189 protein-coding genes, 1 tRNA gene and 1 riboswitch (2 of these 191 cut by a window edge) are annotated in these 230,686 nt (G+C 64.6%); of the genes, 98 read left to right on the forward strand and 92 right to left on the reverse strand.

What is annotated here, in order from left to right:
* From M2334_RS15375 to M2334_RS15395, 5 genes are all read right to left on the reverse strand, one after another.
* On the reverse strand, positions 1 to 887 hold the 5' portion of the coding sequence (locus tag M2334_RS15375; RefSeq protein ID WP_264595224.1) for an alginate export family protein. It extends 304 nt beyond the left edge of the window; 887 of the gene's 1,191 nt are visible here — the first part of the coding sequence; its start codon is at positions 885 to 887; its stop codon lies beyond the left edge, outside the window.
* Positions 888 to 943: 56 nt separating this feature from the next.
* The gene (locus M2334_RS15380) at positions 944 to 2,194 is read right to left on the reverse strand and encodes a nitrate/nitrite transporter (RefSeq protein WP_264595225.1); all 1,251 of its coding nucleotides are present in this window, start codon (positions 2,192 to 2,194) and stop codon (positions 944 to 946) included.
* Positions 2,195 to 2,599: 405 nt separating this feature from the next.
* Positions 2,600 to 2,911 (reverse strand): GIY-YIG nuclease family protein, encoded by a 312-nt coding sequence (locus M2334_RS15385; RefSeq protein WP_264605878.1) that lies wholly within the window; start codon positions 2,909 to 2,911, stop codon positions 2,600 to 2,602.
* 102 nt (positions 2,912 to 3,013) lie between these two features.
* On the reverse strand, positions 3,014 to 4,222 hold the full coding sequence (locus tag M2334_RS15390) for a CmpA/NrtA family ABC transporter substrate-binding protein (protein WP_264605879.1): 1,209 nt from the start codon (positions 4,220 to 4,222) through the stop codon (positions 3,014 to 3,016).
* Complete coding sequence (locus M2334_RS15395) at positions 4,219 to 4,800, reverse strand: ANTAR domain-containing response regulator (RefSeq protein ID WP_264574319.1); 582 nt, start codon at positions 4,798 to 4,800, stop codon at positions 4,219 to 4,221. Before M2334_RS15395 ends, M2334_RS15390 begins: the two co-directional genes overlap by 4 nt.
* Before the next feature lie 224 nt (positions 4,801 to 5,024).
* Between M2334_RS15395 and M2334_RS15400 the strand changes: the two genes are divergently transcribed.
* The 5 genes from M2334_RS15400 to M2334_RS15420 all read left to right on the forward strand — a co-directional run bounded on the left by M2334_RS15400 (position 5,025) and on the right by M2334_RS15420 (position 11,177).
* Positions 5,025 to 5,915, forward strand: coding sequence for a TauD/TfdA dioxygenase family protein (locus M2334_RS15400; protein WP_264595228.1), 891 nt, complete (start codon positions 5,025 to 5,027; stop codon positions 5,913 to 5,915).
* Between the two features lie 201 nt (positions 5,916 to 6,116).
* A complete protein-coding gene (locus M2334_RS15405) occupies positions 6,117 to 8,438 on the forward strand; it encodes a TonB-dependent receptor (protein ID WP_264595229.1) in 2,322 nt (773 codons plus the stop codon).
* A 117-nt stretch (positions 8,439 to 8,555) separates the two neighbouring features.
* A complete protein-coding gene (gene sseA, locus M2334_RS15410) occupies positions 8,556 to 9,413 on the forward strand; it encodes a 3-mercaptopyruvate sulfurtransferase (RefSeq protein WP_264595230.1) in 858 nt (285 codons plus the stop codon).
* 67 nt (positions 9,414 to 9,480) lie between these two features.
* Positions 9,481 to 10,230: a glutathione S-transferase family protein gene (locus M2334_RS15415; RefSeq protein WP_264605880.1), complete on the forward strand. Its 750-nt coding sequence runs from the start codon at positions 9,481 to 9,483 to the stop codon at positions 10,228 to 10,230.
* A gap of 62 nt (positions 10,231 to 10,292) precedes the next feature.
* A complete protein-coding gene (locus tag M2334_RS15420; RefSeq protein ID WP_264595232.1) occupies positions 10,293 to 11,177 on the forward strand; it encodes an MBL fold metallo-hydrolase in 885 nt (294 codons plus the stop codon).
* An 18-nt stretch (positions 11,178 to 11,195) separates the two neighbouring features.
* On the opposite strand, the gene M2334_RS15425 is transcribed toward M2334_RS15420, so the two are convergent.
* The 3 genes from M2334_RS15425 to M2334_RS15435 are packed head-to-tail and all read right to left on the reverse strand — an operon-like array spanning position 11,196 to position 14,779.
* Positions 11,196 to 12,959 carry a pyrroloquinoline quinone-dependent dehydrogenase gene (locus M2334_RS15425; protein ID WP_264595233.1) on the reverse strand — a complete coding sequence of 588 codons (1,764 nt, stop codon included), beginning with the start codon at positions 12,957 to 12,959 and terminating at the stop codon, positions 11,196 to 11,198.
* Between the two features lie 37 nt (positions 12,960 to 12,996).
* A complete protein-coding gene (locus M2334_RS15430; protein ID WP_264595234.1) occupies positions 12,997 to 13,518 on the reverse strand; it encodes a c-type cytochrome in 522 nt (173 codons plus the stop codon).
* A gap of 10 nt (positions 13,519 to 13,528) precedes the next feature.
* Positions 13,529 to 14,779 (reverse strand): spinster family MFS transporter, encoded by a 1,251-nt coding sequence (locus M2334_RS15435; RefSeq protein ID WP_264605881.1) that lies wholly within the window; start codon positions 14,777 to 14,779, stop codon positions 13,529 to 13,531.
* 488 nt (positions 14,780 to 15,267) lie between these two features.
* Between M2334_RS15435 and M2334_RS15440 the strand changes: the two genes are divergently transcribed.
* Positions 15,268 to 16,200: a LysR family transcriptional regulator gene (locus M2334_RS15440; RefSeq protein ID WP_264595236.1), complete on the forward strand. Its 933-nt coding sequence runs from the start codon at positions 15,268 to 15,270 to the stop codon at positions 16,198 to 16,200.
* A 28-nt stretch (positions 16,201 to 16,228) separates the two neighbouring features.
* On the opposite strand, the gene M2334_RS15445 is transcribed toward M2334_RS15440, so the two are convergent.
* Complete coding sequence (locus tag M2334_RS15445) at positions 16,229 to 17,395, reverse strand: MalY/PatB family protein (protein ID WP_264605882.1); 1,167 nt, start codon at positions 17,393 to 17,395, stop codon at positions 16,229 to 16,231.
* Between the two features lie 410 nt (positions 17,396 to 17,805).
* Here M2334_RS15445 and M2334_RS15450 point away from each other — a divergent pair, with 410 nt between their 5' ends.
* Positions 17,806 to 18,933, forward strand: a complete 1,128-nt coding sequence (locus M2334_RS15450; RefSeq protein WP_264605883.1) for a pyridoxal phosphate-dependent aminotransferase — start codon at positions 17,806 to 17,808, stop codon at positions 18,931 to 18,933.
* 226 nt (positions 18,934 to 19,159) lie between these two features.
* Here the strand turns inward: M2334_RS15450 and M2334_RS15455 are convergent, their stop codons facing one another.
* A complete protein-coding gene (locus tag M2334_RS15455; protein ID WP_264606100.1) occupies positions 19,160 to 20,170 on the reverse strand; it encodes an MBL fold metallo-hydrolase in 1,011 nt (336 codons plus the stop codon).
* Positions 20,171 to 20,453: 283 nt separating this feature from the next.
* Positions 20,454 to 21,641: a hypothetical protein gene (locus M2334_RS15460; RefSeq protein WP_264605884.1), complete on the reverse strand. Its 1,188-nt coding sequence runs from the start codon at positions 21,639 to 21,641 to the stop codon at positions 20,454 to 20,456.
* Positions 21,642 to 21,884: 243 nt separating this feature from the next.
* On the opposite strand from M2334_RS15460, the gene M2334_RS15465 reads away from it, so the two are divergent.
* Entirely contained in the window at positions 21,885 to 22,613 is a 729-nt protein-coding gene (locus M2334_RS15465; RefSeq protein WP_264605885.1) for a GntR family transcriptional regulator, read from the forward strand.
* 138 nt (positions 22,614 to 22,751) lie between these two features.
* The gene (locus M2334_RS15470) at positions 22,752 to 23,660 is read left to right on the forward strand and encodes a helix-turn-helix domain-containing protein (RefSeq protein WP_264605886.1); all 909 of its coding nucleotides are present in this window, start codon (positions 22,752 to 22,754) and stop codon (positions 23,658 to 23,660) included.
* A gap of 69 nt (positions 23,661 to 23,729) precedes the next feature.
* Here M2334_RS15470 and M2334_RS15475 read toward each other — a convergent pair whose 3' ends face one another.
* Genes M2334_RS15475 through M2334_RS15485 form a run of 3 tightly spaced genes read right to left on the reverse strand, consistent with a single transcriptional unit; the run spans position 23,730 to position 28,337 of the window.
* Positions 23,730 to 24,476, reverse strand: coding sequence for an SDR family oxidoreductase (locus M2334_RS15475; RefSeq protein ID WP_264586434.1), 747 nt, complete (start codon positions 24,474 to 24,476; stop codon positions 23,730 to 23,732).
* 34 nt (positions 24,477 to 24,510) lie between these two features.
* The gene (locus M2334_RS15480) at positions 24,511 to 25,716 is read right to left on the reverse strand and encodes a cobalamin-independent methionine synthase II family protein (protein WP_264577957.1); all 1,206 of its coding nucleotides are present in this window, start codon (positions 25,714 to 25,716) and stop codon (positions 24,511 to 24,513) included.
* A gap of 59 nt (positions 25,717 to 25,775) precedes the next feature.
* Positions 25,776 to 28,337, reverse strand: a complete 2,562-nt coding sequence (locus M2334_RS15485; protein ID WP_264605887.1) for a TonB-dependent receptor — start codon at positions 28,335 to 28,337, stop codon at positions 25,776 to 25,778.
* A gap of 198 nt (positions 28,338 to 28,535) precedes the next feature.
* On the opposite strand from M2334_RS15485, the gene M2334_RS15490 reads away from it, so the two are divergent.
* A complete protein-coding gene (locus tag M2334_RS15490; RefSeq protein WP_264586431.1) occupies positions 28,536 to 29,591 on the forward strand; it encodes a mandelate racemase/muconate lactonizing enzyme family protein in 1,056 nt (351 codons plus the stop codon).
* Positions 29,592 to 29,606: 15 nt separating this feature from the next.
* Here the strand turns inward: M2334_RS15490 and M2334_RS15495 are convergent, their stop codons facing one another.
* The 3 genes from M2334_RS15495 to M2334_RS15505 form a co-directional block, all read right to left on the reverse strand.
* The gene (locus M2334_RS15495) at positions 29,607 to 30,323 is read right to left on the reverse strand and encodes a ThuA domain-containing protein (RefSeq protein ID WP_264605888.1); all 717 of its coding nucleotides are present in this window, start codon (positions 30,321 to 30,323) and stop codon (positions 29,607 to 29,609) included.
* Positions 30,323 to 31,351 carry a 6-bladed beta-propeller gene (locus M2334_RS15500; protein WP_264574299.1) on the reverse strand — a complete coding sequence of 343 codons (1,029 nt, stop codon included), beginning with the start codon at positions 31,349 to 31,351 and terminating at the stop codon, positions 30,323 to 30,325. Before M2334_RS15500 ends, M2334_RS15495 begins: the two co-directional genes overlap by 1 nt.
* A gap of 142 nt (positions 31,352 to 31,493) precedes the next feature.
* The gene (locus tag M2334_RS15505; protein WP_264574298.1) at positions 31,494 to 31,793 is read right to left on the reverse strand and encodes an antibiotic biosynthesis monooxygenase family protein; all 300 of its coding nucleotides are present in this window, start codon (positions 31,791 to 31,793) and stop codon (positions 31,494 to 31,496) included.
* Positions 31,794 to 32,032: 239 nt separating this feature from the next.
* Between M2334_RS15505 and M2334_RS15510 the strand changes: the two genes are divergently transcribed.
* From M2334_RS15510 to M2334_RS15555, 10 genes are all read left to right on the forward strand, one after another.
* Positions 32,033 to 33,184: an iron-containing alcohol dehydrogenase gene (locus M2334_RS15510; protein ID WP_264605889.1), complete on the forward strand. Its 1,152-nt coding sequence runs from the start codon at positions 32,033 to 32,035 to the stop codon at positions 33,182 to 33,184.
* A 50-nt stretch (positions 33,185 to 33,234) separates the two neighbouring features.
* Positions 33,235 to 34,632, forward strand: coding sequence for a spinster family MFS transporter (locus tag M2334_RS15515; protein ID WP_264605890.1), 1,398 nt, complete (start codon positions 33,235 to 33,237; stop codon positions 34,630 to 34,632).
* Positions 34,633 to 34,670: 38 nt separating this feature from the next.
* On the forward strand, positions 34,671 to 35,579 hold the full coding sequence (locus M2334_RS15520) for an amidohydrolase family protein (protein WP_264605891.1): 909 nt from the start codon (positions 34,671 to 34,673) through the stop codon (positions 35,577 to 35,579).
* 4 nt (positions 35,580 to 35,583) lie between these two features.
* The gene (locus M2334_RS15525) at positions 35,584 to 36,948 is read left to right on the forward strand and encodes a hypothetical protein (protein ID WP_264575525.1); all 1,365 of its coding nucleotides are present in this window, start codon (positions 35,584 to 35,586) and stop codon (positions 36,946 to 36,948) included.
* A gap of 17 nt (positions 36,949 to 36,965) precedes the next feature.
* Positions 36,966 to 37,235, forward strand: coding sequence for a hypothetical protein (locus M2334_RS15530; protein ID WP_264605892.1), 270 nt, complete (start codon positions 36,966 to 36,968; stop codon positions 37,233 to 37,235).
* 188 nt (positions 37,236 to 37,423) lie between these two features.
* Complete coding sequence (locus M2334_RS15535; protein ID WP_264605893.1) at positions 37,424 to 38,497, forward strand: isopenicillin N synthase family dioxygenase; 1,074 nt, start codon at positions 37,424 to 37,426, stop codon at positions 38,495 to 38,497.
* Positions 38,498 to 38,981: 484 nt separating this feature from the next.
* Positions 38,982 to 39,902, forward strand: a complete 921-nt coding sequence (locus M2334_RS15540; protein WP_264595252.1) for a helix-turn-helix transcriptional regulator — start codon at positions 38,982 to 38,984, stop codon at positions 39,900 to 39,902.
* 120 nt (positions 39,903 to 40,022) lie between these two features.
* Positions 40,023 to 42,134, forward strand: coding sequence for a TonB-dependent receptor (locus M2334_RS15545; protein WP_264605894.1), 2,112 nt, complete (start codon positions 40,023 to 40,025; stop codon positions 42,132 to 42,134).
* Positions 42,135 to 42,174: 40 nt separating this feature from the next.
* The gene (locus tag M2334_RS15550) at positions 42,175 to 43,332 is read left to right on the forward strand and encodes a 12-oxophytodienoate reductase (RefSeq protein ID WP_264605895.1); all 1,158 of its coding nucleotides are present in this window, start codon (positions 42,175 to 42,177) and stop codon (positions 43,330 to 43,332) included.
* Between the two features lie 48 nt (positions 43,333 to 43,380).
* Entirely contained in the window at positions 43,381 to 44,826 is a 1,446-nt protein-coding gene (locus tag M2334_RS15555; RefSeq protein ID WP_264605896.1) for a spinster family MFS transporter, read from the forward strand.
* Here M2334_RS15555 and M2334_RS15560 read toward each other — a convergent pair.
* The 4 genes from M2334_RS15560 to M2334_RS15575 are packed head-to-tail and all read right to left on the reverse strand — an operon-like array spanning position 44,811 to position 50,929.
* Positions 44,811 to 48,059, reverse strand: a complete 3,249-nt coding sequence (locus M2334_RS15560) for an efflux RND transporter permease subunit (RefSeq protein ID WP_264605897.1) — start codon at positions 48,057 to 48,059, stop codon at positions 44,811 to 44,813. The two genes, M2334_RS15555 and M2334_RS15560, sit on opposite strands and share 16 nt — an antisense overlap.
* Before the next feature lie 3 nt (positions 48,060 to 48,062).
* A complete protein-coding gene (locus M2334_RS15565; RefSeq protein WP_264605898.1) occupies positions 48,063 to 49,205 on the reverse strand; it encodes an efflux RND transporter periplasmic adaptor subunit in 1,143 nt (380 codons plus the stop codon).
* The gene (locus tag M2334_RS15570) at positions 49,202 to 50,476 is read right to left on the reverse strand and encodes a TolC family protein (RefSeq protein WP_264595258.1); all 1,275 of its coding nucleotides are present in this window, start codon (positions 50,474 to 50,476) and stop codon (positions 49,202 to 49,204) included. Before M2334_RS15570 ends, M2334_RS15565 begins: the two co-directional genes overlap by 4 nt.
* A 57-nt stretch (positions 50,477 to 50,533) precedes the next feature.
* Complete coding sequence (locus tag M2334_RS15575) at positions 50,534 to 50,929, reverse strand: hypothetical protein (protein WP_264605899.1); 396 nt, start codon at positions 50,927 to 50,929, stop codon at positions 50,534 to 50,536.
* 246 nt (positions 50,930 to 51,175) lie between these two features.
* On the opposite strand from M2334_RS15575, the gene M2334_RS15580 reads away from it, so the two are divergent.
* Positions 51,176 to 53,224, forward strand: a complete 2,049-nt coding sequence (locus M2334_RS15580) for a carbon starvation CstA family protein (protein WP_264605900.1) — start codon at positions 51,176 to 51,178, stop codon at positions 53,222 to 53,224.
* The gene (locus M2334_RS15585; protein WP_264605901.1) at positions 53,221 to 53,406 is read left to right on the forward strand and encodes a YbdD/YjiX family protein; all 186 of its coding nucleotides are present in this window, start codon (positions 53,221 to 53,223) and stop codon (positions 53,404 to 53,406) included. The genes M2334_RS15580 and M2334_RS15585 overlap by 4 nt, the downstream gene beginning before the upstream one ends.
* Before the next feature lies 1 nt (position 53,407).
* Here M2334_RS15585 and M2334_RS15590 read toward each other — a convergent pair whose 3' ends face one another.
* The 4 genes from M2334_RS15590 to M2334_RS15605 form a co-directional block, all read right to left on the reverse strand.
* Positions 53,408 to 53,617: a hypothetical protein gene (locus tag M2334_RS15590; protein ID WP_264571338.1), complete on the reverse strand. Its 210-nt coding sequence runs from the start codon at positions 53,615 to 53,617 to the stop codon at positions 53,408 to 53,410.
* Positions 53,618 to 53,701: 84 nt separating this feature from the next.
* Positions 53,702 to 54,052 (reverse strand): DUF2200 domain-containing protein, encoded by a 351-nt coding sequence (locus M2334_RS15595; RefSeq protein WP_264576702.1) that lies wholly within the window; start codon positions 54,050 to 54,052, stop codon positions 53,702 to 53,704.
* A 114-nt stretch (positions 54,053 to 54,166) separates the two neighbouring features.
* Positions 54,167 to 55,348 carry an MFS transporter gene (locus M2334_RS15600; RefSeq protein ID WP_264605902.1) on the reverse strand — a complete coding sequence of 394 codons (1,182 nt, stop codon included), beginning with the start codon at positions 55,346 to 55,348 and terminating at the stop codon, positions 54,167 to 54,169.
* Positions 55,349 to 55,362: 14 nt separating this feature from the next.
* Positions 55,363 to 56,397 (reverse strand): aldo/keto reductase, encoded by a 1,035-nt coding sequence (locus tag M2334_RS15605; protein ID WP_264605903.1) that lies wholly within the window; start codon positions 56,395 to 56,397, stop codon positions 55,363 to 55,365.
* A gap of 87 nt (positions 56,398 to 56,484) precedes the next feature.
* Here M2334_RS15605 and M2334_RS15610 point away from each other — a divergent pair, with 87 nt between their 5' ends.
* The gene (locus M2334_RS15610; protein ID WP_264605904.1) at positions 56,485 to 57,390 is read left to right on the forward strand and encodes a LysR family transcriptional regulator; all 906 of its coding nucleotides are present in this window, start codon (positions 56,485 to 56,487) and stop codon (positions 57,388 to 57,390) included.
* A gap of 156 nt (positions 57,391 to 57,546) precedes the next feature.
* Positions 57,547 to 57,780 (forward strand): hypothetical protein, encoded by a 234-nt coding sequence (locus M2334_RS15615; protein ID WP_264578043.1) that lies wholly within the window; start codon positions 57,547 to 57,549, stop codon positions 57,778 to 57,780.
* A 23-nt stretch (positions 57,781 to 57,803) separates the two neighbouring features.
* On the opposite strand, the gene M2334_RS15620 is transcribed toward M2334_RS15615, so the two are convergent.
* Positions 57,804 to 58,811 carry an alcohol dehydrogenase catalytic domain-containing protein gene (locus M2334_RS15620; RefSeq protein WP_264605905.1) on the reverse strand — a complete coding sequence of 336 codons (1,008 nt, stop codon included), beginning with the start codon at positions 58,809 to 58,811 and terminating at the stop codon, positions 57,804 to 57,806.
* A 172-nt stretch (positions 58,812 to 58,983) separates the two neighbouring features.
* Here M2334_RS15620 and M2334_RS15625 point away from each other — a divergent pair, with 172 nt between their 5' ends.
* The gene (locus M2334_RS15625) at positions 58,984 to 59,607 is read left to right on the forward strand and encodes a class I SAM-dependent methyltransferase (RefSeq protein ID WP_264584097.1); all 624 of its coding nucleotides are present in this window, start codon (positions 58,984 to 58,986) and stop codon (positions 59,605 to 59,607) included.
* A gap of 164 nt (positions 59,608 to 59,771) precedes the next feature.
* Here the strand turns inward: M2334_RS15625 and glf are convergent, their stop codons facing one another.
* Positions 59,772 to 61,970 carry a UDP-galactopyranose mutase gene (gene glf / locus M2334_RS15630; protein WP_264605906.1) on the reverse strand — a complete coding sequence of 733 codons (2,199 nt, stop codon included), beginning with the start codon at positions 61,968 to 61,970 and terminating at the stop codon, positions 59,772 to 59,774.
* 256 nt (positions 61,971 to 62,226) lie between these two features.
* Between glf and M2334_RS15635 the strand changes: the two genes are divergently transcribed.
* Entirely contained in the window at positions 62,227 to 64,395 is a 2,169-nt protein-coding gene (locus M2334_RS15635) for a sugar nucleotide-binding protein (protein WP_264605907.1), read from the forward strand.
* 21 nt (positions 64,396 to 64,416) lie between these two features.
* Here M2334_RS15635 and M2334_RS15640 read toward each other — a convergent pair whose 3' ends face one another.
* The 3 genes from M2334_RS15640 to M2334_RS15650 form a co-directional block, all read right to left on the reverse strand.
* The gene (locus tag M2334_RS15640; RefSeq protein WP_264605908.1) at positions 64,417 to 66,843 is read right to left on the reverse strand and encodes a PAS domain-containing sensor histidine kinase; all 2,427 of its coding nucleotides are present in this window, start codon (positions 66,841 to 66,843) and stop codon (positions 64,417 to 64,419) included.
* On the reverse strand, positions 66,843 to 68,336 hold the full coding sequence (locus M2334_RS15645; protein ID WP_264605909.1) for an ATPase domain-containing protein: 1,494 nt from the start codon (positions 68,334 to 68,336) through the stop codon (positions 66,843 to 66,845). The genes M2334_RS15640 and M2334_RS15645 overlap by 1 nt, the downstream gene beginning before the upstream one ends.
* Positions 68,337 to 68,533: 197 nt before the next feature.
* Positions 68,534 to 70,069 (reverse strand): right-handed parallel beta-helix repeat-containing protein, encoded by a 1,536-nt coding sequence (locus M2334_RS15650; RefSeq protein ID WP_264605910.1) that lies wholly within the window; start codon positions 70,067 to 70,069, stop codon positions 68,534 to 68,536.
* A 270-nt stretch (positions 70,070 to 70,339) separates the two neighbouring features.
* Here M2334_RS15650 and M2334_RS15655 point away from each other — a divergent pair, with 270 nt between their 5' ends.
* The 10 genes from M2334_RS15655 (at position 70,340) to M2334_RS15700 (ending at position 83,280) form a co-directional block, all read left to right on the forward strand.
* Positions 70,340 to 71,464: a DUF47 family protein gene (locus M2334_RS15655; RefSeq protein WP_264606101.1), complete on the forward strand. Its 1,125-nt coding sequence runs from the start codon at positions 70,340 to 70,342 to the stop codon at positions 71,462 to 71,464.
* 12 nt (positions 71,465 to 71,476) lie between these two features.
* A complete protein-coding gene (locus tag M2334_RS15660; protein WP_181560695.1) occupies positions 71,477 to 72,490 on the forward strand; it encodes an inorganic phosphate transporter in 1,014 nt (337 codons plus the stop codon).
* Between the two features lie 233 nt (positions 72,491 to 72,723).
* Complete coding sequence (locus M2334_RS15665) at positions 72,724 to 73,956, forward strand: glucose-1-phosphate adenylyltransferase family protein (RefSeq protein ID WP_264605911.1); 1,233 nt, start codon at positions 72,724 to 72,726, stop codon at positions 73,954 to 73,956.
* Positions 73,953 to 76,103 carry a glycogen debranching protein GlgX gene (gene glgX, locus M2334_RS15670; protein WP_264595272.1) on the forward strand — a complete coding sequence of 717 codons (2,151 nt, stop codon included), beginning with the start codon at positions 73,953 to 73,955 and terminating at the stop codon, positions 76,101 to 76,103. The genes M2334_RS15665 and glgX overlap by 4 nt, the downstream gene beginning before the upstream one ends.
* A complete protein-coding gene (gene treZ / locus M2334_RS15675) occupies positions 76,076 to 77,830 on the forward strand; it encodes a malto-oligosyltrehalose trehalohydrolase (RefSeq protein ID WP_264605912.1) in 1,755 nt (584 codons plus the stop codon). The genes glgX and treZ overlap by 28 nt, the downstream gene beginning before the upstream one ends.
* Positions 77,831 to 77,832: 2 nt before the next feature.
* Positions 77,833 to 80,112 (forward strand): malto-oligosyltrehalose synthase, encoded by a 2,280-nt coding sequence (treY, locus tag M2334_RS15680; protein ID WP_264605913.1) that lies wholly within the window; start codon positions 77,833 to 77,835, stop codon positions 80,110 to 80,112.
* The gene (locus M2334_RS15685) at positions 80,102 to 80,383 is read left to right on the forward strand and encodes a DUF2934 domain-containing protein (protein ID WP_264595275.1); all 282 of its coding nucleotides are present in this window, start codon (positions 80,102 to 80,104) and stop codon (positions 80,381 to 80,383) included. The genes treY and M2334_RS15685 overlap by 11 nt, the downstream gene beginning before the upstream one ends.
* Positions 80,384 to 80,394: 11 nt before the next feature.
* Positions 80,395 to 82,365 (forward strand): 4-alpha-glucanotransferase, encoded by a 1,971-nt coding sequence (gene malQ, locus M2334_RS15690; protein ID WP_264605914.1) that lies wholly within the window; start codon positions 80,395 to 80,397, stop codon positions 82,363 to 82,365.
* Between the two features lie 65 nt (positions 82,366 to 82,430).
* Entirely contained in the window at positions 82,431 to 82,694 is a 264-nt protein-coding gene (locus tag M2334_RS15695; RefSeq protein WP_264595277.1) for a DksA/TraR family C4-type zinc finger protein, read from the forward strand.
* Between the two features lie 16 nt (positions 82,695 to 82,710).
* Positions 82,711 to 83,280 carry an alpha-ketoglutarate-dependent dioxygenase AlkB gene (locus M2334_RS15700; protein WP_264595433.1) on the forward strand — a complete coding sequence of 190 codons (570 nt, stop codon included), beginning with the start codon at positions 82,711 to 82,713 and terminating at the stop codon, positions 83,278 to 83,280.
* Positions 83,281 to 83,305: 25 nt separating this feature from the next.
* Here the strand turns inward: M2334_RS15700 and M2334_RS15705 are convergent, their stop codons facing one another.
* Genes M2334_RS15705 through M2334_RS15715 form a run of 3 tightly spaced genes read right to left on the reverse strand, consistent with a single transcriptional unit; the run spans position 83,306 to position 87,509 of the window.
* Complete coding sequence (locus tag M2334_RS15705; protein WP_264595278.1) at positions 83,306 to 84,679, reverse strand: efflux transporter outer membrane subunit; 1,374 nt, start codon at positions 84,677 to 84,679, stop codon at positions 83,306 to 83,308.
* Positions 84,679 to 85,839 (reverse strand): HlyD family secretion protein, encoded by a 1,161-nt coding sequence (locus M2334_RS15710; protein ID WP_264595279.1) that lies wholly within the window; start codon positions 85,837 to 85,839, stop codon positions 84,679 to 84,681. Before M2334_RS15710 ends, M2334_RS15705 begins: the two co-directional genes overlap by 1 nt.
* On the reverse strand, positions 85,836 to 87,509 hold the full coding sequence (locus tag M2334_RS15715; RefSeq protein ID WP_264574263.1) for an MFS transporter: 1,674 nt from the start codon (positions 87,507 to 87,509) through the stop codon (positions 85,836 to 85,838). The genes M2334_RS15710 and M2334_RS15715 overlap by 4 nt, the downstream gene beginning before the upstream one ends.
* 368 nt (positions 87,510 to 87,877) lie before the next feature.
* Between M2334_RS15715 and M2334_RS15720 the strand changes: the two genes are divergently transcribed.
* Genes M2334_RS15720 through M2334_RS15745 form a run of 6 tightly spaced genes read left to right on the forward strand, consistent with a single transcriptional unit; the run spans position 87,878 to position 95,744 of the window.
* A complete protein-coding gene (locus tag M2334_RS15720; RefSeq protein WP_264605915.1) occupies positions 87,878 to 87,967 on the forward strand; it encodes a potassium-transporting ATPase subunit F in 90 nt (29 codons plus the stop codon).
* Between the two features lie 15 nt (positions 87,968 to 87,982).
* Positions 87,983 to 89,686, forward strand: coding sequence for a potassium-transporting ATPase subunit KdpA (kdpA, locus tag M2334_RS15725; RefSeq protein WP_264605916.1), 1,704 nt, complete (start codon positions 87,983 to 87,985; stop codon positions 89,684 to 89,686).
* A gap of 13 nt (positions 89,687 to 89,699) precedes the next feature.
* On the forward strand, positions 89,700 to 91,733 hold the full coding sequence (kdpB, locus tag M2334_RS15730) for a potassium-transporting ATPase subunit KdpB (RefSeq protein ID WP_264605917.1): 2,034 nt from the start codon (positions 89,700 to 89,702) through the stop codon (positions 91,731 to 91,733).
* Positions 91,734 to 91,744: 11 nt separating this feature from the next.
* A complete protein-coding gene (gene kdpC, locus M2334_RS15735; protein ID WP_264576724.1) occupies positions 91,745 to 92,335 on the forward strand; it encodes a potassium-transporting ATPase subunit KdpC in 591 nt (196 codons plus the stop codon).
* The gene (locus M2334_RS15740; RefSeq protein ID WP_264605918.1) at positions 92,332 to 95,001 is read left to right on the forward strand and encodes a sensor histidine kinase; all 2,670 of its coding nucleotides are present in this window, start codon (positions 92,332 to 92,334) and stop codon (positions 94,999 to 95,001) included. The genes kdpC and M2334_RS15740 overlap by 4 nt, the downstream gene beginning before the upstream one ends.
* Complete coding sequence (locus tag M2334_RS15745; protein WP_264605919.1) at positions 94,998 to 95,744, forward strand: response regulator; 747 nt, start codon at positions 94,998 to 95,000, stop codon at positions 95,742 to 95,744. Before M2334_RS15740 ends, M2334_RS15745 begins: the two co-directional genes overlap by 4 nt.
* 249 nt (positions 95,745 to 95,993) lie before the next feature.
* On the opposite strand, the gene M2334_RS15750 is transcribed toward M2334_RS15745, so the two are convergent.
* From M2334_RS15750 to guaA, 4 genes are all read right to left on the reverse strand, one after another.
* Positions 95,994 to 97,610 carry a tannase/feruloyl esterase family alpha/beta hydrolase gene (locus tag M2334_RS15750; RefSeq protein ID WP_264605920.1) on the reverse strand — a complete coding sequence of 539 codons (1,617 nt, stop codon included), beginning with the start codon at positions 97,608 to 97,610 and terminating at the stop codon, positions 95,994 to 95,996.
* Between the two features lie 70 nt (positions 97,611 to 97,680).
* On the reverse strand, positions 97,681 to 99,282 hold the full coding sequence (locus M2334_RS15755) for a carboxylesterase/lipase family protein (protein ID WP_264605921.1): 1,602 nt from the start codon (positions 99,280 to 99,282) through the stop codon (positions 97,681 to 97,683).
* Between the two features lie 57 nt (positions 99,283 to 99,339).
* Positions 99,340 to 102,189, reverse strand: coding sequence for a TonB-dependent receptor domain-containing protein (locus tag M2334_RS15760; RefSeq protein ID WP_264605922.1), 2,850 nt, complete (start codon positions 102,187 to 102,189; stop codon positions 99,340 to 99,342).
* A gap of 399 nt (positions 102,190 to 102,588) precedes the next feature.
* A complete protein-coding gene (gene guaA, locus M2334_RS15765; protein ID WP_264571370.1) occupies positions 102,589 to 104,169 on the reverse strand; it encodes a glutamine-hydrolyzing GMP synthase in 1,581 nt (526 codons plus the stop codon).
* Between the two features lie 84 nt (positions 104,170 to 104,253).
* Between guaA and M2334_RS15770 the strand changes: the two genes are divergently transcribed.
* Positions 104,254 to 104,784 carry a DUF421 domain-containing protein gene (locus tag M2334_RS15770; RefSeq protein ID WP_264574254.1) on the forward strand — a complete coding sequence of 177 codons (531 nt, stop codon included), beginning with the start codon at positions 104,254 to 104,256 and terminating at the stop codon, positions 104,782 to 104,784.
* Positions 104,785 to 104,795: 11 nt separating this feature from the next.
* The gene (locus tag M2334_RS15775; RefSeq protein WP_264595285.1) at positions 104,796 to 105,197 is read left to right on the forward strand and encodes a YidH family protein; all 402 of its coding nucleotides are present in this window, start codon (positions 104,796 to 104,798) and stop codon (positions 105,195 to 105,197) included.
* Positions 105,198 to 105,214: 17 nt separating this feature from the next.
* Here the strand turns inward: M2334_RS15775 and M2334_RS15780 are convergent, their stop codons facing one another.
* Both M2334_RS15780 and M2334_RS15785 read right to left on the reverse strand, forming a co-directional pair.
* Positions 105,215 to 105,790, reverse strand: coding sequence for a hypothetical protein (locus tag M2334_RS15780; RefSeq protein WP_264571371.1), 576 nt, complete (start codon positions 105,788 to 105,790; stop codon positions 105,215 to 105,217).
* Positions 105,791 to 105,839: 49 nt separating this feature from the next.
* The gene (locus M2334_RS15785) at positions 105,840 to 108,179 is read right to left on the reverse strand and encodes a prolyl oligopeptidase family serine peptidase (RefSeq protein WP_264595286.1); all 2,340 of its coding nucleotides are present in this window, start codon (positions 108,177 to 108,179) and stop codon (positions 105,840 to 105,842) included.
* A gap of 135 nt (positions 108,180 to 108,314) precedes the next feature.
* On the opposite strand from M2334_RS15785, the gene M2334_RS15790 reads away from it, so the two are divergent.
* Both M2334_RS15790 and M2334_RS15795 read left to right on the forward strand, forming a co-directional pair.
* Positions 108,315 to 108,923 carry a flavodoxin family protein gene (locus M2334_RS15790; RefSeq protein ID WP_264595287.1) on the forward strand — a complete coding sequence of 203 codons (609 nt, stop codon included), beginning with the start codon at positions 108,315 to 108,317 and terminating at the stop codon, positions 108,921 to 108,923.
* 121 nt (positions 108,924 to 109,044) lie between these two features.
* Entirely contained in the window at positions 109,045 to 110,625 is a 1,581-nt protein-coding gene (locus tag M2334_RS15795) for an SLC13 family permease (RefSeq protein WP_264595288.1), read from the forward strand.
* On the opposite strand, the gene dinB is transcribed toward M2334_RS15795, so the two are convergent.
* Complete coding sequence (dinB, locus tag M2334_RS15800; RefSeq protein WP_264595289.1) at positions 110,622 to 111,719, reverse strand: DNA polymerase IV; 1,098 nt, start codon at positions 111,717 to 111,719, stop codon at positions 110,622 to 110,624. The two genes, M2334_RS15795 and dinB, sit on opposite strands and share 4 nt — an antisense overlap.
* Before the next feature lie 48 nt (positions 111,720 to 111,767).
* On the opposite strand from dinB, the gene M2334_RS15805 reads away from it, so the two are divergent.
* Positions 111,768 to 112,196, forward strand: coding sequence for a GFA family protein (locus tag M2334_RS15805; protein WP_264595290.1), 429 nt, complete (start codon positions 111,768 to 111,770; stop codon positions 112,194 to 112,196).
* Between the two features lie 122 nt (positions 112,197 to 112,318).
* Positions 112,319 to 112,843 (forward strand): hypothetical protein, encoded by a 525-nt coding sequence (locus M2334_RS15810; protein ID WP_264605923.1) that lies wholly within the window; start codon positions 112,319 to 112,321, stop codon positions 112,841 to 112,843.
* Between the two features lie 89 nt (positions 112,844 to 112,932).
* On the opposite strand, the gene M2334_RS15815 is transcribed toward M2334_RS15810, so the two are convergent.
* Both M2334_RS15815 and M2334_RS15820 read right to left on the reverse strand, forming a co-directional pair.
* Positions 112,933 to 113,484 carry a YceD family protein gene (locus M2334_RS15815; RefSeq protein ID WP_264595292.1) on the reverse strand — a complete coding sequence of 184 codons (552 nt, stop codon included), beginning with the start codon at positions 113,482 to 113,484 and terminating at the stop codon, positions 112,933 to 112,935.
* Between the two features lie 4 nt (positions 113,485 to 113,488).
* Complete coding sequence (locus tag M2334_RS15820) at positions 113,489 to 114,004, reverse strand: ubiquinol-cytochrome C chaperone family protein (RefSeq protein WP_264595293.1); 516 nt, start codon at positions 114,002 to 114,004, stop codon at positions 113,489 to 113,491.
* Positions 114,005 to 114,182: 178 nt separating this feature from the next.
* Here M2334_RS15820 and M2334_RS15825 point away from each other — a divergent pair, with 178 nt between their 5' ends.
* Both M2334_RS15825 and M2334_RS15830 read left to right on the forward strand, forming a co-directional pair.
* Positions 114,183 to 114,659 carry an outer membrane protein assembly factor BamE gene (locus tag M2334_RS15825; protein ID WP_264586382.1) on the forward strand — a complete coding sequence of 159 codons (477 nt, stop codon included), beginning with the start codon at positions 114,183 to 114,185 and terminating at the stop codon, positions 114,657 to 114,659.
* Positions 114,660 to 114,772: 113 nt separating this feature from the next.
* Complete coding sequence (locus tag M2334_RS15830; RefSeq protein ID WP_264605924.1) at positions 114,773 to 115,540, forward strand: hypothetical protein; 768 nt, start codon at positions 114,773 to 114,775, stop codon at positions 115,538 to 115,540.
* A 59-nt stretch (positions 115,541 to 115,599) separates the two neighbouring features.
* On the opposite strand, the gene M2334_RS15835 is transcribed toward M2334_RS15830, so the two are convergent.
* Positions 115,600 to 117,861, reverse strand: a complete 2,262-nt coding sequence (locus M2334_RS15835) for an NADP-dependent malic enzyme (RefSeq protein WP_181560724.1) — start codon at positions 117,859 to 117,861, stop codon at positions 115,600 to 115,602.
* A 197-nt stretch (positions 117,862 to 118,058) separates the two neighbouring features.
* Here M2334_RS15835 and mutS point away from each other — a divergent pair, with 197 nt between their 5' ends.
* Both mutS and M2334_RS15845 read left to right on the forward strand, forming a co-directional pair.
* Positions 118,059 to 120,644 carry a DNA mismatch repair protein MutS gene (mutS, locus tag M2334_RS15840; protein ID WP_264606102.1) on the forward strand — a complete coding sequence of 862 codons (2,586 nt, stop codon included), beginning with the start codon at positions 118,059 to 118,061 and terminating at the stop codon, positions 120,642 to 120,644.
* Positions 120,645 to 120,713: 69 nt separating this feature from the next.
* Positions 120,714 to 123,491: a [protein-PII] uridylyltransferase gene (locus M2334_RS15845; protein ID WP_264605925.1), complete on the forward strand. Its 2,778-nt coding sequence runs from the start codon at positions 120,714 to 120,716 to the stop codon at positions 123,489 to 123,491.
* Positions 123,492 to 123,530: 39 nt separating this feature from the next.
* On the opposite strand, the gene M2334_RS15850 is transcribed toward M2334_RS15845, so the two are convergent.
* On the reverse strand, positions 123,531 to 124,370 hold the full coding sequence (locus M2334_RS15850; RefSeq protein WP_184117271.1) for a universal stress protein: 840 nt from the start codon (positions 124,368 to 124,370) through the stop codon (positions 123,531 to 123,533).
* 214 nt (positions 124,371 to 124,584) lie between these two features.
* Between M2334_RS15850 and rpmI the strand changes: the two genes are divergently transcribed.
* The 6 genes from rpmI to pheT all read left to right on the forward strand — a co-directional run bounded on the left by rpmI (position 124,585) and on the right by pheT (position 129,690).
* A complete protein-coding gene (gene rpmI, locus M2334_RS15855; RefSeq protein WP_014078133.1) occupies positions 124,585 to 124,788 on the forward strand; it encodes a 50S ribosomal protein L35 in 204 nt (67 codons plus the stop codon).
* Between the two features lie 12 nt (positions 124,789 to 124,800).
* Positions 124,801 to 125,163, forward strand: a complete 363-nt coding sequence (gene rplT, locus M2334_RS15860; protein WP_181560727.1) for a 50S ribosomal protein L20 — start codon at positions 124,801 to 124,803, stop codon at positions 125,161 to 125,163.
* Positions 125,164 to 125,313: 150 nt separating this feature from the next.
* Complete coding sequence (locus M2334_RS15865) at positions 125,314 to 125,961, forward strand: choice-of-anchor C family PEP-CTERM protein (protein ID WP_264571384.1); 648 nt, start codon at positions 125,314 to 125,316, stop codon at positions 125,959 to 125,961.
* 89 nt (positions 125,962 to 126,050) lie between these two features.
* On the forward strand, positions 126,051 to 127,163 hold the full coding sequence (pheS, locus tag M2334_RS15870) for a phenylalanine--tRNA ligase subunit alpha (protein ID WP_264571385.1): 1,113 nt from the start codon (positions 126,051 to 126,053) through the stop codon (positions 127,161 to 127,163).
* Positions 127,160 to 127,291 carry a hypothetical protein gene (locus M2334_RS15875; protein ID WP_264605926.1) on the forward strand — a complete coding sequence of 44 codons (132 nt, stop codon included), beginning with the start codon at positions 127,160 to 127,162 and terminating at the stop codon, positions 127,289 to 127,291. Before pheS ends, M2334_RS15875 begins: the two co-directional genes overlap by 4 nt.
* Positions 127,288 to 129,690, forward strand: coding sequence for a phenylalanine--tRNA ligase subunit beta (gene pheT / locus M2334_RS15880; RefSeq protein ID WP_264605927.1), 2,403 nt, complete (start codon positions 127,288 to 127,290; stop codon positions 129,688 to 129,690). Before M2334_RS15875 ends, pheT begins: the two co-directional genes overlap by 4 nt.
* A 30-nt stretch (positions 129,691 to 129,720) precedes the next feature.
* Here the strand turns inward: pheT and M2334_RS15885 are convergent, their stop codons facing one another.
* Together M2334_RS15885 and M2334_RS15890 are read right to left on the reverse strand one after the other, a co-directional pair.
* Positions 129,721 to 130,257 carry a hypothetical protein gene (locus tag M2334_RS15885; protein WP_264605928.1) on the reverse strand — a complete coding sequence of 179 codons (537 nt, stop codon included), beginning with the start codon at positions 130,255 to 130,257 and terminating at the stop codon, positions 129,721 to 129,723.
* A 183-nt stretch (positions 130,258 to 130,440) separates the two neighbouring features.
* A complete protein-coding gene (locus M2334_RS15890; protein ID WP_264605929.1) occupies positions 130,441 to 132,543 on the reverse strand; it encodes a TonB-dependent receptor in 2,103 nt (700 codons plus the stop codon).
* A gap of 406 nt (positions 132,544 to 132,949) precedes the next feature.
* Here M2334_RS15890 and M2334_RS15895 point away from each other — a divergent pair, with 406 nt between their 5' ends.
* Positions 132,950 to 134,530: a peptide chain release factor 3 gene (locus M2334_RS15895; RefSeq protein WP_264605930.1), complete on the forward strand. Its 1,581-nt coding sequence runs from the start codon at positions 132,950 to 132,952 to the stop codon at positions 134,528 to 134,530.
* Positions 134,531 to 134,562: 32 nt separating this feature from the next.
* Here M2334_RS15895 and M2334_RS15900 read toward each other — a convergent pair whose 3' ends face one another.
* Positions 134,563 to 134,976 (reverse strand): bactofilin family protein, encoded by a 414-nt coding sequence (locus M2334_RS15900; protein ID WP_264595297.1) that lies wholly within the window; start codon positions 134,974 to 134,976, stop codon positions 134,563 to 134,565.
* Positions 134,915 to 136,072: a M23 family metallopeptidase gene (locus M2334_RS15905; protein ID WP_264595298.1), complete on the reverse strand. Its 1,158-nt coding sequence runs from the start codon at positions 136,070 to 136,072 to the stop codon at positions 134,915 to 134,917. The genes M2334_RS15900 and M2334_RS15905 overlap by 62 nt, the downstream gene beginning before the upstream one ends.
* A gap of 363 nt (positions 136,073 to 136,435) precedes the next feature.
* Here M2334_RS15905 and M2334_RS15910 point away from each other — a divergent pair.
* A tRNA-Ser gene (locus M2334_RS15910) sits at positions 136,436 to 136,527 on the forward strand.
* Between the two features lie 485 nt (positions 136,528 to 137,012).
* Here M2334_RS15910 and M2334_RS15915 read toward each other — a convergent pair.
* Positions 137,013 to 138,308 carry a spinster family MFS transporter gene (locus tag M2334_RS15915; RefSeq protein WP_264605931.1) on the reverse strand — a complete coding sequence of 432 codons (1,296 nt, stop codon included), beginning with the start codon at positions 138,306 to 138,308 and terminating at the stop codon, positions 137,013 to 137,015.
* Between the two features lie 249 nt (positions 138,309 to 138,557).
* Positions 138,558 to 139,148 carry a nuclear transport factor 2 family protein gene (locus M2334_RS15920; protein ID WP_264605932.1) on the reverse strand — a complete coding sequence of 197 codons (591 nt, stop codon included), beginning with the start codon at positions 139,146 to 139,148 and terminating at the stop codon, positions 138,558 to 138,560.
* Positions 139,149 to 139,758: 610 nt separating this feature from the next.
* Here M2334_RS15920 and M2334_RS15925 point away from each other — a divergent pair.
* The 3 genes from M2334_RS15925 to M2334_RS15935 all read left to right on the forward strand — a co-directional run bounded on the left by M2334_RS15925 (position 139,759) and on the right by M2334_RS15935 (position 144,148).
* Positions 139,759 to 140,262, forward strand: coding sequence for a nuclear transport factor 2 family protein (locus tag M2334_RS15925; protein WP_264605933.1), 504 nt, complete (start codon positions 139,759 to 139,761; stop codon positions 140,260 to 140,262).
* Between the two features lie 122 nt (positions 140,263 to 140,384).
* Positions 140,385 to 142,925 carry a TonB-dependent receptor gene (locus tag M2334_RS15930; protein ID WP_264605934.1) on the forward strand — a complete coding sequence of 847 codons (2,541 nt, stop codon included), beginning with the start codon at positions 140,385 to 140,387 and terminating at the stop codon, positions 142,923 to 142,925.
* Between the two features lie 128 nt (positions 142,926 to 143,053).
* A complete protein-coding gene (locus M2334_RS15935; protein WP_264595301.1) occupies positions 143,054 to 144,148 on the forward strand; it encodes an NADH:flavin oxidoreductase in 1,095 nt (364 codons plus the stop codon).
* 66 nt (positions 144,149 to 144,214) lie between these two features.
* On the opposite strand, the gene M2334_RS15940 is transcribed toward M2334_RS15935, so the two are convergent.
* The gene (locus M2334_RS15940; protein ID WP_264574225.1) at positions 144,215 to 144,604 is read right to left on the reverse strand and encodes a MarR family winged helix-turn-helix transcriptional regulator; all 390 of its coding nucleotides are present in this window, start codon (positions 144,602 to 144,604) and stop codon (positions 144,215 to 144,217) included.
* 601 nt (positions 144,605 to 145,205) lie between these two features.
* Between M2334_RS15940 and M2334_RS15945 the strand changes: the two genes are divergently transcribed.
* On the forward strand, positions 145,206 to 145,790 hold the full coding sequence (locus tag M2334_RS15945; protein ID WP_264605935.1) for a YdeI/OmpD-associated family protein: 585 nt from the start codon (positions 145,206 to 145,208) through the stop codon (positions 145,788 to 145,790).
* Positions 145,791 to 145,924: 134 nt separating this feature from the next.
* Here M2334_RS15945 and allB read toward each other — a convergent pair whose 3' ends face one another.
* Both allB and M2334_RS15955 read right to left on the reverse strand, forming a co-directional pair.
* On the reverse strand, positions 145,925 to 147,349 hold the full coding sequence (gene allB / locus M2334_RS15950; protein WP_264605936.1) for an allantoinase AllB: 1,425 nt from the start codon (positions 147,347 to 147,349) through the stop codon (positions 145,925 to 145,927).
* Between the two features lie 25 nt (positions 147,350 to 147,374).
* Positions 147,375 to 148,163, reverse strand: coding sequence for an SDR family NAD(P)-dependent oxidoreductase (locus tag M2334_RS15955; protein WP_264571423.1), 789 nt, complete (start codon positions 148,161 to 148,163; stop codon positions 147,375 to 147,377).
* 209 nt (positions 148,164 to 148,372) lie between these two features.
* Here M2334_RS15955 and M2334_RS15960 point away from each other — a divergent pair, with 209 nt between their 5' ends.
* Positions 148,373 to 149,362, forward strand: coding sequence for a LysR family transcriptional regulator (locus M2334_RS15960; RefSeq protein WP_181560790.1), 990 nt, complete (start codon positions 148,373 to 148,375; stop codon positions 149,360 to 149,362).
* Positions 149,363 to 149,386: 24 nt separating this feature from the next.
* Here the strand turns inward: M2334_RS15960 and M2334_RS15965 are convergent, their stop codons facing one another.
* The 3 genes from M2334_RS15965 to M2334_RS15975 are packed head-to-tail and all read right to left on the reverse strand — an operon-like array spanning position 149,387 to position 154,156.
* Positions 149,387 to 151,045 carry a hydantoinase B/oxoprolinase family protein gene (locus M2334_RS15965; RefSeq protein WP_264605937.1) on the reverse strand — a complete coding sequence of 553 codons (1,659 nt, stop codon included), beginning with the start codon at positions 151,043 to 151,045 and terminating at the stop codon, positions 149,387 to 149,389.
* On the reverse strand, positions 151,042 to 153,162 hold the full coding sequence (locus M2334_RS15970) for a hydantoinase/oxoprolinase family protein (protein WP_264605938.1): 2,121 nt from the start codon (positions 153,160 to 153,162) through the stop codon (positions 151,042 to 151,044). Before M2334_RS15970 ends, M2334_RS15965 begins: the two co-directional genes overlap by 4 nt.
* The gene (locus M2334_RS15975) at positions 153,146 to 154,156 is read right to left on the reverse strand and encodes an isopenicillin N synthase family dioxygenase (protein WP_264574219.1); all 1,011 of its coding nucleotides are present in this window, start codon (positions 154,154 to 154,156) and stop codon (positions 153,146 to 153,148) included. Before M2334_RS15975 ends, M2334_RS15970 begins: the two co-directional genes overlap by 17 nt.
* 159 nt (positions 154,157 to 154,315) lie before the next feature.
* Here M2334_RS15975 and M2334_RS15980 point away from each other — a divergent pair, with 159 nt between their 5' ends.
* From M2334_RS15980 to M2334_RS16035, 12 genes are read left to right on the forward strand one after another with little or no spacing between them, the layout of a single operon-like run.
* Positions 154,316 to 155,101, forward strand: coding sequence for an SDR family NAD(P)-dependent oxidoreductase (locus M2334_RS15980; protein WP_264605939.1), 786 nt, complete (start codon positions 154,316 to 154,318; stop codon positions 155,099 to 155,101).
* A 16-nt stretch (positions 155,102 to 155,117) separates the two neighbouring features.
* A complete protein-coding gene (metC, locus tag M2334_RS15985; protein ID WP_264605940.1) occupies positions 155,118 to 156,314 on the forward strand; it encodes a cystathionine beta-lyase in 1,197 nt (398 codons plus the stop codon).
* Between the two features lie 17 nt (positions 156,315 to 156,331).
* Positions 156,332 to 156,748: a DUF3830 family protein gene (locus M2334_RS15990; protein ID WP_264574216.1), complete on the forward strand. Its 417-nt coding sequence runs from the start codon at positions 156,332 to 156,334 to the stop codon at positions 156,746 to 156,748.
* A 4-nt stretch (positions 156,749 to 156,752) separates the two neighbouring features.
* Positions 156,753 to 158,210 carry an aldehyde dehydrogenase family protein gene (locus M2334_RS15995; RefSeq protein WP_264571429.1) on the forward strand — a complete coding sequence of 486 codons (1,458 nt, stop codon included), beginning with the start codon at positions 156,753 to 156,755 and terminating at the stop codon, positions 158,208 to 158,210.
* Between the two features lie 2 nt (positions 158,211 to 158,212).
* On the forward strand, positions 158,213 to 159,031 hold the full coding sequence (locus M2334_RS16000) for an urease accessory protein UreD (protein ID WP_264605941.1): 819 nt from the start codon (positions 158,213 to 158,215) through the stop codon (positions 159,029 to 159,031).
* Position 159,032: 1 nt separating this feature from the next.
* Positions 159,033 to 159,335 carry an urease subunit gamma gene (locus M2334_RS16005; protein ID WP_181560798.1) on the forward strand — a complete coding sequence of 101 codons (303 nt, stop codon included), beginning with the start codon at positions 159,033 to 159,035 and terminating at the stop codon, positions 159,333 to 159,335.
* Positions 159,319 to 159,663: an urease subunit beta gene (locus M2334_RS16010; RefSeq protein WP_264605942.1), complete on the forward strand. Its 345-nt coding sequence runs from the start codon at positions 159,319 to 159,321 to the stop codon at positions 159,661 to 159,663. The genes M2334_RS16005 and M2334_RS16010 overlap by 17 nt, the downstream gene beginning before the upstream one ends.
* On the forward strand, positions 159,663 to 161,372 hold the full coding sequence (gene ureC / locus M2334_RS16015; RefSeq protein ID WP_264605943.1) for an urease subunit alpha: 1,710 nt from the start codon (positions 159,663 to 159,665) through the stop codon (positions 161,370 to 161,372). Before M2334_RS16010 ends, ureC begins: the two co-directional genes overlap by 1 nt.
* Positions 161,373 to 161,389: 17 nt before the next feature.
* Positions 161,390 to 161,908, forward strand: a complete 519-nt coding sequence (locus M2334_RS16020) for an urease accessory protein UreE (RefSeq protein WP_264605944.1) — start codon at positions 161,390 to 161,392, stop codon at positions 161,906 to 161,908.
* Positions 161,805 to 162,596 carry an urease accessory protein UreF gene (locus tag M2334_RS16025; protein WP_264605945.1) on the forward strand — a complete coding sequence of 264 codons (792 nt, stop codon included), beginning with the start codon at positions 161,805 to 161,807 and terminating at the stop codon, positions 162,594 to 162,596. Before M2334_RS16020 ends, M2334_RS16025 begins: the two co-directional genes overlap by 104 nt.
* 5 nt (positions 162,597 to 162,601) lie before the next feature.
* Complete coding sequence (ureG, locus tag M2334_RS16030) at positions 162,602 to 163,255, forward strand: urease accessory protein UreG (protein ID WP_264605946.1); 654 nt, start codon at positions 162,602 to 162,604, stop codon at positions 163,253 to 163,255.
* A complete protein-coding gene (locus M2334_RS16035) occupies positions 163,252 to 163,821 on the forward strand; it encodes a HupE/UreJ family protein (RefSeq protein WP_264605947.1) in 570 nt (189 codons plus the stop codon). Before ureG ends, M2334_RS16035 begins: the two co-directional genes overlap by 4 nt.
* Positions 163,822 to 163,835: 14 nt before the next feature.
* On the opposite strand, the gene M2334_RS16040 is transcribed toward M2334_RS16035, so the two are convergent.
* Positions 163,836 to 164,423: a TIGR00730 family Rossman fold protein gene (locus M2334_RS16040; protein ID WP_264605948.1), complete on the reverse strand. Its 588-nt coding sequence runs from the start codon at positions 164,421 to 164,423 to the stop codon at positions 163,836 to 163,838.
* Positions 164,424 to 164,614: 191 nt separating this feature from the next.
* Between M2334_RS16040 and M2334_RS16045 the strand changes: the two genes are divergently transcribed.
* The 4 genes from M2334_RS16045 to M2334_RS16060 all read left to right on the forward strand — a co-directional run bounded on the left by M2334_RS16045 (position 164,615) and on the right by M2334_RS16060 (position 169,592).
* Positions 164,615 to 165,943, forward strand: a complete 1,329-nt coding sequence (locus tag M2334_RS16045; RefSeq protein WP_264605949.1) for an aromatic ring-hydroxylating dioxygenase subunit alpha — start codon at positions 164,615 to 164,617, stop codon at positions 165,941 to 165,943.
* Entirely contained in the window at positions 165,940 to 167,379 is a 1,440-nt protein-coding gene (locus tag M2334_RS16050) for a glutamine synthetase family protein (protein ID WP_264605950.1), read from the forward strand. The genes M2334_RS16045 and M2334_RS16050 overlap by 4 nt, the downstream gene beginning before the upstream one ends.
* Before the next feature lie 117 nt (positions 167,380 to 167,496).
* Complete coding sequence (locus M2334_RS16055) at positions 167,497 to 168,165, forward strand: hypothetical protein (RefSeq protein ID WP_264605951.1); 669 nt, start codon at positions 167,497 to 167,499, stop codon at positions 168,163 to 168,165.
* A gap of 227 nt (positions 168,166 to 168,392) precedes the next feature.
* Entirely contained in the window at positions 168,393 to 169,592 is a 1,200-nt protein-coding gene (locus M2334_RS16060) for an MFS transporter (RefSeq protein WP_264605952.1), read from the forward strand.
* On the opposite strand, the gene M2334_RS16065 is transcribed toward M2334_RS16060, so the two are convergent.
* Complete coding sequence (locus M2334_RS16065; protein ID WP_264605953.1) at positions 169,593 to 170,309, reverse strand: SDR family NAD(P)-dependent oxidoreductase; 717 nt, start codon at positions 170,307 to 170,309, stop codon at positions 169,593 to 169,595.
* Positions 170,310 to 170,440: 131 nt separating this feature from the next.
* Here M2334_RS16065 and M2334_RS16070 point away from each other — a divergent pair, with 131 nt between their 5' ends.
* The 4 genes from M2334_RS16070 to M2334_RS16085 all read left to right on the forward strand — a co-directional run bounded on the left by M2334_RS16070 (position 170,441) and on the right by M2334_RS16085 (position 174,718).
* Positions 170,441 to 171,256 (forward strand): D-glutamate cyclase family protein, encoded by an 816-nt coding sequence (locus tag M2334_RS16070; protein ID WP_264595321.1) that lies wholly within the window; start codon positions 170,441 to 170,443, stop codon positions 171,254 to 171,256.
* 5 nt (positions 171,257 to 171,261) lie between these two features.
* On the forward strand, positions 171,262 to 172,119 hold the full coding sequence (locus M2334_RS16075; protein WP_264574204.1) for a phytanoyl-CoA dioxygenase family protein: 858 nt from the start codon (positions 171,262 to 171,264) through the stop codon (positions 172,117 to 172,119).
* Positions 172,119 to 172,907, forward strand: a complete 789-nt coding sequence (locus M2334_RS16080) for an SDR family NAD(P)-dependent oxidoreductase (protein ID WP_264605954.1) — start codon at positions 172,119 to 172,121, stop codon at positions 172,905 to 172,907. The genes M2334_RS16075 and M2334_RS16080 overlap by 1 nt, the downstream gene beginning before the upstream one ends.
* 548 nt (positions 172,908 to 173,455) lie before the next feature.
* The gene (locus tag M2334_RS16085) at positions 173,456 to 174,718 is read left to right on the forward strand and encodes a lipase family protein (protein ID WP_264605955.1); all 1,263 of its coding nucleotides are present in this window, start codon (positions 173,456 to 173,458) and stop codon (positions 174,716 to 174,718) included.
* Positions 174,719 to 175,036: 318 nt separating this feature from the next.
* Here the strand turns inward: M2334_RS16085 and M2334_RS16090 are convergent, their stop codons facing one another.
* The gene (locus M2334_RS16090) at positions 175,037 to 177,304 is read right to left on the reverse strand and encodes a TonB-dependent receptor (protein ID WP_264605956.1); all 2,268 of its coding nucleotides are present in this window, start codon (positions 177,302 to 177,304) and stop codon (positions 175,037 to 175,039) included.
* A 418-nt stretch (positions 177,305 to 177,722) separates the two neighbouring features.
* On the opposite strand from M2334_RS16090, the gene M2334_RS16095 reads away from it, so the two are divergent.
* Positions 177,723 to 179,177: an amidohydrolase family protein gene (locus M2334_RS16095; protein WP_264605957.1), complete on the forward strand. Its 1,455-nt coding sequence runs from the start codon at positions 177,723 to 177,725 to the stop codon at positions 179,175 to 179,177.
* Positions 179,178 to 179,238: 61 nt separating this feature from the next.
* On the opposite strand, the gene M2334_RS16100 is transcribed toward M2334_RS16095, so the two are convergent.
* The 7 genes from M2334_RS16100 to M2334_RS16130 form a co-directional block, all read right to left on the reverse strand.
* On the reverse strand, positions 179,239 to 180,201 hold the full coding sequence (locus M2334_RS16100) for a DUF4402 domain-containing protein (protein WP_264605958.1): 963 nt from the start codon (positions 180,199 to 180,201) through the stop codon (positions 179,239 to 179,241).
* A 98-nt stretch (positions 180,202 to 180,299) separates the two neighbouring features.
* Positions 180,300 to 182,951: a hypothetical protein gene (locus tag M2334_RS16105; protein ID WP_264605959.1), complete on the reverse strand. Its 2,652-nt coding sequence runs from the start codon at positions 182,949 to 182,951 to the stop codon at positions 180,300 to 180,302.
* 16 nt (positions 182,952 to 182,967) lie between these two features.
* Positions 182,968 to 183,957 carry a hypothetical protein gene (locus tag M2334_RS16110; RefSeq protein ID WP_264605960.1) on the reverse strand — a complete coding sequence of 330 codons (990 nt, stop codon included), beginning with the start codon at positions 183,955 to 183,957 and terminating at the stop codon, positions 182,968 to 182,970.
* Entirely contained in the window at positions 183,950 to 184,522 is a 573-nt protein-coding gene (locus M2334_RS16115) for a hypothetical protein (protein ID WP_264605961.1), read from the reverse strand. Before M2334_RS16115 ends, M2334_RS16110 begins: the two co-directional genes overlap by 8 nt.
* Positions 184,523 to 184,541: 19 nt before the next feature.
* On the reverse strand, positions 184,542 to 185,069 hold the full coding sequence (locus M2334_RS16120) for a DUF4402 domain-containing protein (protein ID WP_264571451.1): 528 nt from the start codon (positions 185,067 to 185,069) through the stop codon (positions 184,542 to 184,544).
* Positions 185,070 to 185,334: 265 nt separating this feature from the next.
* A riboswitch (cyclic di-GMP riboswitch) is annotated at positions 185,335 to 185,411 on the reverse strand.
* Between the two features lie 483 nt (positions 185,412 to 185,894).
* A complete protein-coding gene (locus tag M2334_RS16125) occupies positions 185,895 to 186,956 on the reverse strand; it encodes an FAD-dependent monooxygenase (RefSeq protein ID WP_264605962.1) in 1,062 nt (353 codons plus the stop codon).
* A gap of 20 nt (positions 186,957 to 186,976) precedes the next feature.
* Positions 186,977 to 187,177 (reverse strand): hypothetical protein, encoded by a 201-nt coding sequence (locus tag M2334_RS16130; protein ID WP_264606103.1) that lies wholly within the window; start codon positions 187,175 to 187,177, stop codon positions 186,977 to 186,979.
* A gap of 293 nt (positions 187,178 to 187,470) precedes the next feature.
* Between M2334_RS16130 and glpD the strand changes: the two genes are divergently transcribed.
* From glpD to M2334_RS16150, 4 genes are all read left to right on the forward strand, one after another.
* A complete protein-coding gene (glpD, locus tag M2334_RS16135; RefSeq protein WP_264605963.1) occupies positions 187,471 to 188,988 on the forward strand; it encodes a glycerol-3-phosphate dehydrogenase in 1,518 nt (505 codons plus the stop codon).
* 27 nt (positions 188,989 to 189,015) lie between these two features.
* The gene (locus M2334_RS16140) at positions 189,016 to 189,852 is read left to right on the forward strand and encodes an MIP/aquaporin family protein (RefSeq protein WP_264592593.1); all 837 of its coding nucleotides are present in this window, start codon (positions 189,016 to 189,018) and stop codon (positions 189,850 to 189,852) included.
* Positions 189,853 to 189,891: 39 nt separating this feature from the next.
* A complete protein-coding gene (gene glpK, locus M2334_RS16145) occupies positions 189,892 to 191,379 on the forward strand; it encodes a glycerol kinase GlpK (RefSeq protein WP_264605964.1) in 1,488 nt (495 codons plus the stop codon).
* 131 nt (positions 191,380 to 191,510) lie between these two features.
* The gene (locus M2334_RS16150; RefSeq protein ID WP_181560822.1) at positions 191,511 to 192,299 is read left to right on the forward strand and encodes a DeoR/GlpR family DNA-binding transcription regulator; all 789 of its coding nucleotides are present in this window, start codon (positions 191,511 to 191,513) and stop codon (positions 192,297 to 192,299) included.
* A 66-nt stretch (positions 192,300 to 192,365) separates the two neighbouring features.
* Here M2334_RS16150 and M2334_RS16155 read toward each other — a convergent pair whose 3' ends face one another.
* The 12 genes from M2334_RS16155 to ectA form a co-directional block, all read right to left on the reverse strand.
* Positions 192,366 to 193,685 (reverse strand): hypothetical protein, encoded by a 1,320-nt coding sequence (locus tag M2334_RS16155; RefSeq protein ID WP_264605965.1) that lies wholly within the window; start codon positions 193,683 to 193,685, stop codon positions 192,366 to 192,368.
* A gap of 56 nt (positions 193,686 to 193,741) precedes the next feature.
* A complete protein-coding gene (locus M2334_RS16160) occupies positions 193,742 to 194,653 on the reverse strand; it encodes a LysR family transcriptional regulator (RefSeq protein ID WP_264605966.1) in 912 nt (303 codons plus the stop codon).
* A gap of 34 nt (positions 194,654 to 194,687) precedes the next feature.
* Positions 194,688 to 195,758, reverse strand: coding sequence for a hypothetical protein (locus M2334_RS16165; protein WP_264605967.1), 1,071 nt, complete (start codon positions 195,756 to 195,758; stop codon positions 194,688 to 194,690).
* A gap of 34 nt (positions 195,759 to 195,792) precedes the next feature.
* Positions 195,793 to 197,265, reverse strand: a complete 1,473-nt coding sequence (locus M2334_RS16170) for an FAD-dependent oxidoreductase (RefSeq protein ID WP_264605968.1) — start codon at positions 197,263 to 197,265, stop codon at positions 195,793 to 195,795.
* Between the two features lie 80 nt (positions 197,266 to 197,345).
* Positions 197,346 to 200,249, reverse strand: a complete 2,904-nt coding sequence (locus tag M2334_RS16175; protein WP_264605969.1) for a TonB-dependent receptor plug domain-containing protein — start codon at positions 200,247 to 200,249, stop codon at positions 197,346 to 197,348.
* Positions 200,250 to 200,428: 179 nt separating this feature from the next.
* The gene (locus M2334_RS16180; protein WP_264605970.1) at positions 200,429 to 201,775 is read right to left on the reverse strand and encodes an MFS transporter; all 1,347 of its coding nucleotides are present in this window, start codon (positions 201,773 to 201,775) and stop codon (positions 200,429 to 200,431) included.
* Positions 201,772 to 203,007 carry an MFS transporter gene (locus tag M2334_RS16185; RefSeq protein ID WP_181560829.1) on the reverse strand — a complete coding sequence of 412 codons (1,236 nt, stop codon included), beginning with the start codon at positions 203,005 to 203,007 and terminating at the stop codon, positions 201,772 to 201,774. The genes M2334_RS16180 and M2334_RS16185 overlap by 4 nt, the downstream gene beginning before the upstream one ends.
* Before the next feature lie 22 nt (positions 203,008 to 203,029).
* A complete protein-coding gene (locus tag M2334_RS16190) occupies positions 203,030 to 204,466 on the reverse strand; it encodes an aspartate kinase (protein ID WP_264605971.1) in 1,437 nt (478 codons plus the stop codon).
* Positions 204,463 to 205,383 (reverse strand): ectoine hydroxylase, encoded by a 921-nt coding sequence (gene thpD / locus M2334_RS16195; RefSeq protein WP_264593406.1) that lies wholly within the window; start codon positions 205,381 to 205,383, stop codon positions 204,463 to 204,465. Before thpD ends, M2334_RS16190 begins: the two co-directional genes overlap by 4 nt.
* Positions 205,384 to 205,415: 32 nt before the next feature.
* Positions 205,416 to 205,829, reverse strand: a complete 414-nt coding sequence (locus tag M2334_RS16200; protein ID WP_264593407.1) for an ectoine synthase — start codon at positions 205,827 to 205,829, stop codon at positions 205,416 to 205,418.
* A 15-nt stretch (positions 205,830 to 205,844) separates the two neighbouring features.
* Entirely contained in the window at positions 205,845 to 207,155 is a 1,311-nt protein-coding gene (ectB, locus tag M2334_RS16205; RefSeq protein WP_264577895.1) for a diaminobutyrate--2-oxoglutarate transaminase, read from the reverse strand.
* The gene (ectA, locus tag M2334_RS16210; protein WP_264606104.1) at positions 207,152 to 207,667 is read right to left on the reverse strand and encodes a diaminobutyrate acetyltransferase; all 516 of its coding nucleotides are present in this window, start codon (positions 207,665 to 207,667) and stop codon (positions 207,152 to 207,154) included. The genes ectB and ectA overlap by 4 nt, the downstream gene beginning before the upstream one ends.
* A gap of 270 nt (positions 207,668 to 207,937) precedes the next feature.
* On the opposite strand from ectA, the gene M2334_RS16215 reads away from it, so the two are divergent.
* On the forward strand, positions 207,938 to 208,432 hold the full coding sequence (locus tag M2334_RS16215; protein WP_264595324.1) for a MarR family winged helix-turn-helix transcriptional regulator: 495 nt from the start codon (positions 207,938 to 207,940) through the stop codon (positions 208,430 to 208,432).
* Between the two features lie 16 nt (positions 208,433 to 208,448).
* Here M2334_RS16215 and M2334_RS16220 read toward each other — a convergent pair whose 3' ends face one another.
* The 3 genes from M2334_RS16220 to M2334_RS16230 form a co-directional block, all read right to left on the reverse strand.
* Complete coding sequence (locus M2334_RS16220) at positions 208,449 to 210,938, reverse strand: PAS domain S-box protein (protein WP_264605972.1); 2,490 nt, start codon at positions 210,936 to 210,938, stop codon at positions 208,449 to 208,451.
* A 313-nt stretch (positions 210,939 to 211,251) separates the two neighbouring features.
* Entirely contained in the window at positions 211,252 to 211,554 is a 303-nt protein-coding gene (locus tag M2334_RS16225; RefSeq protein ID WP_181560836.1) for a hypothetical protein, read from the reverse strand.
* A 102-nt stretch (positions 211,555 to 211,656) separates the two neighbouring features.
* Positions 211,657 to 212,616: an NAD(P)H-dependent flavin oxidoreductase gene (locus tag M2334_RS16230; protein ID WP_264605973.1), complete on the reverse strand. Its 960-nt coding sequence runs from the start codon at positions 212,614 to 212,616 to the stop codon at positions 211,657 to 211,659.
* Positions 212,617 to 212,755: 139 nt separating this feature from the next.
* Between M2334_RS16230 and M2334_RS16235 the strand changes: the two genes are divergently transcribed.
* Positions 212,756 to 213,235 carry a hypothetical protein gene (locus M2334_RS16235; RefSeq protein WP_264605974.1) on the forward strand — a complete coding sequence of 160 codons (480 nt, stop codon included), beginning with the start codon at positions 212,756 to 212,758 and terminating at the stop codon, positions 213,233 to 213,235.
* 20 nt (positions 213,236 to 213,255) lie between these two features.
* Here the strand turns inward: M2334_RS16235 and M2334_RS16240 are convergent, their stop codons facing one another.
* Entirely contained in the window at positions 213,256 to 213,651 is a 396-nt protein-coding gene (locus M2334_RS16240; protein ID WP_264605975.1) for a hypothetical protein, read from the reverse strand.
* Positions 213,648 to 213,833 (reverse strand): hypothetical protein, encoded by a 186-nt coding sequence (locus tag M2334_RS16245; protein WP_264606105.1) that lies wholly within the window; start codon positions 213,831 to 213,833, stop codon positions 213,648 to 213,650. The genes M2334_RS16240 and M2334_RS16245 overlap by 4 nt, the downstream gene beginning before the upstream one ends.
* A gap of 101 nt (positions 213,834 to 213,934) precedes the next feature.
* On the opposite strand from M2334_RS16245, the gene M2334_RS16250 reads away from it, so the two are divergent.
* The gene (locus M2334_RS16250) at positions 213,935 to 214,606 is read left to right on the forward strand and encodes a helix-turn-helix transcriptional regulator (protein ID WP_264605976.1); all 672 of its coding nucleotides are present in this window, start codon (positions 213,935 to 213,937) and stop codon (positions 214,604 to 214,606) included.
* A gap of 12 nt (positions 214,607 to 214,618) precedes the next feature.
* On the opposite strand, the gene M2334_RS16255 is transcribed toward M2334_RS16250, so the two are convergent.
* From M2334_RS16255 to M2334_RS16275, 5 genes are all read right to left on the reverse strand, one after another.
* Complete coding sequence (locus tag M2334_RS16255) at positions 214,619 to 215,377, reverse strand: class I SAM-dependent methyltransferase (protein ID WP_264571472.1); 759 nt, start codon at positions 215,375 to 215,377, stop codon at positions 214,619 to 214,621.
* Positions 215,377 to 216,504 carry a peptide chain release factor 2 gene (prfB, locus tag M2334_RS16260; protein ID WP_181560842.1) on the reverse strand — a complete coding sequence of 376 codons (1,128 nt, stop codon included), beginning with the start codon at positions 216,502 to 216,504 and terminating at the stop codon, positions 215,377 to 215,379. Before prfB ends, M2334_RS16255 begins: the two co-directional genes overlap by 1 nt.
* A gap of 120 nt (positions 216,505 to 216,624) precedes the next feature.
* Positions 216,625 to 217,176: a DUF2062 domain-containing protein gene (locus M2334_RS16265; RefSeq protein ID WP_264576843.1), complete on the reverse strand. Its 552-nt coding sequence runs from the start codon at positions 217,174 to 217,176 to the stop codon at positions 216,625 to 216,627.
* A gap of 123 nt (positions 217,177 to 217,299) precedes the next feature.
* The gene (locus tag M2334_RS16270) at positions 217,300 to 219,801 is read right to left on the reverse strand and encodes a penicillin-binding protein 1A (protein ID WP_264605977.1); all 2,502 of its coding nucleotides are present in this window, start codon (positions 219,799 to 219,801) and stop codon (positions 217,300 to 217,302) included.
* A gap of 71 nt (positions 219,802 to 219,872) precedes the next feature.
* Positions 219,873 to 220,778: an N-acetylmuramoyl-L-alanine amidase gene (locus tag M2334_RS16275; RefSeq protein WP_319801180.1), complete on the reverse strand. Its 906-nt coding sequence runs from the start codon at positions 220,776 to 220,778 to the stop codon at positions 219,873 to 219,875.
* 512 nt (positions 220,779 to 221,290) lie between these two features.
* On the opposite strand from M2334_RS16275, the gene M2334_RS16280 reads away from it, so the two are divergent.
* From M2334_RS16280 to M2334_RS16290, 3 genes are all read left to right on the forward strand, one after another.
* The gene (locus M2334_RS16280; protein ID WP_264605978.1) at positions 221,291 to 223,975 is read left to right on the forward strand and encodes an Rne/Rng family ribonuclease; all 2,685 of its coding nucleotides are present in this window, start codon (positions 221,291 to 221,293) and stop codon (positions 223,973 to 223,975) included.
* 89 nt (positions 223,976 to 224,064) lie between these two features.
* Positions 224,065 to 225,489 (forward strand): M48 family metalloprotease, encoded by a 1,425-nt coding sequence (locus M2334_RS16285; RefSeq protein ID WP_264605979.1) that lies wholly within the window; start codon positions 224,065 to 224,067, stop codon positions 225,487 to 225,489.
* Positions 225,490 to 225,581: 92 nt separating this feature from the next.
* Positions 225,582 to 226,304: a DsbA family protein gene (locus M2334_RS16290; RefSeq protein WP_413716128.1), complete on the forward strand. Its 723-nt coding sequence runs from the start codon at positions 225,582 to 225,584 to the stop codon at positions 226,302 to 226,304.
* A gap of 140 nt (positions 226,305 to 226,444) precedes the next feature.
* Here M2334_RS16290 and M2334_RS16295 read toward each other — a convergent pair whose 3' ends face one another.
* From M2334_RS16295 to M2334_RS16305, 3 genes are all read right to left on the reverse strand, one after another.
* Positions 226,445 to 226,627: a DUF2892 domain-containing protein gene (locus M2334_RS16295; protein ID WP_264571478.1), complete on the reverse strand. Its 183-nt coding sequence runs from the start codon at positions 226,625 to 226,627 to the stop codon at positions 226,445 to 226,447.
* A 102-nt stretch (positions 226,628 to 226,729) separates the two neighbouring features.
* On the reverse strand, positions 226,730 to 227,476 hold the full coding sequence (locus tag M2334_RS16300; RefSeq protein WP_264605980.1) for a glutaminyl-peptide cyclotransferase: 747 nt from the start codon (positions 227,474 to 227,476) through the stop codon (positions 226,730 to 226,732).
* Positions 227,473 to 228,249 (reverse strand): YgfZ/GcvT domain-containing protein, encoded by a 777-nt coding sequence (locus M2334_RS16305; RefSeq protein WP_264605981.1) that lies wholly within the window; start codon positions 228,247 to 228,249, stop codon positions 227,473 to 227,475. Before M2334_RS16305 ends, M2334_RS16300 begins: the two co-directional genes overlap by 4 nt.
* Positions 228,250 to 228,298: 49 nt before the next feature.
* Between M2334_RS16305 and M2334_RS16310 the strand changes: the two genes are divergently transcribed.
* Together M2334_RS16310 and mtgA are read left to right on the forward strand one after the other, a co-directional pair.
* Positions 228,299 to 229,636 (forward strand): dihydroorotase, encoded by a 1,338-nt coding sequence (locus M2334_RS16310; RefSeq protein ID WP_264605982.1) that lies wholly within the window; start codon positions 228,299 to 228,301, stop codon positions 229,634 to 229,636.
* Between the two features lie 29 nt (positions 229,637 to 229,665).
* The gene (mtgA, locus tag M2334_RS16315) at positions 229,666 to 230,418 is read left to right on the forward strand and encodes a monofunctional biosynthetic peptidoglycan transglycosylase (RefSeq protein WP_264605983.1); all 753 of its coding nucleotides are present in this window, start codon (positions 229,666 to 229,668) and stop codon (positions 230,416 to 230,418) included.
* A 100-nt stretch (positions 230,419 to 230,518) separates the two neighbouring features.
* Here mtgA and M2334_RS16320 read toward each other — a convergent pair whose 3' ends face one another.
* Positions 230,519 to 230,686, reverse strand: the final stretch of a protein-coding gene (locus tag M2334_RS16320; RefSeq protein WP_264605984.1) for a carboxypeptidase regulatory-like domain-containing protein. Its footprint extends 3,102 nt past the window's final position; the window shows 168 of its 3,270 coding nt (coding positions 3,103–3,270); the start codon falls outside the window, past its right edge; it ends in the stop codon at positions 230,519 to 230,521.

Raw genomic sequence — 230,686 nt, forward strand, 5'->3', positions numbered from 1 at the left:
TGGACGCTGGTGAACGCGGCGCCGCCGGACGCGCCGAGCACTTCATAGCCGGCATTGAGCTTGAGGGCGGCCACATCCAGCGTCACGTCCGCCAACCAATAGTCCGCCGCATAATCATTGGGATTGCGGCGATAATCGCTCTGCCGCGCGTAGCTGAACGCATAGCCGAGCCTTGTTGAAGCCGAGAGCTTGCGCGCCCCCGCGAGCCGGACGCCATAGGTCTGGCTCGACAGCCGATAGCCCTGCACCGCCGCCTCGTCCTGATCGATCAGATAGGCAAAGCCGGTAACGGTGCCGAGCGGCGTTTTGGCCGAGACGTTGGTCAGCACGCTATCGCCGTCGATGCTGCGCGGCCGGGCACCGGCGCCATCCACACCCCAGATGGTGCGTACCTGCCAGACAAAGGCGACATCCGCGCGAACGCCCGGAAGTCCGGTCCATTCCCCGCGCACGGCATCGAAGCTCTGGCCGTTCTGCCGGAAGCCGACCGCGCCGACGAAGCGCTCGTCATCCATCGTGATGCGCTGCCGCCCGGCGGTGAGCGCAAAAGACGGCGTGCGATAGGCAATCTGCGCGCGGGACAGCGCCACATTTTGCGGGTCGGCGATGAGCGGGCGGTTGGCCGCGCCACCCAACCCGTCAAAGGCATCCCCTGCGAGGCGGAGCGTGCCCTGCCCTTCCACCAGCGCGGAGAGCGGGCCAAAGCTGGCTTGCGCGCCGGCGCGGAGCCGGGCCGTTGCCGCATCGGCTTGCGGCTGGGCCAGCCCGTCCTGATCGACGCTCTCATAGCGCAGGCGCAGTTCGGCGAGCGGCTTGACCGTCAGATCCTGGGCGCAAGCCGGCCCGGCGGCGACCAGCAGGGCCGCCGTGATAGAAAAGTATTTCATGATTTTCCCCCTGATGAGACGGGCGGAGCCACCAGCCCCGCCCCATCGTCACGTCATCAGATGCGGGCGCCGGTGGTCCAGGTCGCGCGCCACTTGCTCTTGACCGCCAGCATCCCCGCGAGCGCCAGAACCGCGAGACCGGCGAAGATCAGGAAGCCCGAAGAGAAGCTGCCGGTGAGTTGCTTGGCAAAGCCGAGCGAGGAGGCGAGGTAGAAGCCGCCCACGCCGCCAGCCATGCCGACCAGCCCGGTCATGATGCCGATTTCCGCCTGGAAGCGCTGCGGCACGAGCTGGAACACCGCACCATTGCCGGTCCCCAGCGCCAGCATGGCCAGCACGAAAAGACCGAGAGCGGCGGGGAGCGTGGTCGCCATGCTCACCCCCGCAAGGGCCAGCGCGGCGACGAGGAACACCAGCACAAGCGTGTTGATGCCGCCGACCCGATCCGCCAGCGCCCCGCCCATTGGCCGCACCAGTGATCCGGCGAACACGCAGGCCGCCGTGCAATAACCGGCCATGATCGGGCTGAGCAGGAACTGGTCGGTAAAGTAGATGCTGAGCGAGGCCGACAGGCCCGAGAAACCGCCGAACGTGACCGCATAAAAGCCCATCAGCCACCAGGCGTCCGCCGTTTGGAGCGGTTTGAAATATTCGAGGACCTTCTTGGGCGCGGGCTGATTCGGCGCGTCCTTGGCCATCACCATGTAGATCACGAAGACGATCGCGAGCGGAATGCAGGCGAGGCCCAGCACCGCGTTCCAGCCAAAGAGCTTGGCCAGCGTCGGCGCGAACAGCGCGGCGAGGACCGTGCCGGAATTGCCCATGCCGGCAAGACCCATCGCCTTGCCCTGATGCTCGGGCGGATACCAGCGGCTGGCCAGCGGCAGCGCGATGGCAAAGCTGGCGCCCGCAAAGCCGAGGATCACACCCAGCGCCAGCGTGCCGCCGAAGCTGTCCACGCCCATCATCCAAGCCGTCAGCAGTCCGACGATGACGATGACCTGGCTGATCGCGCCGGAGAGCTTGGGACCGATCCGGTCCACCAGCAGCCCGTTCACGACGCGCAGGATGGCGCCCATCAGCGTGGGCGTTGCGACCATCAGCCCCTTCTGCGCAGCCGACAGGCCCAGCGTAGCGGAGATGTCCGGCGCGAGCGGGCCGAGCATCACCCAGACCATGAAGGCGAGATCGAAATAGAGAAACGAGGCGATCAGCGTCTGCTTGTGGCCCACGCGCCAGAAATTGCTTTTCTCGGATGATGCCGGTGTGGCGCTCATGCCCTGTACGTCACGGATTATCGTTGCCATGTCACGTCCCCTTAGTGACGAAGCCCCTTGATGGGCGGTGAAACGAAAAAAGCCGCTCGGCAGACGATGCGCACAAAAATGCACATGTCTGGCCAGCGGCTTTGCTGCAAAATTTGGGAGGACGCGGCCCGCTCCCTCAACGGAGCGCCTGTCCAAGCGGTCACGCCTCGTCGCGTAACGGAGATACTATCTCGCGATTCGGCTCATGTTGCAAGGCACAATTTTGGATGGGGTCGGGGCGCTTCTTGTTGGGCATTTTGCGCGGGAGGCGGGAGGCATGTTGGAGGAATTTCGGGCGGCGGTGCGCTCTCGGCGTGGCCAGGCTGAGGCGGGTAATGCGAGACGGTGCGGGAAGCCAACATCTTACGCCATATCTTCGTCATTCCCGCGAACGCGGGAATCCAGTCAGTCGAGCGGCGCAAAACCAAGGCTGACTGCAAGGTCCTGCCAATCGGGATTGGCTTGCTCGATCAGATCAAGTTTCCAGGCTCTGCGCCACTTCTTGATCTGCTTTTCGCGTAGAATCGCGTGTTCCATCGTCGCGTGCTGCTCGAACCAGACCAGCAGCTTGACTCCATGTTCCGCCGTAAAGCCACCGAAGGTTTCAGTACGGTGCTGAGCCACGCGCTGCATCAGATTGGAGGTCACGCCCAGATAGAGCGTCCCGTTGCGGCGCGACGCCAGCAGGTAGACATAAGGTTCGATGCTGCGCTTCATCGCTAGCTCGCTGCTGGATTCCCGCGTTCGCGGGAATGACGGGGTGAGCGGAAAAGATGACCGCCGCGAAGTCGCTCGCGTCCGACTTCGATCAAGCCGCCCTCACCCTCGCTCGAACCCCGCCAGATACGCCTCGATCTGATCCGGATCGAACTTGCGGCCATCGAAGAACCGGTCCGGCCCCAGCGTGATCGCGCCGCGCGGGGCGCCGATGGGGAGTGGGCTGGTGAGGGCGCCTTCCACCTTGCTGCTGGCGCCCGGCATCGGCGCGTCGCTGTCGGCCAGCGCGCGGCGGTAGATGTCCGGCCGGAAGACGGACGCGGCCTTGGCGCGGCTCGCCTCCCCGGGCCTCACCATGCGCCAGCGCACGAACTGGGAGTAGATCCACAGCGCCTGGCTCTGCCAGGGAAAGGGCGTCGCTTCGCGGGCGAAGAGCAGGAAGTCGGGCAGGTCTACAGGCGGCTCGCCCTGCCGCGCGACGATGCGCCCGGCCAGCCCACGCTCCACCAGCGCGATTGGCTGATCGAGATAGGCCGGCCCGGCGAGCAGGAAGGCCAGTTCCGCGCGATTGGCGGGATCGTCGCACCAGAGCGCTGCCTTGGCCATGGCGCGCAGCAGCGCATCGACTGCATCCGGATTGGCCTCCATCCAGTCGGTGCGGAAGGTGAGCACTTTTTCGACGCCGCGCTGCCAGAGACGCTCGCTCGCGGCGACGGCTTCGGCAAGCCCGGCTTCTATGGCCGCACTGCCCCAGGGCTCGCCGGCCGTGAAGCCATCGATCTCGCCGGCGCGCATCGCCTCGACCATCAGGGAAGGTGGCAGGACGCGCATCACCACGTCGCGGTCCGGGTCGATCCCGGCACTGGCGAGGAAGTAGCGCAGCACGAGCGCATGGCTGGAAAAGCGATGGACGACGCCGATGATCGGCTTGCGATGATGCAGACCGATGGCGGTGGCAAAATCATGCGCGGTAGCCAGCGGATCGTTGAGGCGCGCGGTCGTGTCCGGCTCCAACGCGGCGGAAAAGCCGGGTGCCATGACGATGAGGTTGCCGTTGACGTTGAGCTTATAGGGCGCGGAAAGCGCGCAAGGCTGCTGGCTCAAGCCCAGCGTCACCGCCACCGCGAGCGGGGCCAGCATATGCGCAGCCTGCACCTGGCCGTAGACGAGCCGGTCGCGCAGCGTCGCCCAGCTGGTATCGCGCAGCAGATCGAGCGCGACGCCCTCGGCCTGCGCGAATCCCTTCTCCCGCGCGGCAACAAGAACGGCGGCATCGGTCAGGCCCAAAAAAGCGATGCGGATCGGCGTCACGGCGTGCCTCCCAGCAGGTCATGCGCGGTAATCAGGGCCGCGGCGATATCGACCATCTTCTTCCCCTGGTTCATCGCGCTGGAGCGGAGCAGCGCATAGGCCTCCGGCTCGCCGAGGCCGCGCTGGGCCATGAGGATGGCCTTGGCACGGTCGATCGTCTTGCGGTCGGCCAGCTGCGTGCGGGCATCGTCCAACTCGGCCTGCATGCGGGCGAAGGCATTGAAGCGACGGATCGCCAGATCGAGGATCGGCTTGATCCGCTCCTTGCGCAGCCCGTCGACCACATAGGCAGAGATGCCGGCATCGATCGCCGCCTCGATCATGCTGTCATCCGACTGGTCGACGAACATCGCGATGGGCTTGGCCAGCGCACGGCTGACGGTGAGCATTTCTTCCAGTGTATCGCGGCTGGGGTTGCCGAGGTCCATCAGCACCACGTCCGGCGCCATGCGCTCGAGCCGCGCGACGAAGGCGCCGCGTGGGGGGACGACATGAATGTCGTCATAGCCGGCATCACGCAGCCCTTCCTCAAGGACCGTCGCGCGCGCGCCGCTATCATCGACGATGACGATTCTCATGAGATCTCTTTTCGCACCCGCAGCGCAAGTGCGCCAAGCGCAGGGCTCTAGTCAAACATAAAGCCCGGTGGTGCGGCATGCAATGGCGAGCGGAGAATGGGCCGGGCTCAAGCTCCACTTCGTGATGACGTTATGCACGCAGTCGATAGGCCCCATGCGCCACCACACCGTTGCCCTCGTCAGGCCACACCATAAATCTCGATAAAAATATCGGGAGACGATGCATGGAGATCAATCCGCTTCATCCGCTGTTTGCAGCGGAACTCATCGGCGCTGACCTTTCCACCGAGCCGGATCAGACGCTGATCGACCTCGTGGAAGAGGCGATGGCGCAATATGCGGTGCTCGTCATCCGCGGGCAGTCGCACATCGATGATGCGGATCACATTCGCTTCAGCCGGGCGTTCGGCCCGCTGGAACTCCCCCACGGCACGCGCTCTGATGGCGCCGCTCCCCGCAAGCGGATCAGCCCATTGCTGTACGATGCCTCCAATCTTCGGCTGGACGGAGAGATCATGGCGCCGGACGACAAGGCGGTCGCCAATAACAAGGGCAATGAGCTGTTCCACATGGACAGTTCCTTCCACGCCATGCCAACCAAATGGTCCCTCCTGCTCGGCCGCAGCGTCACCAGCGAGGGCGGTGAGACGGAGCTGGTCGATACCCGGGCCGTGTACGACGCGCTGCCCGAGGATGTGCGCCAAGGGGTCGAAGGCCGCGTGGCGGAACATAATGTCTGGATATCACGCCAGCGCATCGGCTTTGAGGGCACGATGGCGCTCAAGGAGATGTATCCGGCAGTCACCCATGACATTGTCGGTCTGTCCGCATCCGGCAGAAAGTGCCTCGTGATCGGCTCCCACGCGGACCATATCATCGGCATGGAGGAAGCCGAGGGTCGCGCCTTGCTGGACGCCCTCGTCGCCTTCGCGTCCCAGCCGCAATTTATCTACAGCCACCGGTGGCAGCAGGGAGACCTGCTCATCTGGGACAATCGGTGCACCCTGCATCGCGCCCGCCCGTTCGATTACTTCGGTGTGAAGCGCGACCTGCGTCGCTCGACCATTTGTGAATATGGCGAGGAAATGTCAGCGATCGAGGCGCGGCGGACCTGATCAGCGCCGCCGTGGGGGGTCGATATGCACAAGCTGAATAACGGTTATCGCCGCGCCCTCATGGCCGCTGTTCAGGAGCGATGATATCCGCCCATCGTTGGATCGACACGCCGCCGGCTCGTCAGCCGCGGCCCACGCGCCAGCCAAGCTACCGCCCAAAGAGCGGCGCTTAGAGTAGCAGCGATTTCAAGGGAGAGTGATATGGGGCTCAAGACGATTTTTGGTTGTTCTGCATCGGCAGCCGTGCTGGCAAGCCTGTGCGTCGCGGCGCCTGCCATCGCGCAGGATGCGGCCGAGACGGCCAGAACCGACGGTGACATCGTGGTGACGGCGCGCTTCCGCGAGGAACGCCTGCAGACCGTGCCGATCGCCATCACCGCCGTCACCGGCGACGAACTGGTGGCGCGCGATGCGCGGGACGTAACCGCGCTGTCCAACACCACGCCGAACATCTATCTGCGGGAAGGCAGCGCTGCCTTTGGCAAGTCGCTCCAGTCGACCATCCGTGGCATCGGCGAGTCCGACTATCAGTTCACCATCGAGCCTGCGATCGGCGTCTATGTTGACGACGTGTATCACGGCACGGTGTTCGGCGGCGTGCTTGGCCTGCTCGATCTGGAGCGCGCGGAAGTGCTGCGCGGTCCGCAGGGCACGCTGTTCGGCAAGAACTCGCTCGGCGGTGCGCTGCGCCTCGTTTCCAAGCAGGCGACCGGCAGCAACACCGGCTATGTCGAGGCGACCGCAGGCAGCTACGACCGCATGGACGTGCGCGGCGCGTTCGATGCATCGCTCATCAAGGACCGCGTCTTCCTGCGCGTTTCGGGCGCCTCGCTGAGCCGCGAGGGCTATATGTCCGTGCTGGACTTCGCCTGCGCCAACCCCGGCAGCACCGGCGCGGGCACGGCGCCGCTGTCCTACCTGCTGCGTCAGAGAACGACGGAATCCGGATGCGAGGCCGGCAAGCTCGGCAACATCAACACCAAGGCGGCGCGGGCCTCTCTGCGCGCGCTGGTGAGCGATGATCTCGAAGTGACCGTGACGGGCGATTATTCCCGCGATCATACGGCGCAGAGCGCTTACAAGCTACTCACCATCAGCCCGACGCTGGCAAGCTACAATGCCACCATCGGCGTGCCGCTGTACGGGATTCCCTACGACAGCCGCTTCATCACCAACTCGCCCTACACGACCTATGCCGCCTATCAGCCCGGCCGCAACGGTCTGGCCCTGCCCAATGAGAGCAATCTCGATCAGTGGGGCATCACCGGGAAGATCGACTGGAAGCTGGGCGAGAATATCAGCCTCACCTCGATCACGGCGTGGCGGAAATATGACGGCTTCTTCGGGCGCGATGGCGATGGCTCGCCGATGGACCTGGGCGGCAGCGCGGAGACTCTGGGCCACCACCAGTTCAGCCAGGAAGTCCGCCTGTCCGGCCTGATGATGGATGACCGGCTGGATTGGACCCTGGGCGGCTATTATTACACGGCGACCGGCAATTATGACAGTTGGGTCTACTTCGCCACGCTCAACCTGACCCAGTTCACCAAGGATATCTCGAAGAGCAAGAACTACTCGGCCTTCGCGCATGTCGCCTTTGCGCTCACCGATCAGCTCAAGCTGAACGGCGGCCTGCGCTACAGCAACGAGAAGAAGGACTATGTGTTCGACCGTCTCTATTACGAGACCGGCACGCGGCCCTTCGCTTACACCACGGCCGATGTCGCCTATGATCGTGTCGACTATCGCGTCGGTCTGGACTTCAAGGCCAGCGAAGACGTGTTTCTGTACGGCTCGGTGTCCAGCGGCTTCCGCTCGGGCGGCTTCAATCCGCGTCCGCTCAGCGCGGCGCAGGTGACCGCCGTGCTGCCGGAGACGGTGACGTCCTACGAGCTGGGCGCGAAGCTCAACGTGCTGGATCGCGCCGTGCAGGCCAATTTCGCGGTCTTCCAGACGGACTTCACCAACCGTCAGGTCACCGCTATCGTGCCGGATCTCAACGGCGTTCCCAACTCGCTGCGCACCAATGCCGGCACCGCCCGCATTCGCGGTGTGGAAGCCGAGGTGACGGTGCGGCCCACGCAGGGCCTGACCCTGAACGGCATGTTGGGGTACAATGACTTTGAGTATACCGATCTGGGCGCGGCGGCGGCTGTTCCCAACGGCCCGTGCGCGACCTGCGAGCCGGTCGGCGCTCCGGCATTCAACTATGCCGTCGCGGCGCAGTATGACATCGACCTCGGCTCCGCTGGCGATGTGAGCCTGCGGGCCGACTGGAACTGGCGCAGCCGCATCTGGTACGATCTGCGCAACACGCTCAGCCAGTCCCAGCCGGGCTATGGCCTGCTTGGGGCGCGGGTGAGCTGGCAGCCGGATGCGAGCGGGCTGACGCTCTCGGCGTCCGTCAGCAACCTGACCGACACCTTCTATTATACCGGCATTGGCCCGACCTCGACGGCCGGCATCCAGGCCACCCCGTCCAGACCGCGCGAGTGGGCCGTCACCGCCCGCTACGAGTTCTGAGCAGACAATGAAAGTTCAGGTCCGGGGCCGTCACAGGCCCCGGATTTTGCCTGACCGGCACAACAGCATGGCGACGCATCGCGAAACACGGGTCGCCCGGCATCGATGAGGACCGCCATGGACAATCTCGTTTCCACTCAATGGCTCGCCGAGCAGCTTGGCGCTCCCGATCTCTGCATCGTCGATGCGACGCGGCACCATTTCGAGCCGGAGCGGCAGTCCGCCGCCGAATATGAAGCCGGGCACATTCCGGGCGCGGTGTTTCTCGATCTGCTTCATCTGGTCGATGCCGCCTCCCCCATCGATAATACGATGCCGCAAGCCGAGCAGTTTTCGGCCCGGATGCGCGAACTGGGCATTTCTGCCGATCAGCGCATCGTCATCTATGATGACAGCGTGGTGAAGACGGCGGCGCGGGCCTGGTTCATGTTCCGCATGTACGGCCTGCCGAACGTCGCCATGCTCGATGGCGGTCTGGCGAAATGGAAGGCCGAGGGACGGCCGCTCGCCACGGGCATCGAGACGCGGACGCCGAGCACCTTCACGGCGTCGTTCGATGCGGCGCGCCTGCGTGACAAGGCGGACGTTCTGCGCAACATCGAGGACAAGACCGCCCAGCATATCGACGGCCGCGGCGCTGCCCACTTCAGCGGCGCGGATGAAGACCCCAATCCCGCCGTTGCATCCGGCCATGTGCCCGGCTCGATCAACGTGCCCTTCTGGGATCTGTTCGAGGCGGACGGGACATTCAAGAATGATGAAGCGCTCAAGGGCGTGTTCGCGAACGCGGGCGTCGACCTTTCAAAACCGATCATAACCAGTTGCGGCGGCGGTGTCGTCGCCTGCGCGCTCGCCCTCGCCCTGGAGCGGATCGGCAAGGAGGATGTCGCGCTTTACGATGGAAGCTGGACGGAATGGGGTGCCGACCCGTCCCTGCCCAAGGCCAAAGGCCCCGCGAAACCTGCTTCCGCCTGAGCGGACGGCAGCAGACTTCCCCTCGAACAAACCCCGCCACGCCCCTCGGCCGGCGAAAGAGAGTGCCATGACCCAGACCAACCCCATTCGCATCTACGACCTCAATCTCGTCACCGGCGCCACGATCAGCCCGTTCTGCTGGCAGGCCAAATATGCCGTGGCCCACAAGGGGCTGGAGGCCGAGATGAGCGAGGGTGGCTTTACCTCGCTCTCGCGCCGCACGGGCGGCCGCACGGATTTTCATCCCGGCATCAGCGATGGTGACACATGGGTGTTCGAAAGCCTGCGCAGCGGCGATTTCGTCGTCGCGGATTATCTCGACCGCACTTACCCCGACCGCCCGATGCTGTTCCGCAATCCGGACCATCATAATTATGTGAAGTTCCTCGACACCTGGCTGTGGGCTACCGCGATCAAGCCCTGGTTCCACTGCTACATCCTCGACTATCACGATCTTTCACTGCCGGAAGATCGCCCCTATGTGCGCGAAAGCCGCGAGCGGGACTTTCTGGGCGGACGCACGCTGGAGGACGCGCAGGCCGGACGGGAAGAGCGCCTGCCGCTGGTCGTGCCGCAGCTCGAGCCGCTGCGCGAAGTGCTGCGCGAGCGCCGCTGGCTCGGCGGCGAGGCGCCGGACTTTGCCGATTATTCCGCGCTCTCCATCTTCCTGTGGGCCGCCTCCGTCGCGAAGACGCCGCCCCTGCCCGAGGATGACTTCCTGCGCGACTGGTATGAGCGCGGCTGCGATCTGTTCGGCGGCATCGGTCGCCATCCCGGCCTGCATTCGATCTTCGGCCTGAAGATGCCGGCCGCCTGAACAAATCCGGTCCGTGGACGGCCGGTTCGCCGGCTGTCCGCGCCCAGTCGAGACCAACAAGCATGACGATATGCCAAGCGCGCGGCGGTCCCCGGATCGCCGCCTTTTTCCATGAGCCGAGCTTTACCGTCAGCTATGTCGTGCATGATCAGCTCTCCGGGCAAGCAGCGATCATCGACAGCGTGCTGGATTTCGATGCAGCATCGGGGCGCACGGCGTTCACCTCAGCCGATGCCATCGCCGCGCATGTGGTCGAAGCCGGACTGACGGTCGCCTGGCATCTGGAAACCCATATCCATGCCGATCACCTCTCGGCGGCGCCCTATCTTCAAGGGCGGCTTGGCGGCCAGTTGGCGGTCAGCCGCGCGATCATCACCGTGCAGGCGCTGTTTGGGCAGCTATTCAACGCCGGCAGCGATTTCGCACGGGATGGCTCGCAGTTTGACCGGCTGCTCGAGGATGGTGACAGCCTGCCGCTGGGCAATCTCGACTGCCAGGTTCTGCATGTGCCCGGCCACACCCCCGCCGACCTCGCCTTTCTCATCGGCGACGCCGCCTTTGTCGGCGACACGCTGTTCATGCCGGATTACGGCACGGCCCGCGCGGACTTCCCCGGTGGGGATGCGCGCACCCTGTTCCGCTCGATCCGCCGCCTCCTCGCCCTGCCCGCCGAGACGCGGCTGTTCCTCTGCCATGATTATAAAGCACCCGGCCGGGACAGCTTTTGCTGGGAAACGACCGTGGCCGCCCAGCGCGCGGCGAATGTCCATGTGCGGGACGGCATCGATGAGGACAGTTTCGTCGCGATGCGGGAGGCCCGCGACAGGTCGCTTGCCATGCCTCAGCTCCTGATGCCATCCATTCAGGTGAACATGCAGGGCGGGCGCCTGCCCAACCCCGAAGGCAATGGCGTGCGCTACCTCAAGATTCCCATCAACGCCTTTTAAGGACGTTGTTCAGGCAGGTCATTTCTTCGCCGGCAGCTTGAACACGAAGATCGAGTTGCCCGCGCCGGAGGGCAGCGGTGTTTCCGGAAAAGTCGCCGCGATGGAGCTTGCCGAAACGCTATAGCCGGTGGGGACGGCGAGATATTGCTCGCCGTCCAGCTCATAGGTCATCGGCGAGCCGCCGACCGGCGCATTGAGCCGCTGCTGCCAGAGCACTTCGCCGGTCTTCTGGTCCCACGCCTTGACGAAGCGACCCGCGTCGCCGCCGATCACCAGCCCGCCGCCGGTCGCCAGCAGCGAGGATGTCGGGACGGTGCGCTGCCGCGCCTTCCAGCCCTCGACGCTCGGTTTGCGCGCGCCGACATTGATCGCCTCGACCAGTCCCGCATCCGTCACGCCTTCAGGCAAGGTGCGCGGCCCAAACTTCATGGACGCGATGATGTTGCCGGCCGTGAACTTGGTCTGAGTTGCCGAGATGGTATTGCACGCCTCGGTCAGCGGCACGTAGAACTGCCCGGTCAGCGGGCTGTAGGCGCCCGCCTGCCACAATTTCCCGCCGGAAATCGAGGTGCAGATATTCACTTCCTCGCCCAGCGCCTTGATGATCATCGCCTCATTGGGATGAACCGTCCCGTCCGGATCGATGCGCGAGACGGCATTTTGGAACACCGTCTCCTTCGACCAAAGATATTTCCCCGTATCTCGATCCAGCGCAAAGAAGATGCCGTTCTTGCCCGCGACGGAGATCATCAGGCGACGCAGCTTGCCGCCCTCCGGCACATCGACCAGCACGCGCTCGAAGGGGCTGTCCAGATCCCAGTTGTCGCGGGGGAGATGCTGGTAATACCATTTGATCTTGCCGGTATCGGCATCGATTGCCAGCGTCGAATTGGTGTAGAGGACATTGCCCTTGCCGGTGCCGCGGATCAGCTCCGAATAAGGGCCGGGGCCGCCGGTGCCCCAGAAGGTGGTGTTCGTCCGCGGATCGTAGGAGCCGGTTGCCCAGGGCGTGCCGCCCCAGCGATTGGCCGGCGGCACCGCGCCCCAGCTCTTGCCCTGCGCCGGATTGGCGGGATCATCGATGGTGTTGACCCGCCACAGCTCCTTGAGCGTCTCGAAGTCGTGCGCCATGATGTAGCAGCCGCCCGCCGACCCGGCGGTAGAGCAGCCGGAAATCGCCGAGATGATCTTGCCGTTCACGACGAGCGGGCCGACCGTGTAGCTATAGCCCTTGCGGTAATCGAGAGCCTGCACCTCGCGACGGACCTCGCCCGTCCGCGCATCCAATATGATGATGCGCGCATCAACCGTGGTGAGCACCACGCTATCCTCATAGAGCGCGATGGAGTTCTTCTGGCGGCGGCTCTGATAGGCCTGATAGCTCCAGTCGGCGGGAATCTTGGCGAGGGCCGGGCGATATTCCCAGATCAGGTCGCCGGTCCGGGCATCCAGCGCCTGGACGATATTGTTGTTGGTCTGCAGGAAGAGGATGCCGTCATGCATCAGCGGCGCTGTTTCCTGCACGCCCACATCAGCCATCGGCCACGCCCAGACGAGCTGCAACTGGCCGACCGTCTCGCGGTCGATCTGCGCGAGCGGGCTATATCCCTGATTGTCGATCGTGCGACGCCAGGAGAGCCACTCGCCTGCCGGCGGATCGCGCAGCATCTGGTCGGTGACCGGCTCGTAGCGCGCCCTCACGCCTTGCGCGTGGGACGGCATTGAAAGACCCGCCAAGGCCAAAGCGGCCCAGGTCATTGCAGCAAGAGAAGGCTTGCTCATTATAAACTCCATATCTGAGCAACCGGGTGCGGCAGGATCACTTCACGCTCGGCAGTGTCTTGCCCCAGGTGTAGGCTTGCGGCACGGCCTCAGGCGCTTCGTGTAGGGCGCTGGATGCAGATGGGGCCGGGCTGCCATGCGCGCCGGCAATGGCTGCAAGGGACATGCCCTTCATCGCGTGCGGTTCCGCCATCAGCGGCACTGCGCCGGCGCGGGCGCCGTTCGCCTTGAGGATATAGGCGACGATGTTCAGATAATCCTGCTCGGCAAGTCGCCCGGGCGCCTGCGGCGGCATTGCTGTGCTGATGTAGGTATATAGCCCTGCCACCGTGTCGAAATTCTGCATCACATCCGTGCCGACAAGGCCGGGCGCATTGGGACCGCGCAGTTCCGCGCCGTGGCACATCGCGCACTGGCTGTTATAGGCCTTTTCGCCCGCGCTCGCCTGCTCGGCCGTGAACACGGTCACGGCCGGTTCGCTGGCAGCAATCGTGGAGGCTGCGAGAACCACAGCCGCGAGGGACACAGCCGATATCCGGACGAAATCTGTTCGGCTCATGGTTCTGCCCTCACGCACCGGACCATGTCCGCGCTTCGGCTGTGTCACTGGAGAGATGGCGCCCGGCCCGCAGCATGATCGGGCCTGCAATCACCCCCACAAACGCCGTGATCGCCATGGAATAGCGGATCGCCTCATCCTGCCAGATCGTCGCCAGCTGGTCGTTGAGGATGCCGACGCCCAGCGGGCCGATGATCTGGCCGAGAATGGCGATGGAGAGGACGTAGAGCGCCATGCCGAAGGAGCGGATCGGCACCGGCATCACCTGAATCAGCAACAGGGACAGCAATGGCACCATCATGCTCGCGGCGACGCTGTCGATGGCCGCCCCGATCGCCACGAAAAGGATATTCGTCGAGAAGAGAAAGACATATTGCGAAAGGCCCACGGCGGTGAAGCACAGAGCCGGGAGCCAAATCCGCCAGCGCTCGTCATAGCGCAGCAGGCGTGCGAGCAGGATGCCGCCACCGATCGCCCCGACAAGGCCGGAAATACCCCGAATGGGGCCGAGCAGGCTGGCGCTCTCCGCCACGCTCATGCCGTGCACGCGCAGCATGAAGGTCGTGCTCCAAACGATGTGCGCATAGAAGGAGATCGTCACCAAGGCGGCGCCGAGTGTCGCAAACACATAAGTGCGGCGCTTGAGCAGGAAGGCCAGCGAACTCTTGAATGTCGGCTTGGCGGCCTCGCCATCCGGCGCCTTGTCATCAAAGCGGCCACGCTGCGGCTCGCGCACCGTCAGCATCATCAGCAGACCCAGGCCCAGGCCCACGCAACCGGCCACCCAATAGACGACGCGCCATCCATAAAGATGCCCCATCCACCCCGCGATGGGCGTGAACACCAGCCCGGATATGGCGGTGCCGGATGCCATGATGGAGAAGGCCAGCGGCCGATGCTTCTTGTCGAAAATGTCGGAGAGCAGCGAGGTGGAGGGCGGCGTCCCCGCAGCCTCGCCGGCGCCCATCAAAAAGCGCGCCGCCGCCATCTGCCACACATTGGTCACGAAGCCCGTCGCCAGCGTCATCGCGCTCCAGAAGGAGAAGCCGATGCCAATGATCATCTTGCGGTTCCACCGGTCCGCCAGCCGCGCAATGGGAAGGCCCATCACCGCATAGATCAGCACGAAGGCAACGCCGGTGATCAGACCCAGCTCTGTGTCGGTCAGCTTGAGGTCCGCCTGAATGAGCGGGAAGAGCAGCGAGATCAGCAGCCGGTCGAAATAGTTGAAGGCATAAGCCAGGGTGAGCAAGGCGAGCATATAGATCGACCGGGGGGTCCACCCGCCATCGCGCGATACTGAGGCGTCAAGAGCGGCCGGTGCGGCGGCTGAAGAAGGGATCGATGACATAGAACGGCCTTCAAACTCGATATGAAACGGGGGCGATGCGATGCGCAGATACGCCGCTAAATCCAACTCCGCTCATACGGTCGTCATCCTCTCAGGTCGGGCTGCAGCCCCTCATTGTCCATCATGCACGGCGAAGGCAATTGGGTGGGATGTGCGATCGCCCGGATGATATTTTCCCGATGGCTAACATGGCGCCGCGGCGCCCACCATGGCGCCTGATCCATATTGGTCATCGACCTGCTGCATAGCACCGGGCCTTCGATGAGCAGTCAAATCAGCTAAACAAGAGCGCCCCTCTGCGCGGCCGAGCCTGTCGCATCGTGGGCGCTGGCCTTTGCCGGCAAAGAGGATAACGCTGAAGCCTCGCGCAAGCGACTGCGACGGAATAAGGAGCGGATATGGAATATGGCAAGCTTCGCAATTTCGATCTGAACCTGCTGGTCGTGCTGGGTGCTGTACTGGAGCATCAGAGTGTCAGCGCCGCCGCCGACGAGCTGTCCATGTCGCAAAGCTCGGCCAGTCACGCGCTCACCCGGTTGCGCCGCCTGCTAGGGGATGAGCTGTTCGTCAAGACGCGCAACCGCATGATGCCAACCCCAAAAGCGCTGGAACTGGCGGGGCCGATCAACGAGATTCTTCAATCGGCAGGGAATATCCTGCTCTCGACTGCATCCTTCCAGCCGGAACTGGCCGAGCGGACCCTGCATCTTGCGCTCGGCGATGTCGGCGAGATCATGCTGATGCCGACCCTGCTCGAGTTCGTCCGCAACACGGCGCCGAGCTGCAAGATTCAGACAGTCATGAGCCTTGCCCATGAAGCCGAGCAGGAACTGCTGGACGGCAAGCTCGATCTTTATGTGGGCTTCATCGCCTCGCCCTCGCTCGATTTGATGTGCCAGAAGCTCTACGACGACGACATGGTCGTCATCTGCGCGACCGACTATCCCTATGACGGCGTGATGACGATGGCGGACTACGCCGCTGCCGATCATGTCATCCACCAGATTCGGTCCGCCGCCAAGACACGGGTTGATCATATGCTCGACAGTCGGGGCCTGCGCCGCAACTCCCGGATCATCACGCCCAATGCAAGCGCGACGCCCTTCATCGTCTCGAATGACAAGACGCTGATCGCGCTTTACCCGCGATCGCTCGCCACCTTCATGAAGAAGATCCACGATATCAAGATATTGGAGCTGGATTTCGATACCGGCACCATCGAGGTGCTGCAATATTGGCACCGCCGCTATAACAATGATCCGCTCGTCTCATGGCTGCGCAAGTCGATGTTCGGCATGTTCAACGACGCGACGAAGAACCGGGGCGGGTGAGGCTGAAGACCCATCCCGGCGGCCGCAATCACAGCGCCTTCATCGCCTTGCTCATCCGGTCCATTGCCTCTTGCATGATGGGTAGGGGCGTGGCGAAAATGAAGCGGGCGAACCCTGCGAAGTCCTCGCCACACGTCACGCCCTCGGTGAGATAGACGCCGGCCTTCTCCTTGAAGAAGGCACCCGGATTGTCGGCGACAGCGGACCCGCGAAAGTCCAGCCAGCCGACATAGGTGCCCTCCGGCATATGGTAGTGCACGTCCGGCAGCAGATCGTGAACGAGGTCCGCCATGGCCCTGCGGTTCCGGTCAAGATAGGCCGCCACGTCTTCCAGCCAGGGAAAGCCCTCGCGATAGGCCACGGCATTGGCCACGACGCCGAGATTGGCGGTGCCATGGGCCGCGAAAAAGCCGATCTTGTTCCAGATCGCCCGATCCGCATCGTTACTCGTGATCACCTGCGCGCATTTCAGGCCCGGCAAGTTCCACGCCTTTGATGCGGAGAGCGCGGTAATGGTGTGGCCCGCCGCAACCTCATTGACCGAGGCATAAGGCAGGTGCCGGTTGCCGGCATAGGTCAGCGGCGCCCAAATCTCATCGGAGAACACCCGGCCACCATTGCGCTCAACCAGTTCCGCAACGGCTTCCAGCTCCGCGCGGCTGAACACACGGCCCACGGGATTATAGGGGTTGCACAGGATCAGCAGGTTGCCGCCCTGATCGAACGCCTCCTGGATGCCGGCCATATCGAGCGCATAATGCCCATCCTCACACAGCATAGGCACTTCGATGACCTCGCGTCCCATCATCGGCGGGATCGAGAGGAAGGGCATGTAGGACGGGGTCGGCACGATGATTTTCGATCCGGCCCGCGAATGATGCTCGATCGCCAGTTCCAGCGCCTTGATGACATCCGGCACCACGCGCACATCCGCGGGCTCGACCGTCCAGCCATGGCGCGTCTGGAGCATCTGCGCCGTTGCTGCCCGCAACTCGGCGGTGAAGCGGGTCGGCAGATATCCGAAGGCCCCCTGGTCGACGATTTCATGCAGCGCCTTGGTGATCACGGGCGCGATGCCGAAGTCCATCTCCGCGACGAAGGCACCGATCAGATCGTCCTGCACCGCCCATTTCGTCGCACCGGTGCGGCGCAGATCGTCAATGGTAATGCGGTCGGTCTTTTCGATGAAAGTCACAGTACATCCTCAGCCACTGTCCGTACGCGGCGGATGACGATGCTTCGTTCAGCGTCCGTCACACGCGTGCAGGCTCGTATGAACCGCGCAAACATCACGCTGGCCCATCGCCTTTATAATCCACCTCAAATTGAGATGCTGCCTCGGCCAACACCAATGATGAATTCTGATATTGGTTATGCGCCCGGTTCATGGCCGTTTTCTTGACGGTCCCCCGGCAGGGCCATAGATTCCCGTCGAATAACATTTCGATCAAACCATTCAATATCAACGTAATTTCTAATTCAGGCCATTGTTTAGGGGCGCGCGGCAGGTTTCGCCTAGCCGCGCCTCTGCGCCAGCTTAGCGCCTGATGGCCGTCCCCATCAGCGGGCCCCCATCGCACAATAAAGACCTTAGGAGATATCGAGATGATGCAGGACAAGAAGCGCGCGCCGGCCCGGGCACCTGGCCTGGTTCAAGGCGGGGCCGTGAATGTTCCTTTCCTGCAGACCGATCGCGATGCGCCAGTCGCCAGCCTGTTTGGGCCGCTCCCCGGCCAGGCGCGGCTCGTGGGGAACGAAAATCCGTTCGGCCCCGCCCCCAGTGCGCTCAAGGCGCTCGCTGAAACGGCCCGGTCCGGCTGCTATTATGCCGATCGCGGCGTCTTCCACCTCACCTCGATGATCGCCGAGCGCCATGGCGTGACGCCCGCGCAGGTCGTGCTCGGCGCCGGATCGACCGAAATCCTGTGCGCAACCGCGCTGGCCTGGGGGCAGAAGGGATCGATCATCTGCCCCAGCCTGTTCTGGGACGCGCCAATCCTCTTCGCGGAACGCAAGGGCGTCGCGTGCATCTATGTCCCGCTGGCCGCGGACATGAACTTCGATCTCGATGGCATGGCGGACCACCTCAGCGAAGACGTTGCGCTCGTCCACCTCGTCAACCCGAACAACCCGACCGGCATGGCGCTAGACAACGCCGCCTTGCGCGCCTTCGCGCGCACCGTCTCTCAAAATGGCACCACCTTGCTGGTGGACGAAGCCTATAACGAACTCTCGGATCAGCCGGAGGAAAGCTCGCTGGTCGATCTGGTCCGCGCTGGTGAAGATGTGATCGTCACCCGGACCTTCTCGAAAATCTACGGCATGGCTGGGCTGCGCGTCGGCTATGCGCTGACCAGCGAAGAGAATGCCGCGCGCATCCGCAGCTACATGACGAGTTTTGGCGGCAACGTCGCAGGCATCTCTGCCGCGATCGCCTGCTACAATGACGAGACCTTCCTCGCCGCATCCCTCGCCTCGATCCGCGAGGGGCGCGAAATGATCCTGGATGCCGTCGCCCGCGCCGGTTTGACCGCCCTGCCCAGCCAGACCAATTTCGTCTTCGTCAAAGTTCCGGATGCCGACGCCCTCGACCGCGCCATGCGCGAGCGCAACATCGTCATCCGGGGCGCGTTCGGTGAGTGGACGCAGTACTCCCGCGTCTCCGTCGGTCATCTTCACGACGTTGCACGCTATGCCGAGGCGCTGCCGAACATTATCGAATTAATGGTTTAACTGTCACATCCACCGAGTGGTTAGATCTCGTAGCCGCATATTGATCCTTCGCGTCAAGAAAAGGAAATAACGGTCTTTGACCTGTCCTGGTGATCGATGTGATGAGGGCACCGAGGGACAGCAATCCGTCCATGCCATCGATCGACTTCTGGTCGAGCGCAGAATATCAGGTAGGCAATGTACCTGAGTTCAGCTCGAGGGCGCTTGATCTTTGTCCCTATGTCAATCACATCACGCTGGATTCTAGGCCGATGAATGACAGGTCTCGAGTTTCTCCCGCCCGGAGCGCCGGAAAGCAGGTGGGATCGATCCCTCTCGCGACCAAACCGGCCTGCAAGCGCGTCCGGGGTTCGTCCCATGGCTCGTCGGTGAGCTTGAAGGCGCCCCAGTGCATGCCGATGGCGGCTCGTGCTTCAAGGTCCAGCATGATCTGGATCGCTTCCTCCGGATCGGTGTGCTGGGTGGCCATGAACCAGCGCGGATCATAGGCCCCGATCGGGATGATCGCGAGGTCCATGGCGCCGAAACGGTCGCGCATCCGCCGAAAGATGCCGCCGGTGCCATAGCCGGTATCGCCGGCGAAGTAGACGAGCCTGCCGGCCGCCTCGATTACGAAGCCCGCCCACAAGGCCATGCGCCTGTCGCGCCATCCGCGCGACGACCAGTGGAGTGCGGGCACGATATGCACCTCGAGGCCCGGCGCAACCTCGATGCTGTCGCCCCAGTCTCCCACGCCAAAGCGGGCGGCTGGAATGTGCTTGCGGACGATATAGTCGTTGCCCAGCGGCGTGACGATCAGCGGATGGTGACGACTGTGAAGCGCCTTGAGCGTCGCGATGTCGAGATGATCGTAGTGATTGTGGGAGAGCAACACGGCGTCGAGCGGGGGAAGGTCCGCCAGCGCAACGCCGGGCGCGCAGATGCGTCGAGGTCCGGCGAACGAGAGCGGGCTGGCGCGATCGGACCAGACGGGGTCTGTGACGAGATTGTAGCCCCCGATCTGGATCAACAGGGTGGCGTGGCCAATCATCGTCACACGCAGGCCATCGACTCTTTCGTCCGGCACGACAGCCTTCACTCCTACGGACTTGGGCCAAGGATTGTCGGGGACATTGCGCTTCCAACGCATCACGTCCCGCAGTGAGCGGTCCGTCTCTGGTTCGTCGCGCAAATTGTGAAAGCGGAGACCGTCGAAATGATCGGTGACGGGGCCGTTATAGTAGCGGTTCTTCGGCATGTGGTTCACCGACTCCCTATCCGGCGCCACTCAAATGGCGTTTCACTGTGGCAGATCAAGTCCGGTCAGGAGAGGGCGACCGCCCGGCGTCGGGTTGCTCAGCGTTGAGATCGTCAGAGCGAGACGCCAGCGCTCAGGGCAGGAGATCTGACGTTCTATAGTGACCAGCCAGCTGTCCTGTCAGACGTGATTGGTTGCGATTTGGCCCTATCCGTGCGTCTGCATTTCTGACGAAAACGGCAGGGTCAACCCGCGACACCGCAGCGACAAGCATCATCCCCCGTCACTCGACCCGCTCGATGACCAGACACTCGTCCCGGAACCACAGGCGCCCGTGCTTTGCCAGAACCTCCCGGGTGGCCGTAAGATAGCCAGGTCTTGTCATTTGCTCGGCCACGCGCTCGTTCTCGATCTGCGCCACATAGGTTGCGGCGATCCAGGCGGAATAAAGCGCCGACGTACCGATGAGCGTGGCATCCCGGTCGCCTTCGCTGCCCAGCACGTGCATTTCGAAGCGAATCGACGCGGCTTCATCGGAAAGCGTGTCGAAGGCATAATGGGCGGTGCCGCCGGACAAGGCTGCTTGCGTGGCCCGGATCAGGTCCTGCCGGCCGTAGGGAAAGGGCTGCTCCTCCGGCCAGACCTTGCGAATGATCTCCATGGCCGGATCGTCGCCGGCGGATTGCACCACGATCAGTCGGCCGCCGGGGCGCAAGGCCCGCGCCAACGGCGCCAGCACGCGCTCAGCCTTGAACTGCACGTCGGCCTTGAGGCGAAAGGGCTGGCTCGCCAGGACCAAATCGAAATCGGCCCGTGTCGCGGCCGGGCGAGGAATGACCCGGTCGAGGATGAACCGATAGGCTTCACGATAGAGCAGGAGCACAGTCGGCGTTTCTGGCGACAATGCGCCCGTCGCGGGGTTGACCTTCATCCGCCAATGGTCCGCGAGAAACGGCATGAGAGACTGGATTTGCTGCTCCATGTCGGCGGAGGTCTCGCCGTGCAATGCGACGTCCTTCCAGACCAGCGCCTTCTGCGCCTGCGGACGGGACCGGCGCAGCCAGGGCGCCTCCGCATAGGAAATGTTGGTGAGTGCCACGACCGTTTCGGGATGCTCGACGAAGCGATCCGGCAGCTTGTCGAGCGCGAGGCGCAAATCCTCGAGGCTGATTTCCTTGCCGACCACATAGAAGGGCAAGCGCGGGAAGCGCCGGTGGATGGCGCGCAGTAGGCGCGACATCACGGTGCCGTCGCCAACGCCGGCATCGAAGAACCTCAGTGCGGGCTGCTGCGGATCGAGATGCTCAAGCTCCTGCGCCACGCGGTCGGCGATCACCAGCTTCTCGGTACAACTGTGCACGAACATCAGGTAATTCTGGCGACTGTCGTAGAAGCGCGGCTTCGGCCCGGAGGGTTGGGGTGCTGCATCCTCCGGCACGCGGTCGGGCCGGTTTCTATTCGTCAGTTGCATATCCGCTCCCTTATCGCCTCGCGACCTTTGCCTGCCGTTCGCAGGCGGAGCGAATTGTCCATCCACGGATGGCCGGGTAAACCACATTGCATCCCACTCGTCCGAGAAGCGCGGTTTGCGGGCCTTTCCAACTTGCCTCAGGCGGAACTTCCGCTTCGCCAATCCGGCATGGACGCGCGATAGCATCTGCGGCGTGCCGTTCTGCCGGACAGCGCCGGCCCGGCACGCTATAAACGCCCGACGATGACCCCGCCCCCTGACTTCCCTGCCGATGAAGGCGCCGCCGACACCCGACCGTCCCGCTCGTCCGTGCGTGCCCGGCGCAAACTCCAGCGCAGGCACGGCCTGGTCGAAGACGTGTTCCAGATCATTCGCGCGGACATCATGGCTCTGCGCATTCCGCCAGACTCGCGGATCTCGATCGACAAGTTGGCCCGCGAACTCGGCATTTCGCAAACGCCGATCCGCGAGGCCTTGAGCATGCTGGAAGCGATCGGCCTGGTCGTGCGGCGCCTCTATGCCGGGTATTGGTGCGCGCCGCAGCTTTCCAGGACGCAGATCGACGATCTCTTCGCCGTCCGATTGCTGCTGGAGCCGCACGCCGCCCGACATGCGGCGCTAAACATGACCGAGGGGGATATGCGCGCGTTGACACGCCATGTCGCGCTGATGGACTCGCAGACCCATGTTTTCGGCTATGATGACTACGCCGATCGCGATGCAGAATTGCACGAGATGATTGCGCGCGGCAGCGGCAATACGATCATTCAGGAGACGCTGGGACGGCTGCACGCGCACCTCCACATTTTTCGCCTGAAATCGAATACCGAGGTCGCGATCGAAGCCAGCCGCGAGCATGGGCTCATCGCGCAAGCGCTGAGCCGTCGGGACGCGGACGGCGCCGAAGCCGCCATGCGGTTGCACATCGGCAACTCCTATGAACGGCTTATCGGAGAGCCGCAGCAAAGCTAGGCGTGTGGCGGACCGTCTTGCGCAGGTCCATTGACTGCCAGCGCAACTAGGATATCGTATAGGAAATACGAAAAACGGTGGAGAGGACCGTCTTTTATGCGTCGAGCGAGAGCCATTGAGCCCAGTCAGGCACCGCCCGTGGTCTGGAAAGGCGGGCGGGCGCAGGTGACGGTGCACAGCCGCATCCCAAACTCCATGCTTTTGGCCGAACAACTCGGGCCGCTGTTGCTGATCCAGATGCGGTGCGGCTCCGTGACAATTTCCCGGCCGGAAGGCGCATTGACCCCCGCCGACCGTCAATCGACCTTCATCCTCGTCCTGTCCGGTGGGGCCAGCCTGCGCCATTATGGCCGGCAGATCGAACTATATCCCGGTGACATCACCATGTACGACCACAGCGCCGAATACACCCTGCACTTCGGGCAGCCGACTCAAGTGATCATGATCCGGGTGAACTCAACCGCTATCCGGCAGATTTTTCCGGTGCCCGACAGCTTCTATGGCCAGCGCATTCCTGGCGATGTGGGGCTGACATCCACCGCGCTGGCAATGGCGAAGGATCTCTCCGCCAAGCTCGAAACAAGGCCCGGTCTCCACTTCAACGAGCGTGTGGCCACGCATTTGCTGGATGTTCTGGCCACCGCCTACGCGGAAGTCATGGACGAACCATCATCCGCGACGTCGCTGATGGAACGGCGCTTCTGGAAAGTCCGCCTTTTCATCGAGGAAAATCTGCGCGACCCGTCGCTCTCTCCCTCGTTCGTGGCGGAACGGCTTAAGCTGTCCGACCGCTACCTCCGCATGATCTTCGCGGTAAGCGACGAGTCCCCATCGGCCTATATCCTGCGGCGGCGGTTGGAGGAATGCGCGCGGCAGTTCAGCGACGAGCGCTGGCGGGGCCGATCCATTACGGAGATTGCGTTCAGCTGGGGATTCAACAGCGCCCCGCATTTCACGCGCACGTTTCGCCAGCATTTTGGCATGGCGCCCAGCCAGTATCGCCTAAAACACGCGACGGAGCGCGCAGAACCGGCCCTGTTGCAGTAAATCTTGGAACAGCGGCATCCGGAGGAGAGCGCATAAGCCCCACTCCGGAATGACGGATTTACGCGCTCGTTATCGCGCGCCGGCCACGGCTATATTGGCCCCGGCCACATAAGAGGCCGCGTCGGAAACCAGGAACATGACGGCGGCGGAGACTTCCTCGGGCTGACCGGCCCGGCGCATCGGCAAGGCCGAGGCGATCCGGTCCAGTTTCCCCGGGACATGAATTTCGGTGTCGATCGGCCCGGGCGACACCGCGTTGACACGAATGCCCTGCGGAGCGACTTCGCGCGCGAGCCCCAGTACGAGGCTGTCCACTCCGCCCTTGGTGGCCGCGTACCAGACATGCTCGCCGGGCGCCCCATAGAGCGCAGCGCGCGACGAGATCAGCACAATCGAGCCTCCTCCCCCGCCGTTCGCGGTGGACATGCGACTCACGGCCTCCCGCGCACACAGCAAGGCGCCGGTGAGATTGACATCCACCACCTTGGCCAGGAGGTCGTCGCTCGCGTCCACAAGTGCCGAGGATTCACCGACGATGCCGCCATTATAGACCAGCGCCGCCAGCGGGCCGACCTGATCGACGGCCGCAAAGAGCGTGGTGATGTCGCCGGCAACACCAGTATCCGCCTGGACCGCCTGCGCCCTTCCGCCTTCCGCCCGAATGGCATCCACCACGGCCGCCGCCATGTTCGCTCGGCCGGCATAGGTGAGCAACACATGGTAGCCCGCCTTGGCGGCGTCTCGTGCGATGGCAGCTCCAATGCCCCGGCTTCCGCCAGTCACCAGAAATACGCCGCGATCGCCTTGATCCACCATGATTGATCCTCTTGGCTCGGCATCCATACGCAAATCAGGATTTCAGGCGTTTGCTGGCGATGCGGCAGCCTTCCGCCATGGCCGACAGCTTAGCCCAGACGATCTCCTCATGCCCCACGCGCGACCCGATGCCACAATCGGTACCGGCGTGGAGATTCTCCATGCCGACCAACTTGGCGAAGTTGACCAGCCGCTCCGCGACCAGTTCCGGATGCTCGACCAGATCGGTGTAATGCCCCACCACTCCCGGCGCGAGAATCTTGCCATCGGGCAGCTTGAGCGTCTCGAACACGCGATACTCGTGAGCATGGCGCGGATTGCTCGCCTCGAACGTGTAGGTCTGCGCGTTGATCATCAGCATCAGGTCGGCGATGTGCTCAAAGCCGATATCGTTCACATGCGGACGGTGGCCACTGCCCCAGCACATGTGGAAACGGACCTGCTCCTCGGGCAATCCTTCCAGCGCGTGATTGATGACCTCCACGCAGAAGCGCAGATAATCGCGATATTCCTCGACGCTCCAGTCGGGGTAGAACATCCACGCCGTCGCGAACTCGGGCTCGTCGATCTGAACGATCAGGCCCGCATCGGTGATCGCCTTATATTCCTCGCGCATAGTCGCCGCGACCGCCATCATATAGTCGCGCTCGTCCCGATAATGCAGGTTGCGGGTGCCGGCGCCGAGGCTGAGCGGGCCGAGCGCCGCGATGAAGCCGTCCGCGCCATCCTTGCCGACCAGCGCCTTTTTGAGCGCCGCAATATCCTTCTGGATTGCTTCCTGACCGATATAGGTGACCGGCCCATCGCAGATCGCTTCCGTCTTCGAGGGCTGGGGCACGACGCCGGGCTTGGAAAAGCCGGGACGCACCGGGCCGCCCGAGCCGGCGAACCACAGGCCGGACTCATAGAAGCCGGGGAAATCGCGGCGATCCCGCTCGGCCACAAATGCGCGTTTGGGTGCGAGGCCTTCGGGCCGTTCGCGTTGCCCAAAGCCGGTGATGCGGGCCTGAATATAGCCTACATAATGGCCCATATTGGCGGCTTTGACATATTCGCCATCGTTAACGATATCGACACCGCAGGCGATCTGCTTGTCCACCACCCACTGCACCGCCAGCGGCAGTTGCTCGTCGATCTCGGCGCGATGATCGTCGGCCTTCGCCAGCAGCACGTCCAGCTTGGCGGGCCGGGGCAAGTTGCCGCCGTGGCTGCTCAGAATGTGGTCGGTAGAACGTCTCATATCAAATCAATCTCCATGGCGGTCCTCGCCAGCGCTGCCGGCGAGGACTGCGCGTTGAATTAGAAAGTCTTGCTGACCTTGAGGTACCACTCGCGCGGCGCGGCAGGCTGGCCCTGACTGCTGGCGAAACCAATGCTGCTGTAGATGAAGTAGTTGCGATAATAGGCCTTGTTGGTGAGGTTCGTCGCACCCAGCGAAACGGACAGGCCAAGATCGTCATTCTGGTACGTCAGGCGTCCGTTGAAGGTCGAATAGGCCTTCTGGAAATAGGCGGGATCGACCGCATCGAACGGAATGCTGCCAGTGTAGAACCAGTCCAGCCGCGGCGTGACCGAGCCTGCCAGCGACGGAACCGGAACGCGATATTCGATTCCTGCATTGGCCGTCCATTCTGGGATGCCGATGCCAACGGCGGTCAGGCGGTTGGTTATCCGCCCCGGCGCGTTGAGGTCGGGCGAGGTGAATTGCGAATAGCCCAGCGACCCATTGATCAGCAGCCCCTCGACAGGCCTCGCTTCGAGCTCCAGCTCGAAGCCTTTGGCCTTGCCCGGCAGGTTCACGAAGAACGTCCTGCCGATGCACTGCACGCCTTGCCCGGCTGCGGCCTCCGCAGGCGTGCGGGCACGACAGGTGGTAATGCCATTGCCATTAGCGACATCGGGAATGACGATCTGTGTGCCCGGCAATGGGCCACCGTTGGTGCCGATCTGCGCTTCCTGCCCGCTCAGGCCGAAGATGCGCGTCTTGTAATCGGTGTAGAAGGCCACCGCGTTCAGGCGCACCCGTCGGTCGAGAAACTCGGTCTTGATGCCGAGTTCATAGGCCTGCGTGCGATCGCCGGGATATTGCTGATTCTGCGAAGGCTGCAGCGGCCGCCCATTGAAGCCAGGGGCTTGCGAGCCGGTGGCCGCCGACACATACGCGATGGTCTGGGCATTGAGTTCATAGGTCAGCCCGGCCTTCCAGTCGAAGCGGCTCTCCTCGGGTTTGACATTGAACGTCAGGTTCTGGGAGAAGTTCGGATTGCCCGGATCGCGATCGTCCAGATTGGAATAATGCACGTCCTTCGCATCCTTCGAGTAGCGGCCGCCCAACACGACGGACAGGCGCTCGAACGGACGCACAGTGACATTTGCGAACACCGCCTTGCTGGTGGGCTCGTAGGTCGTGTTCTGATATTTGAGGAAACCGTTCCACGGTGAGTAGGTGACGGCCCGATTGCGGCCATCGGCATCGAACAGGAAGACTCCGGCAACCCAATCCAGCCACTGGTGGCGCCCGGAAAGCCGGGCTTCCGCACTGATATATCGGGAGGTGATCGTCGCCAGCGTGTGTTCCTGCACCAACGGCGAGCCATCGGTATCGAACGCATGCGTGTCGCTGAAATTGCGATAGCCAAGGATGCCGGTGAATTCGATATCGCTCGTCAGGTCGATGGACAGCTTGCCGGAAACGCCCCAGTTCACGACATCCACGCGCGGGCTGTAGCAAACCCCGCCATGATTGGGATTGCCGTTGTAGAAGGTGCTGCCGGCAACCACCGCACCGGCGCCAACCGGATCGCAATAGGTCGCATAAGTGGAGAAGCGGTTGCCGGTCAGAAACCTGTTATCATAGGCCACGCCCAGCAGGTTGGCCTGCCCGACCCAGGACGCGCGCGTCGCGGCGCGAGAGGCATTAGTCGCGATCAGAGTATCGGCGACATTCTCCGACTGATCCTGGATATAATCGGCGGACAGAGTGAAGCGGATGCCGTCGCTCGGCTGGAATTTCAACGCGCCCCGCACCGCGCGCACGTCTTCGCCACCCAGCGTCCCGACCTGACAATCATCAGGCCGGTTGGTGGGAGAAGAGGCCAGCGTCTGGTCGACATAGGGGATGCGTCCCGCGAGTTGCGGCGTGCCATTGGCCTCCATCTGACACCGGAAATCGAGCCGCTTCACAAATCCGTCGCGCTTCTTGGAGAGCACGGAGAGCGACATGCCGAGCTTGTCCGCCACGATCGGCAGGTTGATTCCGGCGCGGAAATCGCGGCGTTTGTAAGCGCCGACCGTGACGTCCACGAAGCCGGAGGCCTCGGTGAGGCTGGGCTGCTTGCTGACGAGAACGACGCCACCGGCGAGCGCGTTGCGCCCGAACAGCGTGCCCTGCGGGCCGCGCAACACCTCGACATGCTCCAGATCGAGCAAGTCGAAATTGGCGCCGAGCAGAAGCGGATAGTAGATGTCATCGATATAGAAAGCGACGGCGGCCTCACCGGCTAGGCTCGTATCGCGCGAACCGATGCCGCGAATATAGGTCGTCACCCCCGGGCCGAAGGCACCCTGCGCCCGCGAGAAGGTGGCGTTGGGCACGACCTGCGAAATCTCAGCTGCCGACTGGATACCGCGTGTGGCGAGCGTGTCGCCCGTGACGGCGGTGATCGCAATCGGCGTATCCTGCACATTGGTCTGCTGCCGGGTGGCGGTCACGACGATATCGGAAAGGCCATTCCCCGCCGCGCTGGCCCGATCGGTTGTGCCTTGCGTCTGCTGCGCCTGCGCCGCTGCGCCGGCGCTCACCGTCGCAAGCAACATGCCGGTCAACATCATCCCCGCCTTCTTGCTAATAGCCTTCCGCATTTCACCCTCCTGAACCCCGCTTTTCTTTGCCTCGGGACCTAAACCATATGAGGTGGGCCTGCGCGCACTTATCCGTTTCGGAAGTTTGCCTTGCGGATTGGCCGGGACAGTCGGCTCTTTATTGCCCGCGCCCCATCGGCGATGCAGACAGGCGCCCGAACTCTGGGCACGGTGCCGGGGTCGATCAGGAGAGCGGGAATGAAGATCACCGGCGGCAAGGTGATGGGTGCGACGGTCAATTTCGAAGGCGTGATGGCGGGAACGCACATCGTGCTGCGCCTGATGACCGACCAAGGCATCGAGGGCATCGGCTCTGTCAGCCGGGTGAACCCGCGCACGCTCAAGCCCCTCATTCTGCTGATCGAAGCGATGGTCGAGAGCCTCATAGGGCATGAGGCGGAGGTCGAACCCATTCACGACCGGCTCACACGCCCCCTCCTCGGCGCGCCGGTCAGCGGGCTGGAGTTGCGCGCCGCCAGCGCAATCGATGTCGCCCTTTGGGACATCAAGGGAAAGGCGGTCGGTCAGCCGGTCTGGAAACTGATGGGCGGGTTTCGCAATCGGTTGCCCGTGTCCGCCAATTGGGGACTGATGCCCGGGCCGCCCAAGGACGCGCTCGCCGCCCACATCGCCGACCTCCTTGGCCGGGGGTTTCGGGCGATCAAATGTCCGGTCGGCTTCGCCCCGCTGGCGACGGCAATCGAGCATGTCCACTTCGTGCGGTCATGCGCCGGGCGGGACGTACGCATCATCGTTGATGGCAATTTTCAGTGGACAGCCAAGCAGGCGCTGCATTTCGCGCGCGAGACGGAGGCTGACGATCTCTATTGGATCGAAGACCCCGTCGCCTATCATGATTATGACGACATGGCCTTCGTGCGGGCCAACACGAGGCAGGCGATCTGCGCCGGCGAAGTGTTCCAGCACCCCCACGAATTTCGCGCCCTGATGGAGAAGCGCGGCAGCGATTATGTGATGATCGACCAGGACCTCGGGCTCACGGGCTTCCTCAAGGTCGCCCATATGGCGCAGGCCTACGGACTGCCCGTGGTGAACCACCTCGCGCCTGAAACACTCAGCCATGCAATCGCCGCCGTCCCAAATGGATTGATCGTAGGTCTTGTCCCTTGGGCGCAACCGCTGTTCCGCGAGAAACTACAGATCGAGGATGGCGATCTGATCCTGTCCAATCGGCCCGGCCTCGGGCTAAGCTTGGATGAGGATGTGCTGGAGCGGAACGGCCCCGGCGCCTGAAGCACCGGCTCTGCTCTAGGCGAAAGGACGCCGCCGCGCGGCCCACTCCACGCCGCGCTGGATCAACGTCTTGAACACGGGGTCCTGCCAAGGGCCGCGATGATCGGGCTGGTCGGGCCGATCCGCAAAGGGTTTGTCATAGGGGCGATTGGCGTGCCCCAGAGCCAGATACAGCAGGCCACCCTCGCCGACATGGCGCCGATACATCAACGGCCAATTCTTGGTTTCCATCATGCGCCCGCCAAAGGCCTCGCCGCCCCAGTGGCATTGCAGCAAAACCTCGATATCATCGCGCACTGTCTCGACGCAGTAGAGCTCGTCGTCGATCTGGAACGGCGCAATTCCCTCCAACAGTGGGTCATCCGGATGGGCGATGTCCACGCGAAAACGCTGATAGAGCGGGTGCGTTATGAACCGCGTGCCCATGATCTGCGGCACAATCTGATTGTCCCCCACCGAATTGCTGGCATGGAGCGCGAACCAGCGTCCACCGCGCTCCAGAAAGGCCCGCATGGCGCTCGACGCCGCTTCCGAGACCGGCACTTGCGAGGTGTAGCTGACAACCATGTCGCAGCGCGCCCATGCATCCACATTCTCATAATCGATGAAGCAATCTGTGCGAATGCCGCCGGCATCATACAGCGCCTGCGCCAGGTTGATCCGGGCGTAATCAAAGTCGTGATTGCGATGGGGGCTTCCGCAAACCAGGTTTGCGAGCAGCGGCAGCGCCATCAGCGATCGACCCTGCGGAACTTCTGGATCTGGTGATCGATGCACGCCTCGCGCGCGATGCGATTGAAGCCGGAGCCAAAGGAGACCGAAACCTCGGCCACATAGAGGCTGCCTTGCGAATCCAGCGCCAGGGCGTGCGGCGCGATAAAGTTGCCCGGGGCCGAGCGGGCGTTGGAATCGGCGCCCCATCGCGCGACGATATTGCCCTGCGGCGCAAACACCGTCACGCGGCCGGGCAGATCCCTGTCCGCAAAGCCATGCGTAAAAGACCCTTGGCCGGCTTCCATCGGCCGCCAGAGTTCGGAGACGTAAATCAGCCCCTCGTCGTCCACCACGACGTCCGTCGGGCGCAGCACGTCATCCCAGATGGCGATGAACTTGCCGGAGCGGTCGAAGAACTGCAGGCGGTCGTTCTCGCGGTCGCAGACGATCACATTTTCCTGACGATCGAGCGCGATGCCGTGGGGGAGATGAAATTCGCCCGGGCCGGTCCCCACCTCGCCCCAACTATTGAGCAGTTCGCCTTTGGGCGAGAAATGATGGATGCGCGCATTGCCATATCCGTCCGCGACGAACATGTCCTTGTTCTGCGCGATGCACACATTGCAGCAGCAGTTGAAGCCATCCGCAGAGCGCTCCACATACTCATTGTGATGGATCTGCGGCCTCCGGCCTTTGATCGATCCATAGCCGGTATCGCTGACCTTGCGCGGTTCGCCCAGCATCCACTGGAAATTCCCCTCCAGGTCGAACACCCGCACCACGCTGTCCTGATCGTCGGTGCAGTAGACCAGGTCGTCATGGATGGTGATGCCATGGGCGCGATTGAACACGCCATCGCCCCATTTGTAGAGGAAGTTGCCGTCTGAATCATACACCATCACCCGCTCTCCCTTGCGGGTGTGGAGGAAGACCCTGTCCCGGGAATCGCAAGCGACGCCGGCTACGTCCTCATGGCTGAATTCATCACCGGCAGGACATTTTTCCCAATTGGGCACGACTTCGAATGTGATTGAGCCAGTGGACATGGTTTCTTCCTGTGTGGGCCGTCCGCACGGAACAAGGCGGCCTGAAAGGGGGAGGACAGGACCGCAACCTAGGATGCACTCCCCGGAGCCACTTGCCCGGGCCGGAAAATGATGCTGCCCCTCGCGGTATGCGGCGGCGAGATCAGAAAAAGCGGCCGACCGTCTGGCTATGCTCCACAAAGGGCGGTTCGACGAAATAAGGGCCGGCGAGCGCCCGCCACTGGTGGAAGCCGTCGGACTCCCGGAAGCCGACCATATGGTCTTCGACGCTGTCCCATTCCACGCGCAGGCGATAACGGGCCGGGTCTTCGATCACCCGCTCAAGTGTCATACTGTGTGAGCCCTTGGCGGCCCGCAAAATAGCCGCCGCCTGGGCCACGGCCAGCTCGAAAGCCTCTGCCTTCGCCGGATCGATGGTGAGATGTGCGATTTCGGTGATCATGATCTTCTCTGTCGACGTTGCTGCCAGCGGCCATGACTGCCCATGGCCACCGGCCCGCGCTTATCCGTCGCGGAAGTTCGCTGTGCCTTTCTACGCCCGACGCCTGGTTTGCAGGAGGCCTACAGGCGGGGTGCCAGACATACCGCGACGGGCATCTGCAACTTCCGACCAGGGTAAGTGCCGCCCGGCGGGTCATGTCATCCCGATCCTGCAAAATCACCGTCAGGAACGCGCCGACCATGAGTCCCCAGCAGATCAGCATGAAACAGGTGGCGCTCCTCCATTTCGGGCCGGATGTGTCGGCGCGGTTGGTCGATGATCTTCTCAAGATCGGCTCGAAGTCTGCCCTTATCGTGACGACGCCACCGGTACGCGACGCCGCGGAGCGGGTCGCCGGCCCCTTGCGGGCGCAAGGCTTGCGCACCGAAATCTGGTGCGACAGCGGCAGCGAGCCATCCGTAAGCGACTTCGAGGCCTTGCTGGCGATAGCCCAAAGTCGGGCCGCAGATGCCGTCATCGGCATCGGCGGCGGCAGTTCGATGGATCTTGCGAAACTCGCCGCCGCCCTGCTGGATGGCCGCCAGACGATCGCGGATGTTCAGCGCGACGGCCTGTCCGGCCCGCGCAGATGCTGGCTCGCGTGCATCCCGACCACCGCCGGCACCGGCAGCGAGGTTTCGCCCATTGCCATCCTGCTGGATGAGAATGACCTGCTCAAGAAGGGCGTGGTGAGCGAGCATCTGGTGCCGGATGCCGCCTATATCGACCCGATGCTCACGATGTCGATGCCGCCCGCCGTCACTGCTGCGACCGGGCTAGACGCGCTGACTCATTGCATCGAAGCTTATGCCAACCGCTTTGCCCACCCGGTGATCGATACCTTCGCGTTGGCGGGCGTGCGGCTGGTCTTCCGCAGTTTGCTCAACGCCGTGCGCAATGGCAGCGATGTGCAAGCGCGGACGGACATGGCGCGGGCCAGCTTCTATGGGGGCCTATGCCTTGGCCCGGTGAACACGGCCGCCGTTCATGCGCTGGCTTATCCGCTCGGCGGTGAGTTCCATGTCGCCCACGGCGTGTCGAACGCCATCCTTCTGCCGCACGTCCTCGCCTTCAACCTGCCAGCAGCGGAGGCACGCTATGCCGACATCGCGATGGCGGCTGGCGCGGATGGCAACGGAACGACGGCCGAGATCGCGCGCGCAGGGCTGCGTTTAATCGAAGGATTGTGCCGCGATTGCGGCGTGCCCATGCGCCTCTCCGACCATGGCGTGCCGGCCGATGCGCTGGACCGGATGACGGATAGCGCAATGACCGTCACCCGCTTGCTGGACCGCAATGTGCGCCCCGTCGAATGGCGTGACGCGCGCCAAATCTACGGCGCTGCATTCTGAATCGACATGCGGATAGAAGATAGAAAACAACCGGCTTTGGGAGACGATTTTTGACTGTCCATCACGATGCGCATGATGCTGGCGTTTCCCAAGCAACCGCTGGTCCCACGCTTGGCGCGCCGGCAGATGACACGGACATGCCGACCCGCGGGCAAGCGCATTATTCGCTCTTCGTGCTGACGGTCGTCGTCCTGTTCACGGTCGTGGATCGTCAGGTTCTCGCATTGCTGATCCTGCCCGTGCAGCGCGATTTCGGTATTTCCGATACGCAGGCGGCTCTGTTGCTGGGCGCGGCCTTTTCGCTGACCTATGCAATCGCCGGCCTGCCCATCGCCCGCATCGCGGACACCCGCAACCGCCGCAACATCGTCGCCGCCTGCATCGCTTTCTGGAGCGGTGCCACGATGCTGTGCGGTCTGGCTCAAAACTACACGCATCTGTTCCTCGCGCGCATGGGTATCGGCGCCGGCGAGTCGGGCTATGGCCCGGCGACCTGGTCGATCGTGACGGACTCCTACCCACGGGAAAAGGTGGCCTTTGGAACCGGTGTGCTGTCCATCGGCGCGACGGTGGGCACGGGGCTTGCGCTCTTCATGGGCGGCGCGGTGCTCGCGATGGTCGAACACTTCCCGACGGTTAGCTTGCCCTTCGGCGGCACGATCCGCCCCTGGCAGTGGGCCTTCATCATCGTCGGCGCGCCGGGCCTCATCTGGGCGCTCGTCGTGCTGACCACCAAGGAGCCGGCGCGGCGTGGACTAAAAGGCCGTAAGCTGAAAAGCGTCCCGGTGAAGGATGTCGCCCGCTTCATGCGAGATGACTGGCGCGTCTATCTCGCTGCGATCGGCGGCCTCGCCATGAAGCTGCTGATGGTTATGGGCATCTCGCAATGGATGCCAACGCTCTACCACCGCGAATTCGGCTGGGAGCTGTCCGATGTCGGCATGATCACGGGCGGGATCGCCATGGTCCTCTCGCCCATCGCCCTGCTGCTCGGCGCGCGCGTCTCGGAACGCTGGATGAAGCAGGGGCGCTCCGACGCTAATCTGCGCATCGTCTTCTACGGCCTCTGCGTGTCCGTGCCCTGCTACATCGTCGCGCCGTTGCTGCCCAATCCCTGGATGGTGTTGACGCTTCAATCGGTCGCCATGTTCGTTTCCGCCATGGGCGCCGGCCCCGCTATCGCCGCCTTCCAGCTTGTCACGCCCAACAGCATGCGCGCGCAGGTCAGTTCGGTGAGCCAGTTCTGCACCAATGTTCTGGCCTTTGCGGTGGGCCCGCTCCTCGTCGCGATCCTGACGGACTATCTCTTCCGCGATCCGCAACTGCTCAACTACTCCATCTCGCTCAGCACTGCCCTGCTTGGCCCATTGACCCTTTTGATCACCTGGCAGGGCCTCAAGCCATTCGCCCGCAGCGTCGACCGGATGGCGCTGGAGGCCGGGCAATGAGCGCGCAAGGTCAGACCCACGGAGGAGACCCCGACTGCATGGCCCCGATCGACACGCTCGAAATCATCGACGCGCAAATCCATGAGCCTTTTCCTGCAGTTCGGCTGGACGGGGCAGACATGCACCTGTTGACAAGGATGCAGATCGAACTCGCACGCGAAGCGATGGACGCGATCGGCGTCGACCGGGCGCTCGCGGTCACCGACGACGCGTTTATCGAACTCGCCAGCACCCTCTTCCCGGGGCGCTTTCCGGGGGTCCATACCTTCTTCCCGATCGTCGACGACTTCGGCCCTGCTGTCCGCAAGGTCGCAGCCAATCCCGCCATGGTGGCAGGGCGCGCATTGGTCGGAAACTTCGCGACAGCGGAAATGCGCCCAGAGTTCGATACCGGAAAGTTCGATACCCTTTATGCGGCGGCAGAAGAGGTCGGCCTGCCCATCTTCAACTCCACCCACGGCGGATGCGCGCGCATGGCGGAGATTGCCGAACGGCATCCCACCTTGACGCTGATCATCGACCATATCGGCGTCGCGCAGCACCCCGTGTCGCCGCCCGAGACGATGTCCTGGGCGACCTTCCCCGACCTGCTCGACCTTGCCCGCTACTCCAACATTGCCGTGAAGCTCTGCGGCGCCCCGCTCCTGTCGGAAGAGTCTTACCCGTTCGAGGATCTGTGGCCGCGGCTCGACCAGTTGATTGCCGCGTTCGGAGCGGAGCGGATCATGTGGGCCAGCGATTATACGCGCTTGCGCACGGCCGATCTTCCCCGCGGTGCCCGCCCACGGCGCCGCGGACTGACCTATGCCGAAAGCCTCAACTTTCTGCTGCGGAGCGACCGGCTGAGCCTTGCGGACAAGCGCCTGATTTTCGGCGGCACTGCGACCCGCCTGCTGCGCCTGCCGCCCATCGGCACGGACTGGCCAATGCCCGAGATGCGATGGTAGCGGCATGACCGATGCCGAGACCCTGCTGGCTCAGGTCGAAGAAGCCTGCAAGCGGCTGAAGATCGCCCAGACGACATTCGGGCGGCAGGCTGTCAACGACGGCAAGTTCGTCAGCCGCCTGCAGCAGGGCGGCCGCGTGACGCTCCAGACGGTAGAACGGGTCCACCGCTTCATCGCCGAGCAGGGCGGGCCATCGGCAGCGACGTTGCGATCGGCCATTATCGGTCGCGCCGAGATGAGCGTCGAGCACAGCTTCCGCTTCTACGACAACCGCCAGAAATATCTGATGTTCGTGAACACCTCATCGGAAAAGCAGGTGATCGCCGACCGCGCGTTGCAGCAATTGGCCCTCGCCCAGCCCCGTCCGCCCGCGATCCGCTTGTTTGATGGGGGCGCCGGCGATGGAACCGCACTTACCCGGCTTCTGCGCGGCGCGCACCGCCGTTACGCTTGGCTACCTTTCTACATCGTCGCGAAGGAAATCAGCCTCGAAAACGTGCGACTGATGCTGGAGAAAATGCCCGACAGGTTTCAGGAGCATCCGGCGACGGTGCTGGTCGTCACCAACCTGCCCTATACCGAGGCCCCTTGGCTCAACCCGCGCAATCCTGTGGACGCCAGCCGGATGGTCTGGGAAGAAGTGCCGCTCGATGGGACCACGGCCGGCGATTTCGAGGAGGCGATCGCCGAGCTTCAGCCATTTCTGGAACGCAACTGGCGCGTGCGCCGCAGTGCCGCCACAGGGCGCCCGCTGCATGAAGTCCCCGCCGTCCTCATCCTGTACCGCCGCGACCATCGGTTCGCGCTCGACGCGGTCATTCCACGTCGAGGCCGGGCCAGTGCCGATTTCGACTTCGTACTACTGTCCCAACCCTATAGCGCGCGGGCAGAGCTATCCTTCAAGGCGGAGAAGATCGTCGCGCCGCTCGCCCGCGCGTTGCGCCTGAGCGGGCAGCTGATGGGCGTGCATTCCTTTGGTGACGATCCGGGCATGGAGTTGATTCAGACCATTTGGCCGGACGAAGCCCCCTTCGTCCACAAGCGGCAGATACTGATGGCCGCTGTCCAGGCCGAACTCGGCCGTGACGCGCGCAAATTCCAGCTTCACGATCTATCCGATGAGCGCTCGGTGTTCCGCTATGGTATCCAGACGCTGGATACCGAAATCGATCAGTCGATCGGCTCCTCCACGCTGCTCGCGGCCTGGAATGCCGCCAGCTACGTGGCGCAGATCGAAGACGACCGGCTGTCCGTGGCGATGAACAGCGATCGCTATCTCGAGGCCACCCGCCAGACGCTGCGCAAATATGGCGGGCTGTGGTTCCAGAACGAAGCCTACATCATCTCCCGTCGCGCAGACCTGGGATAGCCATGGAAAGAAGACATATGGATAATCACGCGACCTGCCCATTCTGCCACGCGCGCTGGACACAGGAGATGATTGACCAGCTCGAAAGATTTTCGAGCGCCGGCGGCTGCGCCTGTTGCAGCCTGACGCCAGACCTTGTGGCCCACCAGCCATTGGAGACGCCCAAACGCGACCTGTGCTGCGCGACTTGTGGGAAGGCGATCTACCTCGCGCCGAATCTCATAGGTACCCATATTGAAGAGATTCAGACGCAGCTCAAATCCGATGTAAATCTTTTTTATTTCTGAATATATTTCCATCACAGGAAATATAGATTCATAGTTTCGAAAGATGGGATTTATCCCAACGACGGTGGGAACGAATGTGGTTTACCCACCGACACGGTCGTTCAAAATCAACACCATGGATCAGCCAGCGCGATCATTGCCCGCCTGGACAATGACTGCACGCTTGGCGACACAAAATGGAGAGTATGATGTTGGACGTTCTTTCAGATCTTGTGGCCGGAAAAGCCGGCGTTGGCGATCAACCCGAACAGGGTGCCGATCTGCCTGACACCCTGCCGGTCGTGGACATCTCCAGACTGCAAGGCAGCGCGCGAGACCGTGAGACGCTGATCGCACATCTGAGGAGTGTGCTGCACCGTTTCGGCTTCTTCTACCTTAAGGGTCATGGCGTCGACCCCGCGCTGTGCGCCGCAGCCCTCGCCGTCTCCAAGCAGTTCTTCGCATTGCCGGAGGAAGACAAGCTCGCCATTGAAATGATCAGATCGCCGCATTTCCGGGGCTATTGCCGGGCCGGCATGGAACTGACAGGCGGTAAGCCCGACTGGCGCGAGCAGGTGGATTTCGACCGCGAGGAAGCCCCGCTGCCCACTGGCCCCGACACACCCGCGTGGCATCGCGCCATCGGGCCCAATCAGTGGCCCGATGCCCTGCCGGAGATGCGAGGCATCATTCTGGCCTATCAGGCTGAGGTGACGCGGGTCGGGATCGAAGCCCTCCGCGCGATCGCCCTGGCGCTCGGCCAAGACGAAGATGCCTTTGCGCCCATGTACAAGTCGGGCCCACGCCAGCATCTCAAAATCGTGCGCTATCCCGGTCGCCATCAAGCCACGTCGAAACAGGGCGTCGGCGCCCATAAGGATGGCGGGCTGATCACCATCTTGCTGCAAGACGTGTTGCCGGGGCTGCAGGTCCAGCTTGAGGACGGATCGTGGATCGATGCGCCGCCCGTGCCGGGTACATTCGTCGTGAACACCGGAGAACTGCTTGAACTGGCCACCAACGGCTTCGTCCACGCGGACGTCCATTGCGCGACCTCGCCAGAGCCCGGCACGGCGCGCTATTCCATTCCGTTCTTTCTCGGCGCGAGCCACGAAGGCAGCATCCCCCTGATCGAACTGCCCCCCGAACTCCGCGCAGTCGAACGCGGGGTGAGTTCAGACCCCGACAACCCACTGTTTCGCGACGTCGGCATGAACCACCTCAAGGCGCGCTTGAGATCCCACCCTGATGTAGCAGCACGGTTTTACGCCGATTGTGTGTGATGCTGATGAGCGGCTCTCATTAGAGAGAACAGCTGGCGTCGTCAGACAGAAGAATAAGGCAAGGGGCGCGAGCAGAATGCGATCTGTCTGCCACCTCGTGCCGAAGCCGCGTCAGACCGCGATTGATTCAGCCTGATTCACCCCGAGAATCCTTGCTAAACGATCTCAGATGGATCGCCTCGCAACCGCAACCCACAGCGTGCGCTTCGATTTTAACCGCCGCCGATCTCAGGCTCATGGCGCAAGCCAGCTTCATGAACCAGCGCAGGTCCTCACGGGCCGTTTCGCGCGGTGAAATGTCGGCTATGTTGAACTGTTAAAACTGAGGACAACCCGCGGGCGCGCTGTCCAAGGGTTCTCCTATGACCGGCCCACTGGGGGTCACATGTACCGGGGACCAGTCAAGCCGGGTAGGTCACGCAAAGAGCGACCCCACGCATTGACACTATGCGGAATGCGCATCGCATGACATCTTGATACCATCATGGCACAGAACATTTCAGTTTCGCCAATCAATCGGTCGTGGAACAGTGGCTTTGCCTTGTATCAGGCGGCGACATATGTCGGGACGCCACATCGGCCTGTCATCGTGGCCGCGACCACGAACAGTCAGAGCGAAATCCAGCTCTTTGACTGGCTGGTGCCCGAGCGCTTCGAGGTCATAAGCGGCGGCGGTTCCGACAATCGCGCTGCGAAATTCTGCTTCTACATCGCGAACCGTCCCACCTGGATCGGCCGAGGCGATGGCCAAATACAGGAAATCCCGGAACATAAACTCGTCGTCATCAATACGAACGATCCAATCAGGACGATCAGCCTTGGCGACACGCGGCATCTTACGCTCGTTCTGCCTCACTGGATGGTCGCGCGCCATGTTCCGGAGCCGGTTCATCTGAGCACATCAGCGACCGTCTTGCCCGATGCCAATGGGCTCGCAGCGCGCGACATCATGTTTGCGCTTCGATCATGCATTGGGTTGGCGCAGTTTCCTTCGATCAGCACGAAGCTGGTGGACGGCTTCCTTGATACTCTGCGTCCCGTCAAAGCCGATGACCATAGCCCTGGCTTGCACAAGCGCAGCGCCGATGTGCTGCGCGTTCGCGAGATCATCACACGGAATTTCAGCGATCCCGATTTTTCAGCGGCGGATATTGCGCGCGCGCTCGGGATATCCACGCGTTACCTGCACCTCATCTGTCAGGTTGAAGAGTCACCCGCCCGGATGATCCGGAATTTCCGGCTCCAACAAGCAGAGGCGCTCCTCAAATCGCCAGCCTGGCAGGATAGATCGATCACCGACATTGCGCTGGAGTGTGGCTTCAACAGCAGCAGTCAGTTCAGCACCAGCTTTCGGTCCTATGCCGGGGTTTCGCCACGGCAGTTGCGATATGGCCGCATTGCTTAGACTCAGAACCGACCCGCGCTTCCAAATTTCAAAAATCCACTGCGGAAATCGGAAAGACGGCCTGGCTGCGGCCAATTAAGCCTGCTCGCCACAAAACAACGAAATGAAGAGGGCGAGGATATGTGGAAGGGCTCTGACAGTCTGTCCGGTTTTTGCGTGCTGGCGGCCTTGGTGGCGACGCCGGGGATGGCGCAGACGGGACCGAGCGAACCATCGGCAACGATCGAGGACATTGTCGTCACTGCGCGTCGGACGGCAGAGACGTTGCAGAACGCACCTGTTGCCGTGTCGGTGATCGGCGGCGGCGCCCTCGAGCGGGCCGGCGTCACCGGGTTGACGGACCTGCAGAGCCGGCTGCCCGCTGTGGAATTCCAGACAGCGACGAGCACGCCGATCGTCACCGTGCGCGGTGTTGGCACGTTCAGCACGCAGGCCGGTGTCGATTCCGCCATAGCCTATACGGTCGATGGCATCTTTCTGGCCCATCCCCAGGCATATCCCCCGGTTCTGGTCGACATCGCGCGCGTGGAGTCTCTGCGTGGACCGCAGGGCACGCTCTATGGCCGCAACTCAAATGGCGGCGCGATCAACTTCCTGACCAACGAACCGGTGCTGGGGCAAGTGCAGGCAAATATCGCGCTGACTGCGGGCAATTATGCGACCTTCGGTTCCGAGGCGATGCTGAACGTGCCCGTGGGTGAAAAGGCCGCGATCCGTTTCGCGTTCGGCTCAAACAGGCGCGATGGCTTCTACCCCGATGGGTATAGCAATGCCGCTGATTGGGTCGGGCGCGCGCGTCTAATGGTCCAGCCCAGCGATCAACTAAGGATCGTCCTGAGTGCCGACCGCTCCAAGCTGAGCAACGATGGCGCGGGTTGGGACTATTGCCCGCCCAACACCACCAGCGCTTTGTGCGCCGGCCGCTCTTTCCGCCCCTATACCGGGCTGAGCGGACGCAACCTCGCGGATTTCAATCATAGCGATAGCTGGTCGGTCTATAATCAGATTGATCTCACGCTCCCCTGGGCTACGCTCACCTCGCTCACTGGCTACCGCGACAACGACTTCCTCGCCCGGCAGACGCAGGTGCTCGGCACGTCGTCCTCAGGTTTTATCCAGGGTGTGCGCAGCAAATTGTTCACGCAGGAGCTGCGCCTCGCATCGCCTGCCCAGTCGCCTTTCAAATGGCTCCTCGGCGGCTTTTACGCACGCGAGACCGGGCCTGCTTCACAGACCTTCAATCAGGACGAAATCCCCTACTTCTCCAGCGATCCTCATCTGGTGACGACCTCGAAAGCGGTGTTCGGCGAAGTCACCGTGCCCCTCGCCTCCATGCTGCGGGTCATCGGCGGGCTGCGCTATACCGACGAGGAGAAGTCCGCGACGGGTGTGGTGCGCACCATCTCGCCGACCTCCACCACCGAACTGCCGATCCTGCAGAATTTTCGGACCCGCAAATGGACCTGGAAAGCCGGGGCAGAGCTCGATCTGGCCGAGACGTCGCTGGTCTACGCGACGGTCAGCACCGGCTTCAAATCGGGCGGCATCAATCAGGTTCCGCAATTGCCCGGCTTCACCGGCTCCTACCGACCGGAGACGATTACTGCCTATCAATTGGGGTCGAAGAACCGCCTGCTCGGCAACCGCCTCCAGATCAACGGCGAAGTCTTCTATTATGATTACAAGGATTTCCAGGCGCTGCAGGTGATCCGCGACGCCGCCATTCCCGGCTTCTTCATCCAGACGACCAATTCGCAGAAATCATCGATGTACGGCGGCGAGCTGGAGGCCGAGGTCGCCGTTTCCTCCGCGGGTCGCCTGTCGCTGGCGGCCACCTGGCTCCATGCCCGCTTTGATACCTATATCATTGGCGCGACCAACCTGTCGGGCAAGCAGATCCAGGCCGCGCCCGATTTCACGCTAGGTGGCGCCTACGAGCACCGGTTCGATTTCGACAGCGGCGCCCGCCTGACCTTCGGCATCGACAGCAAATATGTGACGGGCCATTTCGTGGCCAACAGCAACGCCCCCGGCTCCTATCAGGATGGCTATTTGCGCTCCAATGCGAGCTTGACCTTCGAAACCCCCAATCGCGCGTGGCAGATCTCGGCGTTCGTCAGGAACATTGAGGACAAGGCGCAGATCGCGGCCTTCCAGCCGTCCGCAAATGGCGACTTGGTGTTGCTCAATCCGCCGCGCACCTTCGGCGCGACGGTCAAATGGCGCTACTGATCGTGGCAGGCCAGCTATCATCGATGCGAGGCGCAACCGCATGACGGATCAGTCCTCCCTCCTCTTCGACCAGTTCACTTTGAAAGGGCGGCAACTCGCCAATCGCTTCGTCCTCCCCGGCATGCAACGCGGATGGAGCGTCGACGGCGCGCCGACCGATACGCTCACCGATTACTACGTGCGGCGCGTGAAGGGTGGCGCGGGCCTTATCATCACGGAGTCGGTCGCGGTCGATCACCCCAGCGCGACACGGTCGGCTGTTTTCAGCCGGTTGGACGAAGGCACGTTCGAGGCCTGGCGACAGTGCGTTGGGGCAGTGCGCGCTGCAGGCGGGCACATTCTCCTGCAACTCTGGCATGAGGGCGCAGTGCGCAAGGATGAGGATCTGGGAGACGGGGTGGTCGTCACGCCGACACTCAGCCCATCCGGATTGATGGCGGCGGACCGACCGCGTGGTCGGGCGGCGACGCTTGAGGACCTGGAGGAAATCAAACAGGCCTTCGTTCGCTCCGCGCTTCTCGCGCAAAAGGCTGGGGCAGACGGCATAGAACTGCACGGCGCGCACGGCTATTTTCTCGATCAGTTTCTGTGGGAGCAAACCAACCGCCGCTCGGATCGCTATGGTGGCCAGTCGCTGCCCGAGCGGGCGCGCTATCCTGCCGAAATTGCGCGAAGCGTACGTGCAGCCTGCGGGGAAGATTTTATCATCTCCTTTCGCTTTTCCCAGTGGAAGGAGATCGATCTCAATGCGCGGATCGCCGAGACGCCAGAGGAGCTGGCGTTATTCGTCTCGCTGCTGCGGGACTCAGGAGTCGATATTCTCCACGTGTCGACGCGACGTTTCTGGGAGGCTGCCTGGCCGGAGAGCGACAAGACGCTGGCCGCTTGGGTCAGGCAACTGAGCGGACTCCCGGTAATCGCCGTGGGCAGCGTCGGCCTGAGCACCGACATCATGGAAACGGCTCAGGGCCTGGAATCGCAATCCGATGCACAGGCGAGCATCACCCTTCTAGACCAGGGTCTGCAGCGGGGCGACTTCGACCTCGTCGCTGTCGGGCGCGGGCAGATCAGCGACCCCGAATGGGTCAACAAGGTGCAGGAGCAGCGTTATGGTGACATCATCGCCTTTTCCCGCAAAGCGCTCGGCAAGCTTGATGGGGAAACGGACCATATGGAGGGTGTGCCCCCAAAGGCCTGAGCGACACATCGGCATGGCGGATATCGGGATAAGGGTTGGGACGAGGCAATGAACTCTGGCAGGCCAGCCGAATTAGCGGTGGATGAGGCGGTCGATCTGAAGGGGGGGACCAGCCGCCCAGATGTCACGCGTGCCTCATGGATCGCGCTCTCCATCCTGCTGCTCGTCTATCTGCTCAACAATCTCGATCGGTTCATCCTCTCGATCCTCGCCCAGCCGATCAAGGAAGAGTTGCGCCTCGCGGACTGGCAGCTTGGCCTGCTCACCGGCTTTGCCTTCAGTCTCCTGTATGTCGTCGTCGGATTTCCGATGGCGCGCCTGTCCGACCGGGGAAACCGGACGTTGATCCTGTCCCTCTGCGTGGCCTTCTGGTCGATCATGACCGCGCTGTGCGGCCTCGCGACAAGTTTCGTGCAGCTTTGCCTGTTCAGAGCCGGTGTCGGTGTCGGTGAAGCGGCTTGCCTGCCCGCTTCACACTCGTTGATCAGTGATCTCTTTCCGCCGGAGGCGCGAACGCGCGCGATGTCGATCTTCGGGCTGGGCCTGCCGCTGGGCGGGTTTGCCGGCGTCGTGATCGGTGGCTTCGTCATGGACCATTGGGGATGGCGCAGCGCGATGCTGATCGTGGGTCTGCCCGGCCTGCTGGTAGCCTTGCTGACCTGGATGGTTATCAAGGAGCCCGAACGGGGCCGCTTTGAGCGGGCATCCGCGCGGACGTTGCCCAGCGCCGGGTCCCTGATCGAAGTTGCGATGGCGCTATGGAAATCGCCCATTGCTCGGAATGTGATCATTGCTCTGACGGCTGCGGGACTGGTCGGCGCGCCCAATGTCACCTTCATGGGCCCCTATATGATCCGCCGCTTCGACCTGGGCTACACGGAACTGGGCGTGATCATCGCGCTGACCTTCATGCTCGGATCGGCCATATCGACACTGGGAGGCGGGCTCATCGTCCATTGGGCATCCCGCTTTGACGACCGCTGGATCATGTGGGTGCCTGCCATCGGCGTTGCGCTCAGCGCGCCATTATATGTCGCGGCTTATGCGCAAAGCAGCTGGCAGGGCCTCGCGGCGATCCTGTTTCTCGCATCCGTCGTCAACTCGACCTATCTCGCGCCTTCCTACGCCATGCTGCACAGTACGGTCGGGCCGAACGGCCGGGCGACTGCATCGGTCATCGCGAGCTTCTGCCTCAGTCTGATCGCGATGGGTTTTGGTCCACTGCTTGCCGGCATGGGGATCGATCTGCTGGCAGCTCATCTCTTCAGCGTCCTTGAGCAAGGTGGTTTTTCGAGCGCGTGCCCCGGCGGTGCGGCCGCCGCCGGGAGCGGCCCGGAACTGGCCAGCGCATGCCGCTCCGCGACATCCCAGGCCACGCAATGGGTGATCATGGGATGCCTCGCAGCGATGGTGTGGCCCGCCTGGCATTTCTTCCTTGCGGCGCGTCACATGACCATTCGGACCACCTCAAATGCACATCATTCGCGCGTCTGACTAACCGGCTTTGACAAGAGCGGGTGACGCTTGTCCGAGGTCATCGGATGACCGCGCCGCCGGACAGCGCGTTGTCCAAAGCGGGCATAGAGTGTCGGAAGAACGAACAGTGTCAGCAGCGTTGCGGATGTCAGGCCGCCGATCACCACGGTCGCCAGCGGCTTCTGGACCTCGGCTCCGGAGCCGCTGGCAAACGCCATGGGCACAAAGCCCAGGCTTGCGACCAGCGCAGTCATGGCGACCGGCCGCAGGCGTTGGATCGCGCCTGTTCGTGCTGCCTCGGCGCGGCTCATGCCCTTGCCGATCAGATCCTGAATGGAGCTGACCATGACCAGCCCGTTCAACACCGCGATTCCCGACAGCGCGATGAACCCCACCGCCGCCGAGATCGAGAAGTCCATCCCGCGCAGGAAGAGCAGCAACACGCCGCCGACGAGCGCGAAGGGCACGCCGGTAAACACGATCGCCGCGTCCCGAACATTGCCGAGCGCACCGTAGAGCAGCAACAGGATGATGACGAAGCAGCCCGGCACGACAAGTTTCAGCCGCTCGCTTGCCGAAGCGAGATTCTCGAACTGCCCGCCCCACTCGAGATAACTGCCCGCAGGCAAGCGCACCTCGTTCGCAATCGCTGCCTGAGCGTCTGCAACGACACTGCCCACATCGCGGCCCCGGACGTTGGCCTGGACAACGACGCGGCGTTTGCCGTTCTCGCGGCTGATCTGGTTTGGCCCGTCGACCACCGCAATCGTCGCCACACTCGACAGGGGGACATAGGCGCCCCCAGCGACCGGCACCTGAATCTGGGCCAGTGCGCCAAGGTCGGCACGTTGGGCCTCGGAAAGGCGGATGACCACCGGGAAGCGTCGATCACCCTCGAAGATCATGCCTGACGTGCGGCCGCCGATCGTGGCGGTGATGGTGTCCTGCACGTCCTGCGCCGTCACGCCGAGCCGCGCCATCGCATCGCGATTGACGCGGATGTCGAGCATCGGCAGGCCCGTTGTCTGCTCGACCTTTACGTCGGTCGCGCCTTCCGTCCTCCGCAGAACCGAAGCGGCCTGCTCGGCTACCCGGTTCATCGATGCGAAATCGTCACCGAAAACCTTGACCGCGACATCGCCGCGGACGCCGGCAATCAGCTCGTTAAAGCGCATCTGGATGGGCTGAGTGATCTCATAGGCGTTTCCGGGAATCTTCCCCAACTCGCCTTCCAGACGCTCCACGAGTTCCGCCTTGGTCAGGCGGGGATCGGGCCACTCGTCTTGTGGCTTGAGGATCACGAACATGTCCGTGGCATTGGGCGGCATCGGGTCGGATGCCAGTTCCGCCGTGCCTGTCTTGGAGAAGACGAACTTCACCTCCTTTTGACGCGACATCATCTGCTCGAGCGGCGCCTGCATCGCCTGGCTTTGCTGGACCGATGTCGCAGGGATCCGCAGGGCCTGGATCAGGATGTCGCCTTCATCGAGCTGCGGCAGGAACACCTGCCCCAGCGAGAGGAATGCCGCCGCCGCGATCGCAAGGCTTCCAAGCGCCGCTCCGATGGTGAACGAAGGCATCTTCATCGCCCGATCGAGGCCCGGTTCGTACCGCGCCTTCAACCAGGAGATGATCCGGCCATCCTTTTCCTCAACCTTCTTGGAAAGCCAGATCGCGATCATCGCCGGCACGAAGGTCAACGACAGGATGAAGGCGAAGGCGAGCGCGATGATGACCGTGAGCGCCATCGGCACGAAGGTCTTGCCTTCCACCCCGGTGAGCGTGAGCAGTGGCACGTAGACCAGAATGATGATCGCCTGACCGTACACAGAGGGACGGATCATTTCGCGCGCGGCGCTCGCAACATTGCCGAGCCGCTCCTGCACTGTGAGCAGGCGCCCCTCATGATGCTGTTGTTCGGCAATACGCCTGAGCGCATTCTCAACGATGATGACGGCGCCATCGACGATAAGGCCGAAGTCGAGCGCGCCAAGGCTCATCAGATTGGCTGAGACGCCGACGCGCAGCATTCCGAAACCGGTCAGCACCATCGTGATCGGGATGACCAGCGCTGCGATCAGGGCCGCCCGGAAGTTGCCGAGCAACAGGAACAGGATGACGATGACCAGAAGCGCGCCTTCGCTGAGATTCTTTGCGACCGTCTTGATCGTTGAGTTCACGAGGACCGTCCGATCCAGCACCGGCTGAATGACGACGTCGGGGGGCAGGGATGCGTTGATCTCCTGCAGCCTGTCGGCAACCGCGGTCGCCACGGTGCGACTGTTTTCACCGATCCGCATGATCGCCGTGCCAACCACCACTTCGGTGCCGTTCTCCGAGGCTGATCCCATCCGAACCGCCTGTCCGGTCTGCACCGTGGCGACCTGATCAAGCGTGATCGGCACGCCTTCGCGGGTGGCGATGACTATCCGCGCCAATTCCGCTTCGTTGCGGATCAGCGCGTCCGATATGACCGCGAGACCTTCGCCCCCGCGATTGACGAACCCGCCCCCGACGCTGGAGTTGTTGCGCTCGAGCGCCGTGCCGAGGTCGGTCAGGGTTAGCCCCATTGATGCCAGTTTCTGGACATTGGGCACGACGAGATATTGTTTGGCGTAGCCGCCGATCGAATCGATGCCGGCGACGCCGGGCACGTTCTTGAGGAGCGGCGTGACGATCCAGTCCTGCGTGGTGCGCAGATAGGTGGCCTTATCGGCCTCGCTCGTCAGCCGTTGCCCTTCGGGCGTGATGTAGCTGCCGTCTGGCTGCTGGCCAGGCTCGCCGGGCCGATGCTTGTCGTCCGCCCGATGGTCGAGCCGGACGGTCCACATATAAACCTCGCCAAGCCCCGTCGCGATCGGCCCCATTTCAGGGCTGACGCCGCCGGGCAGGCTCTCTTTCACGCTTTCAAGGCGTTCGCCGACCTGTTGACGCGCGAAATAGATGTCGGTTGCGTCGGTGAACACGGCCGTGACCTGGGCAAAGCCATTGCGGCTCAGCGAACGGGTGTACTCAAGACCCGGAATACCGGCGAGCGCCGTTTCGATCGGAAACGACACCTGCTTCTCGACCAGTTCAGGCGAGAGCGCGGGCGCACGGACGTTGATCTGCACCTGATTGTTGGTGATGTCCGGCACGGCGTCGATCGGCAGGCGGGACAAAGAAAAGGCGCCTATGACGGCGGCGACGGCGGTGAGAGCGAGGACAAGCCATCGCTGCTCCACCGCCCATGTGACGATGCGGGCGATCATGGTTCAGTCCTCATGGCTTGCTTCGCTCTTGCCGAGTTCGGCCTTGAGCGTGAAACTTCCGGTGGTGGCGATCCGCTCACGGCCTGAAAGCCCGGAGCGGATCAGCACGGTGTCGCCGGCGGGATCGCCAAGCTGGACCGGCGTGACCCTGAAGCCTGTGGCCGTCCGCACGAACACAACCGTTTTCCCCTCGACCGTTTGAACGGCCGTCAAGGGCACGCGCACAGAGGCGGGACCGTCGCCGCCGCCAGCCAGTTGCACCGACGCAGTAACCGCCTCGCCAACGCGCCAGACGCCGCCGCCATCGTCGAGCGATGCGATCGCCGGCACCAGCCTGGTCTGTGGATCGAGCGCTGGCGACACGAAGCTGATCTGCCCGATTGCCGAGCGTCCTGCTGCGGTGACCGTCACGGGCGCACCGGGACGGACGCGGCCCGCATCCTCGGGCTTGAGGCTGAGCGTTAGCGACACCTTCGACAGATTGGCGACCCGGAACAGCTCGGCGTCAGCCGCAACTGTTTGACCGAGCACGACAGGTCGCGCGATCACCTGGCCCGAGAGGGGGGCAACGATGCCGAGGCGATTGAGCCCGCCCCCACCGCCCCCAGTTGCCGAAACCTGGCTTTGCGCCTGAGTGAGTGCGATCCGCGCCTCGGTTGCCGCGGTTCGCGCCGCGATCAGATCCTGCTCAGGTGAAACGCGCTGAGAAAACAGCCTTTGCTCGCGCGCGAGATTGGAATTGGCGAGGGCGAGCCGTGCCCGGGCCGCCTCGACCGCCCCCTTGAGCTGCGCCGCCTCGCGGCTCTCGATCACCGCAAGCGTCTGCCCGCGGGCAACGCTTTCGCCGAGATTGCGGTTAAGCGCGACGACACGACCCGCGATCGCCGCCGAGACGACCTGTGTCGCCTGCGGATCGCCATCGATCGTCGCGGGCAGTTCGATCGTGCCGGCGCCGCCGATCAGCGGACCGGCAACCTGCACGCCTGCCGCCGCGATCTGTTCGGTCGAGAGCGTGATGACGCCTTCAACCGCATGGCCGGTTTCCTTGGGTTGCTCGGGCGCGGTCTCGTTCGTCGAAGCGCCGTCACCGCAGGCAGCCAATATGAACGCGAGCGAGAATGCGCCCGCAAGCTTGATTTTCTTCATGACTGGTTTCCCCCTTGAGGCGCGGGAGCGGTCAGCCGCTCCAGCCGCGCACGGGCATTGTGATAATTGGCGAGGGCATCGATCGCAGCGACGCGGGTGTCCGCGAGCGTGCGCTCGGCGTCGAGCAAATCGAGCTGGCTGAACTTGCCCTCGCGATAGCCGATCCGTGCGATACGGGCCGCCTCCTGCGCGGCCGCAAGCGCCGGGCCGGCGGCCGCGCGTGCGGTCGTTTCGGCGTTGGCTGCTTCAGCTTGCGCTTCGGCAATCGCCTGATCGACATCGAGCGCCGTCATGCGCCGCCGCGCCTCAGCCCTTGTGCGCTCGGCACTAGCCTGCGCCACCGCCGCCCGCCCGTTGTTGAACAGCGGGATTGCAATCGAGATGGCGAAAGCCGCGGCGGTGTCGTTGGTCGCTTCCAGACGCCGGAGCGCCGGCCCGATATTAAGATCGGGCACACGATTGGCGCGCGCCAGACGGATGCCGGCATCGGCGACGGCAAGATCGGCGTCGGCTGCCGCAAGCGTGAGCGTGCCGGACGCTGACGGCGCGATCGTCGGGCCATAGGATGCTGTCGGAATTTGGTCCAGCAGCCCGATGTCCAGCGCACCATCAATCGAACCGCCAAGCCGTCGTGCGAGGTTCAGCCGGGCGACATCCGCAAGCCGGGCCGCGCGTTCCAGGCTCGCCGCCGCGTTGATCCTGGCGAGATCCGCACGCTGCTCTTCAAGCGGTGAAGCACGGCCGGCTTGCACGCGCACCCGTGCCGCTTGCAGGGCATCGTTCGCGATCCTGAGCTGGTCATGGGCGGTTGCGAGCCGTCTTTCCGCCGCGATCGCCTCGACATAGAGCGACGTGACCTGAAGGCGGACATCGGCCGCGACGACTGCTGCCTCCAATTCCGCACGTGAAAGTTGCGCGGTGGCGACAGCAACGCGCGCGTTGCGCTTGCCGCCGAGTTCGATGGGCAATGTCACGCCCATCGTCGTCTCCGCGCTCTGGAGCCCCCTATATAGTCCGGTGCCGACGACATTCTCGACCTGCGCCTGCGCCAAGGGGTTGGGACGCAGGCCCGCAACCATGCGGTTGGCGCGGGCGGCTTCGATAGCGGCTTTGGCAGCGTCGGTTGACGGTGCAGCGCCGCCCGCCGCGGCTATTGCCTGTTCAAGCGTGAGGATCGACGCCGCAGCATCGGCCGATACGCGCCCCTGTTGCGCCTGCGCCGTCGAGGCACAGGACGCTGCGGCGAGCATCGCCGCGAGCAATTTCTTCATGAGTGATTCTTCCTGACAGCTGATCGTCAGGCCGGCATGCGCCGGCCGGCGAAACCGTCAGGCTTGGGGCGGCCGTGGCAAGACGCCGCCGCGGGCATCCGGCAGCGGCGCGCGCAAATGGCGCCGCTCGGGATCGTTCGTCACCAGGCTCGCCTGTGCCCCGATGATCGTTGCAGGCGTCCCGACATGATGTCCGTGACAGGGATTATGATGATGCGGCAGTCCATTGTCGCTGTCGGCGGGCACCTCGTCACCGTCACCCGGTGCGTGGACCGCAAGTTCGGCGCCAAGCACGCTCCCACCCACCGCTTCAGCAGCGTGCGCTATGCCAGCGAAGCCGGACAGCACCAGCATCAGGCAGGCGAGCAAAGGGAGAAGCTTGCGCATCATCCGTCCCTTACCACCCAGACGCCACGACGTAACCGTGTTTTTCGGAATGAGCTCTTCACGCATAAGGATGATTTGCGCGCCGCTGGAGGTGGCGAGAGCGATGCCCCGTTATCGAGATGGGCAGCAGGCATAACGTGCTCGCCGACGTGAGCAGCGGCGGAGGTTTTCGCATCACGCGCCAGGCTTTACGCGGTCACCCTCGCGCAAGCTTGCGGGACCGGCTTGGAAAGCGTGTACGTGACGCCTACGACAGCTCATGCGCGCAGTGGGCATTGCGGCGAATCCAGGATGGAATGTTTAGGGGCGGACATGGTGAAGCATATTTTCTGGATCATCCTCGCGATCATCGGCGCCGTCTGTCTCGGCATCGTCGCCACGGCACGCGGCGAGGCAGTCAACGCGCTGTGGATTGTGATCGCCGCGGTCAGCATCTTCCTCGTCGCCTATCGTTATTATGCGCTCTACATCGCCCGGCACGTCATGCGGCTCGATCCTGCTCGCGCCACGCCGGCCCAGTATCGGGGTGACGGGCTGGATTATGTGCCCACGGATCGCCGCGTCCTCTTTGGTCATCATTTCGCGGCCATTGCCGGCGCCGGCCCGCTGGTCGGCCCGGTGCTCGCGGCGCAGATGGGCTATCTGCCCGGCACGCTCTGGATCATCTTCGGCGTCGTGCTGGCCGGCGCGGTGCAGGATTTCATGGTGCTGTTCATCTCGATGCGGCGCGACGGAAAATCGCTCGGTGAACTGGTCCGCATGGAGATGGGGCCGGTCGCCGGCACGATCGCGCTCGCCGGCGCCTTCCTGATCATGGTCATCATCCTCGCGGTGCTCGCCCTCATCGTCGTGCGCGCACTGGCTGAGAGCCCCTGGGGCATGTTCACCGTCGCCGCCACCATTCCCCTCGCCCTTTTGATGGGCATCTACACACGCTGGATCCGCCCCGGTCGCATTGGCGAGGTTTCGCTGCTCGGCTTCGTAGGGCTGATGCTCGCCATCCTATACGGGCAATCGGTCGCCGCGTCCCCCGTCTGGGGACCGATCTTCACCTTCACGCCCACGCAGCTCTGCTGGATCCTCATCGGCTATGGCGCCGTCGCCTCCATCCTGCCGGTGTGGCTGCTGCTGGCGCCGCGCGATTATCTGTCGACCTTCCTCAAGATCGGCGCGATCGCGGCGCTGGCGATCGGCATCATCGTCATGGCCCCGCCGCTGCGGATGCCGGCGCTGACCCAGTTCGTCGGCGGGGGCGGTCCGGTCTGGTCGGGTGGCCTCTTCCCCTTCCTGTTCATCACCATCGCCTGCGGCGCCGTCTCAGGCTTCCATGCGCTCATCTCCAGCGGCACGACGCCCAAGCTCATCGCGGCCGAAACCGATGCGCCCTTTATCGGCTATGGCGCGATGCTGATGGAAGCGTTCGTGGCGATCATGGCGCTGGTCGGCGCCTCGATCCTCGATCCGGGCATCTATTTCGCGATGAACAGTCCGGCCGCGATCACCGGCGGCGATCCCGTGAGCGCAGCGGCCGCGGTCACCGCCATGGGCTTTCCGGTCTCAGCCGACACATTGGCCCAGACCGCCCGCGATGTCGGTGAGCACAGCATCGTCTCGCGAACCGGTGGCGCGCCGACCCTCGCCGTCGCCATGGCCGAGATTTTCAGCCATGTCGTCGGCGGGCCGGCGATGAAGGCGTTCTGGTATCATTTCGCCATCTTGTTCGAGGCGCTGTTCATCCTGACGGCCGTCGATGCCGGGACGCGCGCCGGCCGCTTCATGCTGCAGGATCTGATCGGCCTCGCCGTTCCTTCATTCCGCGCGGGCAACGCCCTGCTGCCGGGGGTGATCGCGACGGGTCTTTGCGTGGCGAGCTGGGGCTTCTTCCTCTATCAAGGCGTCACGGATCCGCTGGGCGGCGTGAACACGCTCTGGCCGGTGTTCGGCATCTCCAACCAGATGCTCGCGGCCGTCGCACTGATGCTCTCCACGGTGGTTCTGTTCCGCATGAAGCAGCACCGGTTCGCCTGGGTGACCGTGGTGCCCACCCTCTGGCTGCTGGTCTGCACGCTGAGCGCTGGCGCGCTCAAGCTCCTGTCGAGCGATCCGGCCGTCGGCTTCCTCGCGCATGCCCGGCGCTTCTCGGACGCCGCCGCGCGGGGCGAAGTTCTGGCCCCGGCAAAATCCATGGCGGAGATGAACGCCATTATCTTCAATGATCGGATCAATGCCGGTCTTTGTGCGCTGTTTGTCGCCGTGGTGCTCTCGCTGCTCTTCTTCACCATCCGGACATGTCTGGCGAGCCTGCGCAATCCCGCTCCGACGGCGCATGAAGCCCCGGCCCAAATGGTGCCGGCGGAATGAGCGGCCTGTGGCACCGGCTGCGCGCCACCGGGCGCCTGATGGTCGGGCAACCGCCTTATGAGGCCTATCTGGCCCATATGGCGCGCCACCATCCCCAGGCCAAACCGATGACGCGGACCGAGTTTTTCCGTAACCGTGAGCAGGCGCGCTATGGGGGCGCTGGCGGAGGCAAGTGCTGCTAGGTTATTCGGCGCCTATCTCGGAACCAAAACCTGCATCCCGCATCTGCTTTTCGTCGCGCTCGGCCTTTCGCTGGCCATCCTCAATATAATCGCGCTCGCGACCTTGTGGCTTATCGGTGTTCGGGACGACCGAGGGGTTGGACGGCTCGGGCCGGCCGTCCGGCATGGACCGATCCCGTTCCGGCTTTTGTCGAGGGTTGTGTTCTTCCATGTGTCTTCTCCGTTTCTGCTTTGGAAACGGAGGCCGCAGGAGCCAGTTCCGCGCGCGTTCAACGGTGCGGCTTTCTCCATCATTCTATCCGCGCAGGATTTTTTCCATGCCCCTGCCCTTCGCGAGTTCGTCGATCAGTTTATCGAGATAGCGGATTTCGCGCATGGTGCCTTCCTCGATCGTCTCGACGCGCACCCCGCAGACTACGCCGGTGATCAGGGAACGCGCGGGATTCATGCAGGGGGCGCTTGCAAAGAAGTCCTCGAATGAGGTGCCGGCGGCCAGCACGCTATCGAGGGACTCTTGGCTGTGCCCCGTCAGCCAGCGCAAGATCTCGTCCACCTCTTCCTTTGTGCGCCCTTTCTTGGCTGCCTTGGCGACATAGAGAGGATAGACGCTTGCGACACTGACTGAATAGATACGATGCCCTGCCATCGGCCGCTCCATCACATGATCGTCCTCGAAGCATGAATAGAGGACCGGCGATAAGCAAGTGCTCTGCCGGAATGACCGTTCCGTGGCAGAGAGGTGGTTGCGTCTCAACACCGTTCAAGCATCGCAAATTTTCGGTTCCTGACGTTGGGGGGCCTGCGATGTCCACACCGCGGCCACGACGGCGATCAGGCCGATGACTGCGGCGCCGGCCCCTGCCAGGGCGACAGCGCGATAGCCAAGTCCCGCAGCGATCACACCGCCACCGATGGCGGCGCCGATCGCGTTGCCGAGATTGAAGGCGCCGATGTTGACGGCCGACGCCAGATTGGGCGCATCCGCTGCGGCAGCCATCACCCGCACCTGAAGCGGCGGGACGAGCGCGAAACTTGCAACGCCCCAGAGAAAGATCAGGATCGCGGTTGGCGCAGCGAAGGGCATCAGGACCGCGAACGCAACCAGCACCAGCGCCAGCCCGGCGAGCGTCACCATCAATGTGCGATCGACCGAGCGATCCGCGAAGATGCCGCCCAGCCAGTTGCCCACCGTGAGTCCGACGCCATAGGTCACCAGCATCGCCGTCACGAAGCCGAGCGACGCATGCGTTTCTGCACGCAGGATGGGCGCGATATAGGTGAATACGGTGAACATGGCGCTCGATCCGATCACGGTCAGCGCCAAGGCGGCGAGCACCGGGCCGCACTTCAGCACGCGCAACTCGGCAATGGCATTGCCGCCTTGGGGCGCAGGCAAGATCGGCAGGGTCAGCCGCAGCGCGGCGATGGTGGCGACGCCCAGTCCGGCGATCCCCCAGAACGACATCCGCCAGCCCAGATGCTCGCCCGCCCAGGTCGCGAGCGGGACGCCGACGACATTGGCGATGGTCAGCCCCATGAACATCGCCGCGACTGCACCAGCCTTGCGCTCGGGCGGCACCAGGCTCGCGGCCACGATCGCCCCGACGCCGAAAAAGGCGCCGTGGTTGAGCGAGGTGACGAGCCGCGCCGCCAGCAGCATCCCGTATCCGGTCGAGATCGCAGCCAGCAGGTTGCCGAGCGTGAAGATGCCGGCGAGCGCAATGAGCAGCGTGCGGCGCGGCACCCGGCCAGTGGTCAGGGTCATTAATGGCGCACCCAGCATCACGCCGAACGCATAGGCGCTGATGAGCAGGCCGGCGGTCGGGATCGACACGCCAAGATCGCCGGCGATGACCGGGAGCAGGCCCATGGGTGCGAACTCGGTCACGCCGATGCCGAACGCACCGATGGCCAGTGCGATGATGCCGGGATTCAGTTTCAAAGGGTTCACTCCCGTCAGACCATGGGGGGATTGAGCAGGGCAAAGCCGTCCTGCTGGCGGTAGGGCGTATGCGGATAGGACGGCATGACGGTGCTGGCCGCATCCAGCGCGGCAATCTGTTCGGGCGTCAAAGCCCAGCCGACCGCGCCCAGATTGTCACGCAACTGGGCCTCATTCCGGGCGCCGATGATGACGGAGGAGACGGTCGGTCGGCCCAGCAGCCAGTTGATCGCGACCTGCGGCACGGACCTACCGGTTTCGGCTGCGACCGCCTCCAGCGCGTCGATCACGCGATAGAGATGGTCCTCCGCAACCGGCGGCGCGAATTGCTCTGTCTCATTCAGGCGACTGCCCGGGGGGATCGGTCGGCCGCGCCCGATCTTCCCGGTCAGCCGTCCCCAGCCGAGCGGGCTCCACACCAGCGCGCCGATGCCCTGGTCGGCGGCGAGCGGCATCAGATCCCACTCATAGGCGCGCCCGATCAACGAATAATAGACCTGATGGGCGACAAGGCGCGGCCAGCTATGGCGGTCCGCCGCGGCCTGCGCCTTCATCACCTGCCAGCCAGGATAGTTGGAGACACCGGCATAGCGCAGCTTGCCCGCCGCAATCAGCCGAACGAGCGTGCCCATGACCTCTTCCGCCGGGGTGGACGCATCGAGCGCATGGAGTTGCAGCAAGTCGATATAATCCGTGCCCAGACGCCGCAACGCATCCTCCACTGCGCGGATCAGCCGTGCCCGTGAGGCGCCCCAATCCTGCGGCCCTTCGCCCATCGGCAGGCCGGTCTTGGTGGAGATCATCAGGGCGTCGCGCCGCCCCTTGATTGCGGACCCCAGCACCTCTTCCGACGCGCCGTTCGAATAGACGTCGGCGGTGTCGAACAGGGTCACGCCCGCATCGAGACAGATATCGACCAGCCGCCGCGCTTCGGCAGCGTCGCTCTGTCCCCAGGCGCTGAACAACGGCCCCTTGCCGCCGAACGTCCCGGCGCCGAAACTCAGGGCCGACACGCGCAAACCCGAGCGCCCTAGTTGCCGATAATCCATGCTCGATCCTTCGATTGCGATTTCCACTCATAAATGGACCGCAGCGCCCCACTGTTGTAGTGCGCATTCGAGCCAAGGATCTTTGCTATGGACGCAAAAGTTATTGAGAGTGGCGATCGTGCGCGTGCCATGGAGATATTCGTCGCGGCGATCGATCGGGGCAGTTTTTCCGCCGCCGGCCGTGCGGTGGGTTTGACACCCTCGGCGGTGAGCCGCGCGGTCGACAGGATCGAAGCGCGACTGGGCGTCAGGCTCCTGCTCCGCTCGACCCGGGCGCTGACCCCGACGGCGGAAGGCCTCGCCTATCTCCAGGCCGCACGGCGCATCCTTGCCGATCTCGACGATAGCGAGCAGCAGATCGCCGATCAGGGCCTGCCGCGCGGACGCCTGCGGATCAGCGCAGCGCTGTCGCACGGGCGGTTGTGCGTGGTGCCGCTGCTCGGCCGCTTCGCGCAGGCTTATCCCCATATTCTGGTCGACATCGCGCTGACCGATGCGCTGGTCGATGTCGCGGCGGGGCAGGCCGATGTCGCGATCCGCTTCGGTCCGCTCGCCGACAGCGCCCTGACCGCGCGCAGACTGGGCGAAAGCCGCCGCGTCATCATCGCCTCACCCGACTATCTTGCGCGGGCCGGGACCCCGCGCGTGCCGGAGGATCTGCATGGCCACAATTGCCTGAACTTCAACTTTCGCCGCAGTGAGCCAGTCTGGCCCTTCATGCGTGACGGGGAGGCGTTCTCCCTGGCGATGAAGGGGAGCATTGAAGCCAATAATGGCGAAACGCTCGGCCAACTCGCTGCGCAGGGCGTCGGCATCGCACGTGTTGGCGCCTTCAGCGTCGCGCAGGAGATCGCCAACGGCACGCTCGTGCCGCTGCTGGAGGATTATAACCCCGGTGACGTCGAGCAGATCAATGCGGTGTTCGTCGGCGGCGCCAATCTTCCGGCCCGCGTGCGCGCCTTTGTCGACTTTTTGATCGAGCACATGCGTTAGGTTGCGCCTGTCGCCGTCGTGGACGAGACGACCGCCGCGCTCGCGCTCATGGCTCGGGGAGCTGGTCGCCGGTGACGCCGTGACGCGGGACGGCGCCGCGGATCAGGCGCCCACTCCTCCCTTGCGCGGGCCGCGCCGCAAGAGATAGGCAGCGCCATGACCCAATCTCAGCTGGCCGATATTCTCATTGCACGACTGGTCCGTGACCATGGCGGCACTCGCCAACGCTGGCGCAAGGTCGTCGGTCCGATCCGAATTTACGATCTCAGGACCCATCCCCATTGCAACTGGATGGTCGATGCGACCGGTTCGACCTCCGATATCGCAAAGGTCGAGAGCCTGCTCGATGAACTGCGCCAGAACCACCCCATCATCACGGCTGACCGTTGACGCTGGGTTGGAGCGCCGAGGGCCTAGACGCCCGGCGCGATCAGCACCTTGCACTGCTCGCCGCGCTGTTTGAGGGCCTCGAAGACCGTGGGCGTCTCAGCGAGCGCAATGGTGCTGGTGACCATCAGCCGGGGCGCGATGGCGCCCTGCTCCAGTGCGGCAAGGGCGGCCTCATATTCCTGCACGGTGAAGAAGGCTGAGGTAACGAGGCGCACTTCCTTGCCGAGCATGGCAAAGGAGTTGAACGTGTCCGGCTTGGTGCACAGGCCCAGCAGCAGGACCGTGCCGCGCGGGCGCACTTGCTCTACGGCCTGCGCGATCAGGCCGGGCACGCCGACGCATTCAAAGACGATGTCGGCCATGCCGCCCAGACCCTGGACGGCACTTTCAACGGGGTTCTGCGGGTCCACCACGAACACGTCCGCGCCCATATCGTGCGCGCGCTGCTGCTGCGAGGGGGAGATATCCTGCACGGCCACCTTGGCCGCCCCGAGCCGCTTGGCCCAGAAGGCCACCGCAAGCCCGATCGGCCCGGCGCCCAGAACCAGTACCTTGTCACCGGTTTTCAGGCCCGACAGGTTCACGCCATGCAGGGCTACGGCCAGCGGCTCGATAATGGCGCCATCCGCCAGCGTCAGCCCCGCCGGTAAGGGCACGCACTGGTTCGGGCGGGTGACGGCATAATCGGCATAGCCGCCGCCCTGCAGCCCGAATGACGCGCACCACTGCACTTCGCCCTTGCGGCAATGTTCGCAGTCGCCGCAGCTTTTGAGCGGGATGACCGAGACGAGCTCGCCGACCTTGCGCCCCTGCGTGTTCCGACCCAGCGCCACCACTTCGCCGGCGAACTCATGGCCCAGCACATCGCCATGCTTGCATCCATAAGCGGCATCCTGCGTCATATGCAGATCACTGCCGCAAATGCCGCAGCGCCCGACCTGGACCACCAGTTCACCCTCGCCCGGCGTCGGATCAGGAACATCCTCGAACGCCAGCGGCGTGTGGAGCGCCTGGAAGATAACGGCTTTCACAAATATGCCCTTTCGTCTCTCGCCGAGGCCCGTGCCCGAGGGGGACATCTCTATCTTATCCGCCTCAATGCTGACACGGCCTAACCGACTGCTCGTATCCAATTAAACGCTAAGCCCGGAACGGACAGCGCTCGATCACATTGTTCTTGAAGATTTCGGGAGGATATATGCCATGGCGAGCACGTCGCAGGGCGGGAATGGTGGCTCACCGCATTGGACGACATTCCTCAAGGAGTTCGCCAAGGCGCCCCTTTCCGTGGGATCGCCCATTGCCACCTCGACGGGCACCATCGAGCGTCAGCTGGAAGGGGTCGACTGGGCCAAAACGCGCCTGTTCGTTGAATATGGCCCCGGCACAGGTGAATTTACCCGCTATATTCTTGCGCACCTCCCACGCGACGCTCAGCTGGTCGCGATCGAAAGCGAGGACGGGCTTGCCGACCATCTTCGCCAGACGATCGATGATCCTCGCTTTACGGTACATACTGGTTCAGCCCTCAAAGCTCAGACTATCCTCGGGCACGACGTGGTCGGACGGGTAGACTATATTCTCTCTGGGCTCCCCTTCTCCGCGTTGGAGAAGTCCGACAGGGCAAGAATTGTGGAGGATGCCGCGCACCTTCTGACCGAAGACGGTGAGTTCCTCGCTTATCAGGTGCGTCGGGCGATCGAACCGTCACTCCGCAAAGTCTTCACACGAGTGAAACGACGCCGGCGTTGGCTCAACATGCCGCCTTATCATCTCTATTGGTGTCGAGAGCCGAAGCGATCTCGCCCTTCGAACCGGGTGGATTGATCCGGCGTCGCTCCCCACCACAATTGTTGGATCTCAGCGTGAGGGCGCTCGGGTCTGGCTGTGCAATGGCCAAGGCCGCAGCATCTATCTCACTGAAGTCCCCTGTCCTATCGCCCCGCAGCGGGCCATCAGATACTCCATGATCGCGCTTGCGCGGGACGCCCCTATTCAGCAGCGATCGCGTCGATATCATGCGCGGGTTTTGCCGTCCTCAGCTGCATCATGTGCCGCCGATAGGTCGCGAGCGCCTGCCCCACCACCTGATCCATATTATAATAGCGGTAGGTGGCGAGCCGTCCGACGAACAGAACATCGGGCGTGCCCAAAGCGAGCGCTTCATAGCGTTTGAACAGAGCGGCATTTTCCGGGCGCGGGATGGGGTAATAGGGGTCACCCTCCGCACTGGGATATTCGTAGGTGATGCTCGTGCGGGCCGCACTCTGGCCGGTCAGATGCTTATACTCGGTGATGCGCGTATAGGGTACCGCTTCGGACGGATAGTTGATGACGGCGACCGGTTGCAGCCATTCGGTGTCGCGGGTCTCGTGCCGAAATTCAAGCGAGCGATAGGGCAGCTTGCCGTAGCGATGGCCGAAATATTCATCGATCGGCCCGGTAAAGACCAGCCGGTCATATCGCACGCGGGCAGCAACCTCCTCGAAGGTGACGCCAAGCTCTACGTCGATCAGTGGATGGTCGAGCATGGCGGCGAACATCGCCGTATAGCCCTCGGCCGGCATCGCCTGGAAGCTGTCGGTGAAATAACGATCATCCGTACTTGTCCGCGTCGGCACGCGGGCTGTCACCGATTTGTCGAGTTCGGACGGGTCCATGCCCCATTGCTTGCAGGTATAGCCTCGAAAGAACGTCTCATAGAGATGGCGCCCCACCTTGGAGATGACCACGTCGGCCGATGTGCGGATCGTCTCGACCGGCTCCGCCCGGCTCTCAAGAAAGGCCTCCGCCTCTGCCTCGTCCGCCAATGCCAGCCCGTAGAGGCTGTTCAATGTGTCGCGGTTGATCGGCATCGGCACCTGCTGCCCATCGACGTCCGCCAGAACGCGATGCTCATAAGGGTGCCAGCGCGTGAAGCGTGAGAGATAGTCGACGATGTCCTGACTGTTCGTATGGAAAATATGGGGACCGTAGCGATGGACCAGAATGCCGGCCTCGTCATAATGGTCATAGGCATTGCCGGCGATATGGTCGCGCCGATCGATGACGAGGACGCGCTTGCCGCCGTCCGCCGCGAGGCGTTCCGCCATCACCGCACCCGCAAAACCCGCGCCGACGACCAGATAGTCGTAATGGCGGGTGGGGCGCGGCGTCATCACCTCCTCGATGAGCGTCGACATGGCATAGACCACCTTGTCCCAGGAGAGGTCGGCGAGACACGCGTCTGCGCTCGCCCGCCACGGGGCATCGGCAGGCGCACGGGCGCGAGAGAGCGCCCGCTCGCACGCAGCCACGAATGCCTCGGGATTGCCGGCGATCTCGACCGCGTCGAGCATGCCATAATGGCGCACGACATCGATGATCGGGGTGGAGACCACCGGCAGGCCCGCTGCCAGATATTCCGGCGTCTTGGTGGGAGAAATGAACTGCGTGGACGGATTGATGGCAAAGGGCATCAACGCGACGTCCCAGCCCCGCGCATAGTGCGGGAGCTCGCCATAGGCTTTGCTTCCCAGATAGGCGATGTTGGGCCGCTGCGGCAGATCGGCGGGATCGATCTTGACGACGGGGCCAACCAGCACCAGCGACCAATCGGGATGCGCATCGGCGACGGCGGCGAGCAGGGCGAGGTCCATCCGTTCGTCAATGACGCCGTAGAAGCCGAACCGCGGCCGCGCGAGAGCGGCCTGGTCGGAAGGATCCTCCCCCGGCAGGCGCGCCGCGGCAAAATGCGCGGCGTCGACGCTGGAAGGGAAAGCATGGACCGCAGGGTGGCGCGCGCGCTTCGCCTCGTAGAGACTGTAGCCGCCAGTGAAAACCAGATCGGCTCTCTCGAACAGCTCGGCTTCAAGTTCCGCCAGCTGGGGGGGCGCAAACCGGAAATTCGCCAGCTCATCCATACAGTCATAGATCGTGCAGACCGCTTGGAGATGCCGCGAGAAGGGCAGCATCATCGGCGTATAGTACCATGTCACCAGCGGCTCGGCATGATCGCTCAGATGGGCGTCGAGCAGGTGCCGCAGGGTGACCTGGCTTTCCGCATCCGTCAGGCCGCCCGGGAGGTGCGGTGTCGCGACCGTGATGTGCGGGGCGGGCGTCCTCAGCTCCAGCCAGGCATCAGCGGTCTCGCCGCTGACGAGCGGTTCCTCCCAGAAGGTGACCGGCTGACGATATGCGAAACGCGACATAATATGTTGCGGGCGCTGGAACACGAAGTCCCAGCGCAGATGCGAGAAGCACATCAGCGTCATTATTGGTGGCTTTCGAGGCTAGAGCGGAATGAACCTGTATGGGCAACAATGCGCGCACAGCGTCCTTGCTCCCGCTTATTTACCACGATTGATCGATATCAATACGATAGTGCCAGCACGACTTTGATTGGAGGCGAACGGGGGGCCGGGTTGGTATATGCTCGGTGCACGGCCATCGCCGTATGAGGTTCCCTTGGACGCCGTATCGACCCAGCTTGCCCCTCTCGCCCTGTGGGGCGGCTGCGAATGCACGATCAATCGCGTCGGGGATGATTATCTCGATCAGTCGGCGCGGAGCGGGCACAGTGATCGACCCGAAGATCTGGATCGATTGGCCGGACTAGGCGTGACGGCGCTGCGCTACCCCTTGCTTTGGGAGAGCTTTGCCCAAAGCGACCGGCGCGAGGCGCTTTGGGCGTGGCACGCCGACCGGCTGGGGCGGCTGCGCGCGCTTGGCATCCGCCCGATCCTCGGCCTGATCCATCATGGCAGCGGTCCCGCCCCCACCCACTTGCTGGACCCGGCATTTGCGGCGGGTCTTGCCGATCACGCGCGGGAGGCGGCCGAGCGGTTCCCCTGGGTCCAGGATTGGACGCCGGTCAACGAGCCTCTCACCACTGCGCGCTTTTCCGCCCTTTATGGTCATTGGTATCCCCATCTTCACGACGAGACGGCTTTCTGGACCGCGCTCCTCAACCAGATCGATGCCATTCGGGGGGCGATGGACGCGATCCGCACGATCATTCCCGCGGCGCGCCTCGTTCAAACGGAGGATCTGGGGCACACGGACGCGACACCGCAGCGGGCCGCTCAGGCAGGCTTCGACAATCATCGCCGCTGGGCGACCTGGGATTTGCTGACCGGCCGCCTGGTAGCAGGGCACGCACTTTGGGATCATCTCGAGGGTCTGGGACTGTCGGATCGTCTGCGCGACATCGCTTCCGCGCCATGCCCGCCGGCCATCATCGGCCTCAATCACTATCTCACCAGCGACCGCTTCCTCGATCACCGGCTGGAGCGCCATCCCCCGGCCAGCCATGGCGCTTGCGCCCTCGGGCCGGTTGCCGACGTCGAAGCGGTCAGAGCCATAGCTCACCCCCCGGGCCTTGAAGGCGCCATTCGCGCCGCCTGGGAGCGCTATGAGGTGCCCATCGTGCTCACCGAGGTGCACAACGGCTGCACGCGCGAGGAGCAGATGCGCTGGCTCGACGAAGCCTGGACAACGGCCACGGCGCTCCGCGCGGACGGCCTCTGCATCGACGCGGTGACGGTCTGGAGCCTGTTCGGCGCGTTCGACTGGGACAGCCTGCTCACCCAAAAGGCCGGCCATTATGAGAGCGGCGTGTTCGACGTGCGGGCCGCCCAGCCGCGAGAGACCGCTTTGGCGCCGATGATGCGCGCACTGGCAGGAGGCGCAAGGCCGGCTCATCCCGTCCTGCATGGACAGGGATGGTGGCGTCGACCCGGGCGCCTCACCGGGGCTGCGACAGAGCCACGCGCGATCGATGTACCGCCGGCTCCAGAAGCGCGCCCGCTCTTGATCTTGGGCGCGACCGGCACCTTGGGCCAGGCCTTTGCGGGGGCCTGTTCGCTCCGTGATATCGATCATCGGCTGGTCGGACGAGACGTCATCGACCTGCACGATGCCGCCACGATTGCCGACGCGCTGGATCGGCTGCGGCCTTGGGCGGTCATCAACTGCGCAGGCTGGGTGCGGGTCGATGAAGCAGAGGGCAGCGCCGACGCCTGCCTTGCGACCAATTTCACAGGCTGCGTTGCCCTTGCAGCCGCCTGCGCGCAACGCGACATCCACTATAGCTGCTTCTCCAGCGACCTCGTCTTCGATGGCCATGGCCGGCGCGCTTATGTGGAAAGCGATGCACCAGCGCCCCTCAACGTCTACGGAGAGAGCAAGGCGCGCGCTGAGGCGGGTGTTCTGGCGGCTGGCGGGCGCGCGCTGGTCATCAGGACCGCATCCTTCTTCTCACCCTATGATCCGCATAATTTCGCCATGCATCTGGTGGCGGCGCTGCGGACCGAACGCGTATTTCACGCCGTGGGGGATTGCATCACCTCGCCCACTTATGTGCCCGATCTCGTCCGCGCCACGCTCGACCTCGTGATCGACGACGAGTGCGGCATCTGGCACCTCACCAGCGACGGCGCTTTCTCCTGGGCGCAGTTTGCGCATGCCGTGGGCGAAAGGATGGACCTGCCAACCGATCTGATCGAAACGGTCTCCATCGACGCGATGAACTGGCCGGCGCGGCGGCCCCGCCATGCGCCGATGAGCAGCGAGCGCGGCCTGATCATGCCCAGCCTGGCTTCGGCAATCGACCGGTTTGCCCTGCACCTTGGCTGAGCCCAGGTTCGCCGCCCCAGCCTAGGCCTTTTCGAGAACGGCCCGGATCTTGGCCGCGAGCTGCTCGACTGTGAAGGGCTTACCGAGAAGCTCCACACCGGGATCGACAACGCCGTTGTGGACGACGGCGTTCCGCGTGTAGCCGCTGGTATAGAGCACTTTCAGGTCCGGCCGGCGGCGGCACGCTTCATCGGCGAGTTTCCGGCCGTTGATGTCCGGCATGATGATGTCCGTGAACAAGAGCGTGATCTCCGGATGCTCGTCGAGCACGCGGAGCGCCGCATGTCCGCCATCCGCTTCCAGCACGCGATAGCCCAGTTCGACCAGCGCATCGACGCTGAACCGGCGGACGGCGGCCTCGTCCTCGACAACCAGAATGACCTCCTGCTCATCGCCCCTCGGCAGGTCGGCCCGCACCTGTTCGATCTCTCCGGCGGCCTCGCCATAGAATCGCGGGAGGTAGATCTTGATCGTCGTCCCTTCGCCCGGCTCGGAATAGATTTTGATATGCCCGCCCGACTGCCGGACAAATCCGTACACCTGGCTCAGCCCCAGACCGGTGCCCTTGCCCACGGCCTTGGTGGTGAAGAAGGGATCGAACGCCTTCGCGATCACGTCGTCCGGCATGCCCGTGCCGGTGTCGGTCACGGCGATCATCACATATTGGCCCGCCGGAACGCCGAAATTCTCCGCGGCATAGCGATCATCGGCGTGCGTGTTTTGCGTTTCAATCGTCAGGTGTCCGCCATCCGGCATGGCATCGCGGGCATTGACCGCGAGATTGACGATCGCGTTTTCAAGCTGGTTGCGGTCGGCATGGGTGCGCCACACGCCCGCCGCAAGAACCGTCTCCAGCCTGACATCGCCGCCCAGCGAATGCAGGAGAAGCTCGGACATGCCCGAGACGAGCTTGTTGGGATCGAGCACCTCGGGGTTGAGCGGCTGCTGGCGCGAGAATGCCAGGAGGCGATGGGTCAGGGTGGCAGCGCGTTCCGCGCCGTCGATCGCGGCGTCGATATAGCGTTTCGCGCGCTCATCATCGGCCATGACGCGCCGGCTCAACAGGTCGAGTGAGCCGATCACCACGGCCAGCATATTGTTGAAGTCATGCGCGATGCCGCCGGTCAATTGGCCGACAGCTTCCATTTTCTGTGCCTGACGCAAGGCCGCCTGCGCTTGCTCGCGCACGGCCACCTCCTCGGTCACGCGACGCTCGAGATGCTCGTTGAGCTCCCGCAGTTCCGCCTCGGCGCGCTTGCGCGCCGTCACGTCAATCGCCGTGCCGACGACGCGCAGGCACCGCCCGGCCTCGTCGAAGACGCCGCGTCCCTTGGCGGCGACCCAGCGCACCAGTCCATCTTCCTTGCCGATCGTTCGATACTCGACATCATAGATCGCGCGGACATTGGGGTCTGCGGCCGCCAGATAGGCTTCGGTGGTATGCGCGCGATCGTCGGGATGGAGGCCTTCGTAAAAATCCTGCATCGACACTTCGACATCGGGCGAGATGCCGAACACCCCTTTCACGATGGGCGGCCAGATCAGAACATCATTGACGACGTCGACGTCCCAAAAGCCGACCTCGGCGGCATCCGTCGCGAGCCGCAGCCGCTCCTCGCTGATCGCCAGCTCGGCCCGGACGCGCATCCGCTCAGACAGATCGAGCATCGCCCCGATCATGCGCAAAGCCCGCCCCTGCGCATCCCGGATGATGTGGCCGCGATCGAAGACGTGGGCGTAGCTCCCGTCGCCCCGCCTGAACCGATATTCTCCGCTCCAGCTGTCCGACGAGCCGTCAATCGCTGCGTGGATGGTCCTGTCCACCTCGTCCCGGTCGTCAGGGTGGATCTGCGCGATCCACCATTCTCCGCTATTCTCGATCTGGTCGGCCGGGTGGCCATAAGCGATGGAGAGCGCGTCGTTCCAGGTCACATAGTCGGTGACGAAATCCCAATCCCAGATGGCGTCGTTCGTCGCCTTGCTCGCCAGGCGGTAGCGTTCCTCGACCGCGCGAATATCCTCAAGCCGGGTTCGCGCTTCATATTGCCGCCGGCGCGCCCGCAGCGCAGCCGTGGCGACGCTGACCAATGTGGTCGGGTGAAAGGGGCGTTCGAGAAAGGTCACGTTGCCGAGCAATTCGAGATGGCGGCCGGCGGCAGGATTGCGCTCGACGCCGCCGCCGCGCTGGGTGAGCAGGACGAAGGGCAGATCGGACCATTCCTGCTGCGCGGCGATGAGCTCCACCAGCGGCCTCAGATCGGCCGCCTTGACCGCTTCATCGGTCATCATCACGAACCCAAGACCCTGTGCGAGGCGCGCGACCAGCGCATCGAGCGACGGGACAATCTCGGTTTCGATACCGGCTTGGTTGAGGATGGCGGCGGCGATCTCTGCATCCCGACCGTGAGGGGCGAGGATGACGGCACGCTCCGAAAAAGTGCGGTTCATCAGCCGCGCTTGTCCTGGCCGAGGTCCATCAGATTGCCGGCACCGACCATCGTGGGGATGCCACGCAATACACCCTGAAAATGCGTCAGCGGCTCGCCGATGGTGATGCCTTGTGCGTCGATACGATATTCGCGGATCGTATTCTCATGGACGCCCGAGCGTTTCTTGACGATCGAGATGGCCCGCCGGACATGGCCCACCGCCTCGAAATAGCGCAGCAGCACGACCGTATCGGCCAGATAGGTGATGTCCACCGGGGCCTGCATGTCTCCCACCACGCCATGCTGCGTGACGGTGAGGAACGTGCTCGCGCCGCGCCGATTGAGATATTGCAACAGCTCGTGAATGTGGAGGACAAGCGCGCTCTCCTCGGGCATCGCCGCGCGATATCCGTTGAGGCTGTCGATCACGACGGTGCGGATGCCGTGCTCCTCGACGGTGGCGCGCACCCGATGAGCAAACTCGCCGGGCGACATTTCGGCTGCATCGACCTGCTCGATGATGAGCTTACCCTCTGAAACGAGGCGCCACACATCGATGCCAAGCCCCTTGGCCCGATCGGCCAGCAGGCCGAGTTCCTCATCGAAGACGAACATGGCCGCCGTCTCTCCACGCGCGATGCACCCTTTCACGAGATTGAGCGCCAGGAGGGATTTGCCCGTCCCCGTCGGGCCGAGGATCAGCGTGCTGGTGCCGGAGTCAAAGCCCCCGCCGAGCAGGGCATTGAGTTCAGCGCTTTCCGTGGGCGCGGTGGCCCGCACGAAATCGGATTTATGCTCCAGCGACACCAATCGCGGAAAAACCCGGACACCGCCGGTATCGATCACGAAATCATGATAGCCGCCGCGATAGCGCTGGCCGCGATATTTGAGCATCCGAAGCCGCCGGCGTTCCGAACCGTAAAGCGGTGCCAGCTCCTCAAGCCGCAGCACGCCATGAGCGACGCTGTGCACGGTCTTGTCATTGGTGTCGGAGGTCAGATCGTCGAGCATCAGCACGGTTGCATTATGCTTGGCGAAATAGTGTTTGAGCGCCAGAATCTGGCGGCGGTAGCGCAGCGAGCTTTGGGCGAGCAGCCGGATTTCCGAGAGACTGTCGATCACTAACCGCTGCGGCTTGACCCGCTCGATCGCCTCGAGGATGCGCTTGGTGGTTTCGCCCAGTTCGAGGTCGGAGGAGTAGAGCAGGCTCTGCTGCTGATTCTCGTCCAGCAGCGTCTCGGGCGGTACGAGTTCGAAAATGTGGAAATGCTCGTTCAGTGCCCAGCCGTGCGAGGCAGCGGTCTCACGCAGTTCCTCCTCGGTTTCCGACAGGGTGATGTACAGCCCCCGCTCCCCGGCCTCTGCACCGTTCAGGAGGAACTGGCTTGCGATGGTCGTCTTGCCGGTGCCCGGATCGCCCTCGACGAGGAAAAGCCTGCCGCTGGCAAAGCCGCCCGCCGTCACATCATCAAGCCCCTCAATCCCACTCGACGCCTTCGCCGTCCGATCCATCCGCATATCTCCCTTCGCAAACGCCGGACCGTCTCCGCACGTCCACCGCTCCCGAAAAGAGCAAGCTGAAAACCCACGATAGAGGATTGCGATCCCTCCGTCTCTCAGGATTGCGCGGGCGCAACGCTTTAATTTGAAGTTGCGATGTTGGCCCTGCCCGCTGGGAACGCGCGAGGAACCCGAAAGCTGAAGCCCCCCTACCGTCGCGCCTCGAAGACCGACGCGCGGCGGGGCGTGAGCAGCTTTACCGGCGCGCCCAATTCCCGTTCCAGCATGGCGAGCATCCACTGGCGGTGGCGCGCGAGATAATCCGCGAAACCGTCCGGCTTGGCCGGGTCGAATGTCGGCACCGCCCAATCGAGCGAGGGGGCCTTATAGTCAGCCTTCATCAGGCCGACCTCGTCGCGGGGCGGATCGACATGAGCGCCGAGATAGTCGTTGCCCGTGAAGCGAATGAACTGAGCCGGAGAGAAGCCGGCCGAGATCAGATAATCCGGCCCCTGACGGCCGACCTCGCTGCCATAACGCGCCGTGCCCGCCACCGCGAAGCGATTGTTGCGGAAGCGGACGTCGCTCGCCCAGCCCTGCCACTCGGTGGCGACCACCATCTGGACGTCCTTGCCCTTGGCGACGTGGATCACATTCTTCTCGATCAAGGCGTCCGAAATCGTGCCTGACAGCTGAAAGATCCGCGTCCCGTCATTCTGGCTGACATTGTGACGCACCACGGTGCCGCGATTGCCGATATTGTCCTTGTCATTGGCTTTGGGCGAGCAGATCAGCAGAAAGCCGCCGGCATTATCATGACTGTAATTGTACGCGATGGTCGTCCGGCGCGAGTTGAAGTCGGAATCGAAACCCTGACCGTCATAGCGCGTGCGGGTGTAGGCGGCTTCATTGAGCTGGATGAGGCTGTGATCTGTGCTCCACTGCCAGATCCCGGCGCTGTACCCGGGCGCCCGGCCAGCGGCATAGCGAACGATATTGTGCTCGATCAGCGCGCCATCGGTGCCGCGCGGCACGATGCCGTCGCCGCCAATGTCCTCCAGATAATTGTCCCGGATCACGATATCATAGCTTGGATACCAGCGCGCCGCGGTGACCTGATCGCTGATCCCGGCAATGCCGGAGCGGTCGACCCGCCAGATGATGTTGCGCTCGATCGCGAGGTCATCGAAACGGGTTGGAAAGCGGGGGCCGAGCGCCTGAAAGACGATGCCGCCATTGTCCTTGCGATCATTCGTGCCGCGCACATCATGGATGTACATGTCGCTGATGCGGATGCCGCGGACGACGCCCACATTTTCGGCCGACACGAGCACGCCATAGCGCGAGCCGGCAGGCGGGCCGTCATTGGTCAGTTCAAGGCCGCTCACCGTCACATAGCTTGCGTTCAGGATCGCCACCGCATGGGGCGAGACGCCGCCCGCGTCGATGCGGGGGCGCGCGCCCGAGCCGGTTGGGCCGACGACAATGGGCGCCCCCCTACTGCCCGATTGGGTGATGGTGAGCGGTTCTTTCCAGACCGACCCCGCCGCCAGCAGAATCCTGTCGCCCGGCTTGAGCTTCACGCTGCCCAACCGGGCGAGCGAGCGAAATGGCTTCGTCGCAACGCGCCCGTCGAAACGATCGTCCCCCGTGATCGCGTTCACATGATAGGTCTCTGCCCGGGCATGGGCAGCGGTGAGGCTGAGCGCCACCGCGATGAGCTTGAGACCTCTGCCGGAGCGCATGAAACGCAGGGCTCGGCCTTGCGGGCCAGCGCCGGGATTGCTGAGGCCTGGCGAAGGCCGGGGAACGTCGAAGGAGCAGAGGGTCGGAAGCAGCGTGCTGAACATAGTGCGGCAGAGGGCCTTGAAGATCGAACAGTCCTCGCTCTAGCGGCAAGGGCATGAATGTCGAATGACCCACTGCTCTTCAGGGCACATCGCGCGCGGTTGACTGTTGCAACTGACATAAAACTGTCACAATGGGCGCCACGCGCTCTGCTGAGGGGACAAACAATCAAACAGATTGCGGCACTACCCTATCGGGCTGAAGGCGATGCGCTGGATGCACCGATCCGGATTCTGCTCATCACTTCGCGCGAGACGAAGCGCTGGGTGATTCCCAAGGGCAACGGATCGGCGGGCAAGCTCCCGCATCAGGCGGCCGCGGCCGAAGCCGAGGAAGAAGCCGGCATCGTCGGGGCCGTGTGCCCGACGCCATTGGGGACCTATCGCTATCGCAAAAGGCGGCGTAACGGCGCCAACTTGATGGTGGACGTCGAGGTGTTCCCGCTGGCGGTCAATCGGGAACTCACAGACTGGAAAGAGCAGCACGAGCGCGAGCGGCGGTGGTTCAGCCTCAGCGAGGCAGCCGATGCCGTCGACGAGCCGGATCTGAGCGATCTGATCCGATCCTTCGCAGCATCCGAGTTCAAGGCGGCGACACGGCGCCAATCGGTGATGGACACCGTTGCGCATACTTCAGGGATAAGCAGGATGTTTGGTTGGTTTCAGCGCCTTTTGCCCAAGCAGGGCAATTTCTTCGAGCTGTTCGAAGCGCATGTCCAGACCGTGGTCGCCGGCGCCGACGCGCTGACCCGGCTGCTGCATGACGGGGACAGCCGCGATGACCATATTCGCGAGGTGATCGAGCGGGAAACCGATGCCGACGAGATCATCCGTGAGGTGCTTCACCTTGTCCGCAAGACGTTCCTCACGCCGTTCGACCGCAGCGCGATCATCAGCCTTGTGAGTTCGACCGACGATGCGATCGATGAGATGCAGTCGGCAGTGGCGGCCATCGACATCTATGACGTGCACGACTTCGATCAGGAAATGAAGGACATGGCGGCGATTATCGTCGACAGCACGCGCGTGCTGGCGGAAGCCATGCCGCTGCTGCGCAATGTCGCCCAGAACGGCAAGCGCCTGCATGAACTGACCGAGCGGCTGGTGCGGATGGAAGGCCATGCCGACGCCATCCACAGCGAGGGGCTGAAGCAGGCCTATCGCAAGTTCAGGACCGCCGATCCCATGGCGTTCATCGTCCGGCGCGAGATCTACAAGCATCTGGAGCGGATCGTCGACGCGCTCGAGGATGTCGCGAATGCGATTGACGGCATCGTGATCGACCATAGCTGAGCGCACAGGGTCATGCACAACCTCGCTTTTCCGCTGCTGGTCGGCCTGATCGTCATCGCGCTCGCATTCGATTATCTCAATGGCTTGCACGATGCCGCCAACTCGATCGCGACCGTGGTGGCGACGCGCCTGCTCGGCCCGGTCGCGGCGGTGGTCTTCGCGGCCTTCTTCAATTTCGCGGCCTATTTTCTCATGCTGGCCTTCCCCAGCCTGCACAAGGTCGCCGAGACGATCGGCGCCGGCCTCGTCAGCCAGGATCTGATTACGCCGGCCGTCATCTTCGGCGCGCTGATCGGCGCCATGTTCTGGAATGTAGTGACGTGGCTCAAGGGCATTCCCTCCTCCAGCAGCCATGCCCTGATCGGCGGCCTTATTGGCGCGGGGATGGCCCATGCCGGCATCTCCGGCATCCAGTGGAGCGGCCTCAACAAGACGCTGATCGCCATCGTGCTCTCGCCCACGCTGGGCATGCTGCTCTCCATGCTCATCATGCTGGCGACGAGCTGGGTGTTCCGCCGGGCCACCGCCCGGGGCGCCGAGCATGCATTTCGCTATTTGCACCTGTTGTCCTCGGCCGCCTATTCCGTCAGCCACGGCCTCAATGACGCGCAGAAGACCATGGGCATCATCACGGTGCTGCTCTATTCGACCGGCTATCTCACCGGCGAATTCGCGGTGCCGCACTGGGTGGCGATTGCCTGCTATATCGCGATCGCGCTGGGCACGCTGACGGGCGGCTGGAAGATCATCGAGACGATGGGCTCGCGGATCACCAAGCTCTCGCAGCACCAGGGATTCAGCGCCTCGCTTGGCGGCTCGATCATGGTGTTCACGGCCTCGCTGATGGGCATCCCCGTCTCGACCACCCACACGATTACCGGCTGCGTGATCGGGGCGGGCACCGCGCGACGGGCCTCCGCCGTGCGGTGGGGCGTGGCGCAGAGCGTCATGATCGCCTGGATCATCACCATCCCGGCCTCAGCTGTCGTGGGCGCAGCCTTCTATTTTCTGGCCCGGCTGTTCTGATCTTGCGCCCATCGTGAGGGACTAGCCAAACACCGACGTTGCGGCCGGCTTGGCGGCTGGCACAGTGGCGCCTCTATGCCGGTATCGGCGCGCCTTCGTCCGCCGCACGCTCCGGGCCCCTGCGCGCCCCTCCGATGGGCGCAACAAAAATCGCTTAACATATGTAAAGACAGGGAACAGTGCGCGTTTCCGTTGGTTAATCAGGCGAAGATTTCCTTTGACCTGAGGTAGATATGAGTCAATCGAATGCCCGGCATGCGACTTCTGCGGCGCTGGCGCTTGTCCTGGCAGGCGGTCGGGGCAGTCGCCTTCATGATCTGACCAGCGCGCTCGCCAAACCTGCTCTGCCGGTTGGCGATGTGGGCAGACTCATCGATTTCACGCTGGCGAACGTCGCCAATTCCGGCATCCCCCGCGCATTGGTGCTCACGCAATATGAGCCCGACGCGCTCCATCGCCATTTGAACCAGACGTGGCAACGCTTTGGCGGCATCGAGCTGAACGTGCTCGACGGCAATGAATGCGGCCCCTTCAACGGAACCGCGGACGCAGTCGTCAAGATCAGCGACCAGATCGACCAGGAAACGCCGGACCATGTCGTGGTTCTCGCGGGCGATCACCTTTATCAGATGGACTACCGGCCGTTCATCGAGCGCCACATGCTGAGCAACGCGAAAGTGACGGTCGGCGCGGTGCACGTCCCGCTGGCCGACGCCGACCAATTTGGTGTCATGACGGCAGGTGCGGATGGCCTGATCACCGATTTCGCAGAGAAGCCGGCCTCGCCTGCGGAAGCGCCCGACCGTCCCGGTCATGCCTTTGCATCGATGGGCATCTATGTCTTCACCTGGCAGCTGCTGCGGCAGGTACTGGCCGAACTGGCTCCGCTCCATGAGGATCTGGATTTCGGCAAGCATGTCCTGCCCCGGCTGGTGGCCGAGCGAGGCGCCTATGTCTACGCGCTGCCCGGGCGTGGGCAGGCCGCGCCCCTGTGGCGCGATCTCGGCACGGTGGATGCCTATCATGGCATTCATGCCGATATCGCCAGCGGCCGGGTCGCGCTCGATCCCTCATGGCCGGTCGCCGGGCGGCGCGCCATTGGCCTGCCGGTGCGGTCTGCGCCGGTTTCCGGCCGTCCGGTCTGGCCGGGCCATATGATCGGCCAAGGTGCCAGCGTCGGCGAGCGAGCCCAGCTTCGCAACGTCGTGGTGATGCCCGGCGCGCGCGTCGGCTCGGATGTGCGCATCGACAATGCGATCGTGACCGGCGATGCCGTCATTCCCGACGGCTTCGATCTCTCCGCAGCGCTCAGGCAGTGCGGCGACGGCTGCCTTGTCTCGGAAGGCGGCATTCGCCTTCTGTCCGCGCAGGCGATGAGCCGGCTCGCCGGGGCGATGCGATCCGCCAAGCCCTATTATACCACGGCAGATGAGAGCGCCCGGAGAATGCTGGCGCCCGGACTTTGACCCAGGCAGACGATATCGGCCTGGAGCCAGACGCGACGCCTCTGGCCTTCGCAAAGCCGGACAGGCTGCACCATGAGCTCGGCGCCGAATATACCGGCGAGGGCGTTCATTTTGCCGTCTTTTCCGAAAATGCCGAGGCCATCGAACTCTCGCTCTTCTCGGACGATGGGGAAGAAGAGGTTCAACGGCTCGAATTGCCCCGACGCGAAGGCTCGATCCACTCCGGCTTTCTCCCCGGCCTCAAGCCCGGTCAACTCTATGGCTATCGCGCGCATGGCCCTTATGAGCCCGAGCAGGGCCATCGCTTCAACCCCAACAAGCTGCTGCTCGATCCCTATGCGCGGGAGGTGTCCGGCACGCTCAAATGGGACGATGCGCTGTGGGGCTATGATCTCCTGAGTGGCGACGATCTGACGTTCGACACGCGGGATTCGGCCCCGTTCATGGTCAAGAGCGTGGTGCAGAACCCCGATTTCGATTGGGAGGGAGACGCGGCGCTGCGTCTCCCATGGACCGAGACGATCATCTACGAAGCGCATGTGCGTGGCCTCACCATGACGCACCCCGATGTGCCCGAGGAGCTGCGCGGCACTTATGCCGGCATGGTGTGCGAGCCGATCCTCGACCATCTCCGCAAGCTCGGCGTCTCCGCCATCGAGCTGTTGCCCTGCCAGTTCTTCCTCGATGATCGCAGCCTGCTGGAACGCGGGCTCTCCAATTATTGGGGCTATCAGACGCTCGGCTATTTCGCCCCGGAAACCCGCTTCCTCCAGCAGGGCGAGGGCGTCCCCGGTGCCATTCGCCAGTTCAAGGAGATGGTGAAGCGCTTCCACCGGGTCGGCATCGAAGTGATCATGGATGTGGTCTACAACCACACCGCAGAAGGATCGGAACGCGGCCCGACGCTCTGCTTCCGGGGCCTCGACAATGCGGCTTATTATGTCCTGTCGCCGGACCATCCGCGATACTCGTTCGACCAGACCGGCACGGGGAACACGCTCTCTGTGGCGCACCCCATGGTGCTGCGGATGGTGCTCGATTCACTGCGCTACTGGGTGCAGGTCATGCATGTCGACGGGTTCCGCTTCGATCTCGCCTCGACGCTGGGACGGCAGGCGGCGGGGTTCGATCGGGAAGGGACATTCTTCGGCGCGATCCGGCAGGACCCCATCCTCTCCGGCGTGAAGCTGATCGCCGAGCCCTGGGATGTCGGCGAGGGCGGCTATCAGGTCGGCGGCTTCCCTGCGCCGTTCCGCGAATGGAACGATAAATTCCGCGATACCGTGCGCGGGTTCTGGCGCGGCGATGGCAGTCTGATCGGCGATGTGGCCGGGAGCCTGCTGGGCTCACCCGAACAGTTCAACCATTCGGACCGGAGCCCCACCTCCTCCGTAAATTTCCTCGCCGCTCATGATGGCTTCACGCTGATGGACTGCGTGTCGTTCAACGACAAGCATAACGAGGCCAATGGCGAGAATGGCGCGGACGGCCATGATCACAATCTGTCCGCCAATATGGGCACCGAAGGCGCAACCGACGACGGCGATATCCGCGCGGGACGCAGCCAGCGCCGGCGAAACATGATCGCGACGATGCTGCTCAGCCAAGGCGTGCCGATGATCCTGAGTGGGGACGAAATCGGCAACAGCCAGCAGGGCAATAACAACGTCTATTGTCAGGACAATGAGACGGCCTGGATCACCTGGCCCGAGCGGGACGGTGCGTTTCTCGATTTCGTGCAGCGGATGGTCCGCTTCCGCCTCGATCATCCGGTCCTTGCGCAGGAGACATTCCTGCTCGGCGATGCGGGGGACGATGGGCGGACGGAAGTCGCCTGGTATCAGCCCGACGGGCGCGAGATGGATGAGGCGGTGTGGGCGGAAACGGAGTTGCGCGTGCTCGGCCTGTTCATCGACCACTCCGCGCGAGCGGCCTTCCTTGACGATGAGAATATCGGTGCGCTCTTCATCATCGTGAACGCCGGCGACGCGCTCGACTTCACCCTGCCCCACCCCAACGGCATCGCGCACTGGACGCGCATCCTGGATACCGCCAGCGCCGATCCCTTCAGCGAAGAGTCGTGCGAGGGCGATGTCCTCGCCATCCCGGCCAACAGCGTATGCGTCTACGCGCCGACCGCACGATGACCGGCCATCATTTCCGCAAGGGCTGGGGCGCAGAGCCCGAGGAAGACGGGCAATGGCGCTTCTCGCTCTGGTCGCCGGATCGCGAAGCGGTGGCAGTCGAGATCGACGGCGTGTCGACCGCTTTGGCGCAGGGCGAAGATGGCTGGTTCTCCGGCACCGCTGCGGCTCGACCGGGAGCCTCCTACGGCTTTCGCATCGGCGACAGGCTCTATCCCGATCCGGCAGCGCGGGCACAGATGGGCGATGTTCACGGCCCCTCGCGCCTGGTCGACCCTCGCGCCTTCCAATGGTCCGCCGACTGGGCGGGTCTCCCTTGGCATCAGGCGGTCATCTATGAGCTTCATCTCGGAACGTTCACGCCCGAGGGCACATTTGCTGCCGCGCAAAGGGCATTGCCGCGCCTGAAAAGCCTCGGCGTGACGGTCGTCGAGCTGATGCCGGTCGCCCAGTTCGAGGGCACGCACGGCTGGGGATATGATGGTGTGCTGCTCTATGCGCCCCATCCTTGCTATGGCGGTGCGGACGGCCTCAAGCAGTTCGTGGATGCGGCCCACAAGCTCGGCATCGCGGTAATGCTCGATGTGGTCTATAATCATTTCGGTCCCTCGGGCAATTATCTGCCCGTCTGGTGCCCGTCCTTCTTCCACGCCTCGGCCCGCACCCCCTGGGGGGACGGCATTGCCTTCGATGTGCCCGCCGTTCGCGCCTTCTTTCTCGACAACGCCCTGTTCTGGCTGGAGGAATATCAGCTCGACGGGCTGCGCCTGGACGCCGTTCACGCCATTGCCGACCAGACCACCGAGGACTTTCTGGCGGATCTCGGCAAGGCTGTTCGCGCGCGCGACTGGGGACGCCCGATCCATCTGGTGACCGAGGATGAGCGCAACCTCGTCGACTATCTCGAGCCGGATGCGCCCTTCAATGCCAGCTGGAACGATGACTGGCACCACGCGATCCACTGCCTGCTGACCGGGGAAGACGAGAGCTATTACGCGCCCTTTGCCGTCGATCCGCTGGCGGACATCGAGATGGCGCTGCGCGATGGATATGTGGAGCAGGGGCAGAAACGGCCCCCGCATGAGCATTTGCGCGGCGAGCCATCCGCCCTGCTGCCCCGGACGGCCTTCGTCAATTTCTTGGGCAATCACGATCAGGTCGGTAATCGTGCGCAGGGCGAGCGGTTGCACCATCTGGTGGCGGACCGCGCCGCGCTGCGGGTGGTGACGGCCCTGACGCTGCTGACGCCCTTCACGCCGATGCTGTTCATGGGCGATGAGTTCCTGACCGAAGCGCCGTTCCTGTTCTTCACGGATTTCACGGGCGATCTGGCTGAAGCGGTGCGCACGGGCCGGGCACGGGAGTTCCAGAAGTTCACATCCTTCGCCGGCACGGTGCCGGACCCCAATGACCCGCAAACGGCCGCCCGCTCGATGATCGGCCACGCGGCCAACGATGCGCAGCGCGAGCATGAAGCCTTTGTGCGCGATCTTCTCGCGCTGCGGGCGTTCCATATCACGCCGCTCCTTGCACAGACGGAACGGCCCAAGGCAGTCGTCCTGCGCGAAGGCGCGGCGTTCGATGCGCGGTGGGAATTTACCACTGCGGCCCTGCACGTCCGCTTGCTGCTTGGCGGCGAGGATTTTTCCACGCCCACCGACCCCTTCTTGGTGGAGGCCGCGCAAGGGAGCGGCTTCGCTTTCGCCGCCGCCGTTCGAAAGGACCAATGACCATGCGCCATCCCAGCGCCCCCGGCCTCGTCGCGACGTACAGGATCCAGCTGCGGAACGGCGTCGATCTCGAGGCGGTGCGCGCGCGCATTCCCTGGCTGCAGGCGCTGGGCATCAGCCACATCTACCTCTCGCCGCTGTTCAGCGCCGCGACGGGCTCAACCCATGGCTATGACGTGACCGATCCCAATCGGGTCGATCCGGTTCTCGGCGGTGACGAGGCCTTTCGCGCGCTGAGCGACGCGGCGCGCGCCGCCGGGCTCGGCATCATATTGGACATCGTGCCCAATCATATGGCGTTCACGCCGGAAAATCCCTTCATCGCCGATATCATGCGGCAGGGCCAGGAAAGCCGCTTTGCGCCCCTGTTCGATATTGACTGGGACCGTGGCCCGCTGCAGTTCCCGGTTCTGGACGGGCCGCCGGCCGATCTTCTGGACGCGGCGCAGCTGGCCTTCTCGCTCATCGGCAATGATCCGACCCTGCGCGTCTACGACAAGCATTACCCCCTGCGCGCGACACCGCTGACCGAGCGGTTAGCGGGCGGGGAGACGTTGGACGAAGGCCTGCTGGCGCAGTTGCTCGACGAACAGCATTGGCAGATCGGCCATTGGCAGGATGATGGCGGCGACATCGTCCACCGGCGCTTCTTCAACGTCACCGATCTGATCGGGGTGCGACAGGAGGACCCCGAGGTCTTTGAGTTCACCCATCGCTGGATTGTGGAGCAAGTTCGGGCCGGGCGCGTCCAGGGCGTCCGCGTCGACCATATCGATGGGCTGGCCCGCCCGCTCAGCTACCTCCGCCGGCTACGCGAGGCGCTGGGCTTCATCCCCATCTGGGTGGAGAAGATCGTCAAGGAAGGCGAGCCGCTGGCGCCGGGCTGGCCGGTCGAGGGCATGAGCGGCTATGAGTTCATGGCGCCGGTCACCCAATTGCTGACCCCGCCGGAAGGGCTGGATGCCTTGGCAGCCGCAGCGCGCGCGCATGTGCCGACGGACTATGCCCTTGAGGTGCGCGGCGTCCGCCGGACGATGCTGTACACCGTCTTTACGCCCGAGCTCGACCGGGTGACCGATGCGGCCATCATGGCGCTGGCCGGATCGCCCGTCGCAGCGCCGGAGGTGCGCGCGGCCATCGTGCAGCTTGCGATGCACTGGCCGGTCTATCGCTCCTACGCCGCCGACGTGATGCCGCCGGGCGACCTTTGCGCGCAGGCTCTCGCCGGTGCGCGTGGCGATCCGCACCCAAGCGGTATGCTGGGGCCCGTGTTCAGTCTGCTGTCTGCCCCGGACGATCCGCTGGCGCGCGCCTTTGCAGCCCGATTCGAGCAGCTGACCGGCGCGCTCACCGCGAAGTCCGAGGAGGATACCGTCTTCTATCGGTCCATCGCCTATCTGCCATATTGCGAGGTGGGCGCCGCCCCGGACCTCCAGCCGATGGACCTTGAGCGCTTTGCGGCGCGCATGAACGAGCGTGCGTCCGAGACCCCCTGCGCGCTCAATGCCCTGTCCACCCATGACACCAAGCGCTCGGCTGATGCCAGGGCCGCGATCATCGCCTTGGCCGCCTTCCCGGAGCTGGGCGCGCGCCTCTACGCGGAGGCGTTGGCACGGGCACTGGATCGGGCATTGCCGCCGCGCTGGGGCATCTATGCCATTCAATGCGCGCTGATGATGCTCGATCAGCCGGATGCCTCGCAACGCATTGCGGACCACATGGCCAAGGCCATGCGCGAGGCCAAGCTCGAATCCAGCTATGAGGCGCCAGCGCTTGAGATTGAAAACGGCGTGACCGAGCTCGCGCTGTCCCTTATGGCCTCGCTTGAAGACGGCGCGTTGTGGTCGGCCGACGAGCGACAGGCGTTCCTGCAGACATGGGAAGCGCTCATGATGGCGCAGACCGCCCTCCAGATCACCGCGCCCGGGGTGCCGGACATCTATCAGGGCACGGAAATCGTCGCGATTGCCCTGACCGACCCGGACAATCGCCGAGCCGTGGACTGGGACACGATCGCCTCCGGCCCAGCCGGGCGCGATGCCCGCAAGCTAAAGCTGACACAGGACCTGCTCGCGCGCCGCCGGGCGGATGCGGAACTGTTCGCCATGGGCAGCTATCGGCTGGAGCGAACGCCGGAAGGGCTGCGCGTCACCCGGACATGGCAAAACCGCGCGGTGACCATCGACATTCCCCTGCCCGACCGGATCGCCGGCCCCGATGCGGCGGCGCGAAGCCAGCATGATCGACCCCACGAAACGCAAGGAACCCAATATGGACGATGACAAGTATCAGACGATCAGCAAGCGAGCCTATGAGCTGTGGGAAGCCGAAGGCCGCCCTCATGGGCGTGACCGGGAACATTGGCAGCAGGTGGAACAGGAAGTCCTGAGCCAGCAGCAACAGCAGGCTGCCTCCGCTCCCGAGGACGCTGACCTATCCCTGCCGCAGGAGCAGAGCGAAACGATGGCTGCCGCCAGTTCCCCGGCTTCGACGGCGCTACCGGCCAAAAAGATATCGGCAGCTGGCCGCGCGAAGAAAGCCAAAACAGCCTGAGGACGAACGCTGTGCTTGACGATGAGATTCTAGCCCTGGCGCACGCGGCAGGGCTCGCGATCCATTGGAAGGATGCCGACGGGCTCGCGCATAGCGTGTCGCAGGACACGCTTCGAGCGGTCCTGCAGGCACTGGGCTATGCCGCCGAGACGGATGCGGAGCGGGCGCAGGCTTGGGCCAAACTGACTGAAGAGGCCGCACGGAATCCGGACTTTCTGAGTGCGGATGCCGGCCAGCCCGTCCCTCTGCCGGATCGTCTCGCGGCTGAAGCCTTTGCAGAGGTCACCTCTGAGGATGGCAGCGCAGGGCGTGTCGCCATCCACGATGGTCAACTGCCGGCCTTCACCGCAATCGGCTATCATCGGGTCGACATCGCAGGCCATGTCTTTACCTTGGCGATAGCGCCGCCCCGATGCTGCGAGCTCGCAGACCCGGCCATTTGGGGGCCGGCGATCCAGATCCCCTCGCTGCGCAGCGATGGGATGTATGGCACCTTCGAAGACCTGCGCGTGGCGGGCCTCGGCTTTGCGGAGGAAGGTGCCGATCTGCTGGCGATCAGTCCAGTCCATGCACTGGTGCCCGGTTCCGCTCGCCATTTCAGCCCCTATGCGCCGTCCAGCCGCACCTATCTCAACACCCTGCTGGCCGATGCGCCTGTTTCGCCGCCCGATCATGCCGATGATGATCTGATCGACTGGACCGCAGCCAGGGATGCGGCGCTTCTCAAGCAGCGCGCCACCTTCGCGGCGCTCGACGAGGAGACCCAGCGCGCAGTCTGGGACGAGGCGCAATCCGATCCGGCCCTGATCCGCCACGCGCTGTTCGACGCGCTCTCCATCGAGTTTCGCGGCCGCCCCTGGCAGCGCTGGCCGGCCGCGTTTCAAAACCCGCAAAGCCCGGCCGTCGACCATTTCGCCCGGAGCCACTGGCAGGAGGTTGCGGTTCACATTCTGGCGCAGACCCAGACCGACCGGATGCTGGGCAAAGTGCAGGCCTCGGCGCGCCAGGCGGGGATGCGCATCGGCCTGATCGCCGACCTCGCCGTCGGGGTCGATCCCGGCGGGAGCGACGTCTGGAGCGATCCGGATGGTTTTCTGCGCGGCCTGACCATCGGCGCCCCGCCCGATCCGCTCGGCCCCGAGGGGCAGAATTGGGGCCTTACCACCTATTCGCCGCACGCCCTGCGCGCGCGGGGCTTCCGCCCATGGATCCGGATGATCCGGGCGGCCCTGCGCCATGCCGGGGGGCTTCGCATCGATCATGCGTTCGGATTGCGTCGCTTGTGGGTCATCCCCGAGGGCGCGCCCAGCACGGAGGGCGTCTATCTCGACTATCCATTCGAGGATCTGCTGCGAATTCTGGCCATCGAAAGTCATCGCAGTCATGCGCTCATCATTGCCGAAGATCTTGGGACCGCGCCCGAGAGCTTCATGGAGGTCATCGCCGCGCGGGGCATATTGGGCATGAGCGTGCTGTGGTTCGAGCGGGACGCCCACGGCAAATTCGCCGCAGCCTCGGCCTATCGTCCGCACAGCGTCGCGATGACCGGCACCCACGACACGCCCACCGTCGCCGGCTGGTGGCGCGCGCGCGATCTGGAATGGCGGCAGAGCCTGCAGCCCGAGACGCCCGCAGACCATGACCGGCGCGCGGAGGAGCGCGAGCATTTATGGAACCTGCTGGCCGGTGCGCCCGAGGCGCTTGCCAGCGTCTCGACGGACAGCGTGGTCGATGCAGCTCTCGCCCACATCGCCCAGGCGCCGACGCCGGTGAAGATCATCTCGATCGAGGATCTATTGGGCCTTGAGGAGCAGCCCAACCTCCCCGGCACGCTCGACGAGCACCCCAATTGGCGCCGCCGCCTGCCCGCCCCGGTCGACGCCCTGCTCCGACGACCGGAGGTCGCGCGCCGCACGAAGATGCTGCGCGATCTTTGCGGGCGCAAGGCGGACACGTCCGTCGATGCCCCCATGTCGACCTGATGAAATTCGGGGATAGCGACCCCATATAGGACTTATCGCAGACACAGATGCGGGAGCAGGCGAGCATGGCCAATGGCTGGGCGCCCGACGGCGCCGTTCAGGATCAGATCGACGACAGCGTGAAAGACGCTCTGGCAACCGCCCGGGCCCGGATGCCATCGGGCCCCGGTACCCTGGCGTGCGAGGAATGCGGCGAGGAAATCCCCGAGGCGCGCAGAAAGGCGCTGCCCGGCGCGCGGACCTGCGTCGCCTGCCAGTCGGCACGCGACAAGCGCCCGGCATTTTCCGCCATCAACCGGCGCGGCAGCAAGGACAGCCAGTTGCGGTGATGCCGCCTGCATGACGATGCTCGACCTGTTCGATACGCCCCTTGTGCCCGGCCTGAACGCACGCGCAGACATCATTGATGCCCGGGAGGAAGCCGCGCTGATCGAGCGGATCGACGCACTGGGCCTGGCGCCTTTCCGGTTCCAGCAGTGGACCGGCAAGCGCCTCACCCACTCCTTTGGATGGCGCTACGATTTCGAGACCGGCAGCTTCGGGACGACCGACCCCATACCCGACTGGCTGCTCCCGCTCAGAGCCCGCGCCGCCCGCTTCGCGGGGCTCGCTGCTGACGATCTCGTCCAGTCGCTGCTGACCCGTTATGACGCGGGGGCCGGCATCGGCTGGCACAGGGATCGGCCGGTGTTCGAGCATGTCGTGGGCATCTCGCTCGGCAGCGATGCGGTGCTGCGGCTGCGCCGGCGCCATTCGGGCGGCTTCGAACGCGCGAAGCTCGAACTGGCCCCGCGGTCGGTCTACCATCTGTCCGGCGAGGTCCGCCACGACTGGGAACACAGCATCGCGCCGATGACCCAGCCGCGCTGGTCGGTCACCTTCCGCAGCCTATCCGACAAAGGGCGCCGAGGCTGAGCCAGCCTCCCGAAGCTAGCGCAGGTCAACGCGCATCGCTCTCCCAGCCGCCGCCCAGCACCTGATACAGGGTGACCAGGGCGTTGAGCTGATCGGCACGCAGTTGAACCAGCGCGAGGTCGGCGGAGAGCAGGGCGCGTTGCGCGTCGAGCTCTTCAAGATAGCTGCTGTAGCCCGCACGATAGCGGTTGGTCGCGTGGCGCAATGCGTCGGCAATGGCTGCCCTCTGCGCCTCGGCGCTGGCCCGCTGCTGGCGAAGGCTGGAGACATTGCCCAGCGCATTCTCCACCTCACCGAATGCCGTCAGGGCCGTCTTGCGATAGGCAAAGGCGGCCTGATCGCGGCGGGCGGCGGCCGTTTCCACGCCGGCGCGCAAGCGCCCGCCCTCGAACAAGGGCGCCAGCACGCTGCCGCCGACGGACCAGATCGTCACCGGGTTCGCCAGCGCGCTGCTGAAGACCGCGCCGGCCGCAGCAGACAGGCGAAGGCTCGGCAGGAACTGCTTGCGCGCGGCTGACAGGGTGGAATCCGATGCGGCCAGAGCGAACTCTGCCTGCGCGATGTCGGGCCGGCGGCGCAGCAGCTCGGACGGCAGCCCCTGATCGGGCACGGACGGCGCGACGAGGGCGTCGAGCGATCCGCCGCGCTGGATCACGCCCGGCCCATCCCCGGTCAATAGGCGCAGAGCATTCTCCTGCCGCAGGATCGCCAGATCGACCTGCGGGAGGATGATGGCTGCGGCCTGATATTCCGCCTCGGCCTGGCGCAGCTCCAGCTGGGAGGTGTAGCCGGCCTCGGCGCGGGAGCGGGCAATGCGAAGGCTTTCGGCCCGTGCCGTGATCGTCCGGCGAACCACGTCGCGACGCGCATCGAGGGCCAGCAGCGTGATGTAGCCCGATGCTGTGGCCGCACTGACCGAAAGCGCCGTCGCATCACGGGCGGCCTGACTGGCCAGCCAGGCCGATCTCGCGGCCGATGTCTGATCGTCGATCCTGCCGAATAGATCGATCTCATAAGCCACCTGCAGCGCAGGCTGGGCGCTCGTGCCCTCTGTCGCCTGGCCGAACGGGTTAAGCGATCGGCCGTGGGAGCCGGCGGCGGTCGCATCCAGCGTGGGGAAAAGCTGCGCGCGCGCCAGCCGCTCCTGCGCCCGCGCTTCGCGGACCCGGGCGGCGGCGATGGCGATGTCGACATTGTTGGCGATCGCGGTCTCGACCAGTTGCGTCAGCGCGGGATCATTGAACGCCCGCCACCAGCCGGCATTGACCGCTCCCTCTCCCGCCACGGCGTTTTGCCAGCCGGCAGGCGGCGTGACCGCAGCCGACGGGGGCAGCGGCGTCGGGGGCGCCATGCAGCCGGACAGGCACGCGACGCACAGCAAGGCGATGGCCGGCCGCATCACCGGTGCCCTGCCGTATCGACCCTGGCCTGGACGGACATGCCCGGCCTCAGCCGCGCATAGAGGGGGTCCTTGGCATCCGGCGCGATCCGCACCGTGATCCGTTGCGGCACCTTCACGAAATTGCCGGTGGCATTGTCGGATCGGATGACCTGAAACTCATTGCCGGCGGCGGGCGCCAGCCGCTCGACCCTGCCGTGGATGACAGCCCCGTCCAGTGCGTCGACCCGCAGCCGCACGGTCTGGCCCGGCGCCATATGGGCCGTCTGCGCTTCCTTGAAGTTCGCAGCCACCCAGACGAAGGGCGGCACGAGGAATGTCAGCTGCGAGCCGGCCGTGACATATTGCCCCAGCCGCACGCCCACCTCGCCCAGCCGCCCATCCTGTGGGGCGCGAATGATCGTGTTGGCGAGATCGATCTCCGCGAGGCGCAGCGCCGCTTGCGCCGCATCGACATTGGCGCGCAGGCCACCGCGCCCGACCGTCACCGTGCGGACCTGCTCGCTCGCCACCTGCTGCTGCGCCTGCGCCTGCAGCACGGCCGCTTCCGCCTGCCGCAACGCCGCCAGAGTCTGGTCCCGCTCGCGCAGGGAGACGGAGCCCTGGCTGACGAGATCATTCACCCGGCGCATATCGGCCTGCGCGCGGGCCAGTTGCGCCTTGGCGTTGGCCACGCTGGCGGCTTGCCCCGCAAGCTGAGCCTGGCTGGACGCTTCGCTCTGGCTGCTGTTGGAAAGGTTAGCGCGCTGCGTGGCGAGTTGGGCCTGCGCCTGCGCCACTCTCTGGCGATAGATCCGGTCGTCGATCCGCGCGAGGACCTGCCCTTTGCGGACCTGCTCATAATCCTGAACCTGAACCTCCACTACATAGCCGTTCACCTGTGGCGCAATGACCGTGGTCTGGCCGCGCACATAGGCATTGTCCGTCGTCTGAACATCCGACGAGAAGGGCGGCAGGCCCCAGGCGTAAAGCACGATGAGAATGCCGACGACGATGAACAGGACGGCCAGCAGCGTCACCCTTCGGCCGGCTTGCGGGGGCGCCCAGCCGCGCTTCGGCGCGCTGGCCACGGGGGTGGTGTCATTGGGCACTTCCACCGGATCTTCCAGACGGTCGGTCCGGTTCGATGGGCGCGGATGTTCGGCGGAGGTGTCACTCATGATTGGGCCCTGGTCCTCATTGCCGCCAAGGCCGCAAGCTCTTCGGCCAGGGGGGTAATGCCTTTGCGACGATAATAGATCCACCGCGCGCCGAGATACACAAAGGCGAGCGTGGCCAGCGCACCGACCAGCATGAACACATCGTTGAACGCCAGGATATTGGCTTCCCGCGCGACCTGCTGGGAGAGGAGGATGCTGCCTTCCGCCTGACGCAAGGCCGGATCGCCCAGCGTCCGCGCATAAGCGCCGCCGAGCTGCTGGATGCGCTGCGCCACCTGCGGATCGGTGCCGACGAGCGACTGGACCAGCATCTCGGAATGGAAGCGCTCACGGACAATCTGGAAGCTGCCCAGCAGGGCTGCCCCGCCGATGCCGCCCAATTGCTGCGAAATGCCGAACACGGCCGAAAAGCTGACGATATGGCTCGGCCCCTTGGCCAGTGCCTGCAGGATGCCCGCCATGAGCGTCGGCCCCATGAAGTAGATCGCAGCGAAGGAAATCATCGCCTGGGTCACATAAAGCTGCGCCGGGCGCGTGAGATTGCTGGACTGGGTGTCGAAGAACGCGGCGATGGCGATGAGCGCGCAGGAGATGATCACGGGTTTGAGCAGGTCGGTCGGCTTGAGCGTTTTGAGGCTCACCGCCAGCCCGAATATGGTCGCCAGCGTGACCACCGTGTAGAAACCGATCAGCTGGTCCTGCCCCATGCCCAGCACGGTCAGCAGGCCGCTGGCGCCGACATTCTGCTCGCCGAGCAACACGCGCATGCTGGCGGCGATGACGGCGAACCGGATAATCGCAGCACTACCCATCCAGCGCGTGTTGAGCAGCGGATTGGCCCGGTTGTGCTCCACGATCACCGCCGCGCCGATCAGCAGGATCGCGCCGGCCAGCGCATAGCCCAGCCACTGAGTCGACCACCAGACGATGCGCCCCTGCACGAGCACGGCGGAGAGCAGGGCTATGCCGGGGGCGAACAATGCGAAGGTCAGGAAATCCAGCGGCTCGAAGGCGTCGATGCGCTCGCTTGGCGGCAGGCGCAGCAGCCACACCCCGGCGAGGCAGAGCAATGTGAGGCCGAACTCGAACAAGTACAGGTTCTGCACATCACCATGGATGAGCAATGCCGGGGAGATCACGCGGGCGAGCGGGGTTGCGATCTGCGAGACGCCGACGCCCAGTACCAGCCCGCCCAGCCGCGCCTCCGCCTTCATCGATTGCATGATGTAGAACAGCGCCATCGTGGACAGGCCGCTTGCGACGATGCCGCTGCCCGCGCGCACAAAGAGTTCCAGACCATAGCTGTGCACGAAGAGTTGCAGCGTGTTGAGGACGAGAAAGCCGATCAGCACGATCCGCACAAAGCGCTGGATGCCGAATTGCTGGCGGAACTTGATGAGCAGCAGGCTCATGCAGACATTGGTCATCGTATAGGCGGCAGTCAGCCAGCCGGCCTCCACACTGGTCAGCCCGAGCGCCCCCTGGATCTGGGGCAGGTTCGCCATCAGCAGCCCGTTGATGAAGCCACCCGTGAGGCCGAGCAGCACGCCGATCAGCAAATATCCCAGACGGCGCCGGCCTGGGTGGTAGGGCGTCGCCGGAGACCCCGGCATCATCGGCCGCTCGTGCGGCTCGAACTGATATTCCGACTCTTCAGACCGTCTGCTCAACCACGGGCCTTTCCATGCCAGCCTCTATCCTCGGACGGATATCTGAAGACTGCAATGCAAAGTGTTCAGCGCGCGGATCGTTCCAGGGATCGGTGGTCTGTCGGCCAGTCCAGCGCGCTGCGGGCCCCAGACCTGCGCGATTCATATGCAAATACTATGCGGATCGCCTTTCCTGTCTCTCGAATTCAAATGCGGCTCTGCCTTATTTGACCTGCGGCACATGATTCGGCGCCGCATCTCCTGCGGTCTCCGACGTCGTGCAGGAGAACGATCATGCAGGACATGCTCTGGTTGGGGCTCACCCTCGGCTTGCTGGCTACGACGCTCGGTTACGCGGCGCTGTGCGACAAGGCTTGAGGGAGGCGACCATGACCATCGACCATTGGCTGGCCGCGACGACCGCGGTTGGCCTGCTCTTCTACCTGGTGGCCGTGCTCGCACGCCCCGAACGCTTCTGATCGGGGGGCGACATCATGACAGTTCAGGGATGGACACTGATCCTCGCCTTTGTCGGCATATTGCTGGCACTGGCCAAACCCGTCGGCCTGTGGCTCTTCGCGCTCTATGAAGGGCGACGGACGCCACTTCATGGCCTTCTCGGGCCGCTGGAGCGGGGCTTCTACAGGCTGGCGGGCATCGACCCGCACCAGGAGCAGGGCTGGCGCCGCTATGCCGTCCACATGCTCATGTTCAACGCCACTGTCCTGTTCTTCACTTATGCGATCCTGCGCTTGCAGGGCCTGCTGCCCCTCAACCCGCTGGGCCATCCGGGGGTGAGCCAGCCGCTCGCCTTCAACACGGCAATCAGCTTCGCGACCAACACCAACTGGCAAAATTATGTCGGCGAGTCGACGATGTCGGCCCTCAGCCAGATGCTCGGCCTGACGATCCACAACTTCCTGTCGGCAGCGACCGGCATCGCGCTGGCCTTTGCGCTGTTCCGCGGGTTCGCGCGGCGGGAGGCCAAGGGCATTGGCAATTTCTGGGCCGATGTGACGCGGGTGACGCTCTATCTGCTGCTGCCGCTCTGCTGCGTCATCGCGCTCTTCTATATCGCGAGCGGTGTGCCGCAGACGCTGGCGGGGTCAGTCGATGTAACGACGCTGGAAGGTGCGAGGCAGACACTCGCGCTGGGGCCGGTCGCCTCGCAGGAAGCGATCAAGATGCTCGGCACCAATGGCGGCGGCTTCTTCAACGCCAACTCCGCGCATCCGTTCGAGAACCCGACGGCGCTCGTCAACTTCGTCCAGATGCTCTCGATCTTCGTGATCGGGGTGGGCCTCACCTATACTTTCGGCAAGGCTGTCGGGAACAGTCGCCAAGGCTGGGCGATCCTTGCCGCCATGATGCTGCTCTTCCTGGCCGGAACGACGATCACCTACTGGCAGGAGGCAACGGGCAACCCCATCCTGCAAAGCCTCGGCATCGCCGGCGGCAATATGGAGGGCAAGGAAGTCCGCTTCGGCATCGCCGCCTCCGCGCTCTTTTCCGTCGTCACCACGGCGGCCTCCTGCGGCGCGGTCAATGCGATGCATGACAGCTTCACCGCGCTTGGTGGCCTGATCCCGCTCTTCAACATGCAATTGGGTGAGGTCGTTGTCGGTGGCGTCGGCGCCGGCATCTATGGCTTCCTGCTGTTCGCCATCCTCGCAGTGTTCGTCGCGGGGCTGATGGTCGGGCGAACCCCGGAATATGTCGGCAAGAAGATCGAGGCCCGCGAGGTCAAGCTCGCGGTTCTCGCCATCGCCGTGCTGCCGCTCATGATCCTGGGCTTCACGGCCATCGCTTCGGTCACCGAGGCCGGGCTGGCCGGCCCGCTCAACAAGGGACCGCACGGCTTTTCCGAGATTCTCTACGCCTTCACCAGCGCGGTGGCGAACAATGGATCGGCCTTTGCCGGCCTCTCGGCCAACACGCCTTTCTACAATGGCATTCTGGGCGTCGCCATCTGGGTCGGCCGCTTCTTCGTCATCGTGCCCATGCTGGCGATTGCCGGCGGGCTGGCGGCGAAGACCTATACGCCGGAGACGGCGGGCAGTTTTCCGACCACCGGGCCGCTCTGGACCGGCCTGCTGGTGGGAATCGTGCTGATCGTCGGCGGCCTCACCTTCCTGCCCAGCCTCGCCCTTGGTCCCATCGCCGATCATCTTGCGATGATCCGTGGCCAGCTTTTCTGATTGGAGCCCCTCCATGGCACGCCAAGCGTCCCCATCGCTCTTCACGGCCGATCTGATCGTCCCGGCGATCACGGACTCGGTCCGCAAACTGAACCCGCGCCAGCTCATCCGTAACCCGGTGATGTTCACGACCGCCATCGTGGCGGTGCTCCTGACGGTGCTGCTCATCGTCGGTCAGGATGGCCTTGCCGGCAGCTTCAAGCTCCAGCTCGTCATCTGGCTGTGGCTGACCGTCCTCTTCGGCACCTTTGCCGAAGCGCTGGCCGAAGGTCGCGGCAAGGCGCAGGCGGCGTCCCTGCGGGCGACCAAGGCGGACCTCACCGCCAAGCGCCTGAAGAACGACCAGGAGCCCGAGACCGTGCCGGCCAGCGCATTGCGGATCGGCGACACCGTGCTGGTCGGGACCGGCGATCTCATCCCATCGGATGGCGAGGTCGTCGCGGGCGTCGCCTCGGTCAACGAGGCCGCGATCACCGGCGAGTCCGCCCCGGTCATCCGGGAGGCGGGCGGCGACCGGTCTGCGGTGACGGCTGGCACGCGAGTCATCTCGGACGAGATCCACGTGCGCGTCACCGTCAATCCCGGCCAGGGATTTCTCGATCGCATGATCGCCCTGGTGGAAGGCGCCGAACGGCAGAAGACGCCGAACGAAATCGCGCTGACGCTGCTACTGGTCGGCCTCACCATCATCTTCCTGATCGCGGTCGGCACCATTCCCGGTTTCGCCAGCTATGCCGGCGGCGCCATTCCGGTGTCGATCCTTGCGGCCCTTCTCATCACGCTCATTCCGACCACCATCGCCGCTTTGCTCTCGGCGATCGGCATCGCCGGCATGGATCGGCTCGTTCGCTTCAATGTGCTGGCCAAGTCCGGCCGTGCGGTGGAGGCGGCCGGCGATATCGACGTGTTGCTGCTCGACAAGACCGGCACGATCACCGTCGGCGACCGGCAGGCGACGGCATTCCGGCCGGTCGGCGGGGCGACGCCGGCCCAGTTGGCGGAAGCCGCCCTGCTGGCCAGTCTGGCGGACGAGACGCCGGAAGGGCGCTCGATCGTGGCGCTCGCGCGCGAGAAATTCGGTGAGGCGGCCCAAGCCCTGCCGGCCGATGCGCAGGTGATCCCCTTCACCGCGCAAACCCGGATTTCCGGCGTGGTCACGGGCGACACCACGGTCATCAAGGGCGCTGTCGATGCGGTCCTGAATGCCATGGCAGGCCCGGACAAAAGCCCCGCGGTGGCGGAACTGCGGCGCATCACCGACGAGATCGCCCGCGCCGGCGGCACGCCGTTGGCCGTCGCCAAGGACGGCGAGCTTCTGGGGGCAATCTTCCTCAAGGATGTGGTCAAGGCGGGCATCCGCGAGCGCTTCGGCGAACTGCGCAATATGGGCATCCGCACGGTGATGATTACCGGCGATAATCCGCTGACCGCCGCATCGATCGCCGCCGAGGCGGGGGTCGACGATTTCCTGGCTCAGGCGACACCGGAGGACAAGCTGGCGTTGATCCGCAAGGAGCAGCAAGGCGGCCGCCTCGTCGCCATGTGCGGTGACGGCACCAACGATGCGCCCGCGCTGGCGCAGGCCGATGTCGGCGTCGCCATGAACACCGGCACGCAGGCGGCGCGCGAGGCAGGCAACATGGTCGATCTCGACAGCGACCCCACCAAGCTGATCGAGATCGTCGGCCTCGGCAAGCAGTTGCTGATGACCCGGGGGGCGCTCACCACTTTCTCCGTCGCGAATGATGTCGCCAAATATTTCGCGATCATCCCGGCCATGTTCGTCGTGCTTTATCCGGGGCTGGGCGTGCTCAACGTCATGGGCCTCGCGACGCCGCAGAGCGCCATCCTGTCAGCGATCATCTTCAACGCCCTCATCATCCCGCTGCTGGTGCCCCTCGCGCTCAAGGGGGTGACCTACAAGCCGATCGGCGCCGGTCCGCTGCTGGCGCGCAATCTCGCCATCTACGGCCTGGGCGGCTTGATCGCGCCCTTCGCCGGCATCAAGCTCATCGACCTGGCCGTCAACGGCCTTGGCCTCGCCTGAGGAACAGACGCATGAACAAGGACATTCTCACCGCGCTCAGACCGGCTTTGGTCATGACAGCGCTCTTCGCCCTCCTGCTGGGGCTCGCCTATCCACTCGCGCTCACCGGCATCGGCCAGCTGATCTTTCCATCACAGGCCAATGGCAGCCTGGTCGAACAGAAGGGCAAGCCGGTCGGCTCGCGCCTGATCGGGCAGGCGTTCACGGCGGATCGCTATTTCCACCCCCGCCCCTCGGCGGCGGGCGACGGCTATGATGGCATGGCATCTTCCGGCTCCAACCTCGGCCCGACCAGCCGCGCGCTCATCGACCGTGTGCAGGCAGACATAGCCACGCTGGAACGGACCAATCCCGGCAAGCGGGTGCCGGCCGATCTGGTCACGGCATCCGGCTCAGGCCTCGATCCCCACATCACCCCGCAGGCGGCCTACTATCAGGTGGACCGGATTGCCCGTGCGCGCGGCTGGGACGCAGCCAGGGTCCGGTCCCTTGTCGACCAGAGCATCGAACAACCGCTGCTCGGTGTTCTGGGTGAGCCGCGCGTCAATGTGCTGGAAATCAATCGACGTCTGGACGGAATCGGCGCTACCACGCCGTCATGAGCGATCCAGACCGCCGCGATCCGGAAGCCTTTCTGCGTCAGGCGACGCAGGAAGGTCGCGGCCGTCTCAAGATCTTCCTGGGAGCTGCTCCGGGCGTCGGCAAAACCTACGAGATGCTGACCGACGGCATGCAGCGGCTCAGGGCCGGGATCGACGTCGTGGTCGGCATCGTCGAGACCCATGGCCGCAAGGAGACCGAGGCGCTGCTGATCGGGCATGAGGTCATCCCCCGCCGCGCCGTCGAGCATAAAGGGCACCGGCTCGGCGAGATGGACATCGACGCCATCCTCGCGCGCCGCCCCCAGCTCGTGCTGGTGGATGAGCTGGCGCACAGCAATGCGCCGGGCAGCAGACACCCCAAGCGCTATCAGGATGTCGAGGAACTGCTGGACGCGGGCATCGACGTCTATTCCACGGTCAATATCCAGCATGTCGAGAGCCTCAACGACGTCGTCGCCTCCTTCACCCGCATCCATGTGCGCGAGACCGTGCCCGATTCCATCCTCGAAATGGCCGAGATCGAGGTGGTCGATATCCCGCCGGACGAGCTGATCGAGCGCCTGAAAGAGGGCAAGGTCTATATTCCGCAGGAAGCAAGCCGCGCGCTCAACCATTTCTTCTCAAAGTCCAACCTCGCAGCCCTGCGCGAGATGGCACTGCGCCGCGCCGCACAGGCCGTCGATGCCCAGATGCTCGATTATGTGCGCGCCCATGCCCTGGCCGGCAGCTTCGCGGCGGGGGAACGCGTTCTGGTCGCGATCAGTGAAGTCACCAGCGCGCAGGGCCTCGTCCGCGCGGCCAAGCGGCTCGCCGATGCGCTCAAGGCGCCCTGGTCCGCCGTCCATATCGAGACGCAGCGCAGCCTCTCCTTCACCCCCAAAGAGCGGGAGCAGCTGGCTGACACCATGGCGCTCGCATCCCGCCTCGGCGCCACGACTGCGACGATCCCTGCGACGTCCGTCGTCGAGGGGCTGAAAGATTATGTGGCCGACGCCCGCGCGACACAGATCGTGATCGGCAAATCGGCGCGACCCTGGTGGTTCGAGCTGCGCCATGGCTCCGTGGTCGACAAGCTGGTGCGCGAGATCGGGGATGTCGCCGTACATGTCCTGCCCGGCGACGCCGCCACGCCCGGCCCGCAGGCGGTGCGCCAGCGTTTTCGCCAGGGATGGGGTGAACCGTCCCACTATCTCTGGTCGGCGGTGACGATCGCCGCGATGACGGCACTCGGCAGGCTGCTCATCGAGGCGATCGACCTTAGCAATATCGCGCTCATGTACCTCGTGCCCGTCATGTTCGCCGCCGCCAGCTATGGCCTGCGGGCGGGGCTGGTCTCGGGCCTGCTTTCGAGCCTCGCCTATAACTTCTTCTTCCTGCCGCCGACCGGCACGCTGACGGTCAATAATCCCGAGAATGTCGTCAGCATCCTTGTGCTGCTGGGTGTGGCCATCGTGACCAGCCAGTTCGCCGCGCGCGTCCGCGCCCAGGCCGACCTTGCCCAGTCCAGCGCGCGCCAGAACGCGGCGCTCGCAGGGTTTTCGCGCCAGCTCACCGCCTCGGCGAGCCAGGAAGAGCTGATGCACGCCATCTGCGCGGAAGTCGGCCGCCTGCTCCAGCTGCGCACCGTGCTGCTGCTGCCATCGCCGGACGGGCCGCAATTGCGCGCGGCAGTGCCGCCGGAGGATCGGCTCGAACAGATCGAGAAGGCGGCCGCGCAATGGGCGATGGACAATGAGCAGCCGGCCGGGCGCGGATCGTCCACGCTTACCGCGTCGGACTGGCTGTTCCATCCGCTGCGGACCCAGCGGGGGGTGCTCGGCGTGCTGGGTCTGGCCCGGGAAGACGCCGGGCCGCCGCTGCGCTCCGATCAGGTTCCGCTCCTGATGAGCCTGCTCGATCAGGCCTCCATCGCCTTCGATCGCATGGCGCTGGAGCAGGAGATGCTGGATGCGCGGCAGATCAAGGAGCGCGACCGGCTGCGCGCGGCGCTGCTCTCCTCTGTCAGCCACGATTTACGGACACCGCTGACGACCATTCTCTCCGCGGTCCACGAGTTGAAACGCAAGCATCCCTCCGATCTGCTCGATACCGTCGATGCCGAAGCGCAAAGGCTCAACCGCTTCGTCGCCAACCTGCTGGACATGGCGCGGGTGGAGGCCGGCGCCTTGCCGCTCAAGGTCGAGCCGACCGACCTCTTTGATGCTGTCGCCGGCGCCGTGCATGATACGCGCCAGTCCCTGCAGGGTCATGCGGTCGAGGTGGAGATCGCACCCGACATTCCGCTGGTTCGTGTCGACCCGACGCTGCTGCATCACTGCCTCATCAACCTGCTGGACAATGCCGGTCGCTATGCTCATCCCGGAACGCCCGTGATCGTGCGCGGCCAGCGCCTGCCGGATGCGATCGCCCTGTCGGTGGTCGATGAAGGGCCGGGCATTCCGGCGGGCGCAGAAGCGCGGGTGTTCGACACCTTTACGCGGCTGGAAGGCTCCGACCGGGCGAAGCATGGCACCGGCCTTGGCCTCGCCATCGTGAAGGGCTTTGCCGAGGCCATGGGCCTGACGGTGTCCGCCGCCAACAATGTCGAGCCGCGCGGCGCCGCCTTCACGATCACGATCCCGCAGGCGCTGATCATCTCCGACGTCTCCCATGAGGATCTGCTATGAACGTCCGTCACAAGGTGCTGATCGTCGATGACGAGCCGCATATCCGCAAGCTCATCCACACCGCGCTGACTCGGGCCGATTACGCCGTCGTCGAAGCGGAGAATGCGCGCGAAGCGATGGAGCGGCTGAAGGCGGAGCGACCGGATATCAGCCTCCTCGATCTGGGACTGCCCGACCGCGACGGCCTCGAACTGGTGCCGCTGTTCAAGCAGCAGTCGGACACGACGCTGATCATCGTCTCGGCCCGCGACGCGACGGACCAGAAGGTCGCCGCGCTCGATCTGGGTGCGGACGATTATCTGACCAAGCCGTTCGATACCGACGAGCTGCTGGCGCGCGTTCGGGTGGCGCTGCGCAATCGCATGGCCAAGGATGGCGGGGCGTCCATGGTGCGGGCGGGCGACGTGGAAATCGACCTTCTCAACAGGGTCGTGCTGAAGGCGGGGAAGGAAGTGCACCTGACGCCCAAGGAATATACCGTGCTCGCCCAGCTCGCCAAATTCCCCGGCCGCGTGATCACGCATCAGCAGATCATGGCCCATGCCTGGCCGCACGAAAAGGCCCATCATGTGGAGTATCTGCGCGTGCTCGTCCGCACGCTGCGCCAGAAGCTGGAAGCCGATCCCCAGCGTCCCCGGATCATCGGCAACGAGCTTGGCATCGGCTATCGCCTGCGCTTCAATGTCGAAGGCGAGACGGAAGAGTTCGCCGCAGGAGACACGGCGGCGAGGTTCGGCGGATAAGGAGCGGGCGAACCGCTGCCGGATCAATCCAGCGCGGCGCCCCCCCGATCTGCGCCAAGGCTGCGGCACGCTTGCGCTCGCTCCCCGGGCACAGCAGCGCATTGCCAATCAGCGGCAGGCGTTCGTCGGGGTGGGAGACGCTCATGACGACCGTGACCATTGTCTCCTCGCGCAGGCCGGCAGCTTATCAGATCGCGGCGGTATCACGCGTTGTGATTCCATCCACCCTTCTGGCCCGCCGCGCGCGGGTCAACGCCCCGTCCGCGGGCGCGCCTTGGCGTGGGAGCCGGGCCAGTCGAAGCCGTCTTGCGGCTCCGTCTTGGGCGTGACGGGCTCGAAGGAGGTCGCGGCATTCACGTCGCCGCCCCGGTAGTGGGTGAGCGTGGGATAGGCATAAAGCGGCCGATGGCGCACCACGCCCGTGTCGAGGCGGGCGCTGGCCACCACGGCATCCGGCGCCTTGCCTTCTTCCACCCAGAGCACCACTGCGCCCAGGAAATCCTGATCATAGGGGATATAGCCGCCCGCGCAGTGATAACCGCCCGGCACGAGGAACATGCGGGCAAAGGCGCGGGCCGCGTCCAGCCCGCCGGCATGGTCGCGCACAGCCTGATAATAGTCCAGCATGCCAAAAGCGCCGGCGGCATTGTCCGCCACGCCCTGCCACATCAGCAGCTTGCCGCCGGCGTCGCGGAAGGCTGAGAGGTCCGGGTTGCCGGCATCGTAGAGTTCGCCCCCCTTGAGCAGCCGCTGCAGGCTTTCACGCGAGAAGGTCCAGTCGCGCCAGGTGAAGTCGGCCGGGAGTTCGCCTTGCAGCAGCAGATATTGTAGGAAGGATTGTGCCGCGAACTTGCCCGTCTGCGTCGGCGCGCCGCGGCCAACCCAGCCCAGTTCGGCGCCATAAGGCGCGCCACCGGGGAAGAGGGACTGCCCATCGGCATCGGTCGGGCCGCGATAATAAGCGCGGGCCGCCACGACCTGATCGGCATTGAGGCAGTTGGCCTGCCCCGCCGCGCCCGGACGGCAGGCGAGCTTTGCCGGATTATATCGGCAACGGCGCGGATCGTCGATCTGGCCGTCGGTGATGCCATCCAGCCCGTCGCAGGCCTTAATGACGGCGGCGTGCAGCAGTTCGACGGCCTGCGGCGTGAAAATCTCGCGCCCATCGGGATAGAGCCCCTGCTGCGCTTCCCACAGGAAGAGCTGCATCGCCGCCGGCATGGCGACCGACGAGCCGGCCACAACGCCATCGAAGTCATCCGGATAACGCTGGACCTCCATCAAGGCTTCCCGCCCGCCGCCCGAGCAGCCGACGAAATAGCTGTAAGCCGGGGGCGCGCCGTAAAATTGCGCGACGATCGCCTTGGAGGCAACGGCGACGGCGTGAGCGGCCTTGTGCGCGAACTGCTCCCGCAATTCCGGCGCGCCGACCGCCCATGTGCCATCGCCGATGCCGGCACTGTGATGGCCGCCATTGTTGAAGGCGACGGCAAAGCTGCCATCGGCGATATGGGCGTTGCTGCAGAGCGGCGTCACCTCGCGGCCGATGACTCCGCACATGCCCCCGCAGCCCCCTTGCAGGAACCGCCCCGCATAGCCGGCCAGCGGTAGGCGCAGCTCAAACTCGGTCTGCGGCGCCGTATAAGCTTTGACGAGGCAGACGCCCGGTGTCGCCGCGCTGGCCCCTTCTACCGTCGCCGAACGCACGCGATAGACGATGTCCTCCGCTTGCTGGGAGACCGGCTTGACGAGGTCGCCGCAGGGCATTTGCGGCGCGCTGGCCGGGCGAGCCGGGAGCGTGAACGGCGTGGCCTCGCTCTTCGGCGCGGCCATGGCATGTGGCGTGCCGACAAGGGCCACCAGCATGAGCAGGAGCAAAGCAAGCACTGTCTGCGTGGCAGGACGAGCGGACGTCACAGCCCGGATGGGGAAGGCCTCAGGCATAGCGGGCAATCAGCGCCTGCTCGGCACCGAGCGGATCGGCGCTGGCGGCATACTCAGTGTCGAACACCATCGTCATCCGCTGGTCCTGTCCATAAGCCGGCCAGAGCGGCAGGCAGTCGCCATTCGGATCGCCGGTCCGCGCGAAATTGGCCCAATAGCGGCTCATGCCGTCGGCCAGATGCTGGGCATTGGCCATGCGCTCACCAACGCTGCCATAGCTTTCCGTCACCATATCGAACACCATCGGCACCTCGATGCCGTGCGGGCTGCGCATCCGCCCGCCCTGCGCCGGGGACTGCCAGTTGACGAGATAGGCATAGGCCGGCTTCGTGGCGCCGGCCGCGCGGGTTTCCGCGACGATGCGGGCATTGCGGCCCATGCCGGCCTCGGTCGTGATGGCGAAGAAGATGTCGCTGGCCGTGGCCTTGGGGTGCAATTTGCGGAACCCCTCGATCAGCGGCGCCGGCGATGCCACGCGGCCCTCCAGCGCGCCCGGCAGGCTCGTCCAGTCGAGATCGAACGCGCCGGGCGGCGGAAACAGCACGGTGGTCTCCGCGCTGGTATGGCCGACCATCACCGGAATGTCGGGCGAGACCGCCGGAAGATCGGGCGCAAACGGTGTCCGCGCCACGACGGTGCCATCGGCGACCAGCCCCGGCCCGCGCACGGGATTGCCGCCGGTGATCTCCTGCAGGCCGGCAAGGAGGCGCTCGATGGGGATGGCGCGTAATGCCTCCACGTCCCCGGCCCGCACACCCACGGCCTTGCACAGGGAGGCGGTGATCCGCTCCGCCTCGTCGCGCGCGACAGTGGTGGTGCCAAAGCCGCTTTGCAGGATCGCGCGGTGGAACAGCCCCTTGGCCGCCGGCATCGCCATCAGCCCCGCAACCTTCAGGCCCCCGCCGGAGTGGCCGAAGATCGTCACATTCTGCGGATCGCCACCGAACGCGGCGATATTGTCACGCACCCACTGCAGGGCGGCGACCATATCGAGCTGCCCCGGATTGGCGGGGACGCTGCGATCGCGGGTGAGATCGCCGAAATAGAGATAGCCGAACAGGTTAAGCCGGTGATTGACGGCCACGACGACGACATCCTGCCGCGCCGCCAGATTACGCCCGTCGGTAACCGGCGTCGCCCCGGAGCCGACCGCCAGACCGCCACCATGCAGCCATACCATCACCGGGCGCTTCTTCCCGTCCGCAAGGCCGGGGGTCCAGACATTGAGCGCGAGGCAATCCTCGCCCGATGCCTTGGGCTCGCGCCAGGAGGAGAAGCCCGGTCCGTCCGGCCCATCGGGCAGTTGCGGGCTGCGCAGGCCATAATCGACCGCATCGCGCACGCCGCTCCAAGCCTGGGGCGGCTGCGGGGCAGCAAAGCGGTTCCGGCCCGCCGTCGAGGCGCCATAGGGAATGCCGCGGAAGACATTGACGCCATATTCGCACCGCCCACGAACCTGCCCGTGCGTGGTCGTTGCGATCGGTGCCGCTGCGGCCAGTACGGGACGGGCAAGCAGTCCGCCCAGCCCCGCCGCACAGCTTATCGAAAAAGCCCGGCGGCTGATGCCTTTGGCCGGAAAAGCATCCTCGCGCATTGCGCCCTCTCCAGAAAAGCGAAAGCCCCGGCCGAGGTCGGGGCTTTCAGGATTTGATCAGAAGACGACCCGTGCGCCCATGCGGTAACGACGCCCGACATTGTCGTAGTAGACGGCGTTGTTGTTGCCGTTCCAGTAGGGCGGCGGCATCACGTCGAACAGGTTGTAGACGTTGGCGAACAGCTCAACCTTCTTGCTGCCTTCGCTCATCAGATCGAACGTCACGCCGACGTTCGTGTAGAAGCGCGACGGCACGCGGTTGGTGTTGATGCTGTTGGGCAGGGTGATGCTGTAGCCGGCGTCTTCCGGACCGACATAGCTCGCGTCATATTTACCGCTCGAGAGATAGCGGCCCTGCAGGTTGACGCCGAGGCGCCCCAGATCGAGGCTCACCATACCGTCGAGAACCCACGTGGGGATACCGGCCGCACTGTTGTCCCCGGCACGATCGACGCCCGGCAGCGCGCTGTTGGTGAAGTCGATCGTGCGGGTGGCGAGCAGCCGGAAATCGACCGAGCGCTCACCGCCGAATGGGAGGTTGTAGCCGGCCTCGAAGTCGATGCCGCGCAGTTGCTGACGATTGAGGTTCAGGAAGAGAACCGAAATCGTGTCGACCTTATTGCCGTTGTTGCTGTCCCGTCGGATCAGCGAGCAGACATCGGCGGCACCCGTATTGTTACACGTGTTGAGGATGACCAGCGCCGGCAGCGTTGTGATCGCGTTGCTGATGCGGATATTGTAATAGTCGACCGAGAAACGCAGGCCCTGCAGTGCGCCCTGCGGTTGCAGAGTGAGACCCGCTGTAAAGGTGTTCGCTGTCTCCGGGCGCAAATTGACGTTGCCGCCGGTAAGAATATTCATGAAATACTCTTGCTGGACGCGCGGATCGGTATCCAGGAACACGCCAACGCCGCTGACGGGCGTCGTGAACAGCTCGGACGTGTTCGGCGCACGGAAGTCGCGCGAGTAGGTCGCGCGCAGCATCGCCCAGTTGACCGGCTTGTAAGTCGCGCCGACCTTCCAGGTGGTGGCGTTGAACGTGTTGCTGCCCGCAGCGCCTTCATTCTTGTAATGAGCCTGGCGGATCGCGCCGTTCAGATCCAGCGAGCCAACCGCGCTCTCGCGCAGCACAGGCACGCCCAGCTCGACATAGCCTTCGACAACGCTGGTGTTACCGGCCGACGGCGTCTGGTTGAACACGTAGAAGCCGTTGGCGGCCGAAATCGGATCGACCTTGATGTCGAGCGTGTTGCGACGCCCTTCCACACCGACCGCGAAGGCGACCGGGCCAGCCCAGGTCTCGAACGGCGTGCCGTTGATGTTCACAGCACCAGCGAGCTGGGTGTACTTGTTGTCCTGCCAGGTGGTGCCGAAGGCGTAGTTCTTCGCGGCCTGCGAATATTGGCCCTGACCCAGGATGTTGAGCGCGACGCACGACGGATCGTTATTGTTGGGATTGCTGTCCGCATTGATCCGGCAGACCGGGCCATTGGGGCCGGCCACCGCGTCGACGGCATTGGCGTAGCGCGCATTGATGCGATTGTTGATGGTGTTCTGCTTATAGGCCGTCTCACCATATTGCGCATGGGCATCCCATGACCAGCCGCCGCCCAGATCGCCCTGTGCGCCGCCGACGATGCGATAGGTGTCGCGGATCGACGTGCTGTCCATGCGGCCGAAGTCGACGCCAAGCTTGCCAACGTTGATCGCCGTGATGCCATTGTTCTGCATCGTGGTACGGATGGAGGCGGGCAGGAAGGGATTGTCGACCGCGATCGTGGAAGCCGCGCGAATTTCCGGCCCCCGCGTGAAGCCATCGACATGGCCGTAGCTGCCTTCGAGGAAGGCGGTGAAGGCTGGCGAGAACTCATATTCCAGATGCGCGAAGGTGTTGTAGCGCGTCACCGGGATGGAGAGGAGCGGATCATCGAAGAAGGCATTGAGGCCTTCGCCCGAGCCGCCCTGCTGGAAGAGACCGCTGGCATTCTGGCCATAGACGAACTGCGTGGGCGAGCCGTTGGGGGCAAACTGGATGCCGCTAAGCACGCCACCGCGCGCCGGGACCGGCTTGGCCGTCCCACTTATGGTCTCAGCGATAAGGCCACCCGGGGTCAGCGTCGCGGTGCGCATGCCGGTGATGATGTTATGAGCGGGACGACCGCCGAGGCCCGGCTGGTTGGTCAGGTCGCCCACTTCATTGCCGCAGAAATCGCGGGTGTAGCAGCCACCGGTGCCTTCGTCCTTGTTATACTCGGCACCGAAGATGAAGCGGCCGCGATCATCGGCGAAGCGCTTGCCCGCGCCGATCTGCCAGAAATACTGGTCGCCATCGCCGCGATCGGTCACGCCGTAGCCGGCCGTCGCCTTGAGGCCATCGAGGCGGGTGTCGAGGCGCAGGTTGATCACGCCCGAGACAGCGTCCGAACCGTAAGCCGCCGACGCGCCGCCGGTGACGATTTCCGTGCTGCGGATCAGCAGGGTCGGCATCATGTTGAGGTCGATGCTGCCGGTCGAGGTGCTGGGCGTGAAGCGCCGGCCATCGAGCAGCACCAGCGTGCGCGAGGCACCGAGACCGCGCAGATCGGAGATGCGGGCGCCGGCATTGGCCGGGAAGATGTTCTGCGTGTTCGGCGTGCTGGACGGGCGGAAGGACGGCAACTGGGCCAGCGCCTCACCGACGGTGGGCGACGCGATCTTTGCGATCCGGTCCGCATCCATCACCGTGACCGGCGTCGGCGCGGTAAAGCCGGTAGCGCTCAGGCGCGTGCCGGTGACCACAATGCTTTCGGCGTCGGCCTCATCGGCCTGGGGCGCGTCCTGCGCCATTGCCGGCACACTTGCCGCCACCGCGCAGATTGCTGCCGTGATCAGCAGAGAATCGCGCAATCCACGCGTTTTGGCTGACACTCGCTCGTTCATAACATCCCCTCTTTCGGACAATTGCGCCCGCCTCCCTGGCGAGCATGCTCGATTCAATCGATTGCAGACCATTATCTGTCAAATGTTGTTGAGATGTCAATATATGATGTAGAAACTTCAACAAATAGCATGCGTGCTGGCGGCAGATTTTGGCGCTTTCCGTTGAAATCACGCCAATTTTCCGCGCCGCAATTTTCGGTTATCGGATATTAATTGTCGGTGTAATGGAGGAGAGCGCTCTATCCCCGGCATGGGCGGGACGGCATCAAGCTGTCACGATCACCGCGGAGCGGCCGGGATCGCCAATTCGCGCGTGATAAAAGCCAACCCGGAGACTCGCGGCCTCCGGAAGTTTAGCAAGATACCCGTGCGTAGCTTATGCCGATTTCATTCCCACTCGATCGTGCCCGGCGGCTTGCTGGTATAGTCGTACACCACCCGGTTGATGCCCTGCACCTCGTTGATGATCCGCGTCGCCACGCGGCTGAGGAAGGCGGCGTCGAAGGGGTAGATGTCGGCCGTCATCCCGTCGGTGGAGGTCACCGCGCGCAGGGCGAGGACATTGTCATAGGTCCGCCCGTCGCCCATCACGCCCACGCTGCGCACCGGCAGCAGCACTGCGAAGGCCTGCCAGATCGCGTCATACAGCCCGGCGTTGCGGATTTCCTCGAGGTAGATGGCGTCCGCCTTGCGCAGCACGTCGCAGCGCTCCTTGGTCACCTCGCCGGGGATGCGGATTGCGAGGCCCGGCCCGGGGAAGGGATGGCGACCGACGAAGATGTCCGGCAGCCCCAGCTCGCGGCCCAGATCGCGCACCTCGTCCTTGAAGAGTTCGCGCAGCGGCTCGACCAGCTTCATGTTCATGCGCTCAGGCAGGCCGCCGACATTGTGGTGGCTCTTGATCGTCACGCTCGGCCCTCCGGTGAACGAGACGCTCTCGATCACGTCCGGGTAGAGCGTGCCCTGCGCCAGGAAATCCGCGCCGCCGATCTTGCGGGCTTCCTCCTCGAACAGGTCGATGAAGGCCTTGCCGATGAACTTGCGCTTGGCCTCCGGGTCGGTGACGCCGGCGAGGCCGCCGAGGAAGGTCTCGCTCGCATCCACATGGACCAGCGGGATGTTGTAATGCCCCCGGAACAGGCTGACGACCTGCTCGGCCTCTGCATGGCGCATCAGGCCGTGATCGACGAACACGCAGGTCAGCTGCTCGCCGATCGCCTCATGGATCAGCACCGCGGCGACCGCCGAATCCACGCCGCCGGAAAGGCCGCAGATCACCCGGCCCGAGCCGACCTGCTCGCGGATTTCCTTGATCTTGGTCGCGCGGAATTCCGCCATCGTCCAGTCGCCGGCACAGCCGCAGACATGGCGCACGAAATTGGCGATCAGCTTGCCGCCGTCGGGCGTATGCACCACCTCGGGGTGGAACTGGGTGCCATAATAGCGCTTCTCGTCATTGGCGATGAGCGCGAAGGGGGCGCCGTCCGATGTCGCCACGATGCGGAAGCCTGGCGCGAACTTGGTCACCTTGTCGCCATGGCTCATCCACACCTGATGGCGCTCGCCCGTCTCCCACAGCCCGTCGAACAGGACGCAGGGCTCGGTGACGGTAAGGAAGGCGCGGCCGAACTCGCCGCCCTCCCCCGTCTCATGGCCGGGCCGCACTTCACCACCGAGCTGATGGCTCATCACCTGCTGGCCATAGCAGATGCCGAGGATCGGCAGGCCGCTCTCGAACAGCTCCTGCGGCGCGCGCGGGCTGCCCTCGTCGCACACGCTGGCGGGCGACCCGGAGAGAATGATGCCGCGCGGCTTCATCCGCTGGAAGGCGGCCAGCGCCTGCGTAAACGGGGCGATCTCGGAATAGACCCCGGCTTCGCGCACGCGACGCGCAATGAGCTGCGTCACCTGGCTGCCGAAGTCGACGATGAGGATGGAATCGGGGTGAGCTGAGGAATGTGCTGACATGGGCAGCGGATAATCCGCGCCATGGAACCTGTCCAGCCTTGGCGGCAACATAGATGGGCAAGAGAGATCAGGCGCGCGGGAGACTTGTGGCCTCGGGCTCGTTACCTCTTCATGCTGTTCGACGATCTCTTCGGCCTCGTGCGCGTGGCGGTCATCTCCGTGCTCGCTTATGCGCTGCTCGTCTTCGTGTTGCGAATGGCGGGGAAGCGCGCCCTTTCCAAGCTTAACGCGTTCGATCTGGTGGTGACGGTCGCACTGGGTTCCACGCTCGCAACCGTGTTGCTCACGCAGGATGTCGCCCTGGCGGAAGGGGTGCTGGCCTTTGCGATGCTGGCCGGTCTGCAATGGCTGGTGTCGCGCCTGTCTGTCGCCTCATCCACCTTCAGCGGGCTGGTGCGCAGCCAGCCGCGCCTGCTGCTGCGCGATGGTGCATATCTTGAGCGCGCCATGGCAGCCGAGCGCGTCACTCGGGCGGAGATCGACGCGGCCATCCGCAGCGCCGGCTTCGGACGGCGGGCGCAGGTCGCCGGGGTCGTGCTGGAGACCGACGGGAGCATGAGTGTCATCGGCCGTTCGGACGGGCCGGATGATCTGCTTGTCGGGCTCTCCGAATAGCGGGCTTGGACATGGATGAAGACCCTCGCGAACGCTCCCAAGACACGCTGTCGGACGACAATGCCCGGACGGAAGATCGACTGGACTTCGCCGAAGATCGCACCGTCCTTGCCCATGAGCGCAGCTTCGCCAGCTGGGTGCGAACAGGGCTCGCCGCCATCGGCATCGGCCTTGGCTTCCGCGCGCTCTTTCACACGCTTGAACCGGCCTGGGTCCCCAAGACGATCGCCAGCAGCTTCATGCTGGTCGCCATCGTCATCTTCATTCTGGCGACCCGGCGGGCCATGGCGATCCGCGAGCGGCTGGAGCCGCACCGCGCGGCCGCGCTCCAACCGGTCCGCCTGCGTCTGCTCGCCGGCGCGCTGGTGATCACGACCGGCGGCTTGATGCTGGCCATCTGGCTGCTGATCTGAGACCGGTCCGGTCAGGGTCAGCCGAAGGTGACGCCGTCCACCCGGCCATCGTCCCAGATGCAGCGGAAACTGCGCAGGCGGCCTTCGCCGGCCCTGAAGTTCGACCGCATGCTCAGCGTGCCGGTCACATCCCAGCCGGAACCGAAGGGCCGCGCGCCCGTGATGTCCCGCACCTCGGCATAATTGCCATCGCGCGAGGCCTGATCGCGCGCCGCGATGGCGCAAGCGTCGACCGCCGCGTCTTCATCGTCCAGCGCCTGGCCCGCGGGGCGCCCATCATAGCCGTCGTCATAGCGGTCATTGCGATAGTCGCCGGCGCGGTCATCATAGCGCGGATCATAACCGCGATCGCCCGGGCGGCGCGTAGGATAGCGCTCCGCATCGCGCTGCCTGGCAGCCGCCGTCGCGATTGCCGCGATCAGCCCGACACCGATGATCGCGCCGATGACGGCGCCGCTATTGTCATGACCGCGATGATGGCGCGGATACCGATCCCAGCGGCCATCATAGCCGCGCGCAGAGGCGGGCGTCGCAGAGCCCATGACCATCGCCCCGGCCGCAGCGGCCAAGGCAAGTTTGGAGTGAACGTTCATCGGCGGATCGCTTCCTGGCAACACCGGCAACAGCATCCCGGCCAGAGCGTTATCGCACCGGGCCGATGAGCGCGGGCTGAATAGCGACCGGGCCCGCATTGGCGTCATCTGTCGGCGCGCTGGAGCGGCCAGACCGCGGCCGTAGCGTCAGGCCGGTCCAATAGGCCGCAAAGCTGTACATATCCGCATATTCGTCGACGATTTTGTCGGTCGGGCGATTGATGCCGTGGCCTGTGCCGGTATCCACGCGAATCAGCCTTGGCCTTCCGCCGAGCGGCGCCGCCTGCAGGGCTGCGGCATATTTGAAGCTGTGGCCGGGCACCACGCGGTCGTCGCTGTCCGCCGTGGTCACAAGAATGGCGGGATAGTCCGCCTCACTGCGGATATTGTGATAGGGCGAGTAAGCAAGCAGCGCGCGGAAATCCGCCTCCCGGTCGGGCCGGCCATAATCGTCCACCCAGAAGGCGCCGGCCGTGAACTGGTCGAACCGCAGCATGTCCATCACGCCGACACCGGGCAGGGCGGCGGCGAACAGGTCGGGGCGCTGGTTGACCACGGCCCCCACCAAAAGGCCGCCATTGGAGCGCCCCTCAACGGCCAGCTGGTTCGCCCCGGTATATCCCTGGGCTTTGAGATATTCGGCCGCTGCGATGAAATCATCGAAGGTCGTCTGCTTGTTGGCGCCCCGCCCGGCGTCGTACCAAGCCTTGCCGAACTCCCCGCCGCCTCGCACGCCGGCAATGGCGAGCACGCCGCCCTGCTCGACCCAGGCAAAGCGGGTGGGCGAGAAGCTGGGCGTTTGCGCGACGTTGAAGCCACCATAGCCATAGAGCAGGGTCGGCGCAGGCGTGCCCGCGCGGGCAAGGTCGCGCCGGCGCACGATGAACATCGGCACCGCTATGCCATCGCGCGCGGGATAGAAGACCTGCTCCGTCACATAATCCGCCGGATCGAAGCCGAGTGCGGAGCGCGCGAAGATGCTGGTTTCGCCGGTCTCGACATTGAAGCGGTAGATCGTCGGCGGCTGGGTGAAGCTGGAGAAGGCGTAGAAGGTTTCCGGATCACCGGGCCGGCCGCTGAAGCCTGCGGCTGCGCCCAGCCCGGGCAGCGGCACATCGCCCTCACGCTTGCCGGCGAGATCCGTGATTTCGGCGACGATCCGCCCATCGACGATATAAGCCAGCACAAGGCGGCTGCCGATCATCGAGCCACCGGCCAGCGTCTGCGCCCGCTCCGCGACGACCTCGACCGGGCGACGGCGCGGATGGCCGGCATCGATGGTCACGATCCGTCCGTTGGGCGCCTTTGCATCCGTGCGGAAATAGAGCCGATCGCCAAGCTGGCCGATCATCTGCCACGCATTGCGCAGTCCCCGCACCAGCGTCACGGGCCGGGCGTCCGGCACGGTCAGCGGGATCAGCACCAGTTCGGCGGTCTGCTCGGTGCCCATTTTCGAGCTGATCAGCAGCCAGCGACCGTCCGCCGTCACCTCGGCGCGGTGAAGCAGCCGGGGCCGATCCGGCGTGGCATAGACCAGCCGGTCCTGCGCCTGCGCGGTGCCCAACGCGTGGAACCAGACCTGCTGGTTCTCGAACGAGGGATCACGCCCGCCCTCGGTCGGCGCGGCAAAGCGCGCATAATAAAAGCCGCTGCCCTCATGATTCCAGGCCAGCGCCGAATAGCGGACCCAGGCCACCTGGTCAGGCATCAGCGCGCCGCTCTCGACATCCAGCACCCGCACGGTCCGCCAGTCGCTGCCCCGCTCCTGAAGCGCCAGCAGCAGCGCTCGCCCGTCCCGCGAAGGCAGCCACTCGGCGAGCGCCACCGAGCCATCGGTGGAGAGCCTGTTGGGATCGATCAGCAGACGCTCCGCCCCATCGACGCCCTCGCGCACATAGATGGGCGAGAAATTCTCGCCCTTGCTGTGCGTGTAGAAATAGCGCTCGCCGGCCTTGCGCGGATTTCCGAAGCGCTCATAGCCATGCAGCGTCGCCATGCGGGCACGCAACGCCTCCCGGCCCGGCAAGGATTTGAGGTAGCGGAAGGTCGTCTCATTCTCCGCCGCAATCCACGCCTGCACATCGGGATCGTGGCGCGGGTCGCCCTCCAGCCAGCGATAGGGATCGGCGACGGGCACCCCAAAATGCGTCTCGGTCAGGTCGAGGCGGCGGGCTTGCGGGTAGCGAAGCGCTGGCAGGCGGGGCGCCGGCCCGATCCGCAGCGCACCCGGCTTAGCGGCAGAATCCACGGCCCGACCCGCGGCTGCGTCCGTCGTGATGACGACGGCGGCGTCCTCGGCCGCAGCAGCGCCCGGCTGCGCCTGCACGGGCAGCGCCAGGAAGGCCAGCAGCAGGGCGGCAACAGGCAGGCGAAAGGGAACGGCCAACATCCTCAATGCCCTTGGGAAAACGGGCTTGCGGCGCGCGATAGCCCTGCGGCAGCCCGTGTGCAATGGCGCAGGACAGCGGTGAACTCTCTGCGGGCTGGGGTGTTGTGTGCAGGGGGACGGACACGGAGCACCAGCATGACCCAGAAGGCCCTCGCCCTCAACTGCACCCTGAAAGCCGACAGCAGCGAACCCTCATCGACGGACGCGATGATCGCGGTTCTGGCCGACGCCTTCGCCGAACATGATGTGACACTGAGCGAAACCGTGCGCGTTGCCGCGCTCAACATCCTGCCCGGCGTCACCTCCGATGAAGGCAAGGGCGATGACTGGCCAGCCTTGCGCAAGAAAATCCTGGCACACGACATCCTCATCTTCGGCGGGCCAATCTGGATGGGTCAGATCTCCAGCATTGCCAAGCGCGTGCTGGAGCGGATGGACGCTTTTCTGAGCGAAACGGACGATGCGGGCCGGATGCCGAGCTATGGCAAAGTCGCCGTCGCCGCCATTGTCGGCAATGAGGATGGAGCCCATTTCTCCAGCGCGCAGCTCTTCCAGGCGATGAACGATGTCGGCTGGACGATCCCCGCCGTCGCCGCCTGCTATTGGGTGGGCGAGGCGATGGGGAGCAAGGATTTCAAGGACCTCAAGTCGACACCCAAACCGGTGAGCAAGACCGCCGGCATGGTGGCATCCAATGCCGCGCACCTCGCGGGTCTCCTCAAGGACAGCCCCTACCCCGGCTGACCACGACCCCGGCTGACAGGCCGGACGCCAGCCGCCAGCCCAGCCGGCATTCCAGCCGCGAGCGGCTTGCCACGCCGCCGCTCCTGCCGCACATTCGCGCGGGACAGGGAGCGGGGGCAAGGTGGCAACATCATCGCAAGAGAGTGAACCAACCGGACAGCAGGGAGATGGCGACCCTGCCACGACCGGGCGCTCGCCTCTCAAGGTCTGGGCATTGCGCGCGCTCGGTCTGGCCGGTGCAGCGCTGGTCTGGCTCGCTCTGGGCGATGCGCAGGGTCTGTCGTTGGAGGGCCGCTGGGTCGCCGCCGTCGCGACCTTGATGGCACTCTGGTGGATCACCGAAGCCGCGCCGATCGCCATTACCGCGCTGCTGCCGATCCTGCTCTTCCCTATGGCAAGCGACCGCAGCGTGGCGCAGGTTGCGGCGCCCTATGCCAGCCCGATCATCTTCCTGTTCCTCGGCGGCTTTCTGCTCGCCATCGCCATGCAGAAATGGCAGCTCCACCGCCGCGTCGCGTTGCTCACACTCCGCCGGGTCGGCACCAGCCCGCGCCAGATCGTGCTGGGCCTGATGCTGACTACCGGTTTTGTCTCCATGTGGGTCTCCAACACGGCGGCGACGCTCATGATGCTGCCGATTGCCTTCTCCGTTCTCACGCTGGTCTGTGATCGCCGCGACGAGACCGGCGCGCTCGCCTGCGATGGCGCATCCGCCGTCGCGCCCAGGGAGCTCGCCAATTTCGGCGCGTGCCTGATGCTCGCCATTGCCTGGTCATCCAGCATGGGCGGCGTGGGCACGCTGCTCGGCAGCCCGCCCAATGCCATCGTGGCCGGCTATATCGAGAAGGAACTGGGCCGGCAGGTCGATTTTCTGAACTGGATGGTGGTCGGCGTGCCGATTGCCTTCAGCTTCATTCTCATTGCGTGGCTGCTGATGACGCGGGTCTTCTATCGGTTCACCTTCGGCGAGGTGCCGGGCGGCCGCGCGCTCATCGACCGGGAGCTGGACGGTCTCGGCCGGTTCAGCCGCAGCGAGCTTCTGGTGACCCTCGTCTTCTGCTGTGCGGTCTTCTTCTGGGTCGTGCCCGGCGTGGTCGGCGCCATTCTCGGCAGCAAGGCCGATCTGGGCTGGTTCGGGCGCCTCGATGACAATGCCATTGCACTTGCCGCCGGCCTGGCGCTGTTCCTGCTGCCCGGCGAGGGCCGAGGGCAGATGCTGCTCGACTGGAAGGATGCCGAAAGCGGCGTGCCCTGGGGCGTGCTGGTGCTGTTCGGTGGCGGCCTGAGCCTTGCCGGGGAGGTCGTCGCCAGCGGGCTCGATGGCTGGCTGGGTGCGCAAGTGAGCGGGCTTGGTACGCTGCCGATCCTGCTCCTCGTCATCGCCGTCGTGACGCTCATCGTCTTCCTGAGCGAAGTGACCAGCAACACCGCCACCGCCGCTACGTTCATTCCTGTGCTGGGCGCCGTGGCGCTCGGCATCGGGGCCGATCAGATGACCTTGCTCATCCCCGCAGCCTTCGCCGCCACGCTCGCCTTCATGCTGCCGGTCGGCACCCCGCCTAATGCCATCGTGTTCGGCACCGGGGCCGTCACCATGGGGCGGATGGTCCGCGGCGGGTTCATCCTGAACCTCGTCGGCATCGTGCTCATCACCTTCTTCTGCTGGCTGCTCGGCGGCGTCGCGCTCGGCCTGCGTTTCTAACCGAAGGCGAGGCTGAGCTGGGGCGTCTCGTCCGGCTCTTCGCGCTCGGGATCGATGAGGTTTGAGAGTCCGAGCCCCAGCAGCCGCGCGCCGACCGGCAGCGGCAATTGCGCGCGGAGCAAGTCGACGCCGATCGCGAACAGATCTTCCGCATCGCCCGGCGGCGCGGGCAGCGACCGGGAGCGGGTGAGGATGCGGAAATCCCCCAGCTTGATCTTGAGCGTGACGGTGCGCCCCAAGGCCCGGCTCGCTGTGACCCGGCCCCACAGGCGCGCTGCGATCTTCTCAAGCTCCGCCAGCAACAGGCCTTCCGCGCCGATATCGCTGGCGAAGGTATCTTCCACGCTGATCGACTTGCGCGACTCCCGGTCGCGCACCGGGCGCTCGTCCAGCCCGCGCGCCGCGCCGAAGTAGAATGCCGCCGCCTTGCCGAAATGGCGCTGCAGCGCCGGCAGCGGCCACTCTTTGAGGTCCGCGCCGCTATGAATGCCCAGCGCCGCCATGCGCCGCGCCGTCACGGGGCCGACGCCATGAATGCGCGACACCGGCATCGCCGCCATGAACGCCTCGGCCTCATCGGGGCGCACGACGCACAAGCCATCGGGCTTGTTCTGGTCCGATGCGAGCTTGGCGATCAGCTTGTTGCACGAAACGCCGGCCGAGGCGGTCAGCCCCGTCTCCTCGCGAATCATCCGCCGGATTTCCTGCGCGACATAAGTGGCCGAGGCAACGCCGGGCTTGTTGCGCGTCACATCAAGGTAAGCCTCGTCCAGCGAGAGCGGCTGGATGATGTCGGTAAAGCGCTCGAAGATCGTACGAATTTGCTGCGAGACGGCACGGTAGGCCTCGAAGCGCGGCCGCACGAAGATGAGCTCCGGGCAGAGCCGGCGCGCCTTGCCGCCCGGCATGGCCGAGCGCACGCCGAACACGCGCGCCTCATAGCTCGCCGCTGCCACCACGCCGCGCGGCCCGCCGCCGCCGACAGCCACCGGCAAGCCGCGCAGCGCCGGATCGTCGCGCTGCTCGACCGACGCGTAAAAGGCGTCCATATCGATATGGATGATCTTGCGATCCTGCTCGGGCGTCTGCGCCATGCTCCCTGTTATGCCATGGCAACCGCGCGAACGAAAGAGGAACGAAGCATGGACCTGAATGTCAGTGAGATCGATGGCGCCTGCCATTGCGGCACCGTGCGCTTTCATGTGCGCCTGAAGGACGGCCTGCGCTCGGCGCGCCGCTGCACCTGCTCATATTGCCGGATGCGCGGCGCCATCGCGGTCTCAGCCCGGATCGAAGACCTGCAAGTGACGGCGGGCGAAGAGTCGCTGCGCTCCTACACCTTCAACAGCGGAACCGCACAGCACCATTTCTGCGGAACCTGCGGCATCTACACCCACCACCGACGCCGCTCGAACCCCCATGAATATGGCGTCAATGTCGCCTGCCTGTCGGGCATCAGCCCGTTCGACTTTGCCGAGGTTATCGTGAATGACGGGGTGGCGCATCCCTCCGACACCGGCGTGTCACGGATCGCGGGTATGCTGCGGTTCGTCCCGGCGGATTGGGCCTAGCTCGACGGCGTGGGCAAGCGCCAAGGTTCGTAGGACGGCGGCTACTGTGCTCTTTTTCCGGAGGCGGACTGACCGGACACAACGACATTGCGGACCTACCCTCGTCGGTTTAGGCATCGATCATGCTCGAACTCGACGATCCCAGATGGTCCGCGCTGACGCATGCCCACGGAAGCGCCGCCGATATCCCAGAGCTACTTCGCCAACTAGCTCGAACGACTGATCCGAAAGACAATTATAAGAGCGAGCCGTGGTTCACTCTTTGGTCAAGCCTGTGCCATCAAGACGACGTGTTCGACGCCTCATATGCAGCGGTGCCCCATATCGTCGAGATTGCCTGCAAAGCTACCGGGCCGCTCGACTTCAGATTTTTTCAGCTGCCTGCGGCGATCGAGATCGCCCGAAACAAGGGAAATGGTCCGCAGATACCAGGTCACCTTGCAGCGACGTATAGCGACGCAATATTCAGATTGACGGATTGCGTAGCGCTCCATCGCCGTGAGGATTGGAACGAGCCAGTGCTACTATCGGCGTTCTCAGCGCTGGCGGTAGCGAAAGGGCATCAAAGGATCGCCGAGGCAATCATGAACCTAGATGACGATCTAATTGAGAAATTGATTGCGTCAGACTTCGGCGAGCAATCCTAGGTCGGTTCCCGGCGCCAATTTAGCCCTTGGTCGCGCATTCTGGACCGCTCAATAGCGGAAAATCCGTCCGGCCAAATTGTCCATGCCGCCTAAGCGGCGCCACCAAGCTTCAAGCCCTTCAGCGCCGCGAAGGGGCCGGCATCTTCCTCGCTCAGCACGCCGAGCGCGCGCAGCTTTTCGTCGGCATCCGCGACGCGGGGATAGGGATCGAGGTTCAGGAACAGCGTCTGCGCGACCGTTTCGCCAAGATCGATTCGCTCGTCCTCCAGCGGGAGGATATCGCAATCCTCCTCGCGCAGTTCGATCTCTTCTGCGTCGCTCTCGCCGTTCTCGTCGAGACCGCGCACGAATCGCACGTCCATCGGCACGTCGAGCTCTGCGGGGACATCCTCGTCGGTTGCGACGCAGGCCTGCACCAGCGAGGCGCGCACGCGCCCGGTCACCCGGCAGCCGCCGGCGTCCGGCGCGACATGCGCCTGCGCCTCCAGCCGATCGAGGCTGCGCAGGCCAAAGCGGCGCGCGAGCGCGGCCCGCTCTGCGGCATCGGCCTCGACGGTGCGGTCCCGCCGCCCGTCACCCAGCTCATTGAGACGCAGAATGCGGGAAAATTCCGGCGCGGCGCCTGACGTCGCTTCGCTCACGGCATCACCCCCGCAACTGGCCGGCCAGCAGCGCGTCGCGGCTGCATGCGTTGATCGTCGCGGCCAGCATGCGCACCTGCGCTTCGACATAAGCCAGTGCATCCGCTGCCGGCGCCTCGCCACGATACAGGTTGCGCACCAGCGCCTCGCTCAGCGAAGCCTCGCCCTGCAAGCTCGCGCGATAGGCGGCAAGCCGGCCACCCAGCGCGCCGACCATGCGGCCGATCTGCTTGCCCACGACCACATCGCCAAAGCCGATCTGGCGGATCTGCCCATCCATATCGTCAATGAACAGTTCGGTCAGCCGCGCCGAATCGTTGGTCGCCTCCAGCGCCTCGAGTCGCAGCAGCACCAGCGAGAGCACCAGCGCCACCATGTCGAATCGGCCATCCAGCGTATCCCCCACCTCGCCTTCCATATACCAATGCGGCTCCCGCGCCGTCGCGACGACGGCCTCGTACAGCGGGCGCAGATAGGCGCGATCATCCTTGCGGGAAAACAGATTGGATAAGAGGCTCATGCTCGGTTCAGCTTTGCGGCGGCACAGGAAAGCGCGGACGGGACCGATCAACCATTGGCCCGCGCCAGCACTTGCATATTGATTGCGGCGGCTGGCAATGCAATGGGCGGGTTAGGCGATGCGACGCTTTTTTGATTGGATGTCCGGTTTTTGACCGCATGATTGGCAGGAGACGAGAATGCAGCGTGGCTTGAGGCGGCCGTTTCTGGTCGTGGGCGCAGCGGCCATCCTTCTGCTGGCGGGCGGCTGCACCCGCATCCGCGCGCATCAGGGCTTCATGATCGACGATCTGATCGTGAGTTCGGTGCTGCCGGGCGTGGACAACAAGGCGTCCGTGGAAGGCGCGCTGGGTCGTCCGACCTTCGTCTCCCAGTTCGGCCCGGAGCGCTGGTATTATGTGGCGCGCGACACGCGCTCGCTGGCCTTCGCCTCGCCGCGCCCGACCGCGCAGACGCTGGTGACTGTGCAGTTCGATGCCAATGGCAATGTCGCCACGATCGATCGCAACGCCACACTCGATCAGGTCGCCAATATCTCGCCGACCGGGGCCACGACGCCGACGCTCGGCCGCAAGCGCAGCCTGTTTGATGAAATCTTCGGCAATATCGGCGCGGTTGGCGCCGGCGGGGCCGGAGCAGCAGGGCCGTCTCAGTAATTCAGCCCCGCAGGCCCGTCGTAATCCGGCGCCGGTTCGTGCACCCGGCGGACTGGTTTAGCTTGCATTAACCGCGTCATCGCTTCAAATCGTTGTATAGCGGGAGCGTGGTCATGCAGCATATTGGCGATCTGCAGCCGCTCGAGCGGACTTACGCGCGACGGACTGAGACAGTCGGCCATTACAAGGCCAGCCGGAGCCGCTGGCGATTCGCCATCGGGTCGCTGGAGATCGGCTTCGACCGCGCGAGCGAGCAGCTTTACGCGCGAAGCGGTGTGGATGCCCGGCCCGGCCTTGCCCAAAAGCTCCTGATCGCGGCAGGCATGGTCAGCATCTCATTGCTGGTGATCGCCCTGGCCGGCTGGCTATGGTCGGCACGCGGGCCGATCTGGGGCGGTGAGACGGTATCGGCAGCGATCATCGATCATGCGCCCCGCGCGACCGAAAGCGAAGATGCGACGCCCGCCGGCCAGCAGCCGATCCTGATCCCCGCCGACCGTCCTGCGCCGTTTCTCTCCGCCGTGATTGAAAAGCGCGCGACGGCCCCCGCTTTTGCACCGGCGAAACAGGCCACCGTGCCGATCGCGCAGGGCCAGGCGATTGCGCCCAAGTCCGATGAGGCGCCGACGCTCCCGAGCGCGACCCCGGATGAGGCGATCGTCCAGTCCGGCAACTTCCTGCTGATCCCGGCCGTCGATCGCGCTGTGGGCCTCGCCGTCAAGAGCGGCGATGCGCAGAACTGGATGGCCGGCTCCTATCACGGCATCGTGGTGGTCGGCGACGCCGTGGCCCAAGATGGCAAATCCTGCCGGGACGGCACGATCCTGCTGCGCGACGGCACCATCAAGGGCCGCACCCAGACGTTCCAGCGCTGCCTGTAAGGCCAAGGGAGCGCTGCGCGGCGGTTCAGCCGGCGGCGCTCACCCGATCCCGATCACGATTAGCGCGCGATCCCGCCAGCGGCAAGCACGGCCAGCGTCACCAGCTCCGAGGCGGTCGAGGCCATCGTCGCCACCTGCACCGGCTGGTTCAGCCCGAGCAGCACCGGCCCGATGACCGAGTCGCCGCCCAGTTCCCGCAGCAGCTTGGCCGAGAGATTGGCCGACTGCAGGCCGGGCATGATCAGCACATTGGCTGGGCCGGACAGGCGGCAGAACGGATAATTCGCCATGACGCGCCGGTTGAGCGCCACGTCGGGCGCCATCTCGCCTTCATATTCGAAGTCCACCTCCATTCCGTCGAGGATCTGGACCGCGCCGCGAATATTATCGAGCCAGTTGCCGTGCGGATTGCCGAAGGTGGAGTAGGAGAGAAAAGCCACGCGCGGCTCATGCCCCATACGCCGGGCAAGCGCGGCGGATTCGATGGCGATATGCGCCAGTTCGGCGGAATTCGGCCGCTCGTTGACAGTGGTATCCGCCATGAACACGGTGTGGCTACGCCCGACGAGGATGTGCATGCCGAACAGCGTGCGGTCCTCGGCGGGGTCGAGCACGCGGCGCAGTTCGCGCATCGTCTGCGCGTAGGTGCGAGTGACGCCGGTGATCATCGCGTCCGCCTCCCCCATTTGCAGCAGCAGCGCGCCAAAGATGTTGCGGTCCCGGTTGACCATGCGCTCACAATCGCGGCGGAGGTAGCCACGGCGCTGCAGGCGCTCGTACAGCATGTCGACCATGCGCGGCACGAGCGGCGAATTGACGCTGTTATACAGCTCGTAGCTCTCCGGATCGCGCACGCCGAGATCGCGCAGGCGATCATAGACATCCTGCCGGCCGACCAGAACCGGCGTGCCATAGCCCCCATCGCGGAACTGGATCGCGGCGCGCAGCACCACCTCTTCCTCCGCCTCGGCAAAGACGACCCGCTTGGGGCTGGCCTTGGCGCCCTCATAAGCGAGGGTGAGAACGGAGGTGGTGGGATTGAGCCGCGCCCGCAGGGACTGGCGATAGGCGTCCATATCCTCGATGGGCCGCTGGGCGACGCCCGACTCCATCGCCGCCTGCGCCACCGCTGCCGGCACCACTTCCATCAGACGCGGATCGAAGGGGGCGGGAATGATGTAATCCGCGCCGAAGCTGTGCTTGGTGCCATAAGCCAGCGCGACTTCCTCGGGCACCTGCTGACGGGCCAGTTCGGCAATGGCCTGCGCCGCCGCGATCTTCATCGCCTCGTTGATCGCCGTCGCGCGCACGTCCAGCGCGCCCCGGAAGATGAAGGGGAAGCCCAGCACATTGTTGACCTGATTGGGATAATCCGAGCGGCCCGTGGCGATGATCGCATCCGGGCGCGCGGCCTTGGCCACGGGCGGCAGGATTTCGGGATCGGGATTGGCCATGGCGAAGAGGATCGGCCGCGGCTTCATCTCATTGATCCATTCGGGCTTCAGCGCATCCTTGGCGGAGAGGCCGAGGAAGATATCGGCATCCTTCAGCGCCTCGTGCAGGGTCCGCGCCTCGGTGCGGGCGGCATGGGCGGACTTGAACTGGTCCATGCCATGGGTGCGGCCCTGATAGATCACGCCCTCGCGGTCGCACATGATCACATTGTCATGCGCCACGCCCATCGCCTTGATCAACTCCGTGCACGCGATCGCCGCCGCGCCGGCCCCGTTCACGACGACCTTGGTCTCGCGAATGTCGCGCCCGGTCAGGAAGCAGGCGTTGATGAGGCCAGCGGCGCAGATGATCGCGGTGCCATGCTGATCGTCATGCATGACCGGAATGTTCATGCGCTCCTTGAGTGCTGCCTCGATCATGAAGCATTCGGGCGCCTTGATGTCCTCAAGGTTGATGCCGCCAAAGCTGGGCTCCAGCAGCGCCACCGCATCGATGAAGGCCTGCGGGTCTTCGGTGTTCAGCTCCAGATCGATGGCGTCCACATCGGCGAAGCGCTTGAACAGCACTGCCTTGCCTTCCATCACCGGCTTGGAGGCGAGCGCGCCGAGATTTCCCATGCCGAGGATCGCCGTGCCGTTGGAGATGACCGCGACCAGATTGCCCTTGGCGGTATAGTCATAGGCCTTGGCAGCATCATCGGCGATGGCCTGCACGGGCACGGCCACACCGGGCGAATAAGCCAGCGCCAGATCGCGCTGCGTCGCCATCGGCTTGGAGGCGATGATCTCGATCTTGCCGGGCCGCCCGAAGGAATGGAAGAGCAGCGCCTCGCGCTCGGAGAATTCGATGGCGGCTTTATCGGTCATCAGCAGGGTTCCTCGGCAATTGGGAACGCCCTAGCGACTTTCCGCCCGGCTCCACAAGAGGCGAGGTACGAACAACCCCGTGGATGAAACGCCACCGCCGGCTTTTCGAGATCGAAAGCCCCTGCTAACGCAACCGCGTGACCAGTCTGCCAGCCAAATCCTCCAAAGCCAGCGCCGCATCCGGCGGCCCCACGCCGATGATGGCGCAATATCTGGCGCTCAAAGCGGAAGCCGGGGGCGACCTGCTGTTCTACCGCATGGGCGATTTTTTCGAGCTGTTCTTCGAGGACGCCAGGACCGCCGCCGCCGTGCTCGACATCGCGCTCACCACGCGCGGAGAGCATGAGGGCGAGCCAATCCCGATGTGCGGGGTGCCGGTACACAGCGCCGAGGGTTATCTGGCGCGACTCATCAAGGCGGGCCTTCGCGTCGCCATTGCCGAGCAGACCGAGACGCCCGAGCAGGCCAAGGCGCGCGGATCGAAAGCGCTGGTCGGCCGCGCCATCGTGCGCTTCGTCACCGCCGGCACGCTGACCGAGGATGCGCTGCTGGACAGCCGCCGCGCCAATCTGCTCGCCGCCGTGGGTGAAGCCGCCGGCCATTATGCCGTCGCTGCTGCCGACATTTCCACCGGTCGGCTTGACGTGGTGGCGGTGGATGCCGGCGGCATCGAGGCGGAACTGGCCCGGATCAACGCGAGCGAAGTCATTGCGCGGCCGAGCCTCGCCGATCGGCTGACCGGCGCCCTCCCCTTCGAGAATCGCGGCTTCGACAGCGCGCGGGCGGAAGCGGACATCTGCCGCCATTTCGGCGTGAAGACGGTGGAGAGCTTCGGCAGCTTCTCACGCGCGGAGCTGTCCGCCCTCGGGGGCCTGCTCGGCTATCTGGAGCATGTCGGCAAGGGGCGCATGCCCTTCCTCACCGCGCCGGTGCGGGCTGGCGCGCAGGATCACCTTGCCATCGACCCGGCCACGCGCGAGAGCCTGGAGATCGTTACGACCGCCAGCGGCCAGCGCGCCGGCAGCCTGCTCGCCACCGTGGACCGCACCGTAACCGGCGCCGGCGCGCGCCTGCTCGCGGCGGACCTCTCCGCGCCTTTGATGGACCGCGCCAAGGTGGAAGCCCGGCTCGATCTGGTGCGCTGGTTCCACGATGACGGGCCGCTGCGCGAGCTGGTCCGCACCCGCCTGCGCGCCTTGCCGGATTTGAGCCGCGCGCTCGGCCGCGTCGCCATCGGCCGGGGCAGCCCGCGCGATCTGGGGCAATTGCGCGATGGCCTCGACGGCGGCCGTGCGCTGCGCGAGCGGCTGGGCGCGCTGCCCGACCGACCGCCCCTGCTCGACGATCTGCTGCCATCGCTCGATGGTCATGGCGCGCTGGTCGATCAACTGGCCCGCGCCCTTGTGCCCGCCCCGCCGACGGAAGCGGCGCATGGCGGCTATATCGCCGATGGCTATGATGCCGCACTGGACGAGCTGCGCCGCATGGCCGGCGACGGACGCCGCGCCATTGCCGCGCTAGAAGCGCGCTATCGCGAGCAGACCGGCATCTCGGCGCTGAAGATCCGCCACAATGGCGTGCTCGGCTATCATGTCGAGGTGCCCGCCCGTCACGCCGACCAGTTGATGGCCAATGACAGCGGCTTCACCCATCGCCAGACGCTGGCGGGAGTCGTGCGGTTCAACTCGGTTGACCTGCACGAGCAGGCCAGCCGGGTCACGCAGGCCGGCGCCCATGCGCTGGCGGCCGAAGCGGCGCATTTCGAGGAACTGGTGACGCTGGTGATGGACAGCCGCACCGCCATCGCCCGCACGGCGGACGCCCTCGCCCGGATCGACGTGGCGGCGGCTCTGGCCGAGCGCGCTGTCGAAGGCGGCTGGAGCCGACCGGTCTTCGCCGAAGAGCCCTGCATCGCCATCGAGGGCGGGCGCCATCCGGTGGTGGAGGCCGCGCTGGCGAAGGACGGCACCAGCTTCGTCGCCAATGACTGCACGCTCACGCCGGACAATCGGCTGTGGCTGGTGACTGGCCCCAACATGGGCGGTAAATCGACCTTCCTGCGCCAGAACGCGCTGATCGTCATTCTCGCGCAGGCCGGCAGCTTCGTGCCCGCACGCGCCGCCCGCCTTGGGCTGGTCGACCGCCTGTTCAGCCGTGTCGGCGCCTCGGACAATCTGGCGCGCGGGCGTTCGACCTTCATGGTCGAGATGATCGAGACCGCCGCGATCCTTGCGCAGGCGACCGAGCGCAGCTTCGTGATCCTCGATGAAGTGGGCCGCGGCACGTCGACTTATGACGGCCTCGCCATCGCCTGGGCGGTGGTGGAAGCGATCCATGACAGCAATGCCTGCCGCTGCCTGTTCGCCACCCATTATCACGAGCTGACGCGCCTGGCCGAGCGCCTCGGCGCCCTCTCGCTCCACCATGTTCGCGCGCGGGAATGGAATGGCGATCTGGTGCTGCTGCACGAGCTGTCCGAAGGCCCCGCCGACCGCAGCTACGGCATCGCGGTGGCGCGGCTTGCAGGCTTGCCCGCCCCGGTGCTGGCCCGCGCCAAGGCCGTGCTCGGCAAGCTGGAGGCCGGCAAGGCGCAGACCGGCGGCATCGCGGCGGGGCTCGATGACCTGCCGCTGTTCGCCGCCACGCTCTCCGCCGCGCCAGAGGTCGCCACCGACCCGCTGCGCGACCGGCTGGACGCCATCGACGCCGATACACTCACTCCGCGCGAGGCGCTCGACCTCATCTACCAGCTGAAGCAGATCGCAACCGCGCCCGCCGCCTGAGCCCGTCGATTTGCGCGCCATGCCGAGGTTGCACCTGCAACTGCGGCAAAGCGCGCTTATATGGCACCCATGAACAAGGTGCCCGATTCGCTGCCCGGCCGCCGTGCGATCATTGATCGCCGCCAGATTGCCGATGCGCTCACTGCCCAATTGACGGAACTGAGCGATACCGCCGCGCGCCGGCAAGTGATCGTCGCGGCGCTGCGCGAGGCGCTTGCCAAGGGCCGGGAGGAAGTCTCCCACCGCCTCGCCCGCAACCCGACGCGCGGGCGCGACGCCGTGACGGCGCAGGCCTTCCTGATGGACCAGATCATCCGCCTGCTCTTCGATGCGACGGTGAAGCACCTCTACCCGATCAGCAACCGCACCGCGTCCGAGCGGCTCACCGTGGTTGCGGTGGGCGGCTATGGGCGTGGCGAAATGGCGCCCTATAGCGATGTCGATATCGGCTTCCTCACGCCCTACAAGCCGACCGAATGGACCGAGCAGGTCATCGAGAGCATGCTCTACGCGCTGTGGGATCTGGGCCTCAAGGTCGGCCACAGCAGCCGCTCGATTGACGAGACGGTGCGTATGGCGAAGTCGGACCTCACCATCCGCACCGCCCTGCTGGAATCGCGCTTCGTCTGGGGCGACCGGGGCATTTACGACGAGTGCGTCGCCCGCTTCGACAAGGATGTGATGCAGGGCACCGCCAAGACCTTCGTCACCGAGAAGCTGGCGGAGCGGGATGCCCGGCACAAGCAGATGGGCGACAGCCGCTATGTCGTCGAGCCCAATATCAAGGAGGGCAAGGGCGGCCTGCGCGATCTGCACACGCTGTTCTGGATCGGCAAATATGTGAACCGGGTGCGCACCGTCGCGGAGCTGGTCGACGTGGGCCTGCTGACCCGCGCCGAGCTTTCCCAGTTCCAGCGGGCCGAGAATTTCCTCTGGGCCGTGCGCTGCCACATGCACGAAATCTCCCGGCGCGCGGAGGACCGCCTGACCTTCGATCTGCAGATCGAAGTCGCCGAGCGCATGGGCTTCTCGCCCAAGCGCGGGCGCTCCGCCGTCGAGCGGTTCATGCACCTCTATTTTTTGATGGCCAAGACGGTGGGCGACCTCACCGGCGTGTTCCTCGCCCACCTCGATGACAAGATGGCCAGCCGCGGCCGGCGCTACATCCCGGCGATGTTCAACCGCCCGCGCAAGCTCGATGGCTTCGTGCTGGAGCGGGGCCGGATCACCATTCCCGAGGATGATTTCTTCCGCGAGCAGCCGGTGCGGATGATTGAGATCTTCTCGCTGGCGGACAAGCACGGGCTGGAGATCCACCCCGATGCGATGCGCGCGCTCAACCGCGATTCGGTGCTGATTACTCGCAAGGAGCGGGAAGACCCGCAGGCCAATGCGCTGTTCATGAACGTGCTTACCTCGCCCCGCGACCCGGAAAAGGTGCTGCGCTGGATGAACGAGGCCGGGGTGTTCGGGCGCTTCGTGCCCGACTTCGGCCGCGTGGTCGCGCAGATGCAGTTCGACATGTACCACCATTATACAGTGGACGAGCACACCATCCGGGCCATCGGCCTGCTCTCCCAGATCGAAAAGGGCGAGTTCAAGGTCGATCATCCGCTGGCGAGCGCGATCATCGAGAAGATCATCTCCCGCCGCGTGCTCTATGTCGCGGTGCTGCTGCACGATATCGCCAAGGGGCGCGGCGGCGACCACAGCATTCTCGGCGCGGAAGTAGCGACCAAGCTCTGCCCGCGCCTGGGCCTGAGCGATGCCGAGACCGAGACCGTCGCCTGGCTGGTGCGCTACCATCTGCTGATGTCCGCAACCGCGTTCAAGCGCGACCTTTCGGACTTCAAGACCATCCTCGACTTCGCCGAAGTGGTGCAGAGCCCGGAGCGGCTGCGGCTGCTGGTGATCCTGACCATCGTCGACATCCGCGCGGTCGGACCGGGCGTGTGGAACAGCTGGAAGCGCCAGCTCCTCGCCGAGCTGTACGACTCCGCCGAGGAGGTCATCCGCCCCGGCCACAAGCAGCGGGGCCGTCAGGAGCGCATCGAGGAGAAGCGCGACGCCTTGCGCGCGAGCCTGGCGCTGGACGACAAGGCCTTCGACCGGCTGGTGAAGCGTTTCCCGCAATCCTACTGGATCGCCGAATCGCAGGACATCCTGGAGCGCAACGCACGGCATCTGCTGGACGCCGGCCAGTCCGATCTCTCCATCGATGCCCGTTCCTATCCCGAGCGCGGCGCGACGCTGGTCACCGTCTACGCCTCGGATCATCCCGGGCTGTTCTACCGGATCGCCGGGGCGATTCATCTGGCCGGCGGCAACATCATCGACGCCCGCATCCACACCCTCAAGGATGGCACGGCGCTCGACAATTTCCTGGTGCAGGACCCGCTTGGCGGGCGCTTCGATGCGCCCGAGCAGTTGCAGCGGGTGAAGACCTATATCGAGGACGCGCTGCTCAACCGCCACAAGCTGATGCACAAGCTGGACGAGCGTCCGCTGGCCCGTCGGCGGGCCGAAGCCTTCCAGATCGTGCCGCAGGTGCTCATCGACAACAAGGCCTCCAACCGCTTCACCGTGGTGGAAGTCATGGCTCGCGACCGCCCTGCCCTGCTGCTCAGCCTCGCCTTTGCGCTATTCCAGTCCAAGACCATGGTCCACAGCGCGCATGTCGCCACCTTCGGCGAGCGCGCCGTCGACACCTTCTATCTGACCGATCTTCTGGGCGGAAAGCTGGAGAGCAAGACCCGCCTCGCCACACTCGAACGGCGGCTGATCGAAGCCGCCGGCAATCAGGCCGGCGAACTGATCGACACCAACAGTTTCGCCATGGCCAACTGAGGCGCGCCCCATTGCGGGATGCGCGCCTCGGCTGGCGTCTCAGTGAGAAAGCAGGATCGGGATCGGCGCCTTGGCCAGCAGCGTCCGCGTCGTGCCGCCGAACAGCTGCTCGCGCAGGCGGCTGCGGCCATAGCAGCCCATCACCGCCCAGCTCGCGCCGGAGGACCGCATGGCCTCGATCAGTTGGTCGCTCACCGCGCCAGCCTTGGGCAGGCGCCGGCTGACGACCTTGCAGCCATGCCGGTCAAGATAGGCGGCCGCCTCGTCCGGGTCGCCTTCCCCTTCCCCGATCGTCACCACCTCGACCTCGCTGGCCATGCGCAGCAGCGGGATCGCCGCCCGCAGCGCGGCATCGGCCGCGCGTGATCCATCCCAGGCGACCAGCGCCTTGCCGAAGAGATCCAAGCGCTTCTGCTCCGTCGGCACCAGCAGGACCGGCGCGGAGGTCAGCGCCGCGAGACGCGAGGCCGTGTCCCCGGTCTCGTTCACCGCGCCGAAGGCCTGCTTGCCGACGACGATCATGTCGACCAGCCGGACATTGTCCGTAATGCCCTCGTCGGACTGGCTCTGCACGCGCGCCCACTCATAGCTCACGCCTTCATTGGCGAGCCGGGGTTCGAGCGCCTCGATATTCTTGTCCTCCCGGTCGCGCTCATCCATCATCAGCACGCCGGTGCCGCCGCCCGCGCCAAAGCCGTCGGCGATCATGGGAATCTGGACGACATCGAGACACAGCAGATGCCCCTCGACCGCGCGCACAATGTCGAGCGCGGTTTGCAGGCGCGCTTCCTGACTCGGGTCGTCATGGATCAGAACCATCACCGTCTTCATGGCAGCCTCCTTGTTCACCGCATCGGGATCGTGCGAAACTGGTGCCATATTAATGCGACGGGGGCGAGGAGTCGTTGACCGGAGTCAAATCAGGCCCTTAGCTAAGGGGCTTGCGTCGGCGCGCGGCCGCGCTTATACGCCCGCGCTTCCATGTCCTATGGAAGACCGCAAGGACGGGCCGGCCAGTAAGGGCTGCCGTGTTCGTCCGTAATCGTCTGCGAGCATCCTCCGGGGTGCTTGCGCTAAGACAAAGGAGACGAAAATGCCCAAGCTCAAGACCAAGAGCGGTGTGAAGAAGCGCTTCAAATTCACCGCCACCGGCAAGGTCAAGCATGGTGTCGCCGGCAAGCGCCACCGCCTGATCAGCCACAACGCGAAGTATATTCGCCAGAATCGCGGTACGGAGGTTCTCTCCGACGCGGATGTCGCTCACGTGCGCCTCTGGGCGCCCTACGGCCTCAAGTAAGGAGCAGGCGACATGGCACGTGTCAAACGCGGTGTAACCACCAAGGCGAAGCACAAGAGGATTTTGGATCAGGCGAAGGGCTATTATGGCCGTCGCAAGAACACGATCCGCATCGCGCGTCAGGCTGTCGAAAAGGCTGGCCAGTACGCATATCGCGACCGCAAGGTGAAGAAGCGGAGCTTCCGCGCCCTGTGGATCCAGCGCATCAACGCAGCTGTCCGCATGGAAGGCCTGACCTATGGCCAGTTCATGCACGGCCTCAAGCTGGCGGGCGTCGAACTGGACCGGAAGGTTCTGGCCGACATCGCCATGCATGAAGGCGATGTGTTCAAGGGCATCATTGCCCAGGCGCGCGCGGCCCTGCCCGCAGCCTGAGCATCTGCACAATCATCCCAAAGAGGGCGTCGGATGCTTCCGGCGCCCTTTTTGTATCATTTCGGGACTCTCTGGATTTTGGTTAACGCTTCGGAAACCTTTTCCGCACTGCAGCATTGCGAGTGCGTGGGACTATAAGTGGAGAACCAAATGAAGGGACTGCTATTGGGGGTCGCGGCGACGCTCGCCCTCCCGTCCGCTGCGCAGGCAGCAACGTTCATCAACGGCGATTTCGAGACCGGTAACGATCCAGGCACCTATTTCCTCCGCCTGGGCACCGACAGCACGGCCCTGACGGGTTGGACCATCACCTCCGGCAATGTGGAGCTGATCGGCGGCTATTGGCAGTCGGGCAGCGGCAGCCGCAGTATCGATCTGAACGGCAGCGCCCAGGGCGCGATCGCACAGACGTTCGATACCATCGAAGGCATGACCTACAATGTCGACTTCCTGATGGCCGGCAATCCCGAAGGTGGGCCGGCGGTCAAGACGTTGGAAGTCGCCGCGACAGGCAATGACGGCCAGCTGTTCAGCTTCGACAATACCGGCTTCTCGAAGACCAATATGGGCTGGACGAACTACACCTACACCTTCACGGCCTCGGGCAACCTCACGACGCTCAGCTTTGCGTCGATGACCGACTCGCCCTGGACCGGCCCGGCGCTGGATGGCGTGACGGTTACCGCGATGAGCGCAGTGCCGGTACCCGAGCCGACGACCTGGGCGCTGATGCTCGGCGGTTTCGCGCTGATCGGCAGCACGCTGCGTCGTCGTCAGTCGGTCGTTCAGTTCTCCTGATCGAAACCGGGTCGCAACCATCAAAGGAAAGGGCGTCGGCGTGCCGGCGCCCTTTTCGTTTGCGGTGAATTAGGCTAGCGGACGCGGCCATGACCGACGTCACATCCCTCAAGGACGGCCTCATCGCCGACATCGCCGCCGCCGACACCCTCGATGCCGTGGAAGCGCTGCGCGTCAGCGCGCTGGGCAAGAGCGGCGCCATCACCGCCCTGCTCAAGACGCTGGGGCGGATGAGTCCGGAAGAGCGCCAGCAGCAAGGCCCCGCGATCCACGACCTGCGCGAAAGCGTGACGAGCGCTATAGCCGCCCGCAAGACCGCGCTTGAAACGGCAGCGCTCGATGCCCGCCTCGCCTCCGAGACGCTGGACATGACGCTGCCGGTGGACCTGCCGCCGCCGGGAAGCATTCACCCCGTCAGCCAGGTGATGGACGAGCTGGCCGAAATCTTCGCCGATCTGGGCTTCGCGGTCGCCACCGGCCCGGAGATCGAGGATGACTGGCGCAACTTCACCGCGCTCAACATCCCCGAGACGCACCCCGCCCGCGCGATGCACGACACCTTCTACTTCGGCGACAATGCCCGCGCGACCGGCGGCGATGGCAATCCGGCCGCGATGTTGCTGCGCACCCACACCTCGCCGGTGCAGATCCGCACCATGACGAGCACGCCACCGCCGATCCGCATCATCGCGCCCGGCCGCGTGTACCGCTCGGACAGCGACGCGACCCACACCCCGATGTTCCACCAGATCGAAGGTCTGGTGATCGACAAGGGCATCCACCTCGGCCATCTCAAATGGACGCTGGAGACCTTCCTCAAGGCGTTCTTCGAGCGTGAGGACATCGTCCTGCGCCTGCGCCCCAGCTACTTCCCCTTCACCGAGCCTTCGGTGGAAGTGGACGTCGGCTACACCATCGAGAAGGGCCAGCGGGTCATCGGCGGCAGCGGCGATGCGGAAAATGGCGGCTGGATGGAAGTGCTCGGCAGCGGCATGGTCCACCCCAATGTCATCCGCAATTGTGGGCTCGATCCCGCCGAATGGCAGGGCTTTGCCTTCGGCACCGGCGTCGACCGGCTCGCCATGCTCAAATATGGCATGAACGACCTGCGCGCCTTCTTCGACGGCGATCTGCGCTGGCTGCGCCATTACGGCTTCTCGGCGCTGGATGTGCCTACGCTGAGCGGAGGAGTGGGCGCATGAGCCAATACGACCGCATCCACTTCCCGTTCGTGTCGAGCGAAGTCGAGACACGATTAGCACTGTTCTCAGGTGTCTCGACTTCGCTCGACACGAACGGAATGGTAATTTCCCTAGGAGAACAGGCATGAAGTTCACCCTCTCCTGGCTCAAGGACCATCTCGACACCAGCGCCTCGCTGGAGGAAATCCTGCGCGCGCTCAACGATATCGGCCTTGAGGTCGAGGGCGTCGAAAACCCCGCCGAGAAGCTCGATGGCTTCCGCGTCGCAAAGGTTCTCACGGCCGCGCCGCATCCGCAGGCCGACAAGCTGCAGGTGCTGAGCGTCGATGCGGGCGACGGCCCGCTGCAGGTCGTCTGCGGCGCCCCCAATGCCCGCGCCGGCCTGATCGGCGTGTTCGGCCTGCCCGGCGCGACCGTGCCGGCCAATGGCATGGTGCTGCGGGTCGCGGCCATTCGCGGTGTCGAATCCAACGGCATGATGTGCTCCACCCGCGAATTGGAGCTGGGCGAGGATCATGAGGGCATCATCGAGCTGCCCGCCGACGCGCCCATCGGCACGCGCTTTGCCGACTATGCGCAGCTTGACGATCCGGTCATCGAGGTCTCGGTCACGCCCAACCGGCAGGATTGCATGGGCGTGCGCGGCATCGCGCGCGATCTCGCCGCCAAGGGCCTTGGCACGCTGCGACCGCTCGATGATATCATCGGCCAGCTCCCGGCAATCGACGCGCAGGGCGCAGGCCCGGACGTGCGCACGGACGATGTGGACGGCTGCCCGGCCTTCTACGCCCGCGCGGTGCGAGGCGTGCGCAACGGCGCCTCACCGGAATGGCTGCAGCGGCGCCTCAAGGCCATCGGCCAGAAGCCGATCAGCGCGCTGGTGGACATCACCAACTTCGTCATGATCGGCCTTGGCCGCCCGCTGCATGTCTATGACATGGCCCGCCTCGATGGCGGCCTCGTCGCCCGCAAGGCGAAAGCCGGCGAGCAGGTGCTGGCGCTCAACGGCAAGACCTATACGCTGGCCGAGGGCATGACGGTGATCGCGGACGCCTCCGCCGTTCACGATATCGGCGGCATCATGGGTGGCGAGCATAGCGGCGCGCAGGAGAGCACCACCGATGTGCTGATCGAATGCGCCTATTTCACGCCCGAGAGCATCGCGCGGACCGGTCAGGCGCTCAGCCTCACCTCCGATGCCCGCCAGCGCTTCGAGCGCGGTGTGGACCCGGCGTTCCTGGATGAGGGGCTGGACATCGCGACGCGGCTGGTCCTCGCCTTGTGCGGCGGCACGCCCACCGAGGCGACGCGCGCCGGCACTCCGCCGGCAGAGCCGCGCGTCATCGAGGGCTATCGGCCCGACATGGTCGATGCGCTGGCCGGCATGACGGTAAGCGCCGAACGCCAGCAGGCGATCCTCACCGCGCTCGGCTTCACCGTGGAGGCCGGCGCCAACTGGCGGATCACCATCCCGACATGGCGCCGCGACATTCACGGCACCGCCGATATCGTCGAGGAAGTCGTGCGGATCGAAGGGTTGGACAACGTCCCGTCCGTGCCCCTGCCCCGCACACCGGGGGTCGCCCGCCCGACCGTGACGCCACTGCAGCTTATCGAGCGGCGCGCCCGGCGCGCGGCCGCCGCGCGCGGCCTTAACGAGGCGATCAACTGGTCCTTCATTTCTGAAAGCGAAGCCGCGCCCTTTGGTGGCGGCGATTGGACGCTCGCCAACCCGATCAGCGAAGACATGAAGGTGATGCGGCCGACGCTGCTCGCCGGATTGCTCTCCGCCGCGCGACGCAATGCCGATCGTGGCGCATCCTCGATCCGCCTGTTCGAGATCGGCCGGCGCTATTTCCGCGCCGATGATGGCAGCAGCGACGAGAAGCTGACCCTCGGCATCCTGATGGCCGGCGAAAAAAGCCCGCGCGGCTGGCAGGGCGGCAAGGCTCGCCCGTTCGATGCCTTCGACATCAAGGCGGAGGTCATTGCGCTGCTGGCGGCCGCCGGTGCGCCTGCGGGCCGCCTGCAGATGATGGGCGAGGCTGGCGATGCCTATCATCCCGGCCAGTCCGGCACGCTGCGCCTCGGCCCCAAAAATGTGCTTGCCGCTTATGGCGTGTTGCACCCCCGCCTCGCCCGCGCCTTCGATCTCGATGGCACGGTCGTCGCAGCGGAAATTCACCTCGATGCGATCCCGGTGCCGAAGAAGACCACATTCATGCGCACGGCCTATGCGCCGCCGGCCTTGCAGGCCGTCACGCGCGATTTTGCCTTCCTCGTGCCAGCCGATCTGGAAGCCGACGCGCTGGTGCGCGCCGTGCGGGGGGCGGACAAGAACGCCATCGTCGATGCGCGCCTGTTCGATCTCTTCGCCGGGCAAGGCGTGCCGGAAGGGCAGAAGAGCCTCGCGGTGGAAGTGACTCTGCAGCCCGGGGAGAAGAGCTTCACGGATGAAGAGCTGAAGGCCATCGCCGACCGCGTGGTGGCTGCAGCCACCAAACAGGGCGCGACACTGCGCGGATAAGAACCAGAGGAGCGGCGGAAGTCCGGGTGATCAGTCCGCTTTCCGCTTCTCCTCCTCGGCCGGAGCGGGCGCCGGCGGCACGGGCAGCTTGCAGCCTCGGCTGACCGCCAGCCCGCGCAGATAGCCCCGGCGCGCGACGCCACCGTTGATGGCAGCCTGCAGGCGACGCTCGGCCCCTGCCGCGCCGCTCACCTCGCGGACGAGGCCACGGAACGGAATGATCGAGTTGACGATCGCGGCGCCACCGGCTGCCGCGAGGTTGCCGAACTTGTTTTCATTGGCCTTGCTGTTGGCGTCAAAGTCTGGTCCCAGCACCGCGTTCAGCTCGGCGATCTGGTCGACCACGGCGCGACAGCCCTTGCCGGCCGGCGCATAGGGTTGCTCGACCGCGCGGGCCAGCACCTCGGGGATTTTCGTTTTCTCGATGCCCACGTCCCGCGCGGGCTGCGTCACGATCTCGCCGGCCTTTTGCGCTGTCTTGTCCTCCTTCTCGGGCTCGTCCTGCGCAAGCGCGGGGGTTGCCGCAAGAACGGCGCTGAAAAGGGCGGCGCGGATGAGCTTGTTCATGATGACCGTGTCTCCGACCGCAACAGCTGCGGTGCCTGCAGAATTGCGATCCCTGCCATCTGGTTCCCACCTCTGGGCACAATCTCCGCCGGCGGATAGCCCCAAAAACAAGGCGGGCGCAGCCTTCGCCGCGCCCGCCCTTTTCATGTGACTGCCGGGCGTGTCACCACGCCCGTGGCAGGATCACTGATAGTTGACGCGAAGGCGCAGGCCGATCGTGCGCGGCGTCACCCGGATGCTGGAGGTGTTGAGCGTGAGCACAGCACCATCATAATCGCCGAGATTTTCGCCGAACAGCGTCAGATCATAGGCCTTGTACCGCAGGCCGATATTGGCGCTGTATACGCTATAGGCCTTCACATACTCGCCGTTGGTCTGCAGGCGGTTGCCATTGTAGGTCCATGCGACGTTGAACAGACCGTTGACGTCACCGCCAAGCGATGTCTCATAGGTCGCATCCACGCGGGCATTTTCCTCGAGCGTGTTGACCAGCCGCGTACCGGGACGCAGGTACGGCAGGCGCGCCTGCACGGCGGGATCGACCGTGTCATACTTGCCCTGGTTGATGTTCGCGACTGCGCTCAGCGTCAGCCCGTCCAGAGGCGTCCGCCAGCGCATCTCGATATCGACGCCCTTGCTGGTGCCGTCACCGAAGTTCGAGAAACCGGAAACGTTCGCGTCAAGCGTCGGCGTCGGCGTCAGCATGTCCTCGAGCTTGTTGACGTAGAAGTTCAACCCGACGTTGAGCGTGCGATCGGGCGAGCGCCACTTGATGCCGGCCTCATAGTTGGTCGAGCTTTCGGGACGGGTCTGGGTGCCGGCAGGGATGCCGACGTCCGCAAGCAGGTCCGCCTGGATCTGCGACTGCACGATGCCCGGACGGAAGCCGGTCGCCGCCGTAGCGAACACCGTCAGATCATCATTGGGCACATAGGAGAGGTTGACGCGCCAGGTCGTCACGTTCTTCTTGTTCGTGTTCGTCGTGTTGGCGTCTTCGAACGTGCGCTTGTCATGATAATAGCGCAGGCCAACCCGGGGACGCAGCTTGCCGTCGAACAGGTCGTAACCCAGTTCGCCATACACCGCCCAGTTCTTGGTGATGGTATTGTTATCGGCATTGGTGTCGATACCCGCAACGGGGATACGCAGATAGTTTTCCTGCGGGCCGCTGCCGTCCTGATAGGCGCCGCCGAGCAGCCAGTGGAACGGGCCGTCGGTCGTGGAGTTGATCCGCACTTCCTGGCTGAACATGTCCGGGAAGAACTGGCTGGAGAAGGCACCCGCCGGCGCGATCGGCACGTAAATACCGAAATTGCCCTTGAGATACGTGGTCGCACTGGAGATCGAGAAGGTATCGAAGTCCAGACCGGCCGACAGGCTGTAAAGCTTGAAGTCGCCATTGCCGAAGCTCGGCTGCGCCGCCGTGTTCGCGTAATAAGGCGGCTGGGTCGAGGCGAGACCGCCCAGGAACTGCTGGCGCGGACGGAAATGCCAGTACTGCGCGCGGATATTCAGGTTGTCGACCGGACGGAACAGCGCGACCACGCGAATGTCGTCGTCGCGCACCTCGTTCACACCCTTGCGATCCGGCGTGCCGTCGAACGCACCATAATATTCGTCCGCCCAACCCGGATTATAGGAGTGGCCACCGCTGACGCGGACAGCAAGCACGTCCTTGATGATCGGAACGGAGACGACGCCCGCGACGCCATAGTTGAGGCCACCGGCCCCGCGCGTCTGGGAGGCCTGCGCCTCGGCAGCGAACTTGATCTCGGTCAGGTCAGGATCGCGGGTGTGGAAGATGAACACACCGCCGGCCGAACCCTGGCCATAGAGCGTGCCCTGCGGACCGCGCAGAACCTCGACGCGGTCGAGGTCGAGGAAGCGGATCGGCGGCGCAATGCCGAAGTTGGTGACAACGAACGGCACGTCGTCGACATAATAGCCGATAGCCGAGTCGCCATTGGCAGCGCCGGCGCCGGCGCCGCGGATGCTGAACGAGCGCGACGCGACCGACTGGCGCTGGCTCTCGGAAATACCCGGAATCGCCGTGGCGAGGTCCGCGATATTGTTGATGTTGCGCTCCTTGAGGTCCTCACCGCTGAACGCCTGGATGGCGAGCGGCACTTCCTGCAGCGCCTGCACACCGGACTTCTGAGCGGTGACGATGATTTCGTCAGGCGCGGTATCAACACTGTTTGTGGTGGTCTGCTGTGCGCGAACTGGCGCTGCACCCATGACAGCCATCAGTGCCAAAACCGCAACACCGGCGTGAAGCCGCTTCATCATCCATCTCCTGCAAAAAACAAAATCGAGCAATCGATTGCATAGAGAGATGCATGACAATGTCCAACGCACGATGCGCGCGCAGACCAGTTTATGGCGGAGTGTTACCGAAATGCTACGGTCATCGGCGACGCGGGGGCGTCCCGATTTACGTCTATCAACCGGCTTTCAGTACAATCGATTACCGACAGCACGTCAACCCCCTTGGTGCAAGCTAGGACTGAAACACCATGCAGCCCGCTCGTGCGCGGATAGGAAGGGCGCGCGCCTTCGGTGCCCCACGCCACGCTCGCCCTGTGCAAAGCCGCGCCTTGCAGGATCGCCGCCCCAGCCCCTATAGCAGCGCCACATTTGTGCCGGCCCGACCACGCCCGGCGCGCTCGCTCCCTGGATTAAGACGCTTGCTATGACGATCCCTTCCCGCCGCACGTTCGCGATCATCTCCCACCCGGACGCGGGCAAGACGACCCTCACCGAAAAGCTGCTGCTCGCCGGCGGCGCCATTCACCTTGCCGGCGAAGTGAAGGCGCGCGGGGCCAATCGTCGCGCGCGCTCGGACTGGATGAAGATCGAGCAGCAGCGCGGCATCTCGGTGACCAGCTCGGTCATGACCTTCGAGCGCACCCAGCCCGATGGCAGCGTGATCACTTTCAACCTGCTCGACACGCCGGGGCACGAGGACTTCTCGGAAGACACCTACCGCACCCTGACCGCCGTCGACAGCGCCGTGATGGTGATCGACGCCGCCAAGGGCATCGAGCCGCAGACGCGCAAGCTCTTCGAGGTCTGTCGCCTGCGCAACGTGCCCATCATCACCTTCGTCAACAAGGTGGATCGCGAGGGGCGCGACACCTTCTCCCTGCTGGACGAAGTGGCGGACGCGCTCGCTCTGGATGTCTGCCCGATGAGCTGGCCGGTCGGCATGGGCGGCGAGTTTGAGGGCATCTACGATTTTGCCACCAACCGGCTCTACCAGCCCGTCGGCCCGAGCAAGGAGTTCGACGGCAGCTTCACCCAGTTCACAGGCCTGGACGATGAGAAACTCGCGACCGTGCTCTCCGCCGCAGGCCTCGCGCGCCTGCGGGAAGAGGCCGAACTGGCGCAGGCGGGTTATGCCGCGTTCGACCTGACCGCCTATCGCCATGGCGACCTGACGCCGGTCTATTTCGGCTCGGCCCTCAAGCGCTTTGGTGTCGGCGAGTTGATCGACGCCCTCGCTGCCCACGCCCCGCCGCCGCGCACCCAGCCGGCCGAGCCCGCGCCGGTCGAGCCCGAGCGAGGCGATGTGACCGGCTTCATCTTCAAGGTGCAGGCCAATATGGACCCGCAGCACCGCGACCGCATTGCCTTCATGCGCCTGTGCTCGGGCAAGTTCCGCCGCGGCATGAAGCTCACGCCCTCCGGCAGCGGCAAGCCGATCGCCGTCCACTCGCCGATCCTGTTCTTCGCGCAGGACCGCGAGATTGCCGACGAGGCTTTCCCCGGCGACATCATCGGCATCCCCAATCACGGCACGCTGCGGGTGGGCGACACGCTAAGCGAGAAGGCGGATGTGCGCTTCACCGGCCTGCCCAATTTCGCGCCGGAAATCCTGCGCCGCATCGCGCTCAAGGATCCGACCAAGACCAAGCAGTTGCGCAAGGCGCTGGACGACCTCTCCGAAGAGGGCGTCATCCAAGTCTTCTATCCCGAGATCGGCAGCCAGTGGATCATCGGCGTGGTCGGCCAGCTGCAGCTCGACGTGCTGATCAGCCGGCTGGAGGCGGAATACAAGGTCGGCGCGGTGCTAGAGCCGGCGCCGTTCGACACGGCCCGCTGGCTGACCGGCGAGACCAAGAAGCTGGAAGACTTCGCCAGTATCAACCGGACGAGCATGGCCAAGGATCGCGACGAGAACCCCGTCTTCCTCGCCAGATCGGCATGGGATGTGGGCTATCAGGCCGAGCGCAACCCGGACATCAGCTTCAGCGCCACACGCGAGCGCTGATCGGAGGGGTTAGCCCCGGCCTCCCTGCTCACTTACCCGACATCGCTCTTGATCAGCTTGAGTTCGGTCGGCTGGCCGCTATGCGTCATGCGCCCGTCGATCTGGCCGCCGGTGGCGATGGTGATGCGCTCGTAGCTCACATCACCGGTAATCCGGGCTGTCGCCTCCACCACCAGCTCCTCTGCCGTGATCGATCCCTCGATCAGGCCGCCGATCCGGGCACTCTTGGCCTTCACATGGCCGGCGATGCGACTTTCGGCGCCTTGCACCAGCGCCGCGCAGGCAATGTCGCCCTCGATGGTGCCATCGATGTGCATATCCACGCTGGCTTCCAGATTGCCCGTGATCCTGACATCGCTACCGAGGATCGAGAAAGGCGTGTGCTTAGCCCCGGTTGCCACTGTCGGCGACGCGCCGCTTGGCCGTTTGCTGGACTTCGAGAACATCCCTGCGTGCCTCCAGAAAGGGACGCGGATTGACGGCCGCGCCATGGACATGGACTTCGAAATGCAAGTGCGTGCCGGTCGAGCGGCCCGTGGATCCCATTCGCGCGATCTGGGTGCCGCGCGCCACCTTCTGACCCGGCTTGGCATTGAAGCCGGAGAGGTGCGCATAGAGCGTCGAGAGGCCCTTGCCATGGTCGACTTCCACGACATTGCCATAGCCATGCTTGGTGCCGACGAAGGTCACCGTGCCGGGCGCGGCGGCGAGGATGGGCTGACCCATGCGCCCCCGGAAATCGATGCCGCCGTGGAACGCGAGGCTGCCGTTGAAGGGGTCACGCCGATAGCCATAAGAACTGGTGGTCATCGGCGCGGCCGTCGGCTTGCCGGAAGGGATCGCCGCCAGCGCAGCTTCCATGGTGTTGAGACGGGTCAGCAGCAGGGCGATATCCCGCAGCTCCGGCTGGTCGGCGACAATCGAGGCGACGGGAATGAAGGGACCGCCCTGCCCCCGCTCGCGCACCGCCATGCGGGCCGGATCGAGGCCGAAACTGCGGATCGCCTTTTCTACCGCTGCAAGGCGATGTTCGACCGCGCCAGCCAGGCGCGTCTCGAGCACTTCCTGATGACGCCGTAGCGCCTCCAACCGCGAGGCCTCGGGGGACGCCGCGCTCAGCGGCTTGCTGACCTCCGGACCGTCAGCGGGCGCGTTCGCCCCGCTCTCTTCGATCCCCGTACCGAGGCTGGAGCGCAGCAGTTCATCGAGGGCCTTCTGCCGCTGCTCGATATCCTGAGCGATATCGTTCACCGACTCTCGATAGGCCTTCACCTTGGCCTGCTGGGAGAGAACCTCGGCCCGATCCCGCGCGACATGGCCGCGCTCGAGAAGCAGGCTGGCCTGATTCCACAGGATCGCGAATGTGCCGACGGCCCAGAGCAAAGCCAGCACCGCGAGCGCGCTGGCCGCGACGATCTGGAAGCGCGTGGAGATACGGATGAAGCGCACGCGTCCGCCAGTGCGGAGAAAAATCTCCCGCTCGGGCGCGAGAGACAGCAGACGTGCGATCACACCCCCGGAATTGGTTTTGTCAGCGGACAAGGATTGCTCTGTTCTATATCGTTTGAAGTGCCACGGCGGCTACCAGAGCGACTGGGCGCAAGCGAATCGCGGCGACGAGGGCTGCGATGAGTCGAAAAGTGGACACGACGAGTCGATGAGTGACAGTGGAACGGCGGCGCGTGTTCCGCGTTGGTTCGCGTCCGATTGCCACGAGACCGCCACCGGGCACTGCGTCGAGTCGCATTATTTTGCGATCCCCGTCACGCCTGCCTACCAGAGCTTGTTGGCGCGATAAATTGCAGCCTTTCGAGAAACAGGCGATACCGGGCGTTGCCATGCACGAACAGCCTGTTTATAGGCCGCTCTCAGCCGGTACGGGACGCCACTTCCCCCGGTGAGCGCGGAGACGTGGGTGAGTGGCTGAAACCAGCGGTTTGCTAAACCGTCGTAGCCTTAAGGGGCTACCGAGGGTTCGAATCCCTCCGTCTCCGCCAGATCCTGGATCTTAGTGATCCCCGTCAATCTAGCCTGAATGCGCGAACTCCGGTTTTATCAAATTGCGCGCCCGCAGTAGTTTGTCGGAAATCGCGTGCACTCAGCCGGTTTTGGAACTGATTTCACCTGCGGCCATAGCATAGCCGCACTCTCTAAACCTTCGCTCTTTCCTAGGCCTTCGCCTGTGGCGTGGCTTTTCACGTGAATGCCCGGGTTGGGTCTGGATGGGGACCATCTGCGCGGCCTTGGCCCTTGGGCTATTCCGGTCCGCGTAGCGCCATCGCGCTCTTGGGCAGTTCTGCCTACATTGGCCGCACCGATAACCAACGATTCGTTACGACCCATGGACGCAGCACCGCTTTAGCGGCCCACGCCGGGCCAGCAGCCCCTCGGTTCCGGTCGACTGTCCCGTCTAGTCCGACCGCAACTATGCAGGCCGAAAGAGTCGAAGGCGGCGATCGGCTACGGCGTCATAAACTACCACTCAAGAGCCCGATTGCCGGATCGCCCGAGCCGCGAGGAAGAAGTGGAGCGCAGACCACACAGGCAGCAGAACGCTCGTCATAAGCGCATAACGAATGCCGCTTGTGGACGCAGCGGTGCAGGCGCTTTGAACGGCGGCGACGGTCGAAACGGTTTTGCTGCCGCACAGTGCGGCATAATTTCCATCCGCAAAGAGGGCGTTGGCATAGAGATCGCTGATAAAACCGATGAGCGCGGGCCCCAAGCCGACCCCGACCAAGGTGGTGACAAAGAAGAAGACAAACGCCGCCGTCGCGCGCATTCTCGGCCCCACCATATTCTGGAAGGCCACAAGCGTCGGCACATTGTGAAAGAAGGCCAGAACGGCGCCGCTGATGAGCAAAACGAGTGCCAGCATGGGATGCCCCACGCCATAGCCTGCCAGCGTGAACGGCGCGCCGACCAGCACGCCGAGCGCGGGGAGCAGCGCATACCATTGGGCGCCCCATCTCGAAATCAGGTCCACGCCAAATCCGGCGATGGCGAGGCCCAGCGTCGCCGCGATGCCGCTCTGGACGGCGTAGAACACGCCAACCTGGCTCAAACTCAAATCATGCACACGCATGAAGAAGGGCGCATAAAAGGCGCCGGAGCCATACATGCCGAGCGTGACGAGAGCCAACCCGATCAGCATGTGGCGAAACTCGGGCCGGGCGGCCATCATCTTGAGCACCGCCCGCAGCGGGGGTGGTTCGCTCTTTGCCTCTGCAAGATCCGGATCGGACAGGCCGCGTGGCGGCTCTCGCAGTGTCAGTCGGAAGAGAAGCGCCACGACGAGCCCGGGCGCTGCGATGCAGATGATCGCCGCGCGCCAGCCATAGGTCGATCCTATCCACCCCGCCGTGAGCGCACCGATCACGGAACCGACCGGGTTGCCGAGCTTCATGACGGTCATCACGGCCCCTCGCCGCTCCTTGGGGAAATGATCCGCGAGGAGCGAAACCGCGGGCGCCTGCACGCCGGCCTCGCCGATGCCGACCCCCACGCGTAACAAGAAGAGCTGCCAGAAATTTGCAGCCATGCCGCAGGCCACCGTCGCGGCCGAAAACAGGGCGACCGATATGGAGATGATATTGATCCGGCTGCGGCGCTCGGCCAGTCGCGCGATCGGCAATCCCATTGTGCTGTAGAGAATGGCGAAGCTGAGGCCGCTCAGGATGCCGAGCTGGAAATCGGAGAGACCCAGGTCGTCCTTGATCGCCTGGCCCAGCGTGGCAACGATGACCCGGTCAATGAAGCCGAATGCGCTGACCGCCATGGTGAGAGCGAGTAGCCACGCGCGATAACCAGGCCCGAATTGCGACTTGCCTGCAGGCTTTGGAAGGCCTTCAGCCTGCATGATATCACCCTCTCGATCTGGCGTGGTCGAAGGACCGGACATGGCCTTGCTTCCCCTCGCGCGCGCTTATGCTTTCCAACAGCCGATGTTTTGCGGCTGCCTCGATCATGGCCGCAGACGGATGCCGCGTGCAAGATTCGCTCTCAGCAGCACGACAGGTTCAGACGGTTATGCTGAACCGGATGAATCCCGCCGCATGAGCGGGCGGCGATAGGAGATATCGTCCCTGTCCCACCGTCCATTGCCCGGCGGGTTCGCGAGTTCGCGACGAGGGCCCGTCGGAACGGTCACGCCCATTTCCGGCAGGAATTCCCGCAGGGCAATCCGCCACTCACCATTGCGGCGCTCGAACTGGTCTATGTACCGGCCGCTGCCGATGTTCTGCAGATCCTGTTTCTGGCGCAGCATGTAGATCACATAGCTGCTGACATGCGCCCGATCCCCGTCGAGATCGATGTTCACATTGGTGATGTGATGTTGGTGGCAGACATAACGCTCTTCGTGCCGCTGGTTGCCCCAGTCTACGAACGCGTCTGTCGGCCCTGAAAAATCGTCGAGATAATTGATCTCCGCGTCCGGCCAGAAAGCACTGGCGATGACCGCATCGTCATGACGGTCGAGACCGCGAGTATAGCGGCGGAGGACTTCGCGAATGTCTTCCATGTCGAGCAAGCGCTCGAGGCGCGCCTGAAGATCGGGGGAATCGATATTGGCCATCACGGCATCCTCTCTTGTCACATCGGCACCAGCGCTCGTCATGTCGCGAGCATCCTGGAAGGCAGCCAAGCCAAGGCCACCTTCTGAAATTTAGTTATCACGTTAATTCAATGTGTCGCTGAGGCCCTCAGGTGTCAAGCGGATATCGCGCGTGGCAGTGCGGAAGCCTGGGCCCGCCTCGCATGGGCAGGCAGGCTTCGATCAACAGAATGAGATTCTGATAATTATAAACAGATATATCAATATTTTAACTAGCAATCTCGCAATTGTCCGGGCGCGACGACATCTCGACGGTTAGAGCTTTGGGGACGCTAAGATCACATCGGCCGGCGATCCTGCCTCCTCGACCATGGCGATCAATCATGTTGCCGGCTAGCAGTTATCATGTTAACTCGATGCCAAGCCCGCAAAGCGAGTCGAGCAGGAGGGCTGTGGATGAGGGAGGATGTAAGGCCGTGCGACGGTCCGCTCTGAACGCGCAGACGCAAGGCCAGCTGTGTGGCCCTGTGACAGGCGGTGAGAACCGGAAAGGCAAGTGTCGACATCATTGATCATTCGTTGCCGCGCGGCTTCAGGCGAAGGCGCGAAAGCGATGGGGCATGAGCGCGATGCCGGATTTCTGGCGCGCGCTTTCTAGAAATGGAGTGGTTGCGTGAATTCTGAATCTAGTCTGCAGGAGATGATCGATGAGCGTCTCATCACCAAGGTGCTCAGCCGCTATTGGCGCGGTGTCGATCGCTGCGACGTCGACCTCATCATGTCGGCCTTCCATTCCGACGCCATCGATCATCATGCCGGGCACGACCGGCTGGCGCATGATTTCGCAAAAGCCGCGGTCGAGCGCATGCCGCTGGTCGCACCGGGCGGCACCCAGCACCATGTGACGAATATCTCGATCGAAGTGGATGGGGACACCGCCTGGTGTGAGGCCTATTACCATGCCATCCACAATGCCGGCGCCCAGCTCAACCAGATGTTCGGGCGCTATGTCCACCGCTTCGAGCGCCGCGAGGGAGAATGGAAGATCGCGGAACGCTGGGCCGTTCTCGACTTTACCCACACCGGACCGCGCACGCCGTTCGGTTCCGAAAACAACCCGGCAACGCTGCGTGGGCAGGCCGACAAAACCGACATTTCCTACCAGCGGTTCAGCTGAGCCGAGCCGAACCCGCGCCTGAGAACGACTTTGGGCGGTCGCGCTGAGAAAGACGATCGCCCACAGGACCGCCCGATCAAAGGGCGGCCGCACCGAAAAGAAAAACGAGAGGAGAGATGAGCATGACCAAGAAAGGAAAGGGCATCGTCTGCCGGACCAGTCTGTTCGCGATGGGGATCGCCTTGTCGAGCGCCGCTGGCGCGCAGGCGCCGCAGGCTTCGACCAGCGGTCAGACCGAGAGCGCGTCGACGGCCAGAGACGTCGAGACGATCATGGTGACTGCGCAGTTTCGTGAGCAGAACCTGCAGGACACGCCGCTGGCCATCACCGCTGTATCCGGGGCGATGCTCGAAGCGCGCAGCCAGACCAGCATCGCCGATGTCGCCAATCAGGCGCCCTCGGTCACCCTCAAGCCGCAGGGCGCATCCTATGGCTCCTCGCTCGTCGGGAACATCCGTGGCGTCGGCCAGCAAGACTTCAGCGCCGCGCTGGAACCCGGCGTGGGCCTGTATGTCGACGACGTCTATTATGCGACGCTGACTGGTTCCATCCTCGACCTGCTCGATCTTGACCGGGTCGAGATCCTGCGTGGCCCGCAGGGCACGCTGGCCGGCAAGAACTCGATCGGCGGCGCGGTAAAGCTCTACTCGAGGCGGCCGACCGGATCGAACACCGGCTATGTGGCCGCGACCTATGGCAGCCGCAACCGGATCGACCTGCGTGGATCGGCCGACTTCAAGCTGACCGATACCATCAGCGCGCGGATCGCCGGCGTTTCCAAGAAGCAAGACGGCTATATCAAGCGGCTGGATTTTGGCTGCCTGTTCCCTGCTGGCGGCCCGACGACGGTCGTCAACAATGCTGGCGCGACGGTTCCGATCAATCCTGCAGGCGGCATCCCGCGCATGACGGCGTCCGACAACTGCGAACTCGGCCGCGAGGGTGGTGTGGGATACACGGCGGCGCGCGGCCAGCTGCGCTTTCAGCCAAGCAGCGACCTCGATATCAATATCGCCGTCGATTACACCAATGAGGACCGCGTCAATGCCGGCAACGTCCTGCTGGACCGGAGCATCGCCGGGGTTCGGCGCAGTCCGAATTTCACGGATCGGCTGCCCGGCAATCCGCGGGGCGCGACGGATATCAACCCCTTTGGCGGGGTCATTCCTTATGACGCCCGCTTCGTCTGCGGCAACTATTGCAATTACGCCACCTATATCGGCGCGCCGGACAGTTCGACGGGCCCTCAGGGCGCCTTCGCGAACACCGGGGGCGTGAGGGCCGGAACTTATTATGACGGCCGGCTCACCTACGAGGGTTGGGGCATCTCCGGGCAGATCGAATATGATCTGTCGGACGATCTGCAACTGGTCTCGATCACGGCCTACCGGGCCTATCATTCCAAATGGGATGCGGACGACGACCTCTCGCCGCTCGCACACCAGAACAATACCAGCAAGCTGCGTTACTGGCAGTTCACCCAGGAACTGCGCCTCAACGGATCGTTCTTCGAGGATGCCCTCCAATATACAGTCGGCGGCTTCTACATGAAGCAGTTCTCGAGCATTCTCGCCGGTTCCGATATTCGCTACACGACCGATCCGGCCTTCTTCAACAACGATCCTACCGATGCCAACACCAAGGCGGCGTTTCTCCACCTTGCATGGAAGCCAGTCGATCGGCTGACCCTGTCGGCGGGCCTGCGCTATACCGATGAGTATAAGCGCTATGAATTCGGTCGCCGTCTGCCGGATGGCAGCCCCCTGCCCGCTGGCTCGGCGGTCGGTGCGCTGGATGGCCGCGTGGGCATCTATGATGGCCCGATCAGCACCAATTTCGATTACCGCCTGAATGCGCAATATGAGATCACGCCTGACATTTCGATTTATGGTCAGGTGGCGACAGGCATCAAGGGCGGCGGCATCAATCCCCGCCCCTTCAACTTCGCGCAGGTGCTGCCCTTCGGACCGGAGAAGCAGACGACCTACGAACTCGGCTTCAAGAGCGACCTGTTCGACCGGCGGGTGCGGCTCAACGCGGCCTTCTTCTTCTCCAAATATTCCGACATTCAGCTCAGCCTGTCGAACTGCATCGCCATCGTGGGCGCGACGCTGGGTTCGCCCTGCAACCTCATCACCAACTCGGGCGACGCCGATGTGAAGGGGTTCGAGGTCGAGGCTTCGGTCCGGCCGGTCGAGGGCATGATGATCGACGGCGCCGTCAGCTTCGTCGATTTCGATTACACCAGTTTCCGCACCTTCGGCACGGCGACGGTCGGTGGCCCGGGCAACCCGGCCGGCCCGCAGTTCGGCGATTATCCGCTCTATACGCCACGCTGGAAGTGGAGCATCGGAGCGCAATATGAGATCGATCTTGGCGATGCGGGGTCACTGACGCCACGCATCGACACCTCGTTCCAGGACGAGATCTACTTCGGCGTCAATCTGCCGACGAGCCTGATCGACAGCTACGTCGTCTCCAATGCCCGACTGACGTGGAGCAATGCAGATGGAGACCTGGACGTCTCGGCTGAAGTCACGAACCTGTTCGACAAATATTATCTGCTGACCGGCTTCGACCGGTCGAGCGGTGCGGCGGGCTTCTCCATCGCGCAACCCGGCCGTCCGCGGGAATGGGCCGTGACCGTGAAGAAGAGGTTCTGAGCCTCATCGGTACGGGCAGAATGCGGGTGCGGCAGCCATGTCGCACCCGCATCCGCTCGCAGCGAGCCAGCCTGTAGAGGACGCCATTGTCCCGAGCCATCGCGTCGATGGCAAACTGGAGTTGAAGAATGACCGTTGATGTTTCGCCTCTTTATGCGTCCTTCCAGGTGAACGGGCTGACCCTGCCCAATCGTCTGGTCATGGCGCCGATGACCCGCGCCAAAAGCCCCGGTGGCATCCCGACCGATGAGGTCGCAGCCTATTATCGGCGGCGCGCGGAAGGCGGAACAGGTCTTCTGATCAGCGAGGGAACGGTCATCGACCGCCCCCTCTCGCGCAACAATGCCGACCTTCCCAGCATCCATGGCGATGGGCTGGCGGGCTGGCGGAAGGTGCTGGCAGAGGTGCATGACGCGGGCGGGCGGATGTGGAGCCAGCTGTGGCATGTCGGCGCCCTGCCGGACCCACGCGCGCCCGACTGGCCGAACAATTTCGAGGGGCCTTCCGGCCTGACCGCCCCAGACCAGCCGCTCGGCCACGCGATGACCGAGTCCGACATCGCCGATACGATCGCCTCTTTCGCGCGCGCCGCCGCGGATGCAAAGGCCGTCGGCTTCGATGGCATCGAACTGCATGCCGCGCATGGCTATCTGATCGACCAGTTCTTCTGGGCCGGCACCAACCGCCGGGACGATCGTTGGGGTGGCCCCACGCTGGCCGAACGCGCGCGCTTTGCCGTGGAGATCGTCCAGGCCGTCCGCTCGGCTATTCCTGCAGATATGCCGCTCGGCATGCGCGTCTCGCAGTACAAGATCCAGGATTATGACACGCTGCTGGTCTCCAGCCCGTCCGAGGTCACGGACTGGCTCGGGCCGCTCGCGGATGCAGGCGTCGATATCTTCCACTGTTCCCAGCGCAATTTTACCGCGCCAGCGTTTCCCGGCAGCGACCTCAATCTGGCAGGGTGGGCGAAGAAGGCGACAGGCAAGCCCAGCATCACGGTCGGGTCGATCGGGCTGGAAGAGAGTTTCTACGGGGACACTGCCGAGGCCGGCGCTCCCACTTTGCGGGAACTGGTCGAACGCCTCGAGCGCGATGAGTTCGACCTTGTGGCCATCGGCCGGGCGATCCTGAGCGAACCGCAAATTTCAGAAAAGGTCCGCGAAGGGCGGTTCGGCGAGATTGCCCCGTTTACCCGCGAGGCCATTCTTGAGTTGCGTTAAGTCAGCTCGCCGGGAGCGATCCGCCAAACCGTGGGCGGATCGCTTCGGGTGAGCCATTGCAAGGGGCTACTCGACGCCACTGATCGTCGCGGTCAACGCCCGAAGTTCGTTGATGAGGCGCTCCAGCCGTTCCGCTCCAAAACGCTCGGAATATTCCGCCATCACCCGCCTGACATCATAGGTCAGCGTCTTGACGAGTTCATGCCCGTCGGGCGTGAGAGCCACCAGAACGCGGCGCCGGTTGTCCGTCTCGCGCGCCACAAGATTGCGCGCCTCGAGCTCCTTCAGGATGCGAGTGACGCTGGGCTTGTGCAACTGACCAATTTCAGCGACCCGGCTCGCATCCGTGGGGCCGTGATCGTTAATGACCCGCATGACCCGACATTGCGGCTCGGTAATGTCATGCTCCCGCATCTTCGGCCGCATCGGCAGTATCACGGCTTCCTTGGCGCTCAACAGAACTGCTGAAAGCGTCTGCTCGTACTTCGGCAATTTAGGAGGCTTGCTCACATATTATCCCGGAATTGGTGAAGTTGGATGAAATTATCGAGAGCGACAAATATATCGTAACGTTCCAGCCAATGATAATGAGAACAATAGTACATGACCGGGGTGGCCGCCAGACCTCAAGGCCTGAGCATCAAACATCGTCGGCTGCTGAGCTGATGTCGAGAACCGCGCTGCTGCGCTAATGTTTGATATGCTGCATGACCGCGACCATGAGGAATGGCCCGACGCCCTTGGCATGACCAGACTCCGATTTAGGCGCATCGTTCGGCGGGAAGCCGGCATGAATTTCACGCAGCGTCGCCAACAGGCGCCTTCCGTTCCGCCTTCCAAGCTGGCGGCGGGCGAGCCTATCACGTCCGTGGCACTGGATCTGGGCGGTGACGCGCGCACAATTTCTCTACGACGTTCAAGCGCGTTCTAGGCGTGCCAGTCATCCCCTTGTCCAGAACAAGGCGTATGAACGCTGGTGCGCAGTTTCCACATGTGGCGCCCTCCCGCCGACCCACATACCCTGTTCAGTCCGCTCGTGGGACCCTAGGATATTGATATGAGTGGTACCAAATCCGGTCTTCAAATCCTTCTTTTCGAAACCGATACGCATTTCGCCGAGTGGCTGTCGCGTCAGGGACCCGATGCCAAGGGTGCATGGCTTCGGTTTGCGAAGCGGGGGTCGAGCCTTGTCACCTTAACCAAGGCAGAAGCGATCGACACCGCCATCTGCCACGGTTGGATCGACGGACAACTGGATAAGTATGACGAGCACAGTTGGCTGATCCGTTTCACGCCGCGCAAGCCTCGCAGCAAATGGTCTCAGGCAAATCGAACACGCGCACTTAGCCTCATCGCGGAGGGCCTCATGGCTGCGCGCGGGATAGAAGAAGTAGAAGCGGCGAGAGCCGACGGACGATGGGATGCCGCCTATGCCTCTTCCAGCAAGGCTGAAGTGCCGCCGGACCTGCAAGACGCTCTCAACGCGAACACGAAGGCTGCTGCCTTTTTCGCGACGCTCGCGGGCGCGAACCGATACGCCATCCTCTATAGAATCAGCACGGCTAAGCGGGCACAAACGCGTATGCGCAAAATCGCAGAATTCATCGCCATGCTGGAACGTGGTGAGACAATTTACGGATAGCTTGCCGGCTGCACACGGCAAGCTTTGGTGGGCAGAAATCGGACCGCAAAGGTCGGCTGTTGAACCGACCTCATGTAAAATACAGCACGCCGCTATGAACCGGGTGTCACGCTCGCCGCGCCAGGCGCCCTATTTCAGTAGCGCTTGCCTCGCTTTTCGAGAATGGACTTGGTCGTGGTGTGGGTATTGCGCGGCGTCGGCGCAGGCATCTGCTGGATGCGCCGCACGTTGAGGCCGTGGCCCATCGCGCTCGTCACCAACTCTCCGTCACGCATCACGAAGCGTCCGCGCACCAGCGTATGGATCGGGGCACCCTTGGTCTCGTAACCCTGGAAGGGCGTCGAGGAGCCCTTGGACTTGAGCAACGCGGAGTCGACCTTGACCGCCTTTTCCATGTCGACGACGACGATGTCTGCATCGGAGCCCGGCAGCAAGGCGCCTTTGCGCGGATAGAGGCCGAATGCCTTTGCTGGCGCCAGCGAGGTCATGCGGACATATTGCGTCAGCGTCATCCGGCCATTGGCGATCTGGGTGAGCATCAGCGGCATCTGCGTCTGCACGCCGGTAAAGCCGCAGTCAGCCCTCCAGATGTCGTCATTATGCTTTTCAGCATGGCTGTGCGGCGCATGGTCGGTGGCGATCATGTCGATCGTGCCGTCCGCAACGCCCTGCCAGAGCTGCTCTTGATGGACCTTCTCGCGCACCGGCGGATTGACGCGGATGAGTGACTTCTTCTCGGTATAAGCGCGCTCATCGAGCAGCAGATAATGGGGGCAGGTCTCGGCGGTGATGTCGACACCGCGGGCTTTCGCCTCGCGCAGCGGACGCAGTTCGTCGCCGGATGAGACGTGCAGGATGTGGATGCGCGCTCCGGTCCATTCCGCGAGAATGGCCGCTCGCGAGACCGCTTCCACCGCGACGACGGGCGGGCGGGCGTCGAGATGCGCCAGCGGGTCGCAGCAATCCTGCTCGCGCAGCTTCTTCGAGCGACGCGCCATGATCGAGGCATTCTCGGCGTGCAGCGCCACGCGATAGCCGTGCTTTGCGACGATCTCGAACCCTTCGAGGATCGCACCGCTCGGCGGGGATGGGAGGTTGCCGAAGGTGTTGCCCATGAAGCATTTGAAGCCGGCGACGCCGCCCTCGATCAGTGCCTCGAGCTGGTCGAGATTATCCTCGCCGAGCAGGCCGTAGATGCCGAAGTCGACATAGGCCTTCTTGGCCGATTCCAGCTTCATGTTGAGTGCTTCCACCGTGCCCGTCGGCGGATTGGTGTTTGGCATCTCGAACACGGTGGTGACGCCGCCCATCGCAGCGCTGGCCGTACCGGTTTCCCAGGTTTCCTTGTGCGTGTAGCCGGGATCGCGGAAATGCACATGCGCGTCGATGGCGCCGGGGAGAATGTGCTTGCCGGTCGCATCGACCACCTCGGCGGCCTCGGGCATCGCCTCCCGCGCTCCGATGGCCAGGATGAGGCCGTCCTTGATCGCGATCGAGGCGGGGAACATGGCGCTGTCGGTGACGATTGTGGCGCCGTTGATGACGATATCGGCTTTCATGGCGGGTTCCATGGTTATGAGAGGATCAGAGAGCGGCCCAGCCACCATCGACGGGCAGGTCGATGCCGGTGATCTGGCGCGAAACGTCGGAGGCGAGGAACAGGCAGGCATTGGCCACGTCCTGCGCGCTGCTGATGCGGCGCAGCGCATATTCGGCAGCGTGCTCGGCGATGATTTCCTCTTCGCTGCGCCCGGCTGCCTCGGCCATACCCGGCATCACCTTGGTGCGGAAGCGCGGACCATCAACCATGCCGGGCGCGACGATATTCACGTTGATATTGTAAGGCCCAGCCTCGATCGCCGTCGACTTGGTGATGCCGCGCAAACCCCATTTGGAGGCGGAATAGGCCATGCGGCCGGCGCGTCCATGCATGCCGAAGGTGCCGCCGACATTCACGATCTTGCCATAGCGCCGCGCGATCATGCCGGGCAGGACGGCCTTCATCATCAAAAAGCAGCCGCCCATGTTGAGCTTGATGATTTCATCGAAACCTTCCGGCGTGGTCTCCCAGGCGGTGTCGCCGACAGGCCCGGTGCCGCCAGCGACGTTAACCAGCACATCGACACGACCATGCGCCGTCTCGGCCTGGCTCACCGCGGCTTCGCAGTCGGAGGCACTGGTGACGTCACAGCGGATGACGGTAACGGAGGCCTTTGGCCCGATCTCTTCCTTCAGGGTCTCCAGCGCAGTCATATCACGGCCAAGGATGACGATCTTGGCGCCTTCACTAGAAAAGGCCTGTGAAATTGCAGGCCCCATACCTTTCCCGGCGCCTGTAATCATCACAACTTTACTATCGAGATCGAGATTCATTGCCCGCCCGTGACGTTATTGTTCGAAAATAGACCAGAATCAAAATTGATATTGACTTCTGATATTCGATTCGACTTTAAAGAGGTGCGTTTCGACCGAAGCCGACTTCAAAGACGATATTCGATACATCGGTGCATAAGGGATGTGCCGGTGACCAAGTGGTGCTAAACCAGGGGCATGGTGTAGCCGAAAATCGAACGGAGTCGCTGATGGCGCTACGCAACCAGAGGATCTGGCAGTATATCGATGAGGTCGCGCGCGTGGGTTCGGTCCGTCAGGCGGCCGAGCGGTTGAACGTGACGCCCTCCGCCCTGCTCCGCCGCATTCAGGATGTCGAGCATGACCTGAACGCCGTTATTTTCGAGCGACATACCTCTGGCGTCCGCCTCACTGCCGCCGGCGAAGTGCTGATCAGCTGGATACGGATGCAGACCTCCGAATTGCGGCGCGTCTACTCGCAGATCGAGGAGCTGGAAGGTCTGCAGCGGGGCGAGGTGCGCATTGCCTGCAGCCAGGCAGTCGCCCGCAGTTTCGTCCTGCGTCACATCGTCAGCTTTCGCGAAAAGCATCCCAATGTGAAGTTCAAGCTCTCCGTGACCGATCACAGCACGGCGGTGCGCGCGTTGATCGATTATGAAATGGATATCGTGCTGATCTTCCGTCCGCTTCGCTCGTCGGAGCTCCACCCGATCATGTCGATCGGTCAGGGTTTGGTCGCCGTCATGGCGGCGGACCATCCGCTCGCCCAGCATGAGGTGCTGCGTCTGCGGCAATGCGCAGAATATGACGTCGCCATGCCGGACATGGCCTTTGGCGGGCGCGAAATCGTCGAGAACCGGCTGCTCTCAAGCTCAGCCAAGCTCAATGTAGCGGTGGAAGCCAACAGCTTCGACTTTCTGGGCGAACTGGTTGCCGGCGGCGATCTCATCACCTTTCAAATCGACATTGGTGCCGATGTCTGGCGCCATGATCCCCGGTTCGCGGTGCGCCGGATCAGCGACATCGACCGGACCTACGGACCGCTGGTGCTAGGGCAGCTCAAGGGCCGCCCGTTGCCATTGGTCGCAGCGAAGTTCGCCGAACAGATGGCGCGCGATCTTCATGAGTGCCGGTCCCTGCCGACCCTGCCGGGGGCGGCGGAATGGTCCATGGATGAGGACGATGACGATGCCGCCCACGGGTTCACGCTCGACGCCTGACCAGCATGGCCGACTGGGCCGGTGCTAGAGGGCCTGGCCGTAGATCGCCTTCGCGCTCTCGCGGGAAATCATGCCTTCATCCAGGTCGGCACGGACGCTGTCCGGCCTGCGCTGGGCTGGGTCGCCCAGGCCCGCCCCGCCGGGGATCTGCAGCACCAGCCGCTCGCCGGCGGGTATCGCCTGCAGGCCCTTGGCGCGCATCATTTTGCCGCCGGAGGTCGACACCGTGCCCGCCGCGCCGTCATGCCCGCCATCGCGCCCCCTGGCCGGGCGGTCGACCCGTTCGAACATCGCCAGCACCTCAAAGCCGCTGCCATCGCGCATCCCGACTTCCACGGTTTGGCCGAGGCCGCCGCGCAACGCGCCTGCCCCGCCGCTATCGGTACGCAGTTCCTTGCGCCAGATGACGATGGGCGCACCGCTCTCGGTCACCTCGACCGGCATGGCGCGTACACCGCTCGGGAAGGCAGTGCCGGAAAGGCCATCCTGCCCGGGTCGCGCGCCAGAGCCGCCGGAATTGAAGAAGATCGCATCAAACGGATCGCCCTGTCGGCCATTGCCTTCCGCCGGCAGCCGACCGCGCAATTGCACGGACCACAAGCAGGACGAGCCCTCGGCCGGCACCCGCTCGGGGATGGCCTGCGAGAGGCAACCGAACACCACATCCGGCAGCATCTGCCCGATGACATGCCGCGCCGCGACCGGCCAGGGGCGCTGGACATTGAGGATGGAGCCTTCCGGTGCGGTGACCTCAAACGGTTCCAGCGCGCCGAAATTGTTCGGCACTTCCGGCGAGATCACGCAGCGCAGGCCGAAAACGGTGTAAGCGCGGCAATAATTGAGCACGACGTTGATGCCGCGCGGCAGGCAGCCGTCCGTGCCCTCATAATCCATCGAGAGGGTGTCGCCATCGATGGTGAGCGTCCCGACGATGGTCACCGGCGCATCATAGCCATCGATCACCAGCGTGCTGGACCACTGGCCATCCGGCAGCTTGGCGATTTCCGCGCGCGTCGCCGCCAGCGAGCGCTCGATGATGTAGTCCGCGACCTGTGAAAGATCCGCCATGCCGAATTCCCCGAGCATGGCGCTCAGGCGACGGGCGGCAGCCTCGTTGCTAGTGATGTAGGAGAGCACGTCGCCCTTCACCTGCAGCGGCATCCGCACATTCTGGCAGAGAATGTCGATGAGATCCTGGTTGATACGCCCCGCGTCGGCCAGCTTCATCAACGGAATCTGCAAGCCTTCCTCGTAGATCGAGCGGCCATCCGGCCCCTGACCGAGGCCGCCGATATCGACCTGATGGCAGCACACGCCGAACAGCCCGACGACCCGCCCCTCATGGAAAGCCGGGGAGACCACGGTGACGTCGTGGAGATGTCCCGCCGTCAGCCAGGGATCGTTGGTGATGAAATGGTCGCCCTGCTTCATCGTCGCGACCGGGAATTTGGCAAGGAAGTGCCGCACGCCTTCGGCCATGGAGTTCACATGCCCTGGCGTGCCCGTGACCGCTTCTGCCACCAGTCGTCCGTCCAGATCGAACAGCGCGGCGGAAAGATCGCCGGCATCGCGCACCGTGGTCGAGAAGGCTGTGCGCATCAGCGTCTGGGCCTGCTCTTCGACAATGGAGATCAGCCGCGTCCAGATCACCTGCATCCGCAGTTCGGTCAGCGCATCGCTCATCGGGCGTCTCCTGTCTCGCGGCGCGTCAGCACCAAATAGCCGCGCTCGTCCATCTGTCCGTCGAAACGGGGCGAGACCACGGTGGTCGTCTCACGCTCTGCGATCAGCGCCGGGCCGGAGAACCGCTCGCCGGGCTGCATCGTCTCGCGGGCGTAGAGGGCGAAATCCATCGCCTGACCGCTGGTGGGATCGACCACGCGCCGGCTGCCGACCGGCGTGGCGGTGCCGGTTGCGGCGGCCGTGCCGGATGCTCCCGCGCGGAAGCCGCTGGCGCTCACATTGACGCGCCAGGTCAGCATTTCGATGGGAAGGTCGAGCACCATGCCGCCATATTGCGCGCGATAAGCCTGCTCGAAGCCAGCTTGGAGGACGGCGATGTCCGCCTCGCCGAGCCGGCGGGCCGGAATCGCGAACGGGATCTCATAGCCCTGTCCCTGATAGCGGGCGAAGCAGACGCGGCGTTCGCTCTGGTCCGCTCCTGTCGCGCCGGCGCTGACGAGGCCGCGCGCTTCGGCGGCCATTTCGTCCAGCAGAGCATTGAGGCGGGTCAAATCGGCCTGATCGAGCCGCATGGTGAGGCTGCGGGCAATCTCATAGGAAACCGGCGCGCGCAAGAAGCCGACCGCCGATCCGACGCCGGCGCCCGACGGGATGATCACGCGCCCGATGCCGAGCTTTTCGGCAAAGCTCACCGCATGGAGCGGCGCAGCGCCGCCGAAGGCGATCAGCGTGCGCTCGTCCAGCGTCATGCCCTGCTCGACGGCGTGGACACGCGCTGCGCTCGCCATTGTCTCATCGACAATCTCGCTGACGCCCACTGCCAGCGTCTCCGCCTTGCCATCCCACAGACCGAGCCCGGCCAGCGCGGCGTTCGATTTTTCGGGGTGCAGCGTTACCTTGCCGCCGGCAAAGCGGCTGGGGTCGATGCGGCCGAGCGTGATATCCGCGTCGGTCACGGTCGGGCGCTCGCCGCCACGTCCATAAGCGGCCGGGCCGGGCTCCGATCCCGCGCTATGCGGCCCTACCGTCAGGCGCCCGGCGCTATCCACCGCGGCAATCGATCCACCGCCGGCACCGATCTCGACCATTTCCACCACGGGGATGCGCAACGGCAAGCCGCTTCCCTTGCGGAAGCGGTGGGCGCGACCGACCTCGAACACCTGCGATGTCTGCGGCGCACCATCGTTGATGAGGCAGATCTTGGCCGTCGTGCCGCCCACGTCGAGTGCCAGCACGCGGTCCTCACCGCATTCGCTGGCCACGGACGCGGCGAAGATTGCGCCGCCCGCCGGGCCGCTCTCCACCAGCCGCACGGGAAACCGCGCGGCGATATCCACGGTGGTCAGGCCGCCGGAAGACAGCATCAGGTAGAGCGGGCAAGCAAAGCCCATCTCCGTCAACCGCGTTTGCAGCCGGCGCAGATAGGCATCGACCAGCGGCTGCACATAGGCATTGGCCGTGGTGGTGGAGAAGCGCTCATATTCGCGCATCTCCGGCGAGACCTCGCTGGAGAGCGAGAGAGCCACACCCGGCATTTCATCGCGCAGAATTTCCGCCGCGCGCAGCTCGTGCGCCGGGTTCACATAGCTGTGCAGGAACGCGACGGCGACGCTCTCCACACCCTCGGCGCGGAACTGGGCAGCGGCAGCGCGCACGGCCTCTTCATCAAGCGGCAGCAACACGTTGCCGAGCGCGTCCATCCGCTCCGCCACGCCGAGCCGCCACTTGCGCGGCACCAGCGGATCGGGCTTCTCCATGCCGATATCATATTGGTCGAAGCGGCTTTCAGTGCCGAGCGCCAGCACGTCGCGGAACCCGTCGGTGGTCAGCAGCGCAAGTTTGACACCGCGTCGTTCGATCAGGGCGTTGGTCGCCAGCGTCGTGCCGTGAACGACCAGCGAGACGTCCGCCGGCCCGATGCCGGCCTCCTCCAGCAGCAGGCTCACCCCGTCGAGGAGAGCGCGCTCGGGCGCGTCATAGGTGGTCAGCAGCTTGGTCGAATGGCGACGATCGCCAACCTCCAGAACGACATCGGTGAAGGTTCCGCCGATATCGGCACCGATCTTCGCGCCGATCCCCGCAGCGGCGGGGGAGGCAGCCTCAGTTATAGACGTCATGGGGGTTCTTGGAGAGCTGGCTGTAGAAACGGGCGAGATGATCGGCAACGCGCACCGGCTGGTAGCTGGGGCCGTCTGCGCCAACGAGTTCCGGCAGCGGCGCTACCGTCACATTGCGGTCGGGATTGGCGAAATAGGGCACAGAAAAGCGCTCCACATCCGTGCGATTGCGCACGCGGTGATAGTTGGAGATGAAGCGGCCGTTCGACCACCACATCATCATGTCGCCCACATTGATCGTGAACGCGCCACGCAGCGGCGGCGCCTGAATCCATGCGCCGTCGCGCCGCTTGACCTCAAGGCCGCCGACCTCGCCCTGCGCCAGGATCGTGAACGGCCCTTCGTCGGTGTGCGAAATCATGTTGGACACGTCGCTGTCCGCCGCGTTCGGCAACACCGGATAATAGTTCATGCTCAACTGCGAGGGTGGATGCTTGAACCAGCCATCGAACCGATGCTCGTCCAGACCCAGACCGATCGCAAAGGCACGCAGCAACTCGCGGCCAAGGGTCACCATGGCATCGAGATAGGCCTCACCCGCCGCCTGGAACTCCGGCATGTCAGCGGGCCAGCGATTGATTTGATCGAAGATGCGCGCATGCTCCATGTCGTCCGGATCGGCCGGCCACTCATGCTGCATCCGATATTGCTCGAACATGCGGGTGTTGCGAGAGAGCGGCTGTTGCGGGGGCATGGGAATGTAACCGCGATACCAGTCCGGTGTGGCGAATGCCTCAGCCCGCTCCGCCATGGGCTTAGCGAAGAAATCCGCAGCAGCTTTGAACACGGCGTCGATCACCGCCTGCGGCACCCCATGGCCAGTCAGATAGAAGAAGCCGATATTCTCGCAGGCAAAGGCGATTTCTTCAGCGACAGCCTTGCGAGCGGCCGGGTCGCCGGACAGGAAAGGCGCGAAATCCACGATGGGAATCTCGTCCAGCGACACGGCAGCTGCTGCTGCAATATCGTCCTCGCTTCTTTCGCTACGGCTCATATCTGAACACTCCAATGGCTGTCCGTGACTCGTTTAGGACAACGCGGATGGGGCTAGCGGTGCTTTTTAGGTACGGGCCTGTCGCCGAATGATCAACTTCCCGCGCGGCCGATTTGCGGTAGGCATGTAAAAGAAGTCCCCCTGCGGATGATGCCACGAATGACTAACATGAAGAATGCCCCCGATCTGACCGGAAAGACCGCGCTGGTGACCGGCGGCACGCGTGGCCTCGGCCTTGGCCTGGCACGGGCGCTGGGGCGGCAAGGTGCAAAGCTGGTTCTGGTCGGCCGCGATCCTGACACCGGCGCGAAGGCCGTCGCCGCGCTCGCCGCGGAAGGCATCGATGCACAGGCCGTCGGGGCAGATGTCTCCGACGGAGCCGGTTTGCGCGATGCCGTCGCACCACTTGGCGCCATCGATCTTCTGGTCTGCGTGGCCGGTGTGGGCGTGCCGCGCCGTCCCGTGTGGGAGGCGACACCGGAAGACTATCGCGCCTGCTTCGATATCAATGTGCTGGGCGTGATGAATGCCATGGCTGCAGTGATGCCCAGCATGGTGGAACGGGGCGAGGGCCGCGTGGTCACCATTGGCGGGACCTATGGCCATAAGGGCAACGCCGGCTTTGCCATATATTCGGCGTCCAAATGGGCTCTGCGCGGCCTCGTCAAATCCGCCGCGCTCGATGCCGCGCCTTATGGCGTGCGGGTCAACCTCATCTCTCCGGGCGGCGTGGAGGGCGAGCGCCTGTCGCGCATGTTCCGTGAATCCGCGCAGCGCAATGGCGAGCCGGAGGACGCGCCGCTCAAGCGCTTCCTCGCCACCACGGTGCTGGGCCGTCTCGTCACCGAGGAAGATGTCGCAGCGGCGCTCTTCCATCTTGTCGGGCCGGCAGGCAACATGATCACCGGGCAGGACATCGTCGTGGATGCCGGCACCGTCATCTAAAGGGGAAAGCAAGAGCATGGCCGATCTCAAGGGCTTCCATCGCGATACGCAGGCACTGCACGCCGGGCGCAATCCGGAAGCCAATTTTGGCGTCGTCAATCCGCCGGTCTACCACTGCTCCACGGTCCTGTTCGAATCCGTGGATGCGCTGCTGGAAACGCGGCGGGACCGGGCTTCGGGCGCGTTCGAGGGCTTCACCTACGGACGCGAAGGCACCGCGACCACACGCGCCTTCGAGGATGCGATCACCCTGCTGGAAGGTGGCTATCGCGGCATCACGACGAGTTGCGGCCTCGGCGCGATCTGTGCTTCGCTCACGGCCTTCCTCTCCGCTGGAGATCATCTGCTGATCGTGGACAGCCTCTACGGCCCGGCACGCGATTTCTGCGAAAGCTTTCTGCGCAAGTTCGGGGTCGAGGTGACCTATTACCGTCCCGACGTCGGCGCCGGCATCGTCGATCTCTTCCAGCCGAACACCCGCGTCGTCTATATGGAAAGTCCCGGCTCGCTCACTTTCGAGATGACGGATGTGCCGGCCATCACTGCGGAGTGCCGCGCGCGGGGCATTTGGACGATCTTCGACAATACCTGGGGGTCGCCGGTTAATTTCCGCCCCCTCGAACATGGCGTGGACGTGTCGATCAATGCCGCGACCAAATATATTTCCGGCCATTCCGATCTGATGCTCGGCATCGCCGTGACGACCGAAGCGGCCTTCATTCCGGTCAAGAGAACGGCCTCGGCCTCGGGCTATTGCGGCGGGCCGGACGATATCTACATGGCGATGCGCGGCCTGCGTACCCTGCCACTGCGGATGAAGCAGCATCACGCCTCCGGTCTTGCCATCGCGCAATGGCTGCAGGCTCGGCCGGAGGTTCACCGGGTGATGCATCCCGCGCTCCCGGATGATCCGGGTCATGCGATCTGGAAGCGCGACTATGACGGCGCTTCGGGCCTGTTCGGCTTTGTTCTGGAAGCATGTAGCGAGGCACAGTTCGCGGCTTTCATGGACCATATGGATCTCTTCAAGCTGGGCTATTCCTGGGGCGGCTATGAGAGCCTCGTCGTGCCGACCTATCCCAACACGCTGCGCTCGGCGACCGAGTGGTCCGCGCCTGGCCCGGCCGTGCGCATCCATGTCGGGCTAGAGGCGGTCGACGATCTCATCGCCGATCTCGAGAGCGGCTTCGCCCGGCTTCATGCCGCAGCCTGATTTTGATGGAACACCCCATGACCCTGATCGACATTACCGCCGGCCCGTTCAGCTTCGTCGCCAAGCTGGAAGAAGAGCTGGCGCCCGTGACCGCCGCGCGCTTCAAGGCAATGCTGCCTTATGACGAAAGGCTGATTCACGTCCGCTGGAGCGGTGAGGGCGTGTGGATTCCGCTTGGCGATGCCACATACGATCTGCCCTGGGAGAACCCCACGCGCTATCCGGCGCCGGGCCAGTTCATCTTCTACCCCGGCGGCTACAGCGAATGCGAGATCCTGCTCGCTTATGGTGGCGTGGCCTTTGCCAGCAAGCTGGGGCCGCTGGCGGGCATCCATTTCCTCACGATCATCGAAGGACTGGAGCATCTGCCCGAACTCGGCCGCACCGTCTTGTGGGAAGGCGCCCAATCCGTCAGCTTCCGGGTGAGGGGCTGATCGCATGGCGCCGCGCATCGAAAAGCTCCTGATCGACGGCCAGTGGACGGAAGCGAGCGGCGGCGAGACGTTCGAGACGATCAACCCCGCCGACGGCAGCCTGCTGGCTCATATCGCGCGCGCTACGGCGCAGGATGTCGACCGCGCTGTCGCCGCTGCGCGCGCGGCGTTCGAGCAGGGGCCATGGTCGCGCTTCTCTCCCGCCGACCGACAGGCGTTATTGATGCGCCTCGCCGACCTGCTTGAGCGCGACGCCGAGCATTTCGCGCGGCTCGACACGCTGGAAATGGGGTCTCCCATCCGTCACACGCGCGGATCGGTAGCGATGCTCGTCGATCTGCTGCGCTATTTCGCCGGCATTGCCCGTTCGATCGAAGGTACGACCAACGCCCCCTCCGATCCCGGCTTGTTCGCCTGTACCGTCAAGGAGCCGGTCGGGGTTTGCGGCGCGATCATCCCCTGGAACGGCCCACTCTGGGCTTCCGTGCTCAAGCTTGGTCCAGTGCTCGCGAGTGGCTGCACGCTGGTTCTCAAGCCGGCCGAAGATGCCAGCCTCGCGCCGCTGCGCCTTGCCGAACTGGCGCTGGAAGCCGGCGTGCCGGATGGTGTGTTCAATGTGGTCACCGGCTTCGGCACGGAAGCCGGCGCCGCCCTCGCCACGCATCCCGGCGTAGACAAGATCGCCTTCACCGGATCGGTGGAGACCGGCCAGCAGATCATCCGCGCCTCTGCCGGCAATCTCAAGCGCCTGTCGCTGGAGCTGGGCGGCAAGTCGCCCAATATCGTCTTTGCCGATGCCAATCTCGAAGCCGCAGCGCGGGCCGCAGTCGGTGCCGCCTTTGCCAATTCCGGTCAGGTGTGCAGCGCCGGCACAAGGCTGTTCGTCGAGCGCCCGGTGCATCGCGCGTTCGCCGCCGAGGTCGCGCGCATCGCGGCCGATCTCAAGATCGGCGATGGCCTCGATCCGCAGACCGATCTCGGCCCGCTCGTGTCGGCGCGGCAGCTAAGCCGGGTTTCTGCGCATATGGAGGATGCGCTGGCCGAGGGCGCGCAAGCCCTGTCCGGCGGCGCGCGACTCTCCGGCGCGGATTATGATCAGGGCTTTTTCTTCCCACCCACGGTGCTGGTCGATGCGCATGACGAGATGCGCGCGGTGCGGGAGGAGATTTTCGGCCCCATCCTTGCCACGCTCCCCTTCGATAGCGAGGATGAGGTCATCGCCCGCGCCAATGCCACGCAATTCGGCCTTGGCGCGGGCGTGTGGACGAGCAGCGTCGGCCGTGCGCATCGCCTGTCGCGCGCGCTCAAAGCCGGCTCGGTGTGGGTGAACTGCTATAACCGCATCGATCCTGCCGTGCCCTCCGGGGGCGTCAAGGCCAGCGGGCAGGGCCGGGAATATGGCCGCCAGCATGTCGAGGAGCATTTCCAGCTCAAGTCCGTCTGGATCGATACGGCAGTCTGACGGTGCTGCAGGCCGTCCCCTCCTACCTTCGTAGCCATGGGACGCTTTCGCTGCGCTTCGAGCAACGCGCCGGCAAGACGGTGTTGCGCCGCCGGCAGGAGGGCGGCTGCTTGCGTGTGCGCGTGCCGCGCGGCCCGGCAGTCGAGGCGGTGGTCATTAACACATCCGGCGGCCTGTGCGGCGGAGACAGCATCGACCAGCGCGTGGCGTGGGCCGAGGATACCGCATCGCTGCTGACCACGCAGGCCGCCGAGAAGGTCTATGGCAGCACCGGCCCCGCCTGCACCGTTGCCACGCGCCTTCATGTCGGTCCCCGCGCCAGGGCAGAGTGGCTGCCGCAGGAAACCATCCTGTTCGATGGCGCCCGGCTGGAGCGCGACACCCAGATCGTACTGGAGGAGGATTCAGCCCTGCTCTGGTGCGAATCCGTCGTGTTCGGGCGTGTTGCGCGGGGCGAGCAGTGCTCGACGGGCCAGCTGATCGATCGCGTTCGGGTCCGCCGCAGCGGTAAACTCCTCTACGCCGATGTGCTGGCGCTGGGCGAGGCACCGGCCTTGCAACTCGATTGCGCAGCGCTGGGCGACGGCGCCCGTGCCAGCGCGGTGCTTCTGGCCATTGGCGGCGATGCGGTCACCCGCCTCAATGCGGTGCGCGCCATGCTGGAGGACCATTCCGATGTGCTGGCCGGCGCAAGTCTGTGGAACGGCATCCTCGCCGTCCGACTGCTCGCTCGGGATCCCCCAGCGCTGCGTCGCTGTCTGACGGCATCGCTCAAATTGCTGCGGGGCCGGCCCGATCTGCCCGGTCTGTGGAGGTGCTGAGATGCAATTGACACCTAGAGAAAAGGACAAACTGCTGCTCTCCGTCGCTGCCATGGTGGCGCGGCGGCGGCTGGAGCGCGGGGTGAAGCTCAATTATCCCGAGGCCATCGCCCTGATCAGCGACTTCGTGCTGGAGGGCGCGCGCGACGGGCGCAGCGTCGCCGATCTCATGGAAGCCGGCGCGCATGTGCTCACCCGCGAGCAGGTGATGCCGGGCATCGCCGAGATGATCCCCGATGTGCAGATCGAGGCGACCTTTCCCGATGGCACGAAACTGGTGACAGTCCATGACCCGATCCGCTGATGCGCCCGTACCGGCCCGGATCGCCCCCGGCGAGCTTCTCCCGGCCGAGGGCGACATTGTGCTCAACGGGGGCCGCCCCGTGCTGCGCCTGACCGTGGCCAACACTGGCGACCGCCCCGTGCAGGTCGGCAGCCATTATCATTTCGCCGAGACCAATCCGGCGCTCGATTTCGACCGTGCTGCCGCGCGCGGGCACCGGCTGGATATTCCGTCCGGCACAGCCGTGCGCTTCGAGCCGGGGCAGAGCCGCGAGGTCGAGCTGGTGCCGGTGGCCGGCGCGCGCACCGTCATCGGCTTTCGGCAGGATGTGATGGGAGCACTGGACTGATGGCATATCGCATGACCCGCGCGGCCTATGCCGACATGTATGGCCCCACCACCGGCGACCGCCTGCGCCTCGCCGATACCGATCTCATCATCCGCATCGAGCGTGACCTCACCGACTATGGCGAGGAGGTAAAGTTCGGCGGCGGCAAGGTTATCCGCGATGGCATGGGCCAGAGCCAGGTCACCCGCGCTTCCGGGGCGGCCGATACAGTCATCACCAATGCCGTGGTGCTGGACTGGACCGGCATCTACAAGGCGGACATTGCGCTGCGCGATGGGCGCATCGCCGCCATAGGCAAGGCCGGCAATCCGGACATCCAGCCGGGCGTCGATATCGTCATCGGCCCTGGCACGGAGATCATTGCAGGTGAGGGCAAGATCCTCACCGCTGGCGGCGTCGATGCCCATATTCACTTCATCTGCCCGCAGCAGGTGGAGGAGGCTATCGCCAGCGGCGTCACCACCATGATCGGCGGCGGCACCGGCCCGGCGACCGGCACAAACGCCACCACCTGCACCCCCGGCCCCTGGCATATCGAGCGGATGCTGATGGCCGCCGAGGGCTTGCCGGTGAACCTCGGCTTTGCCGGCAAGGGCAATGCCAGCCAGCCCGATGGCCTCATTGAGCAGATCCGCGCCGGCGCCTGCGCACTGAAGCTGCATGAGGACTGGGGCACCACGCCTGCGGCCATCGACTGCTGCCTGAGCGTCGCGGATGCGATGGACATTCAGGTGATGATTCACACCGACACGCTTAACGAGAGCGGATTCGTGGAGGATACGATCGCCGCCTTCGCCGGGCGCACGATCCACGCCTTCCACACCGAGGGTGCAGGCGGCGGCCACGCCCCGGACATTATCCGCCTCGCCGGGTTGGCGCATGTGATCCCGTCGTCAACGAACCCGACCATGCCCTTCACCGTCAACACCATCGACGAGCATCTCGACATGCTGATGGTGTGCCATCATCTCGATCCGTCGATCCCGGAGGATCTCGCCTTTGCCGAGAGCCGGATTCGCAAGGAGACGATTGCGGCCGAGGACATCCTGCACGACCTCGGCGCGCTTTCGATCATCTCGTCGGACAGTCAGGCAATGGGCCGCGTGGGCGAGGTCATTACCCGCACCTGGCAGACCGCGCACAAGATGAAACGCCAGCGCGGTCCGCTTACCGGCGACGATGCGCAGGCGGACAACGCACGGGCGAAGCGCTATGTCGCCAAATACACAATCAACCCCGCGCTGGCGCAGGGCCTCGCGCATGAGGTCGGCTCGGTCGAGGTCGGCAAGCTGGCCGATCTGGTGCTGTGGCATCCGGCGTTCTTCGGCGCCAAACCGGAGCTGGTGATCAAGGGCGGCATGATCGTCCATGCGATGATGGGCGATGCCAATGCGTCGATCCCGACGCCGCAGCCGGTTCATGCCCGGCCGATGTTCGGCAGCTACGGCCGCGCCATGGCCGCAAGCTGCATCACCTTCGTGAGCGCCGCCGCACTGGACACCGATCCTGCCGCACGCCTCGGTCTCTCGCGGACGCTCAGCGCGGTGCGCGCCACCCGCAGCATCGGCAAGCGCGACATGAAGCTCAACGACGCGCTGCCGCATATCGAGGTCAATCCCGAGACCTATGAGGTACGGGCGGATGGCGAATTGCTGGCCTGCGAGCCGGCGTACGAGTTGCCCCTCGCCCAACGCTACTTCCTCTATTGAAAGGGCCGGAACGCAATATGCTCCGTATCACCGCCATCCAGCCCGGCCACAGCCATGACGCCACCGACACGGTGCTGCTCGATCATGACCAGCGCCGCCGCCGCCGCATCGTCTATCGTACGCAGGCTGGCCGCGCGATCCTGCTCGATCAGCCCAATGTCGTCCATCTACGCCATGGCGATGGGCTGCTGCTGGACGATGGCACGCTTGTCGCCGTCAAGGCACTGCCCGAGCGACTCACCGCCATCACCGCGCCGGACCTCCCCGCGCTGGTGCGCATCGCCTGGCATCTGGGCAACCGCCATCTGCCGACCCAGCTCGATGGCGAACGGCTGCTGATCCGGGAGGATCATGTCATCGCCCATATGGCCGAGGGGCTGGGCGGCACGTGCCAGGCGGTCGAAGCCGCGTTCGATCCCGAAGGTGGCGCCTATGAGGGTGCGCCCGGCCATGCTCTCGCCCACGATCACGGTCGCGATCATCACAGTCACGGGGATCACCACCACGACCATCACCATCATCACAGCCATGGATGACGGCGCGCTCTTCGATCTGCTGAGCTGGATGTCGCCCGCCTGGCCCGTCGGCGCCTTCGCCCATTCGGGCGGCATCGAGTGGGCGGTTGAGGCGGGGCATGTCATCAGCCGCGACACCACCGTCGCGTGGATCGGCGACTTGCTGGAGTATGGCCCGCTGTTCAACGAGGCGGTGTTTTTCCTCCACGCCCTTCGCGCCGCGCAGGCCAGCGATGCAGCGCGGCTGACCGAGGTGGCCGAACTGGCGGTTGCCGCCCAGAGCGGCTTCGAGCGCCATCTGGAAACCACGGCGCAAGGTGCGGCCTTTCGCCGCATCGCGCTTCAGTCGACGCAGCCTTCCGCCTTTGCATCGCTGATCGCCCATGTGCCGGATGGCGCGCTCGCCTATCCGGTAGCGGCGGGCTGTCTGTTCGGCTGCCAGGGCATATCGGAGAGGCATGGTCTTGTGGCCTATCTCCATGGCTGCGTCGCCAATCTCGTTTCCGCCGCCCAGCGGCTCGTGCCGCTCGGTCAGACTGATGGCCAGCAGGCGTTGCTGGCCTTGCGCGGACCGGTCCGCGCAATGGCCGCGGAGGTGATCGCTCTGCCCGACGGCGATCCCTTCCTCGCCCTGCGCGGCTGCACGCTCGTCGCCGAGATCGGCTGCATGGCGCATGAAACCCAATATACGAGGCTGTTCAGGACATGACGACAATGGATCAGGCTGGGATGGAACAGAATGGCGCCATGCAGGCGCAGACAACCGGCGCCCTGCGCGTCGGCATTGGCGGGCCGGTTGGCTCGGGCAAGACGGCGCTGATGGACGCGCTCTGCAAATCGCTGCGCGAGCGCTATCGGATCGCCGCCATCACCAACGACATCTACACGCGCGAGGATGCCGAGTTCCTCACCCGCGCCGGCTCGCTGGAGCCTGAACGCATTCTTGGCGTCGAGACCGGGGGCTGCCCGCATACCGCGATCCGCGAGGATGCGTCGATGAATCTGGCGGCGGTGGACACGCTGGAAAAGCGCTTCCCGGGCCTGCAACTGGTGCTGATCGAGAGCGGCGGGGACAATCTCGCCGCCACCTTCAGCCCCGAGCTGGCGGACTTGACGATCTACGTCATCGACGTGTCGGCGGGCGACAAGATCCCGCGCAAGGGCGGACCGGGCATCACCCGCTCGGACCTGCTCGTCATCAACAAGATCGATCTCGCGCCCCATGTCGGTGCCAGCCTTGAGGTGATGGACCGAGATGCGCGCAAGATGCGCGGACAGCGCCCGTTCGTCTTCGCTAATGTGCGGGCGGGCCAGGGCGTCGCGGAGATCGAGGCATTCATCATCGAACATGGAGGGCTGAACGGATGATCAGACATTGCAAAACGGCGCTCGTCGCCATGATCGCGCTGATGCTGCCGGCGGCGGCACAGGCACATCCCGGCCATGAGGTCGCCAGTCCGCTGGTCTCGGGCCTGCTGCATCCCCTCACCGGCGCCGATCACCTCGTCGCGATGGTCATGGTCGGACTGTGGGGCGGCATGTTGGCGGGCCGCGCGAAATGGGCCGCACCTGCCGCCTTCGTGGGCGCGATGGTGATCGGCTTTGGCTATGCGCTGCTCGGCCAACCATCCGGTCTTGCCGAAGGCGGCATTCTGCTCTCCATCCTCCTGCTTGGTCTGGCGCTGGCCCTTCGACTGAAGGCCTCATGGGCTGTCGCGGCGGCAGTGACGGGTGCTTTCGGCTTTGTGCACGGCATGGCGCATGGTCTTGAGGCTCCCGCTGGTGACGTCGCCACATTCGCGTTCGGCTTTATCGCGGCGACAGCCGCGCTGCACGCGCTGGGCGTCGTGATCGGAAGCCGCGTTCCCGTACAGGCCTTGCGGGCGATGGGTGCGGTGGGCGCCGGTTTCGCGGTGTTCCTGCTCGCGGCCTGATCGCGCTCAGGCGATCAGAGCCACTTCGGCACGTCGGGCTTTTCGAAGGCGATGAGGGCGTCGATCAGCGCGTCTGGATCGCCTTCGACGACGATGCCGTTGCGATGCTCAGGCGGGAGGAATTTCTGCCCGATCATCGTGTCGATAAAGGTCATGAACGGCTCGTGGAAGCCGCCGACATTGTAGAGGCCGACCGGCTTGTCGATCTCGCCAAGCTGGTTGAGCGTCCAGGCCTCCATGAACTCCTCCAGCGTGCCGATGCCGCCCGGCAGGGCGATACAGGCATCAGCGACGCTGAGCATCCGCTCCTTGCGCACCCGCATCGATTCCACAATCTCGTGCAAGGAGAGACTGGGGTGCAGGTGCCCCCGATCGAACAGCCGCTGGTTGATCACGCCGTGGACATGGCCGCCGCCCGCCAGCGCGGCATCGGCCAGGATGCCCATCAACCCTTTGTGCGTGCCGCCATAGACGATCCCGATGCCCCGCCGCGCCAGCGCTGCGCCCAGATCGGCCGCCGCGCGTTCATAGGTGTCACCAAGGCCCGGATTGGATCCGCAGAAGACGGCAACGGTACGGATGTCGCGCTTTGGCTGGCTCATTGATGTGCTCGCATGTTCGAATGGTCGATGCGCGAGCCTATGTTTCGAAATCCGTCACGGCAAGCGCTGATGGGTTCTGATTCCAGCAACGCAGCGGGCGCCAGTCGGCAACACGCGCGCGCGAGCGGTTGAGGCAAAACGGACGTGATCAGGGCACCAGCACCGCACAGACGACCCACGGGAAGCCAAGCATGACACCAGCACAAAATGATCTCATCACCCTGAGCGGCAAGGGTACGCCGCTCGGCGCACTCCTGCGCCGCTACTGGCAGCCCATCGCATTGCTGGAGGAGCTGGAAGGGCCGCGGCCCGCCAAGGCCGTAAAGGTGCTGGGGCAGGACATGGTGCTGTTCCGCGACGAGCAGGGCCGCCTCGGCCTGCTCGATCGCGATTGCCCGCATCGCGGCGCCGATCTCGCCTTCGGGCGGCTGGAAGATGGCGGCCTGCGCTGCCTGTTCCATGGCTGGCTGTTCGATGTCGATGGCAATTGCATCCAGACCCCCGGCGAGCCGGCCGGCTCCAGCCTGTGCAGCCGCGTCAAGCAGCGCAGCTACCCGGTGGTCGAGCGTGCCGGTATGATCTTCGGCTTTATGGGCGAGGGCGATGCGCCAGCCTTCCCCGGCCTGGATTGCTTCGCCGCGCCGGACAGCCATGTCTTTGCCTTCAAAGGCTATCTGGATTGCAACTGGCTGCAGGCGCTGGAGGTCGGCGTCGACCCGGCTCATGCAAGCTTCCTCCACCGTTTCTTCGAGGATGAGGAGGCGGACGCTTATGGCAAGCAGTTCCGCGGCCGCTCGGCGGATAGTGACCTCACCATGATCCAGGTGCTGCGCGAGTTCGAGAATCCGGACATCACGATTACCAAGACGGATATCGGCTTCCGCCTCACCGCCTTGCGCTCGCTGCCCGAGGGCAAGACGCATGTGCGCATCACCAACCTGTTCTTTCCGCAGGCCTTCGTCATCCCGCTTTCGGAGACGATGACGATCACCCAGTGGCATGTGCCGATCGATGATCACAGTTGCTACTGGTACGCCGCCTTCACCAGCTTCACCGATGCGGTGAACAAGGAAGAGATGCGCCGGCAGCGGCTCACGCTTTATGAGCTGCCGGACTACAAGCCCCGCCTCAATCGCCAGAACGACTATGGCTATGACGTGGTGGAGCAGCGCAGCCGCACCTATACGGGCATGGGCGAGGACATCAACGTGCACGACCAGTGGGCGGTGGAGTCCATGGGCCGCATCCAGGATCGCACCCGCGAGCATCTCGGCACCACGGACAAGGGCATCGTCGCCTATCGCACCATGCTCATCCGCGAGATCGGCAAGCTGCAGAAGGGCGAGCGCCCACTGCTCGATCTGACAGCGGAGGAAGCGCAGCAGGTGCGTGATCCGGGCACCGTGGATGGCGTCGCGCCCGCCGGTGCGGACCTTGAGGCCTACTGGCGCGAGGTGGACCGCCGCCGTCGCGATGCCGCACCCTGGGCCTCCCAGCCGGCGCCTGTTTCCGCGGAATGAGCGACTTCATCGCCACCCATGGCCTGTGGAGCAACGAAGCCCGTCGCCAGGCCGCCGATGTCCTTAAGCGCATCGAGGCCGACGGGATCAACACCGTCCGCCTCGTCTTTGCGGATATGCACGGGATCACGCGCGGCAAGACACTGCTGGCCGGCTCCCTCGCGGGCGCCTTCGAGGATGGCTGCGCGATCACCTCGACGCTGCTGCTCAAGGATACATCGCACCGCACAGTGGTGCCGGTTTTCGCGGCCGGCGCCGGGATTGGCGATGCCGATCTGCAGGGCGGCGGCGATGTCATCATGGTGCCCGATCCGGCCACCTTCCGCGTTCTGCCCTGGGCACCCGGCACCGGCTGGATGCTGTGCGACCTCTATCATCATGATGGTCGCCCGGTCGTCGCCTCCACCCGCCGGCTCGCCCGCGCGGCGGTGGACCGGCTGGCGGCGCGCGGCTTTGAGTATGTGAGCGGGCTCGAAGTGGAGTTCTACCTCACCCGGCTGGAAGACGCGGCGCTTGGCCTGGGTGATGCCGGCCAGCCCGGCCGCCCCCCCCAGGTCTCATTGCTCCACCAGGGCTATGCGTATCTCACCGAGCAGCGTTACGATCAGGTCGAGCCAATCGTCGAGATCCTGCGCGAAAACTGCCTCGCGCTCGGCCTGCCGCTGCATTCACTGGAAGTGGAGTTCGGCCCCAGCCAATGCGAGTTCGTCTTCAAGGCGGGCACCGGCATTGGCCCGGCGGACGACATGATTCTTTTCCGCAGCGCCGCCAAGCAGATCGCCCGGCGCCATGGCTATCATGTCAGCTTCATGTGTCGCCCCCAATTGCCCGAGGCGATGGCGAGCGGCTGGCATCTCCACCAGTCCTTGCGCAATATCCGCACCGGCGAGAACGCCTTCGCGCCCTCCGACGGGTCGGATGGCCTTTCCGGCGTTGGCCAGCAATTCCTCGCCGGGCTGCTCGCCGGCGCAGCTGGGGCCGCGCCCTTCTCCACCCCCACCATCAATGGCTACAAGCGCTACCGGCCCAACAGCCTTGCCCCCGATCGCGTGGCCTGGGCGGAGGACAATCGCGGCGCCATGCTGCGCGTGCTCGCCAGAGGTGCGGCCAAGCTGCGCCGTATCGAGAACCGCGTGGGCGAGCCGGCCGCCAATCCCTATCTCTACCTCGCCTCTCAGATGGTCACCGGCCTTGCCGGAATCGAGGGCGGCATGGATCTGCCCCCGCCGGTGGACTCCCCCTATGCTGCGCAGGTCGAAAAACTCCCCCAGACGCTCGACGCCGCGCTCGACCGGCTGGACACAGACCCCCTCCTGCGCGCCGCCTTCGGCAATGATTTCGTCGACCACTTCCTCCTCATCAAACGCACCGAAGTCGCCCGCTACAACCAGACCGTGACGGACTGGGAACAGCGCGAGTATTTCGATTTGTTTTGAGGGGGACCTGGGGTCTCGACTGGTGTCCCGCTGTTCGAGCAATATATATTTATCAAACCTGTCAGGACCAGCTGAAAGCGACTCCACAGCGAAGTCAGCTTCGGGCAGGATAAAGCCATGGGGTTGGTGTGGGAATATCTCGGCCAAGTGCTGAGCTTCGCTTTACGTCGTTCGACCATTCGCACGGACGTTATGCAAATTCTAGCAGCTTCCGTGCTGCCAGGACTCGGCGTTGTTGCGGGCATCGAAATGCCTGAAACAACTGGGCAGATCGCATTGGCATACATCGGCCTTGCGACTGTAGCCCTCATCATTCTGCGCCTAATTAGCGCTCCATATTTCATCTGGAAGGAGCAAGTATCAACTGTAGCTGCATTGCAGCTCGAGCTGTCAAAGCCTGAACGTTTGATATTCGAAAAATTAGCGAGGCACAGGGCTAAGGCTCGCATAAAGTTGGCCGCCCAAATTGAAGATTTTCAGACAATGTCATTTTTTGAAGTCCCGGAGCCACAGCCGATGCCACCGCAAATCGGTCATAAGATGGCTAAAATACGTAGACTTCAAGCGCAGGCAGGCCTCTCAAAGGCTTTTGACACCGTGCGGCGCTATCTTCTGATAGCTGTGATGAAGGAATGCCGCCTTCCAAATGAAAACAATAAAGTACCGATATCTTGGGACTTGATGTTGTTGTCACAGTCTTACCTTACCGGTCAGATTACAACCGAAGAACTTACCCTCAGATTGAATCAAGACATCGACTTAGAAAAACTGCGGCAACCGTCGTGAAGCAACTGCTACGTCCATTGGGCAATCTTTGCCGTGTTCGAACCGGTAAGATTTTATGGGGCGTCAGTCTGTTCAACCGCGTTCACCCACGCAACTTCTGCCTCCCCCCCAAAAAAAGTGAACACCTCGGTGCCGATTGCGAACCCGGCTTGTGGGCACCGGGCGTCGCCTTATCCTGCCTCAGTACGCCGGAGCGCTGATCCGGCCGCGTGACGAGGGACTTGCCGATGCTGCCGCTGCGAACCCAAGGAAACTGGAGCACCATAGCGCTGGTCTATCTCATCGGCCTGATGAGCATGGCGCTGGTCGGCATTCTCTCTCCGCTGGCGCTGCGCATTACCGAGGCGATGGATGCGCCCGCTGCCGCGATTGGCCTCACCATTGCGCTCTTCTCCCTGCCCGCGACGATCGTGGCGACGGTTGGCGGCGGCATTGTCGATCGCCTTGGGCCGCGCCTGGTGCTGCTGCTCACCTCGCCGGTCTTCGTGCTGGCGGACGTGATCCTGTGGTTCGCGCAGGATATCTGGCTGTTCAACCTGGGCGTGCTGATGGCGGGCGTGGGCTATCTCGGCATCCTGAACGGCGGCGCGGCGATGCTGATGGGCTCGCTGGAGGGCGGCACGCGCACCCGTGCGCTCACCTTGTGGTCCACTTATGCGCCGACCGGCTTTTCGCTCGGGCTGCTGATGGCAGCGCCATTCACCACCAGTGACAGCTGGCGGCTGGCGATTGCCTTCCACGGCGCGATCATGCTTGGATGCGCGGCGCTGGCCTTCATCCTCCCGCATGTCGCGGCAATCCGCAAGGAAGGGCAGAGCGGGCGTGAGAAGCTGGCTGCCCTGTTTGCCGGCCTGCGCCGTCCGCCGATTCTGAAGCTCGGCTTTGCCATGGCGATGCCGGCGATGATCTCCTACGGCACCAGCCTTGCCGCGCCGACTTATCTGGCAAAGGTGCATGGCGTCTCGCTTGCCGCGTCTGCGAGCATCGTGGCCATTGCCAAGATCGCCGCGGTGCTGCTCGGCGGCACGATTACCGGTGCGCTGCTCTCGCGGGATTTCCCGATGCGGCGGCTGCTCGGCATCGTCGTGGTCATCGGTATCGTCGCGCAGATCGCTTTGTTCCTGCCGTCCAGCCCGATGATCATCGCCATTGCAGGATTGATGGCTTGGCTATTTACTTATGGCGCCGCCACCGGAATCTGCATGGCGACTATGCCGGCGCTCGCGACCGGAACGGTCGGCGGCGGTACAGTGGCAGGTTCGGTCAACCAGTTCGTGTCGCTGGCCTCGTTCCTCACCCCCACCGTCTATTTCGCGCTGACGCACTGGTCAGGCTATGTCGGCGTCGCGATCGTCGGCCTGCTGGTCTGCTTCATTGCGTTGCCCCGCGTGCCGACGGCGCCCAAAGCGGCCGCGTCGGCGGCTTGATCAGACCGCCGTGTCGCCGCCGTCCACCGGCAGGATGGCCCCGGTGAGATAACTGGCGGCGGGTGACGCGAGGAAGCAGACCAGCGCCGCGGCCTCCTGCGCTGAACCATGCCGCCGCAGCGGAATCCGCGCCTCGATCTGCGCGCGCTCATCGGCGGCATTTTCCCGCGTGGTCCAGTATGCGTCAGTCAGCGGCGTATCGAGCCAGCCTGGCAGCACCGCATTCACGCGGATGCCGTCCGGCCCCAGCTCGGCAGCGAGGCTGCGCACCAGCCCCGCAACACCGGCCTTGGTTGCCTGATAGCCATGGGTGAAGGGTTGCCCGCGCAGTGTCGCGGTGGATGAGAGCAGGGTGATGCTCGCATTGGCCGATTGGCGCAGCGCCGAGAGCGCCGCCTGCACCGCGAGGAAAGGCAGGCGCAGGTTGATCGCTGCCGCCCGGTCCCACATCGCCGCGGTCCAGCGTTCGATGGGGGCACTCTCCATGGCGCTGGCGGCGATCACCAGCGCATCGAGCGTGGGGAGGTGGGTGAGCGCTTGCGCGACGGCGTACGCTGGAGCCTCAGGGTCGGCGAAGTCGATGGCGACGTAGGGATAGACACCTTCAGGCGCTGCTCCTTCATCCGCCAGCGCCACCTGATGTCCAGCCCGCGCAAATTCCCCTGCAATCGTGCCGCCCAGTCCGCGCGTGCCGCCGATGATCATCATGCCCGCCATATCTGCGCACTCCCGCAACCGAAAGGCGCAGCCAAGCACGGCCGCGCGGTGCCGCCCATGGCCGGATCGGCAACGGGGGAGGCATCAAAAAGCAACTCTCGGCAACGCCCCGCGCGCGTAAAAGAGCAAATATGACCCAAGCCCTCTCCGCAGGGGCGTCCACGCCCGCATTCGACCGCGCCGATCCGCGCGCCGTGCGGCGTGCGATCCGCGTCGGGGCATTCACCGGGTTCACAAATCATGTCGCCCGGGAGCATGTGCAGGGCAATCTCGTCGCTGTACCCGCTGCCTATGCCGATGATTTCGAGGCTTATTGCCGCGCCAACGCCCAAGCACTGCCCATCCTCGGCCGCAGCGAGCCGGGCGTCCGTGCGATCCCCGCGCTCGCCGACGATCTCGATATCGCCCGCGATACCGGCGGCTATATGGTGTTCCGCGATGGCGAGTTGGTCGAGACCCCGCGCGATGCCTCTGCCGTCTGGGCGGACGATCTCGTCGCCTTCGTGCTTGGCTGCTCCTTCTCCTTCGAAGCCATTCTTCAGCGCGCCGGCGTGCGTCTGCGCCATCTCGATGAGGGCAATGTCTCGGCCATGTACGAGACGGATCGCGAGACCACCCCCGTCGGCCCGTTCGGTGGGAAGCTCATCGTCTCGATGCGCGCGCTCAGCCCCGCCGATGCCATCCGCGCGACGCTGCTCAGCGCCCGCTACCCGCAATGTCACGGCGCGCCGGTTTCGCTCGGTCTGCCTGGCGATCTGGGGATCGCCGATCTTTCGCACAGCTATGGCGGCCACGGCCTCACGACCCTGAACCCCGGCGAGTTGCCGGTCTTCTGGGCGTGCGGCGCGACGGGCCAGAACGCCGTGCGCAACGCCCGTCTGCCGCTCTGCATCACGCACCACAAGGCGCACATGGTCGTCACAGACCTGCCGCTCCCCAAGGACTGACCCTCATGAACATCGATCAGATCGTCTCCGATTATTACGAAAACGGCTATGTCGTCCTGCCCGGCCTGCTGGCGGGTCCGGTGCTGGACAATCTGCGCGCGCTCACCGACCGCGTCGCCGCCAAGGCGGAGACGGTGGAGGCCGATGACGCCTGGTTCGATTTCGACACGGACGTTCAGGGCAACCGCACCATCCAGCGGATCAAGAAGCCCAACCGCATCGATCCCTATTATGCGGAGCAGGCGGGCAATGCGGATATTCTGGCGGTCCTCACCCGCATCATCGGAGCCAATGTCCGCCTCTCGCACACCAAGATCAACATGAAGTCCGCCAATGGCGGCGCCGCGCTGGAGTGGCATCAGGACTGGGCCTTCGCGCCGCACACCAACATGTCGACCTGCGTCGCCTCGGTGATGCTGGATGGCGCCAATGCCTCCAACGGCGCGATGCAAGTCATCCCCGGCAGCCACAAGGGGCCGCTGCTCGATCATCATGACGAGGAGGGCTATTTCTGCGGCGCGGTCGATCCAGCGGCCTTCGACATGACGAAGGCTGTATTGCTCGAAGGTCCGCCCGGAACCGTCAGCTTCCATCATCCGATGACGCTGCACGGCTCGAGCGTGAATCGCTCGGGCGATCCGCGCCGCATCCTCTTCTATGAATATGCCGCCAGCGATGCCTTCCCGCTCTTCTACAAGGTGGATTGGGACGAGTATGAATCGCGCCTCGTCTGCGGCCCCTCGACGCGAGAAGTGCGCTTCGAGCAGAATTATGTGCGCCTGCCCTTCCCTTCGCGCGCGGGCAGCTCGATCTACAAGATTCAGGCCGGCTCGAAGCGCAAATTCTTCGCGGACGCGCAGTGATGGCGGGCAGAACCCCCATCGCTTTCGTCACCGGTGCCAGTGCGGGCACGGGGCGGGAGATCGTGCTGGCGCTGGGCGCGCAGGGCTATGATGTCGCGATGGTCGCGCGGCGCACCGCCGCCATGGAGGAAGTCGCCGAGCAAATCCGCGCGAATGGCCGCCGAGCGCTGGTGCTGACCGCAGACGTGCGCGATGCGCCCGCGCTGGAGGCCGCGCTCGATAGCTTCCTGGGCTGGTCGCAAGGCGTAGTGGACGTCATCGTCAATGCCGCCGGCCACACCGGCCCGCTGTCACCGCCCATCGGCGAGTTTGGCATCGAAGAGTTCGACAGCACCATCGCCACCAATTTGCGGGCACCGTTCATCGTCATGAGCCGCCTGCTTCCAGTGATGCGTGCGGCGGGGCATGGGCGCATCGTCAACATCGGCGGTAATCACGGCATGCGCGGCCGGGCCGGTCGCTCGAGCTATTCCGCCTCCAAATGGGGCCTGCGTGGCCTCACGCGCAGCGCGGCGCTGGAGGCGGGACCGGACGGCGTGACCGTCAACTACGTCGCGCCCGGCCCCATCGCCGTGCCGCGCATGAAGGCCAATTGGCGCGCCATGGCCGAGTTGAAAGGCCTGTCGGAAGAGGAAGCCCTGCGCGCCTATGTGGCGGACATGGGCATCCCGCTCAATCGCCCCAGCGAGATGGCGGACATCGTCGCCATGGTGCTTTACCTTGTCGGCGACGGCGGCCGCAACGTGACAGGGCAGGAACTGGTCGTGGACGGCGGCGCGACGCTTTGAGGCTTGGACCATCCGATCAATCGATGATGCGGTGAGTCCAGTTTGTCGATCATCCCGGCAGCGCTTTTGCAAGACTGAGTTCCAAACCGGACTGGACGCCCCGCCGTTCGTCCTGAGTAGCTGCTGAGCTTGTCGAAGCGGCGTATCGAAGGACCGCTACGTGCGCTGCGATGCTTCAATACGGCTCTTCGATACGCACCTGCGGCGCTACTCAGACCCTACTCAGCACGAACGGGGAAGATCGGCAAAGAGCGCTCCCAACGACTTTTAGTGATAGCGCTAGCGTTCCGCGAGACCCAATAGCGGACAACCGGTCAGGCAAGGATTTGTCCGCGTCGGGCAACCCCGTTGCCCCGCCAGCACCTCCCCGGTGCCACAATCCCCCCGCGACACTATCCCGCAGCAGGTTAGAACGGCAGGATGCACAAGGAGTGACTCCGCCGATGATGACCCGCCCCCTTCGCCCTGCGCCCTCGCACCGATCAGATCGATTGGCTCGCCTTGCGCTGTGGTCCGTACTGCCCCTGGTAGCGCTAGCCCGGCCGGCGATGGGACAGGAGACCGCGCCCGCGCCTGAACACACGGCGCAGCACACTGCCAGCCCGGTTGATCTGGGCGACATCGATGGCGATGGCGGCGTTTCAGCTTTCTATCAATGGACCGGCGAAATCCCCGCACCTGGCCAGATGCTGCGGCAAGAGCCGTTGCCGGCGGACCGCAGGCAGCCGGAAAGCGGCCAAGCACTGCGCATTCTCTATTCCTCTACCAGCGGCGTGGGAGATCAAGGGCCGATCGTCGTTTCGGGCATGCTATTCCTGCCCAAGGGAAGCGCACCGAAGGGTGGTTGGCCGCTCGTCTCGTGGGCGCATGGCACGACCGGTTTTGCCGATGTCTGCGCGCCCTCGTGGAATGGCACATCGCTGCGCGATCAGGGCTATCTGCAGCGCTGGCTGGAGGCGGGCTTTGCCGTCGTCGCGACCGATTATGAAGGGTTGGGGACAGATGGCGTCCACCCCTATCTCATCTGGCGTTCCGAGGGGCATGCCGTGCTGGACGCCGCCCGCGCCGCCTCCGCCGCTTATCCCGCTGTGCTGTCGCGCCGTGTGGTGCTCGTCGGCCAGTCGCAGGGCTCGGGCGCGGCGATTGGCTCTGCCTACTTGGCAAAGAGCTATGCGCCACAGCTGGACCTGCTCGGCACCGTCGCGACCGGCCTCGTCATGACCTTCGATACGCCGGAGGCCGCCGGGCAGGCAGCAAAGGGCGAGAAGATGACCGATCCCCGTGCGATGGACCCGGGCTTTGCCATGCTGCGCATCGCCGGCACAGATCGCGCGCTCAATCCCGATCTTGATCCGGCCGATTTCGTCACGCCCGCGGGCTATCCGCTCCTGCGCCTTTCGCGGCGCGGCTGCCTGCGCGACCTGATGGCCAAGGCGGAGGAGATGGGGCTCAAGGACGGGCAGACGGTCTTCGCAGCGGATCTCGCGCCGCTCGACAGCAAGATGGACGCCGCCTTCGCCTTTACCGATGGGCGCATCCCCGGCCCGCTGTTCGTTGGCACCGGACTTGCGGACGACATGGCCGGCACGCAGGGACAGTACAACGCCGTGCGCGCCATGTGCGCGGCGGGGACGCAGGTCCATTGGCACACCTATCCGGGTGAGGACCACAGCACCGCCGTCACGGTTTCGGCTGCCGACTCCATCCCCTTCGCGCAGAATCTGCTTAAGGGCCATGTGCCAGCCTCTAACTGCGCAAGCATCCAGCACCCCGGGCCAGTCCAGCAGCGCAAGGGCGCTTATATCGACTGAGCGGCGGGCGACTTCATAAACCTTTTTTCCGGCGCGCGAGCGCGCTTTTGCGCGTGATTACTGCGCGCGCAATTTGGCGTAAGCCCAACCCTTAGCCCCCTCCAGTCAGAAGAGGCGTTGGGTGAAGGACAGTCGCGCGCCGGAACCGCCTCGGCTATGCATCCCGTCCCGCCATTTCTGCCAGGCGCCCAGCGCGCCTGCGCCGATCAAGTCGGCCCACGACTTTCTCGCATAACAAAGCAGAACGGCGGAAGCATCGCTGCTCCCGCCGTCCGCGCGACCCGAAGGGCTATTTGCCCTTCGTCTCAAATCCTGTCGTCAGTAGCGATACTGGAAGGTCAGCCCCACCGTGCGCGGGCGGTAGGTCTGGTTGTAGTAGAGCGGCGAGCCTACCGAGTCGTGATTGCGTGCCAGCAGGTCGTTCGAGTTCAGCAGATTGTCCACGAACAGCGAGAGGTCCACGCCACTGAACCGCGCGCCGGCACGGGCCGAGACGAAGTTGCGGCCGGGCAGGTCGGTCAGGCCGGCATCATAGCCATAGGTGCCGGGCACCGCGCCGCGGAAAGTGTGGCTGGCGAAGGAATATTCGCCACGCACATAGCCGTCCACACCTGCGCTGAGCTCCCGTTCGTAGCTGCCATAGACGCGGCCGGTCCAGGCCGGTCCGCCGATGTGCTGCCCGTCGGCCTTGAGCACCAGCCCATTGCCGCCGAGCACGTCGCTGTCATAGGTCAGATCGACATAGGCCACGTTGCCGCCAATGTTCAGGCCGCGGGCCGCGCGCAGATCGAGCGAGAGTTCGCCGCCCTTACCCGTGGCGTTGCCGAGATTGTAGATGAAGGAGAAGGCGCAGGTCGGCAAACGCACGGATTGCTGGATGTTCTTCCACTTCATCACATAGGCACTGGCACCGACCTGGAGCGCACCGCCGAACAGCGAGTTCTTGGTGCCTGCCTGATAGGACCAGAGGTTATCCGACTCATAGGCAGTCGGGCTCTCGGTCAGGCCGAGCGTGGCAAGATCGCCCGTGCACAGGTCGCTGACGATCTTCGCCTGAGCACCACCGGGGCGGAAACCCTTGGTGGCCGAGGCATAGATCATGTTGTTGGGCGCGAACTTGTAGGAGATGCCGAAGTTCGGCGTCCAGGCGTGTTCCTTCATGCTGGCCGTCGTGACGGTGCGCACGCCCCGTGAGGTCGGACCATCGGTGATGTTGGTGAAGTCGAAATCAACATGGCTGTAGCGGATCGCAGCGGTCAGCGTCAGCTTGTCGGTCGGCTTGAAGTCCAGGCTTGCGTAGCCGGCGATCTGTTCGTCCTTGGCATCGACCAGGTTCACATAGCTGTAGACGCCTTGATATTGCTGGAAGCCGTTCACCAGAACGCCAGGAATACGGCCAGAGCCAGTGTAGTTGGCGAATTCCTGTTTGCTCTTCGAGTAATAGACGCCGGCCGTCCAATCGAGCAGCGCATTCTCGTAGGACTGCAGACGCGCTTCCTGAACGAAGTTCTTCTGACGCATGTTCAGGTATACGCCCATGTTGTTCAGGTCCTTGTTGGCGTAGGTGCCGAAAGGACTGCCCGAGCGCAGGACCGAGAAATAAGTCGCGTAGTTCAGCGTCTGCTTCTGCTTGCGATCGAAGTAGGACGTGTTGGTGATCAGGTCGATATTGGGCGCAACTTCCCATTCGACCTTCAGGGCCGGTAGGTAGAAGGTGTCCGTGCTCGGCTCGAGGGCGTAGACGCCGCTGTGATAATCATTTTCTGCGGCCAGGCCGTAGCCTTCCCAGAAGTCATCGCGCGAGCGGGTGTGGACGCGCTGATAATAGAAGCTCGGGGTGATGGTGAGCGTCTCGGTCGGCTTCATGCCCAAAGCGGCACGGAAGACCGCTGCGTTGCCGGAATTGATGTCCTTGGCTTTCACCACGTCAGTGCCGTGCACGACCTGATCGATGTAGCCGCCCGTGTCCTGATACCAGCCGCTGAGGCGGAAGGCGACCTTGTCGCTGATCGGCGCTCCGAAAGCGAGACCGGCCTCGTAGCTGGGCGAGCCCTCCTGCGTGAAGGAAACCTGCGCGCGGCTGTAAATTTTAAGCGAGTCATAGTTCGGTTCCGGCGTGATGAAGCGCACCGCGCCACCCTGCGCACTGGCGCCAAACAGGGTGCCCTGCGGGCCGTACAAAACCTCGACACGGTCGAGATCGAAAATCCGAGGATAAGGGTTGCCGCCATAATAGCCAACGTTGCGGATCTGGATCGGCGTTTCGTCGATGTAGATCGCGGTGGTGGCAGAGCCGACGTCCGAGGAAAGACCGCGGATCGCGATGTTGCTGCCATTATTGGCGGTAGAACCGGCGCTCGACGTGAAGTTCAGCGCAGGAGTCAGGCGGGAGAGGTCGTCGATCGTGCGCACGCCCTGCTGGTCCATCAGCCGCTTGTCGTAGCTGGTGATCGAGAGGGGAACCTCGTTGATCGCCTGTTCGCGCCGCGTCGCGGTGACGACGATGACGCCCTGATCGTCAGCAGCCTCCGCTGCGGCAGCATCGGCGGCGTCGGCAGCATGCGCCGTGCCGATGCACGTGGCCAAGACAGCGGCTGCGCAGGATATGGAAAGGGCACTGAATGTGCGCCCGCTTCGCGTCGACCCGATTTCGTTCTTGATGAGAGACATGACTCCGACCCCTTTTTCTCGATACTTGCGAGTAACCTCTCTTGCGCCACGCACCGTCCAGATGTCCTCGCGTGTAACCTCCCTGCTGTTGACCAGCATTTCTGGGCACCGCGTTCCCCGGCGCACGCACATCAAGACAAAGTTTTGCCCGCTGCACCATTGCAAGAAGCGAACCGACCTGTTGCTAAATGTGTAAGAGGAGCGCCCGGCGTTGTTGCAAGCGGCGTCGAGCGATCTCTTTTTTGCACCGCCTGGAGCGCCCAGGCGCTTTAGAGTGATGGCAGATCAAGGCCGTTGGGTTTTGGGTGAGCACAGGCAGAATGGGAAACCCGTCATGACACTGCGGACACTGCTGGCGGGACGCGTCCTTGTGGATGCGCAAGGCACGCTGCTCGGACCAAGTCGGATCAGCATGGGCACCGACGGACGGATCTTGACGGTCGAGCCGGTGCCCGCGGAGTCGTTAAGTCCGGAGGAGGCCGGGCGCCTGATCATGCCGGCACTGTCCAACGCGCATGATCATGGCAGAGGCCTTCGGACCCTCGCCTTTGGCGCGCCCGATCAATCTCTGGAAAGCTGGTTGCCCGACCTGCGCCGCCACCCACGGGTCGATCCCTGGCTCAACGCTGTCGTGGCGCTCGGCAGGATTGCGTTGAGCGGTGTCGCCGCCGTCAACCATTGCCACAATACGCAGGACGGGCGCGCCTTGCTCGCTGAGGCGGAGGCTGTGTCGCGGGCCGCGCGCGATGTGGGAATCCGTGTCGGGTTTGGCTGGCCATTCTTTGACAGAAACCCCCAAGTCTACGGCGATCTGGGCCGTCTCGCCGCTTTCTATCCTGAAGAACAGCGCGCGGGAATTCTCGCGTCCGCTGATGGAATGCGGGATTGTGCCACGAATTTCTCATGGTTCGAGCAAGCCAAGGCACTCGAGCACGACTATTTCACGCTTCAGTACCATCCGGTGGCGCCGCAATGGACAAAACCCGAGACGCTCGAGGCGATCGCGCGTGCATCAGCAGCGGACGGACGACGGGTGCACACCCATATGTTGGAAACCGAGCTTCAACGGGATTGGTCGCGGGCCAATTGTCCGGGGGGTGTCGTGAGCTGGCTAGACACCCTGGGCCTGCTCAATGAGCAGCTCACTGTCGCACATGCAATCTGGCTCGATGATCGCGACATCGCGCTACTCGCCGAACGCGGCGTCATCGTGAGCGTCAACCTTTCCTCCAATCTGCGTCTCCGGTCGGGCATGCCTCAGATCGGCCGTCTGCTCGATGCTGGCGTGCGTGTCGCGTTCGGGCTGGATGGCATGGCTCTGGACGACGACGAGGATATGCTACGGGAGCTGAGGCTGGCATGGCATGTGGGCGCTCGCGAGACGAAGTGGGGCATGGGCCGGGACCCCGGCAAAATCCTGAAAGGCGTTTTCGACTGGGGGAGGCAGTCCATCCTCGGCACTGCTGCGACGCCCGCCCATGCGGTCGCAGCGGGCCAGGATGCGGATCTTTTAATCCTTCGCTTCGACGTTCTGGCCGCCGATTGCGTCATGCCTGATCCCGATCCCGTTCGCCTTGTGCTCGGACGGGCCAGAGCCGAGCATGTCGAATGTCTGCTCATCCGCGGTCGCCCCGTCGTTCAGGGAGGGCAATGCACCGGGATCGATCTGCGCGCACTAGAAGCGCGGCTCGTCGAGGAAGCGCGAGACGCCTTCGCCCGGTCACCGGCGTCTGAGCGAGACATCGCGCAGGCAAAGTCGGCCATAGGGCGCTACTATTGCTGCGAATAGATACATCGATGCTGGTTCAAGCGAGCCCTGCGGCAGCTTCCGAGGCGCAACAGGACGCTCGTCAATTATAGCTCACCGTAACGGCAAAGCTGCCGGCGTAATCTCCCGAGGCTGTGCTACTCGGCACCGTGAGAGTGCCCCCTACGCCCAACGTGAGGGAGCCCGATGTATTCAGCGTCTGTGCGCCGCTGGCGGATGGCGAAAGTGTGACACTGAGCGTGCCCCCGCCGCTCCCGCTCATTGTCAGGCTGCCCGGCATCGTGACCGTGATCGCCGTGCTTGCCTGTCCGCCAATGGAAAACTGCGCGCGACCGCTGGTGAGGCCGGGAAGCAGGACGGGGCTTCCCGTTCCGATGGACCGGGCACCATTCACGTTGCTGATCGAGACAGTGCCGCTACCGCTCGCAGGCGGTCGGATCGCGCCGAACGCCAGATCGCTGCTCTTGGTGAGGGTCAGCGACTTCCGAATTGTCGCCATCGCGTTTCGGGAAAGCGAAGATGCGGACGGGACTGTCGGCGATTTCGCGACGCCCACGCCCCATGAGGCTGACGCGCTCGTACTGGTAGAGGCGTTATCGCCAAGAATCGGCAGGGTCATTCCAACGAGGAAGGTGCGGCTGCTCGTTGAGGAGAAGCCGGTCAGGGGAAAGGTGATCGAGCCATCGGGATTCGTGGTGACAGCGCCCACCGTTCCAGTGCCGGAAGCCACGGTGAAGTTCTTCACTTTCTGAGCCCGGCCACTGATCGTCGTCAGCGAAAAGAGGCGGACGATCGCCGTCGCGCTCGTGCACGCGCTGCCGCCCGAGCACCGGATGGTGACGGTGGCGGCCGACTTGGTGCCCGAGGCGATATTTCCCCCGCTGCCCGCCGCCGAGGAGACCGCGCCGCTCGTCGTAATGGCGAAGTCGGTGTCGCCGCTCGCCGCCGCCGCCACATTGCCGAAGTTCGGCGTGTTCGTTGTGATAGTGTTGACTGTGAAAGACTGGGCCAACGCCGACCCTTGTGGAAGCGCCACCCAGAGCATTGCCGCACAAGTCGCTGCCAGTGTGCGCAGCCGCCGCACCGGCGCCGGCTGCCTGGTGGGCCAAGCGCTGCGCGCCGCCCCAGATGCGGTCGCATGTCTCAATGCCTTGTCCCTTCGAAAATGACGGTCGCATTCGCGTCCTGCGCCATGCCTCCCGCTTCCGGAATAATGACGGAGACCGGCGCGGCCATGGCCATGCCCAGCCGCCCGGCCTGCTCGCGATCGAGTTGCAGATCATAGGTGCCAGGAGGCAGGCTCTCGAAATAAATGCTGCCGTCGAACTCGGAAACCGCCTCCTTCCGCGTGCCATCCTCACCCACAAGCGCAGCGCGCACGGACGACAGGCCCACGAGCTTGCCAGTCGGTTGCCGCAAGACGATGTGGACAAGCGCTTCCCCTACCGGCTTGAACGGATAAGCCAGCACCGCCACCTTGCCCCGGACGGGCCCAAATTCCACAATTTGGGGAGGGACGGCGACATAGGGCAAATCCACATCATCCAACCCAATCGTGACTCGGGCGGAGGGGCCATATCCCAGGCCAGTCACCAGCGCTCGGCCGTTCGCGTCGGTGACCTCCTCCCTGGTCCCGCCTTTCAGCTTGAGCCCGGATACAGGCAATTCGCCCGGATCTCGTCGACCGTTGCCATCGGAATCGAAGAAACTTTCGAACGCCAGATTCCCACCCGATGCCGCCCCGGAGCGCCGCACAGCATAGCGCCTGCTCAATGGATTGGGTGCCAGACTGAAGCTTAGCTGGATGCCGACGCTCCAGTCCCCTCGGGGTCTGGAATAATCCGCGCTGAAGGTAAGATCGGCTATCGGCAAGCGGACACTCAATCCCGCTTCCGCCGTCGTATCCCAGGTCGTTACAAATGATTGTCCGGCTGCGAGCCGCAGGGAGGAGCCTTCTCCCACGCTTCGGTCGACAGCCAAGTTAAAGGATCGGGCCTGAAGAGAGGGCTGCACATCATAGTCAAAGCCGCCCCGAACTTGCCAGTCATAGCCCGGATTGAAAGAAGCCGAGACATTTCCGGTCAATCGGTTCTGAGCCGCTGGCCCGGGCATGCGGTTATAATCCCAGCTGGCAGAGACCAGCGCACGGGCAATCGGAAGCGACATGCTCAATGTCCCATAGACGGCGCTCTGTCCGTCCACATAGGCGTCTTGACCGATCCGCAAGGCCACCGGAATGATCGAGCGGTTTCCGGTCTTCAGGCCAAAGTCGAAAGTTGCTTCGGTTCCAGATCGCAGAGCGCGCCCGTCACCACCATGGGGGGCGGCGTCATCGACAAAGCCATTTCGGAATTCGGCGCGTCGTATCGTCGATGCGATCCCGAACGGCTTGCCCGCGATGCCCACGGCAGCAGCATATCCGCTCAGACTGTCTCGCGCTGCATCGCCCTGAACAGCCAAGCCGAATACCGAACCTCGCACGCCGGCCGAGAGGAGGAAGCGCGCGGCATCCTGCGTGGGCGAATAGCGCGCGAGACCGACCGCGCCTGTCCAGCTTTCGGAAAAGCCGTACAGCACATTCAACGTACCGACGAGCCGCCCAGCGCCCACGGATGGCTCTTGTGTGCCCTCAAAGCCAACGAGGGTCTTGCCCTGCTCGCCAATGCCGAAGTCAATGATCATTTCTCCGGGAGCGGCCTGTCCGCTGCCGACGGAAATGACCCGTGTGGTCTCAGTGCGGCTGCCATTGGGGCCATAATCCACAATCCGGATGACATTGAGGCCACGAACCAGCGGGACATCGTCAAATTCGTAGCGTCCTTCGACCGCCGTCGACTGCGCACCGCTCAGAATATCGTTCACATAGATCTGAACGTCATGGCCACGCGGGAGTTCGCCGCGAATATCGACGTGCTCGAAGATGCTCGCCTGCTCCAAAGGCCGGGTTGAAAACGCAAAGCCGCGCGCGGCAACACTTCTGGGCCCCAGTGCGAGGGCCGGCAGGAATGTGTCGCCCAAGGAAGCACTGGTCGCCTGCAGGGGACCTAGCAAGCCGCCCTTCGGCTCACGCCGCTCAAGAAGCAACCGCGCCAGAGCTGGCTTCCCACGATCGTCCGACGCGAGATAACCTTGAAACCCAGCGTTCAAGAATGCGGCCGAAGCCCGCACGTCGAACCGCCTTTGAAAGGGTTGCCCCCGCGTATCGGAACCCAAATCCGTGGTTACATCGAAGGCGGGAAAAGACAGCATGCCAGCTGGCGCCGCCACCGAAAGAACCGGCTCCAGGACAGCGCCAGAACGTGCGATGTTATTTCCCTGCGCCATCCGCTCAGCCCGCATCTGAACGGGCAGCTTCTCTCGGGCCTCCAGATTGAGCGTCAATTCCGACACATCCAATGTCATTCGCACCGGGAGCAGCCGTTCCATCAGGGAAACGGTCAGGTAGATGTCTCCGCTGTCTTCCAGCGCGTCACCCGGCTTAAGAATGATGCGCGCAGTGCCCGCCCGCGCCTCACCCAATGCAATGTCAAGGAAGATGGACTGGCGAGCCTGGCCCACCTGCCCCGTCAATCTACCATCTGCTGGTGAAACCTGAACATCCAGATCGAGAAGGCGCGTGAGCGCGCCGACGGGGATGAGAACGATATCGTCGCCCACCTGAAGTGCGGGAAGCGCATCCGATAAAGGTGCCCGGTCAAGGACAACCTCAAGCAGCAAAAGTTGAGTATCGTCAGCGGCCAGTTCGCCGCTGTCCGCCCAAAGAGGAGTAGGCTGAGCAGTGGCGATCATGAGCATCAGTCCAATCCACAGGCTACGGCAAGGAGATCTGGCTCTGCGCAAGTATCTTCCCCGGAGCTGTGTCTTGGTCGGTGAACACGACGCTGATTTGCTCGCCTCGCTGCGGACGAGAGCGCAGAGCGATCTTTACCTGTCGCCGCTCTATCTCAGGATAGACACCGATCCCGCGCACGACACCCAACGGCTCGTCCTCACGGCGCGCCTTCGCCTTCCGGATTTCGATATCGCCGAAAAGGGAGTTCGGCCCACGCCTCACAAGATCAAAAGTGACGACCGGCGTAGGGCTGTTCAGCTCAGACCCCGGACCAGGACTCTCCATCGTAAACCGTGTGTTTTCGATCGCGGCCTCAACCTGTGGCGTGCCGATGCGCACGATCACAGGGATGGAAATGCCCAGAACAGATGCGATGCGGAACGAAACAGCGCCCGGTTCCGCATTTGCAGCCTGATCGGCGGTTAGGCCCGTGTCAGGTGGCGGCACCGCCGTCACCGTCAGATGCGTGCGATATTCGCCGGCGGGCCAGTCGCCGGTGCCACCTGCACGAAGACGGATTGTCTGCCCCGTCCCCGGCTTGAGCAGCACGCGCCTGGGCGTCACCAGCATCATGGAACGCGCGGATTGAAGCTTGGCACTGAGGTCTTTCACCTCCGGCGCGCCGTCTGCTTCATCCGTCGGGCGGATCTGGCCGGTGGGCAACATGACTCGGTCGACAAAGCTGATGTCATATACCCCGGCGGCAGTCCCTTGGTTGAAGAGGAATATGCTCGCCGTCCGCCCCAGCCGATCAAAGGTGATCCGCTTCGGATTGATGTTGAGGCTGGCGCTCCCGCCGGCCTGCTCTGTCGTCGCAGGCTGGGCAGAAGAGGAAGTGCAAAAAGCGGATGGGAAGGCGCCAGCGACCAACGCAATAGCGATAGCGATGCTCTTGCGTTGGTTCGCAGATCGCGTGAGACGCTTCACGACGCCTGGCAGAGTCATCACCGGCGTCTCTCGCTCATTCATATTGCGCCAGGACCAGCAAAGGCCCGCCGTCGGGCCCGTAGCTGTCGCGCAGCGCTTTCAAAAGAAATGGAGGAACAGACAGAAGGCCATCGCCGCTCAGCCGGCCCATGAGGACATCCTCGAACCCCGAGGGGCCGGCTTCAAAGGACGGGAAATTATCATCGCTCAGCGTCGCCATCGGTACACTAAGCGAACCCCCTGCGCCTGGCTGGACGAATGCTTTTGAGACCAGGAGCGAAAACGTCTGGTTGCTGCCCCCGGCGATTTGAATAGGAGCGGCCATCGAAAGCCCGGTGTTTTGGTCGCTCTCGTTTGACTGCGGCCCTGGCGATAAGATCATGACCCGGAGGCTCGACTGAAGAACCAGCACCGGCTGCAGAACAATGTCCTTCGCCGATTGCGTGATCGAAGCTGGCTCCACGATCGAAACCTGGCCTTTCGCAGTCGCTTCCGCCGCGTTCGCCTGTGAGGCTGCAAGCGCCGCGCAAAGGCACAGCGCTCCCAGCGCAGGAGCGGTCGCCCGCAACAGGCGCACTCCCATCCGGATGGATGATGAGACCGTCACGAGACGCTCCTGCCACAGGTCAGTTGTAGGCGACGGTCGCCGTGAAGCTGCCCGAGTAATTGCCAGAGGCCTGCGTATTGGGCAGGGAGAAGCTACCGCCGACGCCGAAGGTCGCGGTGCCAGCTGTGCCGATGGAGCTGGACAATGTGCCCGTTGCGGCACTCGGCGTCAGCGTGACGGTGATCGTGCCGCCGGGCGTACCGGTCATGGAGAAGCTGGCGGGCACCGAGATCGAGAAAGTCTGCCCCCCTTCACCCGAGACCGTGTAGGCTGCGCGCGACGTCGTGCCACCAGCGGCAACGGCGTCGCCGGAACCAGACAGGCTGCGATTGCCCGTCGAGGCATCGACAGTGACCGTGTTGGTCCCTGCTACCGAGGGTTTCACGATCGTGCCGAACGCAAGGTCGCTGGTTTTTGCGATCGAGATCGGCTGAACGATCCGGGCTGTACCCGTGGTCGACACAGATGCTGAGGACTGAGCGTAGCTTGCCGCCGGGATGGAGCCCAGAAGCGCAATTGTCGCGATAGACTTCAAGTTCACGAACATGACGATGTCTTTCTCTTTCTTGATATGCACATGAATTTAATCGGAAAATATCAGACCCCACCCGCCTTGGAGGCCCTCGGGCGGCAGCGTTTCGCGGGTCTTGGGATTACAAGCGGGTGCATCTGGCGAGCCAGTCGCAAGCAACTGGATCACGTGATGATCGGTAAGGGTGCTTGCTGACCGTCGCCAAAGACGGGCCGTTGCCCGATGAGGGCGGAAAGGATCTGGAAGGCGCGAAGACGACAGGTCCACAATAGTTCTCCGTTTCGGTAACCCCGCTATCCCTGTGAGGGACCGGAGGCTTTGCGTCCCATCGTCGCCGATGGTTTGCCGTTTCGACCGAGAATCTCGGGCGCTATTAGGTAAATTTTGATTTAACTATTATACGCTACACAGTCAACGCCTATGTGGTGAACGACCAGATGGAGAATTGTGCGACTACTCCCATGTTGAACCGCAGATCGAGTAGCACGATTAGGAGCGCGTTTGTTTTCAATGAAATAAACGCGAGGTTTGGATCATCGGAGCCTAAGCAACACGCCAAGAACTTCGCGGACTGAAGCGAACCGACGATGCGGTTAGCTCGCGCCAAACCGAATTCCATGAGGATGTATTTCGTTGCCGTCGCTATGATCCCGACGAATTACACATCCGGGCTAAATGCCAAGGCCCGTCTCGCGAAAAACGCCGCTTGGGCTCCTCTCCCCCCGCTTCGCTTGTCAGGGCGTGGAGCGCGCGACGCGGCCAAGCGTCGGTCCTCGTTTGAGCGTTTGCGGGGTGGGGTGCGGCCTCAGGATGTCGGCGCAATGCCGGAGAGCAACCGCCTCAACCGGCAGAGCGCACGAAATTCTGGCTGATCTGCTGGCCAGACCGCGCCAGTCTACGCACCTCGGGTAGCCGGGACACTTCATATCGCATGAGCGCGGCATTCGGGTCGGTCCGCAAGGCCGCCGGGTCGAGGCAGCGCGCGAGGGTGAGAGCATCTTGCGCGGCGGTTGCGAAGCCATTGCCCGTCATCGGTGTGCAGACATGGGCAGCGTCGCCAACCAGACACGTGCGGCCGGCGACGAGTCGGTCCGGACAATATTCCACGACCGGTGTGCCGAGCACCGCTTTGCGGGCGATACATTCCAGGATCGCGTCGCGCCAGGGCGATGGCCAGTGCCGGGGCGCCAGTGCGGCCAGCTCGTCGAACAGCGCATCCGGCATGTCGCTCGGGCGCAGCGAATGCCGCACCAGCGCGCCCTCGACCGCCCCTGTGCTGCGGAGGATTGCGTTATGTCCGGCGTCGTACCAGCCCCAGCCGACCCGGCGGCGGCCGCGCTCCGGACTGCCATCGGCGGCTGTCAGCGGAAAGCCGAGAAGCACATAGGGCCCGGATTCGAGAAACTCCAGATTGGGCGGATAGCGGACAGACAGCGCCGACTCTTCGGCAAAGCCGACCCAGGCCAGATACTCCGCGAAGACCGCATCGGGGCGCTCCGGACTGATCTGCCGCCGCACAACGCTCTGATAGCCATCCGCACCGACCAGCACCTTGCCATCGAACCGCCGACCATCGGCGGTCCTTGCCCAGGCCCGATCCTCCGCCTCTCCCGTCGCTTCCACACGGGCGTTCTGCAGGATGACAATGCCGGCCTCGCCCGCCGCTGCGCGCAGACCGCGATAGACCGATTGCCATGCCTGGACGCCCGTGGCGAGCGCGCCGGCGGCATGAGGGCGCCCGGTCAACTGCTCGAGCAAGCCATAGCCGACCTGCAGCGCTGCCCCGGTCCGGTCCGTATCGGTCGAGCGCTCGAGCAGCGTGATCGAGAAGCCATGCCGCGACAGTGCGAGGCCGGTCATGAGGCCAGCGAGCGAGCCGCCGACGATCAGAATGTCGCTCATCCGCTCCGGGCCCGACGACATCAGCTTTTCGGCGTCACCCAGACCTCGACGGAGGCGACGAACTTGCCGGGCGCCGGTTTGCCGACCTGCACGCGATCGATCGTCACCAGCTCGCCGCTCTCCAGATTGAAGCTGGCCCAGGGCTTGGGCATGCGACCGAAGGTCATTTTCTGAACGGGTTGGCCGGTGGCCGAATTCATGATGGTTGCGATGACACTCATCGCCCAGCCGATAGCCACCATGGCGTGCTGCGGTCCAGCGATATTGATAGCCTGCCGACGCCGCGCGGGTACATCCGACGGGTTCGTTTGAAATTTCGCTTTTCCGGTGCGCTGATAGGTCCCGTATCTCGCGCCGACCCCGTCGCCCGGCCAAGCTAACGGGAAACTCGCTCGCCAATATAGTCTTGCGAGCGAAATTCGCTGGCGCCGGGGGCCGACCATCTACCCATTTCAAAATACGAAAGATACGAAAGTAATTGACTTTCGTTGTCAGGCGCTGCGAAAGTCGCTTCATGGCTATCGAGTATGATGTTCTGGTCGTTGGGGGAGGCATAAACGGCGCTGCGATTGCGCGCGATGCGGCGGGTCGTGGCGCGCGTGTCATGCTCGTCGAGCAGGACGATCTCGCCGCGCACACCTCCTCGGCCAGCACCAAGCTCATTCATGGCGGGCTGCGCTATCTCGAGCAATATGAGTTCCGGCTGGTCGCCAAGGCCTTGGCGGAGCGGGAACGGCTGATGCGTGCGGCGCCGCACCTCATCCGCCCGCTCGAGTTCGTATTGCCCCAAGATCGCGGCATGCGGCCCATGTGGATGATGCGCATCGGCCTGTTTCTCTATGATCGGCTGGGCGGGCGCAGCAGCCTGCCCCACTCCCGGGCGATCAGGCTGGCCGGGGATGGCTATGGCAGCGCCATTCAATCTCGATTTGGCCGCGGCTATGTCTATGCCGATTGCTGGGGCGACGACAGCCGCCTCGTCGTCGCCAACGCGCAGGATGCCGCCGAGCATGGCGCGACGGTCCTCACCCACACAAAATGCCTCGCCGCACAAAGGGATCAGCATGGCTGGCGCGTCTCCTTGCAGGGCACTGACGGCACGCCGTTCTCCGTGACGGCGCATGTGCTCGTCAATGCCACCGGCTCCTGGGCCGCTGACTTCCTGCCCGAGCGGGCCGGCGTTGCGGGCGCGGGCACATTGCGGCTGATCAAGGGCAGCCACATCGTCACCCGCAAGCTGTACGAGGGCGACCACGCCTATATCCTGCAGAATCCGGACAAGCGGATCGTCTTCGCCATTCCTTATGAAAACGACTTCACGCTGATTGGCACGACGGATGTGGAGTGGCAGGGCGCGCCGGACGTCGTGAAGATCGATGCGGCCGAAACGGCTTATCTCTGCGACTCCGTCAACCGTTGGTTCGCCACGCAGATCACGCCGCAGGATGTGATGTGGAGTTTCGCTGGCGTGCGCCCGCTCTATGACGACGCGACGACCAACGCCTCGGAGATCAGTCGCGACTACGTCCTCTCGCTGGATCATGCCGGGGGCGCGGCGCCGGTGATGAGCGTTTTCGGCGGCAAGATCACCACGCACCGCGCGCTGGCGGAGGAGGTGATGGACAAGCTCGCCCGGCACCTTCCGAGCCTGCGACCGGCCTGGACAGCCGCCGCTCCGCTGCCCGGCGGCGATCTGGGTACGGGAGGGCTGGATGGCCTCATTGCCGACCTGCGGGAAAAGTTTGGTTTTCTCGGCGAAACCACCATCCGCCGCCTGGCGGAGAGCTACGGCTCACGCATCTTCAAGCTGCTCGCGGACGTGAAGACGGCGGAGGAGCTCGGGCAGCATTTCGGCGCCGGGCTCACCCAAGCCGAAGTGGATTATCTTCTCGCGCATGAGTGGGCACGCTCGGTCGACGATATTGTCTGGCGTCGATCGAAACTTGGGCTGCATATGCGCGAGGAAGAGGTGGCAGCGCTGGAAGCCTATCTCGCGGATCATGCGAGGTTGGACGTCAACGCCGTCGGATAAATGACAACGATAAACGTGGAGGGGCCAATGTCACCGGGGAAGGCATTTATTGGAGAGCTGATCTCCGAATGCATTGCAGTGTTCATCATCATCACCATCGGCTGTTCTGCCGCCGCGATGTATTTTCTCTATGATCCAAGCCCTTACAGCACAGCCTATTTCGGGGTGTGCATCACTTGGGGCCTTGCCGTCACCATCGCCATCTATGTGACGGGCGCGGTCTCCGGCACGCACGCCAACCCAGCAGTCACCCTCGCGCTCATGATCTATCGCGGCTTCCCCGGGCGCAAGGTCGTGCCGTTCTGGCTGGCGCAAATCCTCGGCGCGTTTCTGGGTGCCGCCGTGGTCTACATGATGTTCTCGCCGGTGATCGATGCGTTCAACGCGACGCAGGGGGTGGAGCGGGCGGCCGGTGGCGGCGCCGGCGTGTTCTTCACCGCGCCGGGCGCGCACATCACACCGATCCGGGCGTTCTTCAACGAGATCGTGCTGACCGGCTTCCTGCTGCTCGGCATCTTCGCGATCACTGAGGAATATAACACGCAGGCGCCCGAGGCCAATTCGAGCGCGCTCATCATCGGCCTGCTGGTTGCCATGATCGGCGGCGGCGCGGGATATCTGGAAGGGTGGCCGATCAACCCCGCGCGCGACCTTGGCCCCCGCATTTTCGGCTATCTGGCGGGCTGGGGCGAATCCGCTTTTCCGGGGCCGGGCAATTACTGGTGGGTGCCCATCGCCGGCCCGTTCTGCGGCGGCGTGCTGGGCGCCAGCGTCTATCATTGGCTGATCCGGCCGTTCCTGCCCGCACGCCACAAGCGCGCCGTGCAGGAGACGATCCCCGCCGAGGCTGACGCGGCCAACTGACAATCGCGCCGCGCAGCCGGCGACCACAGGAGAGCAATCATGGCCCAGCCACCCTATATTCTCGCGATCGACCAGGGCACGACCTCGACGCGGTGCATCCTGTTCGATGCCGCCGCCAATCCGGTCGCCACGACGCAGCGCGAATTCAAGCAGCATTATCCCAATCTCGGCTGGGTAGAGCATGATCCCGAGGACATCTGGACCGACACCGTCGCCATGATGCGGGATGTGGTGGCCAAGGCCGACGTCGATGTCGCGGATGTCGCCGCGATCGGCATCACCAACCAGCGGGAGACCGTCGTGGTGTGGGATCGGGCGACCGGCAAGCCCATTCACAACGCGATCGTCTGGCAGGACCGGCGGACCGCCGATGAATGCGCCCGGCTGAAGGACAGCGGCGCCGAAGAAATGGTCACCGCCAAGACCGGGCTGCTGATCGACCCCTATTTCTCGGCGACCAAGGCCGCGTGGATATTGGACAATGTCGCGGGCGCCCGCGCTGCCGCCGAGCGCGGCGAGTTGGCCTTCGGCACGATCGACAGCTTCCTGCTCTGGCGGCTGACGGGCGGCGCAGTCCATGCAACCGACCCCACCAATGCAGGCCGCACCCTGCTGTTCAACATCATGGACCAGGCCTGGGACGAGGAATTGCTCAGCCTCTTCCGCGTGCCCGCCGCGATGCTGCCGGAGGTGCGGGACAATAGCTGCATCTTCGGCCAGTGCGATGCCGAGATTCTCGGCAAGGCCATCCCGGTCGCGGGGATGATCGGCGATCAGCAGTCCGCGCTCTTCGGTCAGGGCTGCTTCCGCACTGGCATGGCGAAATCAACCTATGGCACAGGCTGCTTCGCGCTCATGAACATCGGCACGGAGCCCGTGCTCTCGAAAACGCGCATGCTCACCACCCCGGCCTATCGCTTGGCCGGAACGACGACCTATGCGCTGGAGGGCTCGATCTTCGTCGCCGGCGCGGCGGTCAAATGGCTGCGCGACGGGCTCAAGATCATCACCCATGCCTCGGAAACGGACGGCATGGCCACCCGCGTGCCGGACAGTCACGGCGTCTATATGGTGCCTGCCTTTGTCGGCCTGGGCGCGCCATATTGGGATCCGCACGCGCGGGGGCTGATCTGCGGTCTTACGCTGGATGCGACGGACGCACACCTGGCCCGCGCCGCGCTGGAATCCGTCGCCTATCAGACCATGGACCTGATCGACGCCATGAAGGCCGATGTCGGCGAAGGCGAAACCGCCTTGCGGGTCGATGGCGGCATGGCCGTCAATGACTGGCTCTGCCAGTTCCTCTCCGACGTGCTGGTCGCGCCGGTCGAGCGGCCCGCCATTGTCGAGACGACGGCACTGGGCGCGGCGTTCATGGCCGGGCTGGCGACCGGCGTCTGGAGCGGTCTGGATGACCTCGACCGGATCTGGACCCGCGAACGGCGCTTCGAGCCGAAGATGCCGGAAACGACCCGATCGGCCGCCGTGGAGGGCTGGCGCAAGGCGGTCGAACGGGCCATTTCCTGAGTTGCGCTTTCGCATCGCTGTTCCACCGCATGCAGGGCCGGCCGCGCAGTCATTACGGCCCGCCCGATGATGCCGCGCGCCGGGCTATAAGGACGCTTGCAACTCAAGGATCGAAGCGTCAGAACGCCGGCATGACGAGCGCATCCAACACCCGCCACCGCCAGATCCTGGATCTGGCGCGCCGCAACGGCAAGGTGACGGTGGAGGATCTCGTAGGCCGCATGAATGTGACGCCCCAGACTATTCGCAAGGATCTCAACGATCTGTGCGAGCGCGGTTATCTGTCGCGGGTCCATGGCGGCGCCATTCTCGGCTCAGGCGTCGAGAATCTGGAATATGAGGCCCGCCGCCGCCTGTCCGTGGCCGAGAAAAAGGCAATCGGCAAGGAGGCTGCGGCCCGCATTCCCGATGGCGCCTCCCTGTTCATCAATATCGGCACCACGACCGAGGAAGTCGCGCGGGCGCTGGCCGGTCGCAGCAATCTGATGGTCCTCACCAACAATCTGAACGTGGTCGATATCCTTTGCCGCAATAGCGCAATCGACCTGATCGTCGTCGGCGGGCGGGTGCGTCATGCCGATCGGGCCGCGGTCGGCCCCACCGCGGTCGATTTCATCCGGAACTTCAAGGTCGATTTCGCGGTCATCGGCGCGTCCGCCATCGATGAGGATGGCTCGTTGCTGGATTTCGACCTGAACGAGGTGCAGGTCTCACACGCCATTGTCGAAAATTCGCGCTCCGTGATTCTCGTCGCGGACAGCAGCAAGCTTACCCGCAGCGCCCCGGTCCGCATCGGCCACATCAGCGCCGTCGATATTCTCGTGACCGACTATCTCGACAGCCCGGAACTCGCCGCAGTCTGCGCCGAGCATAATGTCGAGGTCGTCAACGCAATGCCCGAAAGCGCCACGACGGAATAAGGCGCAGCGCAGGAGGTTCGTGGGGTTGGCTCCCCTCCTCTTCCGAAGAGGGGCTCAAGATGGCGCCTAACCCCTCACTGCCCGCGCGACGGCCGCTTCGACCACGGCGCGATGAGCTTCCACAACCGGTTCGAGCAGCGCGGCATCCACCTTGTCGATCGTATCGTCCTCGACATGGCACCACCGATGGATGCCCAGGCCGGCGAAGGCGTTCACATAGCCCCGGTCGATGATGGAGGACAGTTCGCCCGCGCCACCGACGACTTCGATGGGGCGCTCATAACCCGCAAGCCCGCGAAACGCCTCAGTGGTCTCTGCCATCAAGCCCGGCGACGTCATCAGGACGCGCTGCGGATCGGCGCAGGAGAGAAGCTGGTGATTGCGGCTCAGCACCTCATAGGCATCGCGGGTGGCGAGCCCGGCGCCCAGATGGGTCCAGATTTGTGTCTGGGCGGCCGGCGGCCCCTCGGAGAGGGAGTAATGCGTGCCGGCGAAATCGAGCTCATGCCCACCGGCGTTGATGGCGAAGAGCGAATGGTCGGGATAGCGGATCGCGGCCCAGCGACACAGCTCCAGAAAGACGGCAGTACCGGGCGCCCGCTCGCCGACGCTGACGCCCCAGCCCGAGCGGGGCGTGGAGAAAGCCAGCCACTTGGGGCCTGCCTCGCGTCGGGCGATGATATTGCTGCTGTGGCCGGTCGCGCTTTTCCCGGTGAGAATGAGGGTCAGGGGTCGGCGCGCGGCAACGGCCTCGGCGATGATCGGCAGGTCGCGCGGCGCCATCAGCGCGATGGGCACGTCGGCGATGGGCTTCAGCCGGGTGTTGAGCGCCACGATGCTGCCGGTCGGCCCGGTCGTCACGATGACGATCGCGGCCGGCTTATTGGGGATGACCCGATCCAGCATCGGCTTGACCTCGCCCGAGAAAATCGCCGCGTGGCGACCATAAGGCAGGACGACGATGGCGATCTTCCCGGCGACGCCCTGCGCCTCGAACGCATCGCGGACCAGAACGGCCGGTGCGGTAATGCCCTTCGCCGGCGTGGGGACGACGACCGGCTGCGCGGCCACCGCGACCCGCTTGTCCCCGGCGCGCAACTCCGTCACCGCCGGCTCGAATGTGGGAATGGGGAACTTGACCTCATCGACCTTGAAGCCGGCCGTCGCGAGGCGCTTGCCGATCCACGCCGCAGTGGCAAGATCGCCCGCAGAGCCCGAGACCTTGCTCCCGAACGATGCGTAGGTTTCCATGTCTTCACGCAGCTGCTTTTGCAGCGGAGACACAAAAGGCGCCGCGCCGGCGGGTGCCGGAGCGGATGCAGCCGAGGCCGGCGCTCCGCCAGCCCAGACGGCGACGCCCGCCAGCCCGACAGAAGCCTGAAGCATATCACGCCTGCTCTGCATCGATGTGTTCCTTCTATGGGTCGCCCGCAGGCGCTGGTTCAGTTGGCCGGGTCCGCCCGGTCCCAGGGCGCCACGGGCTGGGTGAAGGCGAGGAGATCTTCGATCAGCGCCTGCACCAGCGGCAGGCTCATTTTGACATTGGGAACCAGGGCTTTGAGCCAGAGAGATTTGACTGGAAAGTCCGGCAGCAGTTGCACCAGCCGGCCAGCGCGCACGGCCTCGCGCGAGACGAACTCGCTCAGCATGACGATCCCCGCGCCCCTCAAAGCGGCATCGCGCAGGACGATGGCGGTGTTGACCGCAAAGCGCGAACTGACATCGACCGCCAGATCGCCTGACTCGCTTTCGAAAACCCAGGTTCCCCCAATCGACTGCGAGTTGAGGCAATCATGCTCCACCAACTCGCGCGGATGCTTGGGGTGCCCCCGCCGGGCCAGATAGGACGGCGCGGCGCAGATCACCATCGGATGCTCGCACAAAGGCACATCCATCACCCCGGCATAAGAAGCGGCCATGGCGCCGATCGCCAGATCGAAGCCTTCCTCGATGGGGTTCACGGACCGATCGACCAGCATGAGGTCGATGCTGACGCCGACATGGCTCTGCACGAAATCCGCGAAGAAGCGGCCGAAATAGCTGCTGGCCACCGTGGTCGGGCATTTGATCCGCAGGTGCCCGTCCAGCGCCTGGCGGGATCGGCGCGCGCCGGCGACGACGTCGTCGGTCTGGCGCACCAGCGCGCGGACGCGCGGCAATTGTCGTTCGCCAAAGGCCGTCAGCTCGGCCTTGCGCGGCGTCCTGACGAACAGCATCGCGCCCAGTTCATCCTCCAGCCTCCCGATCCGCTTGGACATGACCGACGGAGCGATATTGAGCTTGCGCGCGGCAGCAGCGAGGCTGCCGCATTCAACCACGGCCAGAAAGGCGCGCATGTTGAGCAGCGTATCCATCAGGGCGCGCTCACGAATGGCCGCCCGCGCGTCATCATTTGAAAGTCACTCGCGCCACCGCAATCCCCTTCTCGCCGGAGACGGCATAATAGAGATAGATGCGGCCATCGTCGTTGAGAACGCCGGGATCGCGCAAGGCATGCTCCGCGCCCGTCGCCATGCCCCCGCGCGAGGAAACCAAAGGCAGATTGGCGCCTTCATAGGCCTTTTCCGGGCGCATCACTTCCGTCGGCGTCGAAGCCGTCCACTCCGACCAATCCGGCCGCAGATCGACGCTGGCATGGAGGATGCGCTCGGGCGAATCTCCTACATTGGTGTAGAAGACATGCAGCGTATCGCCGATGCGGGTCACGCCGGCATGACGCATCTCATCGAGAATGCGCGGGCCGGCTTCGAACGGCGGCAGGAGCGATGCGGACCGGAAGAACTGGCCACTGCGCAGCCAGACCGGATAGGCGCTCGCCTTGTCGGCCATGCCCAGGCCGTAGCTGCTGCCCTTGTAGCTGAACACGCGAATATAGGGCGCCCCGAACGCGCCGGACGCTGCGGTAAAGCTCAGACCATCTGGCGAGGTCGCAACGAAGCTGCGCTGGGCATAAGGCCGGCCGCCATAGTCGCCGCCGGGCATTTCGGTCGCGCCATGATAATAGAGCACGATCCGCTTATTCTCTTCATCCACGACGGCGTCGGGAGACGAGATGTGGTGCAGCGCCGAGGTCTGCTCCAGCCGCAATGTGCCATCTTTATAGACGGTCCAGGGGCCTTCGGGCCGATCGGCATAAGCCAGGCGGATATAGCCGCCGCGGTGATGGCCGAAATACATATAATATTTGCCGAGCGGATTCTTGATCCAGCTCGGCACCCGGATCACCGACGGGCCGTTGATATTGTTGCCTAGATCGCCTTCCAGCCCCGGCATGTCCGGATAGATAATGGGGCCTGAGCCGATGCGCTCCGCCACCACGGCCGAGACCTTGACACTCTCGGTCGAGCGCGATGTCGGCGCCTGAGCCGTCGCGGGAGAGGCGCCGGCGAGGATCGGAGAGATCAGGAGACCGGCCAGCAACCCGGCATATATTCGCTTCGTCCTGTTACCGCTGCGCATCTCTCTGATCCTCTCCATCGTCTCTATGGGCGCCTCAGGCCTGCCGGCTGGCTGCCTGCGCTGTCTGGCTCATCTCACCGGGCTGGTCATGCAGGAACACGCCCTGCCTGCGCAACTCTGCCTGCAGGCTGGCCACATCGAGCGCCCGCGGCTGGACGCCGGCGTTCACGCTGAGCGCCGCAGCGGCGCCGGCGGCCTGGCCGGTCAGCCAGCATTGCGGGATCTCGCGCATGAAGCCATGCGAGTTGGCATCGCAGCTGATGTGCTTGCCGCCTGCCAGCAAGCCGTCGAGCTTGCGCGGCACCAGCGCGCCATAGGGCACCGAGATCACCGGATATTTGAGGCTGACCGAAGGGCTGACGCCAACCTCGTCCGGGAGCGCAATGCCATCGGCCCACTGGCTGCGCAGGATCTTGCCCATGCCAGCCAGACGCCGTGTGTGCCGCACGCCAAGCTGTGAGCCGCTCTGCAGCATATAGCATTGCTCGAACCCTGGCGCATGTTCGAGGAAGAACTCGCAATGCGTCTGCATGAAGCGGTGCGAGCGGATCTCCAGCTCGGTCTGGTCATCCACATCCAGCGCCGACAGGCCGGATTGGCGCGGGCCGAGGAACAGCGCGATGTCATTGCGCCAGGAGACATAAGGCGGCTGGAAGAAGCCGAGGCGCTCACGGCCGAGCTTGGCGAATTCGGCATATTGCTCGGGCTCATTGGCCCGGAACGCCAGCCAGCGGTCCATGTCCACACCGCCTAGCATGAAGCCGGTGTTGGCGCTGTGATGGACGTCGCCTTCCTCGATATCGGTCTCGAACTCGGCCCCGGCGCGCGCGAAGATGTCGCCATCGCCGGTGGTATCGACCACCACCTTGGCACGCAGCGCCTGACGCCCGGCCTTGGATTCGAACACCACGCCCTCGACCTTGCCATCCGCGACCATAGGCACCGCCGCCCAGCTGTGGAACACCAGCCGCACGCCGGCTGCCAGCAGCATCTCCTGGCTGATCAGCTTCAACCGCTCGGGATCGAGCGTGGGCGACCAGCAGACCGTGCCGTGGAAGGCCGCAGTGCGCTGGCCCCAGTAGCTGGCCTTCTTGGGATCGCGCGAGCCCCAGTCGGCGCGCGGCGGCCCGGCAAGACCCGCGGCGGGCAGGCGCCCGAGCACATCATTGGCAAAGCCCTGGATGACCTGGCGGCCGGTCCAATCGGTCATCCGGTCGATCCAGATGACGAGGCCGCCGGTGGAAAGGCCGCCCAGATGATTATAGCGCTCCATCAGCACCACATCGGCCCCGGCCTGCGCCGCCGCCCAGGCCGCCGCCGTGCCCGAAGGCCCGCCGCCGACCACCAGCACGTCGCAGCTGTGATACACCGGAATCTCGCGCGCAGGCTCGACCCAGGTCCCCGTGCCATTGGCCCGCGGCAGCACCCGACCACCCGTCTCGAACACGTCAGAGGCCAGAAAACGATCCTCCGACTGGCGAACTTCCTGAACTTTAGGTCTGTCCATAATCGGCGAACCATATCCTTTCTGGGGAGGGATGGCGCTGCGGGCGCCATCCCATGAGTGTTGGTGAAGCGCGGGCGCCCTTACATCTTGAACCGCAGACCGACGCGGAATGCGCGGCCGACCTGATCGAACAAGGGCGATGCCTGATCCGGGAAGGGCGGTGCGACATTGAAGATGTTGTTCAGGCGAATGAACATCTCCCGGCTCCGATCGGCATCCCGCGAGACATCGACCGTGAACGTCGCGTTGGTGTAGAAGGTGTTCTTCGTATCGTTGAAGTTGATGCTGTTCAGCGTGCCAGTCCCGACAACGAAATCATTGTCGATCTTGCCGCCCTGCAGCCAGCGCAGGTCCAGCGTGCTCGTCAGGCGGCCCAGTTCATGCGTAACGAGGCCGGACACGCGCCAGTGCGGCGTCACATATTCGCCCGCCCGTTCTTCCGTGCTGGCGGTGGACACGGCCGTGGTGGCCAATGTGTCCAGATATGTCCCCAGCAGGCGGATGGAGAGCGAGCCGGCGCCCTGACCGAAGATGTTCTCCAGCGAGGAGCGATAGGCGGCTTCGAAGTCGACACCCTTGGTCTTCAGGCGATCCAGATTCTCGAAGCGGACCGTCACACCGGTGATGTCGCCGGCCGGGGCACCGCCAGCGGTCGTGACGAGACCGCAGAAGTCGGAAATGCCGTCAACATAGCAGCGCTCAAGCACCTCGTTCGCCGAGATCGTCCCGATCACGCCCTTGATGTCGATATCGTAATAATCGACCGAGAGACGCAGGCCGTCCAGCCAGCGGGGCTGATAGACGATGCCCGCCGTGAGCGTATCGGCCTTTTCAGGATCGAGATTGGGGTTGCCCAGAGATGCGACCTCGACAGTGTAATTGGTCGACCGGCGCGGATCGCGAATGTTCTGGCGCGCCACCGTCGTCGGCGCGAACAGCTCGGCAAAATTGCCGGCCCGGATGTCGCGGGACCGCGTGGCGCGAAGCCGCAGTTCGCTCGACAATTCCCACGTGCCGCCGACCTTCCAGGTCGTGACGCCGCCCGATGTGCTGTAGTCCGTGTAGCGCGCGGCGAGGTTGAGATCGAACGAGCGAATGAACGGCAGATCCTTCAATAGCGGGATCGCCAGTTCGCCGAACACTTCCTTCACATTATAGCTGCCGGAGATCGGCTGGCGCGCGCCGCTTTGCCACTGGCCGGCCTGCGAAATGGCGTCCACCGTCGCATCGATCGACTCTTCGCGATACTCCGCGCCGAACGCGGCGTTGATCGGGCCGGCCCAGCCTTCAAACAGCGCGCCATTGGCGCTGAACGCCGCCACTTGCTGCTTGGTGATGAGGTCGAAGCGCGACGTGCCGGTGATGTAGGCAATGGCTTCCTGCGAGGGCGATCCAAAGCCGAAGAGATTGAGCGGTGCGCACGCCGGGTCGTCATTGAGCGGATTGGCATCGGCATTCACGCGACAAACGATGTTGCTGCCGGAGCGCACGGCGTCGATCGCCTTGCGATAATTGATCATGTTGATCTGGCCGACATACTCCTGGACGAAGTGATTGCGGCCATATTGGTAATAAGCATCGAACGACCAGTCCCCGAGCGTGCCTTCCACGCCGACGACGCCGCGATAGACCGACGGCGAGCCGACATGTCCACGCACGGCGCCCAGGCCCTGCTCGCGCAGAGAGCGACCGAAGTTGAAGCAGGTCACGCCGGCGGCAAGCGCACGCGTGCGGAAGTCGTCGCTCAGATAGGGGTTGGTGATCGGCACCAGCACATTGCCGGTCTGCCCGCCGGGAATGGTGGTCGCCGAACAAGTGGGGTTGCCGGTGACGGAGCCCTGCTGACGCGGCTCGGCGAAATAGCCATTGGTGATCGACCGCGCGAAGCTGCCTTCCGCGAACAGAGTGAGGTTGTCGACCACCTCATAGGAGACGCGGGCCATCGCCGAATAGCGCTCGACCGGCTGCTGGAGGTTGCCGCCCGGATTGATGATTTCCGTATAGTTGCTCGTGCCGCCGATCATCCGGTTACCGAAGACTTCGCCATAACCGAACTGGCCGGTCTGCTGCCCCGGCAGGAAGGTCGTGCCACGCAGCGGGCCGCTGGTGATCAGGCCACCTTCCCACAGGTCGGTGCGGCGCACGTCGTCCGCGTAGATGGTCGCAGGCAGGCCATTTTGCGCATAAGCCGAGTTGCCGGCGACGCCACGGCTCACCCAGGGACGCGGGCGATAGGGCGTCTGGCCGATGCCCTCATTCTTGGAATATTCGCCGCCGATCAGAATATGGCCGCGCCCGCCGCCAAAGCTGGTTCCGGCCGCCAGCCCGGCCAGCACGTTCTGGGCATCGCCATATTGCGAAATGCCGCTCTGAACCGTGCCCTCGACGCCTTGGAGTTTGGACTTGAGAATGAGGTTGATCACGCCAGACACGGCGTCCGACCCCCAGGACGCCGAGGCGCCGCCAGTGACGACTTCCGTGCGTTCAATGAGAATGGCCGGGATGACGCCGAGGTCGACCGTGCCCTCCGGCGCGGTCGCGACATGGCGGCGGCCATCGACCAGCACCAGCGTGCGCTGCGCGCCGATATTGCGCAGATCGGCAACCACCGTCGCGGATGACAAGGCCCGCGCAACGCCGTTGCCGGTCGTCGAAAAGGCCGGGATGAGGCGGAGCGCGTCATCGACCCGCGTCGGCGCTACGGACTGAATTTGCGCGGTGCTGATGACCGAGGTCGGCGTCGGCGCCGTGAAGCCGCTCGCCTGAATGCGTGAGCCGGTGACGACGATGTCCTGGTCGGCCGCTGCGCCGGCGCCGGACGAGGGCGCCCCGGCGCCGTCTGGCTGCGCGCTCGTAACCTGGGCCGTCGCCGGCTCGGCGGCATCGTCGCTCACCTGCGCCAAGGCGCCGCTGAGGGGGCACAGCATTGCCGCAATGCAAACGCCCAAATGGAACCGCGAACGGGCTGCGCTGATAGCTTTCATCTGATCCTCTCCCTGCTCAAGCTCTTATTGCGCATCGCCAGAACGAAGACCCGAACCAGCGGAGCTGGGTTCGACACGATTCCCGTCGGGGCTGAGCGCGATAGGATCTGCGGTACGCGCGAGAGGGCCAGATCAGAAGGCCATGTAGCTTTGGCGGTGCATTCTCGATTCGAGAATGCTCAAAGGCGCGTCGGCGTCCCGGCGCGGTCACCGCGAGCAAAAACATCTTCGTGAAGCGAGCGGCCCGCCGTTTCCGGCATGAAGCGCAAGGCAACCAGCCCGACCAGACAGGCCAGCATCATATAGAAGGCCGGCATCAGCTCGTTCCCGGTCAGCGTGATCAGGCCGCTGCCGATGGCCGGCGCCGTGCCACCGAAGATGGAGGTGGACACATTATAGGCGATGGCGAAGCCGGCAAAGCGCGCGGCGGTCGGGAACAGCGCGGGGAATGTCGCCGAAATCGTCGCCAGCTGGGGCACATAGAGGAGGCCGAGGAGCACGAATGCAATCGTGGCGCCGAGGAAGCCTGTGCCCATGAGCAGATAAAGCGGCACAACACAGACCGGCAGGCCGATGAGCGAGAAGCGCCACATCGGCTTGCGCCCGATCCGGTCCGAGAGCGACCCGGCAAAGGGCAGGAACAGCATCATGAACAGCATGCCGACAATCGGGACGATCAGCGCATGTTGCGCGGTGAGGCCGATGCGCCGCTCGAGATAGGTCGGCATGTAGCTGAGCAGCGTATAGTTGACGACATTGAGCGCCACGACCAGTCCGCCCACGACCAGCATCGGGCGCCAGTGGCTGTGCATGAGCTGGCGGAGCGAAACCGAAGGCCGCGCTTCGCTCTCATGAGCGCGGAAAACCGGCGTGTCCTCCATGCGCGAGCGCAAATACATGCCGACCAGCCCCATCGGCCCCGCCACAAGGAACGGAATGCGCCAGCCCCATTCATACATTTGCGCCTCCCCGAGCAGCATCGAGAAGCTGAGCATGAGGATCGCGCCGAAGGAGAAGCCCGCCAGCGTGCCGAATTCGAGAAAGCTGCCGTAAAAGCCGCGCCTTTTGTCCGGCGCATATTCGGCCATGAAGGTCGCCGCGCCGCCATATTCGCCGCCGGTCGAGAAACCCTGCACCATCCGCAGCAGGATGAGCAGCGCGGGCGCCCAGAGGCCGATGCTGGCATAGGACGGGATGAGCCCGACCGCGAGCGTGGCGCCCGACATCAGCAGAATGGTGAATGCGAGCACCGACTTGCGCCCCAGCCGGTCACCCAGCGGTCCCCAGAACAGCCCGCCGAGCGGACGCACCAGAAAGGAGATGGCGAAGGTCGCGAGCGCGAACAGCACCGCATCATCCAGATCGCCCGGGAAGAGCGCAGCCGAGATATAGGTCACCCCATAGGCGTAGATGCCGTAATCGAACCATTCGGTGGCGTTGCCCAATGCCGAGGCCGCGATCGCGCGGCGCAGCGTGGCAGTCTCGACCGGCTGGTCGGGGGAGGCTGATAGCGAGGGAGCGGTCATTCGGTGTGTCCGTCGACAGTGTTGGGGTCCAGCAGCGAGGCCATGGGGGTGGTGCGCGGGACGATCTGGAAATCCTGCTGGTCGGGCGCCGGCACAGGCGGCGTCGATGCCTGCCGCCAGAGGCCGAAAGCGAGCGTCAGGCCCGCGCACAGCGCGATGAAGAAGAACAGGCCGCCCACGGGCGCCGCGCTCATCAGCAGCGCCGCACCCAGCGGACCGGCGGCAGCGCCGGCCGAGTAGAGCAGCACCAGCCGCCCGCTCGCCGCGACGCGCTCGGCCGCCAGCAACCGGTCGTTGCAGTGCGCCACGCAGAGCGGATACAGCGCAAAGCTCAGCCCACCGAACAAGGCGCCGAGCACCAGCAGGTCCAGCCCGCGCGATGCCAGCGTGGCGAGCATCAGGCTGACGACCAGCGTCGCGGTGAAGCAGCCGACGATGACGCGCCGCCGGTCCAGCCGGTCGGACAGGCGGCCCAGCGGCCATTGCAGGGCCACGCCGCCGAGGATCACGATCATCATGAACGTGGCCGTCGCGCTCAGGTCCAGCCCCAGCCGCCGTACATGGACTGCTGCCATGCCGTAAAAGGCGCCGAGCATCAGGCCGGTCGCCACCGCACCGACCGTGCCCAGCGGCGAGGCTGCGTAGAGTCCTCGTATCGTGAAGGCCTCTGCATCGACCGGCGCCGGCGCGCTGCTGCGGGTAAGACAGAGGGGAATGATCGCCAGCGAAATGAGAATGGATGCGAGCAGAAACGGCGCGGCCGGCAGCGTGCCACTGGCGCCGAGCAGCAATTGCCCAACTGCCTGCCCGAGATAGAGCGCGACCATATAGGCAGCGAGGATGCTGCCGCGCGTCTCCATCTCCGCCCGGTCGTTGAGCCAGCTTTCGAGGCAGATGAAGACCCCGGCGACGCACAGGCCGTCGATCAGGCGCAGGCCTGCCCAGAATGGCGCGGACTGGATCAGAGCATAAGAGAGGGTGCTCGCCGAAAGCAGCGAGACGAACACCGCAAAGGCGCGGATATGCCCCACCCGCCGAACGATCTCGCCGGCCCGCAGCGCGCCGACGACCAGCCCGGCGAAATAGGCCGTGGCCACCACGCCGATCACGATCGTGCCCGCCCCGGCCCGCTCCAGCCGCAGGCTGATCAGCGTCGACAAAAAGCCACTGCCCGCCATCAGCATGAAGATGGCGAGCAGGAGGCTGCGGACGGGCTGGATCGCGGCGAGCATCAGGGATGGAGCAGCGCGCGGATCACGCCGCGCGCCGGTCCTCCGTCATGGCCGCGTCATCCTCCACCAAGGCGCGGTGGAGGGCGCCGACGGCCGTCTCATAATCCTCGACAGCGACGATGAACTGCACATCGACATTGCGAATCTGGTGCTGCATCGCGATGATCGGCACGCCTTCATCCGCGAGCGCGCGCAAGGCATCGGCCAGTAGCCCCGCCCGCGAGATGTCGCTGCCGATCACCGAAACGATCGCCACCGGCTGGGCGGAGATCGCGGCATCGGGGTAGCGTCCCTGCAGATCCGCGATCACGCGCTTCACCGTCGGGGCGTCCGTCGAGAGATAATGGGTGATCGTGTTGGCGTTGGAGGCCTTGCTGACGATCCACGCGCCATGGCGGGTCAGCGCCTCGAGGATCGCGGCGTCATAGCCCTTCACCCCGACCATATCCTGCTCGAAGAACTGCAGGGCCTGCGCCTGGCGCACGCCGGTCACGATTTCAACGCGCGGCGTATCGGAGACATATTTGCCGCAGATGAGCGTGCCGCCATCCTCCCGGTCGAAGGTATTGCGCACGCGCAGCGGAATCTCGGTCTGGCGCAAGCCCCGCCCGGCGCCGGGGTGAATGGCCTCCATGCCCAGATTGGCGAGCTGATCGGCCACGTCATAATTGGTGCGGCCGATCTTGCGGGCCTTGTCCGTCCCGACGAGGCGCGGGTCGGCGCTCGAAAGGTGGAATTCCTTGTGGATCACCGCCTCGCGCGCCTTGGTCAGCACCGCGATGCGCGAGAAAGTCATCTCCGAATAGCCGCGGGCATACAGCCGCACCATGCCCTCGCTGCACCCGGCATAGCCGGTCACGATCGGCAGCGTGTTGCTGAGATCGATGGACGCGAACGCCTGCAGAATGCGCTCGTCCAGTTCGCGCATGTCCTGCTGGTCCCACAAGGTGAGATCGACGAACGCGGCGTTGACGCCCCGGTCGCGCAGCAGCAGCGCCGTCGAATGCGCGCTGTGCGCCTCGCCAAGGCCCGCCAGCAGTTCGCGCACTGTTACCAGTTGCTCCTTGAGACAGAAGCGGCCGTGGCTGCGCAGCCGCGCCAGATCATCGAGGCAAGCGGCGACGGTGGCGATCCGCATCTCGACAAAGGCATCCGCTTCGGCGATGCTTTCTTCGCGCACGAACATCCCGGCGTTGCGCGTCTTCATCGCGTCGCGCACCGCGTTCATGGCGTGGCGCCAGCCATCGGCATCGTCATCCGCGACAAAGCGGGCATAAACCCCCGGCTCGCCGCTCTTCTTGTGCTCCAGCAGCAGGTCGGTCATGCCGGCATAGGCCGAGACGACGAAGATGCGGTTGTAGAGATCGGCGCCCTTGCGGCCGGCGATCAGCACATTGTCGAACAAAGTCGTCGTGGCGGCCATGGATGTACCGCCGATCTTTTCCACACTATGGCTCATGCCAGCGCCTCCTCCATCAACGGTCCCTTCACAGGCGTGATCGCCTGCGGCTCGCCTCGCGCGGCAATGAAGGCCGGGCGCGGCGTCTCGACACCGAACGGCGCGACCAGTCGGTTGCAGACGGCATTGTAGACCAGAAAGGCATTGGCGCGCGGGAAGGGCGTGATGTTGCCGTTCGACCCGTGCATGATGTTGCAGTCGAAAATCACCACGGACCCCGGCTTGCCGGTCGGCGCGACGATGCCGAACGTGTCGGCCAGCTCGGCGAGATTGTCCTCGTCCGGCACGCCATATTCCTGCTTCTTGAGAGACTGGCGATAATGGTCCTGCGGCGTTTCACCGACGCAGGTGAGGAACTGGCGATGCGATCCGGGGATCAGCATCAGCGGGCCATTATGCGGCGTGTTTTCGGCCAGCAGCACGGACATGGACAGGGCGCGCATGCGCGGCATCCCGTCTTCCACATGCCACGTCTCGAAATCGCTGTGCCAGTAGAATTCCTTGCCGCGAAAACCGGGCTTATAGTTGAGCCGGGACTGGTGGATGTACACCTCGTCGCCCAGCAGGAAGCGGGCGACCTCGGCCAGGCGCGCATCGGCGGCCAGCCGCCCGAGCACCGGGCTTTGCGCGTGGATGCGGAAGATGGAGCGGATCTCGCGGCTGCCCGGCTCGCTGATCACCGTTTCGTCTTCCAGCGCATCGGGATCGGCCAGCAGCTTGCCGGCGTGGCGCTGGAGGAACGCGACTTCCTCGTCGGAAAACAGGTCTTCCAGCACCAGATAGCCGTCGCGGTCGAAGCGCTCGGCCTGTGCGCGGCTGATGGGTGCGTCCTCGCTCCAGTCGCTGTGAACGACGGGGTCGCGGCGCGGCGAAAAGGCCGCCACGCTATCGTGGCGGGATGGGTAGAGGTCTTGCATGCTTCTCCCCCTTCTAATGGTTGAAAGGTAGTTCAGTCGGCGAGCGCGGGCTCGCGCGGGGCACTGGTGTCGGCGGGATAGGCGCCATGTTCGTCATGGACTTCCTGGCCCGTCACCGGCGGATTGAAGGTGCACGCGCACAATATGTCCGTCTCCGGGCGCACGATGTGCCGGTCATGGTCGTTGAGGGCGTACATGACGCCGGGCGAGAGCTTGTGCGTGATGCCCGTGCCCAGATCCTCGATGGTGCCGGTGCCCTTGAGGACCAGCACCGCCTCCAGATGGTTCTGGTAATGCATGTGCAGTTCCTCACCCGCGTGCATGGTGGTGACGTGGAAGGAAAAGCCCATATCGTCGTCCTTGAGCAGGAGGCGTGCGCTCTCCCAGCCCTTGGACTTCACGTTGCGGTCCGTCTTGCGGATGTCCTGCAGCTTGCGAACGATCATATTGCGTATCTCCTCTTACTCTGCGGCGACGCCATAAGGGACGCTGAGCGCGGACCCGATGCTCTCCTCGAGAATGTCGAGGCCGGCCGACAGCACGTCGTCCTCGATCACGAGAGGCGCGAGCACCTTCACGATCTCGTCATGTGCACCGCTGGTTTCGATGATGAGCCCCTGCGCAAAGCAGGCGGCGGTGATGGTTTCGGCGACCTCGCCGGATCCGACATCGATGCCGCGCATCATGCCGCGGCCGCGGGTGGAGAGGCCATGCTCGGCGGCCATCGCTTCCAGCCGCCGCTCCAGCAGCGCGCCGCGACGGGCGATGTCCTGCTGGAATGTGTCGTCGCTCCAGAAATGGCGAAGCGCGGCGGTGGCGGTCACGAAGGCATGGTTGTTGCCCCGGAAGGTGCCATTATGCTCGCCCGGCGACCATTGATCGAGCGCGGGGCTGAACAAAGTGAGCGCAAAGGGCAGTCCCATGCCGGAGAGCGACTTCGCCATCGTCACGATGTCCGGCGTGAAGCCCATGCCCTCGAAGCTGAAGAAGTTGCCGGTGCGGCCGCAGCCCGCCTGAATATCGTCGATAATCAGCAGCGCGCCGTGGCGCTTGGCGATCGCGGCGATCTTGCGGAGCCATTCCGCTGACGCGACATTGAGCCCACCTTCGCCCTGCACCGTCTCGACCAGAATGGCAGCCGGCGCATCGAGGCCGCTGGACGGATCGGAGAGGCGGCGTTCCAGCAGCTCGGCCGTGTCGACGTCCGGCCCATGATAGCCATCATAGGGCTCATGCGCGACATGACTTAGCGGCACGCCGGCGCCACCGCGCTTGGCGGCATTGCCGGTGCAGGCCAGCGCGCCCAGCGTCATGCCATGGAAGCCGTTGGTGAACGCGATCACCATCTCGCGACCGGTGATCTTGCGGGCGAGCTTGATCGCCGCCTCGACCGCATTGGTGCCGGTCGGCCCGGTGAACATGGCCCGATAATCCAGTCCGCGCGGGCGCAGAATGACCTCTTCCAGCGCAGCGAGAAAATCCGCCTTCGCATCGGTGTGCAGGTCGAGGCCGTGGGTGATGCCGTCGCTGGCGACATAATCGACCAGCGCGCTTTTGAGCACCGGATGATTATGGCCGTAGTTGAGCGTCGAGCAGCCCGACAGGAAGTCGAGATAGCGGCCACCCTGATTGTCGTGCATCCAGACGCCCTGCGCGCGGTTGAACTGACGCGGCATGGAGCGCGCATAGCTGCGCACGCCGGATTCCCGCCGCTCATAAATGGCGGTGTCGGGTTTGCGGGCCGTGGGATGGGGCAAGATGTTGGCGGTCATGCTGTCAGCGTTCCTTCTTCTGTTGCGGCTGCCAGATGAGGCAGCGGGCCGAGGCGCGCCTGCCACTCGGTGGCGTGCGCTCCGGCAAAATGTGGCTCGCGCTCAAAGCGCGGGGTCTTCTCGATGGGGACGTTCCACCGCCGCGCCAGTCCTTCGAACAGCGCCCAGGATGCGCGGTTATCCTGCGTGATCGTGGTCGTGAGGTGAGTCACGCCATGCTGCTGCGGGCGCGCCAGCAAGGACTCGATCATCCGGCCTGCGAGGCCATGGCCCCGCATGGAGGCGGCGATGGCCACCTGCCAGACGAACAACGTCTCGGGCGATTGCGGCACGCGATAGCCGGACACCCAGCCCACCAGTGCGCCATCGCATTCCGCGACGGCACAGCTGTCGGCGAAATCAGTGCATTGCAGGAGGTTGCAATAGGCGGAATTCGCATCCAGCGGCGGCGATGCGGCAATCAGGGCACTGACGGCAGGCCCGTCCGTGGCAGCGGGCTTTCGAAGCGAGATAGATCGCCCCTCGCGATCTAAAAAGTGCGCAGAAGCCCTTGGCGGCTCAAGAGCCGCTGTAGCTTGTCGATCAAAGATTGTTTATCTCCCGAATTATCTTTTCTGAGACGCGACGCTGCGCAGAGCGTCGTTCGGCGCCATATATGGCACTTATCTCGCTCACTTCAACCGGAAGAGGCGAATTTTAGTTCATCTGATAAAGCATATGCCCGCCCGCTCCCGTCGTTCCGGCGAATTGGCGTGGGACGCGCCTTGCGCTATCGACACGGCATGAGCCTCGATATTGCTTCGTCCACTTTGCGCGCCTTGCGACGGATTCTCCGCGCCACGGAGATCGGCAGCCGCCAGCTCGCCACGGCCACGGGCCTCACCCCCTCGCAACTGCTGGTGCTGCGGGAAATCGCCGCCGCCTCCTCCGCCACGCCAAGCGCAATTGCCCAATCGCTGCAGTTCAGCCAGGCCACCATCACGGCGATCGTAGACCGCCTTGTCGCCTTGGGCTTTGTCCAGCGGGAGCGCAGCGAACGCGACAAGCGGCAGTTCCATCTGCATGTTCTGGCGGCGGGAGAAACCGCCCTTTCAGAAGCGCCCGATCCCCTTCAGGCGACCTTCACCGAGCGCTTTTCAGCCCTGCCCGTCTGGGAACAGGCGATGGTCCTCGCCGCGACCGAGCGCCTCGCCATGTTGATGGACGCCGAACATATCGACGCAGCCCCTTTGCTCGACAGCGGCCCGATCGACAGGGCGCGGCCGCATTCATCCTGAGCGCTGATCCCGGCGCTTACAGAGCCTGCCGGACTTCCGTCATGGCGCGGGCGATGGCCGCCTTCAGCTCACCCTGCGAGAAAGGCTTGCCCAGCTTGAGGACGTTGAGGCCGCTATCCGTCGGCACCTCGCCATAGCCCGTGGCGAGGATGATCGGCAGGCGGATGTCCTCGGCCATCAGCTGCATAGCAAGCTGCACGCCGGTCATGTTCGGCATGGCCTGATCGGTGACAAGCAGGTCGATGCCCGGATTGTCCCGCAAGATCTTGAGAGCATCGGCCGCGCAATCGGCTTCCCACACCTGATGGCCGAGATCTTCCAGGAACGCCGCCGTGTTCATCAGGATGAGCGGATCATCGTCCACGGCGAGAATTTTGAGCGGGCGAACCGTGCCGTCCGCAGACAGCGCGGGCTCCGCCTCCCGTGCCGGCCGGTTGGCGTCGTCGCTGGAGACGGGGAACCAGAGCGCCGCCGTCGTCCCGATGCCGGGTGCGCTCGTCAGGGTAAAGGTGCCTCCGAGCTGGCGCACAAGGCCATGGATCATCGACAGGCCAAGGCCCGTCCCCTTGCCAACGCCCTTGGTGGTGAAGAATGGCTCGGTCGCCCGCGCCAGCGTCTCGGCATCCATCCCCGTGCCCTGGTCTATGACCAGAATGCGCACATAGCTGCCCGGCGCCAGTTCGGCCGATTCGCCCGGCGCAATCCGCTTGGTATCCGTCTCGATCCGGATCGTGCCGCCATCGGGTGAGGCATCGCGCGCGTTCACCAGCAGGTTGAGCAGCGCCATCTCGATCTGGTTGGGGTCGGCGACGATGAAGGGGCCGTCCGCAACGCCGTGAAATTCGAGCGGCCAGAGCGGCCCCAGCGTCCGCTGCGCCAGTTCCTTGAGCCCGTCGAGCAGCGAGGAGACGTTGACCGGTTCGGGCGAGAGGTCCTGCCGCCGCGCAAAGGCCAGCATGCGCTGGGTCAGGGCTGCGCCGCGCTCGGCGCCCTGCTGGGCATTGTCGAGGAGCCGCTTCGACATGGGGTCATCGGGGATCCGCTTGCCGAGCAGCGAGAGGCTGCTCATGATGGCCATCAGCAAGTTGTTGAAATCATGCGCGACGCCGCCGGTCAGCTGGCCGATGGCTTCCATCTTCTGGCTCTGCCGCAGCGCATCTCGCGCCGCTTCGAGCTCCGCATTGCGGGCCTTGGTTTCGCTCAGGTCACGGCCGACCGCGACGAAGTTCACGCCATCGGGCTCCGGCGCGACGGTCCACTCGATATGCTTCCAGCCGCCATCGCGCGTCGCAATGCGGTTCTCGAACCGCGTGGGCTCCCCGGTTTGGGCCATGCGCTCAATGGCTTCCAGCGTGGGCGGCATGTCTTCGGGATGCATGAATGTCGCGTAACCGCGAGTGAGCAGCTCGGCTTCCGTCCAGCCCAGAACCTGCGTCCAGGCGGGGCTCACGGCTGACATCATGCCGGTGAAATCGGCGCGCGCGAGCATGTCCTGCGACAAGGTCCACAGGCGGTCCCGCTCCGAGCGCGCGCGCTCCACAGCGACCTTCACGCGTTCGCCCACCTCCTGAACGAGCGTTTCTTCCTCCGCCGTCCAGACCCGCGGCGTGGCATTCTGGACCGCGAGCAGGCCCACCCACTGCTTCTCCTCGAACAGCACCACGTCCACGAAGGCGCCGACCTCGCGGGCGCCAAGGCCGGCCTTTGCCTCGGCGCTCAGGCGCGCGTCGGCCTGCACATCGCGCACCACCACGGGCGTGCCGACGCGATAGGCGTTCAGCAGATCCGGGCCGAAGGCTTCGAGCGAATGTTCGCCAACAATCGACCCGACACCGCGATGATGATCGCGCTCGACCGTCATTCGGCCGTTCGTGATTTCCGCGTAGAACACCCGGCTGGCCGAAAGATACGCGCCAAGGCGCTCCGCTGTCAGGGCGATGATGTCGGCGGGCGTGGTCAGAGGACGCAACGCGTCGGACAGCGACATCAGGAATGCGGTCTTGCGCTCAGCCGCGACGCGTTCGGTCGTTTCGGCGAGAATGCAGATGACGCCCGCCGGTTGGCCCTCCTCATCGAGCACCGGCGAATAATCGAGGTCCATCCACACCTGCTCGGGCCGGCCGTGGCGGTGCAGCGTTAATTCCTGGTCGCGATAATGGAGCGTCTTGCCGGCCAGGCCGACCTTCATGACATTGTCATTGAAGTCAGCGACCTCGCCCCATCCTTCCCGGACATTGGAGCCCAGAAGCTCGGGGTGGCGCCCGCCCGCGAAGCCGGAATAGGCGTCATTGTAAAGCATGACGCCCTCCTCGCCCCACAACATCACGATCGGCACCTGCGAGCGAAGCAGCAGCGAAACGGCGCATTTGAGACACGGCGCCCAGTCTTCGATCGGGCCGAGCGGCGTGGCGCTCCAGTCCCTGTCCCGGATCAACGCAGCGCATTCGCCCCCGCCAGCCAGGAAGGCAAGGTCGCCAGAGGCCAGATGCTGAGCGCGCGCAGGCATATTCTGGAGCATTCGTATCGAGATCCTATCGAGGGCCGCCCGCGAGATTTTGCCACCTTCGCCGATACGCCAAGGTCTGACGGTTTATCTCACCACCTACGGTCGCGAAATGCCATTTTGTACAGAGTTTGCTCAGCGCGTTCACCCAAAGACTAGCCTGTGCCCGCTCTGAAACAGGAACAGGCTACAAACAGCAGAAATCTCGGGCCGTCTTGGAATGCAGAGGAGCCAAAAATGGCGGGCGCTGCGGCGTCATCCGACTCAGATGAGCCTGGACGGGAGGAAGTCTTCAGGGCGTACGCCCCACCCAGACTCAGTCCGCGTCGATCATGAACAGCGTGTTTTCCCGATATTTCGGGTCCATCCGGTCGAACAGCGGGTGGACATCGAACGTGGTCTCAAGAACGTCCAGCTCGCTCAGGCCCGCCAGATTGTAGCTGCCGACCTTCGGTTCGCGCGGCTCGGCGCCGTCGCGGGTGATGGTGATGGCATCGATGAAGTAGCTGTCATTGCGCTTGTAGAGCACATGCGGCGCGAGCACGAGCGCCAGCTTGTTGTAGCGGGCGGAAAGACAGCGACGCAGCGCGATCGCTTCAAAGATGCGACTATTGTCCATGGCCGGGCCATTGGCCGGTTTGTCGCCGATTATCAAGGCCCATGGCGTGTTTTGCCCGGCGGGCGCGTGGCGCGCCGTACAGCCCGCGCACCGTGCGCGCCTTCACGATGCGCAAAGGCGGCGGCGCGCATCCTCATATTCCGCGGCGAATCGCGCGATGAGTGTAGCGGCCGGCACCACGCCGGTGACCGCGCCAATGCCCTGGCCTGCGCCCCAAATGTCCTTCCACGCCTTGGCGCCTGTCGCTGCAGCGAAGTCCATCGCCGAGGGATCGCTGGCGGGCAGCGCATCCGGGTCCAGCCCCTGTGCGAGGATGGACGCGCGCAGATAATTGCCGGAGACGCCGGTGAAGTAATCCGAATAGACGATGTCCGCCGCCTGCCCGTCCACGATGCCTTGCTTGTAGGCCGCGCTGGCCCGCGCTTCCTGCGTGGCGATGAAGGCCGAGCCGATATAGGCAAAGTCCGCGCCCATCGCCTGCGCGGCAGCGATGCCGCTGCCGGTGGCGATGGCACCGGAAAGGGCGATTGGCCCGTCGAACCACGCCCGCGTCTCCGCCACCAGCGCGAAGGGCGACTGGCTGCCGGCATGGCCACCCGCGCCCGCCGCCACCAGGATCAGGCCGTCCGCGCCCTTTTCGACCGCCTTGTGAGCGAAGCGCTGATTGATGACGTCATGGAAGACGAGGCCGCCCCAGGCCTTCACCGCTGCATTCACCTCCTCATTGGCGCCCAGCGACGTGATGATCAGCGGCACCTTGAAGCGGGCGCAGATCGCAAGATCATCCATCAGGCGCGGATTGGAGCGATGAACGATGAGGTTGACGGCAAAGGGCGCGGCCGGCGCCTCGGGATGGGCAGCATCATGCGCCGCGAGTTCGGTGACGATGCGCTCCAGCCAGTCCTCGAGCCGGTCCGGCGCGCGCGCATTCAACGAGGGCATGGCACCGATGATGCCCGCCTTGCACTGCGCGATCACCAGATCGGGATTGGAGATGATGAACAGCGGCGCGCCGATGACAGGCAGGCGCAAACCACGGCGAAGGCTCTCGGAAACGGACACCAGTTTCTCCTCTCCCGCCCGGCCTGACATGGCGGCCCGCACCCGTCAATGCCGACGAAAATCGCATCGTTACCGTTTCATTTACCATCTGCAAGTTACCGCTAGGGCAGGGCCAATCGAGGCCAAGGGGGTAAGCGGCATGGGGCAGACAAGAACGATGCGGGCAGGCCTGACATGGGCCGCGCCGGATGTGACGAGCTTACTGGCGCGGCTGCTCGGTCGCACGAGTCGCGCGCAGGCATCGGCTCAGGGCCAGGCTGCACCCTCCGCGTGGAGCCCATGGCCGGCGCCTCGCCTTCGTATGAACGACGACCTGCCCGCCACTCCGGATGTGGCGGAGACAGCGCCGACGCCGCGCCGCCCGGCCCTCATGCTCGTCACCGAGACCAACGCGCTGCCCGCATGGGCGTCGTTCAGCGCGGTCATGCCGGCGCCACTTAGCGATCTGGAGGTCAGCGCGCTGGCCGCTGCGCACTGGCCCCGCGCCCGCCCGATAAGCGATGATGCAGCCATCCGCGTCGCCAGCGAGGCGACGGAGGAGGACTCCGCCGCGATGCAGGCCGCGCTGAGCGAGGCGCTCGCCCGCCTGCGCGCGCTGACCATCCAGTCCCGCCACTGACAAAGCGGCACCGCACGCCGTCACCAATCCTCAATCGTGAGGACCGCCAGCACCATCTCCACCCCGCCATCCTGCGCATCCATCACGGAATCGACCGCCAGATCGACGACGATGTGATGGACGAGGGCGATCTCGGCGTCCGGCAACTCTTTGGTCAGCGCCGTCGCCTTGTCCCACGCTTCCGGACCGGGAAGGTGCAGCACGATCCGATGCTGCGCGCCGACGAACGTCGCGCTGCACCAGGGGCGCTGTCCGCCATCCTCCACAGCACAATCTTGGCCTGCCAGCGCCTGCAAAGCAGCCAGCAGACGGCCGTGCCAATCGCGCCGCGTGCTGCGAGCTGGGGCGGCCTTGCGAGGCAACGAGCTGGCCGGAGCCGAAGAACGGGCCGGCATGGATCTCGACAGCGCTCTCATTGCCCACCCTCTTCATAAATGTTCATGAAATGTTCTACGCGGCGCCGCGTGCGTTCGGAGGGTTCACGCCCCCGGCGCAGATCATGCACGAAACGGGGATCGCGCACGCATTCGCGACCGAAACGGGTTGCCGCCATGCCTGTACGGCGCAGGAACAACTCTATGGATCTCAGGACCGTCATCGCCAACCGAACCTCCTCACTGGACTCGACAATAGGAAGACCCCTAGGTTCTAAAGTTATTTCCTACTTGTCTAGGAAAATTCCTATGTTAGTGTTCCGCAATGGACAGCGTCGATGCGAGAGCCAATCTGGAGCGGCTGATTCAGGAGCGTGGGGAAAGCTATGGCAGCATTTCCCGCCTGCTCGGTCGCAATCCGGCCTATATTCAGCAGTTCGTGAAGCGCGGCTCGCCCCGCAAGCTGGACGAGGCCGATCGCCAGCTGCTCGCCCGCTTCTTTGGCGTCGAGGAGGCGCTGCTCGGCGGCTCTTCAGCGCTGGCGCCCCCCCCGATGAGACACAGCGCCCCCCTGCCGCGCGGTCTCATCGCGGTTCCCCGCCTCGCTCTCGGCGCCTCTGCCGGCGTCGGCGCGCTGGTCGAGGACGAGGCGGCAGCCGGCGCGCTGGCCTTCGACATGCGCTGGCTGAGAGCCCTGGGCGGCCAGCCCGACCAGCTCTCCATCATCCGCGTCGATGGCGAATCGATGGCCCCCACGCTCAGCGATGGCGACGACATCATGGTCGATCGGGCCGACGGCATCGATCGGCTGCGCGATGGCATTTACGTGCTGCGCATGGATGATGTGCTGATGGTCAAGCGCGTCGCGCTCGCGCCCCGCCGCGGGCTCTTCTCGATCCGCAGTGACAATCCGCTCTACCCCACATGGGAGGATGTCGACCCCGCCCTCGTCAATATCGTCGGTCGCGTGATCTGGGCCGGGCGCCGGGTGGGCTGATCGCCTCGCCGGCTATCCGGGGCGACCACGGCGCGCCAGCCGGCACGGCCTGATTTCGCTCGGCTCGACACGGCGTTCGCCGGGCTCGAAACGCGCCAGATAGCCGCCCGCCGCTGTCCGGCCTTCCATGCCGACGAAGCGGAAGCCGATCGCCTCGAACTCGCAGCGCAGCAGCGCCGGCGGCGTGCCATGATGCTCGGTCGGGCGGTCGATATCGACCACCACCACCTGCCCGCCGGGCTTGAGCGCCGGATAGAGCCGCCAGAGAAAGGCGTAGGGCTCGGCAATCTCATGATACATGTGCACCATCAGCACCCGGTCGAAGCTGTGCTCCGGCAGGCGCGGATCGTCCGGCGTGCCGAGCTTGACGCTGACATTGTCCCGATTCTCGCGGGTCACCCGCTGGCCCAGCTGGTCGATCACCTCGGCGATGATGTCCTGCCCGAGCACGCGGCCCCTCGGCCCCACGCGTGTGGCGAGCCGCACGGTGTAGTATCCCTCACCCGCGCCAATGTCGGCCACGGTCATGCCCGGCGCGATGCCGGCGCGGTCCATGATTTCCTCGGCCTCGTTGACCCGGTCGCGCGCCTCTTCCGTGGACCAGCGCGTCGAGATGATCGGTGCCACCGGCCGGTCAGCGCGGGGGAAGGCTTCGGCCGTGTCGGGCCGGCCACTGGACGCCGGCGCGAGCGAATCGCAGCCCGAGAGCAAGGCAGGGCCAAGCAGCAGGACCAGCGCGGCTGAGCGCCGCGCATCCCGCCCGCGCAGCATCAGTCGACATCCTCGACGTCGACCTTCTCCCCGGTCACCTTCTGGCTGAGCGCGGCCGCCATGAACGGATCGAGCGCGCCGTCCAGCACGTCATCCGGCGCGGTGGAGGTGACGCCGGTGCGCAGATCCTTCACCAGCTGATAGGGCTGCAGCACATAGGAGCGGATCTGGTGGCCCCAGCCGATCTCGGTCTTGGCCTGATAATCGGTGTTGGCTTCCGCCTCGCGCTTCTGCAGCTCCGCCTCATAGAGGCGCGCCTTGAGCATGTTCATCGCGGTAGCGCGGTTCTTGTGCTGGGAGCGGTCGTTCTGGCTCGCCACGATGATGCCGGACGGCACGTGGGTGATGCGGACCGCGGAATCGGTGGTGTTGACGTGCTGACCGCCCGCACCGGACGCGCGATAGGTATCGATCTTGAGGTCGCTTTCCTTGATCTCGATCTCGATATTGTCGTCGATCACCGGATAGACCCACACCGAGCTGAACGAGGTGTGGCGCCGGGCGGAGCTATCATAGGGGCTGATCCGCACCAGCCGGTGAACGCCGCTCTCGGTCTTGGCATAGCCATAGGCATTCTCGCCCTTGAGCAGCAGCGTCGCGGACTTGATGCCTGCCTGTTCGCCCGCCTGATATTCGATCATCTCGACCTTGTAGCCGCGCTTCTCCGCCCAGCGCTGGTACATGCGCAGCAGCATCTCCGCCCAGTCCTGGCTCTCGGTGCCCCCGGCGCCGGCGTGGATTTCCAGATAGGTGTCGTTGCCGTCCGCCTCGCCGGAGAGCAGCGCCGTCACCTTGTCGCGGTCGGCCCGCTCAGCCAGCGCGGCGAGGCCGGCGATGCCCTCATTGGCCATCTCCTCGTCGCCCTCGGCATCCGCCATGTCGATCAGCTCGACGGTATCGTTCATCTCGGATTCGATGGCGCGGGTGGCGTTGATGGCTGCGTCGAGCCGCTGGCGCTCGCGCATGACATCCTGCGCCGCCTTGGGATCATCCCACAGCGTCGGATCCTCCACGCGGGCGTTCAGCTCATCCAGGCGGCGCAGCGCGCGATCCCAGTCGAGGAACCGGCGCAGCAAATCCAGCGCTGCCTGAATGTGGTCGACATGGGCCTGCGCTTCGGCACGCATGAGAAATCTCCGTCAAGTCCGTGGCCAGATGGTGGGCCGAATGCAGCCCGATGCGACGCCGCTTCCCCCCGGTCAAGGGGCGAGAAGGCCGGCCTTGGCACAGCGGGCGGAAAGTTGCTCTCAGAGCAACGATTGATCGGGCGGATCGGATGCAGCGGAATCGCCCTGCCGCGCGCGGCTGCGCTGCCGCCAACGATGGGCCACCCAGCCGCGCCAGCCGAGGTGGACGAGGCAAAAGCCCAGGATCGATGCCACAATGGCGAACAGCAGAAGCCCCAGCGCGGTGGGCGCCGCAAAATCCAGCGCGCGCGCGCCGATCGAGCGAATCATCGTGTCGCCGCTTGCCGAGAGACGGTCGCCCAGCACGCCATGCCCCAGCTTGTACGCCGCGAAATAAATGGGCGGGAAGGTAAGCGGGTTGGTGACCAGCGTTGCGCACGCGGCGGTCAATATGTTGGCCCGTGCGGAAAATGCCAGCATGGCCGCAACTGGCGTCTGCCCGAAGGGAATCAGGAAGCCTGCGAACAGACCCAGCGCGACCCCGCGTGCTGTCGACCGCCGGTTGAAGTGCCAGAGCAGCGGGTGCGCGATGCGGTGCGCGAACGGCTTCATCCACCGATTCGACAGCAGGCTTTCGCGGGTCGGCAGGCGGCCGATCAACCAGCGCTTCAAGACGGGTCCTCCATGACAGGCGACCTGTCTAACCCATCAAGGCTGAGCATCGCGTGAACGCGGCGCACGAGGACGGGACAAGTAACGGGCCAGACACGCGATATAGGTCGCCGGGCCCGCGGCTCAATAGATGCCGCCCTGCTCCCCGGCGAAATCGCGGCTCACATCGCGGCGGGTCGCGGCCGGCTTGTCCTCGCGCGCGCGCTCTTCCAGCTCATCGCGCCGCATGGAAATACGCGGCTCGGTTTCCGGCTTGAACGCCTCCCAGATGATCGCGGTGCGCGGATCGTCCGACGGCCAGCCGCCATAGACGCGCTTGCCGCTGCGCCGGTCGACCCGCACCATGCGGACGCCCGCCGGCGCCACGAACGGCGTTTTGGGCATATCCTTGAGAATGGGCGCCATGGCCGACTTCCAGATCGGCGCCGCCAGCGTGCCGCCCTGGGCATAACCGCCCATGTTGCGGGGCTGGTCGAAGCCGACATAGACGCCGGCGACGATGTCCGGCGATCCGCCCACGAACCAGACGTTGGTCGGGCCGTTGGTGGTGCCGGTCTTGCCGAACAGCGGCCGGTCCAGATCGCGCAGGCTGGTCGCGGTGCCGCGCTGGATCACGCCTTCGGTGATGTGGACCATCTGATAGGCGGTCATCGGGTTCATCGCCTGCCGCCCGCCATGAGCGAAGCGCGGCATGGCCTTGCCGTTCCAGTCATCGGCATTGCAGCCCTGGCACGGCTTCCAGTTGCGCGGCCAAATCACCTGGCCGTTCCGGTCCTGCACATAGTCCATCACCTTGGGGGTGAGCTGGCGGCCGTGATTGGCGAGCATCGCATAGGCATTGACCATCTTCTCGACGGTCGTCTCACCCGCGCCGAGCGCGAAGGCGAGATAGGGCTGGTAATCGCCGATGCCCATCGCCTTGATCGTGCGGACGACGCGGTCCATGCCGGTCTGCGCGGCCGTGCGCACCGTCATCAGGTTGCGCGATTGCTCGATGCCCCAGCGCATCGTCTGCGCGCCACCGCCCCCGCCGGAGAAGTTGCGGAAGCACTTCTGCCCGAGATTGGCGCCCTGCCACACGCAGAAGGGGCCATCGACGATGATCGAGGCGGGCGTCATGCCATTGTCGAGCGCGGCGGCATAAACGAACGGCTTGATGGTCGAGCCGGGCTGCCGCATCGCCTGCGTCACCCGGTTGTATGAAGACAGGCGCGCATCGAACCCGCCCTGCATGGCGAAGACCCGGCCGGTGTGGACGCCCTCGATCATGAAGCCGCCTGAGACGCCCGGAACGTTGCGCAGCGCATAGGCATTGCCTTCGGGCTTCACCGCGATGACATCGCCGGGCTTGAGCGAATCGAAGGTCGGCCGGCCATTGCGCCGGTCCGCGAGCAGGGCCGACGAGCGCGGCAATGTGCCGGTCTGGCCACCGGGCAGGCCGAGCGAGGCGCTGCTGCCGGACTTGTCCAGCACCACCGCGACGGTCCAGTCCGCATAATCAATGCCGAGATTGGACGCGGCGAGCTCGCTTTCCCAGCGATCCAGATTGTCGATCTTCGCGATCGGCCCGGACCAGCCCTTGCCCGAATCATAGCGCAGCAGGCCCTCGCGCAGGGCCCGCGCCGCCTGCTCCTGCATGAAAGGCGAGAGCGGCGAGCGCACCCACAGGCCGCCTGCATAGACGCTGTTGGGGCCATGCTCGGCAGCTTCACCGAACTCGGCGATCAACCGCCGCCGGATTTCCTCGATATAATAGCCGCCCACAGCACTGTAGCCGCTGCCGCGCTGCCGCACCGCGCCGAGCGGCTGCGCACGCGCTTCCCCAAACTGGCCCTGCGTGATGAAGCGGTTGCGCAGCATCTCGCCCAGCACCCAGTTCCGCCGTTCGAGCGCGCGATCCATGTGCACTTCCGGGCGATAGTTCGCCGGCCCTTTGGGCAGGATCGCGAGATAGGCCGCCTCGTGCAGCTTGAGATCGCCGACATCCTTGTCGAAATAGGCGCGCGCCGCAGCCTGCACGCCATAAGCGTTGCGGCCAAGGAAGATCTGGTTGAGGTAAAGTTCGAGGATTTGCTGCTTGGTCAGCACGCTTTCCATGCGCCAGGCGAGGATCGCTTCCTTGAGCTTGCGCGTATAGCTCACCTCATTGCCGACCAGCAGGTTCTTGGCGACCTGCTGGGTGATCGTGGAGGTGCCGCGCGGCGTCTGCCCGCTCATCAGGCCTTGGAATGCGGCGCGGGCGAGCCCCGGATAATCCAGGCCGTGATGGCTGAAGAACGTCCGGTCTTCCGCAGCCAGATAGGCATTCACCAGCATCGGCGGGAAATCGGAATATTGCAGCTGGACGCGGCGCTCGCGGGCGAAGCTGTAGACGGGCTGGCCATCGATATCGCGCACCACCGTCGGCAGCGGCGGCTGGTAATCGAGCAGCGTGCGCGCATCGGGCAGATCGCGCGCAAACAGCAGCCAGAAGAGGAAAATCGCGCCAATGAAGGCCAGCAGCGCATAAGCCAGCCAGCGCCAGCGCCGCCGCTTCATCATGTCGCGCAGGCGCGCGCGCACGGCGTCAAGACGCCCGCCCCGCTGCAACCGGAAGCTCGTCGCTTCGTTTGTCGCTTCTTCCATGCGCGCCACCTAGACCAATTCTGCCGCGTGAGGGAACCGATTTTGCGGCAGGGTGCGCGCAAATCTGGAATTCAGCGCTGCACCGATTGCCGCGCGAAATAGACCGAGACAGCGGCAGCAACGCCCTTGGCCAGTTGCAACCGGCCATCGCGCGTCGCCATCCAGCCGGCCTCGGCATTGTTGCTGACATAGCCGGTTTCCAGCAGCACCGAGGGCGTATCGGCCGATTTGAGCACGACCAGCGAGGCCTGCCGGTGATAGGGCGTGCGGAAGCGGAAATGCGGCAGCCCCTCGCGATGCAGAATCTCGGCAAAGCGCGCCGAGGATTCCATCGTGTCCCGCCGGGTCAGATCGATCAGGATCGAGCTGACCGCCGTGCTGGCGCCCGAGAGGTCGACGCCATTGATGATATCCGTGCGGTTCTCGCGCGCCGCCAGCCGCGCCGCCTCGCGGTCGGACGCGACGTCGGACAGCGTATACACGGTGGCGCCGCGCGCCTCCCCGTCTTGCGCGGCGTCCGCGTGAATCGAAATGAACAGCCCGGCGCCCAGCTTGCTCGCGATGCTGTAGCGCTCCTGCAGGATGAGGAAGCGATCGTCCGACCGGGTCAGCGCAACGCGGATGCGGCCGGTCTTGAGCAGTTCATCCCGCACGGCCTGCGCGATGGCCAGCGTCAGATCCTTCTCGCGAATATCGAGGCTGGCATTGTAGGCCCCGGGATCGTGCCCGCCATGGCCGGCGTCGATCACCACCAGCGGGCGGCGCGGGTCTTTCGGCCCTTCGATCGTCGGCAGGGGCACGGCCGGCGCAGCATCCGGAATGCGCACGACAAGGCGCGGCCCCTTGGGCGGGCGGCTCATATGGTTTGTGAGGTCGCCAGCGCCGGACACAGGCGCCCAAGACACAGGCGCCAGCCCCTCGTCCGACGGCGCGGCAAGGCTCAGCACAAGAGCAGAAAATGCGGTCAACAGGGCCATGGAAGGCGACTTTTGCCGTCCATGCGGCGCCAGCGCCAGCCAAAAGTTAACCGGCCGGCAAGGCTCTTGCGTGCAGGGTGCCGCCGCGTTGGTAAGCAGCCTGGCTTGGTCTGGCAGCGCGGGGCCTTCTGCTTTTCCACGTTGCTCTGCGGAGCAAGCCCTGCTAGCGCTTCGTTCTCCCGGACAACCCGCTGTGCCCGACTGGCGCGCGGTGGGGATTTTTCCGGTTAATCATCGCCTTCTGGGCGATCCGACAGGTTGATGTTGCATGGGGCATGGCTTGATGAGCTTGGAGCGCGCGAAAGCGGGCCTTCAGCCGCGAGCACTGTTCAAGCCGGTATCCGCAGGACGCGGACATGCCCAGGCGACAGACACGCAATCCTTTTTTGAAAACCGGGGTTTTCAGCGCCGCTGCCGTGTCGACACGACACGCAAGAGCGCGCCCCCCTACATGACACCGGGTCGCCATCCCCGCTTGCGGCGCATGGCGATGACCGGCTGGAGAGACTTTAATGACAATGCGTATGCTGATCGATGCGCGCCACCGGGAAGAGACCCGGGTCGCGGTCGTAACGGGGAACCGGATCGAGGAGTTTGATTTCGAGAGCGCTGAACACAAGCAGCTCAAGGGCAATATCTATCTCGCCAAGGTTACCAGAGTCGAACCCTCGCTGCAGGCGGCGTTCGTCGATTACGGTGGCAATCGCCACGGTTTCCTCGCCTTTTCGGAAATCCACCCAGATTATTACCAGATCCCCCGCGAGGACCGTGAGGCGCTTCTGGCTGAAGAAGCCGCGCACGCCGCCGAAGAAGCCGCCCTGCGCGGCGATGTCGACGACGAGGATGATCATGGCGAGGATGGCGTAGAAGTCGTCGAGCGCCCCAATCTCGACGAAGACGAAGAGAGCGAAGGCGAAGCGCCGGCCCGCAAGCAGAACGGCAAGGGCAATGAGCAGGCCGCAGAAGAAGTGCGCCGCAAGCGCATGGCCCTGCGCCGTCGCTACAAGATTCAGGACGTCATCAAGCGCCGCCAAGTGCTGCTCGTCCAGATCGTGAAGGAAGAGCGCGGCAACAAGGGTGCGGCGCTGACTACCTATCTCAGCCTCGCCGGTCGCTATTGCGTGCTGATGCCCAACACCAGCCATGGCGGCGGCATCTCGCGCAAGATCAGCAACGGTGCGGATCGCAAGCGGTTGAAGTCCATCATCGCCGAGATGAAGCTGCCCAACACCATGGGCTGCATCGTGCGCACGGCGGGCCTCTCGCGCACCAAGACCGAGATCAAGCGCGACTTCGACTATCTCGCCCGCCTGTGGGACGAGATTCGCGAGAACACGCTCAGGGCCGCCGCGCCGGAGCTGATCCACAATGACAGCGATCTCATCAAGCGCGCCATCCGCGACATCTATCACCGCGATATCGAGGAAGTGATCGTCGAGGGCGATGAAGGCTATCGCCAGGCGAAGGACTTCATGAAGCTGCTGATGCCGAGCCATGCCCGGCGCGTGAAGCAATATGCCGATCCGGTCTCGCTGTTCCAGCGCTTCGGGGTCGAGGACCAGCTCGCCGCGATGTATAATCCGGTCGTCCAGCTCAAGTCCGGCGGTTATCTGGTGATCAACCCGACCGAGGCCTTGGTGTCGATCGACATCAACTCGGGCCGCTCGACGCGCGAGCACAGCATCGAGCAGACCGCCACGGCCACCAATCTGGAAGCCGCGCGCGAGATCGCCCGCCAGCTGCGCCTGCGCGACATGGCCGGCCTCGTCGTCATCGACTTCATCGACATGGAGCACAACTCCAACATCCGTAAGGTCGAGAAGGCGATGAAGGAGGCGCTCAAGGACGATCGCGCCCGCATCCAGGTGGGCCGCATTTCCGGTTTCGGCCTCATGGAAATGAGCCGCCAGCGCCTGCGCACCGGCGTGCTGGAAGCCTCGACCCGGCCCTGCCCCCATTGCGAGGGCACCGGTCTCGTCCGCACGGCATCCTCGGCGGGCCTCTCGGCCCTGCGCATGCTGGAAGAGGAAGCCGCGCGCGGTCGCGGGAGCCAGATCACCCTGCGCGCCAGCCAGGAAGCGGCCTTCTACGTGCTCAACAACAAGCGCCGCGAACTCGATGAGATCGAGAACCGCTATGGCGTGACCATCCTCATCCTGCCCGATGGCGAGATCGAGGGCGCCCGCATGTCGGTCGAGGCCAGTGGCCCGCGCCCGACCATGCAGGTCAGCTATGCCCCCGTCATCACCGAAGAGGTGGAGGACGAAGAGGACGAGATCGAGGACGTCGAGGAAGAGGAAGAGGCCGCTGAAGAGCGCCAGCCTCGCGCAGACGACGAAGGTGGCGAGGGACGCAAGCGCAAGCGTCGCCGTCGTGGTCGCCGTGGCCGGCGTGACCGGGACGACCAGTCGCCGCAGGACAGCGATGGCGCTGCGTCCGACGAGGATGACGACGCGCAGGCCGATGCCGATGAGCGCGATGACGAGCAGGCCGAAGCCGGCCCGTCCGAATCGAGCGAGGCCGAAGGGTCTGACGAGGCACCGCGTCGCGGTCGCCGTGGTCGCCGTGGTGGTCGTCGCCGGCGGGGCGGACAGAGCGACGGTGCAGACAATGGCGCCGAAGCCAGCGAAGGCGAGACGGACGACACAGACGCCGCGCCGGTCGCATCGGTCGACGCCGCCGAGGCAGTGCAGGAGACGGCCGAGCCCGCATCGCCCGAGCCCGCTGCGCAAGCGGAGGAAGCGCCTGCGCCCAAGCGCCGTCGTCGCACCCGCAAGGCCGCCGAAGCCGCTGATGAAGCCGTGACGGTCGAAGTCTCGCCGGAACTGGCCGAGACCCCGACCGCCGAAGCGCCTGCTGCTGAAGCACCGACCGAGGCCGCCGAAGAGGCACCGGCTCCCAAGCGCCGCACGCGTCGCAAGACGACCAAGGCTGCGGAAACGCCCGCCGCGACCGAGGGTGAAGCCCAGCCCGAAGCTGAGGCAAGCACCGAGGCGGCAGAAGAGGCGCCCAAACCCGCCCCCAAGCCGCGCGCGCGTCGCAAGCCCAAGACCGTCGAGGCCGCTACCGAGGCGCGTGAGACGCTGGTCGCGGATGCCGCCGACACGGCAACGGACGCTGATGCGTCGGCGCAAGCCGATGGCGACAGCGGCGAAACGCCCCGTCGCGGCTGGTGGCAGCGCACGTTCGGCGCGTGACGCACACCGCCCTGCGGTCTGAGAACCGGCATGATGGATCGTCCGATCCGTCATGCCGGGTTCAGGCTCGCCGGGCTAAGGGGCCGGTCATGGATCGGCCGCTCTCCCCTCCCCGGCAGCTTGCCGGCCAGCTCAAACCCCATCATGCCCGTGAGGCGACTGTCGCGCCCTGGCTGATCGGCCGCCTTCTCGCCGTTCTTGCGCTGCTGAGCCTGCTCGCCGCGCAGCCCGCCCTGGCCCAGTCCGTCCTGCGCGATGCCGAAACCGAAGCGCTGATGCGCGATGCCTCCGTCCCGATCATCCGGGCCGCCGGGCTCGATGAGCGCAATGTGCAGATGCTGGTGATCAACGATCCCAGCCTCAACGCCTTCGTCGCGGGCGGACAGATCGTCTGGTTCCACAGCGGCCTGATCGCCGAGGCCGATGATCTCAATCAGGTGCAGGGCGTGATGGCCCACGAGCTCGGCCATATCGAGGGCGGCCATATCGTGCGCTTTGCCGATGGCGCGCGGGAAGCCACCGGCATCCAGCTCGTCTCGCTGCTGCTCGGTGCGGCGGCGATGGCAGCCGGCGGGGGCGAGGCCGGCATGGGCATCATGGCGGCAGGTCAACAGGCCGCCATGGGCCGCTTCCTCACCTTCACCCGCACGCAGGAATCGAGCGCGGACGCCGCCGGCGCGCGCTATCTCAAGGCGGCCGGCATCAGCGGCAAGGGCAGCATCGCCTTCTTCCAGAAGCTGCAGAATCTCGAATATCGGCTGTATGTGCCGCAGGACACCTATGTCCGCACCCACCCGCTCTCGCGCGACCGCATCTCGGCCCTGACGGCGCTGTATGAGAATGATCCGGCCTGGAACAAGCCGACCGACCCGGCCTTGGAAGCGCGCTTCCAGCGTGTGCGCGCCAAGCTGATCGGCTTCGTCAGCGAGCCGGAAAAGACCCTCAAGCTTTATCCGCCCTCGGACCAGAGCCTGCCCGCCCATTATGCGCGGGCCTATGCCTATCATAAGAGCGCCTTCACCGAGAAAGCGCTGGCGGAAGTCGATACCCTGCTCAAGGCCGCGCCGCACGACCCCTATTTTCTGGAGCTGCAAGGGCAGGTCATGCTCGAATCCGGCAAGCCCGCCGATGCCATCCCGCCGCTGCGCGAGGCCGTGCAGCGCACCAATGGCGAGCCGCTGATCGCCGCGATGCTCGGCCATGCGCTCGTCGCGACCGAGGATGACAGCCATCTCGACGAAGCCGAGCGCGTGCTGCGCAACACGGTCGCGCGGGATCGGCAGAATCCGTTTGCCTGGTATTCGCTCGGCGTCGTCTATCAGCGCAAGGGCGATACCGCCCGCGCCGCGCTCGCCACGGCCGAGCGCTACTCGATGGAAGGGCAGGACGCCCTCGCCCTGCGCCATGCCGATGTAGCACTGGCCGGCATCCAGCCCAATTCACCCGATTATCTGCGGGCGCAGGACATTGCGATGGCCAGCCGCGCCTCCATGGAAAGGACACGAAAGAAATGACGAACAAGGCAGGCGCGGGCGCGCTGTTCCGCGCAGCCGGGGTGATCGTGTCCGCGCTGGGCACCCGCACCGGCGAGCGCAAGCGCGGGCGGATGGTGATGCCGGCTATGGCCGTTGCGCTGCTCGCCGGCGGCGCCGCGGTGACCTATGCTGCGACCAATCAGAGCCCAGCCATGCCGACGGCGGACCGCGCCGCCATCGAATCGGTGGTGCGCGACTATATCCTCGAGCATCCCGAGATCATCCCGCAGGCGATGGAACGGCTGAAGGCCAAGCAGACAGCCGGCACGGTCGATCAGAACCGGTCCGCGCTGGAAACCCCCTATCCGGGCGCATGGGAAGGCGCGGCCCAGCCCAAGGTCACCCTCGTCGCCTTCATGGATTATGCCTGCGGCTATTGCCGCGCCGCGCTGCCGCATATCGAGGAACTGGTGAAGGCCAATCCCGATCTGCGCGTCGTCTATCGCGAACTGCCGATCATTGCCGATGGCAGTGCCAATGCGGCGAAGGTCAGCCTGCTGGCCGCCAGCGAGAACAAGTTCATGGCCTTCCACAAGGCGATGTACGCGGCCGGCGGCGTCTCCTCGGACGCCATCCTCAAGGCCGCGCGCACGGCGGGGCTGGATGCCGACAAGGCGAAGGCCGCCATCGCGGCCAAGGGCGGCGATGATGAGTTCATGAGCAACATCCGCCTCGCCCAGGCCCTCGGCGCGGAGGGCACGCCTCTGTTCGTGGTGGGCGATCAGGTGTTCAACGGCCTTGTCGGCACCGAGACGCTACAGGCGGCCGTGGACAAGGCGCGCACCAAGGGCTGATTGACCGGAAACGGCTCAGTCGGCGCCGTTCAAGAGTCCCGGCCGGACATTGGAGGCCCCCTCCGCTGCCAAGAGGGGGCCTCCCTTTGCACTGGCCTCCAATGCCCGGACGGTGGGACGAGAGGCGCGCAAAGTGACGGTCAGGACTTGGTCCTGATTCCGATCAGTGCGTAGAGCGGGCAGAAGCTGACGAACGCGGTGAGCAGCGGCACCAGGCCGATCCAACCCCACGGCGTTCGCGGGCCGACAAAGACGAGCGCGATCAGCCCGAGGCCAATCAGAATCCGGATAATCCGGTCCAGTCGTCCGATGTTCGCAGCCATGGCCACAGCCCTCTCACCATTTCATCTGATGGTGATGCTAGGCGGGTGGCGGGCGCCTGACCTTGATGAAGATCAAACAGGCGCAATCTCAGTCGTTCAGGCTCAGTCCCGCAGGCGCAGCGCGTAGATTTTGGGCCAGTTCTTGCCGGTGACGTAGAGAAGCTGCGCCTTGGCATCCCACGCGATGCCGTTCAGCACGCCCTCGCCGCTCGCGCTCATATTCTTCGCCACCAGCGGTTGCAGGTTGATCCAGTCGTCGATCTTGCCGCTGGCCGGATCGATGCGGGCAATGAGCGGCGAGAACCAGATGTTCGCGTAGAGAACGTCGCCGACTTGCTCCAGCTCGTTGAGAAAGCGCACAGGCTCGCCTTCCCATGTGACGGTGACGCGGCGCTGCTCCTTGTAGCTCTCGGGATCGAGAAAGCGCAGGTCCGGCGTGCCATCGCTCATGATCAGCGCGTTGCCATCATGAGTGAGGCCCCAGCCCTCGCCGGTGTAGCGGAACGAGCCGATCGGCTTCAAATCCTTGCGGTTCCAGACGAAGCCGGTCTCGTCCTTCCAGGTGATGCTCACGATCCGGTCGCCCCAGATCGTACTGCCCTCGCCAAAGACATCGGCGCGCATGGGCCGCCGCTGCAGGATCTTGCCGTCGCTCAGCCGCATGATCCGCACATCCGACTCGCCGACCTGGCCGGTGGTTTCGTAGATCAGCTCGCCATGGATGGTGAGGCCCTGGGTGAAGGCTTTTGTATCATGCGGCAGTTCTCGCACGATCTCCCATTTGATCTCCGCCTGCGCTGGCCCCGCGCTGAAGACGAGGACGAGGAGCGCGAAAAGCACCCGCTTCATTCGGCGTCTTCCGCGAGCGCATCGGCCTGCCAGGCCGGCAGCGCGAGGCTCTCAAGCGAATCGACCGGTCGATGATCCACCGCCAGCCCCAAAGCCGGATAGGCAATGCGCAGCCGAGCCGGGTCGGACCGGTCGAGCGGCACCACCACAAGCCGCCGGTTCACCTTGTTCCGATAGTGCATCCGCGCGGTATTCTCCTGCCCGACATAGCAGCCCTTGCCATAATCGACGCCGTGCAGCTCTTCCGCGTTGCATTCCAGCCAGAGGGTCTTGTCCTCGCCCAGCTCCGCCACACCCTCGGGCACGCCCTGAGCCAGCCGATGCGCGCGATAGAAGTCCGAAGCGTCGCCCTCCCCCGCTGGGGCCAGCCACCGCCAGCCCAGCGCGGCGAGCCGGGGGTCGGCGGAGGCACCCTCGACCGGATCGGTAGACCAGTGCGCGGCAAGCCCTTCCTCGATGCCGATGGTGACGGGGCGGCGCAGCCGGTACAGCGTCAGCCTGCGGGCCAGCGCCTCGGCGCGGGATGCCTCGCAATCGATGAGCACATCCTCTCCGCCCGCCGGATTGGCCCAGAGCAGCATGTCGTAGAGCGCCTTGCCCTGCGGCGTGAGCAGCCCGGCATAACGCGGCGCGCCCGGCTGCAGGCCGAGCACATCCTGCGTGAGCAGGCCTTGCAGGAACGGCCGCGCCTCCGCCCCGCCGACACGAAGGATGGCCCGATCGCGCAGCGTGGTTGCGAGAGGCGGCGTGGCAAGGGGGGTGGTGGCGGACATGCGCTTTAGGTAGGGGGAGAGGAGCACCAAGCCAAGAGAGGTTCGCGCGATGGCCCAGACATTCGACCTGCTGCTGAAGGGCGGCACCGTCCACCTCCCGAGCGGCCCGGCACGCGTAGACGTGGGCGTCACCGCCGGCAGCATCGCGGCGATCGGCACCAGCTTGGGCGATGCGGGCGAAACGATCGACTGCACCGGCCTCGACGTGCTGCCGGGCGTGATCGACAGCCAGGTCCATTTCCGCGAGCCGGGGCTGGAGCATAAGGAAGATCTCGAATCGGGCAGCCGGGCCGCGGTGCTGGGCGGCGTCACCGCCGTGTTCGAGATGCCGAACACCAATCCCAATACGGACACTGCCGAGCGCGTGGCCGACAAGCTCAAGCGCGCCCATCACCGCATGTGGTGCGACCATGCCTTTTATGTGGGCGCGACCGGCGACAATGCCGAGCAGCTCGGCGAGCTGGAGCGCATCCCCGGCACGGCGGGCGTGAAGATCTTCATGGGCGCTTCCACCGGCAGCCTGCTGGTCGCCGAGGACGAGGCCCTCGCGCGGGTGCTCGCCCATGGCCGTCGCCGCGTCGCCGTGCACTGCGAGGACGAGGCGCGGATGAATGCGCGCAAAGATGAGCGGATCGAGGGCGATCCGGCCAGCCACCCGGTCTGGCGCGACGATGAAAGCGCGATGATGGCCACCCGCCGCATCGTGAAGCTGGCGCGCGAAGCCGGCCGCCGCATCCATGTGCTGCACGTCACAACGCCCGCCGAGCTGGAATTCCTCAGCCAGCACAAGGATGTCGCGACCTGCGAGGTGACGCCGCAGCATCTCACGCTGGCGGGCGAGGATGCCTATCCGCGCCTCGGCACCTATGCGCAGATGAACCCGCCGATCCGCAGCGCTGCCCATCGCGAGGGGCTGTGGCACTGGGTCGGCCAGGGCGTGCCCGATGTGCTCGGCTCCGACCACGCGCCACACACCAAGGAAGAAAAGGCCAAGACCTATCCTGCCAGCCCGAGCGGTATGCCCGGCGTGCAGACTTTGGTGCCGCTTTTGCTCGATCACGTGGCGAACGGCCGCCTGACGCTGCAGCGCTTTATCGATCTGACCAGCGCCGGACCGCAGCGCATCTTTGGCCTGGTCGGCAAGGGCCGCATCGCGACCGGCTATGATGCCGACTTCACCGTCGTCGACCTCAAGGCGCGCTGGACGATGGGCGCGGACTGGATGGCCTCGCGCTGCGGCTGGTCGCCGTTTGAGGGCATGAGCGTGACCGGCCGTCCGATCGGCACCATCGTGCGCGGCCATCGGGTGATGTGGGACAACCAGCTCGCCAATGAGGCGGTAGGCGAACCGGTGCGCTTCGAGGCGACCGAGTTCCCCGGCCACTGAGGCAAAGGCAAAAGGGGGAAGGCGGGGCGATGGCGACAACGCGGAGCACCACGAGACGCAAGGCGCCCCGGCGCAAGGGCCTGGGCTTTCCCGGCAATCCCACCAGCCTGCCGGGCAAGCTGTTCCGCTGGCTGCTGATGCTCATCCTCGCCTTCATCGGCATCTCGTTGCTGCAGGTGCTGGTCTATAAAGTCGTGCCGGTGCCGGTGACGATCACCATGCTGATGGACAAGAACGGCATCACCAAGGACTGGACGCCGCTGTCGGACATCGATCCGGACATGCCGCGTGCCGCCATTGCGGGCGAGGACGCCAAATTCTGCCAGCATCACGGCTTCGACACCGATGCCATCCGGCAGGCCATGCAACAGAACGCACGCGGCGGGCGCATTCGCGGCGGCTCCACGATCAGCCAGCAGACCGCCAAGAATGTGTTTCTCTGGCAGGGCGGCGGCTTCTTCCGCAAAGGACTGGAAGCCTGGTACACGGTGCTGATCGAGGCGATCTGGGGCAAGCGCCGGATCATGGAAGTCTATCTCAACGTCGCCGAGACGGGCATCGGCACCTACGGCGTGCAGGCCGGCGCAATCCGCTACTTCAACCATGGCGCAGACAGGATGAGCCGCACCGAGGCCGCCCGCATCGCCGCCGTCCTCCCCCTGCCCAAAAAGCGCGGCGCCATCGCCCCCACCGGCTTCACCCGCCGCCACGGCAACAACATCGCCCGCTGGATCGGCCATGTGAAAGCCGACGGACTGGATGCCTGCCTGGATCTGAACTGAGCGGGCAGACGCAGTTCCCGCACAAAGAGCAAATAAGCAGCCCAACAAAAAGGGCGGAGGCATAGCTGCCCCCGCCCTTCCGGTTTCTATTCGCGGCAGATCAGAAGCTGAAGCGCGCGCCGAGGCGGACCTGATAAACCGACTGGCGGGTCTGAACGACTTCCTGCGGCGTTGTGGGAGAAGCATAGCGGTACTGTGTACATGCGGCGTTGCCGCACGTCACGGTAACCACTGCTGCTTGATATGGGAACGCGACCTGACGAAGCTG

Origin of the sequence: Sphingobium sp. B11D3D (assembly GCF_025961755.1) — a bacterium.
Taxonomy (GTDB): Bacteria; Pseudomonadota; Alphaproteobacteria; order Sphingomonadales; family Sphingomonadaceae; genus Sphingobium.

Bases quoted from the DNA above. Each gene is read 5' to 3' on its own strand.
- M2334_RS15380 (WP_264595225.1), bottom strand. From the start codon at position 2,194: ATGGCAACGATAATCCGTGACGTACAGGGCATGAGCGCCACACCGGCA.
- M2334_RS15385 (WP_264605878.1), bottom strand. From the start codon at position 2,911: ATGAAGCGCAGCATCGAACCTTATGTCTACCTGCTGGCGTCGCGCCGC.
- M2334_RS15395 (WP_264574319.1), bottom strand. From the start codon at position 4,800: ATGAGAATCGTCATCGTCGATGATAGCGGCGCGCGCGCGACGGTCCTT.
- M2334_RS15400 (WP_264595228.1), top strand. From the start codon at position 5,025: ATGGAGATCAATCCGCTTCATCCGCTGTTTGCAGCGGAACTCATCGGC.
- M2334_RS15405 (WP_264595229.1), top strand. From the start codon at position 6,117: ATGGGGCTCAAGACGATTTTTGGTTGTTCTGCATCGGCAGCCGTGCTG.
- sseA (WP_264595230.1), top strand. From the start codon at position 8,556: ATGGACAATCTCGTTTCCACTCAATGGCTCGCCGAGCAGCTTGGCGCT.
- M2334_RS15415 (WP_264605880.1), top strand. From the start codon at position 9,481: ATGACCCAGACCAACCCCATTCGCATCTACGACCTCAATCTCGTCACC.
- M2334_RS15420 (WP_264595232.1), top strand. From the start codon at position 10,293: ATGACGATATGCCAAGCGCGCGGCGGTCCCCGGATCGCCGCCTTTTTC.
- M2334_RS15425 (WP_264595233.1), bottom strand. From the start codon at position 12,959: ATGAGCAAGCCTTCTCTTGCTGCAATGACCTGGGCCGCTTTGGCCTTG.
- M2334_RS15430 (WP_264595234.1), bottom strand. From the start codon at position 13,518: ATGAGCCGAACAGATTTCGTCCGGATATCGGCTGTGTCCCTCGCGGCT.
- M2334_RS15435 (WP_264605881.1), bottom strand. From the start codon at position 14,779: ATGCTCGCCTTGCTCACCCTGGCTTATGCCTTCAACTATTTCGACCGG.
- M2334_RS15440 (WP_264595236.1), top strand. From the start codon at position 15,268: ATGGAATATGGCAAGCTTCGCAATTTCGATCTGAACCTGCTGGTCGTG.
- M2334_RS15450 (WP_264605883.1), top strand. From the start codon at position 17,806: ATGATGCAGGACAAGAAGCGCGCGCCGGCCCGGGCACCTGGCCTGGTT.
- M2334_RS15455 (WP_264606100.1), bottom strand. From the start codon at position 20,170: ATGCCGAAGAACCGCTACTATAACGGCCCCGTCACCGATCATTTCGAC.
- M2334_RS15460 (WP_264605884.1), bottom strand. From the start codon at position 21,641: ATGCAACTGACGAATAGAAACCGGCCCGACCGCGTGCCGGAGGATGCA.
- M2334_RS15465 (WP_264605885.1), top strand. From the start codon at position 21,885: ATGACCCCGCCCCCTGACTTCCCTGCCGATGAAGGCGCCGCCGACACC.
- M2334_RS15475 (WP_264586434.1), bottom strand. From the start codon at position 24,476: ATGGTGGATCAAGGCGATCGCGGCGTATTTCTGGTGACTGGCGGAAGC.
- M2334_RS15480 (WP_264577957.1), bottom strand. From the start codon at position 25,716: ATGAGACGTTCTACCGACCACATTCTGAGCAGCCACGGCGGCAACTTG.
- M2334_RS15485 (WP_264605887.1), bottom strand. From the start codon at position 28,337: ATGCGGAAGGCTATTAGCAAGAAGGCGGGGATGATGTTGACCGGCATG.
- M2334_RS15490 (WP_264586431.1), top strand. From the start codon at position 28,536: ATGAAGATCACCGGCGGCAAGGTGATGGGTGCGACGGTCAATTTCGAA.
- M2334_RS15495 (WP_264605888.1), bottom strand. From the start codon at position 30,323: ATGGCGCTGCCGCTGCTCGCAAACCTGGTTTGCGGAAGCCCCCATCGC.
- M2334_RS15500 (WP_264574299.1), bottom strand. From the start codon at position 31,351: ATGTCCACTGGCTCAATCACATTCGAAGTCGTGCCCAATTGGGAAAAA.
- M2334_RS15505 (WP_264574298.1), bottom strand. From the start codon at position 31,793: ATGATCACCGAAATCGCACATCTCACCATCGATCCGGCGAAGGCAGAG.
- M2334_RS15510 (WP_264605889.1), top strand. From the start codon at position 32,033: ATGAGTCCCCAGCAGATCAGCATGAAACAGGTGGCGCTCCTCCATTTC.
- M2334_RS15520 (WP_264605891.1), top strand. From the start codon at position 34,671: ATGGCCCCGATCGACACGCTCGAAATCATCGACGCGCAAATCCATGAG.
- M2334_RS15525 (WP_264575525.1), top strand. From the start codon at position 35,584: ATGACCGATGCCGAGACCCTGCTGGCTCAGGTCGAAGAAGCCTGCAAG.
- M2334_RS15530 (WP_264605892.1), top strand. From the start codon at position 36,966: ATGGATAATCACGCGACCTGCCCATTCTGCCACGCGCGCTGGACACAG.
- M2334_RS15535 (WP_264605893.1), top strand. From the start codon at position 37,424: ATGTTGGACGTTCTTTCAGATCTTGTGGCCGGAAAAGCCGGCGTTGGC.
- M2334_RS15540 (WP_264595252.1), top strand. From the start codon at position 38,982: ATGGCACAGAACATTTCAGTTTCGCCAATCAATCGGTCGTGGAACAGT.
- M2334_RS15545 (WP_264605894.1), top strand. From the start codon at position 40,023: ATGTGGAAGGGCTCTGACAGTCTGTCCGGTTTTTGCGTGCTGGCGGCC.
- M2334_RS15550 (WP_264605895.1), top strand. From the start codon at position 42,175: ATGACGGATCAGTCCTCCCTCCTCTTCGACCAGTTCACTTTGAAAGGG.
- M2334_RS15555 (WP_264605896.1), top strand. From the start codon at position 43,381: ATGAACTCTGGCAGGCCAGCCGAATTAGCGGTGGATGAGGCGGTCGAT.
- M2334_RS15560 (WP_264605897.1), bottom strand. From the start codon at position 48,059: ATGATCGCCCGCATCGTCACATGGGCGGTGGAGCAGCGATGGCTTGTC.
- M2334_RS15565 (WP_264605898.1), bottom strand. From the start codon at position 49,205: ATGAAGAAAATCAAGCTTGCGGGCGCATTCTCGCTCGCGTTCATATTG.
- M2334_RS15570 (WP_264595258.1), bottom strand. From the start codon at position 50,476: ATGAAGAAATTGCTCGCGGCGATGCTCGCCGCAGCGTCCTGTGCCTCG.
- M2334_RS15575 (WP_264605899.1), bottom strand. From the start codon at position 50,929: ATGCGTGAAGAGCTCATTCCGAAAAACACGGTTACGTCGTGGCGTCTG.
- M2334_RS15580 (WP_264605900.1), top strand. From the start codon at position 51,176: ATGGTGAAGCATATTTTCTGGATCATCCTCGCGATCATCGGCGCCGTC.
- M2334_RS15585 (WP_264605901.1), top strand. From the start codon at position 53,221: ATGAGCGGCCTGTGGCACCGGCTGCGCGCCACCGGGCGCCTGATGGTC.
- M2334_RS15590 (WP_264571338.1), bottom strand. From the start codon at position 53,617: ATGGAAGAACACAACCCTCGACAAAAGCCGGAACGGGATCGGTCCATG.
- M2334_RS15595 (WP_264576702.1), bottom strand. From the start codon at position 54,052: ATGGCAGGGCATCGTATCTATTCAGTCAGTGTCGCAAGCGTCTATCCT.
- M2334_RS15605 (WP_264605903.1), bottom strand. From the start codon at position 56,397: ATGGATTATCGGCAACTAGGGCGCTCGGGTTTGCGCGTGTCGGCCCTG.
- M2334_RS15610 (WP_264605904.1), top strand. From the start codon at position 56,485: ATGGACGCAAAAGTTATTGAGAGTGGCGATCGTGCGCGTGCCATGGAG.
- M2334_RS15615 (WP_264578043.1), top strand. From the start codon at position 57,547: ATGACCCAATCTCAGCTGGCCGATATTCTCATTGCACGACTGGTCCGT.
- M2334_RS15625 (WP_264584097.1), top strand. From the start codon at position 58,984: ATGGCGAGCACGTCGCAGGGCGGGAATGGTGGCTCACCGCATTGGACG.
- glf (WP_264605906.1), bottom strand. From the start codon at position 61,970: ATGTCGCGTTTCGCATATCGTCAGCCGGTCACCTTCTGGGAGGAACCG.
- M2334_RS15640 (WP_264605908.1), bottom strand. From the start codon at position 66,843: ATGAACCGCACTTTTTCGGAGCGTGCCGTCATCCTCGCCCCTCACGGT.
- M2334_RS15645 (WP_264605909.1), bottom strand. From the start codon at position 68,336: ATGGATCGGACGGCGAAGGCGTCGAGTGGGATTGAGGGGCTTGATGAT.
- M2334_RS15650 (WP_264605910.1), bottom strand. From the start codon at position 70,069: ATGCGCTCCGGCAGAGGTCTCAAGCTCATCGCGGTGGCGCTCAGCCTC.
- M2334_RS15660 (WP_181560695.1), top strand. From the start codon at position 71,477: ATGCACAACCTCGCTTTTCCGCTGCTGGTCGGCCTGATCGTCATCGCG.
- M2334_RS15665 (WP_264605911.1), top strand. From the start codon at position 72,724: ATGAGTCAATCGAATGCCCGGCATGCGACTTCTGCGGCGCTGGCGCTT.
- treZ (WP_264605912.1), top strand. From the start codon at position 76,076: ATGCGTCTACGCGCCGACCGCACGATGACCGGCCATCATTTCCGCAAG.
- treY (WP_264605913.1), top strand. From the start codon at position 77,833: ATGCGCCATCCCAGCGCCCCCGGCCTCGTCGCGACGTACAGGATCCAG.
- M2334_RS15685 (WP_264595275.1), top strand. From the start codon at position 80,102: ATGGACGATGACAAGTATCAGACGATCAGCAAGCGAGCCTATGAGCTG.
- M2334_RS15695 (WP_264595277.1), top strand. From the start codon at position 82,431: ATGGCCAATGGCTGGGCGCCCGACGGCGCCGTTCAGGATCAGATCGAC.
- M2334_RS15700 (WP_264595433.1), top strand. From the start codon at position 82,711: ATGCTCGACCTGTTCGATACGCCCCTTGTGCCCGGCCTGAACGCACGC.
- M2334_RS15705 (WP_264595278.1), bottom strand. From the start codon at position 84,679: ATGCGGCCGGCCATCGCCTTGCTGTGCGTCGCGTGCCTGTCCGGCTGC.
- M2334_RS15710 (WP_264595279.1), bottom strand. From the start codon at position 85,839: ATGAGTGACACCTCCGCCGAACATCCGCGCCCATCGAACCGGACCGAC.
- M2334_RS15720 (WP_264605915.1), top strand. From the start codon at position 87,878: ATGACCATCGACCATTGGCTGGCCGCGACGACCGCGGTTGGCCTGCTC.
- kdpA (WP_264605916.1), top strand. From the start codon at position 87,983: ATGACAGTTCAGGGATGGACACTGATCCTCGCCTTTGTCGGCATATTG.
- kdpB (WP_264605917.1), top strand. From the start codon at position 89,700: ATGGCACGCCAAGCGTCCCCATCGCTCTTCACGGCCGATCTGATCGTC.
- kdpC (WP_264576724.1), top strand. From the start codon at position 91,745: ATGAACAAGGACATTCTCACCGCGCTCAGACCGGCTTTGGTCATGACA.
- M2334_RS15740 (WP_264605918.1), top strand. From the start codon at position 92,332: ATGAGCGATCCAGACCGCCGCGATCCGGAAGCCTTTCTGCGTCAGGCG.
- M2334_RS15745 (WP_264605919.1), top strand. From the start codon at position 94,998: ATGAACGTCCGTCACAAGGTGCTGATCGTCGATGACGAGCCGCATATC.
- M2334_RS15750 (WP_264605920.1), bottom strand. From the start codon at position 97,610: ATGCTGGTGGCCCTTGTCGGCACGCCACATGCCATGGCCGCGCCGAAG.
- M2334_RS15755 (WP_264605921.1), bottom strand. From the start codon at position 99,282: ATGCGCGAGGATGCTTTTCCGGCCAAAGGCATCAGCCGCCGGGCTTTT.
- guaA (WP_264571370.1), bottom strand. From the start codon at position 104,169: ATGTCAGCACATTCCTCAGCTCACCCCGATTCCATCCTCATCGTCGAC.
- M2334_RS15775 (WP_264595285.1), top strand. From the start codon at position 104,796: ATGGATGAAGACCCTCGCGAACGCTCCCAAGACACGCTGTCGGACGAC.
- M2334_RS15780 (WP_264571371.1), bottom strand. From the start codon at position 105,790: ATGAACGTTCACTCCAAACTTGCCTTGGCCGCTGCGGCCGGGGCGATG.
- M2334_RS15785 (WP_264595286.1), bottom strand. From the start codon at position 108,179: ATGTTGGCCGTTCCCTTTCGCCTGCCTGTTGCCGCCCTGCTGCTGGCC.
- M2334_RS15790 (WP_264595287.1), top strand. From the start codon at position 108,315: ATGACCCAGAAGGCCCTCGCCCTCAACTGCACCCTGAAAGCCGACAGC.
- dinB (WP_264595289.1), bottom strand. From the start codon at position 111,719: ATGGCGCAGACGCCCGAGCAGGATCGCAAGATCATCCATATCGATATG.
- M2334_RS15805 (WP_264595290.1), top strand. From the start codon at position 111,768: ATGGACCTGAATGTCAGTGAGATCGATGGCGCCTGCCATTGCGGCACC.
- M2334_RS15810 (WP_264605923.1), top strand. From the start codon at position 112,319: ATGCTCGAACTCGACGATCCCAGATGGTCCGCGCTGACGCATGCCCAC.
- M2334_RS15820 (WP_264595293.1), bottom strand. From the start codon at position 114,004: ATGAGCCTCTTATCCAATCTGTTTTCCCGCAAGGATGATCGCGCCTAT.
- M2334_RS15825 (WP_264586382.1), top strand. From the start codon at position 114,183: ATGCAGCGTGGCTTGAGGCGGCCGTTTCTGGTCGTGGGCGCAGCGGCC.
- M2334_RS15830 (WP_264605924.1), top strand. From the start codon at position 114,773: ATGCAGCATATTGGCGATCTGCAGCCGCTCGAGCGGACTTACGCGCGA.
- M2334_RS15835 (WP_181560724.1), bottom strand. From the start codon at position 117,861: ATGACCGATAAAGCCGCCATCGAATTCTCCGAGCGCGAGGCGCTGCTC.
- mutS (WP_264606102.1), top strand. From the start codon at position 118,059: ATGATGGCGCAATATCTGGCGCTCAAAGCGGAAGCCGGGGGCGACCTG.
- M2334_RS15845 (WP_264605925.1), top strand. From the start codon at position 120,714: ATGAACAAGGTGCCCGATTCGCTGCCCGGCCGCCGTGCGATCATTGAT.
- M2334_RS15850 (WP_184117271.1), bottom strand. From the start codon at position 124,370: ATGGCACCAGTTTCGCACGATCCCGATGCGGTGAACAAGGAGGCTGCC.
- rpmI (WP_014078133.1), top strand. From the start codon at position 124,585: ATGCCCAAGCTCAAGACCAAGAGCGGTGTGAAGAAGCGCTTCAAATTC.
- rplT (WP_181560727.1), top strand. From the start codon at position 124,801: ATGGCACGTGTCAAACGCGGTGTAACCACCAAGGCGAAGCACAAGAGG.
- M2334_RS15865 (WP_264571384.1), top strand. From the start codon at position 125,314: ATGAAGGGACTGCTATTGGGGGTCGCGGCGACGCTCGCCCTCCCGTCC.
- pheS (WP_264571385.1), top strand. From the start codon at position 126,051: ATGACCGACGTCACATCCCTCAAGGACGGCCTCATCGCCGACATCGCC.
- M2334_RS15875 (WP_264605926.1), top strand. From the start codon at position 127,160: ATGAGCCAATACGACCGCATCCACTTCCCGTTCGTGTCGAGCGAAGTC.
- pheT (WP_264605927.1), top strand. From the start codon at position 127,288: ATGAAGTTCACCCTCTCCTGGCTCAAGGACCATCTCGACACCAGCGCC.
- M2334_RS15885 (WP_264605928.1), bottom strand. From the start codon at position 130,257: ATGAACAAGCTCATCCGCGCCGCCCTTTTCAGCGCCGTTCTTGCGGCA.
- M2334_RS15890 (WP_264605929.1), bottom strand. From the start codon at position 132,543: ATGAAGCGGCTTCACGCCGGTGTTGCGGTTTTGGCACTGATGGCTGTC.
- M2334_RS15895 (WP_264605930.1), top strand. From the start codon at position 132,950: ATGACGATCCCTTCCCGCCGCACGTTCGCGATCATCTCCCACCCGGAC.
- M2334_RS15900 (WP_264595297.1), bottom strand. From the start codon at position 134,976: ATGTTCTCGAAGTCCAGCAAACGGCCAAGCGGCGCGTCGCCGACAGTG.
- M2334_RS15915 (WP_264605931.1), bottom strand. From the start codon at position 138,308: ATGGCGGTCAGCGCATTCGGCTTCATTGACCGGGTCATCGTTGCCACG.
- M2334_RS15920 (WP_264605932.1), bottom strand. From the start codon at position 139,148: ATGACGAGCGCTGGTGCCGATGTGACAAGAGAGGATGCCGTGATGGCC.
- M2334_RS15930 (WP_264605934.1), top strand. From the start codon at position 140,385: ATGACCAAGAAAGGAAAGGGCATCGTCTGCCGGACCAGTCTGTTCGCG.
- M2334_RS15935 (WP_264595301.1), top strand. From the start codon at position 143,054: ATGACCGTTGATGTTTCGCCTCTTTATGCGTCCTTCCAGGTGAACGGG.
- M2334_RS15945 (WP_264605935.1), top strand. From the start codon at position 145,206: ATGAGTGGTACCAAATCCGGTCTTCAAATCCTTCTTTTCGAAACCGAT.
- allB (WP_264605936.1), bottom strand. From the start codon at position 147,349: ATGAAAGCCGATATCGTCATCAACGGCGCCACAATCGTCACCGACAGC.
- M2334_RS15955 (WP_264571423.1), bottom strand. From the start codon at position 148,163: ATGAATCTCGATCTCGATAGTAAAGTTGTGATGATTACAGGCGCCGGG.
- M2334_RS15960 (WP_181560790.1), top strand. From the start codon at position 148,373: ATGGCGCTACGCAACCAGAGGATCTGGCAGTATATCGATGAGGTCGCG.
- M2334_RS15965 (WP_264605937.1), bottom strand. From the start codon at position 151,045: ATGAGCGATGCGCTGACCGAACTGCGGATGCAGGTGATCTGGACGCGG.
- M2334_RS15970 (WP_264605938.1), bottom strand. From the start codon at position 153,162: ATGACGTCTATAACTGAGGCTGCCTCCCCCGCCGCTGCGGGGATCGGC.
- M2334_RS15975 (WP_264574219.1), bottom strand. From the start codon at position 154,156: ATGAGCCGTAGCGAAAGAAGCGAGGACGATATTGCAGCAGCAGCTGCC.
- M2334_RS15980 (WP_264605939.1), top strand. From the start codon at position 154,316: ATGACTAACATGAAGAATGCCCCCGATCTGACCGGAAAGACCGCGCTG.
- metC (WP_264605940.1), top strand. From the start codon at position 155,118: ATGGCCGATCTCAAGGGCTTCCATCGCGATACGCAGGCACTGCACGCC.
- M2334_RS15990 (WP_264574216.1), top strand. From the start codon at position 156,332: ATGACCCTGATCGACATTACCGCCGGCCCGTTCAGCTTCGTCGCCAAG.
- M2334_RS15995 (WP_264571429.1), top strand. From the start codon at position 156,753: ATGGCGCCGCGCATCGAAAAGCTCCTGATCGACGGCCAGTGGACGGAA.
- M2334_RS16005 (WP_181560798.1), top strand. From the start codon at position 159,033: ATGCAATTGACACCTAGAGAAAAGGACAAACTGCTGCTCTCCGTCGCT.
- M2334_RS16010 (WP_264605942.1), top strand. From the start codon at position 159,319: ATGACCCGATCCGCTGATGCGCCCGTACCGGCCCGGATCGCCCCCGGC.
- ureC (WP_264605943.1), top strand. From the start codon at position 159,663: ATGGCATATCGCATGACCCGCGCGGCCTATGCCGACATGTATGGCCCC.
- M2334_RS16020 (WP_264605944.1), top strand. From the start codon at position 161,390: ATGCTCCGTATCACCGCCATCCAGCCCGGCCACAGCCATGACGCCACC.
- M2334_RS16025 (WP_264605945.1), top strand. From the start codon at position 161,805: ATGAGGGTGCGCCCGGCCATGCTCTCGCCCACGATCACGGTCGCGATC.
- ureG (WP_264605946.1), top strand. From the start codon at position 162,602: ATGGATCAGGCTGGGATGGAACAGAATGGCGCCATGCAGGCGCAGACA.
- M2334_RS16035 (WP_264605947.1), top strand. From the start codon at position 163,252: ATGATCAGACATTGCAAAACGGCGCTCGTCGCCATGATCGCGCTGATG.
- M2334_RS16040 (WP_264605948.1), bottom strand. From the start codon at position 164,423: ATGAGCCAGCCAAAGCGCGACATCCGTACCGTTGCCGTCTTCTGCGGA.
- M2334_RS16045 (WP_264605949.1), top strand. From the start codon at position 164,615: ATGACACCAGCACAAAATGATCTCATCACCCTGAGCGGCAAGGGTACG.
- M2334_RS16050 (WP_264605950.1), top strand. From the start codon at position 165,940: ATGAGCGACTTCATCGCCACCCATGGCCTGTGGAGCAACGAAGCCCGT.
- M2334_RS16055 (WP_264605951.1), top strand. From the start codon at position 167,497: ATGGGGTTGGTGTGGGAATATCTCGGCCAAGTGCTGAGCTTCGCTTTA.
- M2334_RS16060 (WP_264605952.1), top strand. From the start codon at position 168,393: ATGCTGCCGCTGCGAACCCAAGGAAACTGGAGCACCATAGCGCTGGTC.
- M2334_RS16065 (WP_264605953.1), bottom strand. From the start codon at position 170,309: ATGGCGGGCATGATGATCATCGGCGGCACGCGCGGACTGGGCGGCACG.
- M2334_RS16070 (WP_264595321.1), top strand. From the start codon at position 170,441: ATGACCCAAGCCCTCTCCGCAGGGGCGTCCACGCCCGCATTCGACCGC.
- M2334_RS16075 (WP_264574204.1), top strand. From the start codon at position 171,262: ATGAACATCGATCAGATCGTCTCCGATTATTACGAAAACGGCTATGTC.
- M2334_RS16080 (WP_264605954.1), top strand. From the start codon at position 172,119: ATGGCGGGCAGAACCCCCATCGCTTTCGTCACCGGTGCCAGTGCGGGC.
- M2334_RS16085 (WP_264605955.1), top strand. From the start codon at position 173,456: ATGGGACAGGAGACCGCGCCCGCGCCTGAACACACGGCGCAGCACACT.
- M2334_RS16095 (WP_264605957.1), top strand. From the start codon at position 177,723: ATGACACTGCGGACACTGCTGGCGGGACGCGTCCTTGTGGATGCGCAA.
- M2334_RS16100 (WP_264605958.1), bottom strand. From the start codon at position 180,201: ATGCTCTGGGTGGCGCTTCCACAAGGGTCGGCGTTGGCCCAGTCTTTC.
- M2334_RS16105 (WP_264605959.1), bottom strand. From the start codon at position 182,951: ATGCTCATGATCGCCACTGCTCAGCCTACTCCTCTTTGGGCGGACAGC.
- M2334_RS16110 (WP_264605960.1), bottom strand. From the start codon at position 183,957: ATGAATGAGCGAGAGACGCCGGTGATGACTCTGCCAGGCGTCGTGAAG.
- M2334_RS16120 (WP_264571451.1), bottom strand. From the start codon at position 185,069: ATGTTCGTGAACTTGAAGTCTATCGCGACAATTGCGCTTCTGGGCTCC.
- M2334_RS16125 (WP_264605962.1), bottom strand. From the start codon at position 186,956: ATGAGCGACATTCTGATCGTCGGCGGCTCGCTCGCTGGCCTCATGACC.
- M2334_RS16130 (WP_264606103.1), bottom strand. From the start codon at position 187,177: ATGAGTGTCATCGCAACCATCATGAATTCGGCCACCGGCCAACCCGTT.
- glpD (WP_264605963.1), top strand. From the start codon at position 187,471: ATGGCTATCGAGTATGATGTTCTGGTCGTTGGGGGAGGCATAAACGGC.
- M2334_RS16140 (WP_264592593.1), top strand. From the start codon at position 189,016: ATGTCACCGGGGAAGGCATTTATTGGAGAGCTGATCTCCGAATGCATT.
- glpK (WP_264605964.1), top strand. From the start codon at position 189,892: ATGGCCCAGCCACCCTATATTCTCGCGATCGACCAGGGCACGACCTCG.
- M2334_RS16150 (WP_181560822.1), top strand. From the start codon at position 191,511: ATGACGAGCGCATCCAACACCCGCCACCGCCAGATCCTGGATCTGGCG.
- M2334_RS16155 (WP_264605965.1), bottom strand. From the start codon at position 193,685: ATGCTTCAGGCTTCTGTCGGGCTGGCGGGCGTCGCCGTCTGGGCTGGC.
- M2334_RS16160 (WP_264605966.1), bottom strand. From the start codon at position 194,653: ATGGATACGCTGCTCAACATGCGCGCCTTTCTGGCCGTGGTTGAATGC.
- M2334_RS16165 (WP_264605967.1), bottom strand. From the start codon at position 195,758: ATGCGCAGCGGTAACAGGACGAAGCGAATATATGCCGGGTTGCTGGCC.
- M2334_RS16170 (WP_264605968.1), bottom strand. From the start codon at position 197,265: ATGGACAGACCTAAAGTTCAGGAAGTTCGCCAGTCGGAGGATCGTTTT.
- M2334_RS16175 (WP_264605969.1), bottom strand. From the start codon at position 200,249: ATGAAAGCTATCAGCGCAGCCCGTTCGCGGTTCCATTTGGGCGTTTGC.
- M2334_RS16180 (WP_264605970.1), bottom strand. From the start codon at position 201,775: ATGACCGCTCCCTCGCTATCAGCCTCCCCCGACCAGCCGGTCGAGACT.
- M2334_RS16185 (WP_181560829.1), bottom strand. From the start codon at position 203,007: ATGCTCGCCGCGATCCAGCCCGTCCGCAGCCTCCTGCTCGCCATCTTC.
- M2334_RS16190 (WP_264605971.1), bottom strand. From the start codon at position 204,466: ATGAGCCATAGTGTGGAAAAGATCGGCGGTACATCCATGGCCGCCACG.
- thpD (WP_264593406.1), bottom strand. From the start codon at position 205,383: ATGCAAGACCTCTACCCATCCCGCCACGATAGCGTGGCGGCCTTTTCG.
- M2334_RS16200 (WP_264593407.1), bottom strand. From the start codon at position 205,829: ATGATCGTTCGCAAGCTGCAGGACATCCGCAAGACGGACCGCAACGTG.
- ectB (WP_264577895.1), bottom strand. From the start codon at position 207,155: ATGACCGCCAACATCTTGCCCCATCCCACGGCCCGCAAACCCGACACC.
- M2334_RS16215 (WP_264595324.1), top strand. From the start codon at position 207,938: ATGAGCCTCGATATTGCTTCGTCCACTTTGCGCGCCTTGCGACGGATT.
- M2334_RS16220 (WP_264605972.1), bottom strand. From the start codon at position 210,938: ATGCCTGCGCGCGCTCAGCATCTGGCCTCTGGCGACCTTGCCTTCCTG.
- M2334_RS16225 (WP_181560836.1), bottom strand. From the start codon at position 211,554: ATGGACAATAGTCGCATCTTTGAAGCGATCGCGCTGCGTCGCTGTCTT.
- M2334_RS16235 (WP_264605974.1), top strand. From the start codon at position 212,756: ATGGGGCAGACAAGAACGATGCGGGCAGGCCTGACATGGGCCGCGCCG.
- M2334_RS16240 (WP_264605975.1), bottom strand. From the start codon at position 213,651: ATGAGAGCGCTGTCGAGATCCATGCCGGCCCGTTCTTCGGCTCCGGCC.
- M2334_RS16245 (WP_264606105.1), bottom strand. From the start codon at position 213,833: ATGACGGTCCTGAGATCCATAGAGTTGTTCCTGCGCCGTACAGGCATG.
- M2334_RS16250 (WP_264605976.1), top strand. From the start codon at position 213,935: ATGGACAGCGTCGATGCGAGAGCCAATCTGGAGCGGCTGATTCAGGAG.
- M2334_RS16255 (WP_264571472.1), bottom strand. From the start codon at position 215,377: ATGCTGCGCGGGCGGGATGCGCGGCGCTCAGCCGCGCTGGTCCTGCTG.
- prfB (WP_181560842.1), bottom strand. From the start codon at position 216,504: ATGCGTGCCGAAGCGCAGGCCCATGTCGACCACATTCAGGCAGCGCTG.
- M2334_RS16270 (WP_264605977.1), bottom strand. From the start codon at position 219,801: ATGGAAGAAGCGACAAACGAAGCGACGAGCTTCCGGTTGCAGCGGGGC.
- M2334_RS16275 (WP_319801180.1), bottom strand. From the start codon at position 220,778: ATGGCCCTGTTGACCGCATTTTCTGCTCTTGTGCTGAGCCTTGCCGCG.
- M2334_RS16280 (WP_264605978.1), top strand. From the start codon at position 221,291: ATGACAATGCGTATGCTGATCGATGCGCGCCACCGGGAAGAGACCCGG.
- M2334_RS16285 (WP_264605979.1), top strand. From the start codon at position 224,065: ATGGATCGGCCGCTCTCCCCTCCCCGGCAGCTTGCCGGCCAGCTCAAA.
- M2334_RS16290 (WP_413716128.1), top strand. From the start codon at position 225,582: ATGGTGATGCCGGCTATGGCCGTTGCGCTGCTCGCCGGCGGCGCCGCG.
- M2334_RS16295 (WP_264571478.1), bottom strand. From the start codon at position 226,627: ATGGCTGCGAACATCGGACGACTGGACCGGATTATCCGGATTCTGATT.
- M2334_RS16300 (WP_264605980.1), bottom strand. From the start codon at position 227,476: ATGAAGCGGGTGCTTTTCGCGCTCCTCGTCCTCGTCTTCAGCGCGGGG.
- M2334_RS16305 (WP_264605981.1), bottom strand. From the start codon at position 228,249: ATGTCCGCCACCACCCCCCTTGCCACGCCGCCTCTCGCAACCACGCTG.
- M2334_RS16310 (WP_264605982.1), top strand. From the start codon at position 228,299: ATGGCCCAGACATTCGACCTGCTGCTGAAGGGCGGCACCGTCCACCTC.
- mtgA (WP_264605983.1), top strand. From the start codon at position 229,666: ATGGCGACAACGCGGAGCACCACGAGACGCAAGGCGCCCCGGCGCAAG.